The following is a 230,686-nucleotide window of genomic DNA, read 5'->3' as shown; positions in this document are numbered from 1 at the left end:
GCCGCTGGGACGCCTGGGGCCAGTCGCAGGTCGATGAAGTCAGTCTGCGCAACGGGAGCACCCTGCTTATTGGCGCGGGCAGCGTGGGTGACCAGCTGATCGTGCGGGGGGATTTCGCCATCGACGACAGCACGCTGGTGTTCGACAGCGCGCTGGGTGATGACAGTTCACCTACCGATTACCTGTGGGTGCAGGGCAACACCAGCGGGCAGGGCGACATCGCCGTCAACAACGTGGGCGGCCGTGGCGCGCAGACCGAGGACGGCATCCAGCTGATTGCCGTTGATGGCGAGTCCAACGCCGGATTCAAACTGCAGGATCGTGCGGTGGGCGGGGTGTACGAGTACTTCCTGCACAAAGGCAGCAAGACCGATCCTGACGATGGCGGCTGGTACCTGCGCTCGGAGTTGAACGACGAGCCGGACCCGTGCAGCGCCGAGGGCGAATGCGACCCGCCGCCGCCGCCGGTGCCGTGCAGCGTGGATCCGGGCCAGGGGCATTGCGATCCGGCGGTCGTGGAGCCACCGCCGCCGCGTCCGCTGCCGTGCAGCGTTGACGCCGGCCAGCCGGATTGCGAGCCGGCCGTTGTCGAGCCACCGCCGGTGCCGGTGCTGCGCCCGGAGCCGGGTGCCTACCTGGCCAACCAGACCGCTGCCGTGCAGATGTTCGGCCAGCGTCATCATGATCGCAGTGGCACCGCCGACGATCGCGGTGCGTGGGCGCGCATTACCCGCACGCAAGCCGAGTACGGCGTGATCGGCAACCAGCTCAGCGTCGATGGTGATACCAATACCCTGCAGGTGGGCAGCGATGTGTGGGCATGGGGCGAGGGCAGGGGCCAGGTGGGTGTGATGGCTGGCCATGGCAGCGCCAACAACATCGTGACCTCGGACCTGACCGGTTACTCGGCCAAGGGCAAGGTCACCGGCAACATGGTCGGCGTGTACGCCAGCTGGTCGCAGCAGCGGCATCAGGAGGGCGGCCTGTACCTGGACGGCTCGCTGCAGCACGCGCGCTTCGACAATTCGGTCCAGGGCGATGCGCTGGCCAAGGAAACCTACGACAGCCGTGCCAGCACCGCGACGGCCGAGGCCGGGTACGGCTTCAAGGTCTACGACAGCGGCCGCAGTGCGTTGTTCGTGGAGCCGCAGCTGCAGCTGAGCTACCGCCGTTTCGATGCGGACAATCTGACTGAAACCAACGGCACGATCATCGACGGCAGCGATGCCGATGGCCTGAGCAGCCGTGTGGGTGTGCGCGTGTTTGGCCATACCGAGCTGGACAGTGGAAATCGCGTGCAGCCGTTTGTGGCGGTGAACTGGATTCGGGAGTCCAGCGAAAACAGCCTGCGCTTTGATGGCGAGCAGCTGGCCGGTGGCCTGCCGAACAACCGCTACGAAGCCAAGGCCGGCGCGCAGCTGACGTTCGGCGAGCGCTGGAGCGCCTGGGGTGATTTCGGGCTGCAGCGTGGCGACCGCGGTTACAAGGAAGTGGCCGCCCAGATCGGGTTGCGCGCCGGGTGGTAAGGCAGCGTCCGACCCAAGGTAGAGCATATTGACTAAATGGTGGGTCCGCCCCATGGTCGGACCTCTCGGGCGAATAGCTGGCCGCGCCCACCGAGAAACAAGGCCGCCGCGAGCAATCGCGGCGGCCTTGTCATATCTGGCCACGACTATAACGGTGGGCTGCTGACGACGAATCTCCCCTCGCGCTACCGCCTGTTCATATTGACTTGCTTACGCCGCCCTGTACGCTCCAGCGGTGAGCTGCATCACAAAAGCGCAGCCCCCTGCGACAGGCGGAAGCACCGCATCCAGTCACCTTTCGTATTTGTTGCATAGCATCATCCCCGAAGGATGAATACGCTGTTGGTCAAGGAGGTGTTCTACCTCCTTCAGATCGTGTCCCCTCCCAGGAGTTCCAATGACCCAGCATTCTCTTTCCGCGCAGCGCCAAGCGTATCTCCCGGGCTCGCGCCGTCGCCCTGCCGCACTCGCCGCCGCTGTCAGTTTGGCGTTGATGGCGCTGCATCTGCAGCCGGCGTTGGCCGGCACCGTGCCCGTAGACAGTTCGCATATAGTGAATCCCGGTGATGCTGTTGAGGCATGGAGGGTCAGCGAAGGCGGCAGTCTGACGCTGAATCAAGGCGCCGAATCGCTTGACATCGAGGCGCTGGGCGAAGGCGCGCTAATCACGGTCACGGGGGCAACGGTCAGCGGCAGCCTTCGCGGTGGGAGGGGGGTAACGACGATTTCCGCAGCTACTGTAAAAGGCGGGGACGGCGTCTCTAATAGTCAAGGTCTGTTGACTATTTCCGCCGGCAGCCAGATCAGTGGAACATCCGGTGTCAGATCTGTTGGAAGCACCGATGTGTCCTCGGGCGGGACGCGCATCAGCGATTCCGTGGTAATTGCCACCCAGTACTCGGGCTTCCTCCAGGGCGGTGGCAATGCCGTGGTAGCGAGCAGCGAGGTGACGGGTCACCAGGAAGGTATTGCTATCCAAAGCGCCTATAACAGCGCCGTGGTCATATCCAGGGAAGCAGAAACCACGGTCGATAGCTCGATCATCCGTGGAGTGGAAGGTAGTGCGATTACTGTGGGCTGGTACGAAGGCTGGGATGCCGGTCGCGTCAATGCGGCTATCGATATTCAAAACGGCAGTCAGCTGGTCGGTGGTAATGGTATCGCGCTGGAAGTGTTCAGCGGCAACGCGGTTGACTTCGCCGTCGACCGGAGTGACATCGTGGGTGACATTTCCGTCAATAGCGCTGCCACCGCCGACATTACGCTCCGCAACGGTGCGACCCTTCTGGGGAAAATGACGAACGTGACCAGCACCGCGATCGGTGATGGTGCTCGTTGGACGCTCACTGGCGATAGCAATGTGGGCACGTTGGCCTTGAACGGCGGCGGCACCGTCGCCTTGGGCGACGGCGGCAAGTTCAACACCCTCACTGTCACCGGCGATTACACCGGTGCCGGCGGCACCGTGCTGTTCAACACCGTACTTGCCGATGACGCCTCGGCCAGCGACAAGCTGATCATCAACGGCGCCACCAGCGGCCAGACCAATGTGGCGGTCAACAACATCGGCGGCGCCGGTGCGCAGACCGTGAATGGCATCCAACTGATCCGCGTGGACGGCGCCTCCAACGGCCAGTTCGACCTGAGCGGCCGTGCGGTGGCGGGGCAGTACGAGTATTTCCTGTTCAAGGGCGGCAAGGCCGATCCCAACGATGGCGATTGGTACCTGCGCTCTGAACTGCCGGTCGCACCGCCGGAGCCGGACCCCTGCCTGGCCGACCCGAATGCGCCGGGCTGCGTGATCACGCTGCCGGAGCAGTGCCTGATTGATCCGAGCCTGCCGCAGTGCCTGCCGCCGGTACCGGTGCTTCGCCCGGAGCCGGGTGCGTATCTGGCCAATCAGAGCGCGGCGGTGCAGATGTTCGGCACGCGCTTCCACGATCGTAATGGCGGTACCGCCCGCGGACTTGCCGAGCGCGGCGCGTGGGCGCGCGTGTCCCGCAATCAGGCCGACTATGGCGTGATCGGCGACCAGCTCAGCGTCAACGGCGATACCGATGTGCTGCAGGTCGGCACTGATGTGTTCACTTGGGGCGAAGGCAGTCAAGGCCAGCTCGGCGTGATGCTGGGCAGTGGTCGTGCGAACAATACGGTCACGTCCCGACTGACCGGCTACTCGGCCAAGGGCAAGGTCGAAGGACAGGCGATCGGTGTCTATGGCAGCTGGCTGCAGGACCCGGCGCAGACGACCGGGCTGTATGTCGACGCCTGGGCCCAGCATGCGCGGTTCAAGAATAGTGTTCAGGGCGATGGCCTGGGCAAGGAGCGCTATGACAGCACCGCCAACAGCGCCTCCGTCGAGGCCGGTTACGGCATTCAAGTCGCCGATGGCGCGCGCGTTGCGATGTTCATCGAGCCGCAGCTGCAGTTGAGCTATACCCGCCTGAACACCGATACGCATGTCGAGCGCAACGGCACGGTGATCGATGGTGATAACGCCGATGGCCTCACCAGCCGCCTGGGCGTGCGTTTCTTCGGCCATGCCCACACCGATGCCGGCAACCGCGTGCAGCCGTTCGTGTCCGTCAACTGGATCCGCGAGTCGAACGAAAACAGCCTGCGCTTCGATGGCGAACAGCTCAGCGGTGGCTTGCCGCAGAACCGCTACGAAGCCAAGGCGGGTGCCTCGCTGCAGCTGGGCGGCCGCTGGACGGCATGGGGTGATCTGGGTCTGCAGCGCGGTGATGGCGGTTACAAGGATGTGGCCGGGCAGATCGGTCTTCGCTCCAGTTGGTAACGACGGCAGGACGCCCCTGATCAAGGCCATGAACATGCATGCACCGACGCGCGGTCACTCACGTTCCAGCCCTGCGCTCCCGCCCAAGATGCTGGCCGCCGCGGTGATGCTCATTCTCGGCTCCGCCTCGGCGCCGGGGTTTGCAGGCACGGTACCCGCTGACGGAAGCCATACCGTGAATGCGGGAGATGCGGTGGAAGGCTGGACTGTCAGCGACGGCGCGACGCTCGCTGTCACTGCTGGCGGCGAGACGCTGCAGATCCAGACGCTGGCGCGCTCGCAGCTTTTGTTGACCGGTGCGATCGTGACGGGAAGCGCCACATCCGCCAGAGCGGCTGTAGCCGCGGAAATGGGCTCCTCTGTCGTCGTCACTGCGGGTTCGTTCATCGATGCAGGAAGCGGTACCGTCATAGGCATACGCGTCCAGGATTCTGCACTGCATGTCCTCGAGAGCGAGGTTCGCGGTGGCTATACCGGCGTGATCCTTGCTTATGACCCGATCAACACACTGTATCCCACCACCGTCGGCGTGCTTGAGCGCAGTCTGATTCATGGGGGGCAGCACGGGGTGTTGATGGCGCCGGTGGCAAGACTCCGCGTGGTGGGAAGCCAGCTTATCGGCGTATCCGATAGCGGCATTTCCAGCCCGGGAGGGGCAGTCGAGGTAACCGGCGGAAGCGATGTGCGTGGTGGCATTCATGGCATCCGCATGCGGCCGGCCACCGTGGCTGGCGGCGGCGACCCGGCTGCCAGCGTACTGGTGGAGGGCTCCCATGTTGAAGGTGGCAGCGGTGCCGCGATTGGCATCTCGCTCAACGACCGGAACCTCTTCGTGCCCGTGGACATCACCGTCCGCAACGGTGCCCAGCTGGTCGGCGGCAATGGCACGATTCTGAGTGTGGACGCCGTGGCTGCCGGTCTTTCTCCGGTGACCTTCACGGTGGAAGCCAGCGACCTCGCGGGGAACGTGGTCAGCGGCGCCGATGCCACCACCCTCGTTGTGCTGCAGAACAATGGACGGATCGCAGGGCAGTTCGACAACGTGGCCTCGGCCGCGGTGAGCGGAGGGGGCGCCTGGCAGCTGACGGGCGACAGTGATGTTGGTCACCTGGCGGTGGGGGCGGGCGGCACGGTCGCGCTCGGCGACGGCACCACGTTCAACACGCTGACCGTCACCGGGGATTACGCAGGCAGCGGTGGCACCCTGCTGTTCAATACCGTCCTCGGCGACGACACTGCAGCCAGCGACACACTGATCGTCAACGGCGGCACCAGCGGCCAGACCAACGTGGCGGTCAACAATGTGGGGGGCGTCGGCGCGCAGACCATCAACGGCATCCAGTTGATCCAGGTCGATGGTTCCTCCAACGGTCAGTTCGATCTGGCCGGCCGCGCAGTAGGCGGCCAGTACGAGTACTTCCTGTTCAAGGGCGGCAAGGCCGATCCCAACGATGGCGACTGGTACCTGCGCTCGGAACTGCCTGCCGTGCCGGACCCCTGCGATGCCGATCCGTCGTTGCCGGGCTGCACGCCCGTCATTCCGCCGGATCCGGATCCCTGCCTGGCCGATCCCAGCGCCCCGGGTTGCGTGATAACCCTGCCGGAGCAGTGCCTCGTCGACCCGGGCTTGCCGCAGTGTCTGCCACCGGCGCCGGTGCTGCGCCCGGAGCCGGGCGCGTACCTGGCCAACCAGAGTGCGGCGGTGCAGATGTTCGGCACGCGGTTCCATGATCGTAATGGTGGCACTGCCCGCGGACTTGCCGAGCGGGGCGCTTGGGTACGTATTTCGCGCAATCAGGCCAACTACGGCGTCATCGGCGACCAGCTCAGCGTCAACGGCGATACCGATGTGCTGCAGCTGGGCACCGATGTCTTTACCTGGGGCGAGGGCAGCCGGGGCCAGCTGGGTGTGATGCTGGGCAGCGGCCGTGCCAACACTACCGTGACGTCCCGCCTGACCGGCTACTCCGCCAAGGGCAAGGTCGAAGGGCAGGCAATCGGCGTTTACGGCAGCTGGCTGCAGACTCCGTCCGCGACCACCGGCCTGTATCTGGATGCCTGGGCCAACCATGCACAGTTCAAGAACAGCGTGCAGGGCGACGCGCTCAGCAAGGAACGCTACGACCGCAAGGCTACCAGCGCCTCGGTCGAGGTTGGCTACGGCGTCCAGGTCGCCAATGGCGAGCGGGTTGCGATGTTCGTCGAGCCGCAACTGCAACTGAGCTACACCCGTTTCACCGCAGACACCCATGCCGAATCCAACGGCACGGTCATCGATGGCAGCGACGCCGACGGCCTCACAAGCCGCGTCGGTGTGCGCTTCTTCGGCCACGCCAACACCGAGGTCGGCAACCGCGTGCAGCCGTTCGTGGCGCTCAACTGGATTCACGAATCCAGCGACAACAGTCTGCGCTTTGATGGCGAGCGCGTCGCTGGTGGGCTCCCGCAGGATCGATACGAAGCGAAAGCCGGCGCATCGCTGCAGCTCGGCGGCCGCTGGACGGCATGGGGCGATCTGGCCCTGCAGCGAGGTGACGGTGGCTACAAGGATGTGAGCGGCCAGGTGGGCCTACGTAGCAGCTGGTAATACCGAGTAATTTCGACGCCTTGCGGAGCCGGTGCGATCCGTCGCACCGGCCTTTGGCGTGGGAAATGCAGGATACAAATCAGCAGAACGAAATTTGAAACTAATTGCATGGGAACTCTCGATTGATGCGGTCAGCATCTTCGAGCTTCTGCATTGGCGCGCCACATGGTTGCCGATGCGGGGCGGCTCATCCATTCCAGGAACTCCCCCATGTTGTCCCCCCGTTCGCGCATTGCGCCGCACGCCTTGGCCATCGCCATTGCGTCGGCCCTCCTGTTCCCCCATCCCGTCCTCGCGCAGCAGGTCGTCGCTGACGGCGACACCCAGAACCCCGCCGCCGGCGATTACGTGACCACCGAGCCGGTGGATGCCGGCGGTACGGCCGGCTATGCCTTCCATGCCTTGAATGGCGGCACCATCTCGCCGTTGGGCGACGTCAACCTCGTGACCAGCGGCAACGGCGCGGCGGCCGCACATGCCACGGGTATCGGCAGCCAGATCGACCTCGGCAGCGCCACCCTCCGCACGACCGGCAACGGTGCCGCCGGGCTGTCCGCAATCGATGGCGGTGTCATCCGGGCGGCGGTTGGTGGACTGGCCGTGCGCACCGACGGCAGCAACAGCGATGCGGTGAAAGCCACGAAGAACGCGCGGATCGAGCTGTTCGATGCCGTCCTGGAGACCCACGGCAACTTCTCCAACGGCCTGAACGTCCTATCCGGCGCGCACGTTGCGATGACTGGCGGCAGTATTACCAACCACCAGTCCGGCACGTACGGCGTGCAGGCCGATGGGGGCAGTGTGAGCCTGGACAAGGTCCAGATCCACGCGACGGGGGGTGAGGGCCTCCTGGCACGCAACGGCGGCAGGATCGACGGCGATGGCGTCACCATCATTACCGAGGGCTACTCGCGTGCCGGCGCGCGCGCACAGGCCGACGCCGAGCTGCACCTGTCCAACAGCAGGATCGAAACCCGCGGCGACTCAAGTATCGGCGTCGGCGTGGGTGGCGTGGCTGTGCTCGACAACGTGGACATCATCAGTACCGGGCATGGGGTGAGCGTAGACGGGCGCGTCAGCCATGCCGACATCCGCAACTCGCGTATCTCGACCACACAGGCAGGCGGTGACGGCGTCTATCTTGCAAACAACGCCAAGGCGACGATCACCAGCACGCGCATCGACAGCGCCGGCCTGGGCGTCAACGTCAACGGCTACGGCGCCACGGCCGTGCTTGACCGCGTGGAGATCTACACCACCGGCCGCACCGCGCTGTGGGCCCCCAATGCCTCCACCGTGCAGGTCAGCCACAGCCATCTGCAGACCTCGGCAGACAACGCAGTGGCGCTGGACAACCGCGCCAGCCAGGTCACCCTCAATGACACTCGCTTAGTGACTGCCGGTGCTTCGTCGCACGGTCTGTATGCCTCGCAGGATACCGGCGGTGGGCGTCCGGTCATCAGCGCGCAAAATGTGGACGTCCACACCGCTGGCTTCGGCGGCATCGGTGCGGTGGCGCGCCTGGGGGGCATCATCAACCTGGACGGCGGTCAGATTCTGACCACCGGCGACAAGGCCTATGGTCTGCTGAGCGGAGGCGCCGGTGGCCTGACCCTGAAGGGCACCCATGTGCGCACCGAAGGCGCGGGCGCATGGGGCGCAGTGATCAACGACAAGGGCCGCCTGGAGATCGACGGTGGCTCGCTGGTGAGCGCCCAGCATGGCGCGATCTGGGCACGGAGCCTGCGAGAGCTGCGGATCGCCAACGGCGCGCAGCTGATCGGCGGCAACGGCACGTTGATCGCGTTCGACAACTCGGTGACCGGTACCGTATCGCTGGCCTTCGACCAGGACGTGCGAGCCCGCGGCGCCATCGTGGTGCTTCCGCCGGAAGGTGACGCCGGCCCGATGGCACTGCCGACCCTCCAGCTTGCCCTGAGCAATGGCTCCGCGTGGACGGGCAGCAGCATCGCCCTGGATACCCTCTCGCTGACCGGCAACAGCCAGTGGACCCTGACCGGCGATGCCAGCGTCAACGCGCTGACGGTGCATGACAGCGTGGTGGCGTTGTCCGAAGCCGGGGCGGACGGTTTCAATACGCTCACCGTCACCGGCGATCTGGACACGCAGAACGCGCAGATCCTGTTCAACGGCGCACTGGCCGACGACGGATCGACCATCGACCGCCTGCACGTGCAGGGCGACACCCGCGGTACGGCCGAGTTGTGGGTGAACAACGTCGGCGGGCAGGGCGCGCAGACCGTCAACGGGATCCAGGTGGTCCAAGTGGATGGCGCATCCGACGCCGACTTTCAGCTGGGTGGTCGAGCGGTCGGCGGCCAGTACGAGTACTTCCTGTTCAAGGGCGGCGTGGCCGATCCCGACGACGGCGACTGGTATCTGCGTTCGGAATGGCACGCGCCGACCAACCCCTGCGACGCCGATCCCGCCGCGACTGGCTGCGTGATCACACTGCCGGAGCAGTGCGAAATCGACCCAGCCCTGCCGCAGTGCGGGTCGCCCCCGCCGCCGGTGCCCGTGCTGCGGCCCGAAGCCGGTGCTTACCTGGCCAACCAGGCAGCCGCGACCGGCATGTTCGGCATGCGCCTGCACGACCGCACCGGCGGCACCGCCCGTGGAAGGGGTGAGCCCGGTGCGTGGGTGCGTGCATCCCGCAAGCAGGCCGACTATGGCGTCGTCGGCGGCCAGCTCGATGTCAGCGGAGACGGCAACGTGCTGCAGTTGGGCACGGATCTGTTCGCGTTCGGCCCGGAAGGCCGCGTCCAGCTCGGGGTGATGGCAGGCAAGGGGCGCACCGACAGCACGGTGACCTCGAGGCTGACGGGTTACACCGCACGCGGCACGGTGCAGGGCCGGACGCTCGGCATGTACGGCAGCTGGGTGCAGGATTTCGCTCGGACGAGTGGGCTCTACCTGGATGGCTGGGTGCAGTACGCACGCTTCACCAATACGGTGCAAGGCGATGCGTTGGCCAAGGAGCGGTACGACAGCCGCGCAGCCTCGGCTTCGCTGGAAGCCGGATACACCGTGAAGATGGTGGACGGCGCACGCACCACGGTGTTCGTCGAGCCGCAGCTGCAGGTCGGATACACCCGCTTCAGTGCCAGTGACCACGTTGAAGCCAACGGCACGGTGGTGACAGACGGCGACGCCGGTGGCCTCGGCTGCCGGATGGGCGTGCGTGTGTTCGGCGATGCCGCTACTGAAGCGGGCAATCGCGTGCAGCCTTTCGTGGCGGTGAACTGGCTGCGTGAATCACACGGGAACAGCCTGCGCCTGGATGGCGAGCGGGTATCGGGCGGCCTGCCGCAGAACCGCTATGAAGCGAAAGCAGGTGTTTCGCTGCAACTGGCTGCGCGCTGGACGGCCTGGGTTGACCTGGGCCTGCAGCGCGGCGACGGTGAATACCGCGAGATGACAGGTCAGGTGGGCCTGCGTAGCACCTGGTAGCGGAAATCGCGGCGCTTTGAGCCGCGCCATGGCATCACAAAACGCCTCGGAGTCCATCGGGACTCCGGGGCGTTTTCCGTTTCGACCAACGGGCGAAACGCTGCCCCGCGGCAGCGCGGCAGCGACTCACAGCGCGATAGAGGGGGCAATGGCATTCGCTGGGGCAGGTTCCCTCCATGCGATTGGCCGAGCATGACGGAAACAGCACGTCTGCGACCGGCAGCACAGAATTCCGTTTATTCAAGTTGATGCATGGCGAGCTAGTGGGAACGCGCCTAGCGTGGTGGCTCACCACGTGAGATAAGCGGGCGCTGAATGCAGGTGCCCGGTCACCGTGAGTGTTCATGGACGAATACGCCGTCGATGCACATGCAGCCGCATGCGCCGGTCCGATTCGTCGCGTCCGTGTGTATCACTTCGAGGCCCTGCCATGAAACGAATTCTCATTGCGGATGACCACCCGGTTGTCCGCACTGGCCTGCACGCCATTCTCAGCCGCGACGCCCGCTATACCGTGGTGGGAGAGGCGGCTGATGCCGAACAGCTGGAAACCCTGTTGTCGCAGCGCCTGTGTGATCTGGTCATCACCGATCTTTCCATGCCGTGGGGGCGCCGGCCTGACGGCGTACGCATGGTGGCAGGTATCGGCCGGGAGTTTCCCCATGTCCGCCTGCTGGTGGTGACCTCGTTCAGCAACACGGAGGTGCTGCGCGCGATCGCCAAGCTCGGCGTCGGCGGCATCCTGGAAAAAACCAGCGCATTGAGCGTTCTTATCGAAGCGGTTCAAACGGTTCTCGCGGGTAACACGTATTACTCGACCGAGGTGCTGCGTGCTCTAGAGGCGCCAGTACGCTGCGAAGCACGCCTCACCGCGCGCGAAAGTGAGGTCGTGCGGCTGCTGGCCCACGGCATGGAAATCAGTGACATTGCAGCGTTCCATCGCCGAACCGTCAGCACCATCAGCCGCCAGAAGTGCGCTGCCATGAAGCGGCTTGGATTGGTCACCGAGTTCGAACTGATGGGCTATGCACGTCGTGTCGGCCTCTCGCCGAGCAACGCCTGAAACAACTAGCGTCACAGCATTGAACTGTGACTGCGATCGCCGTTCTCTACGCGACCGACTTTTTGTCCAGTTGTTGCATGGTGCACTGCAGCGAGAGGCTCTACTTTCAGCGTCCTGTTCGGGCGCGGCGCTCAACGCCTCCCACGCCGTCCGGCCAGGACCTTTCAATCTTCCACAAAGGAATTACCGAATGAACAACATGGCAAAACTGTGCCTGGCCGTCGGCCTGTGCGCTGCATCCGCATCCGCCAGCGCCATCGAAGCGCACGTCATCGTCTGGGCGGACGTTGATCCGACGCTGTCGCTGCTGAAGGCGGATGGCACCGCGCTGGATGACTCGGTCGAACTTGCTCACCGTGCAGGTAGTGGCCTGACCTCGTGGAACGAGCAGGTGCGCATCTACTCCAATGACACCGACAAGGATGTGGAGGTTCGTCTGGCCCGCGCGCTTGAGCTCGTACCGACGAACGCCGGTCCGACCGCCGTTGCGGTGCCGATGAAGGTAACGCTCAACAGCCGCGAGCTGACCACGGTGAGCGAGAACTTCACCGCGGCTGAGCTGTTCACGGGCGCAATCAATGGCGGCTCCATCGAGATGCCGTTGGTCGTCGGCCAGGCGGCGCTTGCACCTATCGCAGTCGCCGGCAAGTACGAAGGCCTGCTCAGCCTGGTGCTGAACCAGAAGGCCGCTACACCGTAACTGTTGCTCGCAGCACCGTTGCCACGGTCACGCGTGGCAGCGGTGCTGCGCATTGCTGTGAATCGCCCCGTTCCGCCTTGGATTTCGTTGCCCATGCGTCATCTCTCCACTACCCGATTGGCCCTGGCTATCGGCATCTGCCTCGCCGTCCCCGTTCTTCATGCGCGGCCCATTCCCGCCGGCTTCGAAGACGTGGTGGACGGCCAGCAGGAGCAGTTGGACGTGCGCCTGATGGGCCGCTCGGGCGGCATGGGGACAGCGCTGGTCACTGCAGACAGCGTGCTGTTCGACAACCCGGAAAAGGTGCTCGCAGGATTGCCTTTCAGCGACGAAGCCCGCGCGGCATTGCTGCCGGCGCTGCGCACCCCATTGGCCCGCAACACACAACTGGCGTGCCGCTATGGCGCGCCATCCACCGGCTGCGGCTACCTGCCGCCCCCGGAAACGCCGGACGAGGTCCGGTTGATCTACGACGAGGGCGAGGGCGCCGTGCATCTGTTCGTGGCCCAGCAATGGCTGCCCACCGAACGCGATGGCAGCACCCCGTACCACCAGATCAGCGACAACGCCCAGAACGCGTTGATCCACCAGCATTCGATGAACCTCAGTGGCAGCAGCGACTACCAGAACCTCACCGTGAACGGCAACGGCATGCTCGGCGTGGTGCGCCAGGGGCATGTCGCGGTCGATTGGACCTTCGTGCGCCAGGACAGCCGCTACCGCAGCGCTGACCAGCGGCTGAGCGTCAACGACCTGTATTACCGCCATGACCTCGGCCAGCGCCATTATCTGCAGGCCGGGCGCATGGACCGCCGCAACCTGTCCAGCGCGCAGGGAGGTAACTTCGGCTTCGGCATGCTGCCGCTGGATCGCTTCGAGGGCGCGCGCATCGGCACCACCCAGGCCTACCTGGATCACCAGCAGCTGGGGCAGGGCAGCCCGCTGACCGTGCTGCTCAGCCGAAACGCGCGGGTGGATGCCCTAGATGGCGACCGCCTGCTGCAGAGCTATTACCTCGATGCCGGCATCAACGAGCTGGATACCACCCGTTTCCCCGGTGGCAGCTACCTGATCACCCTGCGCATCTATGAGGATGGCGTGCTGGCACGCACCGAGGATGCGCCGTTCAACAAGAATGGCCAGCCCTTGGGCGATGGCACCCTGCAGTGGTTTGCACAAGGCGGGCGCCGCGCCGCGCGCAGCTTCGACCGCGATGGCGACGAGAGTCTGTTCCAGGCGGGTCTGCGGGTTCCGCTGCACGAGCAGGTGGCGATGACCCTGGGCGTGGCCACTGTCGATGGCGTGCGTTATGCCGAAGGACGGTTGGACGCGCGCCATGCCAAGGGGCCCAACGAGGTCAATGCCACCCTCGCGTGGCTCGGCGGCTCGGACGGCAGCCACGGCGTGCAGCAGCAGGTGAGCTATCGCCGCTACCTGTCCTGGAACTTCTACAACCAGCGCATGCGTGGCAGCGCCTGTCGCGTGGAATACGGCGATACCCGCGACAGCTTGGGCTGCCAGGATTCGCTCAGCGCCTCGGTGGCGATGCCGCTGGCCGGCGGCAATCTGTACTTCGGCTACACCCGCCGCGTGGGCTTCGACTGGCAGCGCGATCCCGACCTGCCGCCCGGTCCGGACCTGCCGTGGCTGCCGCCGCCGGGCCAGCCGCTGCCGTCGAACCTGCAGTCGCAGGTGTCGCGCACCCTGCAGGCCAGCTTCAACCGGACTACTCACTGGCAAGGGCTGAGCATCTCCACCCGTGCGGGTCTGTACCGGCAGAAGCGCAGCGACGTGGCGGACGACAACGGCATCTATCTGAACCTGGCGATCTCGCGCCTGGTCCGCAGCAGCGGCCGCAGCCGCCAGGACCGTGTAGCGCTGGACCTGCAGCGCGGCGACGTGCGCGGCCAAGAGCTGGGCTGGCGTGCCGGCCAGGTCCGCCGCTGGGACACTGGCAGTGGTTACAAGGAGCTCGGCGCAGAGCTCAACGGGCGCGACACCGATCGCTATGGTGCGCTCGTCAGCGGCCGCCTGCAGAACGAACTCGGTGCCAGCGCGGCCACCGTGTCCGGCTATCGCACGGAGGGTCGCTCGGAGATGTCCTACAGCGCTACCTATACCTCGGGCTTGGCGGTCTCGCGTGCCGGCTGGTTCGTGGGCAGCGGGTTCAGTGGCGGTGCCGGCGTGGCGGTGCAGGTGGACGACGCCGAAGACCTCGCCCTGCTGGGGCCGGCGGCGGAGGTAAACGTCAGCGGCTCGCGCCGGCAGGTGCTGCACTTCGGCCAGCGCCGGCTGCTGCCGATGGCCGCCTACACCGCCGGCCGCGCCGAAGTGCAGGACGTCAGTGCGCACGACAGTGCGGCGGCGGTCCGCGTCTCCGGCATGGGTACCGGACACCGTCTGTTCCTGCCGCCGGGCAAGGTGTTGCACATGCCGGTGGCGCTGGATGTCACCTACACCTTCGTCGGCACCGCGCGTGATATCGACGGCGAACCGCTGGAAGGCGCGCGCGTGCTCAATGCCCCGGTGCCTGCGTTGAGCCGGGGCGGTGGCTTCGTCGCCGACTTCCCGCAGCGCGAGCAGATGCTCTACCTGCTGCAGGGCGACCGCCTGCTGCAATGCCCACTCACCGTGCGCGAGCGCCGCAGCGTGCTGCTGCTGGTTGGCCAGGTGCAGTGCGAGCCGCTTGCCCTCGATCGGCTACCCGCACCCATCCACCAGCAGGCCCGCGTGCAGCGGCTGCTGCAGGAACATGCCTTGACCAACGGTACCGCCTCGTCGGCCGCCGTGGAGAACCGTAAATGAGCCGTTTCACTTTCTCTCGTGCATGGCTGTGGCCGGTGCTGTTGATGGCTGGTGCGGTGCAGGCGCAGCAGCCACCTGAGACGCATCCGGCCAGTGAGCAGCGCAACGTCGAGTTGACCTATGACCGAGGGTCCTTGCCGGGGGATCAGGTGCTATGGGCGGAGCGGACTGTGTTGGGGTACAGCACGGATCTAGACCTTAAATATGGCTTGGTCCACCTCACCTGTGGATCAAACAGCGACACTTCATTCGGACGCTGCCCGGTATTGGATACTGAAGATACTGGTGAACTGCAAAGCCAGATTCCACTGAGATTTACCGAACGCCGTAGCGGCTTGCGCACGGATGTAGAATTGACCGGCTGGCTTAAGCGCGTTGCGCTTTCAGCAGCCTGCGGCCCTATCTGGCAACCCGCCGACCGGCCGCTGTGGACCAGTTGGGGCTCGCATTGCTATGACCTCCCCCCTGCTGGTACCGGCGTTTCACTGCTTTTGCCGCAGCGCGAGCTTGAGAAGCTCGTCGCTGGGCGTTGGAGTGCGACGCTGGAACTGTTCCTGCGCGCCGATCCCGCGGGTCCGGTTCTAGCGACATACACCTTCACCTTCGACCTGACCATCACCGACCGTGATGCGATGTCGATCTACTTCCCCGAGTTCGACCAGGTGTCGCCGCGGGTCGGCTTGAACATCGACTACAACCCTATAGGCCTGCCGAGCATCGGCGGCCGCGCGAACCTGGACATGTGCCTGTACGACGGCCTCGGTTCGCAGAGCGAGTACTTCGAGGTGACCCTGCGGGGTGACGGCCGCAGTGCACCGGGACGGCCGCCCGGCATGTTCTCGGTGTGGCACCACACGGGTGGCACCGACGACCGGCACCGGCTCGATTATGAGGTGGTGATGGATCACAACGGCAGCCGGCTGCCGCTGCACAACGATCGCGTCGAGATCCTGCGTGGCATCGATACCGCCCGGCTGCGACTGGTGCTGCTGCCCGGCATGACCCATCCGGTGTACTGCGTTCCTACGCCGTTGTCTCTGATTACCCCCCGCGTGCCCGCGTCCGGTAAGGCGGAGGGGTACTACCAGGGTGACCTGAACATTGAGTTCACCCTGCCGACGGCCGGGCCCTGATGGCCGTTATCTGTCGTGCGTTCCTTTTCGAGACCGAGAAACCCGTGATGAAACCAACTGTCTGCCTTTACGCCGCCTTGGGAGCGCTGGGCCTGCTGATGACCGCATCTGCCGCACACGCCAACCTGACCGTGCATCCCATGCGCATGGCGGTCGAGCACCAGCGCGGTGCACAGGTGCGCGTGTATTCGCAATCCGCGCAGACCCAGTATGTGCAGGCCACCATCAAGCGCATCGTCGATCCCGCCACCGACCATGAAGCAGAAGTCGACATCGAGCCGGGTCAGCTGGATGCCATCGCCGTCACCCCGGGAAAGTTCGCGCTGGCTGGCGGCGGCAACCGCCTGGTACGCGTCATTCCGCTGAGCACGGTGACGCGGGAAACCGCGTACCGGGTCTATTTCGAAGGCGTGCGAGGCGATGCAGACGAAACCAGCATGCCCGCCGAAGACGGCCCAGCAGCGCAGGTGGGGCTGAGCCTGATCTGGGGCACGCTGGTGCATGTACTGCCTGCCGATCCGCTGCCGGACATGCGCCTCGACGGCGCCGCGCTGCACAACACCGGCAATCTCCGCCTCGGCGTGACCACGGTGGAGCGCTGCGTGGCGAAGAATCAATGCGAGTCGCACGACATCCAACACAGCATCTACCCCGGCCAGCAACTGGAACTGCCGTTCACTGCCACCAGCGCCGAGCATGTGCGCGTGCACTACCGGCTCAGCCATGCCGGTTACCGCTTACACGAACGTGAGCTGCAGCCCTAACCGCCGCCTGGCCGCATCCATTGACGTCGTTGCTCAGCCGCGCCCATCGCAGTGCGGCGCGGCCCCCGCATGCCCGCGGTACTCCCGGCTGCTGGCCTGCTCTCCAATGACTTCGCCCATCTCTTTCTCTGCTTTTACCACTCCAAGGAGTTCTTGCCGTGAATCACATCTATCGTTTGATATGGAATACCTCATTGGCCTGCTGGGTCGTGGCCAGCGAACACACACGTAGCCATGGCAAGCGCAGCCGACCCGTGCGCGCTGCGGCGGTTGCCTTGGCCCTCACCCTACCGCTACCGGCATTGGCTGCCGACGGCGCTGGGACGGTCGAGGAGGAGGCAAAGTCATTGAGTGATCTGACCACCGCCCTCCTGTACCGCAACAACAACGCGCTGCTGCAACTTGCTTCGATGGAACTGGCGCCATTGGCGATCAATCGCGCTCTACAGGCCAACGTAAACGACACCTATTTCGCATATGCCACCTTGAGCGGCGAGAATTCACTGGTGCTTGGCTCGCGCGCTAGCGTAAGCGGCAACCGCAGCACTGGCATTGGCAATGAGGTGGTGATCAACGGCGGCGGACATACGGTGCTCGGCTCCAAGGCGACGGCCACTGGCGGCCGGGACGCGGTCGCAATCGGTATCAATGCCTTTGCAGGAGGCGTCGGCAACGTCTCCATCGGCGAAGCCGCACGCGCCGAAACCGGGGGCGGCAAGCATGCAGTAGCGGTTGGGGCTCTTGCCCGCGCCGGTACGTCGGGCTGGACAGGCGCAGTGGCGATGGGCGGTGAAGCGAGCGCTGCGTATGATGGCGTTGCCCTCGGCTATAAGGCCAGCGCGACCAATGATGGCACTGTAGCGCTTGGCCTCAGGGCAAGTGCAGCCGCAAGAGGCGCGGTGGCTTTAGGCTCCGGGTCGCAGGCTACAATCACCAATACGGTCTCGGTCGGCTCGGCCAGTTTGAAGCGAAAGATCGTGAATGTGGCAGACGGTGCGGTGTCCTCGGCCAGTACCGATGTCGTCACTGGTAAGCAGTTGTTCGCAACAAACCAGAGTGTCATCACAGCTACAAATACCGCTAACGCCGCCAAGACGACTGCGAATGCAGCAGTAAGCGACGCCGCTACGGCACTGAACAAGGCCAACTCGGTCGCTGGCCTGATTGGTCAGGTCTCAGGTACCGGGAACGTCCGTGTAGGCGGCCAGAACGCCGGGACTGTGCTGGATGTCCGCAACAACGCCAGCGCCGATAGAGTCGTCAGGGGCGTGGCGGCCGGCGCGCTCCATGCTGCCAGCGGCGATGCCGTCAACGGCGCACAATTGAGTGCGGTCAATGACAGGGTCGAACTGCACTCCATTGCCATTGGCGTCAACCGCCTGGAGATCGGTGCCAATCGCGAGGGTCTGGATGAACTGCGCGAGGCGTTCGACAACTTCGAGCCGGATCTGAGCGGGGTAGTGGAGTACAACGCGGATCGCAGTCGGGTGGATCTGGAAGGGGCAGGGCTTTCTGGACTGACCGCGGGCGAGGTCAGTGCGGGTAGTCGCGAGGCGATCAATGGGAGTCAGTTGTTCGGTACCAATGAGCGGGTGGGGAATCTGGAGCAGCAGCAGCGGTATGTGACGGTGGGCGCCGATCCGTCCAGCGGTTCCGCACGGGCTGCAGAGTACGGTGTCGCTGTAGGCCCGGACGCTATTGCGGGGGCAGAAGGCTCAACGGCTATCGGTAGCTTTGCCGCCGCATTGGGCGGTAGTTCAGTTGCACTTGGCCGAGGCTCGCACGTAAGCGAGCGCGGCGTTGACAGCTTCGCTCTGGGCACCCGTACTCGTGTGAGAGCCGCGAAGTCGCTCGCGATTGGCGCCGACAGCGTCGTGCTGGAAGCGGCAAGTCGGTCGGTGGCGCTGGGTAACGACTCCGTAGCTACTGAGGCGGACACGCTATCCGTTGGCAATACGGTACTGAAGCGCCGAATTGTAAATGCAGGCAAGGGCATGCTGGATGATGACGTGACAACACTGGGTCAGCTGCGCGAAGCCGTCACCGCATTGGGTGGGGGGGCATCCATTGATGCGGCCGGCGGTTTCATCGACCCGAAGTACGTACTCTCTGGAGGCACGTTCAACAGTGTTGGCGCGGCATTGACTTCTATCGATAGCAAGGTGGTCAGTAATAAAAGTGAACTGGACACGCTCGACAGTCGGTACAAGGCCTTGGTGCAGAACGATCGTTCGATCCGCTACAACGATGACCGTAGCGTTGTGGACTTTGGGGGTACCCGTCTGACCGGCGTGGCGGCAGGCGACCTTAAGGCAGATAGCAGCGATGCAGTGAATGGCGCGCAGCTGTTCGCCACCAATGAACGTGTTGGCGGGCTCGAGGATAAACAGCGCTTTGTGAGGGTGGGCGCGAATGGGGTCAATGGGCCCGCACATGCAGAGGATTTTGGAGTGGCGGTCGGAGGCAACGCGGCTGCGGGCGCAGACGGCGCAACTGCAGTGGGTAGTTTTGCAACCGCACTTGGGACGAACTCTGTTGCCTTGGGACGTGGATCGTATGTCGCCTCTGAAGGGAGGGATGGCTTCGCACTGGGTAGCCGGACTCGAGTCCAATCGGTAGGTGGGCTGGCCATTGGCTCGGACGCGGATGTCATGTCCGGCGCTGACCAGTCAGTTGCGCTGGGCACTGCCTCTGTCGCTACAGAGGCGAACACAGTTTCCGTTGGAAGTGGAGAATACCGTCGCCGCATCGTAAACGTCGCCCAAGGCATCCGAGCAAATGACGCCACCACCATTTCCCAGCTCCGGGGCGCCCTCTCGGCCCTCGGCGGCGGCGCCGATCTGGATGCCAACGGCAATGTCATCGGCCCGCGCTATGCGGTGCAGGGCGGCGAGTACGGCTCCTTCGGCGACGCCATCACGGCCCTGGACGGCAGCGTCGGCGACAACAAACGCAACCTGGATACGCTGGACAGCCGCTTCCAGCGCCTGTTCCAGGAATCGCCTTCGGCCAACGCGGACGGCGCGGGTCGCCTGAACTTCGGCGGCGCGCAGGGCATGGTGCTGGGCAACGTGGCCAACGGCCTGATCGGGCAGGGCAGCCGCGATGCGGTCAACGGTGGCCAGCTGTGGGCGGTCAAGCAGGACCTGCAGGGCCAGATCGATGCGCTGGATCCGGGCAAGGGCGAGGTCAGTGGGTCGCCGCTGGCAATAAACGCCCGCAGCGGGTCGATCACCCCGTCAGCGGACGGCGGCAGTCAGCTTGCTCCGCCGGATGCCACCCCGCCGGCCGCCGATCCGGGCAGTGTCGCCGCGCAGGATCAGCTGGTCAAAGCCGAGGGTGAGAACGCGGTTGCCGTCGGTAGCGAGGGCAAGGAGCGCCAGGTGAAACACGTGGCCGAAGGCCGCGCCGACACCGATGCCGCCAACGTGCGCCAGGTCAACGATGCGCTGGAGCGTGCCAACGCCTACACCGACAGTGCCGTGGCCAGCGTCAACCAGCGTCTGGATCAGGTGGACAAGCGGATCAACCGCATGGCGGCGATCAGCAGCGCGCAGAGTGCGATGGCGATGAACACCGCGGGCCTGGCCACGGTCAACCGGCTGGGTGCCGGTGTGGGCTACTCCGAAGGCGAGTCGGCGATGGCGGTGGGCTATCAGCGCGTGTTGACCGAGCGTGGCTCGGCCACCTTCAGCCTCAATGGCGCGTTCACGAACAGCGGTGAGAAGAGCGTCGGCGTGGGTGTGGGTATCGGCTGGTAACAGGATGGGCAGCAACCGGTGCGCGGGAGGCGCGCCGGTTGCCTGCGCGCGCGCCCATCCCGTTCCGCTGATGCGCATCGTTGCAGTGCAACGGGTGCGTAAAGCGGCCTGCGGTGTCGCGAACTGGCCGATTATCCTGATCGCACGAAAAGCGCAACTTGTTGCATGGACCCGGCTGCTGCACTCGCGGAGTATGCGTCGCCCAAGGCCTGTTTGGTCATGCACCGGCACATTCTTTCATGTCACGCCCACGTCTCACATTCCTCGCGTTGTCGCGCCACTTGGCGCTGGGCCCCGCCTCGTTGGTGCTGGCGTTTTCTGTGCAGGCGGCATCGCCGAACATCAACGTCGGCGCCATGTACGAGTATCTGGAGCCTGATCGCTCGACCCTCCTCAAAAGGGTCCGTAACGCCGGTGACGCCACAGCATTCGTGCGTACCGAGATTACTGAAGTTGTGTATGACGGCCCAGGCAAGCCCAGCGAGCGCGCATTACCGTCCGACCAGTCCGCCTTTGCGGCAGGGAGTGCGCCGCATCTGATTGCAAGTCCGTCCAGACTCATCGTGCCGGCCAAGGGCCAGCAGGCCACCCGGCTGCTGTTCCGTGGTGACCGCAGCAAAGAGCGGTACTACCGAATGCGCTTCGTCCCGGTACTGCCGTCCAGAGAAGAGTTCGCGTTGACGGAGACGGAGTCGGAGGCGTACAGGAAGCAGCTCAGCGCAGGTGTGAACGTGCTTACTGGCTATGGCATTTTTGTCATCGTACATCCGTCTGCGCCGACCTATCGAACGCATCACGACGACGGCGGTGACAGCTACACACTGCGCAATGGCGGCAACAGTACCGTGGTAATCGAGAACTTTGTCCACTGCCGAGGAAGCGGGAAGGCAGAGCAATGCTCGCCGCCGCGAAAGATCCACTTGCTGCCGGGCCGCACGGAGATGTTCGAAAAGCGTGCCGGGAATGTGCATCGCTTCGAGCTGGTCGAAGGGGATCGGCGTCGCACCATCCATTTCAGCCGCTAGTACAGCGTTCACTGGGGCGGATCGACTGCATTGTCCGCTTCAGCACTCAGGTTCCCTGCGGAACCATCAACTGACCAGGCCTTTGCTTGCTGCCTGATCTTCACTACTACCAGGAAAAAACCATGTTGATCAAACGTACCTCCATTGCCGTTGCCGCCGCGATGATGCTGAGTCCTGCCGCCGCGATGGCGGACGAATTCCCACTGCAGGTCACCGTTGAAGCATTCGTGCCCGCACCGGGTGGCCTTCAGATCTCGCCGGTGGGCGATTGGGCCGGCATCACCCAGGAGATGACCTGGGACATGTCCGCCCAGAAGCTGCGGCCGATTCAGCAGCAGATTGATGTCAAGAGCGGGCTGGGTGCGATCAGTGCCTACCTGACGGCAGACCCGGTGCTGGCCAGTGCGGCAAATACCATCAAGCTGACGGTTGACGTGGCCGGCAAGACGTTGGCGGTAGGCTCGGCCGGCGCAGTGGAAATTGCGAGCACCGCAGAGGCGCTGGCGAGCAAGCGCGCTGCCGTGGAAATCATCGCTGCTGCAGCGCCGAACGGGGGCTATGCGCAGGGCAACTATCAGGGCAACGTCTTCATGATGTTTGAAAGCGTCGCACCAGAACCCGCTGAACTGTGACATCCAGGGCAGCTGAGGCTGCCCATCCCGGGGGGGGCGCCGTGGCGCTCCCCCTGCTTTGAGCAGAGGTTGTGCATGCAGCTGTCCCTTCGTCCCTTGGTATTGGCCGTGGCCGCCAGCTTGTACTGCAGTGCGTCCAGCCTGCAGGCCGCGCCCGCGGCGTGGGATAACCTCAATCTCCTGGAGCAGGCGGGTGGATTGCCTGATGATTTCCAGTCCCATTTCTTCGACGTGCCCATCATCGTCCGGGTGGAAAGGGACGGTCAGTATCTTGGTGATGCGAAAGCGCTGCTCTCCCGACGCAATACCATCGAGCTGATCGAGTTCACCGACACGGTGGACAGTCGCCTGCCGGCGGCCGAGCGCCAGCGCTGGCTGGACGCGCTGGCCACACCTCACACATTGGGCGAATGCGAGCGTGACTGTTCCAACGGCCTGCAGCGGCTTCATTACAGCCTGGAAAGTTCGCTGCTGTCGTTGGCCACACACGCCGCCGCGCAGGCGTTGGCGGCGGATCGCCATCATGCGCTGCCCGAAGGCGGCAGCCGCGGTCTGATAGCCCGCAACCAACTGAACATTTACGGCGGTGAAGGCTTCAGCACCGCCGGCCGCTATGCACTGGATCTGCAGGGTAGCCTGGGAAACTGGAGCACAGTGGCACGCTACCAGGCCGATCGCAGCGGAGAGCGGGAGGCAGCGCTGCGCCATTCAATGCAGGCGCTGTATGCGCAGCGCGAGTTGAACGACCACTTCGTGCGGGTAGGTTACTTCCTGCCCAACTTCCAGGGCGTGACGCGGCAGCCGCGCGCGCCTGGCTCGCCCAATTTTACGACATTTGGCGTCATGGCGGGCAGTTCGGACAGTCTGGTTGTAGATAGCCGCGCATCGAGCATGTACCCGGTCTATGTGACGGCCAATCGAGAGGGCATGCTGGAGATCTACCGCGATGGCGCTCTGATTCAGACCCAAGCATTGCAGCCAGGTCTGCAGCTGGTGGACACCCAGCGTTTGCCGGGCGGTATCTACGAGGTGGAATTGCGCGTGATCGAGGACGGCCGTGAGAGCTCCCGTGAGCGCAGCCTCATCCATAAGCCCAGCAACTGGCGCAACCCAGAGCAACGTTGGCGATACAGCGTATTCGCCGGGCGGCAAAGCGGTTTTCTTGACAGTTACGCCGATCCCGAGCAGGGGGGCGCGGCCTTCGGGGGGATCGTCAACTATCTGGCGCACCCTCGCGCGGTGGTTGGCCTTTCAGCGCAACAGGTCGGGGGGCAGCGTGCGGTGGGCGGCTCGCTGGACTGGCAGGCCAATGACCGTTTCAATCTCTATACCAACGCATATCGCGCCACCGGCGCCGCGAGTGGTAGTGGGAGCGGGGTGGATCTGCAGGGCATCTGGCGTTATGCCGATGGAACCGTGGTCGCCTCGCACAACCGAAGCTGGCAGGAGCGCAGACGCTACGGCGACTACGAGGACTGGCGGGACCGCCTTCCCGAACCGGAGGTGGAAACACGCGCCGGTTGGCTGCGCAGCAGCGCGGTGGCGGTGAATCATCGCGTGGGCAACAGCGGCAATGTATCGGCGCGGGTGTCCCACAGCACCGGCGTCAGCAACGGCCTTGGCCTCGACCTGTCGTTCAACCGCCGCCAGATGTTGCTGGGAAGTGATGCCTCTTGGCGCGCATCCGTTTTCGACCGGCCAGCAAACGCCAGTTCGGGCCAGCGTCGGAACCGCGGCGTGGACTTCACACTCACAGTCGCCCTGGGCCGACCGCAGAGGAGTTACAGCGGCAGTCTGGGTACCCGAACAGGCCGGAAGGGACGTCGTGACCTGTATGCGGGGGCGGGCGTACAACAGCGATTCGACGATGGCGTGCTGCGCAGCCTCGGTGGTCAGGCGACCGTGGATCGGGAGGGCCTTGGTCTGGGCGCCAGCGCATTCTTCGAGCATGCGGCGCTTCGCGGCGATGCGCAGCTTCAGCGGAGTTCATCCGCTGGCGGGATCAGTGGCAGCGCCAATCTTGAGAGCACGGTGGCCATCGGCGGTGGCCGGGTTGCACTTGCCGGTGCAGCACTGGGAGGGGCGACAAGTACTGGCATGATCGTGGACGTGGAGTCCGACCTGCCGGCGATCGCGTTGGGTGCGTACGACAGCGGCGGAGGCGCGCACCGGTTGCGTCCGGGGCGCAATTTCGTGCCGGTCACTGCCTACAAGGCCGGTCACGTACAGCTTGATTTCAGCGGCCGCGACGCTCCGGCCGCCAGCATCCACCCCAGCTCGCTGGAGTATCACCTCAACCGGGGCGGTGTGGCGTACCAGCGCGTCACAGTGATGCGTACCGTGACCGTGATGGGGTACCTGCAGGACGAGCATGGCAGCGCCTTGGGCGGCGCGCACGTATTCAACCACGCCGGGCGCAGCGTCAGCGAGGCCGGCGGTTTCTTCACGCTGGAGATGAGTGCAAGCCAGCCCAGCCTGGAAGTGCGCCACCCCGCGGTGGGCGAATGCAGGTTCAGTCTGCTGGCCGGCGAGCACCCCCGCGAGGATGACGTCGTCATGGTGGGCAGCCTGCGTTGCCCACCGGGCAGTGATCAAGCCATCACCCGAATCAGCGGTGAAGCGCCATGAAATCAGCACCACGGCAGGCCACGGTGCGCACGCGCGAATGCGAGGCGGCTACTGGGTGCCCGGAGTCGAATAGTCATCGAAGGAAAGGGAAAATGAGCTGGAAGGTCCTTGTTGTGCTGGCGGCGCTGCTGGGGGGCGCTGAGCAAGCGGATGCGGCGGATGCCTACATTTCCGCTGAATTCACGCCGGACGTCCGGGACCCCAGCAGCCGTAGCTTCACCAACACGACACCCTGGTCCGGGCTGTGCAGTCACCCTGTCCATAATGCATCGTGTGTCGCACGTAACATATTCGGTATTGATACCAACATCCGGGGTACCAAGTACACAACCTATGGAACTCTGCGGGGTGCGTATTATTTTGGGATGCCCGCAGAGCGTAATCTGCTGGTCACTGGCGATGATGGTGTGCAGCACCAGCTTCTGGTGCGGATCAACGGGATGGGGTTCCGCTATGAGGCGTTCAATGGCTCCAGCGGAAGTCGAGTCATGAACGGATGCACCGTCGTACTGACCAATTACGGTGCTGGAAACCCGTCGGCAATGCGGTTGTTTCAACGCAACGATGATGCGGTCGGAAGCGCGGCCTGCTCCTCTGGATGGGTCAACCGCGATGGCGAAAAGAACATCGAAGAGCTGGACGTGGTGTACGAGCTGGTGGCGCCAAATCCCTTGGAGATGTCGGCGGGTGTCTACGCCGGCAGCACTACATATACGATCGGCGGTGCAGGCATGGACATCGACCTCGGTGATGGCGTCAGCCTGGATGCCTCCGAGTTGACCCTGCACTTCACGCTGAAGGTGAACCACTATTTTGATGTGCGCTTCCCGCCGGGCAGCCATCGTGCCGTACTATCGCCTCTGGGTGGCTGGACGCAGTGGACAGAGCAGGGCCGCGCGCCGACTGCACTTGCGCAGGAAGTACCTTTCAGTCTCAGCAGTTCGAGCTTGTTTGGGGTGACGATTCGCTGCCAGTATCCGTTGCCCGACGGCCGCTGCGGGATTCGCAGCGGGACCGCAGGGGCGGCCGATGTACCGCTGGACCTGCGTCTGACCATACCGGGAGCACATGACCGGACGCTGGGCCGCAGTGTGGTGGACTATCCGCTCACTACCAACATGGCTGCGCCGTTGTTCGATCCGCAAGGCTACATCTACGAGCGCCCATCGCGCCTGGGAATACGCGTGGACGGCGCTCCGTTGGCGGAGATGTTGCGTCATCCCGGCAGCCGTTATGCAGGCGACGTTACTGTGATATTCGACGTGGATCTATGACCTGCCGGCAAGTGGAATCGCAGGCTGATCCGCATGGCACCTCACCGCCGGCCGCATGACCAAGCACGGCCATAACGTGCGCAGACAAAGAGAACATATGAACAATCTCACAAGGCGGGCATTTGCACAGGTAAATGTGTTCAGCAGTGATCCTGTACTGGGAAATCCGGTAGCGGTCGTTCTAGCGGCGGATGGCCTGTCGGAGCACCGCATGGCCGCATTTGCCCGTTGGACGAATCTCAGCGAAACAACCTTCATTCTTCCCCCGACTGACCCGCGAGCCGACTATCGGCTTCGCATCTTCACCACGTTGGAGGAGATGCCCTTTGCCGGTCATCCCACCTTGGGCAGCTGCCATGCCTGGTTGGAGAGCGGTGGACGTCCCTCGGGCGAGGATGTCGTGCAGGAATGCGGCATCGGCTTGGTGCGTATTCGTCGCAAGGACGGACGTCTTTCCTTTCAAGCGCCACCGCTCCTGCGCGATTCCGTGCTCGATGCCGACCTGCTCGCACGGGTCGTCACGGGGCTTGCCTTGCAGCAGGAAGAAGTCATGGATGCTCGATGGGTCGACAATGGCGGTGGGTGGCTCGCAGTGCGACTGCGGAGCCGCGCGTCTGTACTGGCGGCTCGCCCGGCCTTTGAACAGCTCGCGGGACTTAAGATTGGCGTGTTCGGTCCCTGGGAGGCGGGGAGCAGTGAGGATGTGCAGTTCGAGAGCCGGGCATTCATTGCTGGCGACGGTGTGCCGGAAGATCCCGCCACGGGCAGCCTGAATGCTGGAATTGCCAGGTGGCTGCGCAATGAGGAATACCCAGCCACCAGGTATGTGATCAGTCAGGGAACGGCACTGGGTCGGGCGGGGCGTATCCACGTGGAGTGCTCCGGTAACGAAGTGTGGATAGGCGGGGAATGCGCGACCTGCATTACAGGGACAGCGGTCCTGGGAGAGTAGGGCGACTGCCGGGGCCTGGAGGGCTCAGCAGGACGTGCGCCGCCTCGTAAGCTCCTTCACGTGCAGCGGCGGTAGATTGAGTGCTTCTGCCATGCACTACGCCCCGTTCATCCAGAATTTATCGTCATGACGCACGATCAACTTGCCTTCGGCGCGTACCGTGCTGCTTTTTTCCAGCGGGTAGCATTTGCCGCCCACGGTGTTGCTCTTGATGCCTTTGGCTGCCCCGGCCTGATCGCCCTTGGTGGTGGGTACCAGGCTCATGTCGTAGACGACCACGGGGTTGCCATTAGCGCGCACCGATTTGGCCACGCCGGTGGCGGTTTTGAGTTCGGCGGTGACGGGGTAGGGCACGGGCGGGATGGCGGCGCCCATCGGGGTTTTGCACACGTCGTGGACGATGCTGACGACCTTCCATTGGCCCTGTTTGCGGGCGATGACGTTGTCGGCCATGTCAATGCATCTTCTTCGGTGTGGGCTTGAGCAGCGGCGCTGTCGGATCGGTTTCAAAGCGCGCTTCGAGCACGCGGATGTCGAGGCTGTTGGGCAGGCTGATGCGGTGGGTCAGCATCAGGGTCATGGCGTCGGTGTCGATGCGCAGGGTGTCAGTGAGCATTGGCAGCGGCAGCAGCGCGCCGTTGATCAAACGCAGCAAGACAAACGGGCGATGGCCGGGCAGCTCCACCCGCAATTGTCCGTCCGGGGTGAAGGTTGGATCGGTGAGGTTGAACAGTTCGATGCGCAAGTTGGGCGGTGGAAATTCGATCTGTTGATCGGCGGGCGCACCGTTCCAGTAGGCGAAGTCAAAGTCGTGTGGCAGGCCGGGCCAACGTTGGGTTTTCCACGCGTCATCGTAGGTGCCGGCCAAGGCCAGTCGCGGCGCCCAAGCGCGTCCCACCACGCCAAAGCCTGCGGGTTGATAGCTGTAGCCAGCCGCCACCTGCGCCATGCCCGTGGCGTCGAGTTCTCCATCGGGATGTTTAACTCTGTCCAAGTGCAACACGGGCGTGTCGATGGCTTCGATTTGCGGCGCGGGCAGTTCACGCAGCGGCGCATCCAGTTTGTAGCCCAGTTGCTCCTGGCGCTTTTCGATCCAGCCGCATGACGCCCATGCCAGTAACACCCCTGCAATCCGCCATACCAATGCTTGAGGTACAGACTAAGATGTTGCCGTTGCTCAGAGCCGCGAAGGTCAAGAGTTTCCAACAGGGTTGAATAGGGTTGCGGGTGAATCAGAACTTTGCCCGGAAACGCCTGGCCGACCCGGTCAAAGAGTCGTTGAAGCAGGGCGTCGTGGCCGCGTTTATCGTCTCGGTTGATCCAACTCAGTAACGACTTGACTCGCTGTGGGTAGCCAAACAGAACTGCCAATGCCAACAGCCATAAGATGTATTGGTACTCGTCATGTACCCAAGGCCGCAACTGAGCGTCGGCTGTCGGGTAGGCATCAAAATGCCGCTGGAACTGGATAAAGGCGTAATCGACATAAGTGTCGACCAACTCCAGTGGTTCGCCCCCAGAGTAGCGTTGGATCACCAACTCCAAGGCCATATAGGCGTGATCCCAGCTCAAACCTTTGTTATGGCGGGCGTCACGCAGGGGGGAAGTCAGCAGATCGCTGATGTCCCCGTCCGCGAATTCGGCCTCTTTGGCCGCTGTTGACGTCTTGTAGTGCTGCTCGGTCATCCACGGGTCGCGCTTGACTTGATCGAAATGGCTCATGGAGCACTCCTTCAGGCTGAAATACCTTTCACCAAGCGCCAAGTAACAATCCGTCCATTGTCGGTGGGCAGGATCAGGCCTTCACCGAAGGTTTGCGGGCCGACGGGCCAGTCGTCACAGATCCAAACGCCTGAAACCGGGCACGCTTCGCCGGACATGGCACGCAAGCCACTGGAGGTTTCGATGCGATGGCCTTCGGGGAAGTTGCGCAGTACTTGACGGGTGCGAGCGTCGTCGACCAAGTCCTTGGGGTAATACGGCAGGTCGCGATAGGGGGTGTCATCGACCTCCCAGAGCAGCGTGACCAAACCGGCTTCGAAGGCCCAGTAGCCAAAGAAGCCTGCATCTGCTCTACGCTTGTGACGGTCATGCCAGTAGCAGTTGCGCATGCCGCGATACCACTGCTTCAAGTAGGTGCGCAGGGCTTGCTGTTGCTCGTCGCCCTGGGTGTTTAGCGCGGTGAGCAGTTCGCCGTAGGGTTTTTCGTGAATCAATTTATCGCCCGGCAGAGTGATGCCCACTCGTGCAAACAGGCGCCGCAACAATGCGTCTTGCCCATCATCTGAGTCGGTGCTGATCCAGCTGGCGATTTGTTCAATGCGTTTGGGCATGTTGAACAATACGGCCAACGACAGTAACCAAAGGATGTATTGATAGGCGTCTGGCTCCCAGGGTTTAAGGGAGAAATCAGGGAAGGTTTTTTTGTGGCGTTCGAATTGGGAAAAGGCGTGGTCGGCGTAAGGAATCAATGACTCTAAGGGTTCGCCGCCTGAGTAGAGTTCAATCAATAATTCCAAGGACTCGTAGCAATAGCCCCAACTCACGCGCTTTCTGTGTCCTTCACTTTGCTTTTCTGCAATGACCTCATCAGCTTTACGGCCTACATACTGTGCTTTCAAGTAGGCAATATCTTCTAAATAATTTTTTTCTTGCAGGAATGGCTCGCGTTTGATTTCTTCGAAACTTTTCATAATGAATAAATTCTCTATGCCTTAGGTACGATGCTGCTGATGACGTTTGCATTTTCATCCAGTCGAGTAATGCTGGTTACTTTCCCGTTTTCGTCCACGACCATTAACCATCGTTCGTAGTCAGAGTTCCTGATGGCTCCGGCCTCTTTTCTGCCGACAGCATCAGCTAAACGAGGGGCAATCCATTCATCACTCATCTGCTTTGCACTTGGATACCCGGCACTGCCCTTGGTTGTGGGGAGTTTACTCGCCGAAAATTCACCGCCTGTACGGTACTTGGTCTCAGTGATGATATAGGGCGGCGGCGGGTTGGCGTTCTTATAGATGCCATCAATGCCGCGTCCGGTAGGCTTCATGTCCATGCTGCGCGGCCCACGGCTGCTGGACAACAGGTTTTCATGGCCCTTCCCCAGCATGTACTGGTCGCTGATGACCTCTCCATAAATACCCTTTTGCGCAGTGGTAGCAGTCTTGGGATCGAAGGCGTGGACGTTAGGGCCATGTGGCACAGGCGGTGGCGCGATGGGCACAGGTGTTCCGAAAGTTCCGGGAGGGCGCTCCAGATAGATCGGGGGCATACCTACCCCTGAAGTTATTCGGCCACCGTCCATGGCCATTGGCACTGGTTTTTCGGCGCGCACCCCAGCGGTAGCGACCTGGCTGGGCTCCTTGAGGGCTTGCTCCAGTGCTTTGGCGAGCCGTGCGTCCAGCTGAGCCAAGGCCAGTGGGATCTCCCGAACCGCATGAAGCTGCACGGCGTAGAACTGCTTTTCCATTTCTTGCAAGCGGGCTAACAAGTGAGTGGCTTGATTGAACGGCCATCGATCAAGGTGGCTGCGCAATTTGCGCACGGCATCCAAGGTCTTGGTTAGAAATGTGTTTAGGTATTCAAGCAATTGTTTCTCATAGGCCGTGAACTTAATGGCTTTGAGCATTTGCTCAACGTTGCCCCGAGTGAATTTTCCAAGGAACTCCAACAGGGTTTTAAGGATGACTTGGCTTTCGCGGATCAGCAGCAAACATAGAGCACGCAAAAAAGCCGCCGCCTCTTGCCCCACTAGCGCCCCCGCGGTACTACCAACCACCGTCCCTGCAGAGCCCACGACCGCGCCGATCACAGGGGCAATTAGGGTGATGAGGCAGGCGATTAGCAAGACCCACTCCTGCCACTCTGGTGGGTGCGTGCGTCCCGTGTTTGCGGTTTCGGTGTAGCGTTTGCCCAAACGCAGGGAGATAGCCGCGATATCGCGAGCGCTGAGTACAATCACGACGCCCGGAACAAAAGACAGCAGCATGTCGGCGATGACTACGCTAAGTGGACGGTCCTCAGCGAACTCGCCAAGCACCAAGTCGCGCAACCACGCGAATCCACCGGCAACCTTTTCTATCGCTTCGTCCAACCAGTTGTTAGCCGTACTCACTGCTGACCTCCGGACAAATGACTGGGGGAGATCAGTTGCTGCAAATCAGGATCGAGTTCAGTACAGGCTGTTATTTTCGAGTTGGCGGGTGAGTTGTGATAACTCACGTGGGCGCTGCATCCCGGCGTGACATCAGATAGGCGTGGGTAGCCCTCTTTATCCACCACACCGGTGCGCTGGGTGCCATCGGATAAGGTGGCAGTGAACGCATTGCCGGCCATTGGCGTCCCGTCAGGATGAACCAGACGAAACTCAATCTCACTAGGATTGGGTGGTGGTGGGATGCCAAAACGTGCGGGCGCTTGAACCTGAGTTACGGCATGGATCAACATCGGCTCAGGGCATCCCATCTCGATGCGCCCATTGGCCAATTTAATAAATGCACCGCCGCAACTGAGGATCAGTGCGGTACTGCTGTCGATATGAACCTCACCACTGCGACTGGTGACCGAGATGTTATCGGTGGCCGTGATCTGCAATTGCTGGCCGACATTTAATTGCTTGTTTAAGGCCGCCTGTTCGCTAGAGTTCAGACCCACCATAACGTTGAGCAAGCCGCCGACACTCAGTGTCTTGGCGAGGGCAACAGTTTACGTTGATGTTCCCAGTATGTTTTGGTCGCGGTTTCCTTCGATATGAATTTTTTCGTTGCCTCCCACCGTGCGGGTTCGATCCTCGCCTACCTTTAAGTGCTCGTTACGAACTACCTCCTCACTGCGGTCATTGCCGACAAACGTGGTCTCGTTGTGGTTGACGTGGATGTTCTGATCTTTCTCGGCGTGGACGTAGATCTCTTCCACGCCCTTTTCATCCTCAAACCGCAGCTCATTGAAGCCATCACCCTTGTGGGTCTGGCTTTTGATGGTCATGCGGGTTTTGTGTTTGGGCAGTTCGTAGGGCGGCAGGTTGGCTTCGCGGTAGGCGCGGCCGGTGGCGATGGGCTGGTCGGGGTCACCGTCAAAGTACTGGATGATTAGCTCCTGACCGATGCGCGGGATCGCCATCGCGCCCCAAGTGGTGCCCGCCCAGCCTTGGGCGACGCGGATCCAGCAGGAGCTGTGTTCGTTGTTCTGGCTGGCGCGGTCCCACGGGAAGCTGACTTTGACCCGGCCCCACTTGTCGCAGAAAATCTCTTCGCCGGGCGGGCCGACCACGGTGGCGGTTTGCGGGCCGTCGATGCGTGGTTTGGGGCACAGCGGGGCCTTCCACTCGAACGCGGCGGGCGCCAGGGTGGCCTTGAGGTGGTAGCTCGTGCCAGAGACGCTGCCGGCGGCTTCTTCCTGTTGGCTGCTGTGCTGGAGGCCGGTGTGGACGACGCTCACCGTGCGCCAGCGGATGTTCAGGTCCTCACGCGGGTGGTCGGTCAGGTCGAAGGATTTACCCGGTTGCAGGCGGGGATCGTCGCCTTCGACCTCGGCAATGCGGGCATCGCTGCGCAGGGCGTTCAGGCGGGTTTGGGTGAAGGGCTTGCCCGCGATGTCGCGCTTGTAGCGGCCGGGGTAGTCGAAGCGTTCGTAGTGGCGGCCCTGATGCTCCAGCTGGGTGCCGGTGGCAATGTGTTCCTGGTCGTAGCGCGGGTGGGTAAAGGTGTAGTCGCGCTGCACCTGGCGGGCGGTGCGCACCTGTTCGGTGTAGTGGAAGCGGTGCAGTGCCGGTTCGGGTTGATCACCGCCGCCCATGGCCTGGCACAGCACGCTGCAAGCGTCTTTGGGCTCGATAGTACCGATGGCGCTGACGCGGTCGGTGAGGATCAGCCGGTGACCGTCGGTGCGGTGTTCAAAGGTGTAAAGCAGGCCTTCTTCGGCGGCCAGTCGGGCGATGAAGTTGAGGTCGGTTTCGCCGGCCTGGACACAGTATTCGCGAGGTTGGTGGTCGTAGCTGAGGCGTTGCTCGACGTCGTTCAGGCCATGGGCTTTGAGCACGGTGTCGAGGATTTGCGGCACCGTTTGCTGCTGGAAGATCCGCCAGTTGGAACACAGTCCGGTGCGGGCCAGCGCGGGTTCGACCACGACGCTGTAGCGAGTGCGGCGAAAACCGGTGTCGCCCTGGGTTAAGGAACTGATGAGGCCATGCACATAGCGCAGCGGGGTGTCGCCACGCCAGAGGGTCAGCAGGGCGGGCTTGTCCAGCAGCGTGCCGAAGTCCAGCTTGGCGTTAAAACTGGCCAGCTTCAGATCCAGTTTGAAGGGCTTGGACAGGCCTTCATCGAGTGTGAATTCGATGACCTCGAAGTCGGCGCCACCGCTGGGTTCGAAGGTATAGCGCAGGTCGCTTTGGCGGGGCATGGCGCCCTCCTTGAGGCACGCTACCGCCCAACCCGTGATCTCGACGGGCTGGAAGGTAGCGAACAGTAAAAGCCCTGAGCATCGGTGCGCTGTTTGACCCGGCCACTGAGGTCGTAGTGGTAGCGGGTGGTCTGCTGGGCGGGGTCGGTGTAACCGATGATCTGGCCAGCGCTGTCGCGCTCGTAGCGGTCGAGATGGCCGTCCGGGCGCTCGCTTTCAATCAGCAAGCCACGTCGGTCATAGCGGAAGTGCTGGCTTTCGCCGCGTGCGTTGATGCTCTGGCTGGATGGGTGTGGCCACCGGCATCGGTCACACTCAGCGGCAGTGCCCAGTGGCGGGTGTAGCGAATCTGTTCACTGCGGCCCAGTGGGTCGCGGGTCTCGATCAGGCGGCCGAGTTCGTCGTAGTCGAATGCGATGAATCACTGTGTTGATGGTCAATAGCTATTCAATTGAAAAGTTAAATTCATCAATGGATTTTTTAATTAGGAGCTTGTGGCTATCTGTCGGAGTTAGTTGTATTCCATAACCATAGCTTGTGGGGGTTTTTTTCAAGTCACTATAGCCGGTGATGCCCATCTGGTAGATGCCAGGGGAGACTTCAAGGTAGTCACTGTTATCGAGCTTACTGTCGTATTTTTCAATGTAATTTGTGAAAAAATCTTCGTCCCAGTCAAAGAGTGCGCTCAGGTCAGCGGTAATTAATAGTCCTGACGTAATCTCTAGTGGTAAGTTCCTGTATGTGAATCTAGCGACCCCTGCTTGGTTTGGATTGTTATTCGGGGTCTCTATGAAGATAGAATAGTCTCTTTCGGGTATTTCATAGAGAGGGAAAACTATTCCTTTTCCAACGGCATTTCTTCCGATCACTTCATTTGCTATGAAAAAATCAAATACATTTTTTGAATGGAAGTCAACACTCTTTAGGTATCTCTTCAGGTTTATGGGATCGAACAGTACGATGCCCGGTTCATATATGGTTATGCTTGATAATGCTTTCATAAGTCGCATCCTGTGCTCGATTTTGAGTTGGTGCCTTTGCCAACTAGCTTAAGAAAGGCTTCTCTGATTGTAATGTTTTTCGCCAATATTTCGCCTGTTCTTGGTATTTTTAAGGTTCCTTTTTCTGGGAAACCTTCATACGCCTTGCTTATTTTGGCCACTAGATCATTAGATGTTCCATTGAATTTTTGGCTGAATGGAACATCTTGCTTGGTTATTGACTCATGGAATCTTTTATGCAGAGTGTCTGACCCTTCGACATTGTTTGGGTACCACGATGGGGAGTCCAGCTTGCTGGACAATTCAGGATACCCATGTGTATTAGCGTGGCCTCGCGGAAATGGATGATGTCCCATGCCGTCGGGTTTCAATGGCTTCCAAAATGGCATCCACCCCAACGGATCGATCCACCCCGTTGGATTCGGCGCGTACTGATAAAGATTGATCCCACCCAACAGCCCAATCGGGTCCGGCTGGGTAAATCGCCCTACATCCGGATCGTAAAACCTGAAGGTGTTGTAGTGCAGGCCGGTCTCGCGGTCAAGGTACTGACCCTGAAAACGCAGGTTCTGTTCCTGTCCGTACTGGCTACGGTGCCATTCATCTCGGCTGTTGCCCCAGGCCTGGAATTCGCTGTGCCACACGCTCAGCCCGTGTTCGTCGGTCAGTTGTTCGGGTAGCCCGGCGAGGTTGGCGTGGAAGTACAAGACCTCTTCACTGCCGGGGTTGCCGTCGATACGGGCCAGCGGTTCGTAGCTGTCGATATTGGCGTACAGGTACAGGCTGGGCCTGCCGTCCTGTACTTCCTGCAGCAGGCGCAGGCCTTGCCACTGAAAGGTGGTGCGTCGGTACGGGCATTGATCGTCATTGCGGTAGACCTGTTTGCCGATGCGCCGCCCCAGCGGATCGTATTGGTAGTGGATGCGCAGGTGTTCGCCGTGCTTAGTCTGTTGCACGCGGATCAGGCGCTGTTCGGCGTCGTACTCGAAGCGCTGCACGGTGTGGCTGCCGATGCGTTTTTCGCTCAGGCGGCCAAGGCGGTCGTAGCGGTAGCGCTTGTCTTCGAACACTTGCACGCGGTTGTGCTTGACGTGGCCCCGTAGCACGCCGTTCTGCATCAGGTTGGCGGCAGCGTCGTAGTTGAAGGTTTCGCTGTGCTGACCGGGCGCTTGCGGGGTGTGCTGGTAGTGCTGGCGGATGCGCTCGGTAGGGTCGTAGCGGTACTGCTGGCTGAGGGTGTGGCTTTTGCCGTTGCTGTTGTGCGCCTCGAAACGTCCGATGACGGGCTCTTGGGCTGAGTTGTGGTTGCTGCGGCGCTGGGTCTGGGTGAGTACTTCGGCGATCAGGTTATCGCAGGCGTCGTATTGGTAATCCTTGCTCAGCAGCGGTAGTTCTTCACGCGCTGCGTTGTGGTAGTGCAGGGCTTTTTGTACGACGCGGCCGTTGCGGTCATAGCGGGTGCGGGTGTGCAGTTGGCCCTGGGTGCGCAGCACTTCGTCGTGCAGGTTGTCGCGCTCGAAGTCGCAGATCACCCGGCCACCCAGGTTGATCTGGTGCAGATGGCCGCTGCCGTAGTACAGGTGGTTGACGGCTCGCTGGTCGGGCAGGGTCAGGGTTTCGAGGTTGCCCAGTTCGTCGTAGTGGTAGCTCAATTCACCGCCAGCGTTGGTTTCGCTGAGCAGTTGTCCGTTCTTGTCGTAGCTGAAACTCAGAGGTTGCTGCTGGCCATTGAGGTCGTTGAAGGTGATCGTTAGTAAGTTGTCGGCGCTGTCGTAGGTGTACGCGGTGACGCCGTCGGCGGTGGTTTTCTGGATCAAGCGCCCGGCGGCATCACGCTCGAAGCGGTGCTTGAGCGGTGGGCAATCATCGGCCGCCGCGTCACTGTCTGCTGCGACAGGCACATGATCCACGCCGCTGACATCGCCGATGGTGTTGTAGTGATAAAAGCGCGTACTGCCATCGAGGTCGCGCTGGGCGACCAGCCTATCGAGCGCATCCCAGCCGAAGGCATAGGCTTCGTTGTTTTCGTTGGTCAGCTTTTTCAGGCGGCCATAAGCGTCGTAGCTGAACTGCACGCTGTGGCCCTGAGCATCGGTGCGCTGTTTGACTCGGCCACTGAGGTCGTACTGGTAGCGGGTGGTCTGCTGGGCGGGGTCGGTGTAACCGATGATCTGGCCGGCGGTGTCGCGCTCGTAGCGGTCGAGGCGGCCGTCTGGGCGTTCGCTTTCAATCAGCAAGCCACGCCGGTCATAGCGGTAACGCTGGCTTTCACCGCGTGCGTTGATGCTCTGGCTGAGTTGGCCGCGGGCATCGTAGCGGTAGTGGGTTTCGGCGTTGGAGCAGTCGCGGTAGCTGAGCAGTTGACTGTATTTGTTCCAGTCCAGGGTTTTGTGTTTGCCTGTGGCGTCGGTGATGGACACCACCCGGCCTTGCCGGTCGTAGCCGTAATGGGTGGTGTGCCCGAGCGGGTCTTGTTCGCTGAGCAGGTTGCCGCGCTCGTCGTAACGATAGGTGTGGGTACGCCCGCCGCGGTCGGTGATGCTCAGCGGCAGCGCCCAATGTTCGGTGTAGTAGAGGCGCTCGCTGCGGCCTAACGGGTCGCGGGTTTCGATCAGACGGCCGATTTCATCGTAGGCGTAATGCCACTCACCACCCTGTGGGTCGGTGCTCTTGAGCAATTGCCCGGCCAGCATCTCGTCCTGCCAGCAGTGCCCCAGCGGGTCGATGTGCTTGTAGACCTCGTACAGCGGCCCCCAAAAATACTGATCCGTGTGGCCGAGGCTGTCCACGACACGGGTCTCGCCTTTTTCCAGGTCGTAGCTGAACTGGTAGTCCTCGCCGTCGCTGCCCCAGTGCCGGATCACCCGCCATTCGTGGTCGGGTTGCGGTTCCAGCAAGGGGGCAACTTAGTCGTCTGATTTTCTAACAGTCACTTAACATGGGTCGTAGAAATCATCGTTCTCTAAGTAGTAATTTAAGGCGTGGATATAATCCTGAATATTTGATCTTGGGTCTCTATCTTTTTGAAAATCGATAACGCTTTTGAATATCTCAGCATCTAAAAAATAAGATGTGTTATTGGCGTGGGCGAGACGTGGTATTTGCGCCTCTGTTAAATCTTCAAGCTCGTCATCCCCTTCTAATAATAGTATTTCAGCTTTTGTAGGGGATGTTTGCCAAACCTGCTTGTTGGTAAAGAGAGTTCCGCTCCAGTCTAGTGTTTTGTATTCCGGAAGTAGTTCGGAAAGTGATTTGAAATTTTTCATTTGTTGCTCCCGTTGTCAACTGCAAGATGTTCCACCACCCCATGTTTTTCGACCTCCCTGACCTTTGGGGTGATAATCTTTGTGTCTGCTTTTATGATCGGCTGTGTCAACTAACTGTAGTAGTCCGCCGACTTGGCCGTGGTGATGCCATGTGGTGTTTTTAAATGCTTTTCCTCTAAATGTTCCGAGTCTTGTAGGTGAGACATGTTTGTAAATGCCTGGGTACTTAATTTCCAATTGGTGTTTTAATGTGGCGTCATTTTTCATAGCGCAGTAAAGCTGCCTGTTCGACTCACTAAAGTGAGCAGGATCATCCATGCGATACATTTCTCGTGAAGGTAATCGGGCCTCAAAAAACACATCGTATTCTCCCGGTGAATGACTAGCCAGCCCCCACGGATCAATCCACCCAACCGCATTCGGCGCGTACTGATAAAGATTGATCCCGCCCAACAACCCAATCGGGTCCGGCTGGGTAAATCGCCCTATATCCGGGTCGTAAAACCTGAAGGTGTTGTAGTGCAGGCCGGTCTCGCGGTCAAGGCATTGGCCTTGAAAACGCAGGTTCTGTTCCTGTCCGTGCTGGGTGTTATGCCATTCGTCGCGGCTGTTGCCCCAGGCCTGAAATTCGCTGTGCCACACGCTCAAACCATTTTCGTCGGTCAGTTGTTCAGGCAACCCGGCGAGGTTGGTGTGGAAGTACAAGACCTCTTCACTGCCGGGTTTGCCGTCGATACGGGCCAGCGGTTCGTAGCTGTCGATGTTGGCGTACAGGTACAGGCTGGGCCTGCCGTCCTGTACTTCCTGCAGCAGGCGCAGGCCTTGCCACTGAAAGGTGGTGCGTCGGTACGGGCATTGATCGTTGTTGCGATAGACCTGTTTGCCGATGCGGCGGCCCAGCGGATCGTATTGGTAGTGGATGCGCAGGTGTTCGCCGTGCTTAGTCTGCTGCACGTGGATTAGCCGCTGTTCGGCGTCGTACTCAAAGCGCTGCATGGTGTGGGCACCGATGCGTTTTTCGCTCAGGCGGCCGAAGCGGTCGTAGCAGTAGCGTTTGTCTTCGAATACTTGCACCCGGTTGTGTTTGACGTGGCCGCGTAGCACGCCGGTCTGCATCAGGTTGGCGGCGGCGTCGTAGTTGAAGGTTTCGCTGTGCTGACCGGACGCTTGCGGGGTGTGCTGGTAGTGCTGGCGGATGCGCTCGGTAGGGTCGTAGCGGTACTGCTGGCTGAGGGTGTGGCTTTTGCCGTTGCTGTTGTGCGCCTCGAAACGTCCGATGACGGGCTCTTGGGCTGAGTTGTGGTTGCTGCGGCGCTGGGTCTGGGTCAGTACTTCGGCGATCAGGTTGTCGCAGGCGTCGTATTGGTAATCCTTGCTCAGCAGCGGCAGTTCTTCGCGGGCTGCGTTGTGGTAGTGCAGGGCTTTTTGTGCGAGACGACCGTTGCGATCGTAACGGGTGCGGGTGTGCAGTTGGCCCTGGGTGCGTAGCACTTCGTCGTGCAGGTTGTCGCGCTCGAAATCGCAGATCACCCGGCCATTGAGGTTGATCTGGTGCAGGTGGCCGCTGCCGTAGTACAGGTGGTTGACGGCTCGCTGGTCGGGCAGGGTCAGGGTTTCGAGGTTGCCCAGTTCGTCGTAGTGGTACTGCAACTCGCCCGCAGCGCTGGTTTCGCTGAGCAGTTGTCCGTTCTTGTCGTAGCTGAACGCCAGCGGTTGTTGCTGGCCGTTGAGGTCGGTGAAGGTGATTGACAGCAGGTTGTCGGCGGCGTCGTAGGTGTAGTCGGTGACGCCGTCGGCGGTGGTTTTCTGGATCAGGCGCCCGGCGGCATCGCGCTCGAAGCGGTGCTTGAGCGGTGGGCAATCATCGTCCTGCGCGTCTCTGTCTGCCGGGACAGGCACATGATCCACGCCGCTGACATCGCCGATGGCGTTGTAGTGATAAAGGCGCCCGCTGCCGTCCAGATCGCGCTGGGCCACCAGCCGGTCCAGCGCGTCCCAGCCGAAGGCGTAGGCTTCGTTGTTTTCGTTGGTCAGCTTTTGCAGGCGGCCATAGGCGTCATAGCTGAAACGGACGGTATAGCCCTGAGCATCGGTGCGCTGTTTGACCCGGCCACTGAGGTCGACTGGTACCCATTAGCGGAATTGATGTTGAAAATAGTTTATAAATCATACAGTTTCACAAATGCTTCTATCTTTGTGCGTTATATCTATTTCACTGCAAAAAGATATGTTATTGAGTTTTTTGTCTAGGCAGTGTTCCTTCAATTTGTTGTTGATGATTATCAGTGTGGGCTGCTCGCTGCATCGTGCTATGTTTAGATTTTCGGGCATAGAGTCTTTTAAAACTGTATAGAGGAACATATAAACAGGTGAGTTTGGATCGAAGTTCGTTATTTCATATTCACTTTTTCCCATGTTGCAGCATGGGCGTTTATGGAGAATGTTGATTGCGCTGTAATCATGCAGGGTGACATCCCCAAAGGATATTTTGGCGTCAAAAAATTCAACTTCCGTTGGTGCAAGCTCTTCTAGAATTTTTCTAAGCTGTTGACTAACTAACTCGGGGCCGGTGCTGATAATTAAATGTTGTTTTTTTATTTTTTTTAAGCTTGCTGCGCTGTTTGCTTTGTATTCAAGATTAATATTTAAGCCTTTTAGGCTAAATCCTTCACTAAATAGTGAATGGTCTGATGAGGTTCCATGGGAGTAGCTAAGCATGTTAAAGGTGTTGTCTTTAGGCAGTAGTGCGTGCAGCATGTTTTATTCTCCGTACTTTAACAGGCATTGTTTAGTTTATTTGTTTGTTTCTTAGTTTCTTTCCTAAGTTGTCGGAAAGCGCCTCTATTTGCATTTTTTTTATTTCTGCGCTTGCGTTGCTTGAGTGTATGGCGTCTAGCTGTCCTCTCACCAAGAGGTCATAATCTTTAGTATGCATGCCTCTATGTACAGTTCTTGATGGGTCTATCTTTCCAGTAGTAGGTAAACGGGTGATGTTACGACTGCTGTGTACGTCATATCCGGAGCTGGTTATTGCTGGGACTCATAATACTGTTCGAAATCAATCCCGCCAAGGGCGGTGCTGCATATTTGCATCACAGATGAGTCAAATGGTTTTAAGAAACTCTCCATTATGGCATCCACCATTTCTTTGTCGGCATTTGGCGGGGTTGCAAGTACTAGCTTGTGGAAGCTATCCTCAGTTTCTCTGTTTTTAGGGCCGCCAACGAGTGGCCTCATTTTATTGATCCATTGAGCCTTATCTACTTGTGTCATATGTGCTCCTTGCACCTGGCCCATGCGAGCATTTGCGCTATTGCTAAGTCATACTTGTTGCCAAATTTAGATCGTATATCTTCTATGTCCATCATCATTGCTGCCGAGTGTTCCAGTTTTCCTCCTTGCATGAGTTTAGTTTGTAGCGCTCTATACGTTTTTCCTCCACTTCCCCAGCTTGCTGTTTTTCTATGATCATCAACATCTAGCTGTATGGATGGCTTTGCATTCGAGCTAACTCGCTTTCCGTTAATTTGTGAGTATGCAGAATCTGCGGGAGTGTGGTGGGCCAATGGCGCTGACGCGGTCGGTGAGGATCAGCCGGTGACCGTCGGTGCGGTGTTCAAGGGTGTAAAGCAGGCCTTCTTAGGCAGCTAATCGGGCAATGAGGTCCGGGTCGTTTTCGCCAGCCTGGACGCAGTATTCGCGGGGTTGATGGTCGCAACCGAGGCGTTACTCGAAGTCGTCCAGGCGATGGGCCTTGAGCACGGTGTCGAGGATTTGCGGCACTATTTGCTGCTGGAAGATCCGCCAGTTGGAGCACAGCCGAGTGCGGGCCAGCGCGGGTGCCACCACGGCGCTGTAGCGGGTGCGACGAAACCGGGTGTCGCCTTGACTGATTTGGCCGTCAATGTTGTGAGCAAATTGACTGCATTTCAGTCGTTAGCTTGTGAGATGTGTGCCGGTTTTCCGTTCTTGCCTACTTCATGAATTTGTCGAAATCAACGTTGGAGAAAGGAAGGGTCGGACTGTCGAATTGACGCAGAATGTGAAGGTGTGGAGCCAGTTTAAGACGTCGAAGGTTATCCAATGTCGGGTTTCCACCCATGACGAGCGCAGGTTCGAATCCGTACATTTCATCGGGTTCAAGTGGGCCGTACTTTTTTACGGCGCGCTCAAACAGAAGTTTCCCGTTGATGTCTTTGTAGTCGAAGTCTTCCAGCTTGGCGGAACCAAATAGCGCCTGAATGGAAGGATCATGGTCTGGCAAGGATTTGGGTTTGAGTTGGTTTTTCAGTGCGAGTATTTCATTGTGAGTACAGGTGATGGTGACACTTGCGCCTGTTGTTTCGCCGCACAAGTAGAGGTCGCCAAAGGCGCCGCGGGCAATTACATGAAAGTTATCTATGTTCGCAAACGGAGTCTCCTCAAGCCAAGCATCCTTGATGCCCTCGTACTCATCGGGATTCACTGTCCACACTCGACCGTTCGCATATCCCGCCCAGCCTTCTTCACGCCAATAGGTCATCAAAATGGGAGGGAGTTTGTCGGCCCATTGAGCTAAGGTGGTTTCTGGAACGGGCGTGCTGGAAGTAGCTTCGCCAAATTTCTCGATGAAGTATTCGAAATGGGGGTCATTCATGTTTTTTCCCTTTTTGCCTGGAGGAGTCTGGAGGTTCCTGGTGAGATTGCCTGTACGAATCGCAGGGCGTATCGCAAGATTCTATCTTCTCGTTCCTGTCCCGTAGTCAAGCCTCACCAGGGACTTCTCGCGGCGAGTTCTCCTGGTTTTGTTTCTGTCTTGGTTTGCCTGTGCATTTGTATGCTCTTGCACAATTCTTGACCTCACCCAGCTGGATGTGGCCTCACGGCATTTCGGTCAGCTCCTCCAATAACGCGTGGGCCATCTTGGCCCGCGCCGCATCAGGGTGGGTCTTGTTCGTAAGTATTACGATGCCCGTCCCGCGCGACGGAATGTAGGCCGCATAGCTTGCAAAACCGGCAGTCGTCCCCGACTTGCTGTACATCCGGCTATGGTCCTTCGACAGCAACGATGTGACCGGCCGGGTACGGTTGCTCCGGTGGGTCATCTGCTCCGAGTGCCCTTCCATCAGGTCAGCCAGGGGAAGGGGATAGTGGTACTGCTCCCATGCCAGTGCCTGCGTCATCGGCCCTACCTCGAAGCGGCCGAACTGGGTCTGCAACAGCGCTTGATCCAAGCCCGGGTCCCCGGTGTTCAACGTAATGTTCAGCTCAATGAAGCGGATGAGATCGCGGGCGCTGGACCGAACGCCGTAGGCTTCCTGCGCGTAAGGGCCCGACGTGAGGCGAACTGCCACGTCGGCTGCGTTGTAACCCTGCGCGTAGCGCGTTCGCTCATGCTGCGGTACACGCAACCATGTGCTCGTCAATGCCAGTGTTGGGAAGAGCATACCTTCCATCGCCTCTTGGAATGGCAGGCCAAGCGCCCGCGCCGCAGCAACGCCTAGCAGCGCGATTGACGGCTTGGCATAGCTTCGCCGCTCGCCACCGATGTGGGAGGGGTGCCACTGCTGGTAGTAGCGGAGGGCATCCGGCTCCGTCTTGACCGTGTCTGGGAACTGAAGCGGGAGCCCGCCAGCGCAATGCGTGCCAAGTTGCCACAGTGGCACCTTGCCGATGGGGTATGGCTGCAGTTCTTGGACATGGTTGCCCACAGGGTCCATCAGGGAGAGTACGTTCAGTGTCTGTGCGTATGCAGCGAGTGTGGCGGTAAAGGTCTTGCTGATCGAGCCCAGCTCAAACAGGGTGTCCGGGGTGATCGGTTGCCCCGTGGCCTTGGAGGCGACGCCGTAGCTGTAGAAGTAATGATGTCCATCGCGAGTGAGACCGATGACCATGCCGGGCACGCGGTACCGCCGCATGAAGGCGGCTGCTCTTGTATCTATCAGTGAAGCGTCGATACCCTTGGCCGATGCAGGAACAGCGCACGCCAATTCAGTGGGGCAAGCCAAGACGGCGACGGACAGGAGCAGTGATGGAAGTGTCTGGGACATGTGATCCTGTGTAACTGAGGAGGCCGGAGGACCCGCCGGGCGCCGCATGCGCCGGCGTGGCGGGGCGGTGAGCGCTCCCACCTGCCATGCGTGAAGGAACGCGCATGCCGCATTACACCTAGGCGCCCGCAGCCTGCAAAGAGCTGTTCACGACAGACGCTACTGCGATTCATCCCGCGCGGTGATGTTGCCAGGTGATGTCAGCGGTGGAAGCGACGATCAGGTAACGGATATTTGCCGGCGTGGCACGCAGGTGAGTCACTAGCTACGTTAGGAAACGGCTGCATACAACGCTCAGAGCAATCCAGAAAGATGAACAGTTCCGCACACGCAGCAACAGTCCGCCAGGAGTGGGCACGTGACGCCTTATGAAGACGTATCCGACACGTCTTCGTCTTCGGCTGGCGTTGGCGCTTGACCTGCACCGTGGCCGTCTACAGTCTCGCCCACTCCGCACACCTTAGGCCGGGAAGTGGCTCCGTCCGGCTGAACTGATGGAGTTCCATGCAATTTGTTCAATGGGTAGATCGTGGTCATCAACTGAGCGTAACGCGTCAAAGTGAGGGCGCCGTCCGTGTCGCTCTTTCTCGGATGTCCTCGGTTCGCTTGCCGTGTGGACTCTCCACAGTGTGGATGCAGTTGCGCGGTACAACCGGCATTCGTGCGCGGGAGGGAGTGTTCTCTCTGCAACGGGGAGAGTGGATTGTGCTTGAGCATGACTCGCGGCCGATTCTGCAGGTCGACCGGGTCGGCGTTTGTGTGGGCTTGTGTCTCAGCAGCGACACCTTTGGTGCCCTTGCGCACGGTGAGGTGCCCTTGTTCATTGGTAGAGGGCGTATGTCCGCCAGCGATCTGCAGGTTTCCTTGCGGCTCTGGCGGGGGATCGGCGAGGTAAGCAGCGTCAGCATCGATGCCGCTGGCGGCCCGCGGCTGTTGCTATTGCATTTGGCTGACCTGCAGCGAGGGGTCGATGCTCAGGTGCTGCGCTGCCCCGGCCGCTCTTTGGGTCGGAAACGTCAGGTGATGGCAAGACTCCAACGCTGCAGGCTATTCCTGGAGGGCCATACCGACCGGGTGGTGCGCATCGGCGAATTGGCCGACCTGGCGAGCCTCTCTTACTGGTACTTCTCCAAGGCATTTCAGGCAGTGTATGGCGAGTCACCGCAAGCCTGTGGTGTACGTCTGCGGCTGGAGCGGGCAGCGCGGCTTCTGCGCAACAGCCACATGATCATCGGTGAGGTCGCCGCAGCCAGTGGATTTGAGAACGCAGGCAGCTTCGCGCGTGCATTCCGAGCGCACTTCGGCGCCTGTGCCACAGACTACCGCGACAGGTCGTGCAACGGCACGGCTAATTCGGCACATATCTCACGCGCATCAGGCGCAACGCATCGGGATGATGTCCCGTAAGTTCAGCTCTGCGCTTTTCGCGCAACGTTAACAATTGGAGAGAGTTGTATGTCTGACCTGAGCTTGCCGCGCGCACTGCCGTTACACCTACTTCCACTGGCCATTGCCACCGCCCTTGCTCCGCTGAGCGTCGTGGCCCAAGAAGCTACAACGCTCGATCGGATCGAAGTCACTGGCTCACGCATCCGTGCCGCCGATGCCGAAACACGCCAGCCGATCCTGACCATCACCCGCGACGATATCGCCAAGCAGGGCCACACCAGCGTCGCCGATATCCTGCAGAACCTGAGCTCGGCCGGCTCGCCGGCGATCGCGCGCGCCGATGCGCTGGCCTCGGGCGAGTCGGTCGGTGGCTATTACATCGACATCCGCAACCTCGGCGCGACACGCACCTTGGTACTGCTCAACGGCCGGCGCCTGGGGGCGACGACCAGCGGCATGCAGGACCTGGGGCAGATTCCGCTGGCCGTGATCCAACGCATCGAAGTGCTCAAGGATGGCGCCTCGTCCATCTACGGTTCCGACGCGATTGCCGCGGTGGTCAACATCATCACCGACACCCAGTTCGACGGCGCCGAGTTCATTACGCGGGTCGGCCAGTTCAGCCAGGGCGACGGCCGCACGCAGGAATTCTCGCTGAAGCTGGGCACCCAGGGCGAGCGCAGCGGCATGATGCTCGCCGCGGAATACAGCAAGGAGGATCCGGTCTGGGCAAAGGACCGCTGGTTCAGCCGCGATGGCAATGCGGGCCCGGACTATCCCGGCTCGGGCTGGAGCCCGATCAGCAACCAAGGCTCCCATTGCAACCCCTGCGCCGGTAAGGGCGTCAAGCCGGCCGATGTGCGCTGGTGGACGCTCAAGGAGGGCGGCAACCCGGGCAACCGGGACGACTACCGGCCGTTCGCCGCCGACGACAACGTCAATTCCAATGAGCAGATGATGGTGCAGACGGGGTTGGAGCGCCGCTCGCTGTTTGCAAGCGCCTACCACGATATCAACGACACCCTGCGCCTTCAGGGCGAGGCACTGTACAACCAGCGCATCACGGACCAGCAGGTTGCCGGCTACCCGTTGCAGTACACGCTGCCCGCAAACAGCCCATTCAATCCCTACGGCGTGGACACCGACATCCGCCGCCGCCTCTGGGAGATGCCGCGCAGCACCCGCAGCGAGCTGCAGACCTACCGCCTTAGCGGCGGGCTGGTGGGCAGCTTTGAGTTCGGCGACCGTGCATTCGATTGGGACGTCGGCGCCTTGGTGAATCGCAACCGCCTGACCAAGACCGCCCGCGGCGACGGCAGCCGGTTCGCGCTGGACCGTTCGCTCAAACCCGAGTGCGGCACCGCGGCCGATCCGAACTGCAAGCCGTGGAATCCACTGCTGCCGTACGGCGTGGGTGGGCCGGGCTCGCTGTCCGATCCCGAGCTGCAGAAGTTCCTGTTCCCGACCTTCGTGGATACCGGTGAGACCACCACCACCACCTACAGCGCCAACCTGTCCGGTTCGTTATTCGATCTGCCGGCCGGCGAGCTTGGCTTTGCGGTGGGGTATGAGCACCGCCGCGAGCAGGGCCGCTTCGTTCCGGACGCGTTCTCTCAATCCGGGCAGAGCACCGGCCTGGAAGCGGTGACCACTGAAGGGGCGTACTCACTGGACGAGGTTTATACCGAGCTCAGCATCCCAATCCTCAAGGACATGCCGTTCGCCCGCGAGCTGACCCTGAGCACCTCCGGGCGCTACTCCAAGTACAGCAACTTTGGCAACACCTTGAACAGCAAGTTCGGGCTGAGCTGGCGCCCGGTGGATGAACTGCTGGTGCGGGGCACGGTGGCCACGGGCTTCCGCGCGCCGACCATCAGCGATCTCTACGGCGGTACGTCCTCCAGCTTCGAGTCCTACATCGACCCCTGCGGTACCGGCCACACCAACAGCGTCAACGGCAATGCGGCATGCACGGCAGCGGGCGTTCCGCTGGGCTATGCGCAGCTGGGGCAGGGGCTGGTCCCATGCACGGGCTACCCGTGCCAGACCCCGGAGCAGTTCTACCGGGAGTCCAATCCGGACCTGAAGCCGGAGCGCTCCACCAGTGCCACCATCGGCCTGGTCTGGAGCCCGCGTTGGGTGGAAGGGCTGGACATGTCGCTGGATTGGTACAGCTACACGATCAAGGACATGATCATCAAGGACAGCGTCGAGCGTATCCTGCGCGACTGTTACATCCTGGGTAACGCGGAGCGCTGTGCCGGTGTCGTGCGTGCAACGGATGGGCACATCTCCAGCCTCCATTATGGTGTGGCGAATCTGGGCTTGGCCAAGACCCAGGGCTACGACCTGGGCGTGCGCTACCGGTTGCCGGAAATGGCGATCGGCAAGCTCAAGCTGGATTGGCAGAGCAGCTATACCACCAAGTTCGACGAGGAAGGCGTCAACAACGCCGGCGACAAGATCATGATCGGTCTGGTCGGTGACCCGGGTTACTTCCGTCTGCGCTCCAATATCGGCCTTGATTGGGAGAAGGGCAGCTGGGGCGCGAACTACGGGTTGCGCTACTACTCCGGCATGCGCGAAGACTGCGTGCCGAAACGGCCGTGCACGGATCCGGATCGGATGGCACACGGCGAGGGTGCCGCGGTGCGCAAGGTCGGCAGCAACACCTTCCACGATCTGCAGGTGCGCTGGACCGCGCCATGGGATGCCACGGTCTCGATCGGCGCCAAGAACCTGTTCAACCACAAGGGCCCGATCATGTTCTCGCAGCCTGATAGTACCTTTGCGTACTACGGCGGCTTCGACGTCGGCCGGTCGATTTACATGAAGTACCAGCAGCGCTTCTGAGCCAGACGTAGACGGAGAGCAGCAGAGGGGTCGGCATCGCCGGCCCCTCTGCTTTCCGTAACGAGCTATAGGCTTGCTATCGCATCACATGACACACAAGGATAAGAGAGATGAGCGGAAACAAAACCGGCCTTTTGAGGACAGTGCTGATATTTTACGGCATAGCGCTGCCCACGATAGCGACGGCACAGGGCGTTGCATCGGTACCCGTCCAGACGACGGCGCGTAACGATGCGATTACGCTGACCGTCAATCTTCGGCGTGCACATTTCCAGCCGCTGCCCCAAAATCAGGATGTACAGCAGCGCCCAGCGTCCGAGGAGGCGCATCGCATCGAGGCACCCGAATCTGTCCATTGGACCACGGCAATAGGCACTCGCCACGTGGTGGTGACGGTGAGCTTGCCGGCCGCGCGCCTGACGGCGATGAGGGGCACGCTCGGGTGGGCCCGATGGCGCGCCTATCGAGCAGGGCTCTTATTCCCATAGAGATTAGCGGGCTCTGATCGTCGTGGCCGGCGACAGGCCGCGCTGGCTTTGTTTCATGGGGCGCAGGCCTGATCATTCATCGGATCCACTTGGTTCACTGTCCCAGAGTTGTAGTAGGAGCTGGATGAAGTTGTTTGCCAGTATCCGGTTGCCATGACCGCTGAGATGGTCGCCATCAAAGTACAATGGCGCCCCATCCTCGTCGAACGCAGAGCAGGTGACACCTGGGCATAGCAGCGGGAACGGGTCCCATACCGTGAGGGCCGGATACTGCTGCCGCAGCAGCTCCAGCTGCAACATCTGTCCGGCGCGCATGGCCTCTAGCCGCGCACGCGGCACACTCAGGCCAGGAGCACAGATAGGGTTCATCCGATTGAACCAATCCGAGCACCGGTTGGCGGGCGCCATGAACACCGGGATCGGAGCGTCGATCACAATCTGTAATCCCGCCGCCTGCAGCCGCGACAGCGTTGCATGCGCGGATGCCATGCCGGCGGCGCGATCGCGTGGCCGCACCTCGCTGAGGACGGTTGCCCAGGTCGCAGCGGGGTCACCGGTCCAATTGCGGCCAGCGAGCTCGGGCATGCGCAGGGACGCCAGGAACACCATGTCCCCCGGCTTGGCCGCCGCTTCGATGGCCTGCAGCGCCGCCTCTCGGTCTTCGGCACATTCGGTCGGATCGGCACCGATCAGTCGCACCACGCTGCAGCCGCCGCGTTCGTGCTCGATGACCCTGACCCCCAATTGCGCAGACACTTGCTTCAGCAGGGTGCGGTACGCGGCCGTATGCGAGTCGCCCAGTGCGAATAATTGGTGACCTTGGAGGTGCGGCACGTGGATCGGCTGAGCTGACGCGGGCGGTGCATGCCGGTAGGCCATCCAGGTGTAGGTGTCCGCGGTCCGGCTCAGTGAGACGCGATCCGGGTTTTCGCTGATCCACCGGGCGCCCATCATCGCCAGTGCCACCATCGCCGCTGCGGCACCAGCGGTGACCCAGGTACGCATCTGGAGAACACCGCGTCCCGCGCGAATCGGGCTTTCGATCCAGTGATAGGAGGCCGCCGCCGAGCCCAGTACCAGCAGCGGATAGATCAGCTGCACTGCCAACAGCTCGAAGCCGACCGTCCACCGTATGAACACCGCCACCGGCCAGTGCCACAGGTAGAGCGAGTACGACAGCCTACCCACGTAAAGGGCTGGCCGACTCTGCAATAGCCGATGTGGAATCGGGAGTTCGCCGGCGTGGGGCTGCACCAGTGCGCTGATCATCAGAAGCGTCCCGGCGACGGTCGCCAACGCCCATGGAAGCGGGAAGCGCGCGGCATCCGCGTACACGAAGCCGGCCAGCAGCAGGCCCAGCCCGACAACCATCATCCTGCTGATGGCTCCGCTGGAGCGGGTTCGTAGGGGAGCGTGATGCAACCACTGGTACAACAGGGCACCCGCAGCCAGTTCCCAGAAGCGCGAAGGCAATAGGTAGAACGCGGCGAGAGGATCGTGTGCGGTCTGTATAGTGCTGATCGCCAGCGATGCCAGGGTCAGGATGGGTAGCACTGCCCAAAATGCCGGGCCGCGTTGCCGGTAGCGCAGCCACAGGTACCAGATTCCGGGGAACAACAGATAGAACTGCTCTTCCACGCCCAGCGACCAGGTATGCAGGTACGGATTGAGATCGACGCTCGGCGAGAAGTAGGGACTGCTGTCAAACGCCAGGACGAAGTTGCTTAAGCCAAGGAACGCCGCCATCCCGGTGCGGTTGTTCTGCTCGCTTAGCCACACCTGTGGCAGCAGCAAACCCGATAGGACAAAGCTGACGGTGAGGACCACCAGCAGGGCGGGCAGCAGGCGCAGTATCCTGCTTCGGTAGAACGTGCTCAGGTAGTCGGCAAAACCGATAGTCTTGCGTTCGGAGAGGGATTGGCTGATCACGAAGCCGGAAATGACGAAGAACATGTCCACGCCAGTGAAGCCACCTGGCAGCCAAGGAACGTAATCCGCGTGATAGATCAGCACCGCTAGAACCGCGATCGCGCGCAGGCCGTCGATACCGGGTATGTAACCGGGAGTGGGTTTGAGCATGGTCATGGGCCTCTCTGGCATCGGAATGGACGTCACCAAGGCAGAAGAGGCTATGTTCTCGGAAGGGGCGCGGGAGGCCGCTCGGTCCGTCCGTTTTGGATGGGTAAAGGAGCTGGGGGTGGCCTTAACCGAGCGCGGGAGGTACAGGTGGTGTTGTATGCGACAAGCTTGTCCGCAACGGCGGGACCGAAGACCCGCCAGCACGAGCTGACACCATGGAATTCAGTAGCTTGGAGCTGTCCGTGCCATACATACTCGTTGCGGCTGTGCGGATGCTGGCCGCGCAGGTCGATCCAGATGGGGCAGCGTGGCTACCAACGCAATCTGAATATTCAATCGACAATCTGTGATCGCTGCCGGGTCGGTTCAGCAGCAAGCACACCTGTTCGCGCGCCGGAACCATCATTCGCCGGCACCTGGGGCATAGGACACAGTGGTGAAGAGCGAGGCGTGTTGTTACCCTTCAGTCAGCACGAAGCGGCACTCGGGACTATCAAGGCGGCGGAATCGTTTGGCAGAACGTGTCGTTGCGGTAGAGCATTCCCTCCGGAGAGCATGACATGTGCGGTGAATGGGTCAAACGGGCCAGCCTGACGTTCCTTCTACTGGTCACGCTGGCATCTGCAACTTCGGCAGGTGCTCAAGCGACGCAGCCTACTGAGTTCAATGCACACCAACGCGCTTGGCTCCGGGCCCATCCCCAGATCGTGCTTGGTACGGTGGCGCTCAACTGGGCACCGTTCGAGTACCTGAAGGACGGTCAGTTGAAAGGCCTGGGCATCGACTATCTGCAGGCGCTCGCGCCGATTCTTGGCGTGAAGGTGCAGATAAAGATGTATCAGGATCTGGATGCACTGATTGCCGCCGCCTGCGCTGGCGAGGTGGATGTCGTCATGAATGTGGCGCTGACCGCGTCCCGTACACGTTGTATGGTGTTTACCAATGCGTACGCGGAAGTCCCTGTAGCGCTGGTGGGTCGCAGACATGACCAGCGGGTATTACAGGACCCGGATCTCAGGCATCTGCGTTTGGTGACCGAGAGCGGCTTTCCCACCGGCGCAGTAGCGCGCCTGCGTTATGTGGAGGCGAACCATGTCGTTGCGCCGACCACCGAGAAGGCCTTGGAAATGGTGGCAGATGGACGCGCGGACGTCTATCTCGGCAATCCCTATGTCGCCAGCGCTTTCATGGAATCGCATGAGGCCTACGCGCTGAGCCTGGTCCGCCAGAGCGACGTACCGCTGGATAGCCTGCATTTTGCGGTTCCCAACGCGAGGCAGCCGCTGGCCGAGGCGCTTGATGTCGCCATGACGCGGTTGCCGCGAGCAGAACAGCAGGCAATCCGGACTCAGTGGCTGACGCCGCTTGACTGGGGCCGTCAGGGTCGGCCGTTGCTGAGTGCCCGGGAAACCGCCGCGCTGGCGCAGCCGATGCGGACGGGATTTGCTCCCAATGCTGCCCCGATCTCTTTCTTGGACGGGGCAGGTTCACCGAGCGGCTTGGCGGAGGAATATCTTGCCCGGTTCCGGGTCTTGGGCGCGACCTTGAACCTTGTTCGGGTCGCGGATTGGCGCGATATCCGACGGAAAATGCGCGACGGCGAGCTCGACGCGGTGATGGGCGTCCCCGACGACAGCGCAGCTGCGGGCGAGGGCTGGGTGTTCAGCCGCCCCTTCCTGACGATTGCCAATGTCATCGTGACCCGGAGGGATGGTGAAACTGTGCTGGAGATGCGCGACCTGGATGGGCTGCGCCTGGTGCTCAGTGACCGAGAGCGCCTGGAACCCTATGTGCGGGTGCAAGCGCCGCACACCCATATCCTCGAATCGCGCAGCGCCGAGCAGGGTTTGGAGATGGTGCACGCCGGGGCGGCTGACGCCTACATCGGTAACCTGGCCATTGTCGATCGTCTGATCCGCGAACGACACAGCGGAAAGCTCCAGATCGCAGCGCCCACCCGCATCGAGGACCGGCTCGCGCTGGGCGTACGCGAACAGTACGCGCCCTTGGTGAGCAGTTTCGACCGCATGTTGCTGGCGATGCCCCCGCGCGAACGCGAGGCTATCCGCAGCGACTGGCTGGCGGTGGAATACCGCAGCGGGCTGGACTGGCGTCGCTGGTTGCGCTGGATGGCGCCACTGCTGTTGGCCCTAGGCACAGCCGTGGTGGTTCATGGGATCGGCCACTGGCGGTTGCGACGCGAAGTCGGCGAGCGCCGCCGCGTGGAACGGCGCCTGGAGGAGGTTACCGACAATCTCCCGGCGGTGGTCTATCAGTTCCAGCAGAGCGCCAAGGGCGAGATGTCCTTTCCCTTCATCGTCGGTGACATGATGGCATTGTTCGGAATCGATGGCAGCCAAGCCATGTGCAGCGAGCGTGAGCTTTTCGGACGGATCCATCCAGAGGACCAGCCAGCGCTGAGGCGTATGTTGGAGAGAGTGGCCCGCGACTTCCTGCCCATCGACACCCAGTTCCGTGCGGCAGGGACCGCGGGCTGGCGCTGGGTCCGCTCGCGGGCCACGCCGTACCACGCCGATGACGGCAGCATCCGCTGGAGTGGTTACTGGGTCGATATCACCCAGGCCCAGGCACAATCACAGGCATTGGCCGATGCCACGGCTACCGCGCAGCGCGCCACCGCGGCCAAGGCGGACTTCCTTGCCACCATGAGCCACGAGATCCGCACCCCGATGAGCGCGGTGCTGGGGATGCTGGAGGTACTCGACGCTGCCGGCCTGACGGCACCGCAGCGGGAAGTGCTGACGGTGATCGAGGCATCGGCCAGCATGCTGCGTCAGATCCTGGACGACATCCTGGATTTTTCCCGCATCGAGGCCGGTGGCCTGCAGCTGGCACCGGCGCCTACCGACCTGCGCGCCACCGTGCGGAATGTACACGCGCTGCTGGAGCCGCAGGCCCTGGCGAAGGGGCTACGGTTCCAGTGCCACATTGATGCAGACATCGCGGACCATCTGTTGGTCGATGGCCTGCGCCTGCGCCAGGTGCTGTTCAATCTGCTGAGCAACGCCATCAAGTTCACCGCGCATGGCAGTGTCAATGCCATTGTGGCCCTGCTCGGTGAGCAGGGCGGGCAGCAACGGCTTCGCATCAGCATCGTCGATACCGGTATCGGCATTTCCGCAGAAGCACAACAACGGCTCTTCCGCCCCTTCAGTCAGGCCGAGGCGGGGACCAGCCAGCATTACGGTGGTACCGGCCTCGGCTTGGCCATCAGCCGGCGGCTGGTGGAGGCGATGCACGGCAGCGTGCAGCTGGAGAGTGCGCCGGGTGCCGGCACCACGGTGACTGTGGACCTGGACCTGGTCGTGGCGGAGCCGGAGGCGGTCCCGGCACTGCCTGCCGGGACGCGCCAGGCAACAGCGCACTTCGTGCCAGGGCAGCGGGTGCTGGTGGTCGAGGACCATCCCACCAACCAGGTGTTGATGCGTTGGCGGCTGCAGCAGCTGGGATTGGAGTTCGTGATCGCCGCAGAAGGTGGCGAAGCCCTCGCCGCACTGCAGGCACAGCCCTTCGACGTGGTGATCACTGATTGCCGCATGCCCGGCATGGACGGCTACGCCTTCAGCGAAGCGCTGCGCGAACGCGAGCGTATCCACGGCGTTGCTCGTCTGCCCATCATCGCGCTGACCGCCAACGCCAGCGCCGATGAGCGGGAACGCTGCCATCAGGCCGGGATGGACGACGTGCTGACCAAGCCGGCCACACTGGAGCAGTTGTGCGTGGCGCTGCGGCGCTGGTTGGCCGTGGCGGTGGCGTCTGACAAAAGCGATCCCTCGACGCTGGCATCAGGTGGGGTGGCGGAAAAAGGGTGGACGGACGATCTGCCCACCATGGAAGCCCTTCACCTGCGGTTCGGACCGACTGACATTGCCGCTCGGATCGCGGCGACCCTGCATGAAGCCCTGCGTATCGATCTGGACAATCTCGAGGCTGCCATGGCCAGCGGAGACGCAAACAAGGCGGGTGACACGCTGCACCGCATGGCGGGCGGCACCGGCGCTGTGGGCACGCTGGTGATCGCGCACCATCTGCGCGACTTGAGCGAGGCCGTCGTACGTGACGGCCTGCCGGATCAGCGCACGGCGCTGGAAAAGGTGCAGCAGGTAATGGCCGCGTATCGCACGGTCGTCGGGTCTCTCTTTTGACCGTAACCTGTTGGGAGAAGCGCTTGGAATCAGGAGTCCGAGGCGAGCTCATAGGCCCTGCAGAAGGTCACGTTCTCGACCTGCACATGCGCCGGCAGCCGCAAATGGGCGACCTCGGCGGTGATCGGCAGACGCGGTGCGGGGGCCAGGCCGTGCTCGTAGGCGTAAGCGAACAGTTCCGCTTCCGTGGCTAGGCCGAGTTTGTCCATCGCCATGCTGTGCTGACGGCTGACCTGGCCGCGTTCGCGGGACTTCCGGCGCGCTACCTCTCCAGGGTGTTTCATGCCGTCTATGGGCTGTCTCCGCTGTCGTTCGCCGGGCGAGTGCGGTTGGATCACGCTGTGCGCCTGCTTCGCGAGGGAGAGATGACGGTGGACCAGATTGCCGTGACCGTTGGGTACAAGCATCGTGGGACGCTTCTGTCGGCGCTGCGCGCGCATCTGGGGTTGGGACGGATGGACAGGATTGCGGATGTGGTCGGTCCGAGCCGTCCTGAGGTCCGGGAACTGATGCTCGACGCTAGCGTGATCTGATCTCTGCGATCAGGGCAACGAACTCAGACTCCGTCAATTCGAACTCCGGCGCACAACACATCGGCATGAGCGTCAGTAGTACATGATCCATGTGTGCGTCCAGCTGCAGCGCACGTTCCGCGTAAAGTCTGTTCGCCGCGTTGGCGATCTTGCAGACGTTGAAGCCGCCTATCAGCATTTTCTCTAGGTCAGAAGCGAACGATTCGTTTGAGTACATGTCTGTTGGCCCGGCTCATTTCGCATCAGATCGGGGCTGGATTCGAAGCGGAAGCGGCTGCCCGAACCTGCCGCCGGAATTGTGGATGTTGGCGGCGGTAGAAAGGCCGACGACCAAGCATGGCTGGCGGCGTCTAGACTGGGCTTTCCGCTTGTGGAACGTCGCTGGAGTCGGCTGGCCGCCTGGCGTGCCGATTAACCAGACGAAATGCGGTATGCCTGTTCTTCTGCGAGAGGCGCCTGCTCTTCGAGGCCCTGAGCAGGTGTTCGCGCACCTTGCCGTAAACGTCGCTTGGGGAATCCGCCACCCACCCAAGAGCCAATCCAGTCCAGTAGTCTGACTCGTACTGAAGTCCTGCCGTAATGGATTGTATATACGGGTAATCCGGGCCCAGCATTGCATCAACCCTCTGAAGTGGCTGTTCAAGCAAGATGAGCGTACGCACAAGGTCATCGGCGTTGATCAGGCTGTAGGTGTTTGGCGGGCTGCTGACATGCCAATGGCCTTCCTCTCCCATGAATACTGTTATGCCTCCTACTGTCATCGTTCTGCTCGGGCAACGATTCATCGGTGGTCCTCTATTGCCCTAGGTCGCGTCGTCCACTCTGCCGCGCCCGCGTTGGGGTAGTGGCGACAGAGGGCGGTTGGCGCCTACGTGGTGGGGCTTGTGCCTAGAAATCATCGATCGCAGGCACCGTAATGGCGCCAGACGAGCCTTCCGGTGCTCTCGACAGCTCTCTGCTCAACTCCAATGCGACCGCGAGCTGAATTCTCGCCATCGCGCCCTTGAGGCGTCGTGCGTACACCGCCGTCGATTCCACGCTCGCGACGTGCGGGGCACCGGAGCCCTTCGGGACCTCCAAGCACACGACGTGCTGCCCGTTGACCAGGATCGTGTGCCAATCCTCAAGCTGGTCAGGAGTCCAGCCCAGACTGAGTATGGTGTCCACCTGCAGAATATGCGTTTCGAGCAGTTGGATGATCCGCGCCTCACGCTGCCACGCAAGTGATGACGCAAGCAACTCCTTTCGGAACTTGGTCTCAGTAAGGCTGCCGATGAGCTTCATGGGCGCTCGGCTCCATCAGGGGTTTGAGCTATGCGCAGATCTTCCGATAGCGTCATCGGGCATCGGGAGAGGTGGGGGCGCGTGGATAGGGAGGGGGAGCTCCGACTGCTGCCCGGTACGAGCTGGTCTTCGGCTAGCTCGGGCATGGCCCCGTCTTCGATGTGACGAATCTCCGGGAACATGCAGCGCACATGGACGATCACGGTTTCCGCGCCGTCACCGTGTGGGTCCGATACCGTACTCCCTGGAACGGGGGCACAACTGACTCGATGCTGCGCTTCCAGCCCCGCTTGATAAAGGGAGGGGCCGCCATTGGCATCCTTGATGGATTCGGCCATGATCTTGTCCAGTCCGTGTCGGCGCTCGCCGAGAGCGATCTTGCGGATGTGCGCCTCAGTATTGTCGGTCGTGAGCGCATAGAAGCGCACGTACGCGTCATCGTCCTCCTGGAGAATCGCCCGCATGCCAAGCATTGCGATCTCCTCTGGAGTGGTGGTGTTGGTACTGCACGCGGCAGGCAGAATGGCAAGGACGGCAGCCGCGATCCACCCGCGGGAGCGCACTTGAATGCTCTCTCCGTGATATACGCCGCAGTCGCTACGCTCTGTGGACGCCAGTGCGACTGGGGTGTGCAGGATGGTAGGTACTGAGGCGCGCATTGATCGTTCTGGGAGGAGAGGGGGTGCCCACCATGCGTGCGTTCTGTGGTGAGCACAATGCAACAACTACGAAAGTGCCAGCTGATTCTCTAGGCCGTGCTGGTCCGTTCAGATGTGCCCACCATGGCTATAGATAGAAGAAGATTCCCGTATTGCGCTCAATCGCACGTCTGCACAGGTGCATGACCTTCAGGATCACCTCCAGCTTTGTTCTGGAATAGGCCTCGCTCAATATGTCGAGAGTAAGGAAAAGTTGGGGCAGTCCCTCGATGCTCTCATCTTCGTACACATCTATCATTACTCCCAGCGTGGCATTCAGGCTATCTAGCACGCCGGATTCTGCCAATGAGTCGAACACCTCTTCAGTCAGCTCGAGCTCCTCTAGATCACCGGGTAAGCTCTGATCGAAATCCAAGCGCTGAAGTGCTTCAGCGTGTAATGGGACGACTACTATTCTCATCTTCCTGGCCTCATCTAGGATCTCTTGGAAGTGAAGCTGTTAGCCACACTCAGGAATCTTCCATCCCTCATATCCATCATACGTTGGATAGATTACGTGGCTATGAGCCCAATTTGCGGTGTCGGTATCCGAGAACTCCCGTTCAAGAAGCGACCACTCCGATGTTCTGAGCAGAGTTCCGTCGCGGCTGTAAACCCGATAGAACGCCGGGCTGCTGAAGGGCCGAATTGCATCGCCTATGACCCCGTAGGCCGATAGCTTCGGTGTATAGACCTTGATGGCGCAGTCCCGCGTGTCGCTGTGAGTGACGGTGTGAGGCATTGCTGATCGGCTGATATCGATCTTCACCCATAGCCACACTCCAATTGGAAGAAACGCCAATGTCATAAGTGCAGCCGCAATTGTCCGTTGTGATCTCATTTTATGAAGTAGTACGCAAGATTGATCGTCAGAGGTGCTTCGGGAAGGACGTTGGCGGCTGGAGCTGGGATGGCAGGGGAATGGTTGTTCCCGCAGCAGGCCAGATGCCATCTTCGCCTTCTTCGATCTCCGTGGAGAACTTCGTGCCCTGTTGGTCAACGAGCAACCATCTATGGCTGTCAGGGAGTGCTTTACAGGGCAACTCGAACATCACACGCGTACGAAGTGATACCGCGAGGTGGAGGGCGACCGCTGGCTCGTCCAAAGTGGTCTCATCCTTTCGCCAGCATAGGCATGCATGGCACCTGAAACCTTCGCAATGAGTGAGATGCATCAGGTAGTACTTGGCCGAAGGGCTGGGGTACTCCGCAGACGCAACCCCCGTTGCAAGGTGCTCGCTCAGGCACTCAAGCAGGACCTCCTCATCGATGTCAGCTTCCACGTAGTAGTCAACCGACGACGCGCAGGCGTTCTGAGGCTGGTTGGTGCGCATCGCTGCGGCAACAGGCGCATTGTCGGTGGTGCTTTGACCCGGCAATCGGGTGCGCCGATCGCGAACCCACGTGATAGCCGAAACGCCAATGAATGCCATCAGCAGGATCGGAACCAGAGCAATAAGCCAGAGGAGGTGGGCCCCCTGGACCGGCGGCTGATGCATCATCGCGGCAACCCAAACCATGGTCCAGAGTGTGAATAGGATGGAGGTGACCAGAAGGCGCCAGCGGAGATCATGAGGATTCCAGGGGCGCGCGAGCAGAAGCAGGGCGGCCATCTCTCCTGCCGATATCGCTGAGAACTCTCTAACTAGCGCGTAGGGATAGTACCCATCGTTCTCATAGTCGATGTTGCCGAGCCAGAAATCCGGTTCAAAGCCGCTTGCGATGTAGTAAGCGGTAAGGGCGATCCAGGCTGCCGTGGCAATGCCAAACGTCGCTGTGCGTGGTGAGGTTTTCATGTCGATCTCGGTGGTTCTGTCGTGGGCACAGTCGCTGCCTGGGCGGCTTCGGGTTGAAGAGATGGTTGAAGGCAATTCCGTTCGTCGGCGCTGAGGTGCTCTTACCTCAAGCAAAATGCGTGCATCGAGAGTGCTACGTCGGCTGCTTCAGCCAGTCAGACGACGAAGTGTTGCAGCCGACGAAGTCAGAAGGTCACATACAGCCCCAGACGCTTCTCCGTCGCGTTGTGCAACAGGGCGATGAAGCTGCTGAGGGATGGCAGCAGCTCGGCCGGCATGCCGGAGGAAGCCTCGCACAAAGCCTTCAGGTTGCGATGCACCTCATTGGGGGACTGGAAGTAGCTTCCGATCTTTCCCGGATCGAATCGGCACTGTCCGCTGCCGATCGTGGCACCGAGGGTGGAGGATGCGAGGCTCATCGTGGCGAGGCGCGCGTCCAGATCCATCCAGGCTGATCCGATGCCGCCGTCGAGATCTGGAGAGTAATACTTGGTAAGCGCGACATCGCCGTACTGATCGACATCGTGAGCCTCAAGGTGTTGTTCCCAGTCCTCTTCCAGCGGCGCCCCATCATTGGGGTCCTTGAGGTATGGCAGGTTTTCCTCTATGAACTGCCGGAGAGGCGCAAGAGCGCCAGACGCTAGCGCAGCTTCCAGCATGGGACGCAGTTCCCGCTGGAACAGGTGATGTTCGAAGGTGAAGGCCCTATGGCTGAGACTCATTGCATTCAGCCTTGGAGACCCTCTTGCCCGGGTACCGCGCGCTTCGAAAACTGCGCATCCAGCAGTGCTGTCGAGGGTTCGCGGCGAATGCCCGCGAGCGAATGGCCCGTCGTCTCGGTTGCCGTGGATCGTGCGCACAGACGTAGCAGCATGTCCAGAGGATTGAGCGATTTCAACGTGCGTTTCCCTTCTGGGCATTGCACCATGTCCGGAAGTTCTCCCGATCAAGGTAGGGGCGCCTGTTCTTGGCCGGGAGAGTAGGTCGCGATGTGGGTTTCATGATCTCGTGTGGAAAGTGCTGATTGAGCAGCTGGGAATGCTGGTGCTGATGGCAGTGAGGGTCGGACGCCGTCGTGCCCGAGACAACTTGGATGGCGTCCATCCCGGCGGTTCACATCTGCCTTTGTGTGCCAGCTTGATCTGTCTGTGTGGCAGGCGCCGACCGTACGCATGGATGGTGCGGTGAAAGTGCCTTCGGCTCCATACAACAAATCGGAAAGCCGACAGGTATAACGAGTCACGTTGGATTCCGGCGCAGGTTCCATGCGTGGCGGGGCAGCATCCGTCCTCTTCGGCAGGAACTGCCAGGGCGGGATGTCTATACGCACAGCCGCTAATGCGAGCTCGGACCCGGGTCGATAGATGGGGGTCCGCAGCTCTGCCGCGCTGGGGTTGGTGTCGCTTCCGGCGCTAGCTTGGTGAAGGACAAGGTGTTCTACTCCCACTCCGATTTCGACGAGGGGCTGAAGATGAGCTATGACGTCCATATCGTCGCCGGCGCAGATTGCTCCAGGGCGGATGCGTCGGAGATTACCCGCGATAGATGGCTGAAGTATCTGCACACCGATCCTGACATGCGGATGGAACGGGAAGAGGGTGGCCGCGTCGAAGCGGTGAGCCCGGCAGGCGACAGAGTCGGCATCCAGGCTGCAGGGCCTCTCGTCGAGTGGACAGCTCATCCGGATTCAGGGAAGCCTGTGTGGTTTCATCATGCCCGTGGGGAGATTACGGTGAGGGGGCCGGATGTCGAGACTTTGAAGAAGATGCACCTGATCGCCATGTCGCTGGGCGCGCAGGTGCAAGGGGACGGGGGTAAGTGCTACGACGCAGCTGGTGAGCCAATGGACGTGGTGCCGCAGTCCCGCGCCGTCGAACTTCCACCAACGCCATGATGGTCTGCCTGGGCACATCGTGAAAGCTCGTCTCGTATACAGCAGTGCTGGAGAGGGTCCGAGGCGGATGTCGGTGACGTTCATTCTGGCTGCATTGCTTATTTGCACGGTCCCCGCTTGTTCAGTGCTTGATCAATCGGCCGGGGAGGTACCGGTTTTGAAAGATCATCCGAATGCCATCTGGGGTGGTGCGCAGGATGGCGGTATCTTTTTTGAGATAACGAAGAAAAAGCCGCCTACGTATTATGTTGAAGTTCGTTCTGAAGCCGGCAGCCTGTGGATTGAGGGGTGGGTGAGATACGATGGTCGTAATGGCGCCGAACTCGCAACTCAGGATTTATGGGGTTATGACGGAGGTGAGGATGTTTATTTGCGAGACGGATCGAAATTGAGGCTGGACTCAAGTTCGAGCAAATGAAAAATTCTCTGGCCTGCTCGGCGTGGTGTTCAGCAAGAGCGATCCGGGGTCAAGCGTGCAGTGACATGCCGGGCCGGTGGTTTCGGCTCAGCGCGGCTTCCCCTTTTGCGGATTGCACCATGTCCGGAAGTTCTCCCGATTGAAGTGGGGGCACTTGTTGTCGATGGGGATGTACAGATACGGGGCTGCGGGCTCGTAGGTGAAATGGTAGTAGTGCTTACGGTCTTCGCCGTAGATCCAGTGCCCGCCGGAGCCGGAATCGATGATGTAAGGATCGAAGAGGAATATCGATGACTCGGCCGGGATGAAGTTGCTTCGATCGGTGAGCAGCATCCATGCGTTGGTCGCCAGGTTCGAGGTGCGACTGGTGATGACCGCGCTCATGGCCATCGCGGTGAGAAGCAGTTTGACGTCCGTGGCTGACGGGGACTTCATCTGCCTTTGCCTACATTGCCGGCCCCTGCTTGGAAGCGTCGATCGCGAACCAATCTAGCGACCGAAACCTCGATAGTTGCTACCAGCAAGATCGGAACCAGTGCAAGTAGCCAGACAAGGTGGGCACCCTCGACCGGCGGCTGATGTAGCAGGCCAAAGACCCAGATCGTGGTCCAGAGTGAGAACAGAAGCAAGGTCACCAGCAGGCGCCACCAGAGACCACGAAAGGTCCAAGGGCGTGCCAGCAGAAGAAGCACGGCTATCTCGGCAGCTGACATCGATGAGAAGAGTATTACGAGATTGCCGGGATAGGACTGATACTCCGCGGAAATGCCTTGGTAGCGGAGCCACGAGTCCTCCACGAAGCCCATCGCGATGTAGAAGGCGGTGAGAGCGATCCAGACTGCGGCGGCGATCCAAAGCGATGTGGTACGTGGTGAGAGCTTCATGTCAGGCGGGTATCCAGTTGCATCTCGCCGAGCTCGGCGGGTCTTGTGGTCGGCGGCATGACTAGGGTGAGCATTGGTCGCTTTGGACACGCAAGGGAGGCCGCCATGCGTGCGCGCTGTGGTTTGATCCCGCGACCGAGAGCAAAGTTGCCACGTGGGCCGGCGTACAACCCAGCCTGCCTAAAGGGCGGGGTCGTATGATCCGAGTGCGGCGTCCCACACGATTTTGTGGTCGTCGACCGAAACAGACCAGTCTGCACCAGGCAGCGCTCTGCGAATCGCGGACGGGCACGTGCACCAGTGTTGTAGGCCAATCCATGTCGCATCCTCACGGTTATCGGGAAGCTTGGTGGAGCCAGAGAACACGAGGCCCCGCTTTAGGAATCGACTGGCCTCAAGGCTTGTTGCGTAATCGAATGACTCCCAGTTCAGGCCGGTCCCTTGTGACAGGAATCGTTGCGCTAGATCGTCTACGCTGTGAAGCCTGACGATCGCTTCGATGCCGGCGATCTCGCTGGAACAGAGCGGGACTCTTCGGCGTGCGGCATAGTAGATGGATATTCCCAAGTCGTCTCTCCGAGTCAGCAACACTCATTTGCTGAATGAATATCGATGGCCTCGCCTTCGCTTGCTAGCGCGGCGCGCAGAGTGATTCGATCTGATCGCAGGCACGTCCTTACTGGCATAGGTCTGCACTCGAAATGGTAATCGTAGGGTCCTGAAATAGCGGCCACCAATCTCGATCTCCGTTGTCCCGTATTCTCCTGCGCAGCTCTGGCCCAGTGATGGTGGCAGTGCCGGATCCGGCGCCGGTGACGGAGAGTACGTAGCTGTCCTCGATGAGAACATCTGGATCCGTATCGGCTGATCCGTAGATTGCGATCAGTGCAGAGCTGTCGGGAGGGGCGCTTCCTTCAAGAACGTCAGACGGATAGTTGGATGCGTTCTTGGTGGTGATGGCGATTGGAGATGCGCAGGAGTTGAAGAGGTATACGGAGGTCAGCCTTTCAGTCCGCTGGGTGCAGGAGGAACTGACACCTACTGCCGCCAAGAGAACGGCATTTCTAAGTAACATCGTGCGCTGTTCCTCCAGGTTTTGTAGAGTTCGATGATGCATTGTGCGGGGCGGAATCTCTCGAGCAGGCCATTCCCTAATGTCGCCTATGCAGGCTCAGCACCGGGCGCAGGCGGAAGGACTATGAAGAAGAACTCCCTCGTGAAACGGCTCGAAATCTCTGGGGCCCTGCCCAGTGCGACCAGGGCGGCACTCGGCGTAATGGGCATATCGAAAGGCGTGACCCCTCGCGTGATGGCTATTCCGTACAGCGCAGCTTCGTCACTCCTCGTGTGTTGCCAATGAGGGACATGACCAATCGGCCGATGGATTTTGAAGAGCGCCTCATCAAAGTCCATCAGATCATATACGTAGCTTGGAACGTCTCCTCGTCCAATCTGAGTAATACACCATTCCCGAAACTCTGTTCGGTCGATTGCGTCATGGAACAAGCAAGAGATGGCGAACGCCAGCCTTTCGTCGCTCCATTCCCTGCCGCTGGTTTTTGAGTTCATCGGTAGCTGCGTCGGTCTCGCGCCTTTGGTCATTCCGTGAAGCAACGGAGGCGCCAGGATGGGAATTAGCATTGATCGGGCATCGGCGCGGCGCTACCAAGTCAGGTGTGTGATAGGTGCTCACCGGGAGGGCTCGCTCCCTTTACCGTTTAAGGTGGTGGCTGATCTCCTTGCCTGCCCACAGACATGAGCCGGGCGTGGCTAAGGACTCCAGAAAGATACTTCAAGTCACGCATGATGAGATGTGATGACCTTGGCAGGATGCATACGTCGTCGTCGCACGCACGGAATGATTGCAGTGGTTATTCAGTGTGATACGGACGAAGTACGTCTGCTGAGCGCAGCCCGCGGGCGCCGTGGCAGCGTCAGCACGCCGATGCACGTGATGCGCTCCTTACAGTCGCTGCAGCGGTCATCACTCGTCCTCCGCATCCCACGGGTCCACCTCGTCATCCACCGCCGCGGCATCCGCTATTGCGTTGATGTAGTTGGCCGTTCCTTCAGGCCGTGACTGGGGCGATAGTGCCCACCCAGCAGTCATCATGTTGTTCTCGAAAACGTAGTCGTAGGGCTTCCATCCGGACGCTTTCGCACGTGGATCGCGTAGCAGGGTCCAGGTAAAGTGGATCGGCACGATGGCTGGCCGCTGCAGGTCTTCCAGGTAGCTCCTCCAGCTCCGGTTGGTGTCCTGCACCAGTTCACCCTCGCATGGATCGGGGCGCGCACTCTCCGCGATATGACGGATCTCGGGGACCATGCAGCGTATGCGTACCACGACGTGCTCGGTGCCATCCGCGTTGCGTTTCACGGGCCTTCCAGGCAGCACGGGCGTGCAGGTGATCCGGCGCTGCGCTTCGGTAATGACCTTATAGATGGCCCGTCCGCCCTTGGCCTCTTCGACGGCAGCGGCCATGATGTCGTCCAGCTTTTCGCGATACTTGCTGAGGTATTCGTCGCGCACTTCTTCTTCGGTACTGCCTGTCACCAGTGTGTGGAATCGAACAAACGATTCGTCGTCCTGCTGCAGGATCAGACGCATTCCCAGTGTCGCGAGCTCCTCAGGACTGACCTCGCTGGCGGTGCCGAGAGTGGGCAGGGCGGCCAGGACGGCAATTGCCAGCCACGAGCGCGAACGCGTTCGCATGTAATTCATCATCAGTTTTCCTTTGGGGCGCAACGGGGTCCCAGGATGCTGGGCCGATGCCGACCACGCTTCAGGCGGGGATGAAGTGCAATCTTCTCAGGTCGCCTTCAAGATCTGACGCGTCGTCAGGGTTGAGGCGTGTAAGTTCGCGGTCCAGGTTGATGTCCAGCTGCCGCGATCATCACTCGTCCTCCGCATCCTGCGGCTCGACGTCGTCTTCCTCCGCAGCAGCGTCCGCCATGGAATTGATGTGGTTGGCCGTTCCGCCAGGCAGCGACTGGGGCGATAGGGCCAAGGCAGCCATCATCATGTTGGCTTCGAAGACGTAGGGGGAGGGCGTCCAGCCTGGAATGTCGCTGCCGGGATCGCGTTGCAGGGTCCATGTGAAGTGGATGGGTAGGTAGCTTTTCCAGCTCCGGTTGGTCTCCGGAATCAAGTCACCCTGACTTGCATCGGCCGGCTCACCCGCCTCGATGTGCCGAATCTCGGGAATCATGCATCGCATACGCACGACGGCCAGCTCGGTCCCATCCGCGTCAAGTTCCACCGGCGGGCTTGGCAGCACGGGAGTGCATTGGACGCGGTGCTGTGCTTCGGTCATTACCTTATAGAGCACCCGTCCGCCCTGAGCGTCTTCGACCGCCGCAGCCATGACGCCGTCCAGTCCATCGCGATACTCGCCGAGATACTCGTTGCGCACCTCTTCTTCGGTGCTGCCTGTCATCAGTGAGTGGAATCGAACAATCGATTCGTCGTCTTGCTGGAGGATCAGGTGCATTGCCAGTGTGGCCAGCTCCTCGGGGCTGGCTGTGCTGGCATTGGAATGGGTAGAGAACATCGCGAGCACTGCAGCGGCCAGCCACGAACACCTGCGCATGCTAGTGTCGTTCATCATCAGTGACCCATCCCTTGGCAGCACGCGTCATAGTCGTCAAATAGACTGGTGACCTCGGACCTGACGTGCTTGGCCACCGCCTCCATCAGCTCGATGGCTGGCGCGTTGATGCTCTCATGCCGTTCCCAGCGATCGTTGCCCGCTATCAGTGCAATGGATGCGGTGACGGTGCGCGATTCAGTGGACTTCGTGGGGTGTGTGTACCGTGCAGTGAAAGCGGCCATGCGCGCCTCCGGGTCCATGTCCCGAAGCCTGGCCGTGTCCTGTGCGGTGAGCTGAGGGGGGAGCGGCACCAGACACGACGCAGCGACCCTGACTCCTGACCGCGTAGGTACCACGAACGCCGCGGGTTCCTCGTCCGTCACAGTGCAGCGGGATTCGCGCACCCGCCCCGGCAGGGTGGCCAGTACGGGCAAGGGACCATAGCCGATTTGGGACAGGCCTTCGGACAGTTGGTTGAGCGCCCGTTGTCCACTTTGGACGAGGTGGTCAAACGCTGAATCGAACGGTTCGTCGCTCACACTCACTTGGTATCTGGTCAGGGCGCGGTAGCTTTTCCGGTCGTTCTGAACGGAGCTGTCCAGAATCAACTGGCCCACGGCCTGCACCGACATGCCACCCATGTCCTCTGGGTGCACGCTGTCGCGGGTCCGGTAGAACGCGGCCTTCTCGATCTGCTCAAACGCTTCCTCGTGCATCACGTCCGCGAAGCGCACAAGCGAGCCGCTGTCAACCTTCCACTTGGCTGTCTCAGGCACTCTGGGTCGATAGAGTTCAATCGAATGCTCGAAGCGGCGAGTTGGCTCTGATGTGACAGCGCGCGCCGCAGCGTCGGCCATCAGGTCGAGGCGCTCGCGCCGGGAGCGCGTGGTCTGTCTGGTTTCTTCGGGAATCGTGATATCGGCGAAACTGCAGGTTACGGTGACCTTACGCCGGGCGACGCCTGTACCTGGCGCGGGAAGGGGTTCACTACCTGACAATTCGCACTCGCCGTTGGCCATGACGGCATCAATGTTGCGGAAGTACCGCGCGCGGACGCTCTCCTGCTTCGACGTTTCCATGGCCGAGTAGAGCCCACGACGCCAGTCGCGGCCTTCGGTGCGCGCTTCCGCCATGGCAGACGCTTCGGCCCGCGACTCACGCTCTGAATGACCGTAGTAGCGATCGAGGGCGCGTGCGCTCTCGGCATCATCGAACAGAAGCCGACGTACTGCATGCACTGCGAGCTGCTCATATCGCGTCTGTTTGGTCTGCGGCGCAGAATCCTCCTCGGCAGCGCTGGCAATCGCGCCGGGGAAAAGTACCGCTGCAATGAGAATGGGGAAGTGGTTCAGGCTGATCATTGAGACCTCGGGGTCATGACTGTTGAGGTTCAAGGTGCCGACGGCAGTGAGGACGCTGCGCAGGGTGGGCCAGCCTGGATGAACTCAGCCGGGGAGCTTGCAGCAGTCACGCCGTGGCGGCTATGCAACAAATCGGAAAAAGCGGCTACGGCCGATGCGGCGTACGAGGACGCCTCTCGGCTATCGCAGCGCAAGCATGACGCTATTGCCACCTTTATTCGCTGGAGTTCAATGCCGAGCGCACTACTGAATTCAAAAGATGGTCACATTCCGCGCAGGCCAGCGGCATGGGCTTATAGGCCAATGATGGAAGCGGGGCGCCGTTTGCGTCACGGCCCGCTATCAAACTGCACAACGTTGCATTGACACGCCATCAGCAGTCGCTAGACTGCCGCGCCTCATGCGTGCCCATCGCGGGCGCAACGTCGACCTGAGGATGTGGGATACCATCCAGCATGCCATGCCCGGCCGCACGGATTTTCATGACGCGAGGGGCAGGCCAGATAAAATCATAGTTCTTCGTGTGCTTGAGAGAGCGGCCAATGCAGCTAGGGTTGAGTTTTCATCCGCGTACGGAAAAGGCATTTCGTTTCTGTGCGGCTCGGAGCGGGAAGAGGGTGACGAGTGTGATGTGGAGCTGGAGATCAACGATGAGCTGACGTGGGGTGTGAATATTGCAAGCTCCCCGGAATCAAAGCCGTCAATCTTCTCCACTTCTAACGCGATGCACCTGGCTGCGGAGCTGGTGGCATGTGGACGCGAAGGAGGAATTCTGAAGCTGGGAGAGGCCGTCATACTCATCAGCACAGACCTTTGCGTCGATAAGGTGCCGATGTCTGTGGACATCATTTCAACAGAAAACTGTCTGCACCCGACCAACCTGTAAAGAGAGAGTTTTTTGGACGAGCCCTGCGCGATGCGCCGATCGTGCTGTCTTGGTGCAGGTTTCGATGCCTACCCCGCCTGTTTCAATAGCTCCAGCGCCATAGAGCTACCTCGACCACGCGAGCTCCAGTTCATGCGGAACCTACAATCGACTGAAATACGGAATTAAGAATGTCAACACCAAGTCCGCACCGCAGATCAATCGCAAAATATGAACTGGAGATCTTTGGCGGCAAACCGGTGGTCCGGGAGTACCTCGATGAGGCGGGAACTACGTCAATCGACATCCTGACATGCCTGGACCCTATCGACCGGGATATTATTTCGATCGGAACAGTTGGTGTGTCTGAGGTCCCGTTGACCACTGGATCTGGCGAGGAGCTCTGCACAAGAGTTGAGCTATGTGCCGCAGCGCTCGCCTCTGAGAGCTATTGGGTGAATGCCGTTGCGTCAGTCGCGTTCCACATCGTAAAGGCCCAGAACGCAGTGCTGCCAGGGTGTGTTGTGGAAAACATATTCCGTGATTACCTTCCAAATCCAAGGATGCCTCACGTCTATCTGAGCGTTCCCTTCTTCTGGAACAATGATCATTTCCCGCAGCTGGATCTCCCGCCGCTACGCGTCAATTGGCTGCAATGCATCTCGATCTACGAGGATGAGCGCTTGTTCATCCAGAATTTTGGCAACGACGCCTTTGAGGATCGCCTTGTCGATCAGGGCGTGAACATACTGGACGTGGCAAGGCCTCAAACAGTACTCGAGTGAGGCGCTCACGCCCGGGTCGAGTCGGCCGGGCGAGAAGGGGCGGCCTGATGCCGCCCATCACCTCGAAAGACCGACAGACCAGACAAGCAGCCCGACCCAGGCAGGCGAGAGGGTCAGCGCCATCACCCGGTGCCATCGTCGTACAGCGCTTCGGCACAGCAGCACGATTGCGGTGTACACGGGAAGCATCAGCCCCAGCTCGATGACCAGGTTCCTCCACAGATAGTAGTTGCCGATCTTCAGCGCACCCGCACTTGGAAGTACGCCGATCGGCATCTGGGTCTCTGCAGGGAGCGGCCATAGCAGCGGCACGGCGTGCGCACCAACCAGCAGATCAAGTATTCCGTGCGAGGCCGCCGCAGCAATGAGCCAGATCGCCGGGAATCTGGCCGTCGTGCTGCTACGCGTGGCAGCGTGCACTGCCACGGCGGCAGCCAGGGCGAAAAGCAGGCTATGCGTGAATCTCGAATGGGGGACGTAGTTGAACTGCCAGACGGCCACGTAGTCGAGGTCCGGGCAGATGGCCAGGAACACGAAGGGCATCAGTGCCCAGCGGGACCGTCTATCCGCCCATGTGTTGCTGCACAGGTAGGCGGTGATGCCGGCGGCCGTGTGAGCAAGGATGGAGGACATTGGATGGCCCAGAGCGTTTCGAACGTAGAGCATGGGCCCGGCCCATGGGGCGAATGTGGTGCGACTGTGTCGCGAAGGTGAAGCGTCCCGGGTACTGCGTGAGTGCCATCATCCGCCCGCTGCACTCACGTTGCCGATCCCGTCCCGATTCAGCGCTTCCACCAGTGCCCAGATCTCCGCATCGGCGGGATTGCCGTTGATGGCATGCGCTTTCAGGCACAACTGCAGCTCACACAGCACCCCCACCGCCTCTGCATCGGCAACCATGGAGGCCGCCCCCTGCATGCGATGGGCCATCGCCAGGGCGCCCCGCCAGTTCTGGACGCGTAGTGACACCTCCAGTCCGGCCTGGTCGAGACGCATCTGCTGGCGATAGGTCTCCATCATGCTCAATCCTTCCTCCATCGCCATGGTAGGGGGCGGGGCATCGCGCCTGGCCCCCCCACTCGCCGCGTCGAAGGCAGGCCAGTCGATTGGCTTCCCCAGGTAGATATTCACACCGGCGCGCGCATAGGCGTTCCGGTCGATGCTGTCCGGGGAGGCTGATATGGAAAGAATGCGGGCTGGAGGCCAGTCCCGACGGCGCTCAATGGCGCGGATTTCCAGTGCGACGTCGCTCCCGTCGGCATCCAGGAGGTCGCCATCCACGGTGATGATGCCAAACGGACCGTGCTGGTTCATGGTCCGCACGGCTGCAGCGCCCGAGCTGGCGATCAGGGCATCCAGGCCGAGGCCACAGAGACGACGGACCATGACCCGCGCGATGGTTGGCTGATCCTCGATCACCAGCGCGTGCGCGACGGATGGAGCGGCGGCCGGTTCGGCTTGTTCATCGATAACGGTCTCGGCTCCGGCGAGCTCGGCACGCAGGACAGCCACGAACGTGGCGCCCATCCGCGGCATGCTGGTGACCGTGACATCTCCGCCATGGGCACGGGCGATCCGCCGGCACAGCGACAGCCCTATCCCCGCCCCGTGCTTGAGACGGCCGATGCGGGTCGCGCTGAACGGTTCGAAGATGTGGGGGAGGTCCTCCTGTGGAATACCCGGCCCGACGTCGGTGACCCTGAGCACAAGGGAGCCGGCCTGGCCCACGCCGGTGATGAAGCGCAGGGTGATGGTCACATCGCCATGGTCGCTGAACTTGATCGCGTTCGAGATCAGATTGCTCGCGATGTGATGCAGGGCACGCGCGTCGCACAACGCCTGCGTGGTCCGCGGGCCCTCTATCTGCAACAGCAGGCGCAACCCCTTGCAACGCGCCAAGGGGCGCATGGCGCACAGGCATTCCTCCACGACTTCACTGGCGTTCTTGAGGAACGCGGCGTCGGCCTGGTCCGGTTCGTTGCGGAACATGAACTCCAGCGCATTGGTGAGCGTGTGCTTGAGCGCATCGGCAGCGGAGCGCGCCGAGCGTAGCAGTCGCTCGCGCTCGGCCGCGTCCGCTTCGGCCTCGAGCAGGTCGATGGCGGAAATGACCGACGCCGCGCCATTGCGGACTTCATGGTTGACCAGGGTGAGAATCCGCGCCGCGCTGGCTTGGCGCGAGACCAGTGCCCGTGCCCTGCGCTGGGCGCGGGCGACGGCAAGAAGGAACCCGAGCACGGCAAGACAGAGAACGGTGATGTGGAGGCGGTAATGGCTCAGCACCGCACGCAGGCTCGGGGGAGAGCGGTACAGGGCATTCAACCACCGTTGGAGAATGTCCTGCCGGGTATCCAGTGGCAGCGACAGGAACGTCTGGTGGGCGAGGTCAATGTCGGCCGCGCGGTGCGGCAATGACGCGACGCGCATCTCCACCGGGGGTGCGTCGGGCGCGGCCTGCACGGCCAATTGTGCGGCGAAGCGCTTGCGCGTCAGGGGGGCCAGCACGGCGTCCACCCCCAGCGCGGCATCGATCGCGCCCCGGTCCACGGCGTCCAGCATCTCTTCCACATTGGCCATCTGGTAGATGTCGATGTCCGGGAAGTTCCGGGCCAGGAAGGCGCGGTACTCGCCATTGCCGATCACCCCGACCCGCATGCCGCCCATCGACGAGAGCGCCCGTGGTGCCGCCGTCCGGCGCGTGACCATCACGGTGCTCCCACTGTAGAACGAGGGCGACAGGGTTGCCGTGGCAGGCAGCATCGCTGCCGTGGAGGGCAGGGAGAAGGCAAGGCCATCCACTTCTTCGTTCTTGAGCAGCAGCGCGGCGCGCTCGATCGAGGGGGCGCGCACCAGCTCCAGCTTCAGCCCTGACAAGGCTTGCACCGCCTCCAGATAGGCGCTGGCGCCGCCCTTGGCGGGATCCCCGGACAGCCCGTGCTGGGTCGCCAGCTGGGGGCCGATCGCCAGGGTGAACGGCACGCGCTGCGCCGTGCTCGGCGCCAGTACAAGCCAAAGCAGGGTGCCGCCGCTGACGAGCATGGCAGCAAGCCACGCCATGCGTCGCGCACGCTGTCGTCCATCGATAGCAGAGGTCACAAGGTCATCCATGAGGGTTGGGGCGGCGCCGGCGGCGGTCATTCGGTCGGGGATCGGTACGGGCTTGCACGACAGAAATACACGCGGCATCGCGAGGGCGGTATGCAACAAGTACGAAATATGTGGCGGCGATCGAGAAGTGAGGCACCGGACAGCTTCGTTCCCAGGTCAGCGCGAGAAAACGACGTGCTCTGACAGGACGCGGATCCGTCCGGTGTGGGGCCGGGACCGCGGCGTACTCTCGCGTTCGTCACGGTGGTTGCACGCCTTGCTGCGTGGGGGGACTCTAAGCTGGAGCTCCCATCGCGACGTTGTTCTCCCCATGACCACAGCACTGCATGATCTCGACGCACTTGAGCCCATCGATATCGACGGACTGAAAGCGCAGGGCGTGCCTCCGGTCGCCCAGTATCTCGTCGACCAGGAAAAGTTCGTCCTGCTCGGCGGCAAGCGCGGCATCTATCGCCTCGCCGGGACGGATACCGTGTGCTACTTCACCAGCCTGGATCAGATCCGGCTGCATCTGCTGGGGCAATCTTTGACCCGGCTGACGGTCGAGTTGGCGTAAGGCACGCGCAGTTGATCGTTGCTGATGAATCCGCACGTGATTTTCGTACTTGTTGTATGGCCCTGACGGGACGACCTGCATAGGGCGGAGGGTCGGCACAGGCGGTGATCACGATGATCCCGTACCTGCCGCTCCTTCTCTGGCAGGACATCGCGATGCATCTGGCAAGGCGTTATTCCTGTGGCGTGATCGGCGTGGGTGCGCTCCTCTGCACGGCTTCCGCCCAGGCGGCTTCGGCGGCTGCCGCCACGCCGATGGTGCCCGATGGGCTTGCGTGGGTGCTGGCCATGGCATTGCTGGGCGGGGTCGTGCTGAACCTGATGCCCTGCGTTCTTCCGGTCTTGTCGTTGAAGGTGCTGTCCGTGCTGGGCGCGGGCGCGGACCTGGTGCAGTTGCGGCGGCACGCGCTGTCGTACACCGCCGGCGTCCTGCTCTCGTTCCTCGCCATCGGCGCGTTGATTCTGGTCCTGCGTTCCACCGGCAGCGTGCTGGGCTGGGGCTTCCAGCTGCAGCAGCCCGCGTTCGTCGCTGTGCTGGCCTGGGTGATGGTGCTGGTCGGCCTCAGCCTGGCAGGCATGTTCACGCTGGGCGGCGCGGTAGGCAACACGGGCCAGAAGCTGCTGGGCAGGCAGGGCTACGCGGGTGACTTCTGGGCCGGTGTGCTGGCCTGCGTGGTGGCGAGCCCTTGCGTAGCCCCTTTCATGGGGCCTGCATTGGCGTATGCATTCAGCGCCTCATGGGTGGCTGCGTTGCTCGTCTTCGTGATGCTGGGCCTTGGCCTGGCATTGCCCTTCCTGTTGATCGGGTTCTTTCCGATACTGGGACGGATGATCGGCGCGACGGCCTATTCTGCGCGTGACCTCGCCCATGCCCGCAACGAAGGCCGCCAGGTCCTGCTGACGGTGACCGCCGACTGGTGCATCACCTGCATCGCCAACGAGCAGACGGTGCTGGCCACGGACCGCTTCCAGTCGCTGTTGCTGAGCACGGAAACGCTGTACATGAAAGCGGACTGGATCCACAGCGATCCGCTGGTCGGCGCGTTGCTGAAGGAGCGGGGCGCCCCCGGTGTGCCGCTGTATGTGCTCTATCGACCGAATCAGGAGGGTGACGTGCTGCCGCAGGTTCTCACCCAGGAGACGATGCGCGAGGCGCTGAGTCCAGCACGGCCTGAGTAGTCAGATGCCGCCGTGCCGCGGCAATGGCGCGGGCACGTTCAACTGCCCACCCGCCGCCACGTAGGCGGCCAAGGCTTCGCCCTGGCTGAGCAGATGCCGGTTCATCATCTGCTCGGCGGCTTCGGCATCGCGGTTGCGGATGCACTCCATCAGGGCGCGATGCTCGGTCAGTGACTGCGCCATGCGGCCCGGGGTCAGCAGCTGACGGCCGCGATGCATCTTAAGGATGCGGTGCAGGTCATGGGTGACGCGGATCAGCCACGGGTTGCCGGCATGTGTCTGCAGACTCTCGTGGATCAGGTAGTTGTTACGGTAGTACTCTGTGGGATATCGGAGCTTCCGATCGAGGTTTGCGTTGGGTGCCGCGTGCATTACACGCAACGTGGAGGCGAAGTGGTAAAGACAATAGCCCCGAATGGTTCGGAGTAAAGGTGCCATGGCAATGAACAAGAAAACGCGCTTGGAGACCTTCGATGTGGCCGAGCACCTGCGTACACCCCACGAAATGGCGGCGTATCTCGATGCTTGCCTCATTGAGAGCGACGGCGATGCGGCTTTCATCGCCAAGGCGCTGGGCGATATCGCGCGCGCAAAAGGCATAAGTAACGTGCCGCGTGACGCTGCATGCCAGCGCGGCGTGATGTTGAATCCATGAGACCTACGGGCGCCAGCGTGGAGACGATTAGCTAGCCGCCTTCCCCGCACGCGGCCGCCGCGGCTTCGCCCCCCGCGGCACGACCTTCGGCGTCGCCACCAGCACGCCCCACTGATGCAGGTGCTCCATGCCCGACAGCGCATCCAGGTACGCCATGAAATGCGTCAGGTAGCCGGGCGAGGTCTCTTTCATCAGCGTCAGCGCGCGATGGACCAGTACACCGGAGTTCAACGGCCCACCATTGGTGGGCATCTGGGCCAGCGATTGCTTGAGCTGGCTGGCATTGCGAAGCCTGGCCCACGTCGCCCGGACCTCGCCCAGCACCGGCAATTCCGGATACGCAGCACTGTGCTGCCCGGTTAATTCCGTGACCAGCGCCCGCAGGCCGATGCGACCCGATGACAGGCCCGGCGCGGTCACTACCGATGCCGACGCATCGGCAACCCGCTCAGCGTAACCCGCGACCAACGCGTCCAGCTTCCGTTGCAACAGCGCCCGCACCTCCCCGTCATGCATCTGTGCGCGGGCATGCAGTGCCTCGATCACCGCAAAGCGCGTGCGGTCCAGCCCGTCGAGCTTGTCCGCTCGCCAGTTCTCGAGAATCTCAGCGGTTGCAACAGGGTTACGGGGCATCCGCGGCCTTGCTCGCCTTGGGTTTCGGGATCGGGGCGATTTCGACGCGGCGGTTCTTGGCGCGGCCATCCTCGTCGGCGTTGGAACTCACCGGCTGCTCGGAGCCAAACGCCGCGGCAAACACCGCATCCGACGGCACGCCCTCGGCGATCAGGGTGCGGGTAACGGTCAACGCACGCTCGGCAGAGAGTTCCCAGTTGTCGGCGAAGCGCCAGTTGCCATCGCGCACCTGCTGGTCGTCGGTGAAGCCGCTGACCATGAGGATTTCCTCGCGCGAGGCCAGGTAGCCCTTCAGCGGCCCGGCCAGGCTCTTGAGGACGTCGACGCCCTCGGGCTGCAGCGTGTCGGAGTTCAAGGCAAACAGCACATTGCCGCGGATGCCGATGCGGCCATCCACCAGCGTCACGCGCCCGGCCGCGAGCGGGCCGGCGAGTGCCTGCTCCAGCGTCTGGCGACGCTGCACTTCGGCCTGGCGCTGCTTGACCTCCTCATCCAGCCGGTTGGTCAGCTCCAACTGCAGCGCGACGACGCCGACCAGGATCAGTACGAACGCACCGAGCAGCACCGACATCAGGTCGCCGAAGGCGGCCCAGATCGGCGCCCCTCCGTCGGCCTCGACTTCGATCTCGTCGCTCATGCCGAGGCGGCTCCGGCCTTGCTGCTGCGGCGGCCGGCCAGCTGCTGCAGCTCATCGATGATCTGCTTCTGCGAGAGCACGCTGAGGTCGATGACCTCGCGCGCCTGGGCCACGTAATAGGCAAGCTGCTCATCACTGCGTGCCAGCGAGCCGTCCAGCGAGGCGGCGATCTGGGCCAACCGCTCGTTGAGGCCGTCGCTGGCGGTCCCGAAGGACTGCACGGCGCTGCCCAGCGCATCGGCCAGGCTCGCGACTTCGACCGCGCTGCCGGTGACCTGCGCGGCCACGCTGCCGAGCTTGCCGGTCTCGGCTTCGATGTGATCGGTGAAGCGGGTGCCGACCCGGTCCAGCAGCTCGGCCGAGGTCGATACCAGTGCATCGACGGCGACGCGCTGTTCGTTGGCGGCGTGGTTGACCGCATCCAGCAGAGTCTCCACGGTCGCCAGCAGGCGGCTGCGTTCTTCCAGCGTGGCGGTGTCGCGGACCAGGCTGTCGGACAGTTTGCTGCGCAGCTCGGCAACGACATCGGCCGCGGCCTTGGGCGCTTCCGAAGCCGCCTGGACCAGGCGCGAGATCTCGCTGATCGTCTCGCTGGCGTGGGCCTGTGCCTGCTGGGTGATGTCGTTGGCGGTGCGGGCGAGGGTGTCGCAGATGTCCTGCTGGCGGCGGGCCACGCTGTCGCCGGTCTGCTCCCAGCGCTCGCCGAGGCTGGCACTCATGCCGGTGAAGGCCTCGGTCCACGCGCTCAGACGTTGCTGATCGCGTGCTTCCAGCGCGTCCTGCAGCTGGGCATGGGACTGCTGCATCGCATCGCCGAGTGACACCGCCTGTGCCTGCAGCGTCGCGGCGGCGGCGTCCAGCGCCTGTTGGTGACGCTCGCTCAGTGCCGTTGCGGCCGCATCCTGGCGGGCCAGGGCCTGCTGCCATGCCTCGGCGATCTGCGCCGTGGTGGCGTCCATGCGGCTGCCGACCGAGTCGATCAGACCGGTGGCCCGGGCGTCATGCGTTTCGGTGAAGCTGGACAGCGCGCTGCGCAGGTCGGCAGTCAGCGCGGTATGGGTCTGCTGCTGCGCGGCCTGGGCATCCTGCCAGCGCGTCGCGGTCGTGCTGAGCTCGGCCGAGACCGCCTCAAGCAAGGCGGTGGAGCGCTCGCCATGCTGCTCGGCGAACTTGGCCAGCGCACTGCGCAGCTCGGTCGCCATGGCTTCATTCGTCTGCTGCTGTGCGGACTGGGCCGCCTGCCAACCGTCAGCGGTGCTGACCAGCTTCGCGGAGACCGCGTCGAGCAGGCCAAGCGCGCGTTGATCGTGCTGTGCGGCAAATCCGTCCAGCGCGGCGCGCAGGTCGGCGGTCAATGCGGTATTGGTCTGCTGCTGGCTGTCCAGCGCGGCCTGCCAGGACGCGGCGGTCGCGACGCGGCTGGCGTCGAAGCCCTCGGTCAGACCGGCCAGCTGGCGCTGTACAGCCTCGGTCACCGTCTCGTGCATGGCGGCGTTGGCGCGGGCGATGCCGGCCAGGGTGGTGTCCATTACCGGCTGCAACGCCGCACCTACCGCGCGTGCGCTTTCGGCGACGCTGTCCTTGAGTGACTGCTCGATCGCGGCGGTCAGGCGTGCGTACTCTTCGTCGGCCTTGGCATGGAAGTTCTGCTGGTTGGCCAGCAGCCGCTCGCCCGAGGCGCTGCTCTGCTGCTCGACCGCGGCCGTCATAGCCTGCAGCCGATCCACCAGCGCGGGCATGAGCTCGGCCTGCTGCTGCAGCAGCCGGAAGGCTTCATTACGCTGCCAGGACTGCGAGTGGGTGTGCAGGGTGGTCGCGATCTCCACGTCCAGCCGCTGCACCACCTCCAGGCGCTCACGCCGGCACAGGGCCGAGAGCAGGCCGAGCATGGCGGAGGTGGCGACACCGGCGATCGAGGTGCCGAACGCCACCGCGAGACCTTCCACCGGCGCGCCCAGCGAACCACGGATGGCCTGCAGGTCGGTCGCCCTCTCCAGTGCCAGGCCGGTGCCACGCAGGGTGGCCATCATGCCGAGCAGGGTGCCGAGCATGCCCAGCAGCACCAGCAGGCCGACCAGGTACGGCGTCAGCACCGGACCGGGCAGGGCGACCCGTTCGCCTTCCACGCGCAGGCGCACCGCGTTGCGCAGGCTGGGATGCAGCTGGCCGAGCCAGGCGGCGAGCCCTGCGCCTGCCGTACCCGCACTAGCGCTGGCCGACGCAAGCGAGGCGGTCGCCTGCCGGTAGCGATACAGCTCGAGGCCACCGGCGAGGTAGCAGACGGCGATCAGCAGGGCGACCGCGAAGCCGACCGGATTGGTGCTGGCATACCCCGCCCCGATCCAGCACACCGCCACAAGGCCAAGCAGGAAAACAACGTAGTGAAGACTGGTTCTGAACATGACGTCCCGGTTAGTGGGTGCGAAGCGCTGCAAGCAGGCCTTCGATCGGTTGAAAACGGATATCCAGCTCGGCCAGCAGCAGGCTCTGCATGTCGCGACGGAACACTTCGCGCCAGGCATCGTCGCTGCCGGCCTCGCGCAGGCGTTCGAAATGCACCCCGAGCAGCACCGGCACCTTGGCCAGCAGGCTGTGCTCGCGCGCACTCAGGGTCTGCTCCATCAGCGCATCGACTTCGGCGAGCCTGGCCATCTCGGGCGAGGTGCGGGTCAGCATGTCGCGCAGACGGCCACGCAGACGGCTGGTGGCACCGAGCATCGAGCGCTGCAGGGTGATGTAGCGCTCACGGAACGCGGTGTAGTCGGTGGGCGCTTCGGCACCGCCGGCGCCTGCCACCGGGCGAGGTGGTTTCGCAGGCTCAGGTTCCTGAACAATGCTGGCCTCCAACGCCGCGCGGATGCGCTGGCACTCGGCGTCCTCGCCGGCGTCGAAATCCGGACCCTCCACCGCAGGCGGGAGCCGGCCATCGAGCGCCTTGGACAAGGTGACCGCCCGCGTCCAGTCCACCCACTCGCTGAGCCGGTCGGACAGGGCAGGGCCCGCCGAGGACAGGTTGCTTTCGGCGAGCCGGGCCAGCAGCCGGATGAAGGCCGGGCCCGGGACAGGCGTCCGTTGCGCGGTTTTGGCCATTGTTCCGGTTAAAACGACGAATTTTACACCGTAATGACCGCCCACCGCCCGGGCGCCGGGTTCAGCCTGGGCCGGACGGCCCCGTCGCCGGGGCGACTGGCGCATCGGATCGGTCGATAGGTCCCGGCCCGGCTGCGTAGCGTCTGCGGTGAGGCAACGATTATTCTGTGACCCGATCTCACAGGGGAGTGCAGAAGATGGGTTGGACCGGGAAGATCGCGCCGATGGCGCTGTGGTTGGCCGCCAGCGGGACCGCCATGGCGGCCACGCCCGCACCTTCAGCCACGGAAGGCGTGCGGAACGTCCCCGGGTTTGCCTTACCGCTCTCGCCCTATCTGAGCCCTGAAGCTCAGGCGGCGATGCGCAGCGCGGTGGCCAACGGTGATCCCGTCGCAAAGATGGACAACGCCACCGTGCTCAAGGAATTGTCGGCGATCCGCAAGGGCGCGGACGCGTGGGCCTACGGAGAAATCCAGGCGCTGCGCGAGCGCTATCCGGTGGAGCTGCACCACGAGCGCTGGAACGGCGTACCGGTGGTGCGGGTCGAGCCGCGCAGTGCACCCGCCGACCCGGCGCAGCGCCGCCTGCTGATCGAACTGCATGGCGGCGCCTTCGTGTTCGGGCGTGCCGACAGCCTCGGCCTGCTCGAGGCGATCCCGGTGGCGGCAATGACCGGTGCCACGGTGGTGGCGGTGGAATATCGACAGGGGCCCGAGCACCACTTTCCGGCCGCCAGCGAGGATGTCGCGGCGGTGTATCGCGCCGCGTTGGAGAAAATGCCCGCGCAGCAGATCGGCCTGTTCGGCTGCTCGGCCGGCGGTGTGCTGACCGGCGAATCGCTGGCGTGGTTCGACAAGGAGAAACTGCCGATGCCGGCCGCGGCCGGGTTGTTCTGCGCCGGCGGCGATGCCCGTTACGGCGGCGACTCGCGCTATGTGGCCGCGGCGGTGACCGATGCCCTGCTGCCGCATGCCGATGGCACGCTGCCGATCATGGAAGACCTGTACTACGGCAAGGTCGATTTCCGGGATCCACTGGTGTCGCCGGTGTTTTCCGATGCGGTACTGGCCCGGTTTCCGCCCACGCTGTTCATCACGGCCACCCGCGCGGCCGAAATGAGCAACGTCGCCTACACCCATTCCCGGCTGGTGGACCTCGGCCGCGAGTCGGACCTGCATGTCTGGGACGGCCTGGGCCACGCCTTCCACCTGGACGCGCGCTTGCCGGAAAGCCAGCAGGCCTACCGGGTGATGGCGCGCTTCTTCGCCAGGCACCTGCAGATGCCGCTGCCGGCATCCCCGGGAGAGTAAGGCGCACAGGGCCTGCATACGCTGTGCATACATCCGTATGCACGGTGCTTACATGCCGTTGCCTACGGTGGAACCCGAGTGCACCCGCGCTCGGTTTTCCCCATAAGGAGTAGATGATGAGTCAGCAGATTCCCGAAGGTACCCTGGTCGTTGTAGCCGATGGCGGCTCGGCCCGCGTGTTCACCAACGTCGGCACCGCGCACAAGCTGCAACTCAAGCAGGAGGGGGAACTGCAGCTGCAGGCCGTCAGCGATACCGGCGCGTCCGGGCAGGGGCCGTCCGGCTCGGTGCCGCAGGAGATGAGCATCTCCCAGCTCAACGAAGCGACGTTCGCCAAACAGGTGGCCGCCCAGTTGAACGAAGATGCGCTGAAGAACCGCTACGCACACCTGATCCTGGTCGCCGATCCGCAGACCCTGGGCCGCATCCGTCCGCTGCTGCACAAGGAAACCCAGGAGCGCCTGATCAAGGATCTGGCCAAGGACTTCACCAACGCGCCGCTGGAGGACATCCAGCGCGCTCTGTCCTGAGAACACTGCCCATGGCCTTCGTTCGTGAGTACACGCCTGCCGACATCACCCGCGCCGAGCTCGATGCGGGAAGCGGCTGGGTGCTGCTGGAATTCGGCACGGGCTGGTGTGGCCACTGCAGCGCCGCGCAGCCGCTGCTGCAGAAGTTCCTCGGTGGCTACGACACCACGCATCTGAAGGTGGAAGACGGGAAGGGGCGGCCACTCGGCCGCTCCTTCGCGGTGAAGCTGTGGCCGACCGTGATCCTGCTGCGGGACGGTCAGGAAATCGCGCGGGCCGTACGGCCGCAGGAGAGGGAAGATCTTGCGCCCTTGATCGATGCGCTGGAGCGCGATCCGTAAGGCATTGCATGTATTGAAACAGCTTGAAACACGCTGTTCCATGCCGTTCGCAGGCAGGGTGGGAGGATCGAGAGCGCCGTTTGTAGTAACATTGCTCGCTTGAACACCCCCGGGCCATTGCCCGCTTCCTGGTCATCCATCCCGCAGCGTCGCTGAGTCCACGCGGCCGTCCGGGATCGTCTGTTGCAACCCCTCGTCGCGCATCGCGCTGTGTCATCAGAGGCGGTATTTCCTGTGCCGTGCGCGGGACCTCGGGCGCCGCGATGGCCTGCTTCCAGGAGAAAGCAGATGCAGGACCTGCATGCCGCACATGCCCATTTCGGCTGGTTCAAACGCCGCCGCCAGATGCACGTCGACGAAGTCACCGTCGTTGACCGTCCGATGTTGAAGAAGGCCGTCGGCGCCGCCGCGCTCGGCAACGCGATGGAATGGTTCGATTTCGGTGTCTACGGTTATCTGGCCGTGACCCTCGGTCAGGTGTTCTTCCCCGACAGCAGCCCGACCGCGCAGCTGATCGCGACCTTCGCGACCTTTACCGTCGCCTTCCTGGTGCGCCCGCTGGGCGGTCTGGTATTCGGGCCGCTGGGCGACAAGTACGGCCGTCAGAAAGTGCTGGCCTTCACCATGATCCTGATGGCCGCCGGTACCTTCAGCATCGGCCTGATCCCCTCCTATGACCGGATCGGGATATGGGCGCCGGCACTGCTGCTGCTCGCCCGCATCGTGCAGGGCTTCTCCACCGGCGGTGAGTACGGCGGCGCGGCAACCTTCATCGCCGAGTACTCGACCGACCGCAACCGCGGCCTGATGGGCAGCTGGCTGGAGTTCGGCACGCTGGGTGGCTACATCGCCGGTGCCGGCACCGTCACCGCGCTGCACATGGCGCTGAGCGGCACCCAGATGCTGGATTGGGGCTGGCGTATTCCGTTCCTCGTGGCGGGCCCGCTGGGTCTGCTCGGCCTGTACATGCGCATGAAGCTGGAAGAAACCCCGGCCTTCCGCGCCTATGCTGAAGAAGCCGAAAAGCGCGACCACGAACGCCCCGGCCTGGGCGCATTGTTCCGCGTGCATTGGGCGCAGCTGCTGATCTGCGTCGGCTTGGTCCTCGTGTTCAACGTCACCGATTACATGCTGCTCACCTACATGCCCAGCTATCTGAGCGTCACGATGGGCTACGCCGAGAGCAAGGGCCTGCTGCTGATCATCATCGTGATGCTGGTGATGATGCCGCTCAATGTGCTGGGCGGGTTGTTCAGTGATCGCCTGGGCCGCCGCCCGATGATCATCGGTGCCTGCATCGCGCTGTTCCTGCTGGCGATCCCGTGCCTGAAACTGGTTGGCAGTGACAATGACTGGCTGATCTTCCTCGGGCTGATGCTGCTCGGCGTGGCGCTGGTGTGCTTCACCAGCTCGATGCCGTCCACGCTGCCGGCGCTGTTCTATACGCCGGTGCGCTACAGCGCGCTGTCGATCGCCTTCAATGTCTCGGTGTCGCTGTTCGGTGGCACCACGCCGCTGGTGACCGCCTGGCTGGTGGAGCGCACCGGCGATCCGCTGGTGCCGGCGTACTACCTGATGGGCGCGGCGGTGATCGGCGTGATCACCATGCTGTTCGTGCGTGAGACGGCCGGGATGCCGCTGCGTGGTTCGCCGCCGGCGGTGGCCAGCGAAGCCGAAGCCCGTGCGCTGATGCGCAGCGACGACCCGGTCACGGTGGATGCGACCCAGCCGACGCTGCCGGTGGCCGCCGTGCCGGAGGACGCGCGTCCGGCGTGACGCCGGTCGGCGTCGATCATCAACGGCGCACCAATTGCGCCGGGCGATCGGCCCGGCGCCGGCAACACCCGCACCGCAACATGTCAGCCCGGTCGGCCAGTGCTAGGATCGACCTCACCTGAATCGATCTAAATTCAACGCCATGACAAAAACGGGGACGGTGCGGTGGTTGGGGCTCGCTGTAGGGGCGATGTTGGTGGCCGGCACGGCCACGGCGGCACCGGCGAAGCTCGGCGAACGCGCCTATGCGGCGGTCGATCCGTTCATCGGCACGGCCGGGGAGGGGCACACCTATCCCGGCGCGACCGTTCCGTTCGGGATGGTGCAGCTCAGCCCGGACACCCGCATCCAGCCACGCGAGAAGGCGTATGGCTGGGCGGCGGGCTACCGGCACGACGACACCAGCATCGTCGGCTTCTCGCACACGCACTTCTCCGGCAGCGGCCATTCCGATCTGGGCGATGTGCTGCTGATGCCGGTGCGCACCGATGCCAGCCTCGAGCGTGGCGATCCGGACAAACCCGGCAGCGGCTACACCTCGCGCTTCCGCCACGACGACGAGCGCGCCGAGCCGGGCTACTACGCCGTCACCTTGGATGATCCGAAGGTGCGCGCCGAGCTGACCACCAGCACCCGCGTCGGCGTGCATCGCTATACCTATCCGGCCAACCAGCCCGCACGCGTGCTGCTGGACCTGCGCACCAGCCTCTACGACTACCCGGGCAAGATCATGTGGTCACGCCTGCGCGCCCGCGAGGACGGCACCATCACCGGCTTCCGCGAGACCCGCGGCTGGGCACCGGGCCGGCAACTGTATTTCGCGATGCGCTTCTCGCGGCCGCTGACCGGTCACGCATTCCACAACACCGAGACTGACATCGCCTACAAGGGTTTCCCGCCGCCGGGTCACCAGAGCCCGGCCCAGCGTGCGCAGATTGAAGGGCGCCAGCTGGTCGGCACCTTCGATTTCGGCACGCTGGACAAGCCGCTGGTGGTAACCGTGGCGATTTCGTCGGTCAGCGAGGCCGGTGCGATCGCCAACCTGGAGAGTGAAGTACCGGGCTTCGATTTCGACCGTGTCCGTGCCGAGGCTAAAACGCAGTGGACGCAGGCGCTGTCGGTGCTGGATATCGACGGCCCCGAGCAAGACCGTCGCAGCGCCTACACCGCGCTGTACCACAGCCTGCTCGGGCCGACCGTGTTCATGGACAGCGATGGCCAGTACCGCGGCTCGGACAATGCCGTGCACCGCGCCGAGGGCTATACCAACTACTCGACGTTCTCGCTGTGGGACACCTACCGCGCCCTGCATCCGCTGCTGACCCTGGTGCAGCCGGAGAAGCGCAACAGCGATTTCATCAATTCGCTGCTCGCGCACCAGCACAACAGCGCCTACGGGATGCTGCCGGTATGGGCGTTCCACGGCCAGGAGACCTGGTGCATGATCGGCTACCACGCCGTGCCGGTGATCGCCGATGCCTACCTCAAGGGCATTCGCGGGTTCGATGAGAACAAGGCGCTGGCGGCGATGGTGGCCACCGCGAACTACGGCCCGTACGACGGCATCGCGCAGTACCGCGAACTGGGCTGGGTGCCGATCGATGAAGAAGGCGAGGCCGCCAGCAAGACGCTGGAATATGCGTTCGACGACTGGACCATCGCGCGCATGGCCAAGGCGATGGGCAACACCCAGGTCGCCGGTGAGTTCGAGAAGCGCGCCACGAACTGGCGCAATGCCTATGACAAGGACACCGGTTTCATGCGGGCGCGCAAGCGCGACGGCAGCTTCCGCACGCCGTTCGACCCGAGCGCCAGCGGCTACGGCACGGATTACACCGAAGGCAACGCCTGGCAGTACTCCTGGTATGTGCCGCACGACGTAGCCGGCCTGGCTGCCGCGCACGGTGGCAGCGACGCGCTGCTGGCCCGTCTGGACCAGGTGTTCGAGGCCAAGGTCGACCCCTCGATCTTCGAGCACATGGAAGACATCACCGGCCTGATCGGCTGGTACGCGCACGGCAACGAGCCCAGCCACCACGTGGCCTACCTGTATGCCCACGCCGGCCAGCCGTGGCGCACCCAGGCCCGCCTGAAACAGATCATGGACACCCAGTACGCCGACCGTCCCGATGGCCTGGCCGGCAATGACGACCTGGGCCAGATGTCGGCGTGGTACGTGTTCACCGCGCTGGGCTTCTATCCGGTGGCACCGGGCAGTGGCGAATACATCATCGGCCGCCCGTTCCTGCCCAAGGCGGCGCTGCACCTGCCCAACGGCAAGACCTTCACCATCGTCACCGACGGGCTGGGCAAGGGCCACGACTACGTCGGCTCGGTGACGCTCAATGGCCAGCCGCTGCAGCGCACCTTCCTGCGCCACGAGGAAATACTGGCCGGTGGCGAGCTGCGCTTCACCCTCCAGGCCGAGCCGAACAAGGCCTGGCCGGGGCAGGGCGCGGAACAGCCGTACTCGATGTCCCGCTGACCGGCTGCAGGGGCGCCCTTCTGGCCAAAATGGGATTTATGTCCAATTTGGCCAGAAGGGGTATAGTAGGGCCATCCCGTCCTGGAGCGTGCCATGACCCTGCCACTGGATCTGCCCGGCCTTGAAAAGGCCACGGCGTCGTCGGTGAAAACCCGCGGCTGGCCCAGCCTGATGCGGACCGTCCGCGAGAAACAGGCCCTGGTGATCACCAACCACAATCACCCCGAGGCGGTGATCGTGGACATCAAGACCTACCAGGAGCTGCTGGCCAAGGCCGCCGGTGGCGACGCCGATGAGCGGCTGGGCGAGCTGGAACGCCTGCGCGCCGCGTTCGATACCACGCTGGCCAGCCTGGGCCGCGATGGCGGGCTGGGCAAGGTGCTGGGTCAGCCGATCCGCCGTGGCCGCAAGGTCGCCCTCGGCAGCCCCCTCTGACCGATGGGGCGCATTCTGGTACTGGCTGGCGTCAATGGCGCCGGCAAGAGTTCGCTGCTGGGCATGTGGCTGGAAGAAGAAGGCCTGACCTGGTTCAACCCGGATACGTTCACCCGCCGCCTGGTGGAGACGGGGTGGTCGTTGGGCGAGGCCAACGCTGCGGCCTGGAATGAAGGCGCGCGCCGGCTGCGGCAGGCGATCGACGAGGGCACCGACTTCGCGTTCGAAACCACGCTGGGCGGCAACACCATCCCGCGTCTGCTGCGTGAGGCGTGCGAACAGCACGACGTAGCGATCTGGTTCTGCGGCCTGCACAGCGTGGAGCTGCACATGGAACGCGTCGCCGCGCGGGTCAGTCGCGGTGGGCACGATATTCCTGCCGACAAGATCCGCGCCCGCTACGACTCCTCCCGCGAGAACCTGCTGGCCCTGTTGCCGCACCTGGCGGAACTGCACGTCTACGACAACAGCGCCCCGGCTGACGCCGACGGCGCCGAACCGCTGCCGGTGCTGCAGCTGGATCGCAACGGGCTGCACTATCCGGCCTCGGCGATCGAGTTGCTGCAGACCCCGGACTGGGCCAAACCCATCGTGATGCGGGCCATGGAGCTGCATACCCCGGTGTAAGCGTTACTGCAGGGGCCTGAGCAGCAACAGCACGCTCAGCGTCAGCATGAACACCGCGATGCCCGCGTCCAGCCAGCGCCATGCCCTGGCATGCGCGAACCACGGTTGCAGCCAGCGCGCCCCGACGCCCAGCAGGGTGAACCACGACACGCTGGCCAGGCACGCGCCTGCCGCGAACAGCCACCGGGCATCGCCCGGGTAGCGGGTCGAGAGGCTGCCGAGCAGCACCATCGTGTCCAGGTAGACGTGCGGATTGAGGAAGGTGAATGCCAGGCACACCAGCAGCGTGCGCTGCCATCCCGCCTGCATGTCAGCGGCTGCATCGAGCCCGCCACCGCCGGACCAGGCCCGGCGCGCTGCCATAAGGCCGTATACCGCGAGAAAGGCCGCCCCACCGAAGCGCAGGACCTCGAGCAGCAATGGGAAACGCGCCACGGCTGCGCCGATGCCGGCCACCCCCAGCAGTATCAGGGCGATGTCGCCGGCTGCGCAGACCGCGACCACCAGCGCGACGTGCTGCTGTTTCAGACCCTGGCGGAGCACGAAAGCATTCTGGGCGCCGATGGCGATGATGAGACCGGCACCGGTGAGAAATCCGGCGAGGGCGGCAGCTGGCTGCATGGGGAAATCCACGGAAGGGGCGTGCAGGGTGGCCGTAGGAGGCGAATAAGCCCAGCTACATTTCCTGTGGCACGATAAGCACTCCTGATGCGGAGATCGCCATGAGCCTGCTCCATCCCCAACTCGCCGCGTTCTCGGCCGTCCTGGAGGAGGGCAGCTTCGAAGCCGCCGCGCGGCGGCTCAACCTCACCCAGTCCGCGATCTCTCAGCGGATCAAGGCGCTGGAGGACCGTCTCGGCCAGGTCCTGATCGTGCGCCAGGCACCCTGCTGCCCCACACCTGCCGGTGAGCAGCTGCTGCGCCGGGTACGTCCGATGCAGACCCTGGAAGAAGAGGTGCTCGCCGACTTCCTGCCGGATGCGGAGGTGCAGCATCGCAACGTCTGCCTGGCGGTCAACGACGACTCGCTGGAAACCTGGTTTCTTCCCGCGCTGGCCGCGTTGCATGCTGCGCATGGCTATACCTTCGACCTGCGCGTGGACGACCAGGACCACACGTTGGATCTGCTGCGGGACGGCTCGGCACTGGGCGCGGTGACGGCGGATGCCAAGGCCCTGCAGGGCTGCAATGTCCACCCGCTGGGCACGATGCGCTATGTGGCGATCGCGGCGCCGGCATTCAAAGCGACGCATTTTGGCGCAGGCGTGAGCGCGGCCTCCCTGGCCACTGCCCCGATGATCGTCTTCAACCGCAAGGACCGCCTGCAGGCGCGGTATCTACGCACTGTCACGCGCGCCACGCTGGCCCCGCCGGTGCACTACCTGCCTACATCGACAGGTTTTGTCGAGGCCGCCGCACTTGGGTTGGGCTGGTGCCTGGTGCCCGAGTCACTCGCCACCACGGCGCTGAAGACAAATGCGGTGGTCGAGCTTGATCCAGCGCGCTGGATCGACGTGCCGCTGTACTGGCAGCACGCCGCGATCCGCTCGACCACGCTTCAGCGCATCACGGCTGCCATGCGGGACGCGGCAAGCAAGGTGCTCCGCGATCCGTAACGGGGCCGACGCGTTTCAGCCGACGGGCTCGTGGATCGGGCATCCATTGAATCGAGAGCGGAACTGACGCGAGGCGGCCATCACCACGCGGCGTGCACGATTCAGGCCGCCGAGCGGACGATGCTCGGCCAGCGCGTGCCACGGCGCGAACGCGAGCGCATCCTCGACGCCCGGCGAGGTGTGAGGCTGCCACGCCTCCTGCTGCGCCACGCTCAGGCGTGCGACCGGCAGGAACGGGCTGTCCGCCTCGGGCCAGGCAACCGACGCATCTTCGATCGGCATGCGCTCCACATCGCGGCACAGCTGCACGCGCAGCTCCCATTCGACTGGATTGGGCAGGTCGGTGAAGAAGGCCACCACCGCGTCACGCTGCGCATGTTCGTCCGAACCGATTTTGTCGCCGGTCAGTGCGAGCAGGGCAGGTGAGACCGGCGCCAACGAAAACTTGGCCATGTACGGACCGTAGAGAAACGGCACCTGGCTGAAGAAGGTCTCCCCCAGCGGATGGTGCTGCGGCTCGCCGCCCATGCCTTTGAGCAGGGCGCTCTGGCCACCGACCGCCTCCAGTGCCGCCTCCGCTCCCCGCAGCGTGGCCGAGATCATCCGCTTGGTGCGCGGCATCCGCTCGGTGGTCGCGGCAAGCAGCTTGGCCGAGCGCAGGAAGCCGGCCACGCCGGGCGTGTTGAACGCGGGGCCGTTGACCATGAGGAAGTCCTGCGTGTGCTGCTCCTCGGCGCCTTCCGCACGTGGGCCCTGCACGCCGATCACCTTGAGCGCCATCGCGCGCGGGGTGGAGACCGAATCGGGGAGCTGCTCGGCCGGCGGCGAGGACAATCGCACCCGCGCGTCGTAGCTGCCGGGCCGCGCAAACAGGCCGTGGCGCAGCTCCGCCGGCAGTTCATCCAGCACGCGCAGCCGACCTTTCAACAAGCCCTGGCCCTTGGCGTGGACCGCGCGGTGCGCGTGGCCTTCCTGTTCGGCCACCGTCAGTGCCATGCGTGCGAACACTTCGGTCAGCTCACGGATGTGGGTGGCCTCGTCCGCATCGGCGTGCTCGAGCGAGGCGTGGTAGAGAACGGGCGGGCGCAAGGCCATGGAGGCTCCGATGGGGTCATGGTGGATGGGAGGCGCCGCGAGAACATTCTGGCCGGCACCACAGGCTTCGACCCTAGGCGAGCCGGCGTTAGCCTGGCGCGGAGTAGCGTGAAGAGGGCCTGCACGCGCGCTCAGGGCGCGTCCGGCCATGCCTTGAGCAGGGGCAGCGGATCGTAAGCGCCGTCGGCACCGTAGATGCCCCAGTGCAGATGCGGTGGCGTGCCCTTGGCATTGCCGGTATCGCCGACGTAGCCCAGCACGGCGCCCTGCTCGATGACATCACCGCGCGCCAGACCGTCGCGCCAGTCGTCCAGATGCGCGTAGTAGTAGCGCTCACGCGCCGGGCCCATCACCCACACCTGGCGGCCACCCAGGCCGCTCTCACGGATATCCGCGACGATGCCGGGCGTCGCGCTGCGCACTTCGGTGCCACGTTTGGCGAAGATGTCCACACCGGCATGGGTACGATCGCGTCCGCGCGGTGCGCCGAAGGTATCGGCCACCTGGCGTGCCGAAACACCGGCCACGGGAACGGGCAGGGCGGTTGGGGCTGGCATCTGCGACAGGCGCCAGAGCGCGCGGGGCGATTCCGCGATCGGGCTGTTCCAGAGCACGCCGGCCACTACGATGCAGACGACAAGGACGAGCAACCGGAGCAGCCAGCGCCGCAGCCGGCGTGCAGGCGAGGAGCGCACGGGCGGCGTCGCGGGACTCACGAGACGGGCTCCCGTGACTTTTTCGCAGCGGTGCGTCCCGACACATGCAGATGCTCCGGCACATGCCAACGCCACGGAAACTCGATCGCCTTGCTGATGCCGATCCGAGGCCCGACCACCGGCGCTTCTGGCGGCGCCATCCCATCGGACACAATGCGGATGCCACGGTCATTGCGCACCAGATCCGCGCCATCCAGCGCCTTGGTGATGCCCATCGCCTGTGACAACCGCCCCGGGCCACTGGCGAGATCGCGATCACGCTGGATGGCCGGACGCGCTTCGCGGATCAGCTCCAGCCCCGCCACCGGCTCGAGCGCCCGCAGCAGCACGCCCCAGCCCTGGCCGACCTCACCGCACACGGCATTCGACCCCCAGTGCATGCCGTAGCTGAAATACACGTAGAGGTGCCCGGCCTCACCGAACATCGTGGCGGTGCGCGCGGTCATCCCGCGGTACGAATGTGCCGCAGGATCCTGGTCACCGGCGTACGCCTCCACCTCGACGATGCGGCCGGCCCGACCGTCATCGCGCACCAGCAGCTTGTTCAGCAGCTCGGGCGCCACGTCGGTCGGGTGCCGCTGGTAGAAGCGTCGCGGCAGAACGGTCCACTTCTTCATGCCAATCCGCGCAATGGAGATACCTTTGCCAGTCCGAACGAGCCCTTACTGTGACGCGCCGGCGGTCAATGCGCGATCAACACGCCGCCATCGTCACGCCATGCTCGCCCGACATTCGCGGCAGGTTGATCGATACAGGGCAATCCTCGGCTACGTATCCGCCGCCACGAAGCACGCGCCATGCCCGCCAGAAAACGCCTGAAGATCGCGACCTTCAACGTCAACGGCGTGCTGACCCGGCTGCCGCATCTTCTTGCTTGGCTGGAGCGCGAACAACCGGACATCGTCGCCCTGCAGGAACTCAAGGCCACCCAGGAGGCATTCCCGGAGGCCGCCATCCGCGATGCAGGCTACGGGTGCATCTGGCAAGGACAGCGCGCATGGAACGGTGTCGCGCTGCTGGCTCGCGGCCAGGACCCGATCGAAAGCCGGCGTGGTTTGCCCGGCGATCCGAAAGATGACCAGAGCCGCTATCTGGAAGGCGCCGCGCATGGCGTGATCGTGGGCGGCCTGTACCTGCCCAATGGCAACCCGCAGCCCGGTCCGAAGTTCGATTACAAGCTGAAGTGGATGCAGCGCCTGCACAAGCACGCCAAGAGCCTGGTCGCGCTGCCGCATCCCGTCGCACTGATCGGCGATTTCAACGTCGTGCCCACCGATGCGGACATCTACGATCCCAAGTCGTGGCGCAAGGACGCGCTGCTGCAGCCCGAGGTGCGCGAGGCATACCAGGCGCTGCTCGGGCAAGGCTGGACCGACAGCCTGCGCGCGGTCCACGGCGACGCGCAGATCTTCACTTTCTGGGACTACTTCCGTGAGCACTTCGCCCGCGACCGCGGACTGCGGATCGACCATCTGCTGCTCAATCCCGTGCTCGCGCCCAATCTGAAAGACGCGGGCGTGGACAGGTGGGTGCGCGCCTTGGAAAAGCCCAGCGACCACGCGCCCACCTGGATCGAGGTGCTGGCGCCCACCAAACCCCGATAGCTGGCCGGCGCCGATACCGAAAATGCGCCTGAGGCGGTACAGTCGCCTGGCAGGTTGTTTTGAAGGGTATTGCCATGCCATATCGAAGAAGGGACATCGCCCCGGGCGTCGGCGAGGGCAAGCGACTGCCGGCCGGCCCGGAGACCCCGGTGTTCTGCCGGGCGCGTGAGTATCCGGCGGGCACGATCATCGCGCTGCATCACCACCCGGACCGCCATCAACTGGTCTACGCCGAATCCGGTGTGCTGGTGGTGCAGGCCGGGGCAGGGCGCTGGGTGGTACCCAGCACGCGCGCGATCTGGATTCCGGCCGGCATGGGGCACAAGGTCAGCTGCATCGGCGCGGTCGGCATGCGCAGCCTGTACATCCTGCCGCAGGCGATCGCCCAGCCGCCGGCCAGCGCATCGACGGTCTCGGTGACGCCGTTGCTGGCCGCATTGATCCACGCCGCCATGGATGTACCGACGCCCTATCAGGCCCAGTCGCGCAACGGGCGGCTGATGCAGTTGATCCTGGATGAGCTGCAGATGCTGCCGGTGCTGCCGCTGCACCTGCCGCAGCCGACCGACCCGCGCCTGCGGGTGATCGGACAGCAACTGGAATCCACTCCGGAGGATCCGTCCACGCTGCAGGACTGGGCCATCCGCTTGGGCGTGGACGTGAAAACCATCCAGCGCCTGTGTGCGCGCGAACTGGGCATGACCTTCGGGCAATGGCGCCAACAGGCGCGCCTGCTGCGTGCGCTGGAGCAGCTGGCGCACGGTGACAAGGTGATCGACGTGGCGCTCTCGCTGGGCTATGCCAGTCCGAGCGCGTTTACTGCGATGTTCAAGAAGCGCTTCGGGCAGCTGCCGAGTCAGTTTTTTCACTGAAGGCGGCCGCAGGAATCCTCTCCAGGAACAGCTGGAGACCTTGCTGGAAGGCGGCGGACTCCATCGCCTCGGACCGCTTCGGAATCCAGTAGGCCTTGCCACGGCGATGCAGCGTGGCGCAGGCGATGCGATGGAAGTGCTCGGTTTCGGCCGCGTGCACGATCTCGGTCCAAGCCAACGTCACCGGATGCTGAGGGTCGCGGCCCAGGCGGAAGCCGTGGTCATCGAAGCGGAGCACGTAGTTGCCTTCCTGCGACGCCAGACGTGTGCGCAATGTGACCCCGGCCAAGCGCAGGCTGAGCGCACCCAGACGGCCGGCGCGCCTGCCTGCGCGCATCTCGATGCGCCGGTGGAGGGGCGCGAGGAGGCGATCGGCAAGACGCCACAGCGGCAGCGTGAGCAGTGCAAGCACGACCGCAGTGACCATCGTGGTGGATGTCGCATCGCGTTGCAGCAGCAGATACGCGCTGGCCACAGGAAACGGCAGCAACAGCAGAACCTTGAGTGCACCGGGCTGCCCGCGCGCGACCGCATCCAGCAACGCCGCGTCCTTTCGGGCCTCGTGCGCCAAGGCCTCGGCCACGCGCAGCCGGGTCATCGCCGGGGTGAGGGTGTAGTGCAGTTCGACAGGGGTCACGGCAGTCTGGTCTTCGGCAGGAACGCGGTCGCCAGCCCGAGCAGTGGCAGGTACGAGGTGAAGTGGTAGACCCACACCAGGCCGTGCACGTCGGCCAGATTGCCCAGCCCCGCGGCACCGATGCCGCCGATGCCGAACATCAGGCCGAACATCAGCCCCGAGACCATGCCCACGCGCCCCGGCACGGCTTCCTGCGCATACACCACGAGCGCCGCGAACGCCGAGGACATCACCAGCCCGATCACCACCGCCAGCACGGCCGTGCCCATCAGGTTGGCATAGGGAAGGGCGATCGCGAACGGGGCCACGCCCAGGAAGGAAATCCAGATCACCGCTTTGCGCCCGATCCGGTCCCCGACCGGACCCCCGATGAAGGTGCCGAGCGCGACCGAGGCCAGGAAGATGAACAGGTAGATCTGGCTCTGCTGCACGCTCAGGCCGAAGCGCTCGATCAGGTAGAAGGTGAAGTAGTTGGTGAACGAGGCGATGTAGACGAACTTGGCGAACATCAGCACCGCGATGACCGCGATCGCCTGGATGACCTTGCCGCGACTCAAGCCGATGCCGTGGCTTTTGGCCAGGCCCTTCATCTTGGCCTGGCCGTGCTGGATGGTCCAACCCGTGAGGCGGAACAGCACGGTGATGGCCAGCGCGGCGGCGAGCATGAACCAGGCGATCGCCCGCTGCCCGTGCGGAATCACGATCGCCGCCGCCAGCAGCGGGCCGATCGCCGAGCCGGTGTTGCCACCCACCTGGAAGGTGGACTGCGCCGTACCGAAGCGACCGCCCGAGGCCATCCGCGCCAAGCGCGAGGCCTCCGGATGGAAGGTGGCCGACCCGATGCCGACCACCGCCGCGGCGACAAGCAGCATTTCGTAACGGGTCGCCGTGGCCATCAGGGCGATGCCGACGAAGGTCGCGATCATGCCGGACGGCAGCAGATAGGGCAGCGGCCGTTTGTCGGTGTACATGCCCACCCAAGGCTGCAGCAGCGAGGCGGTGACCTGGTAGACCAGGGCGATGATGCCGATCTGCCCGAAGGTCAGCGAGAACTGGGCCTTGAACATCGGATAGACCGCCGGCAGCACCGCCTGGATCATGTCGTTGAGCAGGTGCGCGAAGGCGGCGGCGCCGACGATGCGGATCGCGAAGCCCTGGTTCGGCGCGGGGCTGAGCGGTTCGGCGGGAATGACGGGGGCGGCAGCGTTTTCAGGGGTCATGGGAGCACGATCGGGAACGTGGGTTAGCCACGGGGTTGGGCCAGAAAGCGTGCCCCGTGGCGCGAAACAGGACGCCAAGCGTAGGCCGGAGGGGATGCCCCGTCTCTCGCGAATTGGGCGGTGCTCGTCGCGATTAGGACATGGGCGTTGCGGCTCCCCCGGCTACCCGGCTGCGGGCGCCCGGAACGATGGGGCGTCCAATGGCAGGTTTTCCTCGATCACCCTCAGCGCGCCCAGCAGCAGCGTGTGCATGCCCCACCCGAACTCCGCCTCGATTTCGGCTTCATCCGCAGCACGTTCCTCGGCCGACAGGCCGGCGTACAGGGTGTCCGCCACCGCGATGCAATGGAAGGCAAGCGTGGACAGCAACCAACGCGCGCGGTCCGTGGGCAGGCCGTACGCCGCGGCGACCTGGTTCTGATGGTCGGCAATCTTCGCCCGCATCGGCGCAGTGGCGGCGGAGCGACGGATCAGATGTGGCGCGAGCCCGGGGTGCGCACGCACGAGATCGCGCAGCGAGGCGATGAAGTGCACCAGGTAGTCGGCCAACGGCTGCGGCGGCTGCGCATCCGCGCGGGGCAGGGGCCAGCGGCCGAAGATCTCCTCGGCCACCAGCTGCTTGAGCGCTTCCAGGCTCGGCACGTGTTTGTACAGCGCCATATGAGTGACGCCCAGGGCACCCGCCACCCCGACGAAGGTCAGGGCGGGCAGCCCGAGCGCGATGCCGGCGTCAGCGATGCGTTCCCGCGTGATCGTTCGGGGGCGGCCCCGGGAGGGCGGCACTGCGGAAGTACTCATCCATCTGTCCTCGAAATACGGCGTGCGTTCGCACGAAGCGGCGCACTTGCACAGTTAGTTTATACCGATGATACTAATAACGTGACGCGGCCTTGCGTACTGCGCAGGATGCCATCGCGGGCGAGGCTTTCGCCGCCCGTGCGCGTTTCCCCACAGCCAGGTTTCCACCCAGCCAGACACCCCTCTGATCGTCTTGATCGGCACTCGCCCTCGTCCCTGTTGGACAGCGGTGTGTGGCTGCGCATTTCCTCTGAAAGGACCTGGCATGACCCCGCGTGATCCCCGTCGTACCTTCCCCGTTGCCGCCCACATCGGCAATGCCCGGCCTGTCCATCAGCCGCGTCGCCCCAACGCTTCGCCACTGACGCTGCTCCTTGGCCTGGCCGGCTGTGTCCTGGCACCGATGCCCTCCGCGCTCGCCCAGGCGCTCGCCGATGGTGCGCGAAGTGATGGTGCCAGCAGCGTCTCGACGCTGCCCTCGATCACCGTGCGGGAGGAACGCGCGGCAGCTACGGATACCTACGCCGGGGGGCAGGTCGCTACCGGCGGGCGGGTCGGGCTGCTGGGCGACAAGGACTTCATGGACACGCCCTTCAGCACCATCAGCTACACCGATGCGTTCATCGAGGACCGGCAGGCGCGGGACATCACGGATGTCATCGCCGCGACCGACCCGACCGTCTTCAGCAATGGCGTCACCGGTGCATGGAGCGAGAATTACTCGATCCGCGGGTATGCCTCCAGCACCAGCGACATGACCATCAACGGGCTGTTCGGCATGGCGCCGTACTACCGCACCTCGCCGGAGATGTTCGAGCGGATCGAAGTGCTGAAGGGGCCGTCCGCACTGCTCAATGGCATGCCGCCAGGTGGTTCCGTCGGTGGCGCGGTGAATCTCATTCCCAAGCGGGCCGGGAGCCAACCGCTCACGCGCATCAGCGCCAACTACGCCTCCGACGCACAGTTCGGCGGGCACCTCGATGCAGGCCGACGGCTGGGCAGCGACCAGCAGTTCGGCATCCGTTTCAATGCGGCCTACCGGGATGGCGAGGGCGCGGTACGCAGGCAGGACAAGACGGTTCAGCTGGGCGCGCTGGGGCTGGATTGGCGCGGCGAGCGCACGCGGCTGTTCGCCGACCTGTACCGCGCCGACGACACGGTGCACGGCCCGGCGCGAGGCGTGGGTCTGGCCGCGGGCCTGGCCGTGCCACGCCCACCACGCAATGACGTGCTGATCAACCCGGACTGGGCGATCGTTGAATCCCGGGACAAGGGCGCGATCGTGCGCGGCGAGGTCGATCTCAATGACCGGATCATGGCCTATGCCGCGTACGGCATCAGCGAAACGAACTACCAGTACAACGGTTCGATTTCGGCCCTGATCCTCAACGAGGCCGGCGACTTCCGGACCACCATCGGTCAACTCGCCTTCGATCTGAAGAAGCAGTCGGCGGCGATCGGGGTACAAGGCAAGCACACCACCGGCAGTGTCGGTCACCAGTGGGCGGTGAACGCCACGCACTACGTGCACGAGCAGGATGACTATGGCCGTCGTAGCGTGCCCGGTGCCGATTGGGTGACCAATCTCTACCATCCGGCCTGGGGGCCGGCCGCCCCGTTCGTGGCGCCGCACATCTCACACACCGAGCTGCGCCTGGACAGCATCGGCATCGCCGATACGATGTCGTTCGCGGCGGACCGCCTGCAGGTGACGCTCGGGGTGCGCCGCCAGCAGGTGGTCAGCGATACCTTCAGCGTGGCCACGGGCGCACGCACATCGCGCTATGACGAGAGCGCCACCACGCCCGCTGCTGCAATCCTGCTGAAGTTCAGCAGCACGGTGGCCGGCTATGCCAACTACATCGAAGGCCTGAGCCAGGGCACCACCGCGCCGATGACCGCGGCCAATGCCGGGGATGTGTTCGAGCCCTACAAAACGCGGCAGAAGGAACTGGGTCTCAAGGTGGACCTGGGGCGGTTCGCCCATACCTTCAGCCTGTTCGAGATCACCCGTCCGAGCAGCTACACCGATCCGGTGACCAACGTGTTCTCGTTCGGAGGCGAGCAGCGCAACCGTGGGCTGGAATGGGGCTTCTTCGGCGCACCGGTGGACAGCGTGCGCCTGATGGGCGGCGTGTCGGTGGTGGATCCGAAGGTGACGCGCACTCTGGATGCCCGCAACCAGGGCAAGGCCGCGACGGGTGTGCCGAAGCAGCAGGGCAAGGTGGGGGCGGAGTGGGACGTGCCAGGCGTGCAGGGCGTGACCGTCACCGCGAACGCCACGGCCGTGTCGAAACAGTACATCAGTGCCGACAACACGTTGTGGGCAGCCGGGCGGACGCTGTATGACGTGGGCGCGCGGTACACCACCACGGTCGCGGACACATCCGTGACCCTGCGCGCGGCCGTCAACAACCTGACCAACAAGGCGTACTGGGGCATGCCGCTGCTCTCGAGCCTGGCCCTGGGGGCGCCGCGCACGTATCTGCTCTCGGCGACAGTGGACTTCTGAGTCACGGATCGTCCTGCCATTGCATAATCAACCGGCCGCCGGAGGGCGGTCACTCGATTGCAGGAGGCAGGACAGGATGGTGCCGATCAGAACACTCGTTGTGGCGCTGCTGCTCTTCAGTGCCACCACCTGGGCGAAAGCACCGGACGAACCCGTGCTGGCCGAACAGATCTTCACCCGCTGGCTGGCCGCTTACAACGCAGGTGACAGCCAGGAATTGCAGGCGGTGTTGTCGACCTACGGGATCGACCACGCCGCGCAGCGGTATCTGGACATCCGCGAGACTTTCGGCCCGTTCGATGTGCTGACCAGAACGCTGGACACGCCCGATGCCATTGCGGCCATCGTGCGTGGCACATCGAGCGATCGTGGTGTACTGATCACCGTGGCTATTGACCCGGCGAACAGGCCGCGGCTCAAGACACTGCAGCTGGAGGGGGTTGAGATAGCCGACGCGTTCAAGCCGAAGCGCCTTGAGATGCCTGCGCTTCTCGCGCAGAGCCGCGCGCGACTGGACGCCCTGCAGGCACAGGGCAAGCTATCCGGCAGTTTCCTGCTGGCGAAGGACGGCACGGTGCTGATGGCATGGCAGGGGGGCATGGCCGATCGCGAGCAGGGTGTGCCGGTCGATGCCGCCACGAAGTTCAGACTGGCCTCGTTGAACAAGATGTTCACCGCGGTGGCGATCCTGCAGCTGGCGGAGGCGGGCAAACTCTCGCTGGACGACACCATCGCACGGCACCTCAAGGGCTACCCGAATCAGGCCGTTGCCACTGCCGTTACCATCAGGCAGTTGCTCAACCACACCAGTGGCCTGGGCGAGATCTTCGACGAGGCCTTCGAAACACGGAAAGCGTCGCTCAAGACGCTGTCCGATTATTGGGGCGTCTATGGCACCGCGGCACCGGCCTTCACGCCCGGAACGCAGGACCAGTACTCCAACTACGGCTACATCCTGCTCGGCTCGATCATCGAGGCTGCATCGGGGCACTCCTACGACGCCTATGTTGAACAGCACATCTTTGATCCAGCGGGCATGGCATCGACGGGATCGGCGCCCGAGGCGACCCTGGTTCGAGGCCGCGCGGTGCCCTACACGCTGAGTGACGGCCAGTGGGTGCGGGAGACCAAGACGCTGCCGTTGCGTGGCACCTCGGCGGGCGGGGGTTACAGCACGGCCGACGATCTGCTCCGGTTCGCCGAGGCACTGCGCAGTGGCCGGTTGATCCCGCCCGCGGCATTGCAGGCTGCCACTTCGCCGCAGAATACCAAAGGCTGGTACGGCTATGGATTCATGGTGAGCGGCAAGGGCGGGCAACGCCAGTACGGCCACGAGGGCGGGGCGCCGGGTGCGAATGCCGCACTCATCGTGCTGCCCAGCCAGGGCTACGTAGTGATCGGATTGAGCAATGTCGATCCGGATGCGATGGAGAACGTGGTCAATTTCGTCGGCAACCGTCTGCCGCTGTAACGCGGTCGCCTCAGCGCCAGCCCAGCAGCACCGGCAGCGACGACGCCAGCAACGCAACCCCCGAGACCGTCAGCAGACTCAGCACGATCTGCCGGAACCGCACGTCACTGATGCCGATGTACAGGCGCGTGCCCAGAAGCGTAGGAATCAACATGGCCGGCGCGACGATGGCGAACATCGGCAGCATCTCGCGGGTGACGATGCCGCTGCCGACATAGGTGCCCATGGTGACCAGCAGCATCGACAGATTGAAGTTCTGCACGATGGAGCGCTGCACATCGCGCTCGTAGCCGCGCAGCGTGCACCACAGTGTCGGCAGCGTGCCGGTGAAACCGCCCAGCCCACCCATGATGCCGCCGGCAAACCCGACCACGCCATCCGCTGCGCGCCCGCCCGCGGTGACACGTGGCAGCTGGCGGGACAGCAGCATGGCCGGGCACCACAGCACCAGCAGGGTGCCAAGGATGGCCTTGAGCCAGTTCATGTCGAGCATCGGCAGCAGGTAGACGCCCAGCGGAATCCCGGCCAGTCCGCCCAGAACGAAGGGCAGCAGGGTCTTCAGATTGAAGCCGCGGCGCACAGTGAACGCCGCCAGCAGCTGGCCGGTCAGGGCGCCAAACACCGAGAGGGTAGCGGCGAGCTTCGGGTCCAGCACCCACGCCCAGAAAGAGAGCGCCACCAGCCCGAACGCGAAGCCCGAGAGTCCCTGCACAAAGCCCGCCACGATGGCGCCCAGCGCCACCACCAGGTAGATCGAATCCACTACGTCTCCTTACTGGCGGTCTGCGAACGCATCCGTCGCGCGCACCAGGGCATCGGCGGTCGCCGGTTCCATCGCGCTGTGGCCGGACAGCACCATCTGCAGCGAGGCCTCCGGCCAGGCACAGGCCAGGTCCCACGCGCTGCGTGCCGGGCAGATGATGTCGTAGCGGCCCTGCACGATCACGCCCGGCAGATGCCGGATGCGGTCGACATCACGCAGCAGCTGCCCATGATCGAGGAAGGCGTGGTTGCGGAAGTAGTGTGCCTCGATGCGCGCCTTGGCCAGCGTGTGCAGCGGGTCATCCCCGGACACCGCATCGACGTCGTGCGCCAGGGTCGCGGCATGATCTTCCCAGCCGAGCCAGGCCTGCGCCGCGGCGATGCGCGTCGCCTGGTCGGGGCTGTCCAGCCGTCGCCAGTACGCCTCGATCATTTCGCCGCGCTCGTCTTCGGGGATATGCGCCTCGTAGCGCGCCCAACGTTCCGGGAACACCCAGCGTGCACCGCCATCGGCCTCGGCGAACCAGCGGTTTTCCTCGGCACGGCCGAGATACACGCCCCGCACGATCACGCCCGTCGCGCGGTCCGGATGGGCCTGCGCATAGGCCAGCGCCAACGTGGACCCCCACGAGCCACCAAACACCAGCCAGCGCTCGATGCCGAGCAGGGTGCGGATGATCTCGACGTCGGCCACCAGGTGCTGGGTAGTGTTGTCACGCAGCTCACCGAACGGCGTGGAGCGGCCGCTGCCGCGCTGGTCGATCAGCACGATGCGGTAGCGCGCCGGATCGAAGAAGCGCCGATGGACCGGCGATACGCCTGCGCCCGGGCCGCCGTGCAGGAACACCACCGGGATGCCGTCCGGGTTGCCGCACTCCTCGACGAACAGGATATGCAGGGCATCGACCGGCACCTGATGCGTGCGGAAGGGCGTGATCGCGGGGTAGAGCGTGCGCATGGGGGCGTCCTACGGAAAACTGACGCCACATGATACCGCCCGGGTTCGTCGAGACGCGCCCGTGACGCGTCACAAGGGTGGCGGGCTGTCCCTGTCGCGCTGCACCCGTGTCCGATAGGCACCCACATTGTCACCCCGGATGCGTCTCTCCTGCGTCCCTGTCACGGTATCGACCTTGCGGTCCGCGCCCGTCACCGGCTTGGCTTCGATGGTCGTTTCATGCTCGAACGCATGCGACTTGTCGGTGTTGCGGTAGTACCGGTACAACGCCCAGTACAACGCCGTCGCACCGGCCGGGCCGGCGGCAAGCAACCAGAGTCCACTGTCATCGCTCATGAGGCAGCTACCAGGAAGAAGAGAACGAGGGCTTCAATGATCGTGCCGGTGGTGAGCGCCGCCAGCAGCAGCTTCCACTGCTGCACGGGCACGCTGCCCATGGTTTCACCGGTGCGGCCATTCACCGCGATGTAGTGTAGCATGCCGCCGTTGCGGCCAGGCTGGTGATACGAGTAAAGCCACACGGGCAGGTACATCGACACCCAGCGGGTACCGTGCACATCCACGCGCTCGCGCTCCCAGCGCACACCGCGATCGTAGCGGCGCACCGAGCCCTCGACCTGTGCACGGGCGATCGACAACAGCTGGTCTTCCAGGCGCGGCCGCAGCTTCTCCACGTCGAGGTTGCGCTTTTCCGAGGTGAATCCCGCCAGATACGAGGCGTTCCACTTCAGCGCGTTCTTGGTATCGAACGGGAGGATCGCGTTGATGATGTTGTTGGTGTTGGCCTGCGTATCCAGGTTGCCGCGTTCGGCCGAAGATTCCATGGTGAGATCGTCCACGGTGAAATCCACCTGGCGATCCACCTGGTAGACGTCCGCGTCGTAGTAGGTCTGCTTGTTCTTCTCGGTGCCGCGCGTGTACTGCCGGGTCTGGATCTCGCCCTTGCCGGACACGCTGGCGCTGACGTTGCTGTCCACGATCATGTAGGGCAGGTAGACGCCGGTGACGTTCTCCGGCGTGAACTGGTCCTTGAACGCCTTGAGCGCGAACAGGCGGCGCTTGTCCACGAACTGGCGGATCCGCGCGACGGCATCGTCCTTGCTGATATGGAACGGCAGCACCGCATCGGGCACCGCACCATTGGAAATCTGCTCGTTGACCCCGAACACATGGCGGCACCAGTGGCAGCGCGCCGTCATCGTGCTCTCGGTGTTGATGGTGACTTCGGCACCGCAGCCGGTGCATTTGAAGCTCATCAGGCTGGCGGTATCGGCCTCGATGTCGCGCGCACCCGAGGCGACGACCGTGCCGCGCAATTCGCCGATGCCTTCGCCGAACCCGAAGGCCTCCTCCACGCGGTCGCCATGCCATTCGTGACGGCAGAACTGGCAGACCAGCACGTCGCTGCCCAGCTTGAGACGGATATCGCTGGAGCCGCATTTCGGGCAGCGGTTGAGGCCGTCCTTGAGCTCGACCGCCGAGGTGTCCAGCGCGACCGGGTCGGGCGCCTGCACCTCATCGCGGATGGGCTGGGGCAGTGTCTCCGGGTCCAGTGGAAAACCGCCGGGCAGGGGTGGCACGTCCCGGGGCGAGCCCGGGCCGGTGACCGGTGCTGCCGGGGAAGGCGGCAACGGCGGCGGAACCGCCGGGATCGGCGGTGGGATCTTGGGGTCGGACATGGTGTCGGTGCGCTCGGTGTCTTACAGCCCCAGCGCCTTGGCCTTGAGCGTGTCGTAGTCGTCCTGGGTGATCAGGCCGAGGTCCAGCATCTCCTTGGCCTTCTTCAGCTTGGCGACCGGATCGTCCGCTGCCGGAGCGACCGGCTGCTGCATGCCACCGACCCCGAGCATGCCCGAGGCCATGCCCACGCCGACCAGGCCCGCCGCGCCGCCGTTCTCACCGGCCGACTGGATGCCCTGGGCCACGCTGGCCTGCAGGTTGGAATTGCCGCGCGAGCCGGCCAGGGCATCGGCGCGCTGCACGGTCTTGAGCAGTTCGCGGGTGTTGGCGTCGTACTCGATCGAGACGATGGCGGTCTTGACGATGGCCAGGCCACGATCGGACTTCCACTGGTAGCCCTGCTCGACGGCAGCGGACAGGCTCTGCGCGAAGCCCAGCGAATCCTGCTGCAGCTTGGTGATGCGGTTGCCCTTGCCGGGATCGTTCGTATACAGGCTGAAGGCCGGGGCCAGCGAGCCGACCACTTCATTGAACAGCTGGCTGGCGGCGGCGTTGTCCAGATCGGTGAAATCGAACACCTGGCCCGGCTGCAGGTAGCTGGCCGGCACGAAATTCTTCACGAACAGGATCGGATCGACGATCTTCAGCGTGTACGAGCCGCGCGTGACCGCGCCGACCTGGGTGCCGAGGAAGCCGTCGTCCCAGTAGATTTCGGACTGCGTACCGAAGCGGTTGTCCGGCAGTTCCTTCAGCGAGACGAAGAAGGCCGCCTGCTGCGAGCCCGGCTGGCCGCCGAACTTGAAGCGCTCCCAGCTCTGCTTGATCAGGGGGCTGACGAAGCCGTCGCCGGCGAAGATCGACTGCGAATTGGCATCGTCCGAGCGCCACTCGTAGCCGCCCGGTTCGGCGACGAAGCCGGTGATCGCGCCGTCCTGGAACAGCAGCAGGCCATAGCCTTCCGGAACGACGATCTTCGAGCCGTTGGTGATGATGTTCGAGGAGGCGCTGGTGTTCGACCCGCGGCCGGCATTGGTGCCGCGCGGCACGGCCGCGAACAGCGCTGCCGTGGAGGGCAGGCCCGTCGGCACGGTGTAGAAGTCCTTCCACTGGTCGGCCAGAACGCCACCGACTGCCCCTGCCACTGCCTGACGAAGACCCATGACCCGCTCCCTGTAATTCGTGGCCGGACACCGTGCCCGCCATGCTCGGCTGACTATATCAGCAGCCAGGGCACCGGCAGGAGGCGCCTGCATCCAATCCGCCCCGTTGCCCGTACAACCGGCCATGAACCCCAAGTCGCCGATCGCCCGGAAGTGGCCTACGATGGACGCCGACCCCTCTGCTGCAAGGTTGACGCCTTTCGAGGCGGCCCGGATGAGTGCCATTCCCGCGCAACACACTGCGGAGCTGAAGACCTGGGCTGCGGATGTGGCCGCGGTGGCGGGCGCGCGTGACCGTGAGTGTTTCATGCGCATCTACGACCACTTCATGCCGCGCCTGTGCCGGTACCTCAGTGGACTGGGAGCGCCTCAGACGGTGGCGGAGGACCTCGCCCAGGAGGTGCTGCTGAAACTGTGGAACCGCGCCGATCTCTACGACCCGTCCCGGAGCGGCCTGGGCACCTGGCTGTACCGGATCGCCCGCAACCTGCATATCGACCGCGTGCGGCGGGAACACATCTGGGTGCATGCCCACGAGGTGGTCGAGCAGGCTGCCGAGCAGGATGACGGCAGAGGCTCCCTTGCCGAGCTGCACACCGAGCACGTCCGGCTCAAGCAACGGCTGGACGAGCTTTCCGCCACACAGGCACGGCTGATCCGGATGTCGTACTTCGAAGCAAAGACCCATTCCGAGATCGCCGAGGAATTGAACATGCCCCTGGGAACGGTCAAATCACACATCCGGCGGGCGTTCCTGCAACTGCAGTCGCTGATGGGAGAGAAGCGGTGAATCCTCGCCACCACCTGGATCCGGCCACCGTGCTCGCGTTTGCGACCGGCACGCTGGCAGCGGAGATGTCCGTGGTTGCTGCCGCGCACCTGGAGTCCTGCCCCCAGTGCCGGGAGCAGCTGCGCTCGGCCGAGCGCCTGGGCGGGATGCTGCTTGAGCAGCAAGGGTCGCCACCAGCGGAAGAAGATCGGCAGGCGGCGCTGCGGGAGGCAATGCTGGGCAGGCTGGATGCGCCGACGCCGCCCGCGGTGGCGCCGGTTGAGGTCGAGCGCAGCCGGGTGGGCACGCACGATCCGGATCGGCTGCCTTCCGCGCTTGCACCGCATTTCGGGACGTCTTACCGCTCGCTCAAATGGCGGTGGATGGCGCCGGGTGTGCACTGCATCCGCGCCCCGGACCTGCCGTCGCTGATCATGCTGAAGATCGCGCCCGGTAAATGCCTGCCCATGCACAGCCATGGCAACAGCGAGCTGACCCAGATCCTCCGTGGTGCCTATGACGATTCACTGGGGCACTTCGCACCGGGCGATGTGGCCGATCTGGACAGTGAGGTCGAACATCAGCCGGTGACCACCCCCGGGGTGGCGTGCATCTGCGTTTCAGCGCTGGATGCGCCTCTGGTCTTCAGTGGCTGGTTCGCCCGCAAGCTGCAGCAGGTGTTCAAGCTCTGACGTCCGCGCCCTGTTCGAACACCTGCCTCACCGCAGCCGGGGACATGGGCCGCGCAAGCAGGTAGCCTTGGATTTCGTCGATCCCCATGTCGGCCAGAACGTCCATCTGCGCTTCCTGCTCGACGCCTTCGGCCACCGTCAGATAGCCCAGCTCATGGGCCAGATGATGGATGGCGGACACCTTGGCGCGTGCGCGCCGATTGTCGGCGATGCCATCGATCAGCGACTTGTCCAGCTTTACGGTGTGGATCGGGAGGTCTGACAGGTAGCTGAAGTTGCTGTAGCCACTGCCAAAGTCATCAATCGCCACCTTGATGCCGGCCTCCGCCATCGCCGCGATGTGGTCGATCGCCGGTGACCCCGGACGCAGCCATTCGCCCTCGGTGATCTCCAGTTCGATCATCGAGAACGGCAGCGCCCTTTGCTCGAGCTTGCTGCGGATGTCATGCCATGCCGAGGCGTTGGACAGATAACTGCTGGACAGATTGATCGAGACCGGAATGTCCTGTCCCTGAGCGCGCCACGCTTGGACTTGATCCAGCGCAGTGTCCAGCACCCAGGTGGTCACCTCGTCCATCAATGCGGTCCGCTCGAAGACCGGAATGAACTCGCCCGGGTTGATCGGCCCCAGGGTGGGGTGGCTCCAGCGGATCAAGGCTTCTGCCGAGACGGGGCGCCGACCGTCGAGGGTGAAACGGGGCTGGTAGTCGAGATGGAAGTCACCGTTCTGCAGCCCGCGCTCGGCATCCGAGGCCAGCCGGTAGGCGCGGTGCATCCGTTCGTCGCGTTGTTCGGAGTACCAGCAAAGCGCCTGGCGAGCGTCGAACGCGCCCTGCATGCTGACCAGCAGTCGTCGCAGCACGTCGTGACTGTCGTGCTCATCCGCATCGACGGCACAGATGCCGGCATGGAAGCGGGGGGACATCGGTACCGCGGCAGCCATCAGCGGGCGCAGCATTCGCGTCCTCAGCTCCAGGACCAGGCTCTCGACATGGCCTGCCGTCGGCATGTCGACCACGAACGCGAACCGGGTCACCCCGACGTGGTACACCGTTGCAACGTCCTCCAGCGCGGTGCGCAGACGGACGCCGGCACGCCGGATCAGTGCTTCCAACGGGCGCAGCCCCAGCACTTGGCCCACCTGGTTGGCGCGCGGAATATCCAGCACGTCCACCGCGACGGCGTAAGCCCTTCCATCCGCACAGCGGGAGAGAATGCCCGGCAGATCCGCATGAAACTGGTGCCGGCTGGGCAGGCCACTGACCGGATCGAGGTTGCCGGAGAGGTTGCGCAGCTCCAGTTGTGCGATCACCAGCTCCGCCAAGGTGGCCAACTGTTCCTGATCGCGCGGGTCAAAGGTGCGCGGACGAGTGTCCATGACGCACAGCGCACCGATGGCGACGCCATTCTTGGCTACCAGCGGGGCGCCCGCATAGAAACGCAGGTGGGGACTGTGGGTCACCAGCGGGTTGTCCCGGAAACGAGCGTCCTGCTCGAGATCCGGGACGACCAGGACACCGTCGGAGGTGACGGCGTGGGCGCAGATCGACGAACGGATATCGGTCTGCGCCATGGGCAGACCGATCCGGGAAAGGAAGCGCTGCTTCACATCCCCCAGGACCGAGACGAACGCCACCGGCGCGTTGAAGGTGTAGCCAACAAGCGCGGTGAGCCGGTCCAGCGCAGGCAGCGACGCCACGCTGTCGACCTGCATGGCGCTCAGCACCGCGCGTCTTTCATCCAGGGGGGAGGGTGGGGGACTCATGTCGTATCGGAGGGGGGCGGGGGCCAGCGGCCTTCTGTCCACTCCATACGCGTCAAACGCCGTTCCGGATGCAGTTACCAGTCCGTGGGCGCGTAATCCTTCAGGAACTGACCCCAGACATGCTCGCCGGTGTTGATGCCGTGGATGATCGGATCGACGATGCGCGCAGCGCCATCGACGATATCCAGCGGCGGGTGGAAGCGCTCTTCCTTGACCTTCTTGGCCGCGATATCCGCCGGATCCTCGTCGGTCACCCAGCCGGTGTCGACGCTGTTCATGTGGATGCCGTCGTTCTGGTAATCGGCCGCCGAGGTGCGCGTCATCATGTTCAGCGCGGCCTTGGCCATGTTGGTATGCGGGTGGCGGGTGGTCTTGAAGTTGCGGTAGAACTGCCCCTCCATCGCCGAGACGTTGACGATGTGCTTGTCGCGTCCCGGCGTGCGCAGCATCAGCGGCTTCAGGCGCGCATTGATGATGAACGGCGCGATGGCGTTGACCAGCTGGGTTTCCAGCAGTTCCACCGAGGGCACTTCGGCCATCAGCATGCGCCAGGAGTTGCGGCCGCGCAGATCGACCTGCTGCAGATCCTGATCCAGGCGCCCATCCGGGAACAGGTGCTGCTGGGCCACCAGCTCATCGTCCAGCAGCGGCACCTGGGACAGCTCGGCCGCACGGGTCAGGCCATTGGCGGCGTTGAAGTCGCGGCCCTGGACCACCGGTAGCGCGGCCGATCCGGTCGTGCCAAGCAGCTCGGCGCTGCGCAGCCCCTCGTAATCGCCGATCAGTCTGCGCTGCGTATCGGGCACTTCATGCAGCGGGGCCGTCTCGCCGGCCATCATGTGGGCGTAGAACTGCGGCGGGCGGCGCACAGTCTGGCAGGCGTTGTTGATGATGAAATCCAGCCGCGACCGCGTGGCCAGCAGTTCGTTGCAGAAGGCTTCCACGCTCGGCGTGTGGCGCAGGTCCAGGCCGTAGACCTGCAGGCGGTGAGCCCATTCGGCGAAATCCGGCTCTTCGGCGTACCGCGCGGCCGAGTCACGCGGAAAGCGCGTGGTCACGATCAGCTCCGCACCGGCACGCAGCAACTTCAGGCCGGCCTGGTAGCCGATCTTGACCCGCCCACCGGTCAGCAGCGCGACGCGACCGGTGAGGTCGGCGGTCTCGGTGCGTTTGAAGAAGTTCAGCTCGGCGCAGGCCGGGCACATCTGGTCGTAGAAGTGATGCAGCTGGGTGAACTTCTGCTTGCAGACATAGCAGTGGCGCAGCTCGGGCGAATGCACCGGCTCCGGCGTGGCCGCGGCGTTCTCGCCGTTGGAGGCGTCGTGCAGGCCCGCGGCGTGCGGCGGGAAATAGTTCGGGGTGCTGAACACCGGCTTGCGGCGCAGGGCGCGGATGCCGGTCTGCTCCAGCAGTGCCTCCGCCTTGGCCACCTTCTCCTGATGACGCGCCTTGGCCTGCTGCTTCAGCTTCGCCCGGCGGGCCTTCGGCTCGGGGTGGTAGACCTTGGCGACGACCTGGTGAAGGCGGACGCGGTCAGCCTCCGGCAGCGTATCGAGCACGCTGCGGTCGGCTTCGATGGCCTCCAGCAGGTCCAGCGCGGTGCGCAGGCGGTCGGTCAGGGGCAGGTCGTCATCGGCAAGGGGCAGGGCGGTGGTGTTCAATTCGGATCCGGAAAAGCGGCAGGAAGGCAGGCATGGACGGCCGCGCAATGGCCGCCTGGGCGGGCATTCGCCGGCAGGCCGGGGCAGACGGTGGGCGGGTATTGTCCCTGATCCTGGGATTTGATGCCGGATCGGATGTTCAGCGGCCGAAAACGCAGGCGCGCCCTGACCGGCCCATGGCCGGCGCACTCAACCGGCCGACAGCGAGGCCTGCAGCGCGGTGGCAAGGGCCGCGTCACCGTTCACCAGGTCCGTCCATTTCAGGCTCAGACCGTTCCGCTTGCCCTTGGGCACCAGCTTCATGCCCTCCGGGTCGATCGTGAGCGTGTAGCTCTCTTCGCCAATAAGGACTTCCCGGCGCAATGGTTTATCGAGCGGCGTCATGACGGGTCAGGGCGTCGGCGGCGACGCGTGTTTCGGCTCCGCGGAGGTCTCGGTGCCATGGCCGGAGTCCTGCTCTTCGGAAGCCGCCGTGCCACTGCCGCCCCCAGGCACGTTGCGGGCGGACGCGTCGTCCGCGGGCGCGGTGGCCGCTGCAGGCTGCTCGATCGCATCGGCATGCTTGCCTTGCTCGGTACGCTCGCCCTGGCTGCAGGCCGAGAGCGCGAGCGCCGCGACGGCACTCAACAACACGATTCGCATGGCGATTCTCCGGCGGTGATGACGAACCCGGGTTGTAGCGCCGACCCTGTTGGCGATGCGTGATCACCCCGATGATCACTCTGTGATGACAAGCGCATGGAGTACCCTTGCCGCCGTCGATGCTTAGCTGTTCCGTGGTCTACGGGCGGGGAGCCGGCGTGTTACGGAGCAGAGTTCACATCATGAGTATTCCCGAGGGATTGGACGAGAATCGGCGGGCGCAGGGCCTCACACGAAGAGGCTTCCTGCTTGCGGTTGGTTCGGCTTCCCTGCTCGCGGCCTGCGGTGACAAAGCGCCCCCAGTGGCCACCGCTGCTGCGACGCCCCCTGCGGCCAAGGCCGATACCGCCTTCCTCGACCTCTCCCATGCCCTCACCGGCAAGACCGATCTGGATCCGGCCACGGCCGACCGGATCGAAAAGGCGTTCGCCCAACTTCAGCCCGAGCTGCATGCGCACTTCCCCGCCCTCGCCACGCTGGCAGGGCAGGTGAGTGGTGCCACTGCGCTGGTCGCCGCCGCGGGCGAGGCCAGGCCCGCAGCGCTGGCGATCATTACCGCGTGGTACACCGGCACCGTGGGCAAGGGCGTGCATGCCGTGACCGTGTCCTATCGCGATGCGCTCATGCAGCGCTGCGTGGACGACGGCCTCTCCCCCCCGACCTACGTCCAGGGCGGACCCGCCTGGTGGACCGCCGCGCCGCCGGCCCCGATTCGAGCCCACGCATAAGCCTGCGCGGTCCTCTTACACTTTTCACAGCTCTGGAATCCCTCTCATGAAAGCTCCGGTTTTCCGTGATGGCGACGCCGATGCCGACGTCGTGATCGTCGGTTCGGGCGTCGTCGGTGCGTTGATCGCCCACCAGCTGGTGCGTGCCGGCAAATCCGTCCTGGTCCTGGAGGCCGGCCCGCGCTTGAACCGTTCCGATGTGGTCGAGAACTGGCGCAACGCCAGCTTCGAACGGCGCATCGGCAGCGACTTCCAGGGGCCGTATCCGCAATCGAAGTTCGCGACGGCACCCCTGTATTTTCCCGCCAACGATTACGTCGGCCTGACCGGCCCCGATGCCAGCAGCTTCCACCAGGGCTTCATCAAGGCGGTGGGCGGCACCACCTGGCACTGGGCGGCCTCCTGCTGGCGCCATCTGCCCGTCGACTTCAAGATGCAGTCCGCGTACGGCGTCGGCCGCGATTGGCCGATCAGCTACGAGGACATCGAGCCGTATTACTGCCGCGCCGAAGAAGCCATGGGTGTCTCCGGGCCGAACGATCCGGCGCAGCAGAGCCCATCGGAACGCTCCAAGCCCTACCTGGCCGACATGATTCCCTGGGGCAACGGTGACAAGGTATTCGCCGAGGTGGTCAATCCGCACGGCTACAACCTGGTGCCGATCCCGCAGGGGCGCATGATCAAGCCCTGGAACGATCGCCCCGCCTGCTGTGGCAACAACAACTGCCAGCCGATCTGCCCGATCGGGGCGATGTACAACGGCGTGCATACCGTCGAGGCCGCCGAGGCACTGGGCGCCAAGGTGCTGGCCGAAGCCGTGGCGTACAGAATCGACACCGACGCGCAGAACCGGGTCACCGCCATCCACTGGTATGACAGCGACAAGGTCAGCCACAAGGCCACCGGCCGCAGTTTCGTGATCGCCTGCAATGCGCTGGAGACGCCGCGCCTGCTGCTGCTCGCGGCCAACGAACAGAACCCGAACGGCATCGCCAATTCGTCCGACCAGGTCGGGCGCAACATGCTGGACCACTCCGGCTTCCACTGCTCGTTCATTGCCGATCGGCCGATCTGGCTGGGGCGCGGGCCGGCGCAGTCCAGCTGCATGGTCGGGCCGCGCGACGGCGCGTTCCGCTCGGAGTACTCGGCCACCAAGATCATCCTCAACAACATCAGCCGCGTGGCGATCGCCACCGACCAGGCGCTGAAGATGGGGCTGGCCGGTGAGGCGCTGGACGCGGAAATCCGCCGCCGCGCGATCTACGGGGTGGACCTGTCGATCAGCCTCGAGCCGCTGCCCGACCCGACCAACCGGCTGACGCTGTCCAAGACCCGGGTCGACGGCCACGGCCTGGCCTGCCCGGACATCCATTACTCGCTGGGCGATTACGCGCGCAAGGGGTACGACAGATCGTGCGAGCAGCTGCGGCACATCGGCACGCTGTTCAATGCGGAAGAGTTCGTGATCACCACGGCGCTCAACGCAAACAACCACATCATGGGCTCGACCATCATGGGCGCCGATCCGCGTGACTCGGTGGTCGACGGCGATTGCCGCGCGCATGATCACCCGAACCTGTGGCTGCCGGGCGGCAGCGCGATGGTCTCGGCCAGTGTGGTCAACAGCACCCTGACCATGGCCGCGCTGGCCCTGCGCGCGGCCGATGCCATCGAGCGTGCGGCATGAAGACCCTCCTGCTCATCACGATGACTTTGCTGGGTGGCATCAGCCAGGCCGTGCGCGCCGACGATACGGTGGAGCGCGGGCGCTACCTGTCCGTGGCGGCGGATTGCGTGGCCTGCCATACCAGCCCGAAGCAGGGCAAGCCGTATGCGGGCGGCTACGCGATCGCCTCGCCGCTGGGCGAGATCTGGGCCAGCAACATCACCCCCTCCAAGAGCCACGGCATCGGCACTTACAGCGAGGCCGATTTTGCCAAGGCGGTCCGCGAGGGCGTGCGCAAGGACGGTGCCCATCTGTATCCGGCGATGCCGTACACCTCGTATGCCAAGCTGACCGACGAGGACATCCACGCGCTCTACGTGTATTTCATGCAGGCGGTGGCGCCGGTCGACGAGGAGGCCCACGCGACCGAACTGCCATTCCCCTTCAGCGTCCGCTCGTCCATGGCGGTGTGGAATCTGCTGTTCCTGGACAAGAAACCCTTCCAGCCCGATCCAGCAAAAGACGCGCAGTGGAATCGCGGCGCGTATCTGGTGGAAGGGCTGGCGCACTGCTCGAGCTGCCACAGTCCGCGCGGATTGATGATGCAGGAAGTGGGCGGCAAGGCGTTCGCTGGCGGCTCGCTGGGCGACTGGTACGCGCCGAACATCACCTCGCATCCGATCAGTGGCATCGGCGGCTGGACCGATGACGAGCTCGCCCAGTACCTGAAAACCGGCCGTGTGGCCGGCAAGGGACAGGCGGGCGGTGGCATGGCCGAGGCGGTGACCAACAGCCTCTCCAGACTGCGCGATGAGGACATCCGTGCCATCGTGACCTACCTGCGCACCGTGCCGGCGGTGGCGGACAAGGACGCCACCCGTGCTGCCTTCGCCTGGGGCGATGCCGCCAGGACACCGGGCGAGCAGGCGGTTCGTGGCACGGACGCCCCCCTCGCGTCCGGTGCGGTGCTGTACTCCGGCCTCTGCGCAAGCTGCCACGGTTCGCGAGGCGAGGGCAGCCAGGACGGCTACTACCCGTCGCTGATCCACAACAGCACCGTGGGCATGGCCCGTCCACAGAATCTCGTGGCCACCATCATCGGCGGCATCGACCGCGAAGTGGATGGCGAGCACGTGCTGATGCCGCATTTCTCGGAAGGCTCGTTCGTCCAGGCCCTGAGCGATGCCGACGTCGCGGCCGTCGCGAGCTACGTGCGGACGAGCTTCGGCCCCGGCGACCAGGTTACGGAAGCCCAGGTCGCGCTGATCCGCGACGGCGGCGAAAAGCCGCTACTGGCCAAGATCGCACGCCTGTGGCTGCCGCTGCTCATCCTGGGGCTTGCGGCCTTGATAGGCGTGATCCTGCTGCTGCGACGCGCCTGGAAGAAACGCACGCAGCGGAGGGCCTCGGCATGAAGCGCACGTCTCTCCTGGCCAGCCTCGCGCTGGCGGCAGTCGCGGCCAGCGTGCCGGCGTGGGCAGCCGACCCGGACGCCCCGAAACCCAAACCCGTCGACACCATTGCCCAGACGCCGCTCAGTGCTGAGTGGGCGGCCCGGATCTGGCTGCAGGACCGTGGCGTGACGCCGAGCGCCCGCATCGTGATCGCCACGGGTGTCAACAGCGATGGCTACAAAGGGACCGGCTGGTCCACCGCCGAGCACGTCGATGTTGGCGCCCTGATCGATACCGGCAAGGCCTTCGGCTTCGACGGCACGATGCGCGTGGTGCTCTCCGACCGGTTCGGCAATGCGGTCAATGACCGTTCGACCGGCTCCTATGTGCAGAACCAGGCCTTCTATGGCCAGGGGCAGAACCTGCGCTTCAACGAGCTCTCCTACGAGCGGTGGCTGCTGGACAAGCGGCTGAGCCTGAAGGGTGGGTTCTACTCGATGGGCAACGACTTCGGTGGCTTGCCGTACACCTGCAATTTCAACAACAACGGCCAATGCGGCCATCCGCTGGGACCGATCTACAGTTCCGGCTGGCTGGACAATCCGACCGGCCAGTGGGGCCTGCGGGTGAAGTGGGCCGATCCCTCGGGCTGGTACGCGCAGACCGGCATCTACGATGTCGTTCCGATGCGCAAGCAGGCCAACAGCGGGTTCCGCGTTTCCGATCGTGGCAAGACCGGCCTGTTCCTGCCCGTGGAAGTGGGCTACAGCCACGGCAACACCGGGGAGCACTACGGCGGCACCTACAAGATCGGCTATTACCTGGATACGTCCAACGCGGATGACATCGGCAATCCGGCCGCACCGCGCGCGTCCCATCGCAGCGGCTCGTACATCCAGCTGGCGCAGCGCGTCCTGAAGCCCGAGGGCGACACGGTGCGCGGGCTGTCGGTGTTCGGGGTGGCGACACGTGCGGATGCCAGGACCGGCCTGATACGGTACTCGTGGGAAGCCGGACTGAGCTGGCGCGGCGTGGTGGCATCGCGCGAGGATGATGTCCTCAGCCTGGCGTGGACCCGCCTGGATATTTCCGATCGGCTCGCCCAGTACCAGCGCATCACCGGCAAGGACGTGCAGAGCAACGAGCAGTTCGTTGAACTGAACTACGGCGTGCAGGTCACGCCGTGGCTGATCCTGCGGCCCGCGGTGCAGTACGTCGCGCGCCCCGGGGCGTATGAGAGCCGGCCGGACAGCTGGGTGTTCACGCTGCAGGCGCAGGCGACGCTGTGAGGGTCCAAGGCAGGGCGTCCGTCTTGCGGGCGCTCTGCCTCGCGGCAGTGCAGCTTGCCACCTTCGCGGCGTGCAAAACCGGCGGTGAGTGAGGGTCGCTACACTATGCGCCCACAGACAGGACCCTCCCCGTTGAATCCCCGCACTCTGACCTCCGCGCTGCTTCTGGCAGTCATCGGACTCGCTTACGCGCCGATGGCGCTGGCCTCGAACCCCGCCCGCACCTCGGTCCCCACCCGGTCGCAGATCAATCAGGCGCTGAAGCTGGTCAACTGCAAGGCTGATCGCAAGGCCTTCAGGACGCTGGCGTTCGCCATGCGCGACGTTCAAGACAGCGGGGAAGCGAAGGCGGGCTGGCAACCGATCGCCACGGAAGGTGAGGCCGATGGCATGCCGCCGGGCAACATGATGGGTGTCATCGCGGAAATGCGGCTGCCGGCCCCTGTGCGCGTCTTCGGTCATGAGACCACCCGGTTGATCCTGTCGCGCATGTCCATCGTCGCGGCCTTCGATGATCCGGGCGTTGCCAGGGAACTCACCGGGACGCTGGAACTGGAGGGCCGGGGAGCAGAGGCATCGCCGGGCGGGATGCGAGTGGTCCAAACCGCGCCCGAGGAGCACGGTGATGGCATCGAGGTCATCGCGCTGGTAGCGGATCGGATCGAGAGCGACCCGTCGCCGATCTCAGTCGCCGGCTGCCTTTACACCACCCGATGACGCCGGCCGCCTCGCCAGTGCCTCCTCGACGCGCTGCTGCAGCACCTTGACGTCGAAGGGCTTGCTCACGAACGGCACCAGTTGATGCGCGCGTGGCACGACCTGGTAATACACCGCCGAGGCGAACAGGAAGGGCGTTCCCAGGGCCGCGAGGCGGTCTGCCACGGGGAACACCGGCCCGTCCCGGAGCTCGACATCCAGAATGGCGGCATCGAAGCGCTGGTGGGCGATGACGCTGAGCGCATCGCTCACGGAATAGGCGGGAATCGCCGTATGACCCGACTCGTTCAGCACTTCGATGAACAGCCGGGAGAGCTCGATCTCGTCTTCGACGACCAGTACGGTACGACCAGCAGAGGCAACAGCAGAACGGTTCATGGGGGCGGGGGCGGAAAAAGAGACAGGCATGGTCTGCCTTCGGGTGTCAACGACGGGCCAAGGCCGTTTTCCTGTTTGTTGACACGGGTCCGGCCGGTGCCTGATGCGTCCCCCGGGCGCTACGGTTGTAAAATGACCTCCCGTTGATGCCGCCGAGGCCCATCCCGATGCCCTACACCAACCGCGACGCGATACAGCGGTTGCGCGAGCAGATTCCCTCGTTCCGCTGCGTGGTGGGATGCCACGACTGCTGTGGCCCGGTCACCGCCTCCAGCGAGGAAGTGGCGCGCCTGCCGGTCAAGAGCGATGCCGAGCATGCCGCCGCGCTGGCCGAGCTGAGCTGCCCGTATCTGGGCAAGAACGGCTGCGAGGTCTACGAAGAGCGGCCGTTGATCTGCCGCATGTTCGGCACCACGCCGACGCTTCGCTGCCCCAATGGCCAGCGGCCGGTGTACATGCTGGACGAGGCGGTCGAGAAGGAGATCCATCAGTTCCTGCGCAGTACCCGGCAGGTGCTGATCTAGCCGGCAGCGGACCCCGGCGCGGCTCCCATCAGTTTGACCGGCGTGCGCCGAGGCGCCACACCGCCAGGCCGCCATACAGGACCAGCAGCGCCATCAGCGTCCACAGTTCGTGACTGACTTCGCCCAGGCTCGCGTCCATCTGGTTCAGGCGGACCATCAGGTTGATGCCGGGCGTGGTGGGCAGCAGGTGGGCCAGTGCCACCAGCGCAGGCGGCGAGGTGACCGCCGGCCAGGACAGGTTGGCCAGGAAGAACAGCGGGATCGAGCAGGCGATGACCACCTGGAACGCACGCTCGCGGGTGGCGAAGAAGCTGCCGACGAACAGCCCGAACGCCACGGTGGCGGCGATGAACAACGTGCCGCCCAGCAACTGGCCGATGGGATTGCCGCCGCGCGGATAGTCCTGCACCCAGGCGGTGAATCCCGCGTAGTAGAGCAGCCCGAGCAGGCCGATCGTGCCGAAGCCCACCGCCATGCCGGCCAGCGTCGGCAGGTCGAAGCGCAGGCGGCGGCCCAGCGCCAGCCGACGGGCGCCAAGCAGCACGCCGATGCCCATGAGCAGGGTCTGATGCACGATCAGCTCGGCCACGCCGGGCACGATGGCACTGCCGTAGCCCTCCTGGGTGTTGAACAGCGGGCGCTGCACCAGGGTGATCGGCGGGGCCTGTGGCGCGCCCATGAACGCCGCCTGGGACACCGCCGCCTCGCGGGCGAAGGCGGTCAGGGCATCGGCCACGCCGCCCAGCACCCAACTGGCGCGGCCCAGGTATGCCCCGTTGCCCATCAGCAGCAGGTAGCCATGGCCGCCGCGCAGGATGTCGCGCTCGAGGTTGGCCGGGATCAGCAGGATGCCCTCGGCCCGGCCGGCCTCCATCTCTTCGCGCGCCTGGTCGACGCTGGCCGGCTGGTCGACGATGCGGACCGTGCGCAGGGCATCGACCCGGCGCAGCAGTTCCCGGTTGGTGGCGCTCTGGTCATGGTCGACCACCACGATGGGCAGATTGCTGGCCACCTGGTGGCGGTAGGCGGCGGGGTAGAAGAACGAGTAGAGCACCACCGCGCCCACCATCAGCACCACCGCATAGCGGTCGGTGAGTACCGTGCGCAGGGTCAAGCGCAGGCTGGTGGTGAAACGTTTCATGCGCCGGCCTCGTTCTGCGCAGCCGGGGGTAGCGGATCGGGGCTGCGGGCGGCGGCGATCAAGCGCCAGCCACCGATGCCGCCGGCCACGATCACCATCAACAGCAAGGTGCCCAACGGCCACAGCGAGACGCTCCAGGGCGCGCCGACGAATTGTTGCTGGGTCTGCACCTTCACGTAAGCGGTGAGCGGCAGCAGCACGTTCCAGATCCGGGTGAACAACGGCGCGTCCACCACCGGGAAGGTGGCGCCCGAGAATGCCAAGGCCGTGCCGATGCTCAGGCCGATCGCGGAGAGGGACGTGCCCATGTCGCGGGTGAGCCCGACAAACAGCAGCGCCACCGCCGCACAGGCCAGATAGAACAGCGGCTGGGCCAGCATCAGCAGCAGCGCACTGCCGGCGATGCCGTCGCCGCGGAGCAGGGCCAGGTAGAGCACGCCCAGCGCACCGTAGAGCGAGAACAGCGCGACATACGGCGCGATCTTGCCGGCGATGGCCGCCCACGGCGCGGCGCCCAGCCAGTTGCGCAGGTGACCATCACGGACTTCACGGCCGAGGCTGGCCGCCACGGCAAGCGCGAGCCCCAGCGAGAGGACCGCAGGGAACAGCAACGGCAGCAGGAACAGCTCGTAGCTGCGTGCCGGGTTGTGCAGGATGTCCGATTGCACCGCGATCGGCGGCGCGCGCAGCGTGGCCGGACCCACCTGTTTGGCGATGCGCTCGCCCAGCAGCCGCGCATTCCAGGCGCTGACCGCTTCAACGATATCGCGCACGGCCGACTGACCGGTGGTGAGGTAGGTGGCGTTGTAGTACGCAAACACCGTGCCCTGGCGGCCGCGCAGCGCATTGCGTGTCGCATCGCGCGGTACCAGGACCACTGCGAATACCTCCAGCCGGCGTATCTGTGATTGCGCATCGGCCAGGCTGGACGGCTGGCTGGCCACGCGCACGCCGGGGCTGGCATCGAGCATCCGCGTCAGCTGGCGGCTCTCGGCACTGCGATCGAGGTCGACCACCGCGATCGGAATATCACGCATCACCGAGGCGGCGAACAGCCAAGCCATCACGCCCAGCATCAGCGCCGGGAGCAGGGTGACCAGCAGCAGATCGGCGCGGTCCCGTCGCAGGTGGTGCAGTTCCCGCTGCAGCGAGGCGGTCATGCCCGCCCACACCGGACGGTTCATCCCTGCGGCCACGCGAACAGCACGCTCATCCCCGGTCGGAAGCCTTCGATACGGGCGACCGGGCGCAGCCGGATCTCGAAGCTGCGCACGTCATAGCCGGAGGATTGTCGGGTGGCGCGCCAGGTGGCGTAGTCGCCGGCCGGATTGATGAAATACACCTCGAACTCGGCATCGCGATCCAGCGCGGGCACGCTGCCGCGCAGCCGGCTGCCCACCTTCAGGCCGCGCATCTGCGACTCACGCAGATTCACCGAGACCCACATGTGATCGATGTCGACCAGGGTGAACACCGGGTAGCCGGCCGGCACCAGCTCACCGATGTCGGACATGCGTTTGTTGATCTCGCCCGCCACCGGTGCGCGGCCGTTGACCTCGTCGCGGGCGGCGTTGACTTCGGCCACCGCGCCTTGTGCCTGGCGCACCTGGCCCTGCGCGGCGCGCTTGTCCTGGTCGCGGGCACCCGCCAGCGCCTGGTCGTACTGCGCACGCGCCGCATTGGACAGCTCGCGCGAACTGCGCGCCTGGGCCAGGGCTTCGTCACGTTTCTGCCGCGTCATCACCCCTTCGTTGAACAGGTTCTGTACCCGCTGATAGGTGGCGTCGGCGAGGGTGGCACCGGCCTCGGCGCGTTTCCAGTTGGCCTGCGCGGCGCGGATGTCCTCGCTGCGGGCGCCTTCGTCGGCCTTGTCGGCCACTGCGCGCGCCGCGTCCAGCGCGCCATGCGCCTGTTCTTCCTTGGCGGCGACTTCCGGGCTGTCCAGCACGAACAGCACCTGGCCGGCCTTGACCCGGTCGCCCTCGCGCACCTTCAGCTCGGCCAGCCGCGCGGTGATCTTGGCGGCGACGTTGACAGTGTCGGCGTCGGCCATGCCCTGCAACTGTTCGGCCGGGGTACGCCAGGCCAGCCACAGGCCGACCACCACCACGATCGCCAGCACCAGCACGATGAGGATGCCGATCTTGCGCTTCTTCGGCGGCGGCGCGTCGGCCGGTGCCTGCAATGTGTCATTCATGCGCGATCACCTCGTCGCCGCGGCGGCGGAATTCTTCATATCGATCCATCTGTCCACTGATCTCCAGCAGCTGTGCCAATGCCACGTCATACTGATAGGCCGCCTGCGCGCGTTCGACCTGCGCGCCGCCCAGCCTCAGGCGTGCATCGATCACGTCCAGCGAGGTCGCCTGGCCTTCGCGGAACGCCAGCTCCTGCAGGCGCAGGTTCTCACGGTTCTGTTCGATGCTGCTGTCCAGCAGCAGGTACTGCTGCCGGGCGGTATCCAGTTCGTACCAGGCCTTGCGCACGCCCAGCGTCACCTGGTTCTCTGCCTCGCGCAGGCCTGCTTCGGCCTGTTCCTGCTGCGCGCGGGCGGCGCTGATCTGCGCGGGACGCGAACTGGGCGAGAGGAAGGTGTACTTGAGGCCGATGCCGAACGCCCAGTCCGGATCCGTCAGCATTTCATCGCGACGACGGAAATCGTACTGGCCGAACAGGAAGACGGTGGGCTTGAGCTTGGCCTGCTGCACCCGCACGCCTTGCTCGGCCTGCGCAACCAGGGCGCGCAGCCGCGCGATCTGTGGCTGCCGGGCCTGCGCATCGCGTTCGAACGTGGGCAGCGCTCCGATCGGCGCCCGGTGCACGAACAGGGGCGACAGCGGCCGGACTTCGCCACCACTGCGGAGCAGGGTGGCCAGCGCCGCCTTCAGGGTCTGGAGATCATTGAGCGATTTCTGGTACTCGCGCTCGGCCTTGTCGCGGGCCACGTTGGCCTGCAGGCGCTGGGCGCGGGTGGCAAAGCCTTCGCGCTCCAGTTTCAGCGCATCGTCGAGGTGACGCTGCAGGCCGTCGCGCACGTCACGGCGCACGTCGACCGCCTGTTCCGCCAGGCGCTGGCCGAAATAGGCCTGGGCCAACTGCACGCTCAAGGATTGCCGTTGCGATTCGCGCTCGGCGCTGGCCTGGTCGGTGGCGCCGCCCGCAGCCTGCTGCGCGGCCGGGATCAGGCCGCCCGTGTACAGCGGCAGCACCGCGGTCACCACCGGACGGGTCCGCCAATCGCGCTCGGTGAACTGCAGGGGCGAGTCGATACCGAAGGCCTCAGCGACGGGGGCCAGCGAGCCGAGGGGCAGGGTCAGGGTCTTCTGGAACTGCAGGCGACGCACTTCCCCGGTGATCTCCGGCAGCCGCAGCAGGCGGGTGGCGTCCTGGAGGTCCTGCTTGTTGCGCACCGAGGCATCCGCAGCGGCGAGGGCATCGGACACCTGTTCCAGGCGTTGCTGGGATTGCTGCCAGTCCAGGGCGGGGACCGCGGCGCCGTCCGGTGCGGGCTGGGCGATGGCAGCGCCACTCAACAGAAGCAGGGAAAAACAGGTAACTCCTTTTAACGCGCGCGTTGGCGGCCAATGCCGGCTCACGAGGGGCAGCTCCATGGGGTGTGACGGCAAGAGGGTAGTGTGCGCCGCGTGAAGCACGAGTCTTCACGCGGGCACCTCCTGCGGGTCACACCACCTTGCAGCGCCCGGCCAATCCGGAGAGCGCGATGCCACTGATCATCGCGGTCGGCGCAGCGCAGCCCGCACCAATGATCGTGACGTCAACGCCCGCCGCTTCCGGCGACAGTGCCGTATGCGTGATGCAGTGCTGGGTCATCATCCCGACCAGTCGAATGGCCGAGACGTTCCGGGCGGCGAGTGTTTCGCCCAGCGCAGTGCCGAGGAAGCTGTCGGCCTGATGCTTCTCGATCACTGGACAGCCCTCCAGCGCCTCGGCAATGGCCGGATGCAGTTCCGCGCCCTGGGTTCCTGCGGCCATGAACGAACCATCGCTCGGTGCGATGTGCTGGATGCCCACGACCAGCTCACCGGCCTGCCTGGCCTGCGCGATCACGTCCAACGCTGCAGCCAAGGCCTGTTCGCTGTTTTCCAGCGGGAAGCGGCCGCCTGCGAAGTAGTCGTTCTGGATGTCGACCACGATCAGTGCAGTTTTCATGTTGTGCTCCTTCAGAAGTTCAGGGTTTCGCCATCTTCAGGAATCAGCACGCTGTCCTGGAGTGCTTTCTCACGGACGTAGCGGCGCAGGTCCGCACGGGAGACGGCCATGTGATTCACCGCATCCATGTGGACGGCGACGATCTTCGCCGTCGGCGCCAACGCATGGACACGCGAGGTGTCCTCCACCCCCATGATGATGCCGGTATCGAAGCCCTTGACCCGTGCATCGCCCGTGTTGAGCACGATGACATCGGGGGCATACCGCTTGATCGCGTCCCGTACGTCGCCGGTCCACACGGTGTCGCTAGCAAGGTAGATGGTGGCCTCACCGGTCTTCTGGAACACGAAGCCGGTCACACTGCCGAGCATCGTCGCCATCGGCTCCACCTGGAACATGGCCGCCGAACCGTGCTGTGCGGTGACGCGCGAAATCGTCACGCCGTCGAAAGTGACGTGCGCGGGCAGGATGCGGACGTCAGCGAACCCCTTGCCGCGAAGCAGGGCCGCGTCCGCTTCATGCTGGACGAACATCGGCATCTGCCTCGGGATCAGCGTCTCAGCGGCGGGGTCCCAGTGGTCGAGGTGGGTGTGGGTCAGCAGGACGGCATCCACGTCCTTGAGCACCTGGCCCACATCGAAGGGGAGTTCGACGGTGGGGTTGCGCAGCTCGCTGCGATACGTGTCCGGGAAGCCTGGATAGGCACCCTTGGCGGCCAGCATCGGGTCCACCAGCAGCACGGTATCGCCGTAGGTGATCTTGGCCGTGGCATTGCGGATCTGCTGGATCGAGGTGGTCGTGGATGCCGGGCCTGCGGCGTGTGAGCTGGCCTGGATACCCAGGGCCAACACCGTGGCAAGTGCGAGGGACAGGAGTTTCATGCGTTTCTCTGAGGGTGAGCTAATGGCACCCAGATTGACGCGCGCGCGAACCTATGAATACTGGCCTGAGAGACCAACATCGATGGAATCGGGCCATGGCTAGCGACCGTTCATACCCCCCTGCGGTCACGCCGCTGCAGGTCGTTGTGCTGGCGCCCGAGGGCGTCAGCGCGTTCCATCTGTCCGTGCCGCTGATGATCTTCGACATCCAGCCGGAGGGTCAGACCTTGTTCCACCTGCGCATCGCCGCAGAACGCACGGACGTCATTTTATCGGGCGGGCAGGTAGGTGTAACGCCCCACGGGGGGCTGGAACTGCTTGACCAGGCAGATGTAGTGATCGTCCCGGGGTGGGCGGATCTGCACCTCGCCCCGAGCGCGGGCCTGACCGACCGGCTGATCGCAGCACATCGCCGGGGTGCGCATGTCGTCGGTCTCTGCTATGGCGCCTATGCGCTGGCCTATGCAGGATTGCTGGACGGGCACGTGGCCGCAACGCACTGGCTGGCCGAGGCCGATTTCCACGGGCGTTTCCCAGAAGTCAGCCTGGACATGAATGCCCTGTACGTCGATGAAGACCGAATTGTGACGTCGGCCGGCACCGGTGCGGCATTGGACTGCTGCATGTATCTGGTTCGCAAACTCTGTGGCGCGCGCCACGCCAACAGAATCGCCCGCATCATGGTGCTGCCTCCCCATCGCGAGGGCGGCCAGTCCCAATACATCGACCAGCCGATGCCGGCATCGCCGCAGGATGCACTGTTGAGCCGGTTGCTCGACTACATGCGCGAAGACCTGCAGCGGGATCAGTCATTGGATGAACTCGCCGAAAAGGTGGCCATGAGCCGGCGGACGTTTACCCGGCGCTTCCACAAAGCGACCGGCATGACGGTCGGCGGCTGGCTGGATGCCGAACGCCTCCGCAGGGCCAAGGACCTGCTTGAATCCACCTCGCTATCGATCGATCAGGTAGCGGAGCAATCCGGCTTCCGCTCGGCGGTATCGTTCCGCCAGAGCTTCAACCGGGCGTTCCAGGTGAGCCCGCGCGAGTGGCGGCGGGCATTCACGCTCACCGAGTAAGGCAGGCGCTGGCAACGGTTGATTCATGTCGCGCGCCAGCCACGGGTGGCGAGGTAATCCAGAACACCCACGACCAACAGCGACAGGCCCACCAGCGGGAACACCACGCCACCGATGCACAGCAGCACGAAGACACCCGCCACGCTTCGCCCGTGCTTCGGCAGTGGCGGCACGCCGATCCCACCGATGGGCCGCCGCTTCCACCACATCACCGCACCGCTGAGGCAGAGCAGGAGGATCGCTGCGCACGCGACGATCAGCACCACACGGTTGACCGTGCCGTACTCGTTGCCGAGATGGACATTGATGCCCCATTCCAGTCCACGCCCAAGTGCACCGTAATCGGCGTAGCCCATGTCCAGCAGAACCCGGCCGCTGTACTGGTCCAGATGCACCACCCGCTGGCGCGAAAGATCCTCCGGATAGACCGAGGCGGTGTAGACCCCCATGGGCCCACGCGGCAGCGCGATGCTGTAGCCCGGCGCAAGGCCCAGCGCGTTGAACCGGCGCATGGCCGCGTCGATGCCGAGCGCGCCGGGCTGTGTCGACAGGTCGCCGAGTGGGCCGCCACCATGTGCGGCATGCCCGTCATCGGCAGCGGCGTGCTGGACATGCGGCACCGCTGAGACCGGCAGTTGTGCCTGCTCCATCGACCACGCTGGCGTGGTGGTGTCGGCAAGCCGATGCGCGGACATCGGCACGTCCACCCGTACTCCCGTCGGGTAACCATAGTCGTGACCGTTCGCCCAGGCATTGACCTGATGGCCCCAGACCACCGACCACGGCATGCCGGTGACGGCCAGGAACACGAGCACACCGCCCACCCAGACGCCGGTCACCGCGTGCAGGTCGCGCCAGAACAGCCGCTGTCGCGGCTGCCCGCGAACAGTGGTGATCCCACCGGTCTGTCCGCGCGGCCACCACAGGTACACGCCGGTCGCCACCAGCAGGATGGCCCAGCCGGCGGCGATCTCGATCAGTGCACTGGCGTAATCACCGAGCAGATCGAGGCTGTGCAGCTGCCGCACCACGCCCGAGAACGTTCCCTTGTCCGGCAGGTGCCCGAGCACCTGCGCGGTGCCCGGGTCGACGTAGTAGACCTGCCGTCGACCGTCGGCCTCCTGTACGCCGATCTCGATGCTGCCGTCGGCGTACTCCGGAGTGGTGTAACGGAAGATCTCCCCGTGACTGACGGCGTTGACGGCCGCCAGCTGGGCGCTGGCAGGCGAGGGTGGCACCGCTGCGTTCTGCACTACCTTCAGATCGTGATGGATCCAGCGATCGATCGGCTTCTGGTAGACGTATACCGCGCCGGTCAGCGCCAGCCAGGCGATGAAGGGCAGCACGAACAGGCCGGCATAGAAGTGCCACCGCCACACCGCGCGGTAGAAACGCCAGCGATCCGATGCACGCGGGGTAGCAGGGGTTGGCATGTCAGAGCTCCCGGGTCCAGCTCAGGTACAGTGCCCGCCCGTCACCCGGTGAGTAACCCGAGGAACCGCTGTCGTACCAGGCATACACGTAGAAACGATCTGTCGCATTTTTCAACTGCAGGGCCAGGCTGTTGCGCGCGTCCAGCCGATACGTGGCGCTCAGGTTCAACAGTGCATAGCCGCCGTAGCGTCCCAGCGTGTTGGTCCTTTCCACGAAGTAGTCGCCCTGGCCATTGCCCCAGGCGCTGAAGGCCCAGTCGGCCGTCGGGGCGTAGTCCACACCTGCGCTGGCCAGCCAGTTCGGCACGTTCTCGATCTGCCGCCCGCGGGTCTGCGGCGCACTGGGGTCGGGCACCTCGATCACCGCCTTCTGCCGCGAGTACGCGGCCCAGGCGCGCCACTGTGCGCTGGCCTGCCACGTCAGCTGGGCGTCCCAACCGCGGCGCAGCGTCTGGCCCACGTTGCCGACCTCATTGGCCCCGACCACGGCATTGACGCCCAGGACGGTGGCGACCTCATCGCTGGCCCGCTGCTCCCAGTACGCGATGCGGGTCTGCAGCCCCTGCACGGGCGCCCATTTCATCCCGGCCTCCCAGCCTTCGTTGAGGGACGGAGCAAGATCGTTCAGCTGCGTTCGATACGCGCCATTGCCGCTGCCGATCTGGAACGTTCGCCCCCAGTTGGCGTACGCAACCGTGGTCGGGCTGAGATCGTAGGACACACTCAGCTTGGGTTGTTTGATCAGGCCATAGTCGTACACCGGTGCGCGCAGGCCGGTCGCCCCATTGTGGAAGTCGCCATACATGCGATCGACCCGGTAGGCGGGCACGATCTTCAGCGCGTCCATCGGCCGGATCACCGCCTGCACGTAGGCACCCCGGGTATCGAGGGTGTAGTCCCAATCGCGCAGGGTCGCCTGGCGCTCGCGCGCGACGGTCCTGTAGCGGCGGGCCGTGTTGTCCTGCCACTGCCCATCCACGCCGGCATCGAGGACGAACTCGGCCAGCCGCGAGTCCGGGCGCCAGGTGGTGTTCAAGAGCAGGCCGCGATGGGTCTCATCGTTGAAACGTTCCTGTTGAGCGCCTCCCGCGGTGAACGTCACCCAGCGCTGGTTGCGATAGTCGTTCTGGTAGGCCTTGGCGTTCCAGCTCCAGTCGCTGCCCAGTGCGCCATCGATGTGCACGGCGGTCTGAACCGTCTCGCGCTCACTGCGGTCATCGCGTGCGTAGGCCGGCGATTGCGTCGGATTGGCCTGCACCTCCGGATAGCTGAGGTAGCCGGCTTCCAGTGCGGCATTCTTGTAGTAGCGGCTGGTCAGCCCTGCGCGCCACCGGCCCTCAGGGTCGGTGTAGAACCACTTGCCGGCGAAGCTGCGCTGCGTGCCATTGGCATGGTCGCGCTCGCCGTCGGACGTGCGCCAGCCGACGAAATAGTTCTGTGACCAGGGGCCGCGCTCGAACCCTTTGGCCAACTGCACATCCTGCGTGCCAAAGCTGCCGGCGGTGATGCTCAGCTGGCCGTCATTGCCGCCCTGGCGGGTCAACACATTCACGTCACCGGCAATCGCATGCAGCCCGTAGCGGGCATCGTTGGTGCCGCGCACGATCTCGAGCGCGGCGATGTCCAGCGGAAACACCGCATCCAGGTAGGGCATGCCGCCCGAATTGTCATTGCTCGGAATACCGTCGATCAGCAGCTTGACCGCGTTGATGCGGCCCTCGCCGTTGAAACCCCGGAAGGAAAAGCGGCCGGCGTCGGTGCCCATCTTGAACTGGGTGACCTGCACGCCCGGGGCATTCATCAGCAGCTCCCAGCTATGGTCGACCTTCTGCGGTTGAAGGACATCGCCGCCGATGAGATCCACCGAGGTGAATACCGAGCGGGCCGACAGCTCGCGCTCGGCGGCCGAACGCGCCTGCACGGTGCCCAGGGTCAGCACGGTACCGTTCTGGGCAGCGACGGTGGCGGGAAGAAGAAGGGCAGCGGCAAGCACGGCCGTGATGGCCTTGGCCAAAGGTCGATACGAAAAAGAAGTTGTCATGGTCCACAGCATTCGATGCCGCGGTCAGCGTGACCGGGGCAGGGACAAGGTCCGGCCGACGGGCCGGATGGCGCAGAGCGTTGGGCACGAGCGGGCAGGGCGCAGCAAGACTGCACCGGATACTTGCCGGATCAGCAGACCAGAACAGGTGGGCCGCGGGCGCCGAGGGTGCCTTGAGCGGGAGCGCGACGACGCTCGACCAGACCTGACAGCGATCGAAACACGGCCGGCCACTGCGTCAGCAGCAGGAGCAGCGCCACGAGCAGGCTGATGAGACGGGCCGCGATCAGGCAATACTCGCACTCCACGCCCATGTCATGGTTGGCGTGCGGATCGGCAGGCGCTTCGGCAGCGGGGCGGGCCTCGCCCTGATCCTTATCGTGATGCGCGTGATGGCCCGCGTGCGCGTCGGCATCCGTCATGGCGTGATGCGCCGCATGGGGATGGGGTGCAGGCGAGGCTTCAATGACGGGCGCGGTCACCGGCGCCAATGCCCGGCTGACCATGGGCGCGACGATCACCAGCGCAATCGCCAGGAAGGCCCAGGCATGAAGCCAGCGGTGGAGGAGGGACGCATGCACCGGCCCGATGGTAAGGCATGGTTGTCGGGATTCCCGGCGAAAATGCACCTTTTTTGCTCGATTGCGACGGTTTGTCGCAGTCTGGCGCTGGGCGGCGTGAACTCTGGAGCGGCTCATGGACCGGCCCCGTGCCCGCACTGCACATTGACAATTCTCCAAATAGGACGCTTATATCCTATATGGGCCTGAATCCCTCCCCGGTCGTTTGCGTTGGCAGGGCAGGCAGGTCACAGGATTCTCAACCGCTTGCGTCCCAACGCAGGCTTCAGTACGCCATTCAAGAGAGCACGACATGACAGCAGTAAAGGGTTGGCGGCGGTTTTGGCGATGGGTGAAGTGGATCCTGCTGGGTCTGCTCGCGCTCGTGATCCTTCTCACCCTGATCGGGGTGGTGTACGAGGCGCTCGCGCGCCGCAGCGCGGCGACCGACCATCCGCTGCGTGGGCAGATGGTCGATATCGGCGGGCGCCAGATGCATATCGAGTGCCGCGGCAGCGGCTCGCCGACCGTGATCTTCGAATCCGGGCTGGGCACGGGCGGGACGATGGATTGGACGCGCGTACACGACCGGATCGCCGGCTTCACCCGTGCCTGCGCCTACGATCGCGCCGGCATCATGCGCAGCGACGCCAAGGACACCCCGCAGCGTGCGTCGGCCGTGGCCGATGACCTGCATGCCCTGTTGAAAGGCGCCGGCATCACCGATCCCCTGGTGCTGGTCGGTCACTCCATCGGCGGGCCGTACATCCGGACCTATGTCGGGCGTTACGGCGGGCAGGTGGCCGGCCTGGTGATGGTCGACCCCTCGCACCCCGACCAGATCGCCCGGCTCGGCAGCGTGGTGAGCATCGATGTCCATCCGAAGAAGGTGTCGCTGTTGATGCACACCGCGACGGCGCTGTCGCGGACCGGCCTGGTGCGCTTTCTGTTCTCGCGCGCCGATCATGGCCCGCGACCCAAGGATGAGGCCGCGGAGATCACCGCCTTCTCCAGCGCCTCGGTCACCGGCGCGACCGCCGAACTCGACGGCTTCGACAGCACCATGGACGATGCCCGCGCGGTCACGTCGTTTGGCGACCGCCCGGTGATCGTGTTGACCGCGTTGAAACCGTTCAAGCCCGATGAGCTGGAGACGATGGGTCTGTCGGCAGAGGAGGGCGCCCGGTTCAAGCAGGAATGGCGCACGCTGCATGCCGAGCAGGCCGCCCTGTCCAGCCGCGGGCAGCAACAGATCGTGAGCGACTCGGGCCACTACATCCAGATCGACCAGCCGGATCGCGTGGTCGCTGCGGTCCGCGAGGTGGTGGATGACGTTCGCGCTGACGGGCGTACCGACAAGGAGATGAAATGATGAAGCGCACCCTGCTCTGGGCGGGCCTGTCCATGCTGCTGGCCACCCACGTGGCGGCCGCCGACCATGACCTGGTGATCCGTGGTGGCCGCGTGCTCGACGGCGCCGGCAATCCGTGGGTCCGCGCCGACGTGGCGATCAAGGACGGCCGGGTGGTCCAGGTCGGCCAGGTTCCCGGACACGGCACCCGCGAGATCGACGCCACCGGGCGCTATGTATCGCCCGGCTTCATCGACATGATGGACCAGTCCGGTGCGGCGCTGCTCAAGGACGGCGCCGCGGAAAACAAACTGCGCATGGGCGTGACCACGCTGATCGGCGGCGAGGGTGGCCCGCCGGTCCCTGCATCCGGGATGCCCGGCTACTTCAAGCAGCTGGAAACGCAGGGTATTGCCGTCAACTTCGGCACCTACTACTCCTCGACCCAGGCCCGCGTGCATGTGATGGGTGATGCCGCGGGCGCGCCCACGCGCAAGCAGCTCGATGCCATGGGCGAGCAGGTCAAGATCGCGATGGAGGCCGGCGCGTTCGGCATCTCCAGTGCGCTGATCTATGCGCCCAGCAGCTTCCAGAGCACCTCGGACCTGATCTCGCTGGCCAAGGTCGCCGCCCAATGCGATGGCTTCTATGCAACGCATATGCGTGACGAGAGCGAGGGCGTGGTCAAGGCGATCGAGGAAGCCATCGAGATCGGCGAGAAGGGCGGGGTCAAGGTGGAGATCTTCCACCTCAAGGCGGCCTACGCGCCGGAGTGGGGCAAGCTGATGCCGCAGGCGCTGGCGACGATCAATGCCGCACGCGACCGTGGCGTCGATGTCGCCGCCGATCTGTATCCCTACACCGCCGGTGGCACCGGCCTGGAAATCATCGCGCCCAGCTGGGTCTGGGCCGACGGTCTCGAGAAAGGCATTGAACGCGTGCGTGACCCCAAGGTGCGCGAGCGGATGAAGAAAGAGGTCGCGGCGGGGTCGATGCCCGGCTGGTCGAACCTGGTGCATGCCTCGGGCGGCTTCGAGAATGTGCGTCTGGCCAACAGCTTCAGCGACAAATATCGGCGGTTCCACGGCAGGACGCTGGCCGAGATCGGCAAGGAACTGAATCTCGATCCCGCGGACGCGGCCTGGGACATCGCGCTCGAAGGGTTGCCCAATCGCGCGGTTGCACTGTACTTCATGATCAGCGAACAGGACGTGCAGCTCGCGCTGCGCCAACCGTGGGTCAGCATCGGTAGTGATGCCGCGGCGGCGGTGAACTACGGCAGCGACGGCGCCATCGGCCTGCCGCACCCGCGGGCCTATGGCACCTTCCCGCGCATCCTCGCCGAGTATGTGAAGCGACAGCACGTGCTGACGTTGGAGGATGCGGTGCGCAAGATGACCAGCTGGCCGGCGCAGCGGATGGGACTGAGCGATCGCGGGTTGATCCGCGAGGGCATGCGCGCGGACATCGTGCTGTTCGATCTGGACACACTGGATGATGTAGCGAGCTGGGATGCACCTGCTGGCGCGCCGACCGGCATCGAGACCGTGATCGTCAACGGCGTGGTCAGCTTCGAGGGCGGCAAGCACACCGGCGCCAGGGCCGGCTCGGCGCTGCGCCATCAATGCCGCACGCGCTGAAAGACGTGCGCGCACCAACATACACAGGACACACCTCATGATCCGACATTCCACCGGTGGGAGCCTTCTCGCCCTGGCGCTCGCCACGTCTGCGCCAGCATTTGCTGCCGCGCCCCCGATCGCCAGCGCGGATGACCTGGGCACGGCTGTCTCGGCGCAGATCGCCTGCGCGGGCATTTTCGTGGCCAACCGCGCCGAGGCCGACGTACTGCGTGATGACATCCACGCGTTGGCGCCCTTCACCAAGACGGTGACGCTGTCGGTGGACCGCAGGGCGGGTACCGTCACCGCCTCCGCGCCTGGCACGCCCACCCGCACGGCGCTGCATCGTCCGGCAGTCGGCTGCACGCTGACCACCGGCGACGTGCCGCTCACCGCACTCAAGGCCCAGACGGCCCGGCTCAAACCGCTGTCGCCGCTGTCGTCACGCCCGTGGCCGCAGGGGGACCAGCCCGTGCCGGCACTGCAGGCCGCCGCTGAAACGCACCTCGACCGGGCCGCACTCGATGCAGCGGTGCAGGCCGCCTTCGATGAGCAGAACGTGGATGGTTATCCGGACACCCGCGCAATCCTGGTCGTGCAGGGTGGCGCGATCGTCGCCGAACGCTATGCGCCCGGCTTCAACCAGAACACCCGCATGCTCGGCTGGTCGGCGACCAAGAGCTTCATGGGCACGCTGGTCGGCCTGCTGGTCGATGATGGCGTGCTCAAGCTGGATGAGCCTGCGCCGGTGCCGGAGTGGAAGGGTGCGGGCGATCCGCGTGGCGCCATCACGCTGCGCCAGCTGCTGACGATGTCGAGCGGGCTGGCGTTCGTCGAAAGTTACAAGCCCGGCAATGACTCGATCAAGATGCTCTTCGAGGCAGGCGACATGGGCGCACTGGCGGCTGCTTCGCCGCTGGAGCACGCCCCGGGGACGTTCTGGAGCTATTCGTCGGGCACGACCAACCTGCTGTCGCGGATCGTCTTCGAGGCGACCGGCGGCACCCTGGAAGGCATGACCCGTTTCGCGCAGCAGCGGCTGTTCGAGCCCGCCGGCATGCGCAGCGCGCTGATCGAACCGGACGAATCCGGTGTGCTGGTCGGCAGTTCCTATGGCTATGCGACGGCGCGCGACTGGGCACGCTACGGGCTGCTGCACCTGAACCACGGTCAGGCCGGTGGCAAGCGGCTGCTGTCGCAGGAATGGCTCGACTTCGCGCTGACGCCGACCCCTGCATCGCCGCGCCCCTCCTACGGCGCGCAGCTGTGGTTGAACCGCGCAGAAGCCACGGAAGCGGGCCGCAAGGTGCTGCAGGATGTGCCACCCGATGCGTTCATGGCGATGGGCCACAACCACCAGATCGTGGCGGTGATCCCCTCGCAGGATGCCGTGATCGTGCGTCTGGGCTGGACCCCGGAAGGGCAGAAGTTCGACTGGAACAAGCATCTGTCGCGGATCGCGGCGGCGCTCGCCCCGGCCGTCGCACCGACGAAGTAGCCGGAAGCGAAGAGAAGAAGGAGGGCGCCCACAGCGGCGCCCATTGACAGTTCTCTCGATAGAGAACTACTGTCTCAATGTGAGAATTACTCACCTTCAGGCAGAGAAACGAGATGTGCTCGATCAAGCTGTTGGCGACGCCCCCGATCACGCGTGACCGTGCCGCCGACGGGGTGAACGTCTGATGGCCCGCCTGAAACTCGGTATCGCGGTTGACGCCCTGCGTCTCGCAGCCCCCTTCCGTATCGCCAGTCACGTATTCGACTCCCGGCTGGCCTGCCTGGTCACCCTGGATGACGGCACCCATGTCGGCCGCGGTGAGGCGACCGGGGTCTATTACCTCGGCGAAGACATCGAGACCATGCGCGCCCAGCTGGAAGCGGCGCGCGATGCGATCGAAGCCCATCCGACACGCGAGGAGCTGCGTGCGATCCTGCCCGCTGGCGGCGCACGCAACGCGGTCGATGCCGCGCTGTGGGAGCTGGAATCCAAGCAGACCGGCACACCCGTCTGGGCGCTGGCCGGGCTCGCTGCGCCACGGCCGCTGCCGACGACATTCACGGTGGGTGCCGACGACCCCGCAGCCATGGCGGCGGCCGCGGTTGCGTATCGGCAGGCGCGCTCCATCAAGGTCAAATTGACCGGTGACCTGGACCTCGACATCGCGCGCGTCGCCGCCATCCGTGCGGTGCGCCCGGATGTCTGGCTGGGCGTGGACGCCAACCAGGGCTATCTGATCGGCGATCTCGACCGCCTGGTGACGGCCATGCTTGCAGCCAATGTGTCGCTGATCGAACAGCCACTGGCGCGCGGGCGCGAAGCCGATCTCGATGGATTCGTGTCGCCCATCCCGCTCGCCGCGGACGAGAGCGCGCTCACCCTCGCGGACGTGGAAGGACTGAAGGGCCGCTTCAAGGTATTCAACATCAAGCTCGATAAATGCGGCGGCCTGACCGAAGCCCTGTTGATCGCGGCCGCGGCGCGCGAGTCGGATCTGGGCGTGATGGTCGGTTGCATGGTGTGCAGCAGCCTGGGGGCCGCGCCGGGCTTCGTGGTCGGGCAGCTCTGTGACCTCGTCGACCTGGACGGTCCGACCTTCCTCAAGCAGGACCGTAGCCCGGGGGTCGTTTATCGCGACGGCACGATCTGGTGCGACGACGCGGTCTGGGGCGCCCGGAGCTGAGTCACGGGGCGCGCCTGGCGCACGAAATGATGTCAATGCTGCGACGCAGGATTGACAGTTCTCTGAACAGGATTATTGTGTCCTACATGGGCTTGTAAGTAGCCATTCATCCCAGGAGCGTCATTGCCAGGCCGGCACCACCCCAGCACGACGGGGTGCCCTGACTGCCGCATTCCGTGCCCATTGCCGTGGGCGTCCAGCTTCGCTACCGAGGTCTCATCACATGAGTCACTGTTCGCTCCGAATGAACGCGTTGTCGCTGGCCTGCACTGCAGGCATCCTGGCCTTGGGCTGCAGCGCCACGGCACTGGCACAGGTCGCCGCCGAGAACCCCAACCGCGACGAGGTACATACCCTGGGCACCGTGACCGCGACCGCGCAGAAACGCGTGGAAGTGGTGACCGATATCCCGATGTCCATCAGCGTCATCAGCGAAGAGCAGCTCGACCGCCTCCAGGTCAACAACATGAACGACCTGGCCGGACTGGTCCCCGGCCTGCAGATCACCAGCCTCGGCGCGCCGGGCCGCTCGACGATCTCGATCCGCGGCATCACCCCGATGGGCAACACCGCCTCGACCTCGATCTATGTCGACGATGTGCCGCTGACCGCCAACGGCTCGCTGTCGGGTGCGACCTCCGGCATGTTCGATCTGCTGCCTTACGACGTGCAGAACGTGGAAGTGCTGCGCGGGCCGCAGGGCACGCTGTACGGTGCCAGCGCCCTGGGCGGCGTGGTCAAGTACGTGACCAAGCGGCCGGACCTCGAGGACTTCTCGGGCCGCGTCGGCGCCACGATGCGCGTTGTCGACGATGGCGGCCGGGTCGGCCATTCCGAGCGTGCCGCCGTCAACGTGCCGCTGGTGCAGGGTCAGCTGGCCCTGCGCGCCAGCTACGCCGAGCAGACCAGCCCGGGCTGGATCGACAACAGCGTCCTGCATCGCCGCGACACCAACGATGTGTACCAGAACGCCGGCCGCCTTTCGTTGTTGTGGAAGGCGTCGGACACGGTGGATGTCCTGCTCACCGCGATGCGCCAGGAAAACAAGGGCGACAATTTCGCGACGGTCGCACTGGACCCGGCCACCTTCAAACCGAAGCTGCCCGGCTACGCCAATGAATACCTGTTCCTGCAGCCCAGCACGATCAAGTACGACGTGTACGGCCTGACGGTGGACTGGGATCTCGGCTGGGCCGATTTCACCTCTGCCAGCAGCTGGATGAAATCCAACTCGTGGCGCCTTCAGGACCAGTCGGTGGAGTACATCCCGCTGCTCGGCCAGAAGCCGGGCGTCGGTCCGGTGATGGCCTATGCTGGCCTGGACACGGATATCGAACTGAAGAAGTGGACCCAGGAACTGCGCCTGACCTCCAAGGGCGACAGCCGCCTGGAGTGGCAGCTCGGCGCGTTCTACACCGATGAGGATGCCACCTACACCGAGCGTGGCAGTGCATTGAGCCCGGCGTTCATCCCGGTGCTCGATCTGTTCACCGCCTCGGTGTTGACCACCTATAAAGAAAAGGCCCTGTTCGGCAACGCCACCTGGAAATTCACCGACCGCTTCGATCTGGCCTTGGGCGTGCGCCATGCGCGCAATGACCAGGAGTTCCGCCAGACGCTCGGCGGTCCGCTGGGCGGCGACGGGGTGCAGCGCATCACCGAATCCTCGGAAAGCGTGACCACCTGGAGCGCCAGTCCGCGGCTGTTCCTGGGCGAAGACACCATGGCCTACGTGCGCGTGGCCACCGGCTATCGCGCTGGCAGCCCGAACCCCATCCTGCCGGCCGCCCCCGATGTGCCGCCGCAGGTGAAGTCGGACACGCTGATCAATTACGAAGCCGGCCTCAAGACCCACTTCTGGGATCGGCGTGCGCTGGTGGAAGTGGCGGCGTTCCGGATCGACTGGGATGACATCCGCCTGAACCTGCTCACGCCCCAGGGCATCTCCTATGGCGTCAATGGTGGCGAAGCGCGCAGCCAGGGCGTTGAATTCACCGGCGCACTGATGCCGGTCGACGGCCTGCGCCTGAGCAGCAGCCTGACCTACACCGATGCGAAGTTGACCGCGCCGATTCCGCCGGCCCGCCCGGGGGGCCCCAACCAGGCCGAATCCGGTGCACAGCTGCCGCAGGTGCCCGAATGGGCAGGCAGCCTGCAGGCCGACTACCAGTTCCCGACGAGTGGCGAGTGGGGCTGGAGCGTCGGTGGCGCGCTGCGCTATTACGGCGAGCGCGCGGCCTCGGTGGCGTCGACGCAGTCCTTCGATCTGCCCAGCTACACCACGGTCGACCTGACCGCGGAAGTGAGCAGCCAGAACACGACCGTGCGCTTCTTCATCACCAACCTCACCAACAAGGACATCTACGTGGCGGCAGGCAGGACGATTCCTGCGGCAGGCGCGCAGGAGTACCGGCGCTGGAATGCGGTGATGATGCAGCCGCGCACGGTGGGTGTGTCGCTCGATTACAGCTTCTGATCGAGCGGGGCAGGGCGGCGCGGCACCTTCCGGTGCCGCGCTGGCCGACAACGCCACGAAGGCGCGCTATGCGGGCCGATACGCGTCGCCGAAGCAGATATGCTTGCACGGGTCCGCCCCACACCCGCAGGCCGCAGCGCGATGAGCTTCAGACTGGATTCCCTCCTGCGTTCCGCCGCGCTGCTGGTGTGTGCGGCGCCGCTGTTGACGGGATGTGCCCGGACCCACCGGGAAACCGTGCTGTCCTCGGACACGTTGAAGGTCGTGGCCGTGACCGAAAGCCGACTGGACATCAACGTCAGCCGGTATCAGCACTACACGACGTACGTGCTGTACGTGGACGGCAACAGGCTGTCCGATCAAGGATTCTCGGCGCTCCTGCAGGATCGTGACGCAGCGGGCGATCAGTTCGTGCATACCGATGCCGTGGTGCTGGACGAAGACGCGGTGCTGATCGCCTCGCATAACCGTGACGGCTCACGCTGTTGGACGACGCGGCTTGCCGCACGCAATGGCACGCCGACGCTGGACACGATCATGAAAGGGACGGCCGACTGCAGCATCCGCCCGGCCGCTCCGGGCTGGCGGGCGTTTTACCAGGACCCCGGCGACCTGATCCTGGTCCGTGAACGGCCCTTCCAGGTCCATCCCATCGCGGGGTACTGGTATGCGCTGTGGATCGACGGCGACACCGTCGCCCTGTACCGGAAGGACCGGGACCATGAGCGCCTCGTCGTCAGGCTGGCACGGATTTCTTCGGATACCCCGCTTGCCGAGCAGACCCTGCCGATGCAGACCTATGCGGAGCCCGACCTGCTGCATGCCTCGCCCGAGCAGCGACGGCAATGGCTGTTCGACAACTTCACGGTCTCCACGGGCGCCGCTCCCTCGATCGCGCTGCGTTCCGACCATCGACTCGACACGATCACACCCGAGGTATGGGCGGAGTATCAGGAGATCGAGCGGCAGAACAAGGAACTGGATGCCCAGGCACGTGCCGCCGGCGACGCATGGATCGAGGCCCAGCGCCGGGAGCTGATGGAAGCGGAGACGCCCCGATGATCGAGACCCGCCTGCTCCAGCAGTTCATCGCCGTGGCCGAGGAGCTGCATTTCAATCGCGCGGCCGAGCGGCTGCACATGGCACAGCCGCCGCTGAGCCAGGCCATCCGCCGGCTCGAAGGCCTCGTGGGCGCGCCGTTGTTCGAACGGACCAATCGCAGCGTGGCGCTGACCCCGGCCGGCGCAGCCTTCCTTGAAACCGCCCGCCGCACGGTGCAGTCCCTCGAAGAGGGCGTGGCGCAGACGCGCCGGGTCGCACAGGGCATCGAAGGTCACCTCACCCTGACCTTCATCAACATCGCCCCGTATGTCCCGTTGCTGCGCGTGCTGCGCACGTTTCGACAGGCAAACCCCGGCATCACCTTCACGATGCGGGAGGCCACTACCCAGGAGCAGATCAACGCGCTGGAGCAGGGCAGGGCGGACATCGGCTTCATGCGGGCACCGGGAACGACGACACCGCACCTGCGCTTGGCCGCGGTGTTGAGCGAACCCATCTGCGTGGCGCTGCCCGTTGGCCATCGCCTTGAAGCAAGCCCGACCGTCGACCTGGCTTCCCTCAGGGACGAGGCGTTCGTTGCGTCGCCGAGGACCCTGGGCAAGGGCTTTCATGACCAGCTCATCAGCCTGTGCCAGGGCGCCGGGTTCGTGCCCGACATCGTGCAGCACGGCCGGCAGATGCAGACCTTGATCGCCCTGGTGGCCGCCGGGTTCGGCATCGCGCTGCTGCCCGCCTCGTTGGCGACGGACGCACGGCCGGATGTTGTGTTCCGCCCGCTCCAGGTCGATGCGCCCGAGGCCATGGCACGGTTGGACCTGTTCATGGCATGGAACGAGAACCGCGCCTCCGCGATCCGCGACCGGCTGATCGACGCCGTGCTGCAGGCGCTGCCACCGCCTTGAAGCGATGAGACGCGCCGCATCTTGCCGCGGTATGCAGACGGTCCTTCACCCACATCCCAGCAGGCACTAGTCTTCGGCAGCTCCGCCGTCGAGGATCCGCAATGCCTGCTGCCATCTATGTGTTTTCGCTGTGCGCCTTCGCGTTCGGTTTGTCTGAATTCGTTGTCGCGGGCCTGTTGACCGCCATTGCCGATGATCTCGATGCGCGGATCTCCCTCGTCGGCACGGCCATCGCGGCCTATGCGCTGGGCGCGGCCATCGGTGCACCCTTCATCACCGCCCTGGTCGCCCACTGGCGGGACCGGCAGATCCTGCTGCTGGCCACCGCATTGCTTGGGCTGGGCAGCGTGCTGATGAGTGCGTCACCGAACCTGGTGACCCTGCTGGTGATCCGCTTCGTGGTCGGCCTCGGCCACGGCGTGTTCATGGCGGTGGCCTCGGACGCAGCCACGCGACTGGTCGAGCCGCAGCGGTCCGGCCGGGCGCTGTCGGTGGTCTGGATCGGACTGACACTGGCCCTGGCGTTCGGCGTTCCGATCGGAACCTACCTCGGCAGCGTGTGGTCGTGGCGGGTGGTCTTCCTGACCATCGGGGCGCTCAGCGTGACCGGCATGTTGGGCCTGGCGCTGTGCATGCCGCGGGGTGGGACCGCTGCTCCGTCCGCCCCAGGCGGCGCATGGAAGGGCATCCAGGCCATCACCCACCCGCAGCTGCTGATGACGGCGGGCATCGGCGCGCTGGTCAGCGTCGCCACGTTCTCGTTCTTCACCTTCGTCTCGCCCTATCTGCAGCAGGTCACCGGCGTGGACGTGCAGTGGCTGAGCCTGGGCATGCTGCTGTTCGGTGTCTGCGCCATCGCAGGCAATCTGCTCGGCGGATTCCTCGGCGATGCCATGGATGGGGATCGCAGCCTCCGGCTGGCGCTGGTCGCGTTGGCGGTGAATCTGCTCGTGCTGTACAGCTTCGCAGGTGTGCCGGCCATGATGATGCTCCTGATCGGCACACTGGGCATCTGCTTCTTCTCCATCGTGACGCTGCTGACCCTGCGCCTGCTCAAGCAGGCCCAGCACTTCATTCCCGGCTACAGCTCGGTGGCGGCCGGACTGAACATCGCCTCGTTCAACCTGGGCACCGCGCTGGGCGGCGCCGTGGGCAGCCTGACGATCAGCTACGCGACGCTGGCATCGGTGCCGCTGGCAGGGGCCGTGGCCGCGCTCCTGGCGGGCATCGTGCTGTATCTGCAGCGGCGACGGATGAGCGCCATCATCCACATACGTCCGTGAACAGCCGTGCGTAGTTGCTGCCCAGGATCTTCTCGATGCGGGCGTCACTGTGCCCGCGCCGGGACAGCAGGAACGCCAGGCGGTCGAAGCGATCGGGCTGGTTGAGGTCGGGCAGGAAGGTGACCACATCGCCGCTTTCACCGGGCGCGGAGATGCCGAGTCTGACGCGCTCCTCGACGACGGCGCGCAGCCGCTCGCGGTACTCCGGGGTCAGGTCGATCGAGGAGATCATGCCATCGGTGCCCAGGCAGACGTGTTCCTCGCCACAGACGTTGATGGCGTGTTCGATGTGGCGGATCAGGTCCTCTGCCGTCGGCTGCCCCTGCTGGCGCAGGAACGGCATCAGGTAGATGCCCGCGACTCCGCCCCGTGCCGCAAGCTGGCGCAGTTCCTCATCGCTCTTGTTGCGCGGGTTGTCGGCGAGGGCGGCACAGCCGGTATGACTGATCGTGACCGGGTGCCTGGACGCTGCGATCGCATCCAGCGTGGTGCGCTGGCCAGCATGCGAGAGATCGATCAGCCCTCGGCCGGCATCGATCTTCTCGACCAGCTCGCGACCGAATCGACTCAGCCCTGCATTGGCCGGCTCGAGGCAGCCGTCACCGACCAGATTGCGGCGATTGTAGGTGAGCTGGTAGACGCGTACGCCCAGGCCATGGAAGGTATCGAAGCGTTCACTGTCTTCGCCGAACGGCGTCGCATCCTGGAAGCCGTAGATCATGCCGAGGCGCCCGCTGCGTTTGGCATCGACAAGGTCCGCACCGGTACGCACAAGGCTCAGGGCGTCCTCATGCAGTGCCTGCTGCGCATTCCAGTAGGCGATGTTGCGCATCGTCAACGCGTAGTCGTTGAGGTAGCTGCCGACGCCACTGACGGTAATGGTGCAGGCGGTCAGCCCGGAGGCGCGCGCGTCGGCCAGGGAACGTGCACTCAGCGGCGCGTAGTCGGTGGTGTCCCGTGTATCGAGTGGGCCGCCACTGAGCGCATCGATCACGGTGGCGCGCCGATAGCCCGGCCACTGCGGGCGTGCGGAAGCCGCCGGGGCAGCGGCGCCGGCCTGCGCCGGCAGCAGCAGGGCGCCGGCGGCACCGAGCGCACAGGCGCCCAGAAAACGTCGCCGCGATCGCTCGGCGTCGAAGGCATCGTTCGTCATCGCGTCAATCTCGAGGCTCATCGGGTGTGTACCTGCTGGTGTGGCTGGAGGCCGAGGGATGGCGCGATGGTGGCTGGATCGAAGACTCGGCCACCCGGAAGTACCCTGTCAACCGAGCGGAAGCCGCGCATGCAGGCGCTTCCTGGCCGCCCCCTCACTGCAGTCCGGCTGCCTTGCAGGCATCGACGAAGGTCGCGCCCTGTTTATCCATCGCCGTTTTCACGATCTGATTGGCTTTCACAAGCGCGGCGCTGGGCGTGGCCCATTGCGCTTCCGGCAGTGCCTGGGACCAGGCCACCACTGCTTCCGGCAGCACAGGTCGGTCCCGGCGATGAACCCATTCGGCCAGCAGATAAGGCGCCTTCCAGAACGTCAGTACGCGCCAGAGGTACCAGCGACGAAGCGGCCAGTAGGAGCGCGTGCTGTATCCGTACTTCTCCCGTTGCTCCGGGGTCAGATCGTCGCCGCCATCGTCCAGCGACCCCATCGCGCGAGCATCCTCACGCTCGATCTCGAAGGTGTGCATGCCCTCGTAGGTCTTCAGGCGATCCGCGCTCGGCGTGAGGCCGAGTGCCTTGAACCAGCGGTTCGGCGCATTGAACTGCTGATGGTCTTCCATGTAGTTGCGGATCGCCGTCCACATGCCCAGAGAGTACGAATCACTCGGCTGGGACAACAGGATGAACTGCACCCTGTCCAGCGCTTCATCCTCCAGCCCCATGCCGAAGGTGTACTGGCGGGTCGCGCCGTAAGCGGTCACGCCCTGGGAACTGGATACCCAGGCGACAACGCTTTCCCATGGCACGATCAGGACGCGGCGGGTCTTGCGGTCGATGTAGCAGACTTCGCGGCGCTGGCGGTTGAAGCGCACGGGGTAGGGCTTGTCACGCTTGAATGTGTCACCGAGCAGGCCGTAGGCGAATGCTCCCAAGGGAAGCAGGCCGCCAAGCGACCCCAGCGCAAAGACCTGGATGAACGCTTTCAACTCGCCCCAGGGATCCGGCCAGTTCTGCGGATAGGCAAGCACGCCGTACAGAACCATCAGGGCCGGCACGCCGACGACCATCAGCACCAGCAACGAGATGGCCCCGGCCAGCCATTTGCTTCCCTCGACCGTTCCCCAGTTGCTTCCGCCCATCTCCAGGAACACATCATTCACGTCCGAGAAGTTTCGACGGGATGCCTGGACCTGGCCGGTGTGAACCGGCAACGGCGACAGGAACAGGGTTTCGCTCAGGCCTTCGACCCGGATTTCACCCGCTGAAGGACGTTGACTGCGGACGTCGAGACCTGGTTCGGCCGCAACCTCCTTGTTGCTTCTCTTGAAGAGACGTTTGAACACGCGCTGTTGCCGGATGGACAACGTTGCATGATTTCACACGGGATAACGACTGTCACCGGGCGGGAAAACAACCCGGCGTATAGTGAGCCCATCCTCACCGCAAGGATCAACGCTATGCAGAAGGGCTCGGATCTACTGGTCAAAGCGCTGGAAAACGAAGGCGTGGACCGCATCTTTGGTGTGCCGGGCGAGGAGAACCTGGACTTTCTGGAGTCGCTGCGGAACTCGCGCATCCAGCTCGTCCTCACCCGCCACGAGCAGGCGGCCGCCTTCATGGCCGCTACCCACGGCCGGCTCACCGGCCGGCCCGGCGTGTGCCTGGCCACGCTCGGCCCGGGCGCACTGAACTTCTCGACCGGCGCGGCCTATGCCCACCTTGGTGCGTGGCCGATGATTCTCATCACCGGGCAGAAGGCCGTGATGAGCGCCAAGCAGGCGCGCTTCCAGATCGTGGACATCGTGGCGTCGATGAAGCCACTCACGAAAATGACGCGCCAGATCGTCAGCCCGGCCGCGATTCCCGCCACGGTCCGGGATGCGTTCCGCGTGGCGATGGAAGAACGCCCGGGCCCGGTACACCTGGAGCTCCCGGAGGATGTCGCCGGTGAGGAAGTGGAAGATGTGCCCGTCATTCCCGTGCATCCCCTGGAACGTCCGATCGCGCCTGCTGCCGCGCTGGATAGGGCGGAAGCCGCCATCCTCGCGGCCAAGCGGCCGCTGGTGATGATCGGCGCGGCCGCAAGCCGGCCGTGGCTCACCGAGGCGCTGTCCGCGTTCGTGGCGCGCACCCGGCTGCCGTTCTTCAACACGCAGATGGGCAAGGGTGCGGTGACCGGCGGCTCCAACCTCTACATGGGCACGGCCGCGCTCTCCGAGGGCGACTATGTACATGAGGCCGTCGCCCGCGCGGACCTGATCATCGCCATCGGCCATGACACCGTTGAAAAGCCCCCGTTCCTGATGAAGAGCGGCGGTGGCCCCAAGGTCATCCATATCAGCTTCCAGTCGGCCACGGTCGAGCAGGTCTACCACCCCGACATCGAGGTGCTGGGCGATATCGGCCCCTCGGTGGATGCCCTGGCCGGGCGCCTGGAAGGGCGCCTGACGGCCGATGACGGCATGATCGAGCTGCGCCAGAACATCCTGGCCCGGCTCAACGACCGCGCGGAGGAGGACCGTTTCCCGGTGACGCCGCAGCGGCTGGTGCATGACGTGCGCCAGTCCATGCCGGACGACGGCATCGTCTGCCTCGACAATGGCATGTACAAGATCTGGTTCGCGCGCAACTACCGCACGCATGTCGCCAACACGCTGCTGGTCGACAATGCGCTGGCCACGATGGGGGCCGGCCTGCCGTCCGCCATGATGGCCGCGATGCTGTACCCGCAGCGGCGCGTCATGGCCGTGTGCGGCGATGGCGGCTTCATGATGAACTCGCAGGAGATGGAAACCGCCGTCCGGCTCGGGCTCAACCTGGTCGTGGTGATCCTCAACGACAGTGCCTACGGCATGATCCGCTGGAAGCAGGCGGTGGATGGCTTCGAGGATTTCGGGATGCGCTTTGGCAATCCTGATTTCGTGAAGTATGCCGAGGCCTACGGCGCGAAGGGCAGCCGGGTGACGGCCGTCGACCAGTTGGTGCCGATGATCGAAGCCGCCTTCGCGGGCGGCGGCGTCCACGTGCTGGACGTGCCCATCGACTATTCCGAGAACACCCGCGTGCTGGTGGATGAACTGCGCAACCGCACCCCGAACGTGGTCTGCGCATGATCGCCTCCGATGCCACACCCTCAAGGAGTCCCGCATGTTGACCGTCGTACAGGCCTTCGACCGCGCCCCGATCGCAGAAATCGGCTTCGACACTGCCACCGCGCTGGAGCACAAGCTCAGCGCCGCCGAGCGGGTCTTCAAGGACCGCGACGGCTGGCTTGCGCCGCACGCGCGCATCGCGATCCTGCGCAGGCTTGCCGCCTTGATGGACGCCAGGCGCGACCACCTCGCCCTGCAGATTGCCCGCGAGGGTGGCAAGCCGCTGCCGGATGCCATCATCGAGACCACGCGCGCCATCGATGGCGTCCACAACGCCGCCGATGAGCTGCGCAACTTTGCCGGCCGCGAAATACCGATGGGGCTGTCGGCAGCGTCGGAGGGACGCTGGGCGTTCACCACCCGCGAGCCGATCGGCGTCGTGGCGGCGATCTCGGCGTTCAACCACCCGCTGAACCTCATCGTCCACCAGGTTGCACCGGCCATCGCGGTCGGTTGCCCGGTCATCATCAAGCCGGCCTCGGCAACGCCGCTGTCCTGCCTGGAATTCGTGGCGATGGTGCATGAAGCCGGACTGCCCGAACCGTGGTGCCAGAGCTTCCTCCCGGAAGGCAACGATCTGGCCGAGGCCTTGGCCACGGACCGCCGTATTGCCTTCCTGAGCTTCATCGGCTCGGCGCGGGTAGGGTGGTCGCTGCATGCCAAGCTGGCACACGGTGCACGTTCGGCGCTGGAGCATGGCGGCGTTGCGCCGGCCATCGTCGACCGCAGTGCCGATCTGGCCAAGGTCATCGAGCCGATCGTCAAGGGTGGCTACTACCATGCGGGCCAGGTGTGCGTCTCCACGCAGCGCATCTTCGTCCACGACGCGGTTGCCGATGACTTCACCCAGGCCCTCATCGCCCGGGTCGAATGCCTGCGCACCGGCGATCCCACGCTGAAGGACACCGAGGTGGGCCCGCTGATCCAGCCACGCGAGGCGGACCGCGTCACCGAATGGATCGAGGACGCCGTGCGCGGCGGCGCGCAGCTCGCCACGGGCGGCAAGCGCCTCTCGGAGACCACGCTGCAGCCCACCGTACTGCTCGATCCGGCCAGCGACGCGCGGGTGACCACGCAGGAGATCTTCGGCCCGGTGGTGGCGGTCTATCGCTACACCGATCTTGACGAGGCGATCGCGCGTGCCAACTCCCTGCCCACTGCATTCCAGGCCAGCGTGTTCGCCCAGGATATCGACGTCGCCCTGCGCGCCGCCAACCGGCTGGATGCCTCGGCCGTGATGATCAACGACCCCACGGCGTTCCGCACCGACTGGATGCCCTTCGCCGGCCGCCGCGAGTCGGGCTACGGCACGGGGGGCATTCCGTACACGATGCGGGACATGTCGCAGGAGAAGATGGTCCTGATGCGCAGGAGCTGAGCGAGGCGTGCCGGCCGGGGACGTCACCCATGAATCCATCCTCCGAGAGGTATCTCCATGTCGTCTCTGCACCACCTGCGCATGACCGCACTCGCTGACCCTGCGCGCCGGGTTGTACCACGGAAGGCAGCGACCGCCCTCATCGTTCTTGGACTTGGGGCCGCGCAAGCGATGCTGGTTTCTCCAGCCGGCGCTGAGCCGCTTGTGGTGACCAGCGACGTCGACCGCTTCTATGCGATCTACGAGGCTTCCGATGGCAAGCCGACAGCGGATCAGCTGCAGCGCGACTATCTGGCGATGGGGTCCGAAGGCTTGAAGCACTTCGCCCGCATCCGCAATATCACCGGGGAGCGCATCGCCAAAGCCATCGCCGATAGACCGGAAATCTATGTCGACGCACGCAAGTGCGCCACGGTGCTCCCTGCCGCCAGGATCCGCGTGGGCCGCGCGTTGAGTCTCTTCTCAGAAATGTACGCTGGCGCCCGGTTTCCGGCGGTGACGGTTTCGGTAGGGCGCGGGCGCCCCGTTGCTGTCGCGGGCCCCAATGACGGCATCAATATCGGACTGGAGGCGCTGTGCGCGACCACCTTCATCAACCCGGATGTCGAAGATCGCTTCGTGCGCGTCATGGTCCATGAATTCGTCCATGTCCAGCAGAATCCCGCGCTGACCGACAAGCCAGACCCCACGGTTCTTGATGTATCGCTTGTCGAAGGCTCAGCCGAATTTTTGACGGAGCTGCTTACCGGTGATGTCGCCTACGCTTACATGGCTGACCTGGTGAAGGGGCGGGAGCTGGAAATCGAGTCAAAATTCCAGGCAGAGATGGGATCAACCGATCTGTCAAACTGGTTGTACAACTCCTCCGCATCCAATCCACAGGACATCGGTTACTGGGTCGGCTATCGCATCGTCAAAGCATACTATTTCAATGCCAAAGACAAGCGTCAGGCGCTCAAGGAGATCATCACGATGGGCGACCCCCACACCATCCTGGCAGGCAGTGGCTGGAAGCCGGGCGTGGTGATCGAGTGATAGTCGTGAGGCCGCGAGACGTTCTCCAGCGATGCTCTGATCATCCTCGCAAGATTGGTCGGATGCGGCAGGCCCGGCGTATTCACGCGGTCGGCAACGACACATGCCCGACTGCATATGCCTGCGCCGCCGCGTCCTCCAGGACAGGAGCCTGCTTCCATAGCTGGAGGCGCAGCTGAGTCCAGCCAGCGGGATCGAACCCATTTACCACCGCCAGCGCGCCGCGTGCGATCGCATCGCGCGCCTCGGCAACGGCCTGGGCGCGCAGTGCCGCCAGATCAGCATCGGCGCTGATCGGGGTGATGGTGCGGCTGGCGTGGCGCGCCTGCGCCAGCCCCGGCGCCAGTTCGGCATGCCACGGCAACCAGGTCTGCACCGCCGGCCGGCCCAGGTCGCGGCACAGCGTGGCAAATGGCGGGCTGGCCAGAAAGTCGGTTTGACCCTGCGGTGTTGCCCACAGATAGAACGGCGCGTACAGATTGACGCTGCCGTGCACACCCGCCTGCCGGCGCGCACTGAGCCAGGCCTTCATGCGCAGTTGCGGGTAACCGTCGAACAGCGGCCCCTTGTCGGTGATGCGACGGTCGATCTGCGCCATGTCATGGGCGTCGTCCAGAACGACGCTGTATTGCATGGCGATCATGGTGCTGTCCCGCTGTCATCGGCCGCCGAAATGCCGCCACCGAACGACCAGTCCTCCCAGCCCGATTCGGCGATCACCACCATCACATCCTGGGCGGGAATGCCCGGCGCCTGTTCCAGCTCATCAACCAATCGCCGGAAGAACGCCGCTTTGGTCGCGGCGCTGCGCGGCTTGCCGGTGGTGATATGGAACAGCACGTACTGGTCCGAGCGCGGGCCGCCACGGTAATGCCGGTCGAACACCAGTTCGCCGGGGGCATGCTGGTGCACGGCCACGAACCGGTCGTGTGGCGGTACCTGGAAGCTTTCGACCAGTGCGCGGTCCAGGGCGTTGGTGAGCGCCCCGAGGTAGGCCGGCGAACGGCCGGCGAGGAGCGAGACGCGGGTAATGGGCACGGAGAGCTCCGAAGCGGGGCGGGGAGGTGTACTCTCGCCTGCCTGGGGCGTCCTGAAAATCGGATTATTCGGGATCGCCAATCCCGGAATATGGAACAGTCATATGCGTCTGACCAATCTCGACATGGATGCGCTGCGCAGTTTCGTGACCGGCCTGGATGCCGGTTCGTACGCGCGCGCCGCCGACCGGCTGGGCCGCTCCACCTCGGCGGTGAGCGCACAGTTGAAGAAACTTGAAGAGCAGGCCGGGGTGCCGCTGCTGCGCCGCTCCGGCCGCGGGCTGGGCCTGACCGGGGAGGGCGAGGTGCTGCTGTCCTACGCGCGGCGCATGCTCGGGCTCAACGACGAGGCGGTCGCGGCGCTGCACCGCGAGCCACTGCAGGGCTGGGTGCGGCTGGGCATCCAGGAGGACTTCGGGCAAAACGTGCTGCCGCAGGTGCTGGGGCAGTTCGCACAGGCCCATCCGCAGGTGCGCATCGAGGGTCGCATCGCACGCAATGCCGAGCTGCTGGACAAGGTGGCCAGCGGCCAGCTCGACCTGGCACTGGCGTGGGACGAGGGCAATGCCGCAGCGGCGCGGATCGCGACGGTACCGCTGTGCTGGCTGAGCGCGGCCGACGGCGGCCCACACTGGCACCGCAACAACGACGAGCCGTTGCCGCTGATCGCACTGGAGGCACCGTGCCTGATGCGTACCCTGGCCTGCGAGGCACTGGACCGGCACGGCATCGCGTGGCGGCTGGCCTTCACCAGCCCCAGTCTGGGTGGCTTGTGGGCAGCCACCGCCGCCGGGCTCGGCGTCGCGCTGCGCACGCCGATCGGACTGCCAACCACGCTGCGCGCACTACCCGCCGGTGCGCATGGGCTGCCGCCGCTGCCGTCGCTGGGCTTGGCACTGCACCGCGCGCCGCAGCAGAACAGCGCACCGGCCGCGCATCTGGCCGACATCATCGAGCAGGCGTTGCACGCGTCGCTGCCTGGCGGTTGGCTGTTGCGGTGAGCAGCTCTCTGGTGGACCTGTAGCCGAGGGCGTCGTAGACCGCGCCCAGTTCATACAGCCTGCACAGGTATGCACAGGTAGCGCGAGAGGACGAGCTACCTGCGTGATAGCCTTGCCGCCAGGTAGGACAGCCTGACGGGGGGCGGCATGCTCCTGTTCCCGCCGCGAGGGCTCGAACATTTTCAACTGTGCTGAAGCTCGTGCAGCCGGCGCGGCACCCGTGCGCCGCGGAGACCCTGGATATGGGCCTCACCTTGACCGCGACAACGATGGCATTGGGTGTGAGCCTTACCGTGGCCGCAAGTAGGGCGCCGCCCACCATGGACATCGCCTTGTTGCAGGGCCCCAGCACCTCTAAGATCGCGCTCTGCCACATCCTCCTCAAGCGCCTACGCATGCACGCGACGTCCATGAGTGTTCCCAGTAGTGCGTGGTTGCGCTGCCTCGTTCTGTCCGCCGCGCTTTTTGCCGCGGGCTGCGCGGGCGGAAAGGGCCCAGCGAAGGATCTCGGGGCGGAGATCGATGAGGTCGCCGCAGCGCTGGTCGAGCAGCCCTTGCTCCACTCAGCCTCGATCGGCGTCGTGTATCGGGGCAAGGCGTTCATCCGGCATCGCGGCGACATGGAAGCCGGGAAGCCGGGCGCGCCGACCGATGCGACCCTCTACGAAATCGGTTCGTTGAGCAAGACCCTGGCCGGCACCCTGATGGCCAATGCCGTGCGGGACGGGAGGGTGGGGCTGGACGACGACGTTCGGATGTATCTGCAGGGTGACTATCCGAATCTGCAGTACGAAGGCGACCCCATCCGCATCCGGCACCTGCTGTCGCACACCAGTGGCTTGCCAAACATGTTGCCGGAACGCGCGAACACGGTGCTCGCCGACTTTACGGATCACCGTACGCCCGACGCGCTCAATGCCGTCTATGCGCACTACGACAAGGCGGACTTCCTCCGGGACCTGCACACGGTCGAGATTCCCCGGGTGCCGGGGAAGGATTACGGCTATTCCAGTGCCGGGACGGAGCTGACGGCACATGTCCTGGAAGTGGTCTACAAGAAGGATTACGAGTCGCTGTTGCGCGCATACCTCGGCGACGCTGCGGCGATGACGGGCCTCAGGATCAGGCTGAGCGATGAGGAGGCGCCCCGTCTTGCGGTCGGCTATCACAGCGACAACCCAGTACCGACCACGCCGATGCCACAGTTGCCGTGGGGTGCATCCGGGAACGCAAAGGCGACGCTTCCCGACATGGTGAAGTACCTGAAGTTCCAGCTGGCCGACGGGCCCGTGGCAAAGGAATCGCATCGTACCCTGGTCACCTTTGATGCCGAGTCCAGCATCGGCTACTTCTGGAACATCGTCCGTGGCGACCCCCTGAAGGGTACTTACTATGCGCACCATGGTGGCGTGCCGCGCTCGCAGTGCTATGTCTATATCCTGCCGAAGTACGACCTCGGCATCTTCGTGATCACCAACCAGAGCGGCGACCAGACTGCGCGCGCCATGGAAACAGCGATCGATACGTTGGTGGAGAAAATCGCGGCGCGGGAGAACCGCGCTGGCAAGGGTGAAGTAATTCCGGATGCCTGACACCTGTGGTGGGTTGGTGCATGCCCCTGTGTGGGTCTGGGCGCTTCTGGTTTTCCTGGTCAGCCGCGGCATCGCTGCCATGAAACCCGGTGAAACCTCACTCTGCCGCTACTGCTGGTCACGTTCGCGGTGAAGTACGATTGCGCCTCACGGCTTGTCATGCCAGACAGCACGCTGGAAGCGGCAGGCTGAATGGGGAGGCGCGGGTCGAGAAGGTACCGGAGCTCCCATGACGTCAAGGCAGGCCGCCCCGATCCGTTCACACGCAGCGGCCTATATTCGCCGCTGTGACGCCGCACGCTGCGGCCGAAGTGGAGGCTGTCCTATGAAAATCCGACGCTTGCTTGGCATTACGTTGACGGCCGCAGTGGCGATGACCACAGCCCCCGCCTGGGCCGACCCGCCGCACCATGCACGGGGCAATGGTCCACCCCCTCACGCCGGCGGCCCCCACAACCGCGATGCCCCACCGCCGGGATGGCAGAAAAAGGCATGGCGACGCGGGGAGAGGCTGCCTTGGGCTGAGGTCGACCGCCGCTACTGGGTGGACGACTACGCGCATTATCGTCTGCGGGATCCTGGTCGCGGTCAGCGCTGGGTTCGACAGTCGGATACCGAGTACTTGCTGGTGGAGATCGCAACCGGCGTGATCATCGACGCACTGCACCGATAAGAACGCGCACCCCGGGTGCCAGCCACGGCGCGGTCGTGGCTTCTCACTGTCAGACTGCCCCAGCCCTCGCCTCGATGAGGTCGGGCTGGGGTTTCGCGCGAATGGGGAAGAGGTCGCTGTTGACCTGAATCGCGGTTGAGGTAATAGGCTGCTCAGCCCAGCTTCCTCAGGATGGATTCCCCATGTCGTTGCCGACGTCGATCTGGCTGTTCCAAGCCGTCTACGCGACGGGCTTGACTGTCTGGCTGGCAATCGCCGTCATCGACAACATCAGAGCATTCCGCGAACTGGCCGGAGCGGTGGGCATCACCCTGTCCATGGCACTCCTGCGGCAGGCACCGCCGGTAGAAACGGCGCTTGCGACGCGTGCGGTGACGTCCAGTGTCCTGAGCAGAATCGCAGCACTTGCGCTGCTGGCCCTGAAGCTCCTCGCGCTTTCAGCGATGGCGATGGGATGCTGTCTGCTTCTGTTTGCGAGCGGCATTGATCAGGCCCGTCCGTGGTTGAACCTGGCGCTGAGTTTCTTCGCCCTCCTGCTGCTCGCCATGCACCTCGGCGGACTCTGGTTTGCGTACTGGATCCGTCAGGACGACCTGCAGCGCGGGCACCTGATGCTGCTTGTCTGGATCCTGGGCGCATTCTTCCTGTTCAACGGCTCATGGGCGTGAGCGCTAGGCATCCCGTTTGAGCCACGCGACCAACGCGGAGAATGCCGGCGAGGGTTGGCGACGGTTCGGATAGTAGAGGTGATAGCCGGGGAAGGGCACACACCACTTGTCCAGGACGGCCACCAGCCGCCCCTCGGCAATGTGATCGGCCACCATGGGCTCGGGCGCATACGCCAGGCCCAGCCCGTCGAGTGCGGCATTGATGACGTGGACCATGCTGTTGAACACCAGCGGCCCGTCGCCACGCACGGTGAATTCCTTGCCCTTCTCGTCGAACTCCCAGGCATAGATGGCGCCGTTCGGGCGGTGCCGGATGTTCACGCAACGGTGCCGCGTGATGTCGGCAGGTTTCCTGGGCTTGGGATGCGCCTCGAAGTAATCGGGAGACCCCACCACGACCAGCCGCCAATCAGGACCCACCCGGACCGCGATCATGTCCTTGCTCAGCGCCTCGCCCAGCCGGATGCCGGCGTCGAAACGTTGTTCCACCACATTGGTGAAGCCGTAGTCGACGTAGAACTCGAGCGTGATGTCCGGATACTCGGCAAGGAACCCGGCCAGGCGGGGACGGATGATGGTCTCCATCGAGTCATCCGTGCAGGAGATCCGCAGCGTCCCGGCCGGGCGGTCGCGCAGGTCGCCGAGTGCCTCGACGCTTGCGCCGATGGCCTCGAAGTGCGGGGCGATGGAGCGCATCAGGCGCTCGCCCGCCTCGGTCGGGGAGACATTGCGCGTGGTCCGGGCCAGCAGCCGGATGCCCAGGCGCTCTTCCAGCAGCCGCATCGAATGGCTCAACGCAGACGGGGTGACGCCCAGGCGAGCCGCCGCCTTGGTGAAACTCTGCTCCTGCGCCACCACCAGGAAGGCTTGCAGGTCGTTGGTCTTCACTGCGCTCATGGGCCAATTGTGAGCTCAACTCAGTAATGCATCAACTTTCAGCCGGCTTATCGCGGTAACGGCCCGGGCCTATCGTGGCGTCCTCACTCCTCCAGAGGCGGTCCGCATGAAACCCACCACGCTGCTGCTGGCACTGCTCGCCAGCCCCCTCGTTCCACATTCCGCGTGGGCGGCTGACGCGCCAGCGGCCACCAGGACCACGGCGGCGGACAATTTCTACAGGAGCGACCGGGTGACGGGCGAGCGCGTCCGGTTCAAGAATCAGTACCAGATGGAGGTGGTGGGCACGCTGTACAGGCCCAAGGGTCCGGGACGCGATGGCCGCGCGCCAGCCGTGGTGGTCGGTCACCCGATGGGCGCGGTGAAGGAACAGAGCGCGCAGCTGTACGCACAGAAGCTGGCCGAACAGGGCTTCGTGACGCTCGCGATCGACCTGTCCTTCTGGGGTGAAAGTGCGGGCACGCCGCGTCACCTGGTATCGCCGGAAATCTACTCGGACGACATCAGTGCGGCCGTGGACTTCCTGAGCACGCAGTCGTTCGTGGACCCGGAACGGGTGGGCGGCCTGGGCATCTGTGGCAGCGGCAGCTTCGTGATCAGCGCGGCGAAGATCGACCCGCGGATCAAGGCCATCGCGACGGTCAGCATGTACGACATGGGCGCCGCCGTGCGCCAGGGGCTGAACAATGCGCAATCGCTGGAGCAGCGGAACGCGATGATCCAGGCGGCCGCGCAGCAGCGTCTGGTGGAGTTCAAGGGCGGGCAGCGCGTGTATGTGCCCGGGACCGTGAACACGCTCGAACCCGATACCCCGGACGTGCAGCGCGAATTCTTCGACTTCTACCGCACGCCGCGCGGCGCTTACGCGGCCGCCGGCGAGCGCCCTGAACTGACCACGCAGCCGCTGTTCAGCAGCCTGGTAAAGTTCATCAACTTCCATCCGTTCAACGACATCGAGACCCTTTCGCCACGGCCGATGCTTTTCATCTCCGGCGACACCGCGCACTCCCGTGAGTTCAGCGAAGACGCATATCGGCGGGCCGGCGAACCGAAGGAGCTCTACTGGGTGAAGGGTGCCGGGCACGTGGACCTGTATGACCGCGCCGACCTGATTCCGTTCGCCAAGCTCACGACGTTCTTCCAGCAGAGCCTGGCCGGGAAATGAGTCGTCCCGACACCACCGTGGACAAGGGCAACTGGGGCGGCGTGCTCGCCATGACGCTGTGCGTCTTCGCGTTGATCGCATCCGAATTCATGCCGGTGAGCCTGCTTACACCCTTGGCCGCGGACCTTGGCGTGACCGAGGGCCTTGCCGGCTATGGGATTGCCATCTCGGGCGCCTTCGCGGTGTTGACCAGCCTGTCGATCTCCCGGCTGGCCGGGACCATCGACCGCAGAACGTTGCTTCTTACGCTGACTGCGTTGATGGCGGTGTCGGGTCTGATCGTGGCGCTAGCCCCCAACTATCCGGTCTACATGATCGGCCGTGCGCTGATCGGCGTGGTGATCGGTGGGTTCTGGTCACTGTCCGCGGCGACCGCCATGCGGCTGGTGCCCGCAGCGCAGGTGCCGCGGGCCTTGGCGATCTTCAACGGCGGCAACGCGCTGGCAACGGTGATCGCCGCGCCGCTGGGCAGCTACCTGGGCGGTGTGATCGGATGGCGCGGGGCGTTCCTGTGCCTGCTGCCGGTGGCGGCTGTCGCGCTGGCGTGGCAGTGGGCCTGCCTGCCGTCCATGGCAGCGGAGCGCAGACAGCCGCAACGCGGCGTGCTTGTGCTGCTCCGACGGCGGGTGGTCGCGTTGGGCATGACCGCGGGCGGCGCCTTCTTCATGGGCCAGTTCGCCTTGTTCACCTATGTGCGACCGTTTCTGGAACGGGTCACCAACGCGGGTGATGCCACTGTCCCGCTGGTGCTGCTGGCCATCGGTGCAAGCGGCCTGGTCGGGACACTCGCTATCGGGGCGTTCCTCAGGCGCGGGCTTTACCGCACGCTGGTGACTGTTCCTGCCTTGATGGCGGTGATCGCCGCGGCACTGGTTCCGCTGGGTCCGCAGCTGTGGCCGACGGGCGCACTGCTTTCAGCCTGGGGCCTGCTGGCTACGGCGGCACCGGTGGGGTGGTGGAGCTGGCTGGCGCGCACCTTCAGCAACGACGACGCCGAAGCGGGTGGGGGGCTGATGGTCGCGGTGGTGCAGTGCTCGATCGCGCTGGGCTCCACACTCGGCGGCCTGCTGCTGGACAGCGTTGGCTTCGCCGGCACATTCCTGGCCAGTGCCGGCGTGTTGGTGTTTGCGGCGCTGCTGGCCTATGTCACGGCCGCGGACGCCGGGTCCGCCGCCCCGTCGGCGGTGGCTGCGGAGGCCCGAAGCTGATGAGGCGCATGCCGTCGATCACTGGGCAGCTGCTGAGCGTTTGCCTCGCATTCGGTGCGCTGCCGGCAGGGTCGGCCGAGCGGAATCATCACATCGTGGCGCTCACGAAGGTAGGGTCCAACCCGGAGGTCCACTCCGACACGCATACGAAGGAGACATCGATGAACATCAATCCCACTGACGTGCCGGCCACCACACTGGATGCCAGGCAGCAGGCCGTCATTCCGATCAGCGCCGCCGCGGCAGCCGGTGACATGGCCCGCCTTGGCGAGGCATTGAATCACGGCCTGGACGCCGGGCTGAGCGTGGCCGAGGTGCGCGAGATCCTCGTACAGGTATACGCCTATGCCGGCTTTCCCAGAAGCCTCAATGCACTCGGCGAGATGATGAAGGTGGTGGACGCGCGCAGGCAGCGCGGCATCCACGATGAGGCCGGTCGCGAACCGGTGAAGCCGATACCCAAGGGCGATGCGTTGCTGGCGGCAGGGACGGCCAATCAAACCACGCTGGCAGGTGCGCCGGTCGCCGGACCCTTGTTCGAGTTCGCGCCACAGGCCAACGCCTATCTACGGACCCACCTGTTCGGGGACATCTTCGAACGTGACAACCTGGATTGGCAGAGCCGCGAGCTGGCGACCGTCAGCATGCTGGCCGCGATGTCCGGGGTGGAACCCCAGCTGCAGTCTCACGTGGGGATAAGCATGAACATCGGCGTGAGCGTCGAGCAGCTGCGTGAGCTGGCCGATGTTCTTGACGCGCGTTTCGACCCGCACGCGGCAACGCGTGCGCGCGATGCCATTGAACGTCAACTGGACTCCCTGCGCACCGAGTGACGCGGAAACAGGATTTCATCACATGACGCGCATGCGTCGGAGAGAGCAATGAACAAGGCAATGTGGGGCATCTCAATCTGTCTGATCGCGCTTTCCTTTGGCGCACGCGCGGAGGAGGCACAGATGACGAGACTGTCGAAAATCACCGTGGACGCTGCCCATCTCCCCGCCTATCGGGAGGCGCTGGCTGAAGAAGTCCGCGCTTCAATGGCGCTTGAGCCTGGTGTTCTGTCGCTGTATGCGGTGTTTGACAAGGAGGATCCGACACGACTGACCATCCTGGAGATCTACGCCAACCGCCAGGCCTACGAAGCACATGTAAAGAGCCCGCACTTCCTCGCGTACAAGAACGGAACACTGCACATGGTCACGTCGCTGGAGCTGGTGGACGTCGATCCGCTGCTACCGGAGTTGAAGATCAAGTGAGCCGACGGGCAGCGGCCCGCTCAAGGCCCTTGCTGATCGGCATCCGGAGCGCTGGCCGTATCGCCGTCCAGCGTCAGCGGCCTCGCCATGTCCTTGATCCAGCCCCACAGACCATAGAGGACGGCGTAGGCGCTGAGGGCGCTGAGCAACATCGGCCCCATCGCTTCTTTCATCAGCTCCCCTGGGTCGCATTGGAGCGGGCCGCTGTTGCCCTTGCCCATCCGCATGCAGCCGTGTTCGGGATAGGCCATCGTATAGGCGCCCCAGGCGAGGAACGCGGCGAGCAGTGCGAACAACAGCATCACGCCGACGTCGGCATCACGATTGCCCAATCGCTCCCAGCGTTGCGCCAGCCGCAGCTTCAACATCCTTCAACATCCCTGTCCATACAGCCACCCATGATAACAGTGCACGATATCGCGCAGACATCGCGTCGGTAGACTTGGTGTCTGCCACAGATGGCGGCAAACTACTGCTGGACGTGGCGTAGCGCCACCGGCAGGAGTGACATGCGTGACTGATCCAGGAAAGGAAGCGCTGACCATCCGTCGCGCCAGCGTGACCGATACGCCCGCTGTGCTGCGGTTGTTCGACGAAGTGATTGCGTGGTTCGTGGCCATCGGCAACCCGCAGCAGTGGGGCAGCGAAGCATGGTCGTCCATTCCGCGCCGCATCACCCAGGTGACCGATGCCTGCGCGCTGCCCGGCGCCTGGGTGGCTGAAACAGGGCAGGGTGAGGTACGCGCATTCCTGGCGCTGGGCGAGGCCATGCCTTACGTGCCCGCGGCGACCCAGCCAGAGCTCTATGTCCGTGTGCTGGTTGCTTCGCGGGATCCGCGCGTGCGCGGTATCGGCCGCCGGCTGATGGCGTTCGCCGACGAGCAGGCACGTGCCGCGGGTGTCGCCTACCTGCGCGTGGATTGCTATGGCGGAGGCAGTGGCGACCTGGTGCGGTTCTACGAATCGTGCGGTTACGAAAGGCTGTCGACCTTCAACATAGACGGGTGGCCGGGCCAGGTCCTGGGCCGTCGCCTGTAAGTGGCCGCCTCCGCGCCAGGCGGCTAGATGTCCGGCAAGGGCCGCGATACGGACGCCCGCGTGACCAACTGGTGCGGAAGCACATGGTTGACGATGCCGCGCGCCGAAGCAGAGGAGCGTCGAATCTCGCGCAACAGGATGTCGATGGCAGTGTCCGCCATCTCCGCCACCGGTTGACGGATCGTGGTCAGCTCCGGCCACACCATGGTTGACGCGGAGGTGTCGTCGAAACCGACCACCGAGAGATCGCGCGGCACCTCCAGGCCGCGACGATGCGCCACGGAAACCACGGCAGACGCCATGTCGTCGTTGCTGGCGAAGATCGCACTGGGCGGCGTGTGCAGGGCCAGCAGCCCTTCGGCCGCCTCCAGTCCGGAGCGGTAGGTGAAGCAGCCGGGCTGGACGAGTGCAGCGTCGTACGGGATGCCCACGTCATCCAGCGCATCCCGGTAGCCCTGCCAGCGGTGCGCACTGGCGGTCTGATTCGGATCGCCCTTGATATAGCCGATGCGGGTATGTCCCTGGCGGATCAGGTGCGACACCATGTCATGGCTGGCCTGGCGGTCATCAATGCGCACACAGGACACGCTGTCACTGAAATGGCTGGACGCGATGGAGATGACGGGAATGCCGCCGAGCAGGAATTCGTCGACGATGTCCTTCGACTCACACAGGGGTGGGGGAAGAATCACGCCCGCCACGCTGCTGGACAGTTGCCGTGCCGCCTCGCGACGCGCCTGCGCGCCCAGGTCGTCCCAGGTGGCGATCACCAGCTGCGCCGCGGCCCGGGTGGAGCCGCGCAGGGCCCCGACCAGCAGTTCGCGAAGATAGCTGGCGCTGGGATTGGTGTAGATCAACGCGATGCAGGTGTGCTGCGCCGCCGCCAGGGCGCTCGCCGCAGGATTGGGCCGATAGTCCAGTTCGAGCACGCTGCGCATGACACGCTCGCGGTTGCCTTCGCGCACCCCCGCATGGCCGTTGATGACGCGGGACACCGTCATCGCGGATACCCCGGCGTGCGCCGCGACGTCGTCGATGGTGATGGCACTCGCTTTTCGACGGACGGTTCTGTGGCTGTTCTTCAAGGGCTCGTTTCCTTTGCTGCGCTGCATGATGACAAGCGCGACCCCGGATGATTAGTCTGCGGCCGTGACGTGATGGTAGCGCTACCACCTGGCCGGGGTAAGGGCCAGTGGGTACCCCCCCCTTTACCACGCGGCTGTTCTGGCAAGCCTGAAAGCGAGTGTGAGTCGCAGTGAGCGCACAGCGCACTGCGATGTTCGGTGTGGAAGACGGGCATCGCCCGTACGTGCCCCCAGGAGGGGCGGTACATCCATTCGATCGTATATGTCAGAGGGGAGAGTCATGAGCGCTTCTACGTTCCGTCGTACCCAAGGCCGGGGGGCTCGTTCATGAGCCGCACGCTGGCGAAGTTCACCTCCAGGGCCATGTTCACGTTCGTGGGCGGCGTCCTGGTCATCAATCCCGCCTTCGCACAGGACGCCTCAACGCCGGCGCCCGTCGCCCAAGCGCAGGCCCAGCCCAGCAGCCCGACGCAGCTGGATACCGTGCAGGTCACCGGCATCCGCAACAGCCTCAGCCAGGCGATGGACATCAAACGCGACTCGGCCGGCGTGGTGGATGCGATCAGTGCCGAGGATATCGGCAAGTTCCCGGACACCAACCTGGCCGAGTCCCTGCAGCGCATCACCGGCATCTCCATCGAGCGCCGTGATGGCGAAGGCGCGCAGGTCACGGCGCGAGGCTTTGGCCCGCAGTTCAACATGGTGACGCTCAACGGTCGCCAGATGCCGGGTGCTGATGCGTTCGGTGCCTCGGGACAGGTCGCCATCGGCGGTGTCGACGGCGGCACCCGCGCGTTCAACTTCGCCCAGCTGGCCGCCGAGGCCATCAACGGCATCGAGGTCTACAAGACCAGCCAGGCCAATGTGCCCAGCGGTGGCATCGGCGCCACCATCAACATCCTGACGGCGCGGCCGTTCGACCACGATGGCACCGTCGCCAGTGCCGGTGCGAAGGTCGTCTCCGACCAGAGCCAGCCATTCGACAGCGACCTGACGCCGGAACTGTCCGGCATCTTCAGCTACAGCAACCCGGAAAAGACCTTCGGCGTTGGCGTGAGTGCGAGCTACCAGAAGCGCAAAGGTGGCTCGGTGCAGGCCACCAACAACTACTGGAACATCCAGCCGTGGACCGGCACGTTGCCCGGCAACCCGACCGTGGTCAATGCACCGGCGATAGGCGCGCTGTACGGTCGCCCGAACGATCTCCGCTATGCGTTCTCCGAGTTCGAGCGTGAGCGCGTCAACGGCCAGGCGGTGCTGCAGTTCGCACCGACCGACGCGGTGACCCTGACCCTCGATTACACCTATTCGACGAACGAGATCACCGAGAATCGTGGCGAACAGGGCATGTGGTTGCAGAACAGCAACTACACCGATGTCACCTTCGACACCAGCGGCGCGGTCGCAACCCCGATCTACATCCGCGAAGTCGCGGGGACCAAGGATTTCGGGCTTGAACAGCAGCGCAGCATGCAGAAGTACAAGCTGGGATCGCTCGGCTTCAATGCCCAGTGGAACGTCACCGACCGCTTCAAGCTGAGCTTCGACGCGCACGACTCGAAGAACGAAAGCCGGCCTAACGATCCGCTCACCGGGGGCGGCTCCATCTTCAGCAGCATCGCCGGCACCAACAACTGCACCACCGGACCGCATTGCGGTGGGTCCTGGGTGCAGGAAATGAACTTCAACAACGGCCTGCCGGTGGGCACCCAGGTCTGGTACCCGAGCACGGCCGATGCCCTCGCCAAGACCAACGGCGTGGTCAATCCGGGCTTCGTGCCCGGCGAGATCGGGTCGCAGGTGCTGCGCGTCAATTCGCAGACCCAGATCAGCGAGATCAAGCAGGGCCGCGTCGATGGTGAGTGGAGCTTCGACAAGGGCCGCTTCCAGTTTGGCGTGGATTCGAGCAAGCAGACCACCCACCGCATCCAGGCCGCGGAGAACTACAACACCCTGGGCGACTGGGGCGTGGCCAACGTTGACGGGGATGTTGCCAACGGGCTGATGGACCTGCTGCAGCCGGTCAACATCGTCGGGCTGTTCAACGACTTCAATGCCAACAGCTTCACCGCCTGGCGCGGCGATGCCGGCCGCCTCGCGCAGTGGGCAGCGGACAACTATGGCGCCAGTCTCGGCGTGAGTCCGCAGCGCGCCGCCGACAACCTGGTGGAGGAGAAGACCAAATCGGCCTATTTCCAGGTCGAACTGGACGGCGAGCTGGGCGGCCTGCGCACCAATACCCGTCTGGGCGTGCGCTATGAAACCACCGATGTGGTGTCGACGTCGGTCATCGCCATTCCGGAGGCGATCGAATGGCAGTCCAACAACGACTTCCGCGTGGTGTTGTCCGACGAACAACAGCCCTTCACCGAGAAGAACAGCTACAGCTACATCCTGCCCAACCTCGACTTCAGCATCGACCTCATGGACGACCTGAAGGGGCGCGTCTCGTTCGGCAAGAGCATCGCGCGCGCGCCGATCGGCAACCTCTATGCAGGCCCGACCGCACAGCAACCGTTTGGCTCGGTGCTGATCGATCCGTCTTCGCGGGCCAGCGGCACGGCACAGAACCCGCAACTGAAGCCGCTGGAATCGGACAACCTCGACCTGGCGCTGGAGTGGTACTTCGCTGACGCGAGCTACGTGTCGGTCACGTACTGGAACAAGCGGGTCGCCAACTTCATCGGCAACACCGTGGTCCAGGAAAACCTGTACGGCCTACGCGACCCGACCTCCGGCCCGGATGCACAGTCGGCCCTGGCCTTCCTCAACAGCGGCGCCTGCGTGACCCAGGTCGGTGCGGCCAATGCGGCGGCCTGCAACGGCAACGACACCGCGTTGTTCACCGCGCTGGCGCTGCTGCGCAACAATCCCGCCGGACTGGGTGCCTACAACGGTACGGACGCGCAGGTCCTGGCCACCGAAGCCAGCTACGATCTGTATGGCACGGCGGCCGACCCGCTGTACCAGTTCAACGTCAACCGGCCCATCAACCAGAACGAGTCCAAGCTGCATGGCTGGGAGCTCGGTGGGCAGTACTTCTTCGGCGACACCGGGTTCGGCGTCCTGGCCAACTACACCCTCGTGAACGGCGATGTCGGCTACAACAACGGGGGCGACCCGGGCATCGACCAGTTCTCGCTGACCGGCCTCAGCGACACCGCCAACGCCATGCTGATGTACGAAAAATACGGCTGGTCGGTGCGCCTGGCCTGGAACTGGCGTGACCAGTACCTGATCCTGGCCAACCAGGGCGCCAGCCGTAATCCGTACTATGTGGAAGCGTACGAACAGTGGGATCTCAGCGTGAACTACACCCTGGATGATCACTGGTCGTTTGGGCTGGAGGCAATCAACCTGACCGGTGAGGACGTCCGCTGGCGCTCGCGCACCTCGCAGATGATCGTGAAGCTGGCAGACCAGAGTCCGCGTTATATGCTTGGCGTTCGGTACCGGTTCTGATGTGTGGGGGTGCCGCTGCCCTGGTGGCGGCACCCGTTCAAGGGTCCTGATGGGGTTGAAAGAACACCATGCCGCGTTACGAAATGCTCAACAACATCGCCCACCGCGATCTGCGCGTGGCCACCGACTTCGGCCCCGAGTTCGGCGACGCGGTCGGCATGGTCCCGGCCTACCCGAGCGAGTTCGCCGAACTGCAGCGCGAATATCCCATTTTCCTTCGCAGGGACGTCGCCACGGGCGAGTGGCAGTCGGTGGTCCTGCTCGGGTTCGAGCAGCACGAAAATCTGTTCCTGCAGGATGGCCGATGGAATGCGTCCTACCTGCCCGGGGCGGCGGCCAAGGGGCCGTTCCTCATCGGCTTCCAGGAAAACCGCATCGATGGCGCGCTCGTCCAGGAAGCAGTGCTGCACGTGGATCTGGATCATCCGCGCGTGAATGCGATGCAGGGCGAGCCGGTGTTCCTGCCGCAGGGGGGCAACACGCCGTATCTGGACCATATCGCAGGCGTGCTGCGTGGCATTCACGATGGCCACGCCTTCGGCGCGCAGATGTTTGCCGCGCTCGATGCCAAAGGACTCATTCAACCGGTCACGCTCGACGTGCAGATCGCCCAGGAGCACCGGGTGGGTGTCAACGGTCTGCACGCCATCGACCGTGACCGGCTTGGCCAGCTGGACGGCCCCGCACTCGCCGAACTCAACCGCGCCGGCTACCTGGAAGGCGCGTACCTGATGCTGGCGTCGCTGCACAACATGCGGCGCCTGATCGCCGAGAAGCAGAAACGTCTGCGCCTGCAGGATGCCGCTGCCGCGACGGGCAGGAACTGACCAGTGCTGGACGGCATTGCCATGCAGACCCTGGAAGACCTGGAGCCCGGCGCGCTTCCGTTGGAGGCACTGGTGGCCGCCGGCGAGCCGGTGGTGCTGCGCGGCATCGCGCGCGACTGGGGACTGGTGCAGGCGGGGTTGCGCTCCACGCAGGCGGCGATGGGGTATCTGCGCGGCTTCGATGCGGGAATCCCGGTCCAATACTCCTTTGGCGGACCTGAGATCGAGGGGCGCCCGTTCTACAACGCGGACTTCACCCGGTTGAACGTCGAGGTCCGGCGTGGGTTGTTGAGCCAGGTGCTGGACGGGATTGCCGATCATCTCGACGACCCGAGGCCACCCACCTACTATCTCGCGTCGCTGCTGATCGATCGGGCGCTGCCCGGCTTCGCGGAGGCCAACGACGTCGGGCTGGCGGGGCAGGGCATCGAGGCCTCGGCGAGCATCTGGATCGGCAACCGCGTGACCGCCTCCTGCCATTTCGACACCCCGGACAACCTGGCGTGCTGCGCCGTGGGCCGACGCCGGTTCACGCTGTTTCCGCCCGAGCAGATCGACAACCTGTATCCGGGGCCGCTGGAACCCACCCCGGGCGGGCAGGTGGTGAGCGTGGTGGATTTCGACCGCCCGGACTTCGCGCGCCATCCACGGTTCCGTGATGCATTGGCAAGCGCGCAGACCGCCGAGCTCGAACCGGGGGATGCGATCTTCATTCCCGGCCTGTGGTGGCACCACGTGCGCAGCCTGGCGCCGTTCAATGTGCTGGTGAACTACTGGTGGCGCAGTTCGCCGGCCTTCCTTTCCTCACCGCTGCCGGCACTCCATCACGCGATGTGGGCCGTGCGCGATCTGCCTGCGCGCGAGAAGCAGGCTTGGGCAAAGATCTTCGAGTACTACGTATTCGGTCCGGGTGAGCGCGCAGGACAGCACCTGCCCGACGCCGCCCGGGGCGACCTGGCACCCTTCGACGAGACGCAGGCGCGCCGCATGCGCGCCCAGTTGCTGGCTCGACTCAACCGCTGATGGGAGCACCGCATTGAACGTGGCGAACACAACCGAAGGGCGTATCCGCAAGGTCGTCATCGCCGGCGGCGGCACCGCAGGCTGGCTGGCCGGCTGTGCGCTGGCGCACCAGTTCCGCGACCAGCTGGACATCACCCTGGTGGAGTCCGAGCAGATCGGTACGGTGGGTGTCGGCGAGTCGACCGTGCCGCCCATCCGCACGTTCCACCGTTTCCTGCAGATCGATGAGCAGGAGTTCCTGCAGGCCGTCGCCGGCACGTTCAAGCTCTCGATCTCGTTCGAGAACTGGCGTCGGCCCGGCGACCGCTTCATCCATCCGTTCGGCACGATCGGGCAGGGCACCTGGGCTACGCCGTTCCACCATTTCTGGCTGGACAGCCTGCGCCGCGGCATGCCGTCGGACCTGGGCGATTTCTGCCTGGAAAGCGTGGCCTCGCGGGAAGACCGGTTCTCGCTGCAGACCCAGCCCCAGGTCAACTACGCCTATCACTTCGACGCCGGGCTCTACGCGAAATTCCTGCGCCGCAAAGCTGAAGGCCACGGGCTGCGCCGGGTGGAAGGCAAGATCCGCGAGGTCCGGCAACATGCCCACGACGGCTCCGTTGCCTCCCTGGTGCTGGAAGACGGGCAGATCATCGAGGGCGATCTGTTCATCGACTGCACCGGCTTCCGCGGCTTGTTGACCGAGCAGACCCTGCATACCGGCTATGAGGACTGGAACGAATGGTTGCCCAGTGACCGCGCCGTCGCGGTGCAGACCGAGTCGGTCGGCCCACCGGTGCCGTACACCCGCGCCATCGCGCATGAAGCCGGGTGGCGATGGCATATCGCGCTTCAGCACCGGGTCGGCTGTGGCCTGGTGTTCTCCAGCCGCCACATGTCCGACGACGAAGCGCAGGCCAAGCTGCTGCGTGACGTCGACGGGCCGCCGCTGCGCGATCCCTGGCTGGTGCCGTTCCGCAGCGGGCGCCGGTTGAAGGCCTGGAACAGGAACGTGGTGGCGCTGGGTCTTGCCAGCGGCTTCATCGAGCCGCTGGAGTCGACCAGCATCCATCTGACCATCAGTGCGGTGGTGCGCCTGATCCAGCTGTTCCCGTTCGACGGCATCAGCCCGGCGCTGATGGACCTGTACAACGACGTCAGCCGCCAGGAGATGGAGCACGTACGCGACTTCATCATCCTGCACTACCACGCCAACCAGCGCGACGAGCCGATGTGGAAGGCCTGTCGGGAGATGGAACTGCCCGAATCGCTCGCGGTCCGCCTGCGCGCCTGGCGCGAACGTGCGCATGCCTGGCAGGACCCCGGCGAGCTCTTCCGGGTGGACTCCTGGACAAGCGTGCTGATGGGGCAGGGGATCCAGCCGGGCCCCCCGCACCCGCTTGCCGCCGCCATCAGCGACGCGGACCTGCGCACGCTGTTGATGCGGCTCCGCCAGCCGGTGGAGCAGGCAGTCGCGACGATGCCGTCGCAGGCAGCGTTCATCGAACGCTACTGCAGGGCGGCGCAGGACGTCTGGCCACGGGCCTCAGCCCTGGCATGACAGGGCAGCATGCTGCTGCACAGAAAAGGTAGCGCTACCTCCATACACCAACGGGATGAGATAGATGGATCTGGTTGCAGGAATCGATGCAGGTACACAGAGTCTGAAAGTGGTGGTGTACGACCCTGCCGGGCGGCAGCTCATTGCCAGCGCGAGCGCGCCCCTGGACCTGGCGTTCGCCGCCGATGGCAGCCGTGAGCAGCAGCCGGCCGCGTGGGTCGCAGCCCTTCAGGCCTGCTTCCGCGCGATAGATTCCAAGGTTCGTTCCCGCATCTCCGCGCTGGCGGTCTCGGGGCAACAGCACGGCTTCGTTCCGGTCGACGCCGCGGGGGAGGTGCTCGCACCGGCCAAGCTGTGGTGCGACACCAGCACCTCGGCCGAGTGTGTGCAGATCATGGACGCACTCGGCGGACCAGCGCGCACCATCGCGCTGGCCGGCAACCCGATCCTGACCGGTTACACCGCGTCCAAACTGCCCTGGACGAAGATGCATCGGCCCGACGCATACGCCCGGCTCGCCACGATCCTGCTGCCGCACGATTACCTCAACTTCGTGCTGACCGGGCAGCGCTTCTACGAGTATGGCGATGCGTCGGGCACAGGCTGGCTGGACGTGCGCACCCGGACCTGGTCGACCGAGCTGCTGCGCGCGACCGATCCGGAGCGCGACCTGGCCCTCTGCCTGCCGCGCATCGCCGCGCCCGACGAGCTGTTCGACATCGATCCGGCCACGGCGGGCGTGTTGGGGCTACCCGGGACGGTGAAGGTTGCGGTTGGCGGGGGCGACAACATGATGGCGGCCATCGGTACCGGCTGCGTCGTGCCCGGCCGCCTGGCGATGAGCCTGGGCACCTCGGGCACCTTGTTCGCCTATTCGGACACGCCCGTGGTCGATCCGGACGGCGCCTGGGCCGCGTTCTGCTCGTCCACCGGTGGCTGGCTGCCGTTGATCTGCACGATGAACTGCACCGTGGTGACCGAACAGGTCGCCGATGCCTTCGGCTTCAGTACCCGCGACGGTGATGCCCACCTGCGGGCGACCTCGCCCGGTGCCGACGGCTTGGTGATGCTGCCGTTCCTCAATGGCGAACGCACGCCGGACCTGCCGCTGGGCAAGGGCGTCCTGGCCGGTCTGGACACGACGAACATGACCCCGGCGCACCTCTACCGCGCGGCCATGGAAGGCGCCACCTACAGCCTGAAGTATGGATACGACGCCTTCGTCCGCGCGGGCATGCGGTTCGACCGCATCGTGCTGACCGGTGGCGGCAGCAACAGCGCGCAGTGGCGGCAGATGGTGGCCGATGTCTTCGGCCTGCCGGTGGACGTGCCGACCCAGTCCGAGGGGGCGGCGTTCGGTGCGGCATTGCAGGCCCTGTGGGCGCTGGGGCACGCGCGCGGTGACGCCGCCTCCATCGCCGACATCGCGAACCAGCACGTTGCGGTCGATCCGCTGCAGTCCGCTCACCCGGATCCGATGCGTACGCACGCCTATGCCGCGGCCTATGCACGTTTCCTGCGACACCTCGACGCCCTCACGCCGCTGTATCGCGGCTGATCCCTCTACGCACCACCTCGCACAACGACAGGAAGACGCACCATGAGCAATCAACCCTTCATCGGCGCCAAGGAATACTTCCCCGGCATCGGCCGCATCCCCTTCGAAGGCCGGGGCTCGGACAATCCGCTCGCGTTCAAGGTCTATGACGCGGACAAGGTCATCGGTGGCAAGACGATGCAGGAGCATCTGCGCTTCGCGGCCTGCTACTGGCACACGTTCTGCAACGCCGGGCATGATCCGTTCGGTCCGGGCACCCGCGATTTCCCGTGGGAAACCGGCTCCCCGATGGCGACCGCCGAGGCGAAGGTGGACGCGGCGTTCGAGTTCTTCACCAAGCTCGGCGTGCCGTACTGGTGCTTCCACGATATCGACCTGGCGCCGGATGCGGACGACGTCGGCCAGTACGAGAAGAACCTGAAGCACATGGTGGGCCTGGCCAAGGCACGGCAGGATGCGACCGGCATGAAACTGCTATGGGGCACGGCCAACCTGTTCTCACACCCGCGCTACATGAATGGTGCGTCCACCAATCCGGATTTCGCCGTGGTGGCGCGCGCCGCCGTGCAGGTGAAGGCGGCCCTGGAGGCGACGGTTGAGCTGGGCGGCGAACACTATGTGTTCTGGGGTGGCCGCGAAGGCTATGCCTCGCTGGCGAACACGCAGATGAAGCGCGAGGTCGATCACTTCGCGCGGTTCCTCACGATGGCGCGCGACTATGGCCGCAGCATCGGCCTGAAGGGCAACTTCCTGATCGAACCCAAGCCGATGGAGCCGATGAAGCACCAGTACGACTTCGACAGCGCGACCGTGGCGGGCTTCCTGAAGGAGCATGGCCTGCACAAGGACTTCAAGCTCAACATCGAGGCGAACCACGCCACGCTCTCCGGCCACACCTTCGAGCACGATCTGCAGGTCGCCTCGGACCACGGCCTGCTGGGCAGCATCGACGCCAACCGCGGCAACGCGCAGAACGGCTGGGATACGGATCAGTTCCCGACCGACCTCTACGACACCGTGGGCGCGATGCTGGTCGTCCTGCGGCAGGGCGGCTTGGAGGGCGGCCTGAACTTCGACGCCAAGCTGCGTCGCGAATCCACCGACATGGAAGACCTGTTCATCGCCCACATCGGCGGGATGGACGCGTTCGCACGCGGGCTGGAAGTGGCCCACGCGCTGCTCAACGACTCGCCGCTGGAACAGTGGCGCACGGCGCGCTACGCCAGCTTCGACAGTGGTGCCGGCAAGGAGTTCGCGCAAGGCGCGCTCAGCCTCACGGACCTGGCCGCACTGGGTGCCAAGGGCGGTGAGCCCAACCAGACCAGCGGCAAGCAGGAACGCTACGAGAACCTGCTCAACCAGTACCTGCTGCGCTGAGCGCGACAGTTCGCAGCGATGACACCGAACCGGGGAGGGGCAGGGCAATGAATCAAGCAGTGAGCGGTGGGGAGAACACCCGGCTGATCGTACTGATCAGCGTGGTGGCGACGATTGGCGGATTCCTGTTCGGCTTCGACAGCGGCGTGATCAACGGCACCCAGGACGGCCTGCACCAGACGTTCCAGTCAGGCGAGTGGATGCAGGGGTTCGAGATTGCCTCGATGCTGTTGGGCTGCGCCATCGGTGCCTTCAGCGCCGGCCGGCTGTCCGACCGCCTGGGACGCCGCAACGTGCTGATCGTCTCGGCGGTGTTGTTCCTGTTGTCGGCGATCGGGGCGGGTGCGGCGGCGTCCTCGACCCTGTTCATCATCGCGCGGGTGATGGGCGGCTTTGCGGTGGGTGCGGCCAGCGTGATCTCGCCGGCGTACATCGCCGAAGTCGCGCCGGCGCGTTACCGTGGCCGCCTCGCGACGGTCCAGCAGATCGCCATCATCAGCGGCCTCACCGTCGCGTTCCTGTCCAACTATCTGTTGGCCGCCACCGCCGGCGCCTCGACCGAGCCGCTGTGGGGCGGGTATGCAGCGTGGCGCTGGATGTTCTGGATGCAGGCGGCACCCTCGCTGCTGTTCCTGGCACTGTTGCTCACCATTCCGGAGAGCCCACGCTACCTGGTGGTGAAGCGCCGCAAGGACGAGGCGCTGCACGTGCTGACGCGGCTGTTCGGCGGTGCAGAGGCACAGGCCAAGCTGGCCGAGATCGACGCCTCGCTGTCGACCGACCACCATCGCCCGCGGCTGTCGGATCTCCGCAGCAAGGCCACCGGGAAGATGCGCCCGATTGTCTGGGTCGGCATCGGCCTCGCCATCTTCCAGCAACTGGTCGGCATCAACGTGGTGTTCTACTACGGCGCCGTGCTCTGGCAGGCGGTCGGTTTTTCCGAGAACGATGCACTGCTGATCAACGTGCTGTCCGGTGCGCTCAGCATCGGCGCCTGCATCGTCACCGTGCTGCTGATCGACCGCATCGGCCGCAAGCCGCTGCTATGGGTCGGCTCGGCCGGCATGGCGGTGTCGTTGGCGCTGCTGGTGGTCGCCTTCGCGAGTGGCTCGCTGGTCGATGGGCGCCTGCAGCTGCCCGGGAGCATGGGCACGCTGGCGCTGGTGGCGGCCAATGCCTACGTGGTGTTCTTCAATCTCTCCTGGGGCCCGGTGATGTGGGTGATGCTGGGCGAGATGTTCCCCAACCAGATCCGCGGCTCGGCACTGGCCGTGGCGGGTGCGGCGCAATGGACCGCGAACTTCGCCGTCACGGTGACGTTCCCCATTCTGTTGGCCGCCATCGGGCTCGCGGCGACCTACAGCCTCTACCTGGCGTCGGCCGTCATCTCGGTTTTCTTCGTGCTCAGGTACGTGCACGAAACCAAGGGCAAGGAACTGGAGCAGATGGAAGGATGAACACGATGACGAATCGACGCCTTACCCACGCCCGCCGTGGCGTGCTGCTGGCCGCACTGATCGGGGTGCTGGCTGCCTGCGGAAACGATGACAAGGCTGCTGCACCGGCGGCGGCCGATCCGGATCCGTGGCCGCAGGTGGCCTGGCCGTTGCCCCAGGATGCCGCGCTGGAGAAGCGGATCACCGACCTGATGGACACCATGACGGTGGAGGAAAAGGTGGGTCAGCTGGTGCAGGGCGACATTGCCAGCATCACGCCGGAGGACCTGCGCACCTACCGGCTCGGCTCGATCCTTGCGGGCGGCAACTCCGATCCTGGTGGCCGCTACGATGCCTCGCCGGCCGAATGGCTGGCGTTGGCCGATGCGTTCTATGCGGCCTCGATGGACACTTCGCAGGGCGGCAAGGCGATTCCGGTGCTGTTCGGCATCGACGCCGTCCACGGGCAGAGCAACATCACCGGCGCGACCCTGTTCCCGCACAACATCGGCCTGGGCGCGACCCGCAATCCGGACCTGCTGCGCCGTATCGGTGAGATCACCGCGCTGGAAACCCGTGCGACGGGCATGGAGTGGGCGTTCGCGCCGACCGTGGCGGTACCGCAGGACGACCGCTGGGGGCGTACCTACGAGGGGTACTCTGAATCGCCCGAGGTAGTGGCCAGCTATGCCGGCGCGATGGTCGAGGGCCTGCAGGGCAAGGTGGGCTCGCCAGGCTTCCTTGACGGTCGCCATGTCATCGCGTCGGTCAAGCACTTCCTAGGTGACGGCGGCACCACCGATGGCAAGGACCAGGGCGATACCCGGATCAGCGAGGCCGAGCTGGTGCGCATCCACGCCGCCGGCTATCCGCCCGCCATCGCGGCGGGCGCACAGACGGTGATGGCCTCCTTCAACAGCGTCAACGGCGAAAAGATGCACGGCAACAAGCCGTACCTGACCGATGCGCTGAAGGGGCGCATGCACTTCGGTGGTTTCGTGGTGGGCGACTGGAACGGCCACGGGCAGGTCAAGGGCTGCACCACCACCGATTGCCCGGCCACGATCACTGCCGGCCTGGACATGGCCATGGCGTCGGACAGCTGGAAGGGCTTCTACGAGACCACGCTGGCCGCAGTGAAGGACGGCACGCTTCCCCAGCAACGCCTGGACGATGCAGTGCGCCGGATCCTGCGGGTCAAGATGCGGCTGGGCCTGTTCGAGGCGGGCAAGCCGTCGTCGCGCGCAGTCGGTGGGCAGTTCGCACTCGTCGGCGCGCCGGAGCATCGTCAGGTTGCACGCCAGGCGGTGCGCGAATCGCTGGTGCTGCTGAAGAACCAGGGCGGCGTGCTGCCGCTGTCGCCGAAGCAACGCATCCTGGTGGCCGGTGATGGTGCCAACGACGTGGGCAAGCAGGCGGGCGGCTGGACGCTGAACTGGCAGGGCACCGGCACCACCCGCAAAGACTTCCCGAATGCAGACACGATCTACGAAGGTATTGCGCAGCAGGCCAAGGCCGCTGGCGGCGAAGCGCAGTTGGCGGTGGAAGGCGCTTACACCACGAAACCGGATGTGGCCGTGGTGGTGTTCGGCGAGAACCCCTATGCGGAGTTCCAGGGCGACCTGCCGACCCTGGCCTACAAGCCGGGGGACGACGCGGATCTCGCGTTGATCAAGCGGCTCAAGGCCGACGGCATTCCGGTGATCGCGGTGTTCCTCAGCGGACGCCCGCTGTGGGTGAACCGTGAGATCAATGCCGCCGATGCCTTCGTGGCGGCCTGGCTGCCTGGTTCGGAAGGCGCCGGCATTGCCGACGTGCTGCTGCGCAGGCCGGATGGCAGCGTGCAGCACGACTTCAAGGGCAAGCTGAGCTTCAGTTGGCCGCGCACCGCGACGCAGTACGCCAACAATGTCGGGCAGAAGGACTACGACCCCCTGTTCGCCTTCGGCTTCGGCTTGACCTATGCCGACAACGGTGATCTGGCCGCGCTGCCGGAAGCATCGGGCGTGACGGGCAACGAAGGGGCCGTCGGCGTGTTCTTCGCGCGTGGGGATGCCGGCTCCGGCATGGCCCTGCGCCTGGAGGGCAGCACAGGTCAGGGGGTGACCGTCACCCAGGTGCCGGAATCACTCGAGGGCGACCTGCTGAAGGTCACCGGCGTGGATCACCTGGCGCAGGAAGATGGCCGCCGTCTCGCGTGGTCGGGCAAGGGTGAGGCGATCGTCGCGCTGCAGTCGCACACGCCACTGGACCTACAGCGCGAGAGCAACGGCGACCTGATGCTGTTGACCACGATGCGCGTCGACGCCGCCCCCCAGGGCGAGGCGTGGTTGTCCGTGGGCTGCGGCACGGGCTGTTCGGCACGCGTCGTGCTCGGACCGGCGCTGGCAAAGCTGCCCCTGGGCCAATGGACCCGCGTGGGCGTGCCCTTGAAGTGTCTGGCGGCGGCAGGCGCGGAGGTCGGCAAGCTGGATCGCCCCTGGTCGATCGGGACGGCAGGCGCGATGACGCTCTCGGTGTCACGCGTTGCCCTGGGCGCCTTGAACGAAGCGGAGGCCACCATCGCATGCCCCGGCGCGTGACGATGCGCCTTCCGCCCTCAGCGCTTGGGCGGGCGCGCGACCGAGTCGCGCACCACCAGCCGGTGCGGCATGACGTGATCGGTCAACACGCGCGTGTCATCGCCCTTGCGGCGGATGGTTCGCAGCAGGATATCGATGGCGGCGTCCGCCATCGCAGCGATGGGTTGATGGAGGGTGGTCAGCTCGGGCCAGACGGTCGTTGCCGCCGACGTGTCATCGAAGCCCACCACCGACAGGTCACGGGGCACCTCGAGGCCGCGTCGGTGAGCAACGGAGATGGCCGCTGCCGCCATGTCGTCGTTGCTGGCGAAGATGGCCGTCGGCGGGCGACGCTGGGACAGCAGCTTCTCGGTCGCGGCAAGCCCCGAACGGTAGGTGTAATCCCCCTGTTCGACGAGGCCGGGTTCGACCTGCAGCCCTGCCTCCTGCAGGGCGGTGACAAATCCATCGTAGCGTCGCGCGCTCGCGCTGAGGTCGCTGCGGCCGCAGATGAAGCCGATGCGACGGTGCCCGTGCTGGATCAGGTGTTCGGCCATCTCCTTGCCCGCGTGGAAGTCGTCGATGCGGACGCAGGAAAGATCGTCCCTCAGGTGCCCCGACGCGATCGCGACCACCGGGATGCCGGCGCTGACCAGTTCGGTCACGGCCGCCTGCGACTCGCACAGCGGGGGCGGCAGGATGACGCCATCCACACGGCCAGCCAGGGCGCGCGCAGCGTTGCGCTCGGCCTCGGGGTCGAAGTTGTCCCAGTAGTGGATGACCAGCTGGATGGCCGCGTTGGACGCGACACGCAGCAGGCCCACCAGCAGCTCCCGCAGGTAGGCGCCGCTGGGGTTGGTGTAGATCAGCGCGATCCGCGTGTGCTGCGCCGCCGCCAGCGAACTCGCGGCCAGGTTGGGCGTGTAGCCCAGTTCGCGCACCGCGCGCATCACCCGTTCGCGCGTGACATCGCGCACCTTGCCTTGGTTGATCGCGCGCGACACGGTCATCGGCGAGACCCCGGCCAGGGCAGCCACCTCGTCGATCGTCACGCCGCTGGTTTTGCGGCGGACCGATTTCTTCGGCTTGTCCAATGCGTGTTGCCTTTCTTCTTTGTGACGCTGCCGCGAGGCGGGCACGTCCGCAGCTTACAAGGTTTGCTGGCGACACTGCTGCTCCGCCGGAATGTCGAGCGGTGTCACTGGATGTTGGGTGTCGCCCTGGCACTTTTCGCCTGCGCGGGCAGCGTGCGCGCAGAGGACGGGTACGCCCTCTGGCTGCGCTACGCACCGCTGGAACCTGCCCTCGCGACCGACTACCGGACACGGCTGGGCGGGGTCGTGGCTCCCGATCAGACCCCGACGCAACGTGCCGCGCGCGAGGAACTCGTGCGTGGCCTCACCGGCCTGCTGGGTCGCGCACCGCGGATGCAGAGGGCCCCCAGCGCGGACCCCAGCGTGGTGCTGGGCACCCCCGATTCGTCGGCCGTGATCGCGCCGCTCCGCAAGGAGATGGAATCACTCGGCGACGACGGCTACCTGCTCAGGCGTGCGCACATCGGCGGGCGCGAGGTGCTGCTGGTGGCTGCACGCCAGGATATCGGGGTGCTGTATGGCGTGTTCCATCTGCTGCGACTGCTGCAGACCGGCGCGTCACTCGATGCCCTCGAAGTTCGCGAATCACCACGGCTCCGGCTGCGCGTGCTCGACCACTGGGACAACCTGGACGGCTACGTGGAGCGCGGCTATGCGGGCCGCTCGCTGTGGGACTGGCAGACCCTGCCGGAGTGGCGGGACCCACGCTATACGGACTACGCGCGTGCCAACGCCTCGCTCGGCATCAACGGCACCGTGCTGAACAATGTAAACGCGAGCGCGCAGAGCCTTGCGCCGGCATATCTCATCAAAGCGGCCGCGCTGGCGGACATGTTCCGGCCGTACGGCATCCGCGTGTACCTGAGCGCGCGCTTCAGCGCCCCCATCGAGCTGGGCGGGCTGAAGACAGCCGATCCGCTCGACCCGGACGTGCAACGTTGGTGGCGCGACAAAGCTGACGAGATCTACGCGCACATTCCGGATTTCGGCGGCTTCCTGGTCAAGGCCAATTCGGAAGGACAGCCCGGACCGCAGGACTATGGCCGTTCGCATGCGGACGGTGCCAATCTGCTGGCTGACGCGCTGGCACCGCATGGCGGCGTGGTGATGTGGCGCGCCTTCGTCTACGCGCATGAGGTGCCCGAGGACCGCGCCACGCAGGCCTACACCGAATTTGCCGGCCTGGACGGTGACTTCCGCCCGAACGTGATCGTGCAGGTAAAGAACGGGCCCATCGATTTCCAGCCGCGGGAGCCGTTCCATCCCCTGTTCGGGGCCATGCCACGCACGCCGCTGATGATGGAGGTCCAGATCACCAAGGAGTATCTCGGCTTCGCCACACATCTGGTGTACCTGGGGCCGCTGTACGAGGAGGTGCTGCAGTCCGATACCCATGCAGGCAGCGCAGGCGCCACGGTCGCGCAGCTCCTGACCGGGATCGCCGGCGTGGCCAACATCGGCAACGATCGCACCTGGAGTGGGTCGCACTTCGACCAGGCCAACTGGTACGCCTTCGGCCGTCTCGCCTGGAATCCGGGCCAGTCCGCCCGCGACATCGCGGCGGACTGGGCAGCGATGACGTTCGCACCGGATCCCGAGGTGGTGGCGCCCATCGTCGACATGCTGATGGCCTCGCGCGAGGCCGCGGTGAACTACATGACGCCGCTGGGCCTGCACCACCTGATGGCGCGCGGGCACCATTACGGGCCCGGCCCCTGGGTGGACGGCGGTCCGCGCGCGGACTGGACCGCCGTGTACTACCACCGCGCCGACCGCGATGGCATCGGCTTCGATCGCACCGCGCGCGGCAGCAACGCGGTGGCCCAGTACGCCCCCGAGGTGGCCGCCGTGTACGGCAACCTGGCGCGGGTGCCGGAGCCGCTCCTGTTGTGGTTCCACCACGTTCCGTGGGATCACCGCATGGCCTCGGGACGACCGTTGTGGGACGAACTGGTGGGGCGTTACTCCCTGGGTGTACGCCAGGTAGAGGGCATGCAGGCCACCTGGGCAGGCCTGCAGGGCAGGGTGGATACGCAGCGGCATGCGCAGGTCGCCGCCTTCCTCGGCATCCAGCGGCGCGAAGCGCAGTGGTGGCGCGATGCCAGTGTGGCGTACTTCCAGTCGGTCAGCGGCAGGCCCTTGCCTGCGGGCGAAACCGCGCCACCACACGCGCTGGCCTGGTACCAGCACCTGCAGTTTCCTTCCGCGCCGGGAGATGGGCGATGAGTCGGCCACGGGCGATCCTCTGGATGCTGGCGACCGCCGTGGCATGCGCTGCCATGCCGGCCGTGGCACAGGAACCGGCAACACCGCTGTTGCATCCGCTGTTCCAGGATCACGCCGTGCTGCAGCGCGACCAGCCGATTCCGGTCTGGGGCCATGCTGCGCCCGGCACCCCGGTTTCCGTGGCGTTCGCGCGACAAACCGTTACCACGCGCGCGGATGACGGCGGCCAGTGGCGTGCAACGCTGAAACCCATTCCCGTTGGCGGCCCTCACGACATGACCGTGCGCGCAGGGCCCGCCACCCAGATCGTGCATGACGTGCAGATGGGCGATGTCTGGTTGTGTTCCGGGCAGTCGAACATGGAACTGCCGGTGTGGCGCGCGCTCGACGCAGACAGTGAGATCGCCTCCGCCACGCACCCGACGATCCGCCTGTTCACCGTGCCCAAGGCGGCAGCCGTTATGCCGCAGAGCACGTTCCCGGCGCCGACGGTGTGGAAGCCGGGGTCGCCAGCCGCGGTGCGCGACTTTTCCGCCGCCTGCTACTACTTTGCGCGTGAACTGCAGAAGACCGTCAACGTCCCGATGGGGTTGATCCAGGCGGCGTGGGGCGGCTCGCGGATCGAGGCGTGGACCAGCGCCGACGCGCTGCGTACGCAGGGCGGCATGGACCCCGCGCTTGACCTGCTCGCGGTCTACGCAAGCAACCCTGCGGCGGCAACCGCGGGCTGGGGCGAGGTATGGCAGCAGTGGTGGTCAATGCGCGACGGAGCCCGGCAAGGCGACACTCCCTGGCAGCCGGGCACAGACAGCACGGCATGGCACACGGCACCGGCCGCGCTGGGGGCATGGGAGCGTTGGGGCGTGCCGGCGCTTGCCGCGTACAACGGCATGGTCTGGTACCGCACCCAGGTCACGCTGACTGCCGCGCAGGCGGCGCAGGGCGCACGGCTTGCGCTGGGCGCCGTGGATGAGACGGACATGACCTGGGTCAACGGCGTGGCGGTGGGCAGCCAGTACGGTGCAGGGGAGGCGCGGCGTTACACCCTTCCGGCCGGTCTCTTGAACGCCGGTGAGAACACGGTGGTGATCAACGTGCTGGATACCTACGGCGAGGGTGGGCTGTCGGGACCGGCCGCCGCCCACGCGGTGGAGCTCGACGACGGCACGCGCATCGTCCTTGACGCACCGTGGCACTACCGGGTGGCGCCCGGTGCACAGGCACCGCCGCTGGCGCCCTGGCATGCCGCCACGGGTCTGTCGACGCTGTACAACGGCATGATCGCGCCGCTCGGCAGCTATGGCCTGCGTGGGATGCTCTGGTACCAAGGCGAGTCCAACACGGGTGACGGCGCCGCTTATGCCAACCGGCTGCGCAGCCTGCGCGATGACTGGCGCAGCCGGTTTGGTGCGCGGATGCCGCTGCTGGTGGTGCAGTTGGCCGGCTATGGGCAGCCGCCCCAGGCGCCGGTGGAGAGTGGCTGGGCACAGGTGCGCGAGGCGCAGCGTCGCGTCGCGGCGGAAGACCCGCATACCGGGCTCGCGGTGGCCATCGACATCGGCGATGCGTACGACATCCACCCGCCCAACAAACAGGAGCTGGGCCGTCGCCTGGCCCGGGTGGCGCGTCACGTGGTCTACGGCGAACGGGCGCTGGCACCTTCCGGCCCGACGGTGCGCACGGCGTCGCGCGCGCAGGGCGAAACAAGGATCGCGTTCGACAACGTCACCGGCACCCTGGTCACGACCGGTGCGAACGGCCCCATAGGATTCGAGCTCTGTGATGCCGACGCACGGCACTGCCGCTATGCCGAGGCGGTGCTGGAGGGGCGCGACGTGCTGCTGCCATGCCGGGATTGCCTGGATTGCGTGGATTGCGTGGAGCCGGCCAGCGGCCGGCACTACCGGAGCGGCGCGATGCATGTGCGCTACTGCTGGGCCGACGGCCCGGTGTGCACGCTGCGCGACAGCAGCGGTGCGCCGGCCGGGCCCTTCGATATTCCCCTCACTGCCGCCGAGGTTCCCTGATGCGCCTGCTGATTGCCACGCTGCTCCTGCTGCTGCCTGCTGCGCCATCGCTCGGTGCCACGCCGGCGCCGCCGGTCTTCTTCGACTGGTTTGAATACGCCGGTCACGACGCGGCCTTTGAAGCACCGCTGCCCGCCGGTCACTACCGCAACCCGATCCTGGCCGGCTTCCATGCGGATCCGAGCATCGTTCGCGCCAATGACCGCTTCTATCTGGTCAATTCCAGCTTCACCTACTTCCCGGGTATTCCGGTATTCGAAAGCATCGATCTGGTGCACTGGAAACAGATCGGCAACGTGATCGACCGCCCAACGCAGCTGGACTTCGATGGATTGAGCGTATCGCGCGGCATCTTCGCGCCGGCGATCGAATACCACGACGGCATGTTCTATGTGGTCACCACGGCTGTCGACAGTGGCGGCAACTTCATCGCGACCGCGCGCGACCCTGCCGGCCCCTGGTCCGACCCACACTGGCTGCCCAGCGTCGAAGGCATCGACCCGTCGCTGTTCTTCGACGAAGACGGCGCCGTCTACCTGGTGAACAACGATGTGCCGCCCGGTCCGCAGCGCTACGAAGGCCACCGTGCCATCTGGATGCAGCAGATCGACCTGGCCGCGTTCAAGCCGGTAGGGCCGCGCAGGGTGCTCATCGACGGCGGGGTGGAGCCGGCGAAGAACCCGATCTGGATCGAGGGGCCGCATGTCTTCAAGCGCGATGGCTGGTACTACCTCTCCGACGCCGAGGGGGGCACCGGGCCGCAGCATTCCCAGGTGGTCCTGCGCAGCCGCGAGGTCTGGGGGCCGTACCTCCCGTATGCGGGCAATCCGATTCTCACCCAGCGCGACCTGCCGGACGACCGGCCGCTGCCGATCACCAACGCCGGCCATGCCGATCTGGTGGAAGGTCCGGACGGCGCCTGGTGGGCGGTGTTCCTGGCCAGTCGCAATTACCAGACGCGCCACTACAACACGGGGCGGGAGACGTATCTGCTGCCCGTGCAGTGGCGGGATGGCTGGCCGGTGATCCTGCCGGCCGAGCAGGCCATCCCGTATGTGGTCAAGGCGCCGTCATGGATGCGGGGCGATGCCTCGCAGGCGCCATCAACCGGCAACTTCGTCGATCGCGAAGGTTTCGATGCACCGACGCTGGGCACGGGATGGTTCCAGGTGCGCGTACCCAAACGGGCGTGGGCAGACCTGGGCCTGCGCCCGGGCAGCTTGGCCGTGCATCCGCTGCCGGAGAACCTCGAGACGCTGCGTAACCCTTCTTTCCTTGGCCGCCGTCAGCAGCATCTGCGCTTCGAGGCCAGCACCGACATGACGCGGCCGGCGACGGGTGTGGCGGCGGGCCTTGCTGCGTTCCAGAGCGAGAGTTACTGGTACTTCCTGGGCGTGCGCAGCCTCGGCGGGGATCGCGTGGCGATCTTCCTGGAAGGGCGCGATGGCAGCGGGGCGACCCGCATCCTGGCCACGCGCAACGCGACGGCGTCCACGTCGCTGCGGCTGAAGATCGCCGGTGACGAGGGCAGCTATGCGTTCGCGTTCGACACGGGTGATGGGCAAGGCTGGCAGACGCTCGCCGACGACGTGGACGGAACGGTGTTGAGTACGGATCGCGCAGGCGGCTTTGTCGGCGCGCTGCTGGGACCATTCGCGCGCGACGAGCGCGCCTTGAGGAGCAAATGATGACGCATGCGCCTTACCTCTGCAGTGGCCGTCGTGGCCCCACCTTCCGCACCCTGGTGCTGTGCGCTGCCATGGCAGCGGCGACCGCCGGTCATGCCGCGGAAACCCAGCCCTGGTTGGACACCTCGGCCAGCTTTGAGACCCGCGCCGCCGCGCTGGTGGGGCAGATGACCCTGGAGGAAAAGGCCGCCCAGATGCAGAACGCCGCGCCGGCCATCGAGCGCCTGGGCGTTCCGGCCTACGACTGGTGGAACGAAGGCCTCCACGGTGTGGCGCGGGCAGGGCAGGCCACCGTCTTCCCGCAGGCGATCGGGCTGGCGGCCACTTTCGACGTGCCGTTGATGGCGCAGGTCGCGACCACCATCAGCGACGAGGCGCGCGCCAAGCATCACCAGTTCGTGCGCGAGGGGTCGCATGGCCGCTACCAGGGCCTGACCTACTGGTCGCCGAACATCAACATCTTCCGCGATCCGCGGTGGGGCCGTGGCCAGGAAACCTACGGTGAGGACCCGTACCTGACCGCGCGCATGGGCGTCGCCTTCGTGCACGGCCTGCAGGGCGACGACCCGGTCTACCGCAAGCTCGACGCCACGGCCAAGCACCTGGCCGTGCACAGTGGTCCCGAGGCGGACCGCCACCACTTCGACGCGCGCCCCAGCAAGCGCGACCTGTATGACACCTACCTCCCGGCCTTCGAGGCGCTGGTGAAGGAAGGCCAGGTCGACGCGGTGATGGGCGCCTACAACCGGGTGTATGGCGAGTCCGCGAGCGCCAGCACGTTCCTGCTGCGCGACGTGCTGCGCCGGGACTGGGGCTTCAGGGGCTACGTGGTGTCCGACTGCTGGGCCATCGTCGATATCTGGAAGCATCACAAAATCGTGCCGACCCGCGAGGCCGCCGCGGCACTGGCGGTCAAGAACGGCACCGAGCTGGAGTGCGGCCAGGAATACGCCACGCTGCCGGCCGCGGTACGCCAGGGGCTGATCAGCGAAGCGGAGATCGACGATGCCGTGACGCGGCTGTTCACCGCGCGGATGCGGCTGGGCATGTTCGATCCGCCCGAGCGCGTGCGCTGGGCGCGGATACCGGCCTCCGTGAACCAGGCCCCGGCGCACGACGCGCTGGCCCTGAAGGCCGCGCAGCAGTCCCTGGTGCTGCTGAAGAACGATGGCGTGCTGCCTTTGTCGCGCAGTCTCAAGCGCATTGCCGTGGTCGGCCCAACCGCCGATGACACCATGGCCCTGCTCGGCAACTACTTCGGCACGCCGGCCGCGCCGGTGACCATCCTGCAGGGAATCCGCGACGCGGCCAAGGGCGTCGAGGTGCAGTACGCACGCGGCGTCGACCTGGTCGAAGGGCGCGATGATCCCGGTGCGACACCGCTGATCGAAGCAGCGTACCTGCGGCCGTCGGCCGATTCCCCGGAACGCGGCCTGCGCGGTGAGTACTTCCGCACGCCCGATCTGTCAGGGACGCCGGCCCTGGTCCGCACCGATGCACAGATCGGCTTCCGCTGGGACCGGGGTTCACCCACCGACAACCTGCTGGCCCGCGGTGAAGCGGCGCCGGGGCAGGGCATTCCCAACGATGGCTTCAGCATCCGCTGGCGAGGCCAACTGCTGCCGCCGGTCTCGGGCCGCTACCGGATCGAGGCGGCCGCTGATGACGGCTTCCGTCTCTACGTGGATGGAAAGCGGGTGCTGGACCACTGGGCCAACAGCGATCGCCTGCGCAGCGACGGTGTCGACCTGGACCTACAGGCGGGCCGCGCCTACGAGCTCACGCTGGAGTACTTCGATAACGAACGCGACGCCGGCGTGCGGCTGGGCTGGCGCATGCCCGGCGCGAAGCCGCCGTTCGAGGAGGCGGTCGATGCCGCCCGCAACGCGGACGTGGTGGTCTTCGTCGGCGGCCTGACCGGCGATGTAGAGGGCGAGGAGATGACGGTGAACTATCCGGGCTTCGCGGGCGGCGACCGCACCGATCTGCGCCTGCCCGGCACCCAGCGCGCCCTGCTGGAAGCGCTGCATGCCACGGGCAAGCCGGTGGTGATGGTGCTGACCGGGGGCTCGGCGCTGGCGGTGGAGTGGGCCCAGGCGAACCTGTCCGCGATCCTGATGAGCTGGTATCCCGGGCAGCGCGGTGGCACCGCGGTGGGACAAACGCTGTTCGGCGACACCAATCCCGCGGGCAGGCTGCCGGTGACGTTCTACACCGCGGACCAGGCGATGCCGGCCTTCGACGACTACACGATGGAGGGCCGCACCTACCGCTACTTCCGCGGCACGCCGCTGTATCCGTTCGGCTACGGGCTGTCCTATACCCGGTTCGGCTACGGCAGACTCCGTCTGGATGCGCCCCGCATCGCCGACGACGGCACGCTCAAGGTGCAGGTGGACGTCTCCAACACGGGCAAGCGCGCGGGTGATGAAGTGGTGCAGGTGTATGTGCGGCGACTGGCCGCCGGCGCAGGCGATGCGCAGCAGACCTTGCAGGGCTTCCAGCGTGTCCACCTGGCGCCTGGCGAGCGGCGCACCGTGGCATTCGATCTGGACGCGCAGCAGGCGCTGCGCCAGTACGACGAGGCGCGCGGCACCTATGCGGTCCCGCCGGGGGAGTACGAAGTGAGGGTAGGCGGCTCCAGCGCCGATGCACGTGTGCAGAGCCGCTTCACCGTGGAGGCACGTCGTGACTGAGGCCCGCCACATGGATATTCCCGAGCACACGCTGTCCGTCCGGGAGAAGCTGGGCTACAGCCTGGGCGACCTCGCGGCCAACCTGATCTTCCAGACGCTGATCACCTACCTGGCGTTCTTCTACACCGATGTGTACCGGTTGCCGCCCGCCACGGCGGCGACGATCATCCTTGTCATCGGCCTGCTGGGCGCCTTCGTGTTCACCCCGCTGATCGGCATTGCCGCTGACCGCACGGTCAGCCGCTGGGGAAAGTTCCGGCCCTGGATCCTGTGGACGGCGATTCCCTTCGGCGCGCTGTCGCTGCTTGCGTTCAGTACGCCGGACCTCGGCGGGCGCGGCAAGGTCATCTACGCCCTGGTGACCTATGGCCTGCTGATGTTCGTGTACGCAGCCAACAACCTGCCGTACTCCGCGCTCAGCGGGGTACTGACCGGCAGCATGGCCCAACGCAACAGCCTGTCGGCCTACCGCTTCGTGGCGGTGATGATCGCGCAGTTCATCATCCAGGTGCTGTTGCTGCCGCTGGTGCTGATCCTGGGCGACGGGGACCGCGTGCAGGGCTTCGAGCGGGTAATGACCGTGTTCGCGGTCGTGGGCACGCTGTTCTTCCTGATCACCTTCGCCACAACCCGCGAGCGCATCGTGCCGGCCAAGGAACAGACGGGCGGGGTGATGCAGGACCTGTCCGACCTGCTGCACAACCGGCCGTGGAAGGTGATGCTGGCCCTGACGGTGCTGGCCTTCATCAACCTCGCCCTGAAGGGCGGCACCTACATCTACTACTTCCAGTACTACATGAGCGAAGCCGCGTTGGCGGGTTTTCTCGACGCCTCCGGTTTCAACCGCTTCATCGGGGCGGTGAACGCGACCCTCAACGGATGGGGCCTGTCCGGCTTCACCTGGCCGGAGGATCCGGCGACCTCGGCCTTCAGCCTGTTCAACGCCTGCGGCATCCTCTGCATGATCCTGGGCATCGGCGTCTCCCGCCGCCTGGCCGACCGCTTCGGCAAGCGTGATGTCTTCGGCGGCGCGCTGCTGGTGTCCACCGTGTTCCTGCTGGTGTTCTACCTGTTTCCACCCACGGCGGTCGGCGTGGCCTTTGGCGCCTTCATGCTGCACGGATTCTGCTACGGCATCACCATCCCGCTGCTGTGGGCGATGATCGCCGACGTTGCCGACTATTCGGAATGGAAGAACCATCGCCGCGCCACCGCCATCATCTTCTCCGCGATGCTGTGCGGGTTGAAGATCGGGCTCAGCATCGGCGGTGCACTGGTCGCCGGGATTCTCGCGCACCATGGTTATCAGGCCGGCGCGGAACAGCAGCCCCAGGCCGTGGTGGACGGCATCCGCCTGACCGTGAGCCTCTACTGCTCCATTCCCTTCCTGGTCGCGGTTGCGCTGCTCTTCCTCTACAAGATCGACAAAGGGATGGAGACGCGAATCGAGCATGACCTGCATCTGCGTCGCCAGGGCAACGACCTTGATCAGCTCGCGGCGCATGCCATTTCCCAGCCGCTGGTGACCCACATCTATACCGCCGATCCTTCGGCCCACGTATTCGAGGGGCGCCTGTACATCTATCCGTCGCACGATATCGACGGCGGCGCGCCCTTCGACGATGAGGGCGGGCATTTCGGCATGGAGGACTACCACGTGCTGCGGATGGATTCGCCCGAGGCCGATGCCATCGATTGCGGCATGGCGCTGCATGTGCGCGACGTACCCTGGGCCGCGCAGCAGATGTGGGCGCCGGATGCAGCCCACCGCGACGGCCGCTACTACCTGTATTTCCCGGCCAAGGACGGACAGGGCATGTTCCGCATCGGCGTGGCGGCAGGGGATCGCCCGGAGGGGCCGTTCACTGCCGAACCCGAACCGATGGAGGGCACGTACTCGATCGACCCGGCCGTGTACGAAGACGACGACGGCACGCATTACCTCTATTTCGGCGGCATCTGGGGTGGCCAGCTGCAGAAGTACCGTGACAACCGCTTTGATGCGACGCACGAAGAGCCGACCGGGGAGGCCCCGGCACTGGGACCGCGTGTCGGCCGACTGGACGCGGGCATGACGCGGCTGGCGGAGCCCACGCGCGAGGTCGTCATCCTCGACGAGCACGGACAGCCGCTGCGTGCCGACGACCATGCGCGCCGGTTCTTCGAGGGGCCGTGGCTGCACAAGTATCAGGGCCGCTATTACCTGTCGTACTCCACGGGCAATACGCACCTGCTGTGCTACGCCATCGGTGACAGCCCGTATGGACCGTTCACCTATGCCGGCGTGATCCTGAAGCCCGTTGTGGGCTGGACCACGCATCACTCCATCTGCGCGTTCAAGGGGCAGTGGTATCTCTTCTACCATGACGCCTTGTTGTCGGGCGGTGTGACCCATCTGCGCTCGGTCAAGTGCACGCCGCTGCTGATGGACGCGGACGGCGGCATCCGGACGATCGATCCTTATGGCGCTTGAAGCGGCGTCACCGAAAGACGATGCGCAGGCGCCACTGCCGGGTGGGCGCTTGTACTGGTTGCGGGCGGGCGCGTTGGAGGTCGCATTGGCGCCTGACGCCGGTGGACGCATTGCCCAGATCCGCTATGACGGCGTCGACTGGCTGATCGGTGAGCAGGAGGGTGGGGCGGCGGCGATCGGATGGGGGTGCTATCCGATGGTGCCTTGGGCCGGACGGATCCGGCAGGGGCGCTTTGCCTTTGCTGGCAAGCCGTATGGGCTGCCAACAAACTTCGGCGGGCACGCAATCCACGGGGTGGGCTTCTCACGGCCGTGGCGTATCGACAGTCTCGGGGCGGACAGCGCCATGATGTCGCTTGAGCTTCCTGAGGATGTCTATTGGCCGTTCGGGGGTCGTGGGACACAGGCGATCCATGTGATGCCAAACCACCTGGAACTGCGCCTCGCCGTGCAAGCCGGCGACCAGGCGATGCCGGCGGTGCTGGGTTGGCACCCGTGGTTTCGGAAGCCGGATCAGTTGCTGTTCTCGCCCAGTGCGATGTATCCGCGGGACGGGGAGGGCATCGCTGCATTGCCCTGCATTGCTCCCACGCCTGGGCCGTGGGATGACTGTTTCATCAACCAGGCTGAGGTGACGCTGGTGTCTGGAGGCCAGCGGCTGCGCCTACGGGCGGATACGGGTCACTGGGTGGTGTATGACGGTTCTGCGCACGCGACGTGTGTGGAGCCGCAGACTGGGCCGCCTGATGGCTTTACCCTCGCGCCAAACCGAATCGACCCTGGCGAGCGACTAGAGCTGACCTTCGAACTCGCGTGGAACACGGCGAGGCAGGGTCGGTTCCCAAGCGACTGCAACCAAAATCGAGACGCGCTCCTACATACACGAATATGAGCGCGCTACTCTGGAGGCCGCCCACGCCGGTCACCTGCGCGCACCCGGCAAGCGCGTGCATTAGCGCAACCAGGCGCTGGACGCCAGGCGGCTCTGTCCTGTCATAGTTCCGCTCGATGCAGAGCTCACGCGAATGTGCCAAGGCATGTTCCAGCGCGACCAGCAATGTCGCAGCCTGCATCGGCTGGCAGCGCGCCGCAGTATAAGAATCTAGTGGGGCCAGGTAGACCTGTTGCACGTCGAGACCAACCTGCGCGACGCTTAATGATCACGCGTGCTTGTTGGCCGAAGCCGGTGGTCGTAAGATCAGGTCTAGACTAGTGCCTACAATGTTGTGCACTGGGAATAGGTCGCATAGCTGGAAGCTAGGCTCATCAATCAGGCAGTTAGGCAACAGGGGATCATCGTGACAACCGCACTTCCATTTGTGATGCTCTTAGTGGGACTAGCTTTTATCGTTTCGGCCTACTTCACGCCTCATGCCGTTACAACGAGTTTTTTATCTGGCTTGTCAGGTAATTTTATATCGTTAGCAATAGCTCTTTTTCTGGTTAACGTATACCTCGACAAGAAGGGAAAAAGGGCGGGGGTTCTCGCTCTCCTTGGCGTTACCCAGCATCACGTGAGCAATTATCACAACCATTGGTTAACGATTTGCTGGAATCACTTTGGAAAGGATAGATTTACTAGCATCGTAAAGGAGTATTTGGGCGGCGGCGCAAAGCCCGATGCACTGAGTACAGAAACTCGCTTGCAGCTGTACACACTCTTTAAGGACGACCAACACATCCGCGTACTTCTCAGCGACCTAGATGGCGCACTTACAGAGCTCTCTCGTCTTGCTGGCTGGAACTTGAGCCCTGACGTACTGGAAGGGTCACTTAAGACGCGCTTATCCATATCCAAGTTGCGATCCACGGTTTTCGACGACAATCAATCATCAATCGATCAGGTCACCGAGAACGCCTTGGATACCGACATTCAATCATCACTTGTTCTCGCTTCACTAGCGGGTGCGGCTGGCCTGAACATCAAGGGAAATTGATGGTCGGGCGCAGCAAGGTTTCACTGGTACTACGTGGCTTGAGCGCCGTAGCGCTCAAGCCAGGTAAACTCCTTGCCACCCTTGATTGAGGCAACGCCGCATGACTTGTTGGCGGCGCGCCCGTGGCCGACAAGTCGACCTTCACAGCGGGGCCGGGCCAGACTGGCATTGCCGCATGAGCATCACGGGGCAGGGCAAAGCCAACTACCAGGCACAGCGCAATGGCAGTTGCAGCCAGCTTCCGCCAGACGGCTTTTTTTTGGTTCTTCACCCAACTCCGGGGAAGGCCGCCCGGATTTTCAGGAAGAAATACGCCATCTCGGTATCCGTAGGCGACGCGCTTGATGACCTTGATCTTGTTGTTGATGCCTTCCACCAGGTTCGTCCCGAGAGGCCACCGGCAGTGGGCCAGGATGCCCGGCAGATAAGGCTGCAGACGCCGGACAAAGATGCGCAGCGGCTCCAACCCGCTTCGCAGGGCGCGATGCTTCCATGAGCGCCAGGCCTTCTCCGCCCAGCTCTGGCTTCGGTAGCGCCACAGCTGCTTCAGGTCGTCTTTGAGCAGATAGGTGGTCAGCAGTGCTCTGTTGGCGGCCAGCAGCTCCTCGAGTTGGACGCGCTGCTCGGCCGGGACGTTTTGCCGGTTGCGCAGCAGCAGCCAGCGCGAGGTCTTCACCACCCGCCGGGCGGGCCTGTCGGTGCGCAGACGGTTGGCCTCGTCCACCCGCACTCGATCGATGACTTCGCGTCCGTACTTAGCCACCACGTGGAAGAGGTCGTAGACCACTTCAGCATTGGGACACTGGGCTTTGACCTCCACATCAAAGGCCGAATTCATGTCCATTGCTACGGCTTGGATGCGTTCGCAACCGTCCTTGCCGAGTAGCTCAAAGAAGGGACGGATGTCAGCGCGGCTGCGTCCTCGGCCGACCCAGAGCACGCGCTTGCGCGATGGCTCGACGACCACGGTGGCGTAGCGATGCCCCTTCTGGATCGCAAACTCGTCCATCGCGATCACGCGTACGTCCGATAGGTCCACCGGGCCCAGCGTCTGCATCAGATGCCTGAAATCAAGCGCCTTGACCGTCTTCCAGTCCAGACCATGCCACTTTGCGGTGGCATGGATCGAGATGGTGGCACACATGCGTGCCACGCTCTGCGCAAGCCGTTGCGTTACCCGGGCATGCCGCTCCAGCCAATCCAAGTGCTCCAGTTTTGGCCCACAGCGAGGACAGGCCAGTCGCTGTCGCTGGACTTCCAACTCCACCGGCTCGTCGAACACGGGCAAGTCACGGATGCGCCGGAGCGTCTGGTCGTGGATGGCCACGACCCACTTGCCGCAGCCACTGCAGCGTCGTCGGCGGCGTGAATCAGGCAACAGCGAAAGCACCAGCCACGTGGCTTCGCCACGTGCCTCGCGGCGCCATCCACCCAGGCGATACCCCTCCCAGCCCCCCAGCAACGGCATACAATCCAGCTTGGCCACGGCCGGCCTCGGTTTGTAGTCTCGACAACCACAATCTAGCTGGCCGGCCGTGCGCCTTCTCCCCTCAGATGGGAGAAGAACCTTTTTTTTGCGACTGACCGTGCGTGCCTCTCCAACGATGCCCAGGACACGGGCCAGCGGCAGGCAGGTCAGCCCCGCCAAAGTTGCGCATATCACCGTATCAGGCAACGAATAGCTCGACTTCCAGTTGGCGATCGGTCCGCGTGACACGCCAAGCTGACGCTCGAATTCCGCGTCGCTACTGCCAGCAGATCGCCGCGGTTGGCAGCGGCAATCTAAGCCTTTGCAAGAATGCTGCGAGGCGGTGTAAGCACGTCGATCGAGCAGCCACGAAACGAGCTTTGCGCAGCCAAGGGTAAAGGCCAAAATGGACCCTATTACTGGCAGGGTGAGAAGGGGCTCAGTCATGTCAGAATACCCGTTTGGAAACTGACCTATATGGGGTGATATGAAGCTTCCGGATTTCGACGTGCCGCCGATCGCTATTGCTTGGTCTATTCCACTCAGCTTCGTCGCTGGCGGATTGGTCATTTGGATTCTCTCTGGTGCAGAGCACGGCAGCAGGGCAGATTGGATCGCGGCTGCAGGTACGTGGGTGATCGGCATTGCTGCCGCTGCGATTGCGTATATCGCTCACAAGCGAAGCGAGAAGGAGGCTGTTGCGGAGGAACAGCGGAGGGCCGAAGCCAAAAGAGTGCAGCGCATGTACGTCGCGGTTGAGCTCGCGGATGCATTCGGTCTTGATGGCTTTCCGGCCGAGTTCAGAGTATGCGAGCCAGGCAAGCAGACGATTTCTGAACTGGCATACATGCATAAGCGACTGTTGCGCGATTCTGAAAGGATCAAGCTCGGCGATCAGTTCGTTCTCTGCCTTACCACCGAAATAGTTGTGGGAATAAAGTCGATCAACAATTCGATGGATGGCATCAGGGGACTCGTCGAGATCCAGCAGGAGGCCATCGCTCGGAGGAAGGATTGCGATGACAAGACCCCGGTAAACCAGTGGGATCTCGGTGTGGTCGACGAAATTGAAAAGCAGACAGCCGTCGTTCGCGCCAAGTGCGAAGAAATATTTGCCAGCCTCAATGACGACTAGTCGAAAGTTCGTCATTCCTCACTCCGGCCCTCACCAAGCCCCAAGGGAACCCGCCAGCGACCTTGGGGTCGATGGCGGGGCGCTCAACGTCGTTGAACACAGGACAATGTATAAAGCAGCAGGAGGGCACCCATGTTCTGTAACAACCCCTTTCCTTGGGTCCTTCCTGCTATCAGCCTCTTCGCCGTCGTCCCGAACACGGCCGCGCTCGCGCGGGTCGTCTTCGCCTTTCTGCGCATCGGTGGATTTGTTCGCGGCTCTCCGCGAAATCGGGCACCTCGATCGCGACGGCCAGCACGAAGTGCGCCGGTGGATCGATGCAAGCGCGGATAACGCTCGTGTCGCGGCGCTGTGTACGTGCATGACAGAGCAGGGCACCCGCTACACGACCTCTCGCAGCCCGAGTGCCGCACCCTCGTGCGCCACGGTCCTATCTACAACCCTTACAAGCAACAGCGCGATACGCAAACCGGGGCGGTCTTGCCCGGCTCCGCACCCGCGCAACCTGCAGCTGGCCCAATCCCGGCCATTCCGACGGGTGGCGACGCGATAATCAGCGTTGGAGAGCGTCCTATCGGCACGCTCCCCGAATCGGTGCAGAACCGCTACGGCGGCTAGCCGTGACCCGTCACCACCTAGCCATCATGGGGTAGGGGACGGGTGTACACTCGCGGCAAATCGACTTACCCGGGCTGCGGATGGACATTCTAGGCGAGGGACTTCTAGGCGCGATCATTGGTGGTGCTGCCTCACTGGCAGCTACTTACATCACTCTTTGGTCACAGAAGAAGAAAGCAGCGGAAGAAGATCGAGCGAGAGTTAAGGCGGTACTTCAAGCAATTCATGTGGAGATCCGCACGCTCTATCAGCTTTACGACGCAACAATGCCTGTGAAGGTGCACCAGTTAGCCGAAGGCCAGCCGCTGCGCGTCAACTATCCAATCGCCCAGGACTATTTCACAATCTATCGCGAGAACTCCCACTTAATCGGCCATATCCCTGATGCCGAGCTGAGGTCTGCGATTGTTGCGTGCTACATGTACACGAAGTCACTTGTCGATACATACCGATTCAACAATGATCTGGTTGATGGCTATGACGCTGCTGAACTCGCTTATAAGCGCGCGCCAACCCAACCAAACGACGAAGAAATGAGGGCTCGTCTCGGAGCAATGGTGGAGTACGTAGATATGATTCGACGTTCTCACGATGCCGCAATCGAGAGTTTCCGCAGGCTGGACACGATGCTCACGGCTTCGCAGTCCTGCTGGAATCGTGACAGGGTGTAGGGGCATAGCCCCTACGGTCAACGTCTCACCCGCGCTTGGGGCGTCGTGGCCCACGCGACATATGGACCACATTTGAAGGTTCGGCGCCGGTACCGGGATCACCCATGCCCAACCGCCGTTCTCTGCGAATCCTGACGTACTCTCGCAGGTATACGACGCTGGAATCCATTGGGGGGGCAGCGCTTCCCAGATGCTGCCGATCGCGTCGGCCGCGGACGGGCTTCCTCCATCATCAGCCGCCATTCCCGGGCGATGTTGCAGGTCGGCGACCACCAGGCCATGTCGCAGGGTTCAAAGCTGTGGCCCTCTGAGGTGAACATGTGGCCTCTCGATGCGGTCGCGCGGGTCCATCGTGGTCATGCTGCGATCTCGTCCTTGCTGGGTTCCCGGGAAGGGAGGCAAGACTTGATCCACAGCCAAACCCACGAAAGACGTCCCATCAACCATTTCGCATAATGTATATTATGTACGATAGCTCTACGATTCCCGCACTGGCCGCGACGGCCACCAGGCTGGTGCTGCCGGAATAGCTAGCCCTCCAAGCCGCCGACGCTGTCCGCGAACTGCTGGCTGAAGCGGCCGCCGAGAACACCACCCGCAGCTACACTAGTGCCCTGCGCTACTGCGCCGGCTGGCATGCCGCACGTTATGGGGTCGAACTGACCTTGCCGGTTGCCGAAGCCACCGTGCTGCAGTTCGTGGTCGACCATATCCAGCGCCGCTCGGCCGATGGCGAGCTGGCGTGGGAGCTGCGTCAGGCGCCGACAAGGCGCTCGTGGTCGCTGGCCTGAAGGGCTAAGCTCGGCCCTTGGACCTTGGCCGCCGTGCGCCATCGCGTTGCCGTTCTGTCCACGGCGCACCGGCTCAAGCAAGTCGCCAATCCCTGCGAGCCGCGCGGCGCGGGCTGCAGTCAAGCGCGGCGAACGCCCTCGAAAGAAGAATGCGATCACCCTGCCCGAACTTGAGGCGATGCTGGCCACCTGCGATGACAGCTTAGAGGGGATACGTGACCGCGCTCTGCTTTTGCTTTGCCAGTGGCGCCCGCCGGCGCAGCGAGATCGCTGCCGCCAACCTGTGCGACCTACCCCGCATCGGAGACCAGGGCTATATATACCGGTTGGAACGCAGCAAGACCCAGCAAGCCGGTGTTACCGCCACCTCGACACCGGACAAGCCGGTGCTCGATCGGGCCGCCCTCGCCTTGCAGGATTGGCTGAGGGCGACCGGCATCAGCGAAGGGGCGATCTTCCGGCGGTTGTGGAAGCGGCGCTTGGGTCCCGCCCTGTCTCCAGCCGCTGTGGGGGAGATCGTTCGGCGACGAGCGAACCTGGACGGGCTGGAAGGTGATTTCGGTGGACACAGTCTGCGCTCGGGATTCGTTACCGAAGCCAGCCGCCAAGGCGTGTCGCTCCCGGCGATCATGCAACTGACCGAGCACCGGTCTGTATCGAGTGTGGTGGGGTATTTCCAGGCGGGCGGGGCCACAGGCAACCCAGCTGCTCGCTTGCTGGAGACTTGACTGTCGTCGTTGAAACGCGGCTGTCGCATAGGCTGAGACCAGTCCGGCTGATACCGCTGCGTGGGGCCTGAAATCGCTTCCAACCAATTTCGGCCTTGAACTGGAAAGCCGCGCCCCCCACAGTGGTCACGGGAGAATAATTAAAGGGGGTTGATCGTGAGCGCAGAATGGGAAGCGTGCTTTGGCCGGTGGGCTCAGTCACCTAGCAAGACTGAAACCGACAAGATTGAACACTCTATTACGGCCATCAAAAAGGCGCTCGCCGCATGGCCAGCGTTGGCGACAGTAACCCGCGCATTCGTACAAGGCTCCTATCGGAATCGCGTAAACGTTCGTCAGGATAGTGATGTGGATATCGCAGTTGTCTATACGGGCGGGACATTCTTCCCCGACTACCCTGAAGGGACTACACGCGAGACATTTGGGAATTTACCCGGCACCTACACTTACGCTCAATTCAAGAAAGACATTGGCGACGCCCTTGTAGACTATTTTGGCCCCTTGCACGTAACACGTGGAGACAAGGCGTTCGACGTGCACGAGAACACCTATCGCGTCGATGCGGACGTTGTTCCTGTCTTTGAGCACCGTAGGTATCAGCACGCCGGAACGTACTTCAGCGGTACCCAGCTTTACAGCGACAAGGGCGTAAAGATCATCAACTGGCCAGATCAGCACTACGCAAACGGAAACGATAAGAATAACATTACTCGTCGGGCCTATCGCAAGATCGCCCGAATCGTAAAAAAGTTGAGGAACGTCATGGACGACGAAGGTGTTCCCGAAGCAAAGCCACTTAAGGGGTTTAATGTTGAGTGTCTTATCTGGAATGTGCCAGATGCGCTTTTCATGCACGACACGCTATTCCAAGACGTTACTGCCGCGCTGAACTATCTGTCGACTCAGCTCTCAAGCATGGGCGCTTGTGGCGAATGGGGTGAGGTAAGCGAGCTCAAATACTTGCTTAAAGGCAATGAAACGAAGCGGCAGCAGTTCAAGGCATTCATTGATCGTGCACGCACGCGAATTGGGATTGCATGATGTTCACTCGACCGCAGATCACTGCAGCATTGCTCATAGCCGCAGCTGCATGGGCGGGAGTTCTTTTTCTTCAGGGAACGAAGCTAACATGGGAGCACGCAGCGCCGTTCACGACCGTTGTATCGGCACTGGTCTTAGTCGCGTACGCGATGGAACACTGGTTGTGGAAGCTTAGATTCCTCCAGGGAGTGTTGTTCGATCGTCCCGACATCCGGGGGACTTGGAAAGTTACTATTCAGTCAAGTTGGGTGAACCCTGAGACAAACCAAGGCATCCCACCCATATCGGCTTTTGCCGCGGTGACGCAAACCGCGTCGAAGCTGGAGATTCACCTGCTCACCTCCGAATCCGAGTCTTGCCTGTTGGCTCACTCAATCAAGCCCAGCACATGTGCGTCGCGCTTTGAAATTGCAGTCGCTTATGCGAATACGCCTAGCGTGTCATTGCGCGGAGTCCGTAGCGAAAGACATGTCGGGGCGGCGGTAATAGCCACTCACGGCGCTAGAAAATACATGCCATGCGCTCTAGAAGCTGACTATTGGACAGACCGCAAGACTGTGGGGCACATGGAATTCACGGAGCGAGCCGACGAAGTGTTCTCGCGATTTGTGGATGCGAAAGCCCACTTCGACGCAAGGGCTAAATCATGATCATTTCCGTTGATATCGAGTCGTTCGACCGTCAACTGCCTTCCCTCATCTCGGATTCAAACTCGATGCAGAGAGGAATGGTCATCGACGTACCCGGAGGCGCACAGCTTCATTTCAAGGGCACGCTAGTTCGCAAAGCTATAGGCATTCCCGAGATCAGCCAGTACATCTTGCAGCTCGCTGTAGATATCGACGTCGGGCTCTTCTCCGCATGGCTCTACGATAAGCTGAGGTCGCGCAGTGTTGAGCGAGTACTCATCAATCGAGTTGAGATTTTAGAGATTACCGAGAATAACATCCGACGTGTTATTTCCGAACAGATCGAAGAAAGGCGTTGACTCACCCGCTCCATGCGGGCCGCGTCCACGGGCCCTGGCTCGCCCAAGGGCGGCAGGGCTTGCAAGCCCTGCTCGCGTCGACGCCCGTCAGTGATCATCATGGCTGCACCTTGTACGGCAGCATGCGACCCACAAACATGCCGAACACGTAGCGGCCTACGCCCGCCCCACGGACTTTGACGAAGTGCGGGCAGTGCATTCGGCTTGCCGACACTATTTCGCAACTAACGAGGCGATTGGAGCGCTTAGGCCAGAACGAACTTCCCGAACTGCCCCTCAAGTGGCGGATACGATTGCTCAGTATTCGGCCAAGAGCGCACGCGAGACGCAATTGCCGTAGGAGATGGCCAGTCAAACAAAGGAAGGCCGGCCAGCGCTAGTTCTTGGGCCGCTAGGCGCCCCTCCGGGCCGAGTGCTATGTGCACACATCTCCAGGGTCTAAGCGCGATCGCTGGATGACGTCATTACACGTGTAAAGGCAATGGCGCACTGTCGCTTCGACCTTTTCAAAGAATGCATCGTCGAGCACTTGCTCTTGATGACCACCACTGTAGTACTGCAGGAGAAAACCTGCATTGAGCTCATGCAGAACCTTTCCGTGGGCGAATGCATTGCGCCAAGCCATAACATTGCTGAGTGCTGCCTTGACCACCTGGATTTTTGCAGCATCTAGCGCCTTGGTCTGCTCAAGAAGCCTGGTGAAAACCCGGCGTTTGAAGGCAAAGGAGAAATCTGAGGTCCCCATGATCTCTCTATTGAAGAACTCTCGCTCGAGATCGCCTGAATCGTGCGCACGAAAGAGAAGATTGCTAACTGCCTCAACCATTCGGTCCTCGAGCATCACGGTTGCAGTAATCAGCTCCGAGCGGTTCTTTTCAATCGTCGCGAGACTTTGCTCGAATCCGACCTCTGAGGAGGCGGACTTCGGCAACTCTCCGCTGAAGTAGAACCGCACACCAAGTTCTCTGGGAATGTATAACTCTCTCATGGTCCTCTCGCTTGCGATCCGGGCACCTTAAACGAATTGCGAGGCAAACCTACCGACCACACATCATGCCTTTCCCTTAGTGAGGGATGATTGTGACGAATCATTCCGCGCAGGTATGCAAGTCGCAAGTGGCCCTCGATCAGCTGAGTATCGTGCATTGGCGCACCCATAGGGTGATACATGCCTGATGCTTGGGGTGCCACGATGATGGGCGCAGGTGATGTCCCACGGTCAAGCATTGACCTGGCGAGCCAACTCGCTCTTCGGCTCGCACTTCTAAACAGCTCGTCGCCCCAGTAGTCCAAGGTCTGCATCCAGTCCTTGATATGACCAATTCCCATGACCTCCGAGTTGGTTAGCTCAACTAGCTTGAACTCAAAGCGCAATAGGTCACGATCTAGCCAATGTCGATCAAAATCTTGCCAGTGGCGATAGACCCAGTTCTCGACAACGTCACGAGGAAAATTACCTAGCTCCTGTGGCCAGCGGGCAAAGTACTCCTGAAAGGACTCGATGCCTGAGCTCCCAAGTTCGTTGACCCCTGGGACTATCATCCCTGCTCCATTCTCCGATACATGGACCGTCGGATAGCGTACTACCAGATGACCGACTTTAGCCAAGAAAGCACATCTGCCCTACCCCCGATACCCCCCCCTAATCCGCTATCCTACTCAGACGTCCGTTCCCAGCCAGGCGCTGTCGTCCACGATTGAAAACCTTCGAGCAAGCTCTGTCTCGATACGAAGAATCTCTGATTGCCAAAGCGACCTGCGAGATCCCTCCCGGCTATACCTGCCGGACGAATGGAGGGTGCCTGACCCGCCTTCGCCCACTTGGCCTTGAGGAAAGAGAGAGTCATCTACTTACAATGACGCAGAGGTATAGATGAAAACATTGCGCATAAATGGCCGAGACGTGAAGCCTCACAAGGCCACGGTCAGTCCCAATCTTGGCGCCCGCACTGTCTTGACCGACAGCCACTGGGAGTACGTCTCCCTCTGGCTCCGTCGCGCCAAGAAATCTAACGCGTTGTTCTATTGGGAGCAAGCACAGTCGTTCTTTTCGGCATCTCGAGTCCGCCCCGCTATTGCTCTACTACACTTTCATGAACGCCACGAAGGCATTGCTCTCCGCCAAAGGTGTTGCTTTCGATGAGCACCATGGTGTTCGCGCGCACAACATGAGGGGGGCGTCTAGCAAGATTGCCCTTTCAAATGAGGGGGTAAGAATCATGCAGAGAGGTATTGCGCCCGCATTGTCGCAGTACCTGGGTGAGTTGGAGACGTCGTCCACTCACAGCCTGGAGGAGATTTTCTTTAATTTGCCGTGCATCCATCGGACCTTTTGCCTAAGCTATGCAAATCAGCGCGATCTTTTCATTCCGCTTACGGACTGCGAGATTAAGTTTGATGCAGCAACGGGCGCTGCCTACTTTTCGGCACTCTTGTCGAAGGACTTCATTGGACGGGCCAACATGCGTCACCTTCCACCTTCGCTCATAGCCGATCCAACAGTGAAGGATGAAAGAACGATCAGGTCTGTTGCGGCGGTGATAGTCAGCAAGAGAGATGCCGATTCGGCAACGGATAAAGCCGCCATCGCAGGACTTTTGAGCGGACTTCGGCCGGACATCAATTACCTTGCCGGCTCGCAGACGCTTTGGTATGCGAAGTGCGTTGTTCATGGCCCACCTAGACTGCAGCGTTCGCCACTCACGCTGACGCTACTTGCGATGCATCGGCTCAGCGAAATTTGTCGATATCGCCCTATCGAACTGGCCTCCTTTCTAAATGGCCAAAAGAACTGGCTATTGACGGAGTTTATCCGAATGTCGCCGGCTCAATTTCTTGACGAACTGGCAGCAGAGCTTACAGGTCAACAGTTCATGATTCCCAACGTGCGACCCTCAAACTGAAGTGTATCTATCATGATTAAAATTTATCTGGCATGCGGATTGACGCACGTACCTCGCTGCGAGTTTACTGCATATGTGATCCTCTTGCAGAAGCTGGCGGCGCATTTGACAGACAGGCATGGCACCGAAGTCAAGTACGCCCTTCGCGACAGCGATCCTCAACTTGGGCATAAACCATTTTCTGATCGAGCGAGACTCTGCTACGCTTGGGACAAGGAAATGGTCGAGTGGGCGGACTTAGTCATTGCTGAAGCGAGCTTTCCGTCGACAGGTCTCGGCATTGAACTGCAAATCGCTTGTGCCCGAAACACCCCAATCGTCGTCGCCTTTAAGCTGGACGGGGCATAAAGCCCAACCTGTCGATTACCGAACTCCGGATCAAGACCTTCATAGCCTTCAACTCGGAGAGGGCTATGTCTCACTTATGGCTCTGGGCTTGCCGACGATCGCTAAAGTACTGTCGTACGGAAATGATGCCGACGCTCTGGCAAAGATCGGTGCAGCTATCGATGCGTACAGATGACGTTCAAGCCTATCGACCTAAGCCTTAGAACGTTCTTAATGAAGATTTCATTGCACGCAGGATAGGTTTTTGCCTCTTATCGATGCTAGAGGCTTTACGACCATTTTCAGGCACCACAACTGGATCTGTCCGCCGACAGCAACGGGCCGAAGGCGGACATTAGTTCCAGCACCATGCCCACGACCCTACCCCAGATAAACATCCCTAATCACCTGCGTCAAGCGCCTATCCTCTCTCTCGGCTACAAGCGGCCGTTCGCATCTTCGGAATTGAGCTGGCCCACGAAGCGGCTCTGGCTTGAACGAGTTCTGGGATCCAGTGATGAACGCCTCCTCGCCTGCATAGTGGGTATCCAGCCCGATTGCGTTAACGCGCTGACTGATGGCGAGAAGAGCTTGTTCCGAAATCGATATGCCGTCATTGCTATTGCCCATGAAAAAGCCGCAGAACAAATCAGGCGGAAACCGTGCCAATGACTCCCAACACAGCGAAACCAACGTACAGGCAAGTCTTCCAGATCTTGGGGCTGCTGGCCGGGTCGCCGATCCCGCCAACGGCTGCCGTGGCCTGCAGTGGCACCCCGGCGCCTGCGCCGGCGCCCAACGTCACTTCACCCAAGAAATACACGATCGATGAGCTGAGGCTGGAGTTGCCGCGAAACTGGTCTGGGAGCTGGGGCGGCTTAGACGACGAAACCAACAACCGCTACGCGCGTTTCGAGGCGGACCTGGAGCGGCCTGGGCAGCTGGAACTGGAAGTGCGCGTGGATGAAATGCGGCTGAGGCAGGGATTCGCCTGATGCTGGAATCGATGACCTATACCCTTTGACCCGGAATGCCGAGGTGGCGGAGTTCCTCGCATCGATGTGCCGGCACTTGATTGATCAGACGGCATCAAGATCGTTGCAGTCGTATCCGCCTCTTCGTAGAGCGCTAGATCGATGCGCAGAAGGGCCTTCCCACCGGTGATCGCGGCACGCCGCTGTACATTGGCAGGCACCGCGCCGCCGCGGTACCTGTCCGGTGCATGGTGCGGGACCGCGTCTCCGTATTTCCCCGTGTGAAGAACTAGATGCCTTCGCTGATCGAGGTGACGGGGTTGCTCTGCACGGGACCATCGCCCGTCGCAAAATCGGCGCGGATGACACCGAGCCCACTGGCGTACCAATAGTCCACGCGCGCGTCGTCTACCGACACCTGCAGATGGCACGTATGTTCGAAGGTGCGTGGCCCAGCGGCAAGGGGCAGTTCGATGGTCGCGAAACCGACGAACGTGATCGTCGCATCGAACGGCAGCAGGCGTTGTTCGAGGGGCATGCCAGTGGACTGGACCTTGGTGCCGCGGGCCACTTCGTCGGGGTAGGGCTCCGCATCTGGAATCCGGACCTCCCCGGCCGGGATCCCTAGCCCATGCATGCCAGTGGATTCGAGCGCAATGGGCCGGTAGGTGCCAGGGTCGTGGTACTGCACCACCGTGCCACCCCCATGCTCGTCCGACAGGGTCACGGACACCGCAATCACGTCACTGTTGTCGTAGCGTGCTGACTCGATGCGCGTGTGGGATGCGGATGTCGATAGCTCCACACCCGGCTGCAGGACGAAACAAGATGCGAAGCTGGGAGCCGGAGTCGCCGCGGCGGCCGCGTCTACCGCCAGCGCGATTGCAAGCAGCAGGAGATTCGGAAAACGCTTCATGCAGGTTCCTAAGATGGCGTGCGCAGGGCACGAGTCGTTCAGTCCGCGAACGTGACGGTTTCCATGATCTTCTGCATGCCCGCTTCCGCGGCGCTGCGATTCGCCTCAACCGTCCAAGTGGATGCGTAGCAGTTCCACTCCTCACCACACTACTTGACGGCCAGCACGTGCAAGCGCCGGGCATACGATTGGTCGTCTTCGAAAAGGTTGTACTGGAACTGCGTGGCATGGACCTTAACGCCTGGCGCCAACTGGTAGGCTGAATACTTGGGCGGTCCGTAGTATTCGCTGTCCTCCACCTCCAGTGAGTACGAGTGGGCGGCCCAATCCGGCAACGAGAGGACCTCGCCCGTGTGGACGAGATTGATCTTGACCTCCAGGTTCAACACCTCGAAACGGGTCTTGTCGGCTTCGATGATCACACGCCGCTGGTTCTCCCCGTCACTGGGATGGTCTTCCACGACCGTCCAATTCCCGGGCACCTGCATCTTCAACCCGTGCTTAGCGTAGGTCCTGGGCGATGCAACGTCTGGCGCGGCAGCGGGCTCGATGACGAGGTTCTGCGAAGCGCCCACGACAGGTGCAAGACAGGCGACACAGATCAGGCTGTGGAGCAGGAGAGGTCTCACGGGCAATCCTCGGATCGATAATGGCAGTGGATGCTAAAGAGGGCACCAAGGACCCGCCATACAACGAGTTGCAAACTTGCATTGGTGCCGCGGCAAACCTAGGGACGGAAAGCGGAAAGGCGACCCGAGGGCCGCCTTTCCGCGTTGACACAACAAACGAAGGTGGGCGGCCGATTGCTCGGCCGTCAGCCCTTCGCCATCCGACACGGCCTTGATCGACGGGCGATACGGCCCGGCTTGGCAACTTCCAGCACCTTGACCTTCACCCGATCGCCTTCCTTCAGCACGTCCGACATCTTCTCGAAAGGCGTTCTGGTTGGGCTTGCGGGGTTGGACGCATCGCAAGGTCACGCCGTTGGGTTTGGCCAACAGGCTGAATACTTCACTTAGAAACTCAGGACAGCTATCGGATCGTAGAATCTGCGGCAATCCGTACCGCCCAACGATACGACCGTGTTCAAGCTCGTTCCTGCAGCTCTCACCCCGCAGGGCACGGCGTTAGGCCACAGGTGCATCCGGCAACCGCGCCAGTATGTCGTCCCGACAGGCGTCCAGTATCTCGTCGGCGAGCGCTGCATCATCCGGGCAGGACCGCGACAACACCACCGCGCCCACCGCATGCGCAATCAGGGCGATCCGCCCCGCACTGCTGCGCTCAGCGGCAGCGGCACCAGGCAGCAGCTGCGGTCGTCCTGACCTTGGTCTCGACGTCCACCCTCACCTTCCTGAGCTGCCCTTGGACGTCGCATTCCTGTCCCTGCCGGACGGCGGGTCAGCGTCTTTGTCCCCGACGTGAGCATGTCCGCCGGTCTGGTCCTCGATCTGGATGACTGTCCCCTTCTGCCACGCATCCGCCCCTGCATCGATGGGCGGCGCGGCGATGTCGGCACGGCGTTGTCGCTTGTCCTCACTACTGACGCCCAACCGTGCGTCGCGTGCAGCCACCATCGCCGGATCCGCCTGGCCATCTGCGGTGAAGCCCATCATCAGCTGCGGCATGCCTCGGGGCAGGTCCTTGTCCAGGTCTGTGTGCCAGGTGTGCCAGGTTTTGCCATATGTGTGGATGAGCTTCTCCATCAGCTCGTGCTCGGCCAACTCGGGGATCCCTGGCGCTATGAGCTGACCGGATTTCACCTCCTGAACGTGGCTGTGCCATAGCGCCTTCTCCTGCTCGGGAAGGCCCGCGAAGAGCTTCTCGCTGATGATGTACTCCACCCCCATCAACTTGGCGTCTTTCACGTTGCCGTCGTAGATCGTGCACTGGATGACATCCTCGTTGAGGATGGAGCAGTAATGGTGCGCTTCCATCTGGACTTTCATCTGGCCACTGTAGAAATGGAACCCGTCCAGATAGGCGTTGATGGCATCAACCGGCGGACGGTCCTGCAACACGGCGGCCCCGGTCTCGAGCGCTTTGGTCTTCGCGGTTTCTTCAGCCCCAGGTGCTTGGACGCTGGACGCCGTGTTCCCTCCCCCGCACGCAGACAAGGCGAAGATGACAGCGGCACATACTACGGTTCGATGCATTACGGCTTCTCCTGAACGTCCCACTCGCCCAGCCTGGTTCTAGCCCTTCGATCGTGGGGCGGCCGTGAACAGGTATGCATGCCGTGCGCAGAAGACATGGCAGGCGTGTAGCAGGCCTTCACAGCTCTGCGCACGAACCTAACGGAAGAGCCCCTAGCTTCAGCGCTCCACCCGCCACCAACCTGGAGGACCATCATGGCGATCAAGACCGCTGAAGACCTGTTCATCCACGAACTGTCGGACATTTACAGCGCGGAGAAGCAGCTGACCAAGGCACTGCCCCGCCTTGCGCGCGCCGCCGCCAACCCGGACCTGGCCGCCGCCTTTGAAACCCATCTGGAGGAGACGCAGGGCCAGATCGAGCGCATCGACCAGGTGGTCGAATTGCTCGGCATCCGTCTCAAGCGCATCAAGTGCGCCGCCATGGAAGGGCTGGTTGAGGAGGGGAAGGAAGCCATCGACAGCATCGAAGAGGGACCGGTGCGCGATGCGGCTCTCATCGGCGGCGCCCAGAAGGTCGAACACTACGAGATAGCGTCCTACGGCACGATCGCAGCGCTCGCCAAGCAGCTGGGCTACAAGGACGCGCTGCCGCTTCTCCTTGAAACCCTCGAAGAAGAAAAGGCAACCGATGAGAAGCTGACGATCCTGGCCAAGTCGGTGGGAATGCCCAGGCGGCAAAGGCCGCTTGAGGCCCGCCCCGGATTCGGCAGCTGATCCAGGAGCGGCATGCACTGCCGCTCCTTCACTGCATGATCGAGCCGCTGCCGACGCCTTACGACCAGACGGACGATTGAGGTGGGAGGAGAGCCATGAGTATTCCCAACCCCGCGCTCGTGATCATCGATATGTTCACGTTGTTCGACTTCCCGGAAGCCGCCCAAGTGAAGCCCAGTGCTCTGGAAGCAGCTCGGCACATCGCAAGGCTCGCGCGGCATTTCCGCGAGCGCGGCCATCCGGTCATCTACGCCAATGACAATTTTGCCAACTGGCAGATGGATTTCAAGGAGTTGGTGAAGCTCTGCCTGTCCACGGAAGGCGCGTCATCGGCGATCGCGAAAATCCTCCAACCGGAGCACGGCGACTACTTCGTGCTCAAACCCAAGCACTCGGCCTTCCTCGCCACCCCACTCACCGTGCTGCTTGCCAAACTTGGCGTAAGGGAGCTCGTCGTTGCCGGAATGACGGCGGAGTCCTGTATCACGGCCACGTGTTTCGATGGCAACGCCAGGGAGTATGAAACGATCGTGATACAGGAAGCGGTCGCCGGCATCGGCTCCCGGAAGACCACGGCCTTACGACTGCTCCAAGCATCCAGGGCAGCCACCGTCCTCAAACTGGCCAGCTACCTGCGCCGCGGCGGCCCCGCATAGGCCCGAAGAAACAGCGCGACGGTTGCATCGCTCCTGGAGACACGCCTGGGCCCCTGAGGCAAGCCGTGCTCCGTGAGCACCAGCCTCAGGAAATTCTCGCTGTCAGCGGCATTGGTCGGGCGTGTGGAAGCCTCCATGAAGACATCGTCTGCAAGCGTCAGATACGGTTCCAGCACCGCATTCCACTGGTCTCTGTAGACGTCACTTGCGGCGCCAGAGCGCGACAACGACCGGCAGAACGCCTGACACGAAGCGTCCGCCGCCAATCTGCCGATGCCGTCAGCGATACGCTTCAACGCCTCGCCAAGATCGGCAACCCCATGCATATCCAGCGTCCCTGAGGGCATCGATGCGAGGTGGCCGTCCATGACCGTCCTGTAAAGACGCTCCTTGTCACGGAAGTGCGCGTAGAGGGTGACCTTCGTGATACCACAGGCCTCTGCGATGCGCTTCATCGTCGCACGCTCAAAGCCCTCCTCCGCAAACACGGTGGCGGCGGCATCAAGGATGCGCCGTCGGCTGCTCGCCCTCGCCCGCTCCCACCGCAGCGTGGTTTTGCTTGCGCCGCCGGTTGAGGCCACGGCATTCACAGGCGCCGGAACAGCGCGCTGGCATTCACTCCGCCGAACCCAAATCCATTGGTCAGGGCGAACGCGATGTCCGCCTTCCGCGGCACGCCGCCTACGGTCTTCAGTCCATCCGCCAATGGATCCGGCCGAATCAGGTTGAGCGTCGCGGGCGCGATCTGATCACGCAACGCGAGCACGGTGAAGATGGCCTCGATGCCCCCCGCCGCCCCCAGCAGATGCCCGGTGCTGGACTTGGTGGCGGAAATCAGAAGATCGGGGCGGGTACCGAACAGCGCACGCATCGCCGCGAGTTCTGCCCGGTCGCCCACCTGGGTGGACGTGGCATGCGCGTTGATGTGATCGACCTGCGCCGGCGTAATGCCTGCCTGTGCCAGCGCGATCTCCATCGCCCGCCGCGCCCCGCTGCCGTCGTCGGGGCCGGCTGTCAGATGGTAGGCATCGGAGGTCGTGCCGTAGCCAACCAGCTCGGCAAGCGGCTTGGCGCCGCGCGCCAAGGCGTGGTCCAGGCGCTCGATCACCAGCAACCCTGCCCCTTCGGACATGACGAATCCGTCCCGCTGCTCATCGAACGGGCGAGAGGCTGCCTGGGGCGTGTCATTGAACGACGTGCTGAGCGCCTTGGCCGCCGCGAAGCCGCCCAGGCTGACCCGGTGCATCGCCGCCTCCGCCCCACCGCACAACGCGATATCCGCCTCACCGGACCTGATCAGTCGTGCTGCATCACCGATGGCCTGGACACCTGCTGCGCACGCCGTCACGGGCGCGCCCTGTGGGCCCTTGAACCCGTAGCGTATCGATGCCTGCCCTGCCGCCATGTTGGCCAGGAAAGTCGGCGCAGTGAAGGGCGACAGCCGGCCAGGCCCACGGCTCTCGGTGGTGTGGACCGCATTGACGATCGATCCAAACCCGCCGATGCCCGTGGCAATCACGGTCGCCGTTCGCAGCAGCCCGCGCTCATCGGCATCATGCCAACCCGCCTGCGCCAGCGCTTCATGCGCGGCGACCAGCGCAAACTCAACGAACCGGTCCATCTTCTTGAGATCTTTCGGCGCGATGATGCCGGTCGAATCAAAGCCCGCCTCCGGGTCTTCAACGCGGTCAGGCACGCGGCCGCCGACTTCGCAGCCGGTCCCCGCTGCAAGATCGGCACCCAGCGTCCCGATCCCGGAGCGCCCCGCCAAGAGGCGCGACCAGACGGTTTCAACCCCGCAGCCGAGTGGGCTGACCACGCCCATTCCGGTCACCACGATGCGGTCTTTGTCAGCAATGCTCATGAATCACTTCCCATATAAAAGAGGTCCGGGCCAATGTCAGGCAACGGGGGTCTTCTCCGCTCGGACCTTGAACCAGATGGCATACATCGCCGGGAGGAAGACCAGCGTCATCACGGTGCCGGCGATGGTGCCGCCGATCAGCGTGTAGGCAAGCGTTCCCCAGAACACCGAATGGGTCAGCGGAATGAAGGCAAGCACCGCTGCCAGGGAGGTCAGGACCACTGGACGCGCGCGGTGAACCGTCGCCTCGATGATGGCGTGGAAGGTCTCCATCCCTGCTTGTTCGTTCTCATGGATCTGACCAATGAGGATGAGCGTGTTGCGCATCAGGATTCCCGACAACGCGATCAATCCAACCAGCGCGTTGATGCCGAACGGTTGCTGGAACAGCAGCAGCGTTGGCACCACGCCGATCAATCCCAACGGGCTGGTCATGAACACCATGATCATCGCCGAGATGGAGCGCACCTGCAGGATGATGATCAGAAGGGTCACCGCCAGCATGATCGGGAACAGCGGCAGCATGGCGCTCATGGCCTTGCCCGATTCCTCGATGGAACCTGCCTGCGCAATGGCGTAGCCCTCAGGCAGCGAAGCAATGAGTGGCTCGAGCTGCCTGCTGATCGCGGCGGATACGTCCGGCGGCTGCAGCGCATCATCGATGTCACCGCGCACGGTGATGGTGGGCACCCGATCACGACGGCGCAGCACCGGCTCTTCCATCCGGACCTCCACTGTGCCGATCTGGGACAGCGGCACGCGCTGGCCAGCCGCACCAACCAGGGTGAAGTCCGCAATCCGGGCAGGATCCAGGCGTGTGTCCCCGCCGGATCGAGCGACAACCTCGACGCTGCGGATGTCCTCACGAACGGCCGTGACGGGCACCCCGCTCAGGAAGAACTGCAACTGCTGCGAGACAGAGGCCGACGTCATGCCCATCGCTTGCAGGCGGTCTTGATCCAGCATGAAGTGCAGCGTCGGCGTGCGCACACCCCAATCGGTGTTGACCGTGCGCATCATCGGGCTGGCGTGCAGGGTCTGCTCGACCTTGGCCGCAATGCCACGGACGACATCCGAATCCGGACCACTGACCCGATACGCCACTGGGTAGGGCGAGTAAGGCCCGAACACCAGCTGCGTCACCCGCACACGCGCCTCGGGCGCCAAGCCCTCCGCCACCGCTCGGCGAAGCTTGGCTTTCAAGGCATCGCGCTGTTCCTGGCTGTCGGTGCGCACCACGATCTTGGCAAACGCCGGGTCCGGCAGTTCCGGCGAGATGGCGAGATAGAACCGGGGCGCGCCCTGACCGATGTAAGCCGTGACGATCTTCGCTTCCTCCTGCGCCGAGAGCCACTTCTCGACCTTCCGGGTCGCCAGGCTGGTCTGTTCGATGGCCGTGCCGTAGGGCATCTGCACTTCGACCAACACCTCCGGACGATCAGAGATGGGGAAGAACTGCTTTTTCACCAGCCCCATGCCCACCACCGAGAGCACGAATAGTGCGATCACCGAGCCTGCGGCAAGCCACTTGCGTGCAATCACGCGCGCCAGGATCGATCGGAAGCGGTTGTAGCGCGGCGTGTCGTAGAGACTGCTGTGCCCGCCTTCGACGGTCTTGAGTTCAGGGAGGAGCTTCACACCCAGGTAAGGCGTAAAGAACACCGCGACCACCCACGACACGATCAGCGCGATGCCCACGATCCAGAACATGTTGCTGGTGTATTCGCCCGCAGTGGACCGGGCAAAGCCATTGGGCATGAAGCCCACCGCAGTCACCAGGGTGCCAGCCAGCATCGGCGCTGCCGTATGGCTCCACGCGTATGCCGATGCCTTGACCCGGCTGTAGCCCTCCTCCATTTTCACCACCATCATTTCAATGGCGATGATCGCGTCGTCCACCAGCAGGCCAAGCGCCAGAATCAGCGAGCCTAACGTGATGCGGTCGAAATTCTTGCCGGTTGCGGCCATGACCATGAACACGGCAGCCAGCGTCAGCGGCACCGCCGCAGCGACCACGACCCCCACCCGCCAGCCCATGCTGACAAAGCACACCAGCATCACCACCAGCAGCGCGGCGAAGAACTTCATCATGAACTCGTCGACCGACGCACTGATGTTCACCGCTTGATCGGTGACCTTGTCCAGCGCCATCCCTACCGGGAGGCCCGCATTGATTTTCTTGACCTCCGCGTCGAGTGAGGCGCCGAGATCCAGGCCGTTCCAGCCGTCACGCATGACGATGCCAAGCAGCATCGCCGGCTCGCCGCCGTTGCGGATCATGAAGGTCGACGGATCCTCATAGCCCCGCTTGACGGTCGCAATGTCCCGCAGTTTCAGCGTCTTGCCCTGTGCAACGACCGGCGTATCGCGGATCTTCTCCAGCTGGTCCAGCGCCCCATCCAGGCGGATGAAGATCTGCGGACCCATGGCCTCGACCGAGCCTGCGGGCGTCAGGGCATTTTGTCCGTTGAGCGCCCCAAATACCTGCTGTGGTGTGATGCCCAGGTTCGACAGGCGTTCGTGCGAAAGCTCCACATAGATGCGCTCGGGCTGCTCACCGATGATGTTGACCTTCTTCACGCCAGGAACGTGCAGCAAGCGCTGACGCAGGGTTTCGGCGTCGCGTGCAAGCACCCGGAACGGCTCACCCTTCGCTTTCAGTGCGAACAGAGCGAAGGTGACATCCGCGTATTCGTCGTTGACCATCGGGCCGATCACGCCTGCCGGCAGGTTCGCCGCTTCGTCGGCCATCTTCTTGCGCGCCTGGTAGAACTCCTCCTGCACGGCTGAAGGGGGCGTGCCGTCCTGCAATGTCAGCGTGGTGAAGGACAAGCCAGGCCGCGTGTAGGTTTCGCTGCGGTCATACCAGCGCAGTTCCTGCAGTCGCTTTTCAAGCTTCTCGGCGACCTGGTCCTGCATTTCCGTCGGCGTGGCACCTGGCCAGGCCGTCACGATGGTCATGACCTTGACGGTGAACGCGGGGTCCTCTGCGCGGCCGAGCTGGAAGAACGACACGATGCCGGCAACGGAAATCAGAAAGATCAGAAAGACCGTGATGGCGCGCTCGCGCACCGCAAGCGCGGACAGGTTGAACCCACTCACTGATGGGCCCCATCTGCAGCGGTGCTCTTGGCCGTGTCAGCCAGACGAACCACCTGCCCTTCCCGCAGCAGGTGTGCGCCAAGCGCCGCCACGCGATCCGAGGCCTTCAACCTGCCCTCGACCAAGGCCTGATCGTCGCCCAGCTGCTTGACGGCGACCGGCGTCCAGCTGGCTTTGAGCGGCTCACCGCTGATCACCCATACGCCGGTTCCGGTGCCGGGATCGAACAACGCGCCCAGCGGAACCTCAAAACCAGCCGGGACGCCGGCAGGCGCCGAGCCTGCAAGCTCGACCGCCACCCTTGAACCCAGCGGCAGTGGGGCGCTGCCCTCTTCCAACGTGTAACGGGCTTCGAAGGTCCGGGTTGCGGCGTCTGCCGATTCAGAGAGCACGCGCAACCGCGCGGGAATCCTGCCGTTTCCCCCGAACGAAGACGCCAAGGCGACCGAGCCGATCAGGGGACGAAGCGTTTCCGGCAGTTGGACGACCGCCTCTCGGCTCCCCGCGCGGGCAAGCCGGGCAACCACCTGCCCCGCCGCCACGACCTGACCCGGCTCGGCGTTGATGGTCATGACCACCCCGTCGGCATCGGCAACGAGCGCTGTGTACTGGCTCGCATTGCGCGCAACCCGGGCCTGGGATTCGGCCGCTCCGAGCTGTGCGGCCGCCGCATCGGCCGCCGCTTTTATCTGGTCGTAGGATGATCGTGACACGACGCCCTGGGCCGCCAGATCGCGATACCGCGCTTCGTCGGCCGTGGCCTGCACGCTCTGCGCACGCGCCGCGATGACGGCCTGCTGCTGGGCGGCCGCGGCCAGGTTCAGATCGTTGGGGTCCATCCGGTAGAGCACATCGCCGCGCTTGACCGTCTGACCCGTCTCGACGAGCCGCTCAGTAAGCTTGCCTCCCACCCGGAATGCCAGATCGCTCTGCACCCGTGCCGCGATGGTGCCGGTGAATGTGCGCGCGTTTCCCGCGCCCGGTTGCACGGTGGCAACCCGGACGATGGGCGGCGCGGTCCGGGGGTCGATGTCATCCGACGTTCCGCAGGCTGCAAGGAACAACGGAACAACACAGGAAATGGCTGTGAGTACAAAACGGCGCCGCATACAGACTTCCGGAGTGGGGTATCCGGACGCATTCTGTTCCTAGTGACCATTTACGTCAATAGTCACTACCGTAGCGGGGAAAGACTCCGAATGACCAGGTCCTGCAGCGCGGTGGGCGCCTCCTCATGCCAGGCCGACAGGTGGGGAAGCGTCACCGGGTTCAGATATGGCACCAGCACCTGGTACACCGCACGGCTGGTCTCTTCCAGCGGCGTTGAGTTCTCAAATGCACCGGAAGCGCGACCAGCTTCCAGGATCTCTTCGACAAGCTGCCGGATGCGGCCTTGGTAGGCCTGGGTCGAGGGCCAGTGATCGGTCGCGGCTGCCACCGCAATCTCATAGAGCCGGCGATCCTGGAGGAACAGGCGAAGACTGGCCCCCACGATGACGGTGAACAGAACACGAAGCCTTTCAGGCGGCGCTTGAACGCCCTTCAAGGCCGCATGCACCTCGCTTTCGATCTGCCCGAGGCAATTGGCGCAGATGACCTCCCCGATGGCCTGTTTGGAGGCAAAGAACTTGTAGATGTAGGCCTTGGAGAAACCGATGGCCTTGGCCAGGTCGGACACCGTGGTCTTGTCGTAGCCGTAGTGACTGAAGTGCGCGGTGGCCGCCTCGATGATCTGCGTGCGCACATCGTGCTCAGCGGGGCCGCGCCCGGCGTCGAGCGCTGCGGAGGGTGAAATGGACATGGGCCAAGGGTAGCGCCGCGGAGTGAACCGGGCAAACGGTGACCGATCGGGTATGCGTTCACCCCAGCCTGTTGCCGTGGTGACCGCAACGGCACAGCGCCGAAGGCCGGTCTCAGGCCACAGGGGCATCCGGCAACCGCGCCAGTATGTCGTCACGACAGGCATCCAGAATCTCGTCGGCCAGCGCCGCATCATCCGGGCAGGACCGCGACAACACCACCGCGCCCACCGCCTGCGCAATCAGGGCGATCCGCCGCGCACGGCTGCGCTTGGCAGCAGTGGCATCCACCTGGCCCTCGGGACCTGCTCCCGCTGCCAGCCGCCCTTCGATACCGGTTGCGAACGCAGCCTTGACCGACGCCGGCTGACGCGCGGCGTCCGTGCACAGCGCCGCCATCGTGCAGCCTTGCCCTGGCGCATCCCGGTGTTCACGGGACAGGTAACAGGTCAGGAACGCACGCAGATCGGTCTCGGCCAAGGCCTCGGCGGATGCCTCAAAACCACAGGTGGCCGCTTCAGCCATCAGGTCGGTCTTGGAGGCGAAGTGCTTGTAGAAGCCGCCGTGGGTAAAGCCCGCGGCCCCCATCAGGTCTGCCACGCCAACGCCATCGTATCCCCGCTCCCGGAACAGCGTGGAGGCGGTTTCGACGATGTGCGCCCGGTTGGCCTGCGCCTGTGCCTTGGTGACCTTCATGACCGATGCCTTGCAACGCTGTGCTGCGGAAGTACGTCACTTTACCACATTTAGATTACATGCATCATCAAACCATTGACATCTAAGATTACGGTCATCATCATTGAACCACCTGCCGTCCCAGAGGGGGCTTCGGCCCCTTCGCAACAGCCCTCTCAACGATCACGACCCCACACCCCATGAAGACCCCGACGCTCTTCCAGCCCTACCCCCTTGGCCCGATAACGCTGGCCAACCGCATCGTGATGGCGCCGCTGACGCGCAACCGCGCCGGCGCCGGTCTGGTACCCAGTCCATTGGCCGCCACCTACTACGCCCAGCGCGCCTCGGCCGGCCTGATCATCACCGAGGCCACCCAGATCTCGGCCCAGGCCCAGGGCTACCAGGACACGCCGGGGCTCTACTCGCAGGACCAGATCGACGGCTGGCGTCAGGTCACCGATGCCGTGCATGCCCGGGGCGGGCGCATCTTCGTGCAGTTGTGGCACGTGGGCCGCATCTCGCACGTGGATCTCCAGCCGGGTAACGCCGCGCCGGTTTCCGCCTCGGCCATTCGCGCGCAGACCAAGACCTTCGTCCACAACGGCTTTGTCGATGTGTCCGAACCGCGCGCATTGGAGATCGACGAGCTGCCGGCCATCGTCAACGACTTCCGCCAGGCTGCCGCCAATGCCATCGCCGCCGGTTTTGACGGCGTGGAAATCCACGGTGCCAACGGCTACCTGCTCGAACAGTTCATCAAGGACGGCGCCAACCAGCGCACCGATGCCTACGGCGGCTCCATCGAGAACCGTGCGCGCCTGCTGCTGGAGGTCACCGCCGCCGTGGCCGAGGAGATCGGCGCGGATCGTACCGGCGTGCGCATCTCGCCGGTCTCGCCGGCCAACGCCATCGCCACGGTCAGCGACCCGCAGCCGCAGTATGACTACATCGTCGACCAGCTCAGCGCGCTCGGCATCATCTACCTGCATGTGGTCGAAGGTGCGACGGGCGGCCCACGTGACGTGGCGCCCTTCGACTTCGACGGGCTGCGCGGTCGTTTCAAGGGGACCTATCTGGCCAACAACGGCTATGACCTGGAGCTGGCCAACGCACACCTCGCCGAAAACAAGGCAGATCTCGTTGCGTTTGGCCGTGCCTTCATCAGCAATCCCGATCTGGTGGAACGCCTGAAGACCGGCGCAACCTTGAACCCATTGAATCCGGCCACGTTGTACGGGGGTGGCGCGGAGGGTTACACCGACTACCCCACATTGACGGACACGACGCCGCAGTAACCCGTTCGACAGCCGCGCACTGCGCCCCCCGTTCGTCCACCCATTTCCACGAGACACACCATGAGCCTGCTTCCCACCGTCCTCATCACCGGCGCCTCCAGCGGCATCGGCACCGTTTACGCCGAACGCTTCGCACGCCGCGGCCACGACCTGGTACTGGTCGCGCGCGACAAGGCGCGCCTGGACACACTGGCCGCCCGCCTGCGCCAGGACACCGGGGTCGCCGTCGACGTCCTGCCGGCCGACCTCACCCAGCACACCGATCTGGCCAACGTGGAAACCCGCCTGCGCGACGATGCCCGCATCGGCATCCTGATCAACAACGCGGGCATGGCTCAGTCCGGCGGCTTCACCGCGCAGTCGGCCGACAGCATCCAGCAGCTGGTGACACTGAATACCCTCGCCCTGACGCGCCTCGCCGCGGCCGTTGCACCGCGACTGGCCGACGCCGGCGAAGGCGCGATTGTGAACATCGGCTCGGTGGTGGGTCTGGCCCCCGAGTTCGGCATGACCGTCTACGGTGCGACCAAAGCCTTCGTCCTGTTTCTGTCGCAGGGGCTCAGCCTGGAACTGTCGCCCAAGGGCGTCTATGTGCAGGCCGTGCTGCCTGCCGCCACGCGCACCGAGATCTGGGAGCGTGCCGGCATCGACATCAATACGTTGTCGGAGGTGATGGATGTCGGCGAGCTGGTGGATGCCGCCCTGGTCGGCTTTGATCGTCGCGAGACCGTGACCATTCCGCCGCTGCATGTGGCCGCACGCTGGGACACATTGGAGGCATCGCGCCAGGGCCTGCTCTCGGACGTCCGGCAGGCGCGGGCCGCGGAGCGCTATCGCGCATGAAAGCCTTCCTCATCGACCGCTATGGCAAGAACGAAACAGGGCGCATCGATGACGTGCCGACGCCGTCGCTGCGTGATGACGATGTGCTCATCCGGGTGCATGCTGCCAGCGTCAACGCGCTGGATACGAAGATCCGGCGAGGCGAGTTCAAGGTGATCCTGGCGTATCGCCTGCCGCTGATTCTGGGCAACGACCTGGCCGGTACGGTGGAGCGCGTCGGCGCCAGCGTTCGCCAGTTCAAGCCGGGCGACGAGGTGTACGCACGTCCCGACGATGACCGCATCGGTGCGTTCGCGGAGTTCATCGCCGTCAAGTCCACGTCTGTGGCACTCAAACCCAGCAACCTCACCATGGTGGAGGCGGCCTCGCTGCCGCTGGTCGCGCTGACCGCGTGGCAGGCACTCGTCGAAACCGCCCAGCTGAAACCCGGGCAGAAGGTGTTCATCCAGGCGGGCTCCGGCGGCGTCGGCACCGTGGCCATCCAGCTGGCCAAGCACCTCGGCGCGTTCGTTGCCACGACAACCAGTACGCCCAACGTGACGTGGGTGAAGGACTTGGGCGCGGACGTGGTCATCGATTACAGGCAGCAGGATTTCGCTACGGAACTGCAGGACTACGATGTGGTGCTCAACAGCCTGGGCAAGGAGGAACTGCAGCGATCGCTGCAGATCCTCAAGCCGGGTGGCCATCTTATTTCCATCTCGGGACCGCCCACGCCCAGCTTTGCCGCTGCGCGCGGGCTGGCCTGGCCGCTCAAGCAGGTCATGCGCCTGCTCAGCCTTGGCATCCGCAGGAAGGCCAAGCAGAAGGGAGTGACGTACACCTTCGTGTTCATGCGGGCTGACGGGCGTCAGCTGAGCGAGATCACCTCGCTGGTCCAAGCCGGTTCCATCCGCCCGGTCATCGACCGGGCCTTCCCGTTCCAGGAGACCCAGAGCGCCATGGCCCACGTCGTTAGCGGAAGGGCCAAGGGCAAGGTGGTGGTAGAGATGCTGTAGCACCGATGCTGTAGCAACCAATGCCCGTGTAGAACACCATTCGCGTTGGGCGGCACCAGCGGTAAGCCCAGCGTCATGGACTCGCTCATCTGAGCCCGCTGCGCCTTCGTGATCTCGCCCGGCGATACCCTGCGGGTACGGTCACTGGATCGCTAAGTCCGCGGCCGAGGTAAACACTGACGGCCGAACGGTGTGGGGGGCATAGGCCATCTCGCCTGCGGCTGCGATGACTTCCAATACGCGGGGCGCAACAGGGCCAACAGCCTTCCGTACTCCGATGAAGTGGACCCACGAGCCCTCCACCTCCACCTTTGCTCCGGCGAGCTCTGGGCACTGACCCACCAACGCTCGGAGGTTCTTGATCCAGGCCTCGCAGGGGAGCGCGTCCAGCTGGACCACGGTGGTGTCATCGCCCACGTACAGATCAGCCATCTCCATCCGAGTTACCCGCGGCGTTGCTGCCGTAAATTGTGGATAAGCGCTCATACGTTTCTCCTGACAAGGTTGAAGACGAATATCCGCTCCCCGGACGGCACGGCGTGTCAGCGTGGCGTCAAGGGTCCGTCAAACCGAGGGAATCTCTAGCCCGTCAAGCGGAACGGGTAAGTCCCTCGTGCCGAAAACACATCGTCGTGCGAGCGGCTTTTCTAGAATTTCCGGACCAACCGATGCTTGACCTGTCAGGAGGAATCGCTATGAGCTATAGACGCAGCCGGCCCTTCAACATCGAAAGTTCGACCCCACCATGGACGTGACGGTCTGGCATGTCCTGTATGTGCTCTGGTTGGCTGCGGGCGCCATGGACTTCTGGCTGCACAGCGCCAGCAGTATCGAATCCACCTCGGGCATTCCAGAGTCAAGGCTGCACTTGGCTCAGATTGCGATCCTCGGGTTGGCGACGGTTCTTTGGCTGGGATTCCGAGCCTCGTATGCGCTTCTCGCCATCCTCTTGGCACTGGTGTGCCTGCACGCAATAACAGGCTATTGGGACACGCGGGTGGCCTATCCCAAGCGCGCGATTCGCCCATCGGAGCAGCACCTCCACAGCATTCTGGACTTAGCGCCGTGGGTCGCGACAGGTGCCGTTTACTCGTCACTGCCTAGCGCCCATCTCGGACCAGTCTTGGCATTTGACCCTGCCCCAGCCGGCCTATGGGCCTTTGCGCTTGTGCCCGCAATCCTTCTGGTGGTCTTGCCGGCTCTGGGTGAACTTCGTCGATGCTTTAGCTATCAACGGACAAGATAAACGGGGCGCCCCGACGCCCCGTCGGAGAGTGGAAGCGCCTCCGACGGGGCGTCGGCGATGATGAGCGGGGCTTTACTTCTTCGCCTCCACACCGGGAGCCGCATCGCGCACCAGGAATTCCTCGGTAACTTCCGGCAAATGCGTTGCAAGCCAGTCGGCCATCGCCTCTTCCTGGACCAAAATTTCCTCACACACGCGTGCCGTTTCCGGGTCACCGGCGGTACTGGCTGCCGCGATCAACGCGGTATAGGAGGCAATTTCAAAGTGCTCGAACACGTAGCCGGCCATCGCGCCTTTCACGATTTCGTCGGATGCGGTCATCCCACCCAGCGCCTGGCCGAACGCGGCCATCTTTCCCATCACGTCTTTGATGGTGGATGGAGAGCCGCCGAGGCGCTTGATGCAGCCCTCGAGCAGCTCTCGTTGTCCGATCGTCTCTTGGATGTGCTCTTCGATCCGCGCCTTCAGCACGGGGTAGTGCTCAATACGGGACGCCTGCCCCTTCAACATAGTCTCCGCCTGCTGCTCCATTGCATGGGCGTCGCGCAGCCAGTCAAGCAGGTTCTCTTTGGGTTCGGCCATGGAAATCTCCTGGTTGGACAAGGGAGAACGCACCCTATCCAGCGAGGCATCGCCGAGAAGCGATGTTTGGGTGAAGACCAGGCGAAATCATGAAGACCCGGTCAAGCCGACTGCTTCGCTTGAAGCTCAGTGATCGCGCGATGGATGTCTTTGAGACGAAACGGCTTCTCCATCAGCGGGGCGCGCTTGAAGCGCTCAGGCAAAGTGGTTTTACCAAACCCCGTTGTAAAGACAAACGGGATTCCCCGCTCCATCAGAACGTCTGCAACGGGGAAGGACTCTTGCCCATGCAGATTGACGTCCAGCATTGCCACATCGAACGCGACACTTTTCGCGCGCTCCAGAGCGTCCGGCAGGTACTCCGCTTTCTCAACGACTGCGTAACCAAGGGTCTTGATCGATTCCTCGAGCACATACATCAAGCTCGGCTCATCCTCTACCAGGAACACACTCACTGCTCCCATTCCGTCTGCCATACGGCCACCCTCCCCGCGCGTCGCGTTTATCCCTGCAAGAACAGTGTGACGACGGCGCAGCATCAGTGTGTAAAGACCGCATCAAAGCGAGCACGGGCGCACGTATTTTTACGATTTCTTTACAAACCATCCCTTAGGGTGAAGCGACGCCGGGGAGATGGACGTGACACAGTTGGAACACCCCAAAGACGTGTTGAATGACGAGTCCCGACAGTTCGCCCTCTTGGTCAACTCCGTCACTGACTATGCAATTTACATGCTTGACGAGCATGGCGTAATTCGGACTTGGAACCCGGGCGGGCAGCGGATCAAGGGCTACTCCGCCCAAGATGTCATTGGAACGAATTTCTCCCGGTTCTACCTCCCCGAGGATGCAGCTGCGGGCGTGCCGCAGCGCAACCTGAGGACAGCAGCCGCGGACGGCCGGTGCATCGAGGAGGGGTGGCGGGTCCGGCAGGACGGTTCACGGTTCTTGGCGAGCGTAGTGATCGATCCGATCTGGGTCGACGGCGTGTTGGTTGGATATGCCAAAGTGACCCGGGACATTACTGAGCGTCATGATGCTCAAGAACGGTTGCAGAAAGTCCAGCACAGTCTGCTGCAGGCACAGAAAATGGAAGCCATCGGCAAGCTGACGCTCGGGTTGGCCCATGACTTCAATAACCTCCTGACCATCATCGTCAACTGCCTTGACCTCATCAGCTTGAAGGTTAAGGACGGCCCTGCGTCGAAGCTGATAGAGACGGCCCTCCGTGCGGCGGAGCGTGGTGCGCTGCTCTCGCGACAACTACTGACGTTTGGCCGAGGCCAGAAGCTGTCTCCTGAGCCCCTGAACGTCGCCGCCGCGCTGCGTGAATCCCAAGAACTCCTGCAGCGTTCGGCGGGAGACGCGGTCGAGGTGACCTTCGACCTCGACCAGCATCTCCCCTTGGTATTCGTCGACAAGGCACAGCTTGAGGCAGCGGTCCTAAACCTGGTGTGCAACAGCCGCGATGCGATGCCCGACGGCGGCACCATCACCATCTCGGCCTGCGCTAAAGAAACCCACGATCCCGCCTCAGAGAATCACGTCCCTGAGCCTCACGTTTGCGTGACCGTTGCGGATGATGGCGAGGGCATTCCAATCGCCCAACAGGCACGCGTGTTCGAGCCGTTTTTCACCACAAAGCCCGTGGGACGGGGAAGCGGCCTAGGGCTTAGCCAGGTCTTTGGTTTCACGAAACAATCAGGGGGCTTTCCCCAACTCAGCAGCGTTCCGGGAAAAGGCACGCGCATCGTGCTCTGCTTTCCTGTCTACGAGCCCTGATATGCCTATCAATCTGCTTTTCGTTGAAGACGAAGACGATCTACGCACGGTCGTGGCTCAAGCATTGTCCGACCAAGGTTTCGCGGTAACCCGCGCATCCGATGGAGTGGAAGCGATCGCTCAGTTGAGGGGTGGAACCCGATACGCCGTGGTCGTCACGGATGTCAGCATGCCGGGGGGGATTTCCGGCCTTGAGGTGGCGGCAGCGGTTGCTGAGACGCAGCCTGATGCCCGCGTGCTGGTGGTGTCCGGACTTCAACGCTCCCAGCTCCCTCCCCTTCCTGCGTCAGTGCGTTTTCTGCCGAAGCCTTACCGTTTCAAACAGCTCATCAACGCGATCCACGAACAATTGGCATAAGTCACACATCCATCGCCTTGCGGCGCCTGCATCCCACCGTTGATGCGGTCATTGTCCCCGCATACCGCGACCGCGCAGCAGAGCGACCGCTGTGTTCTGGACTTGCCTCCGGCCTCGGCGTCATCGTACCAGCTGCCGCGATGGCAACAACGCCGCACCCGCTTCGAGCACTTTTAGCCAGACGGTGACCGCGGCGTCGTGAAAATGTGGAGCCCGCCCAAACGCAGTTCTCATGGCGCCGGGAGCAGCATAGATGGCGATACCGAACACGGAGCGACCCATGAGCAAACTGCCCCTAAATCCCGGCGCCGACGTGGATGACCAGGACAAAGCGCACACCCCGGACAAGCTCCGGAACGATGACGCCACGTGGAAAGACAAGGACATGCCTGAGGCGGAACACACCGCCAAACCGGAAGATTACGAGCGTCCGGCACAGCCGTGAGGGCCGGCTCCGGCGATTCCACCCCATTCAGGAGAGCCAGATGGCCTTGATCCATTCGATTTTGATGGGAGCTGTCGCGGGAATGCGCGCGATGACCCCCTTTGGCGGCGGTGACCAACGCCGCACGGAGCGGTAACTTGCCGGCCGATAACGGTGCCCCTCGCCTTCTGGCCAACAAGCTCGCCTCCGCAGGGATGCTTGCATTGGCAGGCGGTGAGCTCGTTGGCGACAAGATGAAGACGGCCCCCGACCGCATTGTTCCGGCTGGCATGGTTGCGCGCGTCGCTACCGGGATGATTGCGGGCGCGGCGCTCGCTCCCCATCGGCAGCGAAAGCTTGGCGCGCTTCTGGGTGCCGGCGCCGCCGTTGGTATGGCTTATGTGACCTTCAACCTGCGCATGCGGGCGATCGCCCGCTACGGTCAAAGCGGCACCGGAGCCGTGGAAGACGCCATTGCCGTCGGCAGTGCTGCCCTCATCACACAATGGGCTGCCGGGGGCGCCAAGCCAAGAGGACGTCACGCATGAACCCCAATGAGCCGACGTCCGTCATCGAATCCGATGTGCCGGTCGGCCCCTGCACATCGCATCGACACCACTGGGCCGCGACGTTTACCAAGGCGTCCGCACACTGACCTTTCCTCAACCCAATAGAGGCTCAGCCAATGCCCGTGCCCAACTACCCCAAGCCGCCGTTCAAGGCGCAGCAGCAGTCGTTTCCCGGCAAAACCGACAAGCTCGACCCTCGGCCGGATCACGGTGAGGAAAGCTACGTTGGTCACGGCTTGCTGAAAGGCAAGAGAGCCCTGATTACCGGCGGCGACAGCGGCATTGGCGCGGCAGTAGCCATCGCCTACGCCCGGGAAGGCGCCGATGTGGCTATCGCGTTCCTTGAGGGCGAAGAGAAGGACGCTGCCAGCATTGGGGCCCTCGTAGAAGAGGCGGGCCAGAAGGCCGTCCTGTGCCCCTGCGACATCAGCGACGACGCTCAGGCTGAAGCGCTCATCGAGCAGGTCACCCGCGAACTTGGGGGCCTGGACATCCTGGTCAACAACGCCGCGTATCAGCGCTACTACGAATCCTTCGATGACATCACGTTGGACGACTGGCGAAAGACGTTCGATACCAATGTGCATGCCGTCTTCAACCTGACCCGTCTGTGCGTGCCGCACCTGCAGGACGGCGGCTCGGTCATCAATACAGCCTCCGTGAACTCCAAGAAGCCCACGCCCAACATCCTGCCCTACTCGGCCACCAAGGGCGCGGTGGCCAACCTCACCATCGGCCTGGCCGGTCTTCTCGCCGAGAAGGGCATCCGTGTCAACGCGGTATTGCCCGGCCCGATCTGGACGCCCTTCATTCCCGCCGGCATGGCCGCGGAGGAAGTTGAGCAGTTCGGCAGCCAGACCCCGTTTGGTCGTCCCGGCCAGCCGGCCGAGCTCGCCTCGGCGTACGTGATGCTCGCTGCCGACAGCGCGAGCTACACCTCCGGCGCACTACTTACCGTCTCCGGCGGCGCGGTCACCCTGTAAGGCCTGTTCTCCCTCATCCCCCAAGGATTCCAATGACTTCTCGCAACCAATACGACATGCAGAACCCGCTGACCCAGTTCCCACAGCCGACGTACCCGGCCCAGGTTCAAACCCCGCCCGGCACTGTTCATGAGCTCAAGCCGGCGGCCGACCATGGCGAGAAAAGCTACGTAGGCCTGGGGCGCATGAGGGGTCGCAAGGCGCTGGTGACCGGCGCCGATTCCGGTATCGGCCGCGCAGTGGCCATTGCCTTCGCGCGCGAGGGCGCCGACGTGGCACTGAACTACCTACCCGAAGAAGAAGACGACGCTGCCGAAGTGGTGGCGCTGATTGAAGCCGAAGGCCGCAAGGCGGTCGCCATCCCGGGTGACCTCCAGGACGAGCAGTTCTGCGGCGACTTGGTGGCGCAGGCGGTCAAGGAGCTGGGCGGGCTGGACGTGGTGGCCAACATCGCCGGCAAACAGTTGGCAGTGGAAAAAATCGAAGACCTCACCACCGAGCAATTCGACGCCACCTTCCGCACCAACGTGCACGCGCTGTTCTGGGTGTGCAAGGCTGCCTTGCCGCATTTGCCCGCCGGCGCGACCATCATCAACACCGCGTCCATCCAGGCCTATCAGCCATCGCCCAACCTGCTGGACTACGCCCCCACCAAGGCGGCGATCGTGAACTTCACCAAGGCCCTGGCCCAGCAGGTGGCCGAGCGCGGCATCCGCGTGAACGCGGTTGCTCCGGGTCCGATCTGGACGCCCTTGCAGCCGGCCGGAGGTCAACCGCCTGAGGCCATTCCGGAGTTCGGCTCGCAGACGCCGCTGAAGCGTGCGGGCCAGCCGGTGGAAATGGCGTCGGCCTACGTCCTGCTGGCCACCCAGGAGTCGAGCTACATCACCGGCGAGGTGATCGGCGCCACCGGCGGCATGCTGCTGCCGTGACCGCTGGCTTCAGCGATGCCGATAGCGTGCCCGCCGAGCGCGACGCGGACGGGTATGCGCCCATCCACTCCTACGCCGCCATTGGCGATGGGCGCTCCAGTGCACTCATCGCGCCGGATGGCAGCATCGACTGGTGGTGCGCCCCGTGCATGGACGCACCGCCCTTGCTCGACCGCCTGCTCGATGCCCCGGCCGGCGGTCGTTTTGTGCTCCAAGCCCGCGACGTTCAGCAGGTGCAGCGGCGCTACCGCGACAACAGCAACGTGTTGGAAACGCACGTCCGCACCGCCACCGGCCTCACCCGGGTGACCGAGTCGCTCAACAGCGGCCCGGCCGGGCGGCTGCCTTGGTCCGAGCTGGCCCGCCGGTTGGAAGGCTTGGAGGGAGAGGTCACCTTCGATCTGCTCTACCAGCCTGGCACCCGGGCTGGGGCCTGCACGCCCTGGATGAGCAATACCCCAAACGGATGCGTTCATCACGCCGGCCCCGTGATGACGATGCTGCGCTATGCCGAACGCGTGCAGATCGGCAATTGCGACGACCGGGAACTCCGCGGCACAGTGACCCTTCGGCCTGGCGACCGGGAGATCATCGCGCTGCTCGCCTCTCAGGACGAAGTGCTCCCGGTTCCGCCCTTAGTGGACATCGATACCCGCATCGACCGCTCCGATCGGGAGTGGCGCCAGTGGGTGGACGACCTGCACTGCGACGCGAGCCGTCGCGACGAGGTCATCCGGTCGGCCTTGGCGCTCAAATTCCTGTGGTTCGCGCCCACCGGGGCCATCGCCGCAGCGGTGAGCGCTTCGCTGCCCGAGCGCATCGGCGGCGACAAGAACTGGGACTACCGCTACGCTTGGGTTCGCGATGCCGCATACGTCATCAAGACCTTCCTGCGCGTGGGTGCCCTGCCCGACGCCAAGGCCGGCTTCAGCTGGCTGATGACCACCATCGGTCGCCACCGTCCCGGGCTTGCGCCGTGCTACACCCTTCGCGGTGAGCGGGTCGAAAAGGAACGCTGCATCGACGTGCCGGGCTACCGCAACAGTCAACCGGTGCGCGTGGGTAATGCGGCCTCTGAGCAGTTGCAGACCTGCGCCTATGGTGACGTTTTGGAAATGGCGAGCCGGATGATCGAAGGCGGCCACATCCTCGACCCCACCACCGCCCGGCTCTTGTTCGAACTGGCTGACGAATGCGCCGACAACTGGATGCGCAAGGACAGCGGCTTCTGGGAACTGGGCGACGCGCAGCACTACACGATGTCGAAGGTGGAATGCTGGATGGCGCTCCGCCGAGCCTGCGAACTGGCGGAAGCTGGCCACATCACCACTGCCCGTCTGCCGCGCTGGCAGCGCGAGAAAGAGCGCATCCTGGACTGGATCGACGAGCACTGCTGGGATGAGGCAAAGCAGAGCTACGTGATGCATGCCGGCAGCGACCGGCTGGACGCGAGCCTGATGCTGGCGTCGCGCTTCGGCTTGGGCGAAGTGCGCCGGGAGCGTTTCATCGCTACTCGGGAGGCCATGCGGCGCGAACTGTCAGATGAGAGCGGCGATCTGCTGTGGCGCTACAGCGGCATGCAGGACTGCGAAGGAACGTTCATCAGTTGCGCGTTTTGGATGGTGGAAGCCTACGGTCTGCTGGGGGAGGCAGAAGAAGCGGATCGCTTGTTCGGATCGTTGCTGGCCCGCGTCCAGAACGACGTGGGCCTTATGCCGGAGATGTGGGACCCCCACGCCGATGAAGGGCTGGGCAACACGCCGCAGGGCCTGAGCCACTTGGCCTTGGTGCATGCCGCTTATGCGATAGATGGCGAATGAGGCCGATACCAGTGGGCTGAACATGCGGCCGTAACGATGTCAGGCAGCCATCGGCGTCAGCTACAAGCGGCGCCGCAACGTTGGCGGAACAACGCTGCGGCCCATCACGAAAGCTCCGTGGCCTCGACGCCCGCCCTCACCTTCCTGAGCTGCCTTTGGACGTCGCGTTCTTGTCCCCGTCGGACGGCGCGTCAGGTTCTTCTTTCCTTGCGTGAGCATGCCCGCCGGTCGGGTCCTCGATCTGGATGACCTTCCCCTTCTGCCACGCATCCGCACCTGCATCGATGGGGGGCGCGGCGATATCGGCACGACGCTTCCGCTTGTCCTCACTACTGACCCCGAGCCGGGCGTCACGGGCAGCGACCATGGCTGGGTCCGCTTGGCCGTCTGCGGTGAACCCCATCATCAGCTGCGGCATGCCTCGGGGCAGGTCCTTGTCCAGGTCTGTGTGCCAGGTGTGCCATGTCTTGCCATACGTGTGGATGAGCTTCTCCATCAGTTCATGCTCGGCCACCTCGGGAATCCCTGGCGCAATGAGCTGACCCGATTTCACCTCTTGAACATGGCTGTGCCACAGCGCTTTTTCCTGCTCAGGGAGGCCAGCAAACAGCTTCTCACTGATGATGTATTCCACCCCCATCAGCTTGGCATCTTTCACGTTACCGTCGTAGATCGTGCACTGGATGACATCCTCGTTGAGGATGGAGCAGTAGTGATGGGCTTCCATCTGGACCTTCATCTGGCCGTTGTAGAAATGGAACCCGTCCAGATAGGCGTTGATGGCGTCGACCGGAGGCCGGTCCTGCAGCACGGCCGCCCCGGTCTCGAGCGCTTTGGTCTTCGCGCTTTCTTCGGCCCCGGGCGCTTGGACGCTGGACTCTGTGTTCCCACCGCCGCACGCAGACAGGACAAGCGCGACGGCGGCGCAAACGATGGATCGACGCATAGTGATTCCTCCTGAAAAGCAACGGCAGCTGGTAAGTGGGATCAGTCGTCCTGTGCCCACCGTGCCAAGTTCTGTTGGATTGATTCGATACCTTCCCAAGGATCCTTGCGCCTGCGTTTGAGCTTGGCGGGCACGTCCTTCATGGTGAAGGTATCTGCGCGGGTGAGCTTCGACAGCTCGCTCCATGCGATGGGCATTGCCACGGGCGCGCCTGGCCGACCTCGCAAGGAATACGACGCAACAGCGGTGGCCCCTCGGCCGTTGCGCAGGTAGTCGACGAAGATGCGTTTGTTGCGCAGGCTTTTGGTCGACGTCGCTAAAAATCGCTGCGGCTCAGACTGTGCCAAAGCGTCTGCGAACCCATGGGCGAACCGCTTGGTCAGATCCCAATCGCATCCCGGATTCAAAGGCACGACCACGTGCAAGCCCTTGCCTCCGGAAACGCGCAGGAAGGACTCCAGCTCCAACTGCTGAAGGAGCTTCCGAATGTCGGTTGCAGCTTTCTTCACCTCGGAGAATGGCACGTCCGGGCCGGGGTCTAGATCGAACACCACGCGATCGGCCCGGTCAGGCGAATCGGCGTGGCTGCCCCAAGGGTGGAACTCCAAGGCGTTGAACTGCACAAGCTCCAAGAGACTGGCGGCGTCTTCGACCACCAGGTAGTAGGCATTGATCCCACTGTCTTCCTTGAGCTTCACCGAACTGACCAACTCCAGACCCGCAGTGTGGTGTTTCTGGAAGAAGCACGGCCGGCCGGTGCCAGCTGGGCAGCGGATGATCGACAGTGGACGCCCAACGATCTCAGGCAGCAGATGGTCCATGACCGCGCTGTAGTAGTCCCACACATCCTGCTTGGTGGCCTTGATGTCGGGGAAGATGACTTTGGACGGGCTTGAGAGCTTTGGGGGAACCCGCTCTCCAGCATCCGCCCTGCCCTTGCTGTTCGTGGATTTGACGGCAACACCGCGCTCGGGTTCGGTGACGGCTTGCTTCCCACGTTTGTTCGGCTTGGCAGATGCAGCACCGCCGCCGGAATCGTTGCTCTGATCCGTGTCCTTCAGATCGGCCACGTCTTTGTCGGGCCGCACCGCTTTCAGCGACGCTTGGCGCAGCAATTGTTGCCCGCCAATGCCTCGGTAAAAGACCTCGACGACAAACCGGGGCGCAAACCAAGTGGCAGCCCGCAAGTCGGTCTCTGTCGTTGGGACATGTGCGGTGGGCCTCTTCCCGCCGGCGGTGCCGATCAGCGCTGTCAGCTCCCCAATCAAGGTGTCCGAAAACCCCGAGCCGACGCGCCCCACGTAGAGCCACCCATGCTTGGGGTCGGGCTTGGCCAGTAGCAACGATCCGAAACCAGTGCGGTTTCCTTTGGGTGCCGTGTAGCCGACCACGGCAAATTCGTCGCTGGCCAACTGCTTGGTCTTCTTCCAATCCTCGCCTCGGCCGCCGTGGTAGCCGCGATCGACGCGCTTGGAGATGATGCCCTCGAAATGCTGCTCACCCGCCAAACGGTAGGCGGCCTCCCCATCGCCGGCGATGTGCGAGCTCATGGCCAAATGGGTCGGGGCTCCCTTCAGGACGTCCTCCAACAGCGCCTTTCGTTCCAGCAGCGGCGCATCCGCGATGTCCACGCCATTGATATGCAGAAGATCAAAGAGCGCATACGACAGCGCACCTTGGCCCTCGCCAGATAGGGTGGCTTGAAGCAGATTAAAGTCTTCCTTCGTCCCACGCCCCGCGATCAACTCCCCGTCCAAGGCGGCGGATTTCAAACCGAGTGCAACGACGGCATCACGTATCTCGGGAATCTTGTTGGTCCATTCCAACGCGTTGCGCGACCACAAGCGAACCTCGCCTTGCGCCACCGTGGCGAGAATCCGGTAGCCGTCCCATTTGATCTCGTGAACCCACTGGTCGCCCTTGGGTGGCAAGTCGCCCAGCTTGGCCAACTGGGGTTCGAACGGGCCCAGGGGGGCCTCGGCCTTTTTACTACTGGTGAGCGCTAACGCCCTCTTAGCCCAATCCACGCGTCGAGCGGATTTCGCGACGGGGACCGCCTTGAGCCGCTTCTTATCAGCCTTCCCGCTGCCGGCCCGTTTGAGGTCTGCGGCAGGGGGCGCGGCGACATCCCCCAACAGGTCATCGGCCTCGACCTGGCTGGCGTAGGCATCGGCCTCCTTGAAGAGAAGCCACTGCGGTTGGCGCGCCGGCTTGCCGGACCGGACCAGGTGCCATCCGCCTTTGAGCTTGGATCCGAACAGTTCGAAGCGCAGATGCCCTTTGGCGAGTTGGGCCTCGGGATTCCCTTCGGTGGCCCAGACCCCGTGATCAAACTGGGCGACGTGGCCCCCACCATATTCGCCCTTGGGGATCTCGCCTTCGAAGCTGGCGTAGTCGACGGGATGGTCTTCCACCTCAACAGCCATCCGCTTGACCTTCGGGTCGTAGCTTGGCCCTTTGGGCACGGCCCAACTCTTCAGCGCGTCACCAACCTGGAGGCGGAAGTCGTAGTGACGACGGCTGGCATGATGCAACTGAACGACAAAGATGGCCCGCTGCCCGGCGGGTAGTGCCTTGCCGGGTTCGGGCTCTTTGGTCTTGCTAAAGCTGCGCTTGCGGCGATATTCAGTGAGGGACATGCCCCGCGCCCGTCACTTGCCCAGGTGCTTACGAACCGCCGCCGAGGTGGGGCCGACAGCCTTGACCGCTTCCTTTAGCTGGGCCGCCGTTACGCCCAAGGTCTTGGTCCAATACTGGACCTCGTAATCTTCATTGACGTTGATTCGGTCACGATCCGGGGAACCGGTCTTCTTCTTGTCGTCAGTCATGGCATCTACTCCCAGGCAAGTAGACTGTTTCTAGTCCCACCGCCGTAGGCCCGCCGTGAACAGGAATTGCGTGCCCCTTCACAGATGAGGCTCAGCTCCAATACAACACCCGGGCTCATGGGAGCCTCCAGGCGATTCGGCTGCTCGCTCCATGGAGCTTTCGTAAAGATCAGCCGGTGGCCCTGCGTCCTCAGATCCACCGCAGCAGTGATCTAAGCCTCAACTGCTGACTCTGGCTCGCGAGACTGGGCCAACGCGCAGCTCGCGGTCCGGTGACTCCCGCCCCCCTCGGAGATCCTCGTTCCAAAAGCGTGAAAGCAGGGAGAGGCCATCGTCTATAGCCCGCAGATATCTCCTCCCGTAGCGCCCCCTTTGAAGGCGCTCACGTTGGGTTTTCCAATAATGATGAAAGTCACCCTTCCTACACATTCCCGGTCGTAGGTTCTCTTCCGCTCAACACGCATGAGTGGACCATGTCGAAACCGTTTTTTAGCAAAATTGCCTGCTCTGCTTCGCGCGCCTCGGGATCGTTGGGCGCCTTCGTAGCGGCCTTGGGTGTGGTTATTGTCTGGGCGAGCAGCGGACCGTTCTTCAGGTTCAACGACACGTGGCAGTTGGTCATCAATACCGGAACGACGATCGTGACCTTCTTGATGGTGTTTCTGATTCAGCACACCCAGAATGCCGACACCGCCGCCATCCACATCAAGCTGGATGAGCTGATCCGGGTGACCAGCAACGCCAACAACGAGTTGCTGAATCTGGAGGAGATGGACCAGGAGCGTCTGGAGGAAATCCGCCTACGATATGAGCAGCTGGCCAAGACTGCGGCCCATCTCAAGGCGAAGAAGGACCTGTGCATGCCGTGCGCGGAAGAAGACGTTGCGGGCGTGTAGCAGGCCTTCACAGATTTGCGCACCAACCTAACGAGAGGGCGCTTAGCTTCAGCGCTCCACCCACCACCAACCCGGAGAACCATCATGGCGATCAAGACCGCTGAAGACCTGTTCATCCACGAACTGTCGGACATTTACAGCGCGGAGAAGCAGCTGACCAAGGCGCTGCCGCGCCTCGCGCGCGCCGCTTCGAATCCGGACCTGGCTGCCGCCTTCGAAACCCACCTGGAAGAGACCCAGGGTCAGATCGAACGCATCGACCAGGTTGTCGAGCTGCTGGGCGTCCGCCTCAAGCGCATCAAGTGCGCCGCCATGGAGGGGTTGGTTGAGGAGGGTAAGGAAGCCATCGACAGCATCGAGGAAGGCCCGGTGCGGGATGCCGCCCTTATTGGCGGTGCCCAGAAGGTCGAGCACTACGAAATCGCTTCATACGGCACCATCGCGGCCCTCGCCAAGCAGTTGGGTTACAAGGACGCGCTCCCGCTTCTGCTGGAAACATTGGAGGAAGAAAAGGCAACCGACGAGAAGCTGACGATCCTGGCCAAGTCCGGGGGCAACGCCAACGCCGCGAAGGCCGCTTGAGGCGCATGGCTATGAGGCAAAATGCCAGGACCTAGTGGCTGAACCAAGGAGCGGCGAAGATCGCCGCTCCTTCACTGAAATTCGCTAGTCGCAAGACTACTGTCGAGACGTTCGTTCAATTGTAGGCCGTGTGGGCATGTGGAAGAGAAACGGTTTGTCGATCGTGCTTCTGGCTTTTCTCCTGGTCTTCTTGGGAGGCCAGATATGGACTGGCTTTTTGACCCACAACGAGGAACTCGCTGAAACGCACCGCGCTGCACTGAGCCTACTTGAATACCTGCATAGCGGCCATTTCGTCAGCGCAACCTTCGAGAACTGGGAAAGCGAGTTCCTTCAGATGGGCATGTATGTCCTGCTGACCGTCAGCCTGCGCCAGAAGGGTTCGGCCGAATCGCGCCCGCTGGATGATGCGCAGGAGCAAGAGCGGGTTGAGCCGGGTCCCACGCCTTGGGCCGTTCGGAGAGGCGGGATCTGGAAAGTGCTTTACGGTCACTCCTTGGCGATCGCATTCACGGCTCTGTTCCTGCTGAGCTTCTCGCTGCATCTTGCTGGCAGCTGGCGTGCGGAGGTCGATGAGCAGCTCGCGAAGGGATTGCCCGCTCCCACCTGCTGGGAACACCTTTGGAGCAGCAGCTTCTGGTTCGAATCCTTCCAGAACTGGCAGAGTGAGTTCTTGGCCGTGCTTGCCTTGGTTATCCTGACCATATTCCTTCGTCAGAAGGACTCACCGCAGTCCAAACCGCTGGCGGCGCCTCACAGCCAAACGGGCGATTGAGCGGCAGAGCAGCTATGAATACACCCAGCCCAGCGCTCCTGATCATCGACATGTTTACGTTGTTCGACTTCCCAGAAGCCGGCCAGGTGAAGCCGAAGGCGCTGGAAGCCGCTCGGCACATCGCGACACTCGCCCAGCGCTTCCGGGCGCTCGGCCATCCGGTCATCTACGCCAACGACAACTTCGCCAACTGGCAGATGGATTTCAAGGAGTTGGTGAGGCTGTGCTTAGCCACCGAGGGTGAGTCATCGGCGATCGCGAAGATTCTGGAACCGGAACACGGTGACTATTTCGTGCTCAAACCCAAGCATTCCGCATTTCTCGCCACCCCACTGGCCGTGCTGCTTGTCAAGCTTGGTGTAAGGGAGCTCGTCGTTGCTGGAATGACGGCGGAGTCGTGTATCACGGCCACATGTTTCGATGGCAACGCCAGGGAATACGACACGATCGTGGTGCAGGAAGCGGTTGCCGGCATCGGCTCTCGAAAGACCACGGCACTCCGATTGCTTCAAGAGTCCAAGGCAGCAACCGTTCTTAAGCTTGCGAGCTACCTGCGCCGCCTTGGCACCTAGCATGGCCCATTTCCGCCTTGTGCGAGCAGCCTGAAGGAAGGCGCGGCTGCTCTCTTGTGATGCAACCCCGACAAAGACGATGGCCCGGCATCGAGCCGAGCCATCCTGGTATTGAGGTCAGGGCGATTGGCCGGGGCTTATTCCTCTTCGTCCTGGCTGCCCTGCTGGACGGAGCGCTCCCGCTTCTGATCCTGGTCCTGATCCTCTTGCTGCTGCTGACCCTGACGCTGGTTGTCCCGCTCCTGCCGACCCTTTTGGTCCTGCTGGTTTTGCTGACCCTGCTGATTCTGCTGGTTCTGGTTGCCCATGTCAGTTCTCCATTGACAGCATCGGCATTGATGCTGGGGACGAGGCTATCCACGCCAAGGTTATGCGTACGTTGAAACCTTTCCACGTTCTCGAACGAAATCGGCACGTAGCTAAACAGTTCATTTGCCCAGCTGTCCGTCCGCAAGGGTCAGACCGCGGGCCCAGCTTCGCTCCTGGTCCTTCAGGCACCGCTGCTGGCGTGGGCAGCCAAGGCCGGGTTTGATGAGATTGAAAGGCGTGTTGTAGCCATCCCCGTCTCCGGAGAATTGCCACCGCCGGGCTGCAGCCTTTCTTGAACTGCGGCAAGCAGTCGGCTGACTCGGCGCGCAGCGCCTCCGATGCTCGGTTCCAGTCCCAGAACGTAGACAAAGCAACCGTCGAACTTGGCAGAGGCAGACTCAAGCCCTTCCGTGTCGGACATTTCGCGCTTGAGCGCCTTAAGCCAGCGCTTAGGAGGCTCAGACTCCAGCTCCACCACCACCGCAGCTTCGCCGAAGTCCAGCGGCATCACCTCGAGCCTCAGGACCTTCGGAGTCGACAAAATTTGTGATGAGTTGCCCACTGCCGTTCTCCTCAAGAGCAATGGACGCAAAGTATGCGCAGCTCGTGCCAAGGCTGCGTCAAAATTCGAGCCCAGATGGATGACATCTGCCCCAGGGTGCGCGTCCTTCTGCACAGCGCAGGTGACGCTGAAGTGTCATGCGCTGCAGGTTGTCCCCGATCAGGAAATGGAGCCAATTCAGCTGGGCGTGCTCGCAGGCCCCAATCGCAGGTGTTGATCGCTTCACAAGATGAAAGCGGCTCAAACGCGAGTATTGGCATCCGCCTGCTTACACGCATCGAAGCGCTGGGATCAACGTCAACGTGCTACAGAACCTGCTTCATTTCGCGCCCCTTATAACCGCAGCCATGACGTGCGTGACAGCGTTGATATGGGTCGTTTATCTGGGTTTTTTCCTTCGCAGCTACCGACGCCAGCAGCGACCGTCCATCCTGATCACCTCGGGCGCGGGCAAGGACCTGGATGCGCACTGCTTCGTGACCAATCTCGGGTTGGAACCGGTGTACTTGCTCGATGTGGTCATTGACCTGATTGAGCCAAGTGGCAAGGTCGTACGAGCAGTCATTCCCGAACGCACAGAGCGCTGGAGTCAAGCTGTTCCCGGGGACGATGATGATGTCCGCCGTGCAACCAATGTCGGGGCGCTCAGCAGCGGTGGTGAACGAGACCTTGGGCGATTCCGGACCTTGATCGAACGCGCCAGCACTGAGAACCCGGACATCGCCGCCGAGGTTGCCTTCACCAGCCTGGAAGTGACCGTGGTGACAGTCACCGCTAGCCAGGCAGAGCTGTGCGGGGCGTCACGTTGCTACCGCATTGAGCATCGCGATGGGGGCCAGGCTCGACTGAGAGCAAGAACCATCAAGGCCCGACAGTTGCAGGGGTACTTTGCACGCCGCAGCCTGACTCGTCTGTTGACCGCCCAATTGAAGTCCTTGGATACAGCATAGTCAGCATTGCAGCCACTGACGCCCTTGTGCCGATTCGGACGACGCTGCTAAGCACTGTGTGCGTTGATCTGCAACGGTCCATCGCTATCGTGGCTTGGCTGAGCGTCGATCACCCCTTGCGCCATTCGCGCAGACGACCAGGCGCTGCGACTTGGGCTTGGCCCCGCCTTTCCTGTCCTGCCTTGCCCATCATCGTCACCAGTTCCAACGCATGCCCACCTTGCTGTTCCAGGATGTCTCATCGCCGTTGAAGCTCCAGGTGTAATCGACGTCCGCGAACAGGTAGCCGGTATCACTCACCTGCCACGTACCTCCCAGGCCGACCTCGCCCCAGCTGTCGCCGAGGTCGGCCGTAAAAGGCACATACCCGGTCGCGCTGGAGAACTCTGTCCTGGGTGATCCGTTGAACTCGTGCCACGCGTTCAGGCGAAGCCACGCGTCGCTGGCCCGGGGCCCGCCGTTGCGGCCCTGGCCACTGCCGATGCGATTGAGCCGGATGCCCAACCGGCCGACCGTGGAATCGCCGTCGCTGTAGCGTACGCGCGCGATGTCATCGACCAGGTCGTCGACGTCCACGCGCTGCCAGATCACCTGCGCCTGGGGTTCGATTCTCCAACCGGTCAGATCTTCCGCGGTGTCACCCGAACCCAGGGCGAAGGGCCACCCGCCCTCCAGCGAAAGAACCGTGCCATTGCCGTTGGTGAAGGTGTCGGGCAACCGTGTCGATCGCGCGCGCAGGTCATATGACGTGTATTGGGCCACGGCATCCAGGTAGCCGCCGCGGGCGTTGAACCCAGTCCAGTAGGCGCCGATCGTGCGGGCATCGAACTCGTCGCTGCCGACGTGGAAGTCATGATCCAGGATGTTGTGGCGAACGTCTCCCTTGCCCTTGCCGTAGGCCAGATAGCCACCTGCGTGCTGACGGTTGCCCTCCGAGTCGATGGAGCGGTAGAAGTCCAACCCGATTTGAAGCGCTTGGAATCGGTAATCGAAGCCTGGGCCACGGTTTCCGTAGATTCCCTGGTTCCCGCCGTCCCGCTCGCCGTCGTGGGCCAGGACTCTGACCCATGCCCCGTTCAAACCGGTCCGGTCTTCGTCCAGATCGGTGCGCTGCCTCAGCAGGTGTTGGTCGCCGACGCGCTCATTCAGGGTGTCCACCAGCGCCCGGCCATACAACGCGGACATGACGGGCAAGGCTGCGGCAAGCGACACCTCTTGCCGATATGCAGGTGTCGGTGGCACCGGTGGCACAGGGGGTGTCGGCGGCGGAACGGGCGGAGGGTTTGGCGGTGCCGGGCATCGCGGGACCGGAGCACCGGGGGCGGCGCAGTCGATTGTCGACCGCAGGAACCAGCTGTTCTGGTTGTCGGCGGAGCCGACGCCACTGGCACCTCCGCGGTAAAGAAAATACTCATACGGTCCGGCCACGACCGGGGCCGAAAGTGCGAACGTATCAGCGGCTGTGGTCGCGTTGATCGCCTGGACCAACAAGATGCCGTCAGCGGAGGTAAGCGCGCCTCCCCCGCCGGTGTTTCGCACCTGGATGGTGCCCGGCCCCGTCCCTGTGCCATCGAGGATGACCAGGCGATCAGAGGGCGAGTCATCGGCAGCAAGCCAAGCGTTCATCGCCAGCGTCCCATCGCCGGCATAGCGGTTCACGGTAAGCGTCTTGTAGCTGCCGGCCAATGTGGGTGGGCCGACAGGGGGAGCGAAATCGATCACGCTGGGGTCGTTGACCAGGTCGGTCAGCACCGACGAGCCGGTGAGGAACCACGTGCTGTCGATGAGCGTGACTGAGGACGTGCTGCCAAGGGCAGTCTGAGCGGAGCCTGTCAGCGTGGAGCGGGCGATGGTCAGGGTGCCATCGGCCGCCGCGGAGCCGCCGGCAGCGGGACCCACGTCCAGCCATTGCCCACTGCCACCGACCTGGGTATCGCTTAGATCAACCAACACCCCAGTCCCGTCTATGGTCACCGTGCCGCCTTGGGCATTGCCCAGGCTCCCGCGGGCGAACCGGACTGAGGCATCTGCTCCCGTGAGCAACAGGGCAGGCACGGCCGCGCCAGTAGCCGCGGAGTTCACCACCACGTTGGTCGCGTCCAGGGTTGCTGCATCGCTGACCTGGATTACCGGGGCGCCCGCCCCACCACCGCTGGCAGTGCCTCCACCCGACAGCACTGCGCTCGTGCCGCTGCCGTTCGCCGAGAGAGCCGTGCCGGGACCGGAGACGGCGATGGTGCCCGCATGGTTGAAGACAGCAGCATTGGTGAGGGAGATGCCGGTACCCGCTGCGCCGCCGGCTGTGACGGTCAACGAGGAACCCGCGGCGCCAGTGAACGTGCTTGCATCCAACTGGATGGCCGTCGCCG

193 protein-coding genes and 8 pseudogenes (2 of these 201 running past the window's edge) are annotated in these 230,686 nt (G+C 63.9%); 110 read left to right on the top strand and 91 right to left on the bottom strand.

Features of this window, described 5'->3' with window-relative positions:
• The 15 genes from ABE473_RS01700 to ABE473_RS01630 form a co-directional block, all read left to right on the top strand.
• Positions 1-1,526 carry the 3' portion of an autotransporter outer membrane beta-barrel domain-containing protein gene (locus tag ABE473_RS01700; RefSeq protein WP_346488256.1) on the top strand. Its footprint begins 1,123 nt before the window's first position, so 1,526 of the gene's 2,649 nt are visible here — the last part of the coding sequence; the start codon falls outside the window, past its left edge; its stop codon occupies positions 1,524-1,526.
• 397 nt (positions 1,527-1,923) lie between these two features.
• Positions 1,924-4,323, top strand: coding sequence for an autotransporter outer membrane beta-barrel domain-containing protein (locus ABE473_RS01695; RefSeq protein ID WP_346488255.1), 2,400 nt, complete (start codon positions 1,924-1,926; stop codon positions 4,321-4,323).
• 28 nt (positions 4,324-4,351) lie between these two features.
• Positions 4,352-6,910, top strand: coding sequence for an autotransporter outer membrane beta-barrel domain-containing protein (locus ABE473_RS01690; RefSeq protein ID WP_346488254.1), 2,559 nt, complete (start codon positions 4,352-4,354; stop codon positions 6,908-6,910).
• A 210-nt stretch (positions 6,911-7,120) separates the two neighbouring features.
• The gene (locus tag ABE473_RS01685; RefSeq protein WP_346488253.1) at positions 7,121-10,381 is read left to right on the top strand and encodes an autotransporter outer membrane beta-barrel domain-containing protein; all 3,261 of its coding nucleotides are present in this window, start codon (positions 7,121-7,123) and stop codon (positions 10,379-10,381) included.
• 430 nt (positions 10,382-10,811) lie between these two features.
• On the top strand, positions 10,812-11,444 hold the full coding sequence (locus tag ABE473_RS01680) for a response regulator transcription factor (RefSeq protein ID WP_346488252.1): 633 nt from the start codon (positions 10,812-10,814) through the stop codon (positions 11,442-11,444).
• A 190-nt stretch (positions 11,445-11,634) separates the two neighbouring features.
• The gene (locus ABE473_RS01675; protein ID WP_346488251.1) at positions 11,635-12,144 is read left to right on the top strand and encodes a CS1 type fimbrial major subunit; all 510 of its coding nucleotides are present in this window, start codon (positions 11,635-11,637) and stop codon (positions 12,142-12,144) included.
• Between the two features lie 93 nt (positions 12,145-12,237).
• The gene (locus ABE473_RS01670) at positions 12,238-14,949 is read left to right on the top strand and encodes a TcfC E-set like domain-containing protein (protein ID WP_346488250.1); all 2,712 of its coding nucleotides are present in this window, start codon (positions 12,238-12,240) and stop codon (positions 14,947-14,949) included.
• Positions 14,946-16,082, top strand: coding sequence for a CfaE/CblD family pilus tip adhesin (locus ABE473_RS01665; RefSeq protein WP_346488249.1), 1,137 nt, complete (start codon positions 14,946-14,948; stop codon positions 16,080-16,082). The genes ABE473_RS01670 and ABE473_RS01665 overlap by 4 nt, the downstream gene beginning before the upstream one ends.
• A 47-nt stretch (positions 16,083-16,129) precedes the next feature.
• A complete protein-coding gene (locus ABE473_RS01660) occupies positions 16,130-16,846 on the top strand; it encodes a pilus assembly protein (protein ID WP_346488248.1) in 717 nt (238 codons plus the stop codon).
• A gap of 158 nt (positions 16,847-17,004) precedes the next feature.
• Positions 17,005-20,607 carry an ESPR-type extended signal peptide-containing protein gene (locus ABE473_RS01655; protein ID WP_346488247.1) on the top strand — a complete coding sequence of 1,201 codons (3,603 nt, stop codon included), beginning with the start codon at positions 17,005-17,007 and terminating at the stop codon, positions 20,605-20,607.
• Between the two features lie 239 nt (positions 20,608-20,846).
• Positions 20,847-21,632 carry a CS1 fimbrial subunit B flags: Precursor gene (locus ABE473_RS01650; protein ID WP_346488246.1) on the top strand — a complete coding sequence of 262 codons (786 nt, stop codon included), beginning with the start codon at positions 20,847-20,849 and terminating at the stop codon, positions 21,630-21,632.
• A gap of 122 nt (positions 21,633-21,754) precedes the next feature.
• Complete coding sequence (locus ABE473_RS01645; protein ID WP_346488245.1) at positions 21,755-22,264, top strand: CS1 type fimbrial major subunit; 510 nt, start codon at positions 21,755-21,757, stop codon at positions 22,262-22,264.
• A gap of 75 nt (positions 22,265-22,339) precedes the next feature.
• Positions 22,340-24,892, top strand: a complete 2,553-nt coding sequence (locus ABE473_RS01640; protein ID WP_346488244.1) for a TcfC E-set like domain-containing protein — start codon at positions 22,340-22,342, stop codon at positions 24,890-24,892.
• 92 nt (positions 24,893-24,984) lie between these two features.
• Complete coding sequence (locus tag ABE473_RS01635; protein ID WP_346488243.1) at positions 24,985-26,166, top strand: hypothetical protein; 1,182 nt, start codon at positions 24,985-24,987, stop codon at positions 26,164-26,166.
• Positions 26,167-26,263: 97 nt separating this feature from the next.
• Positions 26,264-27,118, top strand: a complete 855-nt coding sequence (locus ABE473_RS01630; protein WP_346488242.1) for a PhzF family phenazine biosynthesis protein — start codon at positions 26,264-26,266, stop codon at positions 27,116-27,118.
• A 96-nt stretch (positions 27,119-27,214) separates the two neighbouring features.
• Here the strand turns inward: ABE473_RS01630 and ABE473_RS01625 are convergent, their stop codons facing one another.
• From ABE473_RS01625 to ampC, 16 genes and pseudogenes are all read right to left on the bottom strand, one after another.
• Positions 27,215-27,571, bottom strand: a complete 357-nt coding sequence (locus ABE473_RS01625) for a DUF4150 domain-containing protein (protein WP_346488241.1) — start codon at positions 27,569-27,571, stop codon at positions 27,215-27,217.
• Position 27,572: 1 nt separating this feature from the next.
• Positions 27,573-28,241, bottom strand: coding sequence for a DUF2169 domain-containing protein (locus tag ABE473_RS01620; RefSeq protein WP_346488240.1), 669 nt, complete (start codon positions 28,239-28,241; stop codon positions 27,573-27,575).
• A gap of 610 nt (positions 28,242-28,851) precedes the next feature.
• Positions 28,852-29,811 (bottom strand): PoNe immunity protein domain-containing protein, encoded by a 960-nt coding sequence (locus tag ABE473_RS01615; RefSeq protein ID WP_346488239.1) that lies wholly within the window; start codon positions 29,809-29,811, stop codon positions 28,852-28,854.
• 14 nt (positions 29,812-29,825) lie between these two features.
• Positions 29,826-31,232, bottom strand: a complete 1,407-nt coding sequence (locus tag ABE473_RS01610; protein ID WP_346488238.1) for a hypothetical protein — start codon at positions 31,230-31,232, stop codon at positions 29,826-29,828.
• Entirely contained in the window at positions 31,229-31,786 is a 558-nt protein-coding gene (locus ABE473_RS01605) for a DUF2345 domain-containing protein (RefSeq protein WP_346488237.1), read from the bottom strand. Before ABE473_RS01605 ends, ABE473_RS01610 begins: the two co-directional genes overlap by 4 nt.
• Positions 31,787-31,822: 36 nt before the next feature.
• Entirely contained in the window at positions 31,823-33,517 is a 1,695-nt protein-coding gene (tssI, locus tag ABE473_RS01600) for a type VI secretion system tip protein TssI/VgrG (RefSeq protein WP_346488236.1), read from the bottom strand.
• Between the two features lie 20 nt (positions 33,518-33,537).
• Positions 33,538-33,792: an RHS repeat domain-containing protein gene (locus tag ABE473_RS01595; protein ID WP_346488290.1), complete on the bottom strand. Its 255-nt coding sequence runs from the start codon at positions 33,790-33,792 to the stop codon at positions 33,538-33,540.
• Positions 33,793-33,960: 168 nt separating this feature from the next.
• Entirely contained in the window at positions 33,961-34,518 is a 558-nt protein-coding gene (locus tag ABE473_RS01590; protein WP_346488235.1) for a hypothetical protein, read from the bottom strand.
• The gene (locus tag ABE473_RS01585; protein WP_346488234.1) at positions 34,515-37,415 is read right to left on the bottom strand and encodes an RHS repeat-associated core domain-containing protein; all 2,901 of its coding nucleotides are present in this window, start codon (positions 37,413-37,415) and stop codon (positions 34,515-34,517) included. The genes ABE473_RS01590 and ABE473_RS01585 overlap by 4 nt, the downstream gene beginning before the upstream one ends.
• 36 nt (positions 37,416-37,451) lie before the next feature.
• Positions 37,452-37,784: a hypothetical protein gene (locus tag ABE473_RS01580; RefSeq protein WP_346488233.1), complete on the bottom strand. Its 333-nt coding sequence runs from the start codon at positions 37,782-37,784 to the stop codon at positions 37,452-37,454.
• 15 nt (positions 37,785-37,799) lie between these two features.
• On the bottom strand, positions 37,800-39,683 hold the full coding sequence (locus ABE473_RS01575; protein WP_346488289.1) for an RHS repeat-associated core domain-containing protein: 1,884 nt from the start codon (positions 39,681-39,683) through the stop codon (positions 37,800-37,802).
• Positions 39,684-39,746: 63 nt separating this feature from the next.
• Positions 39,747-39,893, bottom strand: a pseudogene (locus ABE473_RS01570) (hypothetical protein); the annotation flags it as partial.
• A gap of 57 nt (positions 39,894-39,950) precedes the next feature.
• The gene (locus ABE473_RS01565) at positions 39,951-40,541 is read right to left on the bottom strand and encodes a DUF1629 domain-containing protein (protein WP_346488232.1); all 591 of its coding nucleotides are present in this window, start codon (positions 40,539-40,541) and stop codon (positions 39,951-39,953) included.
• Between the two features lie 270 nt (positions 40,542-40,811).
• Entirely contained in the window at positions 40,812-41,057 is a 246-nt protein-coding gene (locus tag ABE473_RS01560; RefSeq protein WP_346488231.1) for a hypothetical protein, read from the bottom strand.
• 700 nt (positions 41,058-41,757) lie between these two features.
• The gene (locus ABE473_RS01555) at positions 41,758-42,420 is read right to left on the bottom strand and encodes a GAD-like domain-containing protein (RefSeq protein WP_346488230.1); all 663 of its coding nucleotides are present in this window, start codon (positions 42,418-42,420) and stop codon (positions 41,758-41,760) included.
• Positions 42,421-42,643: 223 nt separating this feature from the next.
• Positions 42,644-43,813: a class C beta-lactamase gene (ampC, locus tag ABE473_RS01550; RefSeq protein ID WP_346488229.1), complete on the bottom strand. Its 1,170-nt coding sequence runs from the start codon at positions 43,811-43,813 to the stop codon at positions 42,644-42,646.
• A gap of 837 nt (positions 43,814-44,650) precedes the next feature.
• Here ampC and ABE473_RS01545 point away from each other — a divergent pair.
• Both ABE473_RS01545 and ABE473_RS01540 read left to right on the top strand, forming a co-directional pair.
• Complete coding sequence (locus ABE473_RS01545; RefSeq protein WP_346488228.1) at positions 44,651-45,220, top strand: AraC family transcriptional regulator; 570 nt, start codon at positions 44,651-44,653, stop codon at positions 45,218-45,220.
• Between the two features lie 57 nt (positions 45,221-45,277).
• Positions 45,278-48,055, top strand: a complete 2,778-nt coding sequence (locus tag ABE473_RS01540; protein WP_346488288.1) for a TonB-dependent receptor — start codon at positions 45,278-45,280, stop codon at positions 48,053-48,055.
• 560 nt (positions 48,056-48,615) lie between these two features.
• On the opposite strand, the gene ABE473_RS01535 is transcribed toward ABE473_RS01540, so the two are convergent.
• Positions 48,616-50,628: an acyltransferase family protein gene (locus ABE473_RS01535; protein ID WP_346488227.1), complete on the bottom strand. Its 2,013-nt coding sequence runs from the start codon at positions 50,626-50,628 to the stop codon at positions 48,616-48,618.
• Positions 50,629-51,182: 554 nt separating this feature from the next.
• Here ABE473_RS01535 and ABE473_RS01530 point away from each other — a divergent pair.
• Complete coding sequence (locus ABE473_RS01530) at positions 51,183-54,788, top strand: transporter substrate-binding domain-containing protein (protein ID WP_346488226.1); 3,606 nt, start codon at positions 51,183-51,185, stop codon at positions 54,786-54,788.
• A 29-nt stretch (positions 54,789-54,817) separates the two neighbouring features.
• Here ABE473_RS01530 and ABE473_RS01525 read toward each other — a convergent pair whose 3' ends face one another.
• Positions 54,818-55,072, bottom strand: a complete 255-nt coding sequence (locus tag ABE473_RS01525; protein WP_346488291.1) for a hypothetical protein — start codon at positions 55,070-55,072, stop codon at positions 54,818-54,820.
• On the opposite strand from ABE473_RS01525, the gene ABE473_RS01520 reads away from it, so the two are divergent.
• Complete coding sequence (locus ABE473_RS01520; RefSeq protein ID WP_346488225.1) at positions 55,007-55,321, top strand: helix-turn-helix transcriptional regulator; 315 nt, start codon at positions 55,007-55,009, stop codon at positions 55,319-55,321. The genes ABE473_RS01525 and ABE473_RS01520 overlap by 66 nt on opposite strands.
• 888 nt (positions 55,322-56,209) lie before the next feature.
• On the opposite strand, the gene ABE473_RS01515 is transcribed toward ABE473_RS01520, so the two are convergent.
• The 5 genes from ABE473_RS01515 to ABE473_RS01495 form a co-directional block, all read right to left on the bottom strand.
• Positions 56,210-56,605: a hypothetical protein gene (locus tag ABE473_RS01515; RefSeq protein WP_346488224.1), complete on the bottom strand. Its 396-nt coding sequence runs from the start codon at positions 56,603-56,605 to the stop codon at positions 56,210-56,212.
• Positions 56,602-57,078, bottom strand: coding sequence for a hypothetical protein (locus tag ABE473_RS01510; protein ID WP_346488223.1), 477 nt, complete (start codon positions 57,076-57,078; stop codon positions 56,602-56,604). The genes ABE473_RS01515 and ABE473_RS01510 overlap by 4 nt, the downstream gene beginning before the upstream one ends.
• A 313-nt stretch (positions 57,079-57,391) precedes the next feature.
• A complete protein-coding gene (locus ABE473_RS01505) occupies positions 57,392-57,724 on the bottom strand; it encodes a hypothetical protein (protein WP_346488222.1) in 333 nt (110 codons plus the stop codon).
• Positions 57,725-58,172: 448 nt separating this feature from the next.
• Positions 58,173-59,099 carry a hypothetical protein gene (locus ABE473_RS01500; RefSeq protein ID WP_346488221.1) on the bottom strand — a complete coding sequence of 309 codons (927 nt, stop codon included), beginning with the start codon at positions 59,097-59,099 and terminating at the stop codon, positions 58,173-58,175.
• Between the two features lie 185 nt (positions 59,100-59,284).
• Complete coding sequence (locus ABE473_RS01495) at positions 59,285-59,821, bottom strand: hypothetical protein (protein ID WP_346488220.1); 537 nt, start codon at positions 59,819-59,821, stop codon at positions 59,285-59,287.
• A gap of 698 nt (positions 59,822-60,519) precedes the next feature.
• Here ABE473_RS01495 and ABE473_RS01490 point away from each other — a divergent pair.
• Together ABE473_RS01490 and ABE473_RS01485 are read left to right on the top strand one after the other, a co-directional pair.
• Positions 60,520-60,993, top strand: coding sequence for a hypothetical protein (locus tag ABE473_RS01490; RefSeq protein WP_346488219.1), 474 nt, complete (start codon positions 60,520-60,522; stop codon positions 60,991-60,993).
• 73 nt (positions 60,994-61,066) lie between these two features.
• Positions 61,067-61,411, top strand: a complete 345-nt coding sequence (locus ABE473_RS01485) for a hypothetical protein (RefSeq protein ID WP_346488218.1) — start codon at positions 61,067-61,069, stop codon at positions 61,409-61,411.
• A gap of 87 nt (positions 61,412-61,498) precedes the next feature.
• Here ABE473_RS01485 and ABE473_RS01480 read toward each other — a convergent pair whose 3' ends face one another.
• Positions 61,499-61,846 (bottom strand): hypothetical protein, encoded by a 348-nt coding sequence (locus ABE473_RS01480; protein WP_346488217.1) that lies wholly within the window; start codon positions 61,844-61,846, stop codon positions 61,499-61,501.
• Positions 61,843-62,295 (bottom strand): hypothetical protein, encoded by a 453-nt coding sequence (locus ABE473_RS01475; RefSeq protein WP_346488216.1) that lies wholly within the window; start codon positions 62,293-62,295, stop codon positions 61,843-61,845. The genes ABE473_RS01480 and ABE473_RS01475 overlap by 4 nt, the downstream gene beginning before the upstream one ends.
• A 1,365-nt stretch (positions 62,296-63,660) precedes the next feature.
• Here ABE473_RS01475 and ABE473_RS01470 point away from each other — a divergent pair.
• Positions 63,661-63,858 (top strand): hypothetical protein, encoded by a 198-nt coding sequence (locus ABE473_RS01470; RefSeq protein ID WP_346488215.1) that lies wholly within the window; start codon positions 63,661-63,663, stop codon positions 63,856-63,858.
• A 421-nt stretch (positions 63,859-64,279) separates the two neighbouring features.
• Here the strand turns inward: ABE473_RS01470 and ABE473_RS01465 are convergent, their stop codons facing one another.
• The 3 genes from ABE473_RS01465 to ABE473_RS01455 all read right to left on the bottom strand — a co-directional run bounded on the left by ABE473_RS01465 (position 64,280) and on the right by ABE473_RS01455 (position 67,246).
• Positions 64,280-65,017, bottom strand: coding sequence for a hypothetical protein (locus ABE473_RS01465; RefSeq protein ID WP_346488214.1), 738 nt, complete (start codon positions 65,015-65,017; stop codon positions 64,280-64,282).
• A 172-nt stretch (positions 65,018-65,189) separates the two neighbouring features.
• A complete protein-coding gene (locus ABE473_RS01460; protein ID WP_346488213.1) occupies positions 65,190-65,903 on the bottom strand; it encodes a hypothetical protein in 714 nt (237 codons plus the stop codon).
• Positions 65,903-67,246: a hypothetical protein gene (locus ABE473_RS01455; protein WP_346488212.1), complete on the bottom strand. Its 1,344-nt coding sequence runs from the start codon at positions 67,244-67,246 to the stop codon at positions 65,903-65,905. The genes ABE473_RS01460 and ABE473_RS01455 overlap by 1 nt, the downstream gene beginning before the upstream one ends.
• A 436-nt stretch (positions 67,247-67,682) precedes the next feature.
• Between ABE473_RS01455 and ABE473_RS01450 the strand changes: the two genes are divergently transcribed.
• Positions 67,683-68,132, top strand: coding sequence for a hypothetical protein (locus ABE473_RS01450; protein WP_346488211.1), 450 nt, complete (start codon positions 67,683-67,685; stop codon positions 68,130-68,132).
• Positions 68,133-68,302: 170 nt separating this feature from the next.
• Complete coding sequence (locus ABE473_RS01445) at positions 68,303-68,896, top strand: suppressor of fused domain protein (protein ID WP_346488210.1); 594 nt, start codon at positions 68,303-68,305, stop codon at positions 68,894-68,896.
• A gap of 57 nt (positions 68,897-68,953) precedes the next feature.
• Here ABE473_RS01445 and ABE473_RS01440 read toward each other — a convergent pair whose 3' ends face one another.
• Both ABE473_RS01440 and ABE473_RS01435 read right to left on the bottom strand, forming a co-directional pair.
• Complete coding sequence (locus tag ABE473_RS01440; protein ID WP_346488209.1) at positions 68,954-69,529, bottom strand: metal-dependent hydrolase; 576 nt, start codon at positions 69,527-69,529, stop codon at positions 68,954-68,956.
• Between the two features lie 108 nt (positions 69,530-69,637).
• Positions 69,638-72,034 carry an ATP-binding protein gene (locus ABE473_RS01435; RefSeq protein ID WP_346488208.1) on the bottom strand — a complete coding sequence of 799 codons (2,397 nt, stop codon included), beginning with the start codon at positions 72,032-72,034 and terminating at the stop codon, positions 69,638-69,640.
• Positions 72,035-72,314: 280 nt separating this feature from the next.
• Here ABE473_RS01435 and ABE473_RS01430 point away from each other — a divergent pair, with 280 nt between their 5' ends.
• Both ABE473_RS01430 and ABE473_RS01425 read left to right on the top strand, forming a co-directional pair.
• Positions 72,315-72,560 carry a hypothetical protein gene (locus tag ABE473_RS01430; protein ID WP_176988839.1) on the top strand — a complete coding sequence of 82 codons (246 nt, stop codon included), beginning with the start codon at positions 72,315-72,317 and terminating at the stop codon, positions 72,558-72,560.
• A gap of 113 nt (positions 72,561-72,673) precedes the next feature.
• Positions 72,674-73,738 (top strand): thioredoxin family protein, encoded by a 1,065-nt coding sequence (locus ABE473_RS01425; RefSeq protein WP_346488287.1) that lies wholly within the window; start codon positions 72,674-72,676, stop codon positions 73,736-73,738.
• On the opposite strand, the pseudogene ABE473_RS01420 reads toward ABE473_RS01425, so the two are convergent.
• Positions 73,739-74,059: pseudogene (locus tag ABE473_RS01420) on the bottom strand (FCD domain-containing protein); the annotation flags it as partial.
• Positions 74,060-74,174: 115 nt separating this feature from the next.
• Between ABE473_RS01420 and ABE473_RS01415 the strand changes: the two are divergent.
• Entirely contained in the window at positions 74,175-74,393 is a 219-nt protein-coding gene (locus tag ABE473_RS01415) for a hypothetical protein (protein WP_346488207.1), read from the top strand.
• Positions 74,394-74,420: 27 nt separating this feature from the next.
• Here ABE473_RS01415 and ABE473_RS01410 read toward each other — a convergent pair whose 3' ends face one another.
• Genes ABE473_RS01410 through ABE473_RS01395 form a run of 4 tightly spaced genes read right to left on the bottom strand, consistent with a single transcriptional unit; the run spans position 74,421 to position 78,753 of the window.
• Positions 74,421-75,026, bottom strand: a complete 606-nt coding sequence (locus ABE473_RS01410) for a DUF2894 domain-containing protein (protein ID WP_346488206.1) — start codon at positions 75,024-75,026, stop codon at positions 74,421-74,423.
• Positions 75,016-75,663 (bottom strand): OmpA family protein, encoded by a 648-nt coding sequence (locus ABE473_RS01405; protein ID WP_176988844.1) that lies wholly within the window; start codon positions 75,661-75,663, stop codon positions 75,016-75,018. Before ABE473_RS01405 ends, ABE473_RS01410 begins: the two co-directional genes overlap by 11 nt.
• A complete protein-coding gene (locus ABE473_RS01400; protein WP_346488205.1) occupies positions 75,660-78,065 on the bottom strand; it encodes a DUF802 domain-containing protein in 2,406 nt (801 codons plus the stop codon). The genes ABE473_RS01405 and ABE473_RS01400 overlap by 4 nt, the downstream gene beginning before the upstream one ends.
• Positions 78,066-78,075: 10 nt before the next feature.
• Positions 78,076-78,753, bottom strand: coding sequence for a DUF3348 domain-containing protein (locus ABE473_RS01395; protein WP_346488204.1), 678 nt, complete (start codon positions 78,751-78,753; stop codon positions 78,076-78,078).
• A 197-nt stretch (positions 78,754-78,950) separates the two neighbouring features.
• Between ABE473_RS01395 and ABE473_RS01390 the strand changes: the two genes are divergently transcribed.
• The 7 genes from ABE473_RS01390 (at position 78,951) to ABE473_RS01360 (ending at position 86,257) form a co-directional block, all read left to right on the top strand.
• Entirely contained in the window at positions 78,951-80,063 is a 1,113-nt protein-coding gene (locus ABE473_RS01390; protein ID WP_346488203.1) for an alpha/beta hydrolase fold domain-containing protein, read from the top strand.
• Between the two features lie 116 nt (positions 80,064-80,179).
• Positions 80,180-80,593 carry a host attachment family protein gene (locus ABE473_RS01385; RefSeq protein ID WP_346488202.1) on the top strand — a complete coding sequence of 138 codons (414 nt, stop codon included), beginning with the start codon at positions 80,180-80,182 and terminating at the stop codon, positions 80,591-80,593.
• 11 nt (positions 80,594-80,604) lie between these two features.
• Positions 80,605-80,934, top strand: coding sequence for a thioredoxin family protein (locus ABE473_RS01380; RefSeq protein ID WP_346488201.1), 330 nt, complete (start codon positions 80,605-80,607; stop codon positions 80,932-80,934).
• Between the two features lie 288 nt (positions 80,935-81,222).
• Positions 81,223-82,710: a glycine betaine/L-proline transporter ProP gene (proP, locus tag ABE473_RS01375; RefSeq protein WP_346488200.1), complete on the top strand. Its 1,488-nt coding sequence runs from the start codon at positions 81,223-81,225 to the stop codon at positions 82,708-82,710.
• A 190-nt stretch (positions 82,711-82,900) separates the two neighbouring features.
• Positions 82,901-85,195: a GH92 family glycosyl hydrolase gene (locus tag ABE473_RS01370; protein ID WP_346488199.1), complete on the top strand. Its 2,295-nt coding sequence runs from the start codon at positions 82,901-82,903 to the stop codon at positions 85,193-85,195.
• 93 nt (positions 85,196-85,288) lie between these two features.
• Positions 85,289-85,630, top strand: coding sequence for a type II toxin-antitoxin system prevent-host-death family antitoxin (locus ABE473_RS01365; protein WP_179458839.1), 342 nt, complete (start codon positions 85,289-85,291; stop codon positions 85,628-85,630).
• Between the two features lie 3 nt (positions 85,631-85,633).
• Positions 85,634-86,257 carry an AAA family ATPase gene (locus ABE473_RS01360; RefSeq protein ID WP_346488198.1) on the top strand — a complete coding sequence of 208 codons (624 nt, stop codon included), beginning with the start codon at positions 85,634-85,636 and terminating at the stop codon, positions 86,255-86,257.
• Positions 86,258-86,260: 3 nt separating this feature from the next.
• Here ABE473_RS01360 and ABE473_RS01355 read toward each other — a convergent pair whose 3' ends face one another.
• Positions 86,261-86,878 carry a LysE/ArgO family amino acid transporter gene (locus tag ABE473_RS01355; protein WP_346488197.1) on the bottom strand — a complete coding sequence of 206 codons (618 nt, stop codon included), beginning with the start codon at positions 86,876-86,878 and terminating at the stop codon, positions 86,261-86,263.
• A gap of 101 nt (positions 86,879-86,979) precedes the next feature.
• Here ABE473_RS01355 and ABE473_RS01350 point away from each other — a divergent pair, with 101 nt between their 5' ends.
• Entirely contained in the window at positions 86,980-87,873 is an 894-nt protein-coding gene (locus ABE473_RS01350) for a LysR family transcriptional regulator ArgP (protein WP_346488196.1), read from the top strand.
• A gap of 15 nt (positions 87,874-87,888) precedes the next feature.
• On the opposite strand, the gene ABE473_RS01345 is transcribed toward ABE473_RS01350, so the two are convergent.
• From ABE473_RS01345 to ABE473_RS01335, 3 genes are all read right to left on the bottom strand, one after another.
• Positions 87,889-88,968 carry a catalase family protein gene (locus ABE473_RS01345; RefSeq protein WP_346488195.1) on the bottom strand — a complete coding sequence of 360 codons (1,080 nt, stop codon included), beginning with the start codon at positions 88,966-88,968 and terminating at the stop codon, positions 87,889-87,891.
• 131 nt (positions 88,969-89,099) lie between these two features.
• Positions 89,100-89,684 (bottom strand): M23 family metallopeptidase, encoded by a 585-nt coding sequence (locus ABE473_RS01340; RefSeq protein ID WP_346488194.1) that lies wholly within the window; start codon positions 89,682-89,684, stop codon positions 89,100-89,102.
• Entirely contained in the window at positions 89,681-90,301 is a 621-nt protein-coding gene (locus ABE473_RS01335; RefSeq protein ID WP_346488193.1) for a DNA-3-methyladenine glycosylase, read from the bottom strand. Before ABE473_RS01335 ends, ABE473_RS01340 begins: the two co-directional genes overlap by 4 nt.
• 180 nt (positions 90,302-90,481) lie before the next feature.
• Between ABE473_RS01335 and xth the strand changes: the two are divergent.
• Both xth and ABE473_RS01325 read left to right on the top strand, forming a co-directional pair.
• Positions 90,482-91,258, top strand: a pseudogene (xth, locus tag ABE473_RS01330) (exodeoxyribonuclease III); the annotation flags it as partial.
• Between the two features lie 104 nt (positions 91,259-91,362).
• The gene (locus tag ABE473_RS01325; protein WP_346488192.1) at positions 91,363-92,160 is read left to right on the top strand and encodes a helix-turn-helix transcriptional regulator; all 798 of its coding nucleotides are present in this window, start codon (positions 91,363-91,365) and stop codon (positions 92,158-92,160) included.
• Here ABE473_RS01325 and ABE473_RS01320 read toward each other — a convergent pair.
• The 3 genes from ABE473_RS01320 to ABE473_RS01310 all read right to left on the bottom strand — a co-directional run bounded on the left by ABE473_RS01320 (position 92,117) and on the right by ABE473_RS01310 (position 94,815).
• A complete protein-coding gene (locus ABE473_RS01320; protein WP_346488191.1) occupies positions 92,117-92,797 on the bottom strand; it encodes a hypothetical protein in 681 nt (226 codons plus the stop codon). The genes ABE473_RS01325 and ABE473_RS01320 overlap by 44 nt on opposite strands.
• Positions 92,794-94,017, bottom strand: coding sequence for an MFS transporter (locus ABE473_RS01315; RefSeq protein ID WP_346488190.1), 1,224 nt, complete (start codon positions 94,015-94,017; stop codon positions 92,794-92,796). Before ABE473_RS01315 ends, ABE473_RS01320 begins: the two co-directional genes overlap by 4 nt.
• A 162-nt stretch (positions 94,018-94,179) precedes the next feature.
• A complete protein-coding gene (locus ABE473_RS01310) occupies positions 94,180-94,815 on the bottom strand; it encodes a TetR/AcrR family transcriptional regulator (RefSeq protein ID WP_346488189.1) in 636 nt (211 codons plus the stop codon).
• A gap of 403 nt (positions 94,816-95,218) precedes the next feature.
• On the opposite strand from ABE473_RS01310, the gene ABE473_RS01305 reads away from it, so the two are divergent.
• Together ABE473_RS01305 and ABE473_RS01300 are read left to right on the top strand one after the other, a co-directional pair.
• Positions 95,219-97,327 carry a TonB-dependent siderophore receptor gene (locus tag ABE473_RS01305; protein ID WP_346488286.1) on the top strand — a complete coding sequence of 703 codons (2,109 nt, stop codon included), beginning with the start codon at positions 95,219-95,221 and terminating at the stop codon, positions 97,325-97,327.
• Positions 97,328-97,427: 100 nt separating this feature from the next.
• On the top strand, positions 97,428-98,798 hold the full coding sequence (locus tag ABE473_RS01300) for a serine hydrolase domain-containing protein (protein ID WP_346488188.1): 1,371 nt from the start codon (positions 97,428-97,430) through the stop codon (positions 98,796-98,798).
• Positions 98,799-98,808: 10 nt separating this feature from the next.
• Here the strand turns inward: ABE473_RS01300 and ABE473_RS01295 are convergent, their stop codons facing one another.
• The 5 genes from ABE473_RS01295 to ABE473_RS01275 all read right to left on the bottom strand — a co-directional run bounded on the left by ABE473_RS01295 (position 98,809) and on the right by ABE473_RS01275 (position 103,358).
• Entirely contained in the window at positions 98,809-99,561 is a 753-nt protein-coding gene (locus tag ABE473_RS01295; protein ID WP_346488187.1) for a sulfite exporter TauE/SafE family protein, read from the bottom strand.
• 9 nt (positions 99,562-99,570) lie between these two features.
• Complete coding sequence (pip, locus tag ABE473_RS01290; protein ID WP_346488186.1) at positions 99,571-100,518, bottom strand: prolyl aminopeptidase; 948 nt, start codon at positions 100,516-100,518, stop codon at positions 99,571-99,573.
• Positions 100,519-100,587: 69 nt separating this feature from the next.
• Positions 100,588-100,854 carry a hypothetical protein gene (locus ABE473_RS01285; protein WP_176988869.1) on the bottom strand — a complete coding sequence of 89 codons (267 nt, stop codon included), beginning with the start codon at positions 100,852-100,854 and terminating at the stop codon, positions 100,588-100,590.
• Positions 100,851-102,197 (bottom strand): TFIIB-type zinc ribbon-containing protein, encoded by a 1,347-nt coding sequence (locus ABE473_RS01280; RefSeq protein ID WP_346488185.1) that lies wholly within the window; start codon positions 102,195-102,197, stop codon positions 100,851-100,853. Before ABE473_RS01280 ends, ABE473_RS01285 begins: the two co-directional genes overlap by 4 nt.
• Before the next feature lie 21 nt (positions 102,198-102,218).
• Positions 102,219-103,358, bottom strand: coding sequence for an SPFH domain-containing protein (locus tag ABE473_RS01275; RefSeq protein WP_346488184.1), 1,140 nt, complete (start codon positions 103,356-103,358; stop codon positions 102,219-102,221).
• Positions 103,359-103,521: 163 nt separating this feature from the next.
• Between ABE473_RS01275 and ABE473_RS01270 the strand changes: the two genes are divergently transcribed.
• Together ABE473_RS01270 and ABE473_RS01265 are read left to right on the top strand one after the other, a co-directional pair.
• The gene (locus ABE473_RS01270; protein WP_346488183.1) at positions 103,522-104,148 is read left to right on the top strand and encodes a sigma-70 family RNA polymerase sigma factor; all 627 of its coding nucleotides are present in this window, start codon (positions 103,522-103,524) and stop codon (positions 104,146-104,148) included.
• Positions 104,145-104,819, top strand: a complete 675-nt coding sequence (locus ABE473_RS01265; RefSeq protein WP_346488182.1) for a ChrR family anti-sigma-E factor — start codon at positions 104,145-104,147, stop codon at positions 104,817-104,819. The genes ABE473_RS01270 and ABE473_RS01265 overlap by 4 nt, the downstream gene beginning before the upstream one ends.
• On the opposite strand, the gene ABE473_RS01260 is transcribed toward ABE473_RS01265, so the two are convergent.
• From ABE473_RS01260 to ABE473_RS01245, 4 genes are all read right to left on the bottom strand, one after another.
• Complete coding sequence (locus tag ABE473_RS01260; RefSeq protein WP_346488181.1) at positions 104,809-106,533, bottom strand: EAL domain-containing protein; 1,725 nt, start codon at positions 106,531-106,533, stop codon at positions 104,809-104,811. The genes ABE473_RS01265 and ABE473_RS01260 overlap by 11 nt on opposite strands.
• 125 nt (positions 106,534-106,658) lie before the next feature.
• Positions 106,659-108,245 carry an SDR family oxidoreductase gene (locus ABE473_RS01255; RefSeq protein ID WP_346488180.1) on the bottom strand — a complete coding sequence of 529 codons (1,587 nt, stop codon included), beginning with the start codon at positions 108,243-108,245 and terminating at the stop codon, positions 106,659-106,661.
• A 189-nt stretch (positions 108,246-108,434) separates the two neighbouring features.
• Positions 108,435-108,629 (bottom strand): hypothetical protein, encoded by a 195-nt coding sequence (locus tag ABE473_RS01250; protein ID WP_346488179.1) that lies wholly within the window; start codon positions 108,627-108,629, stop codon positions 108,435-108,437.
• A gap of 6 nt (positions 108,630-108,635) precedes the next feature.
• Positions 108,636-108,887 carry a hypothetical protein gene (locus tag ABE473_RS01245; RefSeq protein ID WP_346488178.1) on the bottom strand — a complete coding sequence of 84 codons (252 nt, stop codon included), beginning with the start codon at positions 108,885-108,887 and terminating at the stop codon, positions 108,636-108,638.
• A gap of 119 nt (positions 108,888-109,006) precedes the next feature.
• Here ABE473_RS01245 and ABE473_RS01240 point away from each other — a divergent pair, with 119 nt between their 5' ends.
• The 5 genes from ABE473_RS01240 (at position 109,007) to ABE473_RS01220 (ending at position 114,681) form a co-directional block, all read left to right on the top strand.
• Positions 109,007-109,615 (top strand): sugar dehydrogenase complex small subunit, encoded by a 609-nt coding sequence (locus tag ABE473_RS01240; protein WP_346488285.1) that lies wholly within the window; start codon positions 109,007-109,009, stop codon positions 109,613-109,615.
• Positions 109,616-109,661: 46 nt separating this feature from the next.
• A complete protein-coding gene (locus ABE473_RS01235) occupies positions 109,662-111,302 on the top strand; it encodes a GMC family oxidoreductase (protein ID WP_346477310.1) in 1,641 nt (546 codons plus the stop codon).
• Positions 111,299-112,696 (top strand): cytochrome c, encoded by a 1,398-nt coding sequence (locus ABE473_RS01230; protein WP_346488177.1) that lies wholly within the window; start codon positions 111,299-111,301, stop codon positions 112,694-112,696. The genes ABE473_RS01235 and ABE473_RS01230 overlap by 4 nt, the downstream gene beginning before the upstream one ends.
• Entirely contained in the window at positions 112,693-113,964 is a 1,272-nt protein-coding gene (locus ABE473_RS01225; RefSeq protein ID WP_346488176.1) for a carbohydrate porin, read from the top strand. The genes ABE473_RS01230 and ABE473_RS01225 overlap by 4 nt, the downstream gene beginning before the upstream one ends.
• Before the next feature lie 132 nt (positions 113,965-114,096).
• The gene (locus tag ABE473_RS01220) at positions 114,097-114,681 is read left to right on the top strand and encodes a hypothetical protein (protein ID WP_346488175.1); all 585 of its coding nucleotides are present in this window, start codon (positions 114,097-114,099) and stop codon (positions 114,679-114,681) included.
• Here ABE473_RS01220 and ABE473_RS01215 read toward each other — a convergent pair.
• Positions 114,649-115,089 (bottom strand): response regulator, encoded by a 441-nt coding sequence (locus ABE473_RS01215; RefSeq protein ID WP_346488174.1) that lies wholly within the window; start codon positions 115,087-115,089, stop codon positions 114,649-114,651. The two genes, ABE473_RS01220 and ABE473_RS01215, sit on opposite strands and share 33 nt — an antisense overlap.
• A gap of 137 nt (positions 115,090-115,226) precedes the next feature.
• On the opposite strand from ABE473_RS01215, the gene ABE473_RS01210 reads away from it, so the two are divergent.
• Positions 115,227-115,583, top strand: a complete 357-nt coding sequence (locus tag ABE473_RS01210; protein WP_176988887.1) for a YkgJ family cysteine cluster protein — start codon at positions 115,227-115,229, stop codon at positions 115,581-115,583.
• Between the two features lie 28 nt (positions 115,584-115,611).
• Here ABE473_RS01210 and ABE473_RS01205 read toward each other — a convergent pair whose 3' ends face one another.
• The 6 genes from ABE473_RS01205 to ABE473_RS01180 all read right to left on the bottom strand — a co-directional run bounded on the left by ABE473_RS01205 (position 115,612) and on the right by ABE473_RS01180 (position 121,775).
• Positions 115,612-116,724 carry an ABC transporter permease gene (locus tag ABE473_RS01205; protein WP_346488173.1) on the bottom strand — a complete coding sequence of 371 codons (1,113 nt, stop codon included), beginning with the start codon at positions 116,722-116,724 and terminating at the stop codon, positions 115,612-115,614.
• The gene (locus ABE473_RS01200) at positions 116,721-117,908 is read right to left on the bottom strand and encodes an ABC transporter permease (protein ID WP_346488172.1); all 1,188 of its coding nucleotides are present in this window, start codon (positions 117,906-117,908) and stop codon (positions 116,721-116,723) included. The genes ABE473_RS01205 and ABE473_RS01200 overlap by 4 nt, the downstream gene beginning before the upstream one ends.
• Positions 117,905-118,921 carry an efflux RND transporter periplasmic adaptor subunit gene (locus ABE473_RS01195; protein ID WP_346488171.1) on the bottom strand — a complete coding sequence of 339 codons (1,017 nt, stop codon included), beginning with the start codon at positions 118,919-118,921 and terminating at the stop codon, positions 117,905-117,907. Before ABE473_RS01195 ends, ABE473_RS01200 begins: the two co-directional genes overlap by 4 nt.
• Positions 118,914-120,320: a TolC family protein gene (locus tag ABE473_RS01190; RefSeq protein WP_346488170.1), complete on the bottom strand. Its 1,407-nt coding sequence runs from the start codon at positions 120,318-120,320 to the stop codon at positions 118,914-118,916. The genes ABE473_RS01195 and ABE473_RS01190 overlap by 8 nt, the downstream gene beginning before the upstream one ends.
• Positions 120,321-120,405: 85 nt before the next feature.
• Complete coding sequence (locus ABE473_RS01185) at positions 120,406-120,894, bottom strand: cysteine hydrolase family protein (RefSeq protein WP_346488169.1); 489 nt, start codon at positions 120,892-120,894, stop codon at positions 120,406-120,408.
• Positions 120,895-120,905: 11 nt separating this feature from the next.
• The gene (locus ABE473_RS01180; protein ID WP_346488168.1) at positions 120,906-121,775 is read right to left on the bottom strand and encodes an MBL fold metallo-hydrolase; all 870 of its coding nucleotides are present in this window, start codon (positions 121,773-121,775) and stop codon (positions 120,906-120,908) included.
• 95 nt (positions 121,776-121,870) lie between these two features.
• Here ABE473_RS01180 and ABE473_RS01175 point away from each other — a divergent pair, with 95 nt between their 5' ends.
• Positions 121,871-122,854 (top strand): helix-turn-helix domain-containing protein, encoded by a 984-nt coding sequence (locus ABE473_RS01175; RefSeq protein WP_346488167.1) that lies wholly within the window; start codon positions 121,871-121,873, stop codon positions 122,852-122,854.
• 23 nt (positions 122,855-122,877) lie between these two features.
• Here ABE473_RS01175 and ABE473_RS01170 read toward each other — a convergent pair whose 3' ends face one another.
• From ABE473_RS01170 to ABE473_RS01160, 3 genes are all read right to left on the bottom strand, one after another.
• Positions 122,878-124,287, bottom strand: a complete 1,410-nt coding sequence (locus ABE473_RS01170) for a PepSY domain-containing protein (protein WP_346488166.1) — start codon at positions 124,285-124,287, stop codon at positions 122,878-122,880.
• A 1-nt stretch (position 124,288) separates the two neighbouring features.
• Positions 124,289-126,328: a TonB-dependent receptor gene (locus ABE473_RS01165; RefSeq protein WP_346488165.1), complete on the bottom strand. Its 2,040-nt coding sequence runs from the start codon at positions 126,326-126,328 to the stop codon at positions 124,289-124,291.
• A 131-nt stretch (positions 126,329-126,459) separates the two neighbouring features.
• Positions 126,460-127,026, bottom strand: a complete 567-nt coding sequence (locus ABE473_RS01160; RefSeq protein WP_346488164.1) for a DUF2946 domain-containing protein — start codon at positions 127,024-127,026, stop codon at positions 126,460-126,462.
• A 214-nt stretch (positions 127,027-127,240) separates the two neighbouring features.
• Here ABE473_RS01160 and ABE473_RS01155 point away from each other — a divergent pair, with 214 nt between their 5' ends.
• The 8 genes from ABE473_RS01155 (at position 127,241) to ABE473_RS01120 (ending at position 138,265) form a co-directional block, all read left to right on the top strand.
• The gene (locus ABE473_RS01155; RefSeq protein WP_346488163.1) at positions 127,241-128,260 is read left to right on the top strand and encodes an alpha/beta hydrolase; all 1,020 of its coding nucleotides are present in this window, start codon (positions 127,241-127,243) and stop codon (positions 128,258-128,260) included.
• A complete protein-coding gene (locus tag ABE473_RS01150) occupies positions 128,260-129,879 on the top strand; it encodes a D-aminoacylase (protein WP_346488162.1) in 1,620 nt (539 codons plus the stop codon). Before ABE473_RS01155 ends, ABE473_RS01150 begins: the two co-directional genes overlap by 1 nt.
• A 37-nt stretch (positions 129,880-129,916) precedes the next feature.
• Positions 129,917-131,359: a serine hydrolase gene (locus ABE473_RS01145; protein ID WP_346488161.1), complete on the top strand. Its 1,443-nt coding sequence runs from the start codon at positions 129,917-129,919 to the stop codon at positions 131,357-131,359.
• A gap of 184 nt (positions 131,360-131,543) precedes the next feature.
• Positions 131,544-132,542, top strand: a complete 999-nt coding sequence (locus ABE473_RS01140; protein WP_346488160.1) for a dipeptide epimerase — start codon at positions 131,544-131,546, stop codon at positions 132,540-132,542.
• 244 nt (positions 132,543-132,786) lie between these two features.
• On the top strand, positions 132,787-135,018 hold the full coding sequence (locus ABE473_RS01135; protein WP_346488159.1) for a TonB-dependent receptor: 2,232 nt from the start codon (positions 132,787-132,789) through the stop codon (positions 135,016-135,018).
• A gap of 141 nt (positions 135,019-135,159) precedes the next feature.
• Positions 135,160-136,080, top strand: coding sequence for a hypothetical protein (locus tag ABE473_RS01130; protein ID WP_346488158.1), 921 nt, complete (start codon positions 135,160-135,162; stop codon positions 136,078-136,080).
• Positions 136,029-136,982, top strand: coding sequence for a LysR substrate-binding domain-containing protein (locus tag ABE473_RS01125; RefSeq protein ID WP_346488157.1), 954 nt, complete (start codon positions 136,029-136,031; stop codon positions 136,980-136,982). The genes ABE473_RS01130 and ABE473_RS01125 overlap by 52 nt, the downstream gene beginning before the upstream one ends.
• 101 nt (positions 136,983-137,083) lie before the next feature.
• Positions 137,084-138,265 (top strand): MFS transporter, encoded by a 1,182-nt coding sequence (locus tag ABE473_RS01120; RefSeq protein WP_346488156.1) that lies wholly within the window; start codon positions 137,084-137,086, stop codon positions 138,263-138,265.
• Here the strand turns inward: ABE473_RS01120 and ABE473_RS01115 are convergent.
• Both ABE473_RS01115 and ABE473_RS01110 read right to left on the bottom strand, forming a co-directional pair.
• Positions 138,246-139,439: a membrane dipeptidase gene (locus ABE473_RS01115; RefSeq protein WP_346488155.1), complete on the bottom strand. Its 1,194-nt coding sequence runs from the start codon at positions 139,437-139,439 to the stop codon at positions 138,246-138,248. The two genes, ABE473_RS01120 and ABE473_RS01115, sit on opposite strands and share 20 nt — an antisense overlap.
• A 133-nt stretch (positions 139,440-139,572) precedes the next feature.
• Entirely contained in the window at positions 139,573-140,760 is a 1,188-nt protein-coding gene (locus ABE473_RS01110; protein ID WP_346488154.1) for a DUF6708 domain-containing protein, read from the bottom strand.
• Between the two features lie 114 nt (positions 140,761-140,874).
• Here ABE473_RS01110 and ABE473_RS01105 point away from each other — a divergent pair, with 114 nt between their 5' ends.
• From ABE473_RS01105 to ABE473_RS01095, 3 genes are read left to right on the top strand one after another with little or no spacing between them, the layout of a single operon-like run.
• On the top strand, positions 140,875-142,530 hold the full coding sequence (locus tag ABE473_RS01105; protein ID WP_346488153.1) for an acetolactate synthase large subunit: 1,656 nt from the start codon (positions 140,875-140,877) through the stop codon (positions 142,528-142,530).
• A gap of 34 nt (positions 142,531-142,564) precedes the next feature.
• Positions 142,565-143,947, top strand: a complete 1,383-nt coding sequence (locus ABE473_RS01100) for an aldehyde dehydrogenase family protein (protein WP_346488152.1) — start codon at positions 142,565-142,567, stop codon at positions 143,945-143,947.
• 57 nt (positions 143,948-144,004) lie between these two features.
• Positions 144,005-144,982, top strand: coding sequence for a DUF2268 domain-containing putative Zn-dependent protease (locus ABE473_RS01095; protein ID WP_346488151.1), 978 nt, complete (start codon positions 144,005-144,007; stop codon positions 144,980-144,982).
• 82 nt (positions 144,983-145,064) lie between these two features.
• On the opposite strand, the gene ABE473_RS01090 is transcribed toward ABE473_RS01095, so the two are convergent.
• Positions 145,065-145,625 (bottom strand): DUF4865 family protein, encoded by a 561-nt coding sequence (locus ABE473_RS01090; RefSeq protein ID WP_346488150.1) that lies wholly within the window; start codon positions 145,623-145,625, stop codon positions 145,065-145,067.
• Positions 145,622-146,020, bottom strand: coding sequence for a tautomerase family protein (locus tag ABE473_RS01085; RefSeq protein ID WP_346488149.1), 399 nt, complete (start codon positions 146,018-146,020; stop codon positions 145,622-145,624). Before ABE473_RS01085 ends, ABE473_RS01090 begins: the two co-directional genes overlap by 4 nt.
• Before the next feature lie 103 nt (positions 146,021-146,123).
• On the opposite strand from ABE473_RS01085, the gene ABE473_RS01080 reads away from it, so the two are divergent.
• The 5 genes from ABE473_RS01080 (at position 146,124) to ABE473_RS01060 (ending at position 149,953) form a co-directional block, all read left to right on the top strand.
• A complete protein-coding gene (locus tag ABE473_RS01080; RefSeq protein ID WP_346488148.1) occupies positions 146,124-147,020 on the top strand; it encodes a LysR substrate-binding domain-containing protein in 897 nt (298 codons plus the stop codon).
• Between the two features lie 220 nt (positions 147,021-147,240).
• A complete protein-coding gene (locus tag ABE473_RS01075; protein WP_346488284.1) occupies positions 147,241-147,327 on the top strand; it encodes an excalibur calcium-binding domain-containing protein in 87 nt (28 codons plus the stop codon).
• Entirely contained in the window at positions 147,290-148,612 is a 1,323-nt protein-coding gene (locus ABE473_RS01070; protein ID WP_346488283.1) for a serine hydrolase domain-containing protein, read from the top strand. Before ABE473_RS01075 ends, ABE473_RS01070 begins: the two co-directional genes overlap by 38 nt.
• Before the next feature lie 325 nt (positions 148,613-148,937).
• Entirely contained in the window at positions 148,938-149,285 is a 348-nt protein-coding gene (locus tag ABE473_RS01065) for an RcnB family protein (RefSeq protein WP_346488147.1), read from the top strand.
• Between the two features lie 182 nt (positions 149,286-149,467).
• On the top strand, positions 149,468-149,953 hold the full coding sequence (locus ABE473_RS01060; RefSeq protein WP_346488146.1) for a DUF2165 family protein: 486 nt from the start codon (positions 149,468-149,470) through the stop codon (positions 149,951-149,953).
• Positions 149,954-149,956: 3 nt separating this feature from the next.
• On the opposite strand, the gene ABE473_RS01055 is transcribed toward ABE473_RS01060, so the two are convergent.
• Positions 149,957-150,850, bottom strand: coding sequence for a LysR family transcriptional regulator (locus ABE473_RS01055; RefSeq protein WP_346488145.1), 894 nt, complete (start codon positions 150,848-150,850; stop codon positions 149,957-149,959).
• Positions 150,851-150,956: 106 nt separating this feature from the next.
• Between ABE473_RS01055 and ABE473_RS01050 the strand changes: the two genes are divergently transcribed.
• The 4 genes from ABE473_RS01050 to ABE473_RS01035 are packed head-to-tail and all read left to right on the top strand — an operon-like array spanning position 150,957 to position 154,482.
• Entirely contained in the window at positions 150,957-152,015 is a 1,059-nt protein-coding gene (locus ABE473_RS01050; RefSeq protein ID WP_346488144.1) for an alpha/beta hydrolase, read from the top strand.
• A gap of 50 nt (positions 152,016-152,065) precedes the next feature.
• Positions 152,066-153,223: an MFS transporter gene (locus tag ABE473_RS01045; RefSeq protein WP_346488282.1), complete on the top strand. Its 1,158-nt coding sequence runs from the start codon at positions 152,066-152,068 to the stop codon at positions 153,221-153,223.
• A complete protein-coding gene (locus ABE473_RS01040) occupies positions 153,223-154,056 on the top strand; it encodes a carboxymuconolactone decarboxylase family protein (RefSeq protein WP_346488143.1) in 834 nt (277 codons plus the stop codon). Before ABE473_RS01045 ends, ABE473_RS01040 begins: the two co-directional genes overlap by 1 nt.
• Before the next feature lie 48 nt (positions 154,057-154,104).
• On the top strand, positions 154,105-154,482 hold the full coding sequence (locus ABE473_RS01035; protein WP_346488142.1) for an antibiotic biosynthesis monooxygenase family protein: 378 nt from the start codon (positions 154,105-154,107) through the stop codon (positions 154,480-154,482).
• Between the two features lie 20 nt (positions 154,483-154,502).
• Here ABE473_RS01035 and ABE473_RS01030 read toward each other — a convergent pair whose 3' ends face one another.
• On the bottom strand, positions 154,503-154,850 hold the full coding sequence (locus tag ABE473_RS01030) for a hypothetical protein (RefSeq protein WP_346488141.1): 348 nt from the start codon (positions 154,848-154,850) through the stop codon (positions 154,503-154,505).
• A 145-nt stretch (positions 154,851-154,995) separates the two neighbouring features.
• Here ABE473_RS01030 and ABE473_RS01025 point away from each other — a divergent pair, with 145 nt between their 5' ends.
• A complete protein-coding gene (locus tag ABE473_RS01025; RefSeq protein WP_346488140.1) occupies positions 154,996-155,520 on the top strand; it encodes a GNAT family N-acetyltransferase in 525 nt (174 codons plus the stop codon).
• A 23-nt stretch (positions 155,521-155,543) separates the two neighbouring features.
• Here ABE473_RS01025 and ABE473_RS01020 read toward each other — a convergent pair whose 3' ends face one another.
• On the bottom strand, positions 155,544-156,605 hold the full coding sequence (locus tag ABE473_RS01020) for a LacI family DNA-binding transcriptional regulator (RefSeq protein ID WP_346488139.1): 1,062 nt from the start codon (positions 156,603-156,605) through the stop codon (positions 155,544-155,546).
• A 327-nt stretch (positions 156,606-156,932) separates the two neighbouring features.
• Between ABE473_RS01020 and ABE473_RS01015 the strand changes: the two genes are divergently transcribed.
• The 8 genes from ABE473_RS01015 to ABE473_RS00980 all read left to right on the top strand — a co-directional run bounded on the left by ABE473_RS01015 (position 156,933) and on the right by ABE473_RS00980 (position 170,413).
• Positions 156,933-160,067 (top strand): TonB-dependent receptor, encoded by a 3,135-nt coding sequence (locus tag ABE473_RS01015; RefSeq protein WP_179458887.1) that lies wholly within the window; start codon positions 156,933-156,935, stop codon positions 160,065-160,067.
• A gap of 68 nt (positions 160,068-160,135) precedes the next feature.
• A complete protein-coding gene (locus tag ABE473_RS01010; protein WP_346488138.1) occupies positions 160,136-160,894 on the top strand; it encodes a SapC family protein in 759 nt (252 codons plus the stop codon).
• Between the two features lie 3 nt (positions 160,895-160,897).
• Complete coding sequence (locus tag ABE473_RS01005) at positions 160,898-161,917, top strand: cupin-like domain-containing protein (protein ID WP_346488137.1); 1,020 nt, start codon at positions 160,898-160,900, stop codon at positions 161,915-161,917.
• A gap of 13 nt (positions 161,918-161,930) precedes the next feature.
• Entirely contained in the window at positions 161,931-163,460 is a 1,530-nt protein-coding gene (locus ABE473_RS01000; RefSeq protein WP_346488136.1) for a tryptophan halogenase family protein, read from the top strand.
• A gap of 64 nt (positions 163,461-163,524) precedes the next feature.
• Positions 163,525-165,018, top strand: coding sequence for a xylulokinase (gene xylB / locus ABE473_RS00995; protein WP_346488135.1), 1,494 nt, complete (start codon positions 163,525-163,527; stop codon positions 165,016-165,018).
• 42 nt (positions 165,019-165,060) lie between these two features.
• Positions 165,061-166,395, top strand: coding sequence for a xylose isomerase (gene xylA / locus ABE473_RS00990; protein WP_346488134.1), 1,335 nt, complete (start codon positions 165,061-165,063; stop codon positions 166,393-166,395).
• 47 nt (positions 166,396-166,442) lie between these two features.
• A complete protein-coding gene (locus tag ABE473_RS00985; protein WP_346488133.1) occupies positions 166,443-167,852 on the top strand; it encodes a sugar porter family MFS transporter in 1,410 nt (469 codons plus the stop codon).
• A complete protein-coding gene (locus ABE473_RS00980) occupies positions 167,849-170,413 on the top strand; it encodes an exo 1,3/1,4-beta-D-glucan glucohydrolase (RefSeq protein ID WP_346488132.1) in 2,565 nt (854 codons plus the stop codon). The genes ABE473_RS00985 and ABE473_RS00980 overlap by 4 nt, the downstream gene beginning before the upstream one ends.
• A gap of 17 nt (positions 170,414-170,430) precedes the next feature.
• On the opposite strand, the gene ABE473_RS00975 is transcribed toward ABE473_RS00980, so the two are convergent.
• Positions 170,431-171,486, bottom strand: a complete 1,056-nt coding sequence (locus ABE473_RS00975; protein WP_346462363.1) for a LacI family DNA-binding transcriptional regulator — start codon at positions 171,484-171,486, stop codon at positions 170,431-170,433.
• Positions 171,487-171,597: 111 nt separating this feature from the next.
• Here ABE473_RS00975 and ABE473_RS00970 point away from each other — a divergent pair, with 111 nt between their 5' ends.
• From ABE473_RS00970 to ABE473_RS00935, 8 genes and pseudogenes are all read left to right on the top strand, one after another.
• Positions 171,598-173,712: an alpha-glucuronidase family glycosyl hydrolase gene (locus ABE473_RS00970; RefSeq protein ID WP_346488131.1), complete on the top strand. Its 2,115-nt coding sequence runs from the start codon at positions 171,598-171,600 to the stop codon at positions 173,710-173,712.
• Positions 173,709-175,739 (top strand): sialate O-acetylesterase, encoded by a 2,031-nt coding sequence (locus ABE473_RS00965; RefSeq protein WP_346488130.1) that lies wholly within the window; start codon positions 173,709-173,711, stop codon positions 175,737-175,739. Before ABE473_RS00970 ends, ABE473_RS00965 begins: the two co-directional genes overlap by 4 nt.
• Positions 175,739-177,427, top strand: a complete 1,689-nt coding sequence (locus ABE473_RS00960; protein ID WP_346488129.1) for a glycoside hydrolase family 43 protein — start codon at positions 175,739-175,741, stop codon at positions 177,425-177,427. Before ABE473_RS00965 ends, ABE473_RS00960 begins: the two co-directional genes overlap by 1 nt.
• Before the next feature lie 71 nt (positions 177,428-177,498).
• On the top strand, positions 177,499-180,123 hold the full coding sequence (locus ABE473_RS00955; RefSeq protein WP_346488281.1) for a glycoside hydrolase family 3 C-terminal domain-containing protein: 2,625 nt from the start codon (positions 177,499-177,501) through the stop codon (positions 180,121-180,123).
• Between the two features lie 10 nt (positions 180,124-180,133).
• A pseudogene (locus ABE473_RS00950) lies at positions 180,134-181,597 on the top strand (MFS transporter); the annotation flags it as partial.
• Positions 181,580-182,596, top strand: coding sequence for a glycoside hydrolase family 43 protein (locus tag ABE473_RS00945; RefSeq protein WP_346488280.1), 1,017 nt, complete (start codon positions 181,580-181,582; stop codon positions 182,594-182,596). The pseudogene ABE473_RS00950 and the gene ABE473_RS00945, both read left to right, overlap by 18 nt.
• Positions 182,586-183,488: an aldose epimerase gene (locus tag ABE473_RS00940; RefSeq protein WP_346488128.1), complete on the top strand. Its 903-nt coding sequence runs from the start codon at positions 182,586-182,588 to the stop codon at positions 183,486-183,488. The genes ABE473_RS00945 and ABE473_RS00940 overlap by 11 nt, the downstream gene beginning before the upstream one ends.
• 406 nt (positions 183,489-183,894) lie before the next feature.
• Entirely contained in the window at positions 183,895-184,533 is a 639-nt protein-coding gene (locus ABE473_RS00935; protein ID WP_346488127.1) for a hypothetical protein, read from the top strand.
• Here ABE473_RS00935 and ABE473_RS00930 read toward each other — a convergent pair.
• Positions 184,520-184,804: a DUF3693 domain-containing protein gene (locus ABE473_RS00930; protein ID WP_346488126.1), complete on the bottom strand. Its 285-nt coding sequence runs from the start codon at positions 184,802-184,804 to the stop codon at positions 184,520-184,522. The two genes, ABE473_RS00935 and ABE473_RS00930, sit on opposite strands and share 14 nt — an antisense overlap.
• A pseudogene (locus tag ABE473_RS00925) lies at positions 184,801-186,019 on the bottom strand (ISL3 family transposase). Before ABE473_RS00925 ends, ABE473_RS00930 begins: the two are co-directional and overlap by 4 nt.
• Before the next feature lie 469 nt (positions 186,020-186,488).
• Between ABE473_RS00925 and ABE473_RS00920 the strand changes: the two are divergent.
• The 5 genes and pseudogenes from ABE473_RS00920 (at position 186,489) to ABE473_RS00900 (ending at position 191,973) form a co-directional block, all read left to right on the top strand.
• Positions 186,489-187,136 carry a hypothetical protein gene (locus ABE473_RS00920; RefSeq protein ID WP_346488125.1) on the top strand — a complete coding sequence of 216 codons (648 nt, stop codon included), beginning with the start codon at positions 186,489-186,491 and terminating at the stop codon, positions 187,134-187,136.
• A 698-nt stretch (positions 187,137-187,834) separates the two neighbouring features.
• The gene (locus tag ABE473_RS00915; RefSeq protein WP_346488124.1) at positions 187,835-188,425 is read left to right on the top strand and encodes a hypothetical protein; all 591 of its coding nucleotides are present in this window, start codon (positions 187,835-187,837) and stop codon (positions 188,423-188,425) included.
• Between the two features lie 563 nt (positions 188,426-188,988).
• Positions 188,989-189,944 (top strand): annotated as a pseudogene (locus ABE473_RS00910) (site-specific integrase).
• Between the two features lie 156 nt (positions 189,945-190,100).
• Complete coding sequence (locus ABE473_RS00905) at positions 190,101-190,985, top strand: nucleotidyltransferase (protein WP_346488123.1); 885 nt, start codon at positions 190,101-190,103, stop codon at positions 190,983-190,985.
• A gap of 646 nt (positions 190,986-191,631) precedes the next feature.
• Positions 191,632-191,973 (top strand): hypothetical protein, encoded by a 342-nt coding sequence (locus ABE473_RS00900; RefSeq protein WP_346488122.1) that lies wholly within the window; start codon positions 191,632-191,634, stop codon positions 191,971-191,973.
• Between the two features lie 415 nt (positions 191,974-192,388).
• Here ABE473_RS00900 and ABE473_RS00895 read toward each other — a convergent pair whose 3' ends face one another.
• Positions 192,389-192,961: a hypothetical protein gene (locus ABE473_RS00895; RefSeq protein WP_346488121.1), complete on the bottom strand. Its 573-nt coding sequence runs from the start codon at positions 192,959-192,961 to the stop codon at positions 192,389-192,391.
• 1,036 nt (positions 192,962-193,997) lie between these two features.
• Between ABE473_RS00895 and ABE473_RS00890 the strand changes: the two genes are divergently transcribed.
• The 3 genes from ABE473_RS00890 (at position 193,998) to ABE473_RS00880 (ending at position 196,198) form a co-directional block, all read left to right on the top strand.
• Positions 193,998-194,876, top strand: a complete 879-nt coding sequence (locus tag ABE473_RS00890) for a YaaC family protein (protein WP_346488279.1) — start codon at positions 193,998-194,000, stop codon at positions 194,874-194,876.
• A 12-nt stretch (positions 194,877-194,888) separates the two neighbouring features.
• Positions 194,889-195,224 (top strand): hypothetical protein, encoded by a 336-nt coding sequence (locus tag ABE473_RS00885; RefSeq protein ID WP_346488120.1) that lies wholly within the window; start codon positions 194,889-194,891, stop codon positions 195,222-195,224.
• A 647-nt stretch (positions 195,225-195,871) separates the two neighbouring features.
• Positions 195,872-196,198 carry a hypothetical protein gene (locus tag ABE473_RS00880; RefSeq protein ID WP_346488119.1) on the top strand — a complete coding sequence of 109 codons (327 nt, stop codon included), beginning with the start codon at positions 195,872-195,874 and terminating at the stop codon, positions 196,196-196,198.
• A gap of 268 nt (positions 196,199-196,466) precedes the next feature.
• Here ABE473_RS00880 and ABE473_RS00875 read toward each other — a convergent pair whose 3' ends face one another.
• The 4 genes and pseudogenes from ABE473_RS00875 to ABE473_RS00860 all read right to left on the bottom strand — a co-directional run bounded on the left by ABE473_RS00875 (position 196,467) and on the right by ABE473_RS00860 (position 199,249).
• A complete protein-coding gene (locus ABE473_RS00875; RefSeq protein WP_346488118.1) occupies positions 196,467-197,093 on the bottom strand; it encodes a hypothetical protein in 627 nt (208 codons plus the stop codon).
• A gap of 149 nt (positions 197,094-197,242) precedes the next feature.
• Positions 197,243-197,722: a hypothetical protein gene (locus tag ABE473_RS00870; protein ID WP_346488117.1), complete on the bottom strand. Its 480-nt coding sequence runs from the start codon at positions 197,720-197,722 to the stop codon at positions 197,243-197,245.
• Positions 197,723-198,220: 498 nt separating this feature from the next.
• A pseudogene (locus tag ABE473_RS00865) lies at positions 198,221-198,358 on the bottom strand (TetR/AcrR family transcriptional regulator); the annotation flags it as partial.
• Positions 198,359-198,439: 81 nt separating this feature from the next.
• The gene (locus ABE473_RS00860; protein WP_346488116.1) at positions 198,440-199,249 is read right to left on the bottom strand and encodes an OBAP family protein; all 810 of its coding nucleotides are present in this window, start codon (positions 199,247-199,249) and stop codon (positions 198,440-198,442) included.
• Positions 199,250-199,444: 195 nt separating this feature from the next.
• Between ABE473_RS00860 and ABE473_RS00855 the strand changes: the two genes are divergently transcribed.
• Both ABE473_RS00855 and ABE473_RS00850 read left to right on the top strand, forming a co-directional pair.
• Positions 199,445-199,966, top strand: a complete 522-nt coding sequence (locus ABE473_RS00855; protein WP_346488115.1) for a DUF892 family protein — start codon at positions 199,445-199,447, stop codon at positions 199,964-199,966.
• Between the two features lie 95 nt (positions 199,967-200,061).
• A complete protein-coding gene (locus tag ABE473_RS00850; protein WP_346488114.1) occupies positions 200,062-200,622 on the top strand; it encodes an isochorismatase family cysteine hydrolase in 561 nt (186 codons plus the stop codon).
• Here the strand turns inward: ABE473_RS00850 and ABE473_RS00845 are convergent.
• The 6 genes from ABE473_RS00845 to ABE473_RS00820 all read right to left on the bottom strand — a co-directional run bounded on the left by ABE473_RS00845 (position 200,595) and on the right by ABE473_RS00820 (position 208,083).
• A complete protein-coding gene (locus tag ABE473_RS00845) occupies positions 200,595-201,203 on the bottom strand; it encodes a helix-turn-helix domain-containing protein (RefSeq protein ID WP_346488113.1) in 609 nt (202 codons plus the stop codon). The two genes, ABE473_RS00850 and ABE473_RS00845, sit on opposite strands and share 28 nt — an antisense overlap.
• A gap of 5 nt (positions 201,204-201,208) precedes the next feature.
• The gene (gene fabF / locus ABE473_RS00840) at positions 201,209-202,486 is read right to left on the bottom strand and encodes a beta-ketoacyl-ACP synthase II (RefSeq protein WP_346488112.1); all 1,278 of its coding nucleotides are present in this window, start codon (positions 202,484-202,486) and stop codon (positions 201,209-201,211) included.
• Positions 202,487-202,522: 36 nt separating this feature from the next.
• Entirely contained in the window at positions 202,523-205,588 is a 3,066-nt protein-coding gene (locus ABE473_RS00835) for an efflux RND transporter permease subunit (RefSeq protein ID WP_346488111.1), read from the bottom strand.
• Positions 205,585-206,697, bottom strand: a complete 1,113-nt coding sequence (locus ABE473_RS00830; protein ID WP_346488110.1) for an efflux RND transporter periplasmic adaptor subunit — start codon at positions 206,695-206,697, stop codon at positions 205,585-205,587. The genes ABE473_RS00835 and ABE473_RS00830 overlap by 4 nt, the downstream gene beginning before the upstream one ends.
• Positions 206,698-206,762: 65 nt before the next feature.
• On the bottom strand, positions 206,763-207,389 hold the full coding sequence (locus tag ABE473_RS00825; RefSeq protein WP_346488109.1) for a TetR/AcrR family transcriptional regulator: 627 nt from the start codon (positions 207,387-207,389) through the stop codon (positions 206,763-206,765).
• Between the two features lie 112 nt (positions 207,390-207,501).
• Complete coding sequence (locus tag ABE473_RS00820; RefSeq protein ID WP_346488108.1) at positions 207,502-208,083, bottom strand: TetR family transcriptional regulator; 582 nt, start codon at positions 208,081-208,083, stop codon at positions 207,502-207,504.
• 179 nt (positions 208,084-208,262) lie between these two features.
• On the opposite strand from ABE473_RS00820, the gene ABE473_RS00815 reads away from it, so the two are divergent.
• Genes ABE473_RS00815 through ABE473_RS00805 form a run of 3 tightly spaced genes read left to right on the top strand, consistent with a single transcriptional unit; the run spans position 208,263 to position 211,201 of the window.
• Positions 208,263-209,360, top strand: a complete 1,098-nt coding sequence (locus tag ABE473_RS00815) for an alkene reductase (RefSeq protein ID WP_346488107.1) — start codon at positions 208,263-208,265, stop codon at positions 209,358-209,360.
• A gap of 60 nt (positions 209,361-209,420) precedes the next feature.
• Positions 209,421-210,203, top strand: a complete 783-nt coding sequence (locus ABE473_RS00810; RefSeq protein WP_346488106.1) for an SDR family oxidoreductase — start codon at positions 209,421-209,423, stop codon at positions 210,201-210,203.
• Positions 210,200-211,201 carry an NADP-dependent oxidoreductase gene (locus ABE473_RS00805; RefSeq protein WP_346488105.1) on the top strand — a complete coding sequence of 334 codons (1,002 nt, stop codon included), beginning with the start codon at positions 210,200-210,202 and terminating at the stop codon, positions 211,199-211,201. The genes ABE473_RS00810 and ABE473_RS00805 overlap by 4 nt, the downstream gene beginning before the upstream one ends.
• A 141-nt stretch (positions 211,202-211,342) precedes the next feature.
• Here ABE473_RS00805 and ABE473_RS00800 read toward each other — a convergent pair whose 3' ends face one another.
• The 3 genes from ABE473_RS00800 to ABE473_RS00790 form a co-directional block, all read right to left on the bottom strand.
• Positions 211,343-211,687, bottom strand: coding sequence for a hypothetical protein (locus tag ABE473_RS00800; RefSeq protein WP_346488104.1), 345 nt, complete (start codon positions 211,685-211,687; stop codon positions 211,343-211,345).
• Between the two features lie 832 nt (positions 211,688-212,519).
• On the bottom strand, positions 212,520-213,029 hold the full coding sequence (locus ABE473_RS00795; protein ID WP_346488103.1) for a ferritin-like domain-containing protein: 510 nt from the start codon (positions 213,027-213,029) through the stop codon (positions 212,520-212,522).
• A 101-nt stretch (positions 213,030-213,130) separates the two neighbouring features.
• Positions 213,131-213,493, bottom strand: a complete 363-nt coding sequence (locus ABE473_RS00790; protein ID WP_346488278.1) for a response regulator — start codon at positions 213,491-213,493, stop codon at positions 213,131-213,133.
• Between the two features lie 175 nt (positions 213,494-213,668).
• Between ABE473_RS00790 and ABE473_RS00785 the strand changes: the two genes are divergently transcribed.
• From ABE473_RS00785 to ABE473_RS00755, 7 genes and pseudogenes are all read left to right on the top strand, one after another.
• Positions 213,669-214,811 carry an ATP-binding protein gene (locus ABE473_RS00785; RefSeq protein ID WP_346488102.1) on the top strand — a complete coding sequence of 381 codons (1,143 nt, stop codon included), beginning with the start codon at positions 213,669-213,671 and terminating at the stop codon, positions 214,809-214,811.
• A gap of 1 nt (position 214,812) precedes the next feature.
• Positions 214,813-215,169 (top strand): response regulator, encoded by a 357-nt coding sequence (locus ABE473_RS00780; RefSeq protein WP_346488101.1) that lies wholly within the window; start codon positions 214,813-214,815, stop codon positions 215,167-215,169.
• Positions 215,170-215,449: 280 nt separating this feature from the next.
• Complete coding sequence (locus ABE473_RS00775; protein WP_346488100.1) at positions 215,450-215,614, top strand: hypothetical protein; 165 nt, start codon at positions 215,450-215,452, stop codon at positions 215,612-215,614.
• A gap of 40 nt (positions 215,615-215,654) precedes the next feature.
• Positions 215,655-216,141, top strand: a pseudogene (locus tag ABE473_RS00770) (DUF4126 domain-containing protein).
• A gap of 137 nt (positions 216,142-216,278) precedes the next feature.
• Positions 216,279-217,145: an SDR family oxidoreductase gene (locus ABE473_RS00765; RefSeq protein ID WP_346488099.1), complete on the top strand. Its 867-nt coding sequence runs from the start codon at positions 216,279-216,281 to the stop codon at positions 217,143-217,145.
• Positions 217,146-217,177: 32 nt separating this feature from the next.
• Positions 217,178-218,077, top strand: coding sequence for an SDR family oxidoreductase (locus ABE473_RS00760; RefSeq protein WP_346488098.1), 900 nt, complete (start codon positions 217,178-217,180; stop codon positions 218,075-218,077).
• Positions 218,074-219,897 (top strand): glycoside hydrolase family 15 protein, encoded by a 1,824-nt coding sequence (locus ABE473_RS00755; RefSeq protein WP_346488097.1) that lies wholly within the window; start codon positions 218,074-218,076, stop codon positions 219,895-219,897. Before ABE473_RS00760 ends, ABE473_RS00755 begins: the two co-directional genes overlap by 4 nt.
• 136 nt (positions 219,898-220,033) lie before the next feature.
• Here the strand turns inward: ABE473_RS00755 and ABE473_RS00750 are convergent, their stop codons facing one another.
• From ABE473_RS00750 to ABE473_RS00740, 3 genes are read right to left on the bottom strand one after another with little or no spacing between them, the layout of a single operon-like run.
• Positions 220,034-220,843 (bottom strand): OBAP family protein, encoded by an 810-nt coding sequence (locus ABE473_RS00750; protein ID WP_346488096.1) that lies wholly within the window; start codon positions 220,841-220,843, stop codon positions 220,034-220,036.
• Between the two features lie 41 nt (positions 220,844-220,884).
• Entirely contained in the window at positions 220,885-223,482 is a 2,598-nt protein-coding gene (ligD, locus tag ABE473_RS00745; RefSeq protein WP_346488095.1) for a DNA ligase D, read from the bottom strand.
• 12 nt (positions 223,483-223,494) lie between these two features.
• Positions 223,495-223,671, bottom strand: coding sequence for a DUF3606 domain-containing protein (locus tag ABE473_RS00740; RefSeq protein ID WP_346488094.1), 177 nt, complete (start codon positions 223,669-223,671; stop codon positions 223,495-223,497).
• A gap of 473 nt (positions 223,672-224,144) precedes the next feature.
• Here ABE473_RS00740 and ABE473_RS00735 point away from each other — a divergent pair, with 473 nt between their 5' ends.
• The 4 genes from ABE473_RS00735 (at position 224,145) to ABE473_RS00720 (ending at position 226,496) form a co-directional block, all read left to right on the top strand.
• The gene (locus tag ABE473_RS00735) at positions 224,145-224,567 is read left to right on the top strand and encodes a low affinity iron permease family protein (protein ID WP_346488093.1); all 423 of its coding nucleotides are present in this window, start codon (positions 224,145-224,147) and stop codon (positions 224,565-224,567) included.
• Positions 224,568-224,651: 84 nt separating this feature from the next.
• Entirely contained in the window at positions 224,652-225,149 is a 498-nt protein-coding gene (locus ABE473_RS00730) for a ferritin-like domain-containing protein (RefSeq protein ID WP_346488092.1), read from the top strand.
• 136 nt (positions 225,150-225,285) lie between these two features.
• Positions 225,286-225,924 (top strand): DUF6766 family protein, encoded by a 639-nt coding sequence (locus tag ABE473_RS00725; protein WP_346488091.1) that lies wholly within the window; start codon positions 225,286-225,288, stop codon positions 225,922-225,924.
• Positions 225,925-225,938: 14 nt separating this feature from the next.
• Positions 225,939-226,496 carry an isochorismatase family cysteine hydrolase gene (locus ABE473_RS00720; protein WP_346488090.1) on the top strand — a complete coding sequence of 186 codons (558 nt, stop codon included), beginning with the start codon at positions 225,939-225,941 and terminating at the stop codon, positions 226,494-226,496.
• 137 nt (positions 226,497-226,633) lie between these two features.
• Here ABE473_RS00720 and ABE473_RS00715 read toward each other — a convergent pair whose 3' ends face one another.
• Together ABE473_RS00715 and ABE473_RS00710 are read right to left on the bottom strand one after the other, a co-directional pair.
• A complete protein-coding gene (locus ABE473_RS00715; protein ID WP_346488089.1) occupies positions 226,634-226,804 on the bottom strand; it encodes a hypothetical protein in 171 nt (56 codons plus the stop codon).
• Between the two features lie 182 nt (positions 226,805-226,986).
• Entirely contained in the window at positions 226,987-227,367 is a 381-nt protein-coding gene (locus ABE473_RS00710; RefSeq protein ID WP_346488088.1) for a hypothetical protein, read from the bottom strand.
• A 302-nt stretch (positions 227,368-227,669) separates the two neighbouring features.
• Here ABE473_RS00710 and ABE473_RS00705 point away from each other — a divergent pair, with 302 nt between their 5' ends.
• Positions 227,670-228,317, top strand: coding sequence for a hypothetical protein (locus ABE473_RS00705; protein ID WP_346488087.1), 648 nt, complete (start codon positions 227,670-227,672; stop codon positions 228,315-228,317).
• Positions 228,318-228,512: 195 nt separating this feature from the next.
• Here the strand turns inward: ABE473_RS00705 and ABE473_RS00700 are convergent, their stop codons facing one another.
• Positions 228,513-230,686, bottom strand: the 3' portion of a protein-coding gene (locus ABE473_RS00700) for an autotransporter outer membrane beta-barrel domain-containing protein (protein WP_346488086.1). The gene runs 1,183 nt beyond the window's last position; 2,174 of the gene's 3,357 nt are visible here — the last part of the coding sequence; the start codon falls outside the window, past its right edge; the stop codon is at positions 228,513-228,515.

It is taken from the genome of Stenotrophomonas sp. TWI700 (assembly GCF_039673645.1).
In the GTDB taxonomy this organism is placed as follows: domain Bacteria; phylum Pseudomonadota; class Gammaproteobacteria; order Xanthomonadales; family Xanthomonadaceae; genus Stenotrophomonas; species Stenotrophomonas maltophilia_AA.
The sequence above is the reverse complement of the archived record's forward strand: the minus strand, read 5'-3'. Positions and strand labels throughout refer to the sequence as shown.

Excerpts from the sequence above, each read along its gene's own strand:
- ABE473_RS01160 (WP_346488164.1), bottom strand. The coding sequence starts at position 127,026 with ATGAGCCGCTCCAGAGTTCACGCCGCCCAGCGCCAGACTGCGACAAAC.
- ABE473_RS01475 (WP_346488216.1), bottom strand. The coding sequence starts at position 62,295 with ATGAAGCTCTCACCACGTACCACATCGCTTTGGATCGCCGCCGCAGTC.
- ABE473_RS00940 (WP_346488128.1), top strand. The coding sequence starts at position 182,586 with ATGGCGCTTGAAGCGGCGTCACCGAAAGACGATGCGCAGGCGCCACTG.
- ABE473_RS01680 (WP_346488252.1), top strand. The coding sequence starts at position 10,812 with ATGAAACGAATTCTCATTGCGGATGACCACCCGGTTGTCCGCACTGGC.
- ABE473_RS01370 (WP_346488199.1), top strand. The coding sequence starts at position 82,901 with ATGTTGGTGGCCGGCACGGCCACGGCGGCACCGGCGAAGCTCGGCGAA.
- ABE473_RS00790 (WP_346488278.1), bottom strand. The coding sequence starts at position 213,493 with ATGGGAGCAGTGAGTGTGTTCCTGGTAGAGGATGAGCCGAGCTTGATG.
- ABE473_RS01525 (WP_346488291.1), bottom strand. The coding sequence starts at position 55,072 with ATGAAACACCCTGGAGAGGTAGCGCGCCGGAAGTCCCGCGAACGCGGC.
- ABE473_RS01015 (WP_179458887.1), top strand. The coding sequence starts at position 156,933 with ATGAGCCGCACGCTGGCGAAGTTCACCTCCAGGGCCATGTTCACGTTC.
- ABE473_RS01195 (WP_346488171.1), bottom strand. The coding sequence starts at position 118,921 with ATGAATGACACATTGCAGGCACCGGCCGACGCGCCGCCGCCGAAGAAG.
- ABE473_RS01270 (WP_346488183.1), top strand. The coding sequence starts at position 103,522 with ATGGACGCCGACCCCTCTGCTGCAAGGTTGACGCCTTTCGAGGCGGCC.
- ABE473_RS01040 (WP_346488143.1), top strand. The coding sequence starts at position 153,223 with ATGAGGCGCATGCCGTCGATCACTGGGCAGCTGCTGAGCGTTTGCCTC.
- ABE473_RS01675 (WP_346488251.1), top strand. The coding sequence starts at position 11,635 with ATGAACAACATGGCAAAACTGTGCCTGGCCGTCGGCCTGTGCGCTGCA.
- ABE473_RS00900 (WP_346488122.1), top strand. The coding sequence starts at position 191,632 with ATGATCATTTCCGTTGATATCGAGTCGTTCGACCGTCAACTGCCTTCC.
- ABE473_RS01695 (WP_346488255.1), top strand. The coding sequence starts at position 1,924 with ATGACCCAGCATTCTCTTTCCGCGCAGCGCCAAGCGTATCTCCCGGGC.
- ABE473_RS01055 (WP_346488145.1), bottom strand. The coding sequence starts at position 150,850 with ATGAGCGCAGTGAAGACCAACGACCTGCAAGCCTTCCTGGTGGTGGCG.
- ABE473_RS01380 (WP_346488201.1), top strand. The coding sequence starts at position 80,605 with ATGGCCTTCGTTCGTGAGTACACGCCTGCCGACATCACCCGCGCCGAG.
- ABE473_RS01235 (WP_346477310.1), top strand. The coding sequence starts at position 109,662 with ATGAAAGCTCCGGTTTTCCGTGATGGCGACGCCGATGCCGACGTCGTG.
- ABE473_RS01120 (WP_346488156.1), top strand. The coding sequence starts at position 137,084 with ATGCCTGCTGCCATCTATGTGTTTTCGCTGTGCGCCTTCGCGTTCGGT.
- ABE473_RS01510 (WP_346488223.1), bottom strand. The coding sequence starts at position 57,078 with ATGCTTGGCATGCGGGCGATTCTCCAGGAGGACGATGACGCGTACGTG.
- ABE473_RS01465 (WP_346488214.1), bottom strand. The coding sequence starts at position 65,017 with ATGAATTACATGCGAACGCGTTCGCGCTCGTGGCTGGCAATTGCCGTC.
- ABE473_RS01275 (WP_346488184.1), bottom strand. The coding sequence starts at position 103,358 with ATGGGTCTTCGTCAGGCAGTGGCAGGGGCAGTCGGTGGCGTTCTGGCC.
- ABE473_RS01615 (WP_346488239.1), bottom strand. The coding sequence starts at position 29,811 with ATGAAAAGTTTCGAAGAAATCAAACGCGAGCCATTCCTGCAAGAAAAA.
- ABE473_RS01125 (WP_346488157.1), top strand. The coding sequence starts at position 136,029 with ATGGATCGAGGCCCAGCGCCGGGAGCTGATGGAAGCGGAGACGCCCCG.
- ABE473_RS01690 (WP_346488254.1), top strand. The coding sequence starts at position 4,352 with ATGAACATGCATGCACCGACGCGCGGTCACTCACGTTCCAGCCCTGCG.
- ABE473_RS00805 (WP_346488105.1), top strand. The coding sequence starts at position 210,200 with ATGAAAGCCTTCCTCATCGACCGCTATGGCAAGAACGAAACAGGGCGC.
- ABE473_RS01365 (WP_179458839.1), top strand. The coding sequence starts at position 85,289 with ATGACCCTGCCACTGGATCTGCCCGGCCTTGAAAAGGCCACGGCGTCG.
- tssI (WP_346488236.1), bottom strand. The coding sequence starts at position 33,517 with ATGCCCCGCCAAAGCGACCTGCGCTATACCTTCGAACCCAGCGGTGGC.
- ABE473_RS01505 (WP_346488222.1), bottom strand. The coding sequence starts at position 57,724 with ATGAGAATAGTAGTCGTCCCATTACACGCTGAAGCACTTCAGCGCTTG.
- ABE473_RS01335 (WP_346488193.1), bottom strand. The coding sequence starts at position 90,301 with ATGAAGAAGTGGACCGTTCTGCCGCGACGCTTCTACCAGCGGCACCCG.
- ABE473_RS01430 (WP_176988839.1), top strand. The coding sequence starts at position 72,315 with ATGACCACAGCACTGCATGATCTCGACGCACTTGAGCCCATCGATATC.
- ABE473_RS01390 (WP_346488203.1), top strand. The coding sequence starts at position 78,951 with ATGGGTTGGACCGGGAAGATCGCGCCGATGGCGCTGTGGTTGGCCGCC.
- ABE473_RS01200 (WP_346488172.1), bottom strand. The coding sequence starts at position 117,908 with ATGAACCGTCCGGTGTGGGCGGGCATGACCGCCTCGCTGCAGCGGGAA.
- ABE473_RS01045 (WP_346488282.1), top strand. The coding sequence starts at position 152,066 with ATGACGCTGTGCGTCTTCGCGTTGATCGCATCCGAATTCATGCCGGTG.
- ABE473_RS01650 (WP_346488246.1), top strand. The coding sequence starts at position 20,847 with ATGTCACGCCCACGTCTCACATTCCTCGCGTTGTCGCGCCACTTGGCG.
- ABE473_RS00720 (WP_346488090.1), top strand. The coding sequence starts at position 225,939 with ATGAATACACCCAGCCCAGCGCTCCTGATCATCGACATGTTTACGTTG.
- ABE473_RS01495 (WP_346488220.1), bottom strand. The coding sequence starts at position 59,821 with ATGAGTCTCAGCCATAGGGCCTTCACCTTCGAACATCACCTGTTCCAG.
- ABE473_RS00895 (WP_346488121.1), bottom strand. The coding sequence starts at position 192,961 with ATGAGAGAGTTATACATTCCCAGAGAACTTGGTGTGCGGTTCTACTTC.
- ABE473_RS01460 (WP_346488213.1), bottom strand. The coding sequence starts at position 65,903 with ATGATGAACGACACTAGCATGCGCAGGTGTTCGTGGCTGGCCGCTGCA.
- ABE473_RS00810 (WP_346488106.1), top strand. The coding sequence starts at position 209,421 with ATGAGCCTGCTTCCCACCGTCCTCATCACCGGCGCCTCCAGCGGCATC.
- ABE473_RS01450 (WP_346488211.1), top strand. The coding sequence starts at position 67,683 with ATGTGGGATACCATCCAGCATGCCATGCCCGGCCGCACGGATTTTCAT.
- ABE473_RS00820 (WP_346488108.1), bottom strand. The coding sequence starts at position 208,083 with ATGAAGGTCACCAAGGCACAGGCGCAGGCCAACCGGGCGCACATCGTC.
- ABE473_RS00760 (WP_346488098.1), top strand. The coding sequence starts at position 217,178 with ATGACTTCTCGCAACCAATACGACATGCAGAACCCGCTGACCCAGTTC.
- ABE473_RS01410 (WP_346488206.1), bottom strand. The coding sequence starts at position 75,026 with ATGCCCCGTAACCCTGTTGCAACCGCTGAGATTCTCGAGAACTGGCGA.
- ABE473_RS01400 (WP_346488205.1), bottom strand. The coding sequence starts at position 78,065 with ATGTTCAGAACCAGTCTTCACTACGTTGTTTTCCTGCTTGGCCTTGTG.
- ABE473_RS01545 (WP_346488228.1), top strand. The coding sequence starts at position 44,651 with ATGTCCGCCAGCGATCTGCAGGTTTCCTTGCGGCTCTGGCGGGGGATC.
- ABE473_RS00970 (WP_346488131.1), top strand. The coding sequence starts at position 171,598 with ATGTTGGGTGTCGCCCTGGCACTTTTCGCCTGCGCGGGCAGCGTGCGC.
- ABE473_RS01555 (WP_346488230.1), bottom strand. The coding sequence starts at position 42,420 with ATGAATGACCCCCATTTCGAATACTTCATCGAGAAATTTGGCGAAGCT.
- ABE473_RS01665 (WP_346488249.1), top strand. The coding sequence starts at position 14,946 with ATGAGCCGTTTCACTTTCTCTCGTGCATGGCTGTGGCCGGTGCTGTTG.
- ABE473_RS01140 (WP_346488160.1), top strand. The coding sequence starts at position 131,544 with ATGGCCCGCCTGAAACTCGGTATCGCGGTTGACGCCCTGCGTCTCGCA.
- ABE473_RS01210 (WP_176988887.1), top strand. The coding sequence starts at position 115,227 with ATGCCCTACACCAACCGCGACGCGATACAGCGGTTGCGCGAGCAGATT.
- ABE473_RS01530 (WP_346488226.1), top strand. The coding sequence starts at position 51,183 with ATGTGCGGTGAATGGGTCAAACGGGCCAGCCTGACGTTCCTTCTACTG.
- ABE473_RS00965 (WP_346488130.1), top strand. The coding sequence starts at position 173,709 with ATGAGTCGGCCACGGGCGATCCTCTGGATGCTGGCGACCGCCGTGGCA.
- ABE473_RS01515 (WP_346488224.1), bottom strand. The coding sequence starts at position 56,605 with ATGAAGCTCATCGGCAGCCTTACTGAGACCAAGTTCCGAAAGGAGTTG.
- ABE473_RS00715 (WP_346488089.1), bottom strand. The coding sequence starts at position 226,804 with ATGGGCAACCAGAACCAGCAGAATCAGCAGGGTCAGCAAAACCAGCAG.
- ABE473_RS01415 (WP_346488207.1), top strand. The coding sequence starts at position 74,175 with ATGGCAATGAACAAGAAAACGCGCTTGGAGACCTTCGATGTGGCCGAG.
- ligD (WP_346488095.1), bottom strand. The coding sequence starts at position 223,482 with ATGTCCCTCACTGAATATCGCCGCAAGCGCAGCTTTAGCAAGACCAAA.
- ABE473_RS01470 (WP_346488215.1), top strand. The coding sequence starts at position 63,661 with ATGACCAATCGGCCGATGGATTTTGAAGAGCGCCTCATCAAAGTCCAT.
- ABE473_RS00860 (WP_346488116.1), bottom strand. The coding sequence starts at position 199,249 with ATGCATCGAACCGTAGTATGTGCCGCTGTCATCTTCGCCTTGTCTGCG.
- ABE473_RS01185 (WP_346488169.1), bottom strand. The coding sequence starts at position 120,894 with ATGAAAACTGCACTGATCGTGGTCGACATCCAGAACGACTACTTCGCA.
- ABE473_RS01305 (WP_346488286.1), top strand. The coding sequence starts at position 95,219 with ATGCCCTCCGCGCTCGCCCAGGCGCTCGCCGATGGTGCGCGAAGTGAT.
- ABE473_RS01165 (WP_346488165.1), bottom strand. The coding sequence starts at position 126,328 with ATGACAACTTCTTTTTCGTATCGACCTTTGGCCAAGGCCATCACGGCC.
- ABE473_RS00880 (WP_346488119.1), top strand. The coding sequence starts at position 195,872 with ATGACTCCCAACACAGCGAAACCAACGTACAGGCAAGTCTTCCAGATC.
- ABE473_RS01590 (WP_346488235.1), bottom strand. The coding sequence starts at position 34,518 with ATGAAAGCATTATCAAGCATAACCATATATGAACCGGGCATCGTACTG.
- ABE473_RS01240 (WP_346488285.1), top strand. The coding sequence starts at position 109,007 with ATGCTTAGCTGTTCCGTGGTCTACGGGCGGGGAGCCGGCGTGTTACGG.
- ABE473_RS01095 (WP_346488151.1), top strand. The coding sequence starts at position 144,005 with ATGTCGTCTCTGCACCACCTGCGCATGACCGCACTCGCTGACCCTGCG.
- ABE473_RS01660 (WP_346488248.1), top strand. The coding sequence starts at position 16,130 with ATGAAACCAACTGTCTGCCTTTACGCCGCCTTGGGAGCGCTGGGCCTG.
- ABE473_RS01030 (WP_346488141.1), bottom strand. The coding sequence starts at position 154,850 with ATGTTGAAGCTGCGGCTGGCGCAACGCTGGGAGCGATTGGGCAATCGT.
- ABE473_RS01560 (WP_346488231.1), bottom strand. The coding sequence starts at position 41,057 with ATGACACAAGTAGATAAGGCTCAATGGATCAATAAAATGAGGCCACTC.
- ABE473_RS01225 (WP_346488176.1), top strand. The coding sequence starts at position 112,693 with ATGAAGCGCACGTCTCTCCTGGCCAGCCTCGCGCTGGCGGCAGTCGCG.
- ABE473_RS00740 (WP_346488094.1), bottom strand. The coding sequence starts at position 223,671 with ATGACTGACGACAAGAAGAAGACCGGTTCCCCGGATCGTGACCGAATC.
- ABE473_RS01440 (WP_346488209.1), bottom strand. The coding sequence starts at position 69,529 with ATGTCCTCCATCCTTGCTCACACGGCCGCCGGCATCACCGCCTACCTG.
- ABE473_RS01010 (WP_346488138.1), top strand. The coding sequence starts at position 160,136 with ATGCCGCGTTACGAAATGCTCAACAACATCGCCCACCGCGATCTGCGC.
- ABE473_RS01250 (WP_346488179.1), bottom strand. The coding sequence starts at position 108,629 with ATGACGCCGCTCGATAAACCATTGCGCCGGGAAGTCCTTATTGGCGAA.
- ABE473_RS01175 (WP_346488167.1), top strand. The coding sequence starts at position 121,871 with ATGGCTAGCGACCGTTCATACCCCCCTGCGGTCACGCCGCTGCAGGTC.
- ABE473_RS00765 (WP_346488099.1), top strand. The coding sequence starts at position 216,279 with ATGCCCGTGCCCAACTACCCCAAGCCGCCGTTCAAGGCGCAGCAGCAG.
- ABE473_RS00815 (WP_346488107.1), top strand. The coding sequence starts at position 208,263 with ATGAAGACCCCGACGCTCTTCCAGCCCTACCCCCTTGGCCCGATAACG.
- ABE473_RS01245 (WP_346488178.1), bottom strand. The coding sequence starts at position 108,887 with ATGCGAATCGTGTTGTTGAGTGCCGTCGCGGCGCTCGCGCTCTCGGCC.
- ABE473_RS01230 (WP_346488177.1), top strand. The coding sequence starts at position 111,299 with ATGAAGACCCTCCTGCTCATCACGATGACTTTGCTGGGTGGCATCAGC.
- ABE473_RS01395 (WP_346488204.1), bottom strand. The coding sequence starts at position 78,753 with ATGGCCAAAACCGCGCAACGGACGCCTGTCCCGGGCCCGGCCTTCATC.
- ABE473_RS01060 (WP_346488146.1), top strand. The coding sequence starts at position 149,468 with ATGTCGTTGCCGACGTCGATCTGGCTGTTCCAAGCCGTCTACGCGACG.
- ABE473_RS01325 (WP_346488192.1), top strand. The coding sequence starts at position 91,363 with ATGCCATATCGAAGAAGGGACATCGCCCCGGGCGTCGGCGAGGGCAAG.
- ABE473_RS00960 (WP_346488129.1), top strand. The coding sequence starts at position 175,739 with ATGCGCCTGCTGATTGCCACGCTGCTCCTGCTGCTGCCTGCTGCGCCA.
- ABE473_RS01105 (WP_346488153.1), top strand. The coding sequence starts at position 140,875 with ATGCAGAAGGGCTCGGATCTACTGGTCAAAGCGCTGGAAAACGAAGGC.
- ABE473_RS01310 (WP_346488189.1), bottom strand. The coding sequence starts at position 94,815 with ATGAGTACTTCCGCAGTGCCGCCCTCCCGGGGCCGCCCCCGAACGATC.
- ABE473_RS01345 (WP_346488195.1), bottom strand. The coding sequence starts at position 88,968 with ATGGCCTTGCGCCCGCCCGTTCTCTACCACGCCTCGCTCGAGCACGCC.
- ABE473_RS01205 (WP_346488173.1), bottom strand. The coding sequence starts at position 116,724 with ATGAAACGTTTCACCACCAGCCTGCGCTTGACCCTGCGCACGGTACTC.
- ABE473_RS00915 (WP_346488124.1), top strand. The coding sequence starts at position 187,835 with ATGGACATTCTAGGCGAGGGACTTCTAGGCGCGATCATTGGTGGTGCT.
- ABE473_RS00985 (WP_346488133.1), top strand. The coding sequence starts at position 166,443 with ATGAATCAAGCAGTGAGCGGTGGGGAGAACACCCGGCTGATCGTACTG.
- ABE473_RS01405 (WP_176988844.1), bottom strand. The coding sequence starts at position 75,663 with ATGAGCGACGAGATCGAAGTCGAGGCCGACGGAGGGGCGCCGATCTGG.
- ABE473_RS01645 (WP_346488245.1), top strand. The coding sequence starts at position 21,755 with ATGTTGATCAAACGTACCTCCATTGCCGTTGCCGCCGCGATGATGCTG.
- ABE473_RS00775 (WP_346488100.1), top strand. The coding sequence starts at position 215,450 with ATGAGCAAACTGCCCCTAAATCCCGGCGCCGACGTGGATGACCAGGAC.
- ABE473_RS01445 (WP_346488210.1), top strand. The coding sequence starts at position 68,303 with ATGTCAACACCAAGTCCGCACCGCAGATCAATCGCAAAATATGAACTG.
- ABE473_RS01180 (WP_346488168.1), bottom strand. The coding sequence starts at position 121,775 with ATGAAACTCCTGTCCCTCGCACTTGCCACGGTGTTGGCCCTGGGTATC.
- ABE473_RS01640 (WP_346488244.1), top strand. The coding sequence starts at position 22,340 with ATGCAGCTGTCCCTTCGTCCCTTGGTATTGGCCGTGGCCGCCAGCTTG.
- ABE473_RS01480 (WP_346488217.1), bottom strand. The coding sequence starts at position 61,846 with ATGAAGTCCCCGTCAGCCACGGACGTCAAACTGCTTCTCACCGCGATG.
- ABE473_RS01385 (WP_346488202.1), top strand. The coding sequence starts at position 80,180 with ATGAGTCAGCAGATTCCCGAAGGTACCCTGGTCGTTGTAGCCGATGGC.
- ABE473_RS01455 (WP_346488212.1), bottom strand. The coding sequence starts at position 67,246 with ATGATCAGCCTGAACCACTTCCCCATTCTCATTGCAGCGGTACTTTTC.
- proP (WP_346488200.1), top strand. The coding sequence starts at position 81,223 with ATGCAGGACCTGCATGCCGCACATGCCCATTTCGGCTGGTTCAAACGC.
- ABE473_RS01670 (WP_346488250.1), top strand. The coding sequence starts at position 12,238 with ATGCGTCATCTCTCCACTACCCGATTGGCCCTGGCTATCGGCATCTGC.
- ABE473_RS01130 (WP_346488158.1), top strand. The coding sequence starts at position 135,160 with ATGAGCTTCAGACTGGATTCCCTCCTGCGTTCCGCCGCGCTGCTGGTG.
- ABE473_RS01350 (WP_346488196.1), top strand. The coding sequence starts at position 86,980 with ATGAGCCTGCTCCATCCCCAACTCGCCGCGTTCTCGGCCGTCCTGGAG.
- ABE473_RS00980 (WP_346488132.1), top strand. The coding sequence starts at position 167,849 with ATGAACACGATGACGAATCGACGCCTTACCCACGCCCGCCGTGGCGTG.
- ABE473_RS00875 (WP_346488118.1), bottom strand. The coding sequence starts at position 197,093 with ATGAAGCGTTTTCCGAATCTCCTGCTGCTTGCAATCGCGCTGGCGGTA.
- ABE473_RS01355 (WP_346488197.1), bottom strand. The coding sequence starts at position 86,878 with ATGCAGCCAGCTGCCGCCCTCGCCGGATTTCTCACCGGTGCCGGTCTC.
- pip (WP_346488186.1), bottom strand. The coding sequence starts at position 100,518 with ATGCGCACGCTCTACCCCGCGATCACGCCCTTCCGCACGCATCAGGTG.
- ABE473_RS01425 (WP_346488287.1), top strand. The coding sequence starts at position 72,674 with ATGATCCCGTACCTGCCGCTCCTTCTCTGGCAGGACATCGCGATGCAT.
- ABE473_RS01580 (WP_346488233.1), bottom strand. The coding sequence starts at position 37,784 with ATGAAAAATTTCAAATCACTTTCCGAACTACTTCCGGAATACAAAACA.
- ABE473_RS00730 (WP_346488092.1), top strand. The coding sequence starts at position 224,652 with ATGGCGATCAAGACCGCTGAAGACCTGTTCATCCACGAACTGTCGGAC.
- fabF (WP_346488112.1), bottom strand. The coding sequence starts at position 202,486 with ATGAGCATTGCTGACAAAGACCGCATCGTGGTGACCGGAATGGGCGTG.
- ABE473_RS01150 (WP_346488162.1), top strand. The coding sequence starts at position 128,260 with ATGAAGCGCACCCTGCTCTGGGCGGGCCTGTCCATGCTGCTGGCCACC.
- ABE473_RS01635 (WP_346488243.1), top strand. The coding sequence starts at position 24,985 with ATGAGCTGGAAGGTCCTTGTTGTGCTGGCGGCGCTGCTGGGGGGCGCT.
- ABE473_RS01360 (WP_346488198.1), top strand. The coding sequence starts at position 85,634 with ATGGGGCGCATTCTGGTACTGGCTGGCGTCAATGGCGCCGGCAAGAGT.
- ABE473_RS00795 (WP_346488103.1), bottom strand. The coding sequence starts at position 213,029 with ATGGCCGAACCCAAAGAGAACCTGCTTGACTGGCTGCGCGACGCCCAT.
- xylA (WP_346488134.1), top strand. The coding sequence starts at position 165,061 with ATGAGCAATCAACCCTTCATCGGCGCCAAGGAATACTTCCCCGGCATC.
- ABE473_RS00735 (WP_346488093.1), top strand. The coding sequence starts at position 224,145 with ATGTCGAAACCGTTTTTTAGCAAAATTGCCTGCTCTGCTTCGCGCGCC.
- ABE473_RS00750 (WP_346488096.1), bottom strand. The coding sequence starts at position 220,843 with ATGCGTCGATCCATCGTTTGCGCCGCCGTCGCGCTTGTCCTGTCTGCG.
- ABE473_RS01135 (WP_346488159.1), top strand. The coding sequence starts at position 132,787 with ATGAACGCGTTGTCGCTGGCCTGCACTGCAGGCATCCTGGCCTTGGGC.
- ABE473_RS01035 (WP_346488142.1), top strand. The coding sequence starts at position 154,105 with ATGAACAAGGCAATGTGGGGCATCTCAATCTGTCTGATCGCGCTTTCC.
- ABE473_RS01115 (WP_346488155.1), bottom strand. The coding sequence starts at position 139,439 with ATGAGCCTCGAGATTGACGCGATGACGAACGATGCCTTCGACGCCGAG.
- ABE473_RS00830 (WP_346488110.1), bottom strand. The coding sequence starts at position 206,697 with ATGCGGCGCCGTTTTGTACTCACAGCCATTTCCTGTGTTGTTCCGTTG.
- ABE473_RS01100 (WP_346488152.1), top strand. The coding sequence starts at position 142,565 with ATGTTGACCGTCGTACAGGCCTTCGACCGCGCCCCGATCGCAGAAATC.
- ABE473_RS00955 (WP_346488281.1), top strand. The coding sequence starts at position 177,499 with ATGGCAGCGGCGACCGCCGGTCATGCCGCGGAAACCCAGCCCTGGTTG.
- ABE473_RS01145 (WP_346488161.1), top strand. The coding sequence starts at position 129,917 with ATGATCCGACATTCCACCGGTGGGAGCCTTCTCGCCCTGGCGCTCGCC.
- ABE473_RS01565 (WP_346488232.1), bottom strand. The coding sequence starts at position 40,541 with ATGCTGCACGCACTACTGCCTAAAGACAACACCTTTAACATGCTTAGC.
- ABE473_RS01625 (WP_346488241.1), bottom strand. The coding sequence starts at position 27,571 with ATGGCCGACAACGTCATCGCCCGCAAACAGGGCCAATGGAAGGTCGTC.
- ABE473_RS01170 (WP_346488166.1), bottom strand. The coding sequence starts at position 124,287 with ATGCCAACCCCTGCTACCCCGCGTGCATCGGATCGCTGGCGTTTCTAC.
- ABE473_RS01500 (WP_346488221.1), bottom strand. The coding sequence starts at position 59,099 with ATGAAAACCTCACCACGCACAGCGACGTTTGGCATTGCCACGGCAGCC.
- ABE473_RS01080 (WP_346488148.1), top strand. The coding sequence starts at position 146,124 with ATGCGTCTGACCAATCTCGACATGGATGCGCTGCGCAGTTTCGTGACC.
- ABE473_RS00885 (WP_346488120.1), top strand. The coding sequence starts at position 194,889 with ATGATTAAAATTTATCTGGCATGCGGATTGACGCACGTACCTCGCTGC.
- ABE473_RS01535 (WP_346488227.1), bottom strand. The coding sequence starts at position 50,628 with ATGACCATGCTCAAACCCACTCCCGGTTACATACCCGGTATCGACGGC.
- ABE473_RS01215 (WP_346488174.1), bottom strand. The coding sequence starts at position 115,089 with ATGCCTGTCTCTTTTTCCGCCCCCGCCCCCATGAACCGTTCTGCTGTT.
- ABE473_RS01070 (WP_346488283.1), top strand. The coding sequence starts at position 147,290 with ATGGCATTGGGTGTGAGCCTTACCGTGGCCGCAAGTAGGGCGCCGCCC.
- ABE473_RS01285 (WP_176988869.1), bottom strand. The coding sequence starts at position 100,854 with ATGAGCGATGACAGTGGACTCTGGTTGCTTGCCGCCGGCCCGGCCGGT.
- ABE473_RS01435 (WP_346488208.1), bottom strand. The coding sequence starts at position 72,034 with ATGACCGCCGCCGGCGCCGCCCCAACCCTCATGGATGACCTTGTGACC.
- ABE473_RS00855 (WP_346488115.1), top strand. The coding sequence starts at position 199,445 with ATGGCGATCAAGACCGCTGAAGACCTGTTCATCCACGAACTGTCGGAC.
- ABE473_RS01630 (WP_346488242.1), top strand. The coding sequence starts at position 26,264 with ATGAACAATCTCACAAGGCGGGCATTTGCACAGGTAAATGTGTTCAGC.
- ABE473_RS00850 (WP_346488114.1), top strand. The coding sequence starts at position 200,062 with ATGAGTATTCCCAACCCCGCGCTCGTGATCATCGATATGTTCACGTTG.
- xylB (WP_346488135.1), top strand. The coding sequence starts at position 163,525 with ATGGATCTGGTTGCAGGAATCGATGCAGGTACACAGAGTCTGAAAGTG.
- ABE473_RS00825 (WP_346488109.1), bottom strand. The coding sequence starts at position 207,389 with ATGTCCATTTCACCCTCCGCAGCGCTCGACGCCGGGCGCGGCCCCGCT.
- ABE473_RS00920 (WP_346488125.1), top strand. The coding sequence starts at position 186,489 with ATGAAGCTTCCGGATTTCGACGTGCCGCCGATCGCTATTGCTTGGTCT.
- ABE473_RS01090 (WP_346488150.1), bottom strand. The coding sequence starts at position 145,625 with ATGATCGCCATGCAATACAGCGTCGTTCTGGACGACGCCCATGACATG.
- ABE473_RS01280 (WP_346488185.1), bottom strand. The coding sequence starts at position 102,197 with ATGTCCGACCCCAAGATCCCACCGCCGATCCCGGCGGTTCCGCCGCCG.
- ABE473_RS00725 (WP_346488091.1), top strand. The coding sequence starts at position 225,286 with ATGTGGAAGAGAAACGGTTTGTCGATCGTGCTTCTGGCTTTTCTCCTG.
- ABE473_RS01050 (WP_346488144.1), top strand. The coding sequence starts at position 150,957 with ATGAAACCCACCACGCTGCTGCTGGCACTGCTCGCCAGCCCCCTCGTT.
- ABE473_RS01315 (WP_346488190.1), bottom strand. The coding sequence starts at position 94,017 with ATGACCCCTGAAAACGCTGCCGCCCCCGTCATTCCCGCCGAACCGCTC.
- ABE473_RS01065 (WP_346488147.1), top strand. The coding sequence starts at position 148,938 with ATGAAAATCCGACGCTTGCTTGGCATTACGTTGACGGCCGCAGTGGCG.
- ABE473_RS01260 (WP_346488181.1), bottom strand. The coding sequence starts at position 106,533 with ATGCAGGTCGACAGCGTGGCGTCGCTGCCTGCGCTGGACCGGCTCACC.
- ampC (WP_346488229.1), bottom strand. The coding sequence starts at position 43,813 with ATGTCCCAGACACTTCCATCACTGCTCCTGTCCGTCGCCGTCTTGGCT.
- ABE473_RS01685 (WP_346488253.1), top strand. The coding sequence starts at position 7,121 with ATGTTGTCCCCCCGTTCGCGCATTGCGCCGCACGCCTTGGCCATCGCC.
- ABE473_RS00780 (WP_346488101.1), top strand. The coding sequence starts at position 214,813 with ATGCCTATCAATCTGCTTTTCGTTGAAGACGAAGACGATCTACGCACG.
- ABE473_RS00800 (WP_346488104.1), bottom strand. The coding sequence starts at position 211,687 with ATGAGCGCTTATCCACAATTTACGGCAGCAACGCCGCGGGTAACTCGG.